The sequence below is a fragment of the Sphingomonas flavalba genome, assembly GCF_047553045.1.
In the GTDB taxonomy this organism is placed as follows: domain Bacteria; phylum Pseudomonadota; class Alphaproteobacteria; order Sphingomonadales; family Sphingomonadaceae; genus Sphingomonas_L; species Sphingomonas_L flavalba_A.
Genome location: NZ_CP180208.1, coordinates 2,197,387 through 2,422,230 on the forward strand (window position 1 = coordinate 2,197,387; position 224,844 = coordinate 2,422,230).

206 protein-coding genes, 4 tRNA genes, 1 other RNA gene and 3 pseudogenes (2 of these 214 cut by a window edge) are annotated in these 224,844 nt (G+C 67.0%); 77 read left to right on the top strand and 137 right to left on the bottom strand.

Translation table 11 applies throughout. The annotated features are described in order from the left end of the window. Positions 1-295, top strand: the final stretch of a protein-coding gene (locus ACMT1E_RS10530; protein ID WP_414900136.1) for an esterase/lipase family protein. It extends 398 nt beyond the left edge of the window; the window shows 295 of its 693 coding nt (coding positions 399-693); its start codon lies off the left edge, out of view; the stop codon is at positions 293-295. A 56-nt stretch (positions 296-351) separates the two neighbouring features. On the opposite strand, the gene ACMT1E_RS10535 is transcribed toward ACMT1E_RS10530, so the two are convergent. Beyond that, positions 352-2,406 (bottom strand): S9 family peptidase, encoded by a 2,055-nt coding sequence (locus ACMT1E_RS10535; protein ID WP_414900138.1) that lies wholly within the window; start codon positions 2,404-2,406, stop codon positions 352-354. A 60-nt stretch (positions 2,407-2,466) separates the two neighbouring features. Here ACMT1E_RS10535 and ACMT1E_RS10540 point away from each other — a divergent pair, with 60 nt between their 5' ends. Beyond that, positions 2,467-4,260: an aminopeptidase P family protein gene (locus ACMT1E_RS10540; protein WP_414900139.1), complete on the top strand. Its 1,794-nt coding sequence runs from the start codon at positions 2,467-2,469 to the stop codon at positions 4,258-4,260. A 91-nt stretch (positions 4,261-4,351) separates the two neighbouring features. Here the strand turns inward: ACMT1E_RS10540 and ACMT1E_RS10545 are convergent, their stop codons facing one another. From ACMT1E_RS10545 to rpsU, 3 genes are read right to left on the bottom strand one after another with little or no spacing between them, the layout of a single operon-like run. Next, a complete protein-coding gene (locus ACMT1E_RS10545; protein ID WP_414900140.1) occupies positions 4,352-4,477 on the bottom strand; it encodes a hypothetical protein in 126 nt (41 codons plus the stop codon). A 31-nt stretch (positions 4,478-4,508) separates the two neighbouring features. Continuing rightward, entirely contained in the window at positions 4,509-5,081 is a 573-nt protein-coding gene (locus ACMT1E_RS10550) for an FKBP-type peptidyl-prolyl cis-trans isomerase (RefSeq protein ID WP_414900141.1), read from the bottom strand. Positions 5,082-5,091: 10 nt separating this feature from the next. Next, a complete protein-coding gene (gene rpsU, locus ACMT1E_RS10555; protein ID WP_055983274.1) occupies positions 5,092-5,298 on the bottom strand; it encodes a 30S ribosomal protein S21 in 207 nt (68 codons plus the stop codon). A gap of 229 nt (positions 5,299-5,527) precedes the next feature. Between rpsU and ACMT1E_RS10560 the strand changes: the two genes are divergently transcribed. The 3 genes from ACMT1E_RS10560 to ACMT1E_RS10570 all read left to right on the top strand — a co-directional run bounded on the left by ACMT1E_RS10560 (position 5,528) and on the right by ACMT1E_RS10570 (position 8,444). Continuing rightward, positions 5,528-6,289: a class II aldolase/adducin family protein gene (locus ACMT1E_RS10560; RefSeq protein ID WP_414900142.1), complete on the top strand. Its 762-nt coding sequence runs from the start codon at positions 5,528-5,530 to the stop codon at positions 6,287-6,289. 72 nt (positions 6,290-6,361) lie between these two features. Further along, a tRNA-Thr gene (locus ACMT1E_RS10565) sits at positions 6,362-6,436 on the top strand. Between the two features lie 670 nt (positions 6,437-7,106). Continuing rightward, positions 7,107-8,444, top strand: coding sequence for a tyrosine-type recombinase/integrase (locus ACMT1E_RS10570; protein WP_414900143.1), 1,338 nt, complete (start codon positions 7,107-7,109; stop codon positions 8,442-8,444). A 79-nt stretch (positions 8,445-8,523) separates the two neighbouring features. Here the strand turns inward: ACMT1E_RS10570 and ACMT1E_RS10575 are convergent, their stop codons facing one another. The 5 genes and pseudogenes from ACMT1E_RS10575 to ACMT1E_RS10595 all read right to left on the bottom strand — a co-directional run bounded on the left by ACMT1E_RS10575 (position 8,524) and on the right by ACMT1E_RS10595 (position 10,903). Then, complete coding sequence (locus ACMT1E_RS10575) at positions 8,524-8,778, bottom strand: helix-turn-helix domain-containing protein (protein ID WP_414900144.1); 255 nt, start codon at positions 8,776-8,778, stop codon at positions 8,524-8,526. Then, on the bottom strand, positions 8,775-8,993 hold the full coding sequence (locus ACMT1E_RS10580) for a DUF2274 domain-containing protein (protein ID WP_414900145.1): 219 nt from the start codon (positions 8,991-8,993) through the stop codon (positions 8,775-8,777). Before ACMT1E_RS10580 ends, ACMT1E_RS10575 begins: the two co-directional genes overlap by 4 nt. Positions 8,994-8,999: 6 nt before the next feature. Then, positions 9,000-9,281, bottom strand: a pseudogene (locus tag ACMT1E_RS10585) (TrbI/VirB10 family protein); the annotation flags it as partial. 34 nt (positions 9,282-9,315) lie between these two features. Continuing rightward, a pseudogene (locus ACMT1E_RS10590) lies at positions 9,316-9,687 on the bottom strand (integrase core domain-containing protein); the annotation flags it as partial. Between the two features lie 38 nt (positions 9,688-9,725). Further along, positions 9,726-10,903, bottom strand: a protein-coding gene (locus ACMT1E_RS10595; RefSeq protein WP_145923348.1) for an IS3-like element ISSpma1 family transposase whose coding sequence is annotated in 2 segments (ribosomal slippage) — positions 9,726-10,639 and positions 10,639-10,903 — 1,179 coding nt in all. Because the reading frame shifts where the segments join, the coding sequence is not laid out codon by codon here. Positions 10,904-11,409: 506 nt separating this feature from the next. On the opposite strand from ACMT1E_RS10595, the gene ACMT1E_RS10600 reads away from it, so the two are divergent. After that, positions 11,410-12,342, top strand: a complete 933-nt coding sequence (locus ACMT1E_RS10600) for a 1-phosphofructokinase family hexose kinase (RefSeq protein ID WP_414900146.1) — start codon at positions 11,410-11,412, stop codon at positions 12,340-12,342. A 117-nt stretch (positions 12,343-12,459) separates the two neighbouring features. Here the strand turns inward: ACMT1E_RS10600 and ACMT1E_RS10605 are convergent. From ACMT1E_RS10605 to copC, 3 genes are all read right to left on the bottom strand, one after another. Beyond that, a protein-coding gene (locus tag ACMT1E_RS10605) for an IS3 family transposase (protein WP_234716247.1) occupies positions 12,460-13,577 on the bottom strand; the annotation gives its coding sequence in 2 pieces (ribosomal slippage) (positions 12,460-13,373 and positions 13,373-13,577; 1,119 coding nt in all). Then, entirely contained in the window at positions 13,481-14,476 is a 996-nt protein-coding gene (copD, locus tag ACMT1E_RS10610; protein WP_414900147.1) for a copper homeostasis membrane protein CopD, read from the bottom strand. The genes ACMT1E_RS10605 and copD overlap by 97 nt, the downstream gene beginning before the upstream one ends. A 1-nt stretch (position 14,477) precedes the next feature. After that, entirely contained in the window at positions 14,478-14,858 is a 381-nt protein-coding gene (gene copC / locus ACMT1E_RS10615) for a copper homeostasis periplasmic binding protein CopC (protein ID WP_414900148.1), read from the bottom strand. 118 nt (positions 14,859-14,976) lie between these two features. Between copC and ACMT1E_RS10620 the strand changes: the two genes are divergently transcribed. From ACMT1E_RS10620 to ACMT1E_RS10645, 6 genes and pseudogenes are all read left to right on the top strand, one after another. Beyond that, the gene (locus ACMT1E_RS10620; protein WP_414900149.1) at positions 14,977-15,237 is read left to right on the top strand and encodes a hypothetical protein; all 261 of its coding nucleotides are present in this window, start codon (positions 14,977-14,979) and stop codon (positions 15,235-15,237) included. After that, the gene (locus ACMT1E_RS10625; protein WP_414900150.1) at positions 15,237-15,674 is read left to right on the top strand and encodes a periplasmic heavy metal sensor; all 438 of its coding nucleotides are present in this window, start codon (positions 15,237-15,239) and stop codon (positions 15,672-15,674) included. Before ACMT1E_RS10620 ends, ACMT1E_RS10625 begins: the two co-directional genes overlap by 1 nt. After that, positions 15,671-16,252 (top strand): RNA polymerase sigma factor, encoded by a 582-nt coding sequence (locus ACMT1E_RS10630; RefSeq protein WP_414900152.1) that lies wholly within the window; start codon positions 15,671-15,673, stop codon positions 16,250-16,252. The genes ACMT1E_RS10625 and ACMT1E_RS10630 overlap by 4 nt, the downstream gene beginning before the upstream one ends. A 98-nt stretch (positions 16,253-16,350) precedes the next feature. Then, complete coding sequence (locus tag ACMT1E_RS10635; RefSeq protein WP_414900153.1) at positions 16,351-18,150, top strand: copper resistance system multicopper oxidase; 1,800 nt, start codon at positions 16,351-16,353, stop codon at positions 18,148-18,150. Positions 18,151-18,590: 440 nt separating this feature from the next. Beyond that, complete coding sequence (locus ACMT1E_RS10640; RefSeq protein ID WP_414900154.1) at positions 18,591-19,430, top strand: copper resistance protein B; 840 nt, start codon at positions 18,591-18,593, stop codon at positions 19,428-19,430. A gap of 66 nt (positions 19,431-19,496) precedes the next feature. Then, a pseudogene (locus tag ACMT1E_RS10645) lies at positions 19,497-19,682 on the top strand (arsenical-resistance protein); the annotation flags it as partial. Between the two features lie 177 nt (positions 19,683-19,859). Here ACMT1E_RS10645 and ACMT1E_RS10650 read toward each other — a convergent pair. From ACMT1E_RS10650 to recJ, 4 genes are all read right to left on the bottom strand, one after another. Continuing rightward, a complete protein-coding gene (locus tag ACMT1E_RS10650) occupies positions 19,860-20,528 on the bottom strand; it encodes an alpha/beta family hydrolase (protein ID WP_414900156.1) in 669 nt (222 codons plus the stop codon). Positions 20,529-20,616: 88 nt separating this feature from the next. Then, positions 20,617-22,572, bottom strand: coding sequence for a TonB-dependent receptor plug domain-containing protein (locus ACMT1E_RS10655; protein ID WP_414900158.1), 1,956 nt, complete (start codon positions 22,570-22,572; stop codon positions 20,617-20,619). A 303-nt stretch (positions 22,573-22,875) separates the two neighbouring features. Beyond that, positions 22,876-22,950, bottom strand: a tRNA-Glu gene (locus tag ACMT1E_RS10660). 50 nt (positions 22,951-23,000) lie between these two features. Further along, on the bottom strand, positions 23,001-24,770 hold the full coding sequence (recJ, locus tag ACMT1E_RS10665; protein ID WP_414900159.1) for a single-stranded-DNA-specific exonuclease RecJ: 1,770 nt from the start codon (positions 24,768-24,770) through the stop codon (positions 23,001-23,003). 187 nt (positions 24,771-24,957) lie between these two features. Between recJ and ACMT1E_RS10670 the strand changes: the two genes are divergently transcribed. Further along, a complete protein-coding gene (locus ACMT1E_RS10670) occupies positions 24,958-25,605 on the top strand; it encodes a peroxiredoxin (RefSeq protein ID WP_414900160.1) in 648 nt (215 codons plus the stop codon). Between the two features lie 47 nt (positions 25,606-25,652). On the opposite strand, the gene ACMT1E_RS10675 is transcribed toward ACMT1E_RS10670, so the two are convergent. The 4 genes from ACMT1E_RS10675 to ACMT1E_RS10690 form a co-directional block, all read right to left on the bottom strand. After that, a complete protein-coding gene (locus tag ACMT1E_RS10675) occupies positions 25,653-27,101 on the bottom strand; it encodes an AMP nucleosidase (protein ID WP_414900162.1) in 1,449 nt (482 codons plus the stop codon). Positions 27,102-27,147: 46 nt separating this feature from the next. Further along, complete coding sequence (locus ACMT1E_RS10680) at positions 27,148-29,169, bottom strand: TonB-dependent receptor family protein (RefSeq protein WP_414900163.1); 2,022 nt, start codon at positions 29,167-29,169, stop codon at positions 27,148-27,150. A gap of 100 nt (positions 29,170-29,269) precedes the next feature. Next, positions 29,270-29,677, bottom strand: a complete 408-nt coding sequence (locus ACMT1E_RS10685) for a hypothetical protein (protein ID WP_414900164.1) — start codon at positions 29,675-29,677, stop codon at positions 29,270-29,272. A 40-nt stretch (positions 29,678-29,717) separates the two neighbouring features. Then, positions 29,718-30,368, bottom strand: coding sequence for a peptidylprolyl isomerase (locus ACMT1E_RS10690; protein ID WP_414900165.1), 651 nt, complete (start codon positions 30,366-30,368; stop codon positions 29,718-29,720). A 310-nt stretch (positions 30,369-30,678) separates the two neighbouring features. On the opposite strand from ACMT1E_RS10690, the gene ACMT1E_RS10695 reads away from it, so the two are divergent. Together ACMT1E_RS10695 and ACMT1E_RS10700 are read left to right on the top strand one after the other, a co-directional pair. Next, a complete protein-coding gene (locus ACMT1E_RS10695; RefSeq protein ID WP_414900166.1) occupies positions 30,679-32,253 on the top strand; it encodes an aldehyde dehydrogenase (NADP(+)) in 1,575 nt (524 codons plus the stop codon). A gap of 32 nt (positions 32,254-32,285) precedes the next feature. Next, positions 32,286-32,516 carry a hypothetical protein gene (locus ACMT1E_RS10700; protein WP_414900167.1) on the top strand — a complete coding sequence of 77 codons (231 nt, stop codon included), beginning with the start codon at positions 32,286-32,288 and terminating at the stop codon, positions 32,514-32,516. Between the two features lie 40 nt (positions 32,517-32,556). Here the strand turns inward: ACMT1E_RS10700 and ACMT1E_RS10705 are convergent, their stop codons facing one another. Genes ACMT1E_RS10705 through ACMT1E_RS10715 form a run of 3 tightly spaced genes read right to left on the bottom strand, consistent with a single transcriptional unit; the run spans position 32,557 to position 33,861 of the window. Continuing rightward, positions 32,557-32,877 (bottom strand): DNA-binding protein, encoded by a 321-nt coding sequence (locus ACMT1E_RS10705; RefSeq protein WP_414900168.1) that lies wholly within the window; start codon positions 32,875-32,877, stop codon positions 32,557-32,559. Then, positions 32,870-33,304, bottom strand: coding sequence for an OsmC family protein (locus ACMT1E_RS10710; RefSeq protein ID WP_414900170.1), 435 nt, complete (start codon positions 33,302-33,304; stop codon positions 32,870-32,872). Before ACMT1E_RS10710 ends, ACMT1E_RS10705 begins: the two co-directional genes overlap by 8 nt. Further along, positions 33,301-33,861, bottom strand: coding sequence for an NADPH-dependent FMN reductase (locus ACMT1E_RS10715; protein ID WP_414900171.1), 561 nt, complete (start codon positions 33,859-33,861; stop codon positions 33,301-33,303). Before ACMT1E_RS10715 ends, ACMT1E_RS10710 begins: the two co-directional genes overlap by 4 nt. Positions 33,862-34,052: 191 nt before the next feature. Here ACMT1E_RS10715 and ACMT1E_RS10720 point away from each other — a divergent pair, with 191 nt between their 5' ends. Then, on the top strand, positions 34,053-35,423 hold the full coding sequence (locus ACMT1E_RS10720) for a DUF4139 domain-containing protein (protein ID WP_414900173.1): 1,371 nt from the start codon (positions 34,053-34,055) through the stop codon (positions 35,421-35,423). A gap of 2 nt (positions 35,424-35,425) precedes the next feature. Next, positions 35,426-36,970 carry a DUF4139 domain-containing protein gene (locus ACMT1E_RS10725; protein ID WP_414900174.1) on the top strand — a complete coding sequence of 515 codons (1,545 nt, stop codon included), beginning with the start codon at positions 35,426-35,428 and terminating at the stop codon, positions 36,968-36,970. A 43-nt stretch (positions 36,971-37,013) separates the two neighbouring features. On the opposite strand, the gene ACMT1E_RS10730 is transcribed toward ACMT1E_RS10725, so the two are convergent. From ACMT1E_RS10730 to ACMT1E_RS10745, 4 genes are read right to left on the bottom strand one after another with little or no spacing between them, the layout of a single operon-like run. After that, positions 37,014-38,432: an amino acid permease gene (locus ACMT1E_RS10730; protein WP_414900176.1), complete on the bottom strand. Its 1,419-nt coding sequence runs from the start codon at positions 38,430-38,432 to the stop codon at positions 37,014-37,016. A 50-nt stretch (positions 38,433-38,482) separates the two neighbouring features. Then, positions 38,483-39,142: a GntR family transcriptional regulator gene (locus ACMT1E_RS10735; RefSeq protein ID WP_414900177.1), complete on the bottom strand. Its 660-nt coding sequence runs from the start codon at positions 39,140-39,142 to the stop codon at positions 38,483-38,485. Positions 39,143-39,149: 7 nt separating this feature from the next. Continuing rightward, a complete protein-coding gene (locus ACMT1E_RS10740; RefSeq protein ID WP_414900178.1) occupies positions 39,150-40,148 on the bottom strand; it encodes a 4-hydroxyproline epimerase in 999 nt (332 codons plus the stop codon). A gap of 5 nt (positions 40,149-40,153) precedes the next feature. Further along, positions 40,154-41,077 (bottom strand): dihydrodipicolinate synthase family protein, encoded by a 924-nt coding sequence (locus ACMT1E_RS10745; protein WP_414900179.1) that lies wholly within the window; start codon positions 41,075-41,077, stop codon positions 40,154-40,156. 151 nt (positions 41,078-41,228) lie between these two features. Here ACMT1E_RS10745 and ACMT1E_RS10750 point away from each other — a divergent pair, with 151 nt between their 5' ends. Beyond that, a complete protein-coding gene (locus tag ACMT1E_RS10750) occupies positions 41,229-42,431 on the top strand; it encodes a M24 family metallopeptidase (protein WP_414900180.1) in 1,203 nt (400 codons plus the stop codon). A gap of 112 nt (positions 42,432-42,543) precedes the next feature. Here ACMT1E_RS10750 and ACMT1E_RS10755 read toward each other — a convergent pair whose 3' ends face one another. Next, complete coding sequence (locus tag ACMT1E_RS10755) at positions 42,544-43,563, bottom strand: Ldh family oxidoreductase (protein WP_414900181.1); 1,020 nt, start codon at positions 43,561-43,563, stop codon at positions 42,544-42,546. 1 nt (position 43,564) lies between these two features. Further along, positions 43,565-45,322 carry a DUF885 domain-containing protein gene (locus tag ACMT1E_RS10760; protein ID WP_414900182.1) on the bottom strand — a complete coding sequence of 586 codons (1,758 nt, stop codon included), beginning with the start codon at positions 45,320-45,322 and terminating at the stop codon, positions 43,565-43,567. 127 nt (positions 45,323-45,449) lie between these two features. Here ACMT1E_RS10760 and ACMT1E_RS10765 point away from each other — a divergent pair, with 127 nt between their 5' ends. Both ACMT1E_RS10765 and ACMT1E_RS10770 read left to right on the top strand, forming a co-directional pair. After that, positions 45,450-47,009 (top strand): S10 family peptidase, encoded by a 1,560-nt coding sequence (locus ACMT1E_RS10765; protein ID WP_414900184.1) that lies wholly within the window; start codon positions 45,450-45,452, stop codon positions 47,007-47,009. Positions 47,010-47,070: 61 nt separating this feature from the next. Then, positions 47,071-47,529: a GlcG/HbpS family heme-binding protein gene (locus tag ACMT1E_RS10770; RefSeq protein ID WP_414900186.1), complete on the top strand. Its 459-nt coding sequence runs from the start codon at positions 47,071-47,073 to the stop codon at positions 47,527-47,529. 6 nt (positions 47,530-47,535) lie between these two features. On the opposite strand, the gene ACMT1E_RS10775 is transcribed toward ACMT1E_RS10770, so the two are convergent. Both ACMT1E_RS10775 and ACMT1E_RS10780 read right to left on the bottom strand, forming a co-directional pair. Continuing rightward, positions 47,536-48,510 (bottom strand): quinone oxidoreductase family protein, encoded by a 975-nt coding sequence (locus tag ACMT1E_RS10775; protein WP_414900188.1) that lies wholly within the window; start codon positions 48,508-48,510, stop codon positions 47,536-47,538. Positions 48,511-48,524: 14 nt separating this feature from the next. Then, on the bottom strand, positions 48,525-50,117 hold the full coding sequence (locus tag ACMT1E_RS10780) for a sensor histidine kinase (protein WP_414900190.1): 1,593 nt from the start codon (positions 50,115-50,117) through the stop codon (positions 48,525-48,527). A 182-nt stretch (positions 50,118-50,299) separates the two neighbouring features. On the opposite strand from ACMT1E_RS10780, the gene ACMT1E_RS10785 reads away from it, so the two are divergent. Together ACMT1E_RS10785 and ACMT1E_RS10790 are read left to right on the top strand one after the other, a co-directional pair. Next, positions 50,300-52,546, top strand: coding sequence for a transferrin receptor-like dimerization domain-containing protein (locus ACMT1E_RS10785; protein ID WP_414900192.1), 2,247 nt, complete (start codon positions 50,300-50,302; stop codon positions 52,544-52,546). A gap of 50 nt (positions 52,547-52,596) precedes the next feature. After that, positions 52,597-52,672 (top strand) — tRNA-Glu (locus ACMT1E_RS10790). A gap of 284 nt (positions 52,673-52,956) precedes the next feature. Here the strand turns inward: ACMT1E_RS10790 and ACMT1E_RS10795 are convergent. After that, a complete protein-coding gene (locus tag ACMT1E_RS10795) occupies positions 52,957-53,967 on the bottom strand; it encodes a cyclase family protein (RefSeq protein WP_414900193.1) in 1,011 nt (336 codons plus the stop codon). 433 nt (positions 53,968-54,400) lie between these two features. Here ACMT1E_RS10795 and ACMT1E_RS10800 point away from each other — a divergent pair, with 433 nt between their 5' ends. Together ACMT1E_RS10800 and ACMT1E_RS10805 are read left to right on the top strand one after the other, a co-directional pair. Next, positions 54,401-55,666 carry an MFS transporter gene (locus tag ACMT1E_RS10800; protein WP_414900194.1) on the top strand — a complete coding sequence of 422 codons (1,266 nt, stop codon included), beginning with the start codon at positions 54,401-54,403 and terminating at the stop codon, positions 55,664-55,666. A gap of 111 nt (positions 55,667-55,777) precedes the next feature. Then, positions 55,778-56,830 (top strand): hypothetical protein, encoded by a 1,053-nt coding sequence (locus ACMT1E_RS10805; protein WP_414900196.1) that lies wholly within the window; start codon positions 55,778-55,780, stop codon positions 56,828-56,830. Between the two features lie 241 nt (positions 56,831-57,071). On the opposite strand, the gene ACMT1E_RS10810 is transcribed toward ACMT1E_RS10805, so the two are convergent. The 6 genes from ACMT1E_RS10810 to ACMT1E_RS10835 all read right to left on the bottom strand — a co-directional run bounded on the left by ACMT1E_RS10810 (position 57,072) and on the right by ACMT1E_RS10835 (position 63,988). Then, on the bottom strand, positions 57,072-58,118 hold the full coding sequence (locus tag ACMT1E_RS10810) for a hypothetical protein (RefSeq protein ID WP_414900198.1): 1,047 nt from the start codon (positions 58,116-58,118) through the stop codon (positions 57,072-57,074). Positions 58,119-58,205: 87 nt separating this feature from the next. Then, a complete protein-coding gene (locus ACMT1E_RS10815) occupies positions 58,206-59,294 on the bottom strand; it encodes a hypothetical protein (RefSeq protein ID WP_414900200.1) in 1,089 nt (362 codons plus the stop codon). Between the two features lie 11 nt (positions 59,295-59,305). Further along, positions 59,306-60,586: an MFS transporter gene (locus ACMT1E_RS10820; protein WP_414900201.1), complete on the bottom strand. Its 1,281-nt coding sequence runs from the start codon at positions 60,584-60,586 to the stop codon at positions 59,306-59,308. 384 nt (positions 60,587-60,970) lie between these two features. Beyond that, positions 60,971-61,978, bottom strand: a complete 1,008-nt coding sequence (locus tag ACMT1E_RS10825; RefSeq protein WP_414900202.1) for a sulfotransferase family protein — start codon at positions 61,976-61,978, stop codon at positions 60,971-60,973. Positions 61,979-62,142: 164 nt separating this feature from the next. Continuing rightward, positions 62,143-63,183, bottom strand: a complete 1,041-nt coding sequence (locus ACMT1E_RS10830; RefSeq protein ID WP_414900203.1) for a hypothetical protein — start codon at positions 63,181-63,183, stop codon at positions 62,143-62,145. A gap of 7 nt (positions 63,184-63,190) precedes the next feature. Then, positions 63,191-63,988 (bottom strand): dihydrolipoamide acetyltransferase family protein, encoded by a 798-nt coding sequence (locus ACMT1E_RS10835; RefSeq protein WP_414900204.1) that lies wholly within the window; start codon positions 63,986-63,988, stop codon positions 63,191-63,193. 130 nt (positions 63,989-64,118) lie between these two features. Between ACMT1E_RS10835 and ACMT1E_RS10840 the strand changes: the two genes are divergently transcribed. Continuing rightward, positions 64,119-65,591, top strand: a complete 1,473-nt coding sequence (locus ACMT1E_RS10840) for an amidohydrolase family protein (RefSeq protein WP_414900205.1) — start codon at positions 64,119-64,121, stop codon at positions 65,589-65,591. Here ACMT1E_RS10840 and ACMT1E_RS10845 read toward each other — a convergent pair. Further along, positions 65,484-66,461: an enoyl-CoA hydratase/isomerase family protein gene (locus ACMT1E_RS10845; RefSeq protein ID WP_414900206.1), complete on the bottom strand. Its 978-nt coding sequence runs from the start codon at positions 66,459-66,461 to the stop codon at positions 65,484-65,486. The genes ACMT1E_RS10840 and ACMT1E_RS10845 overlap by 108 nt on opposite strands. A gap of 112 nt (positions 66,462-66,573) precedes the next feature. Here ACMT1E_RS10845 and ACMT1E_RS10850 point away from each other — a divergent pair, with 112 nt between their 5' ends. Next, positions 66,574-67,812 (top strand): CoA transferase, encoded by a 1,239-nt coding sequence (locus ACMT1E_RS10850; protein WP_414900207.1) that lies wholly within the window; start codon positions 66,574-66,576, stop codon positions 67,810-67,812. Positions 67,813-67,818: 6 nt separating this feature from the next. Here the strand turns inward: ACMT1E_RS10850 and ACMT1E_RS10855 are convergent, their stop codons facing one another. Continuing rightward, a complete protein-coding gene (locus tag ACMT1E_RS10855) occupies positions 67,819-68,598 on the bottom strand; it encodes an SDR family NAD(P)-dependent oxidoreductase (RefSeq protein ID WP_414900208.1) in 780 nt (259 codons plus the stop codon). 254 nt (positions 68,599-68,852) lie between these two features. Between ACMT1E_RS10855 and ACMT1E_RS10860 the strand changes: the two genes are divergently transcribed. The 7 genes from ACMT1E_RS10860 to ACMT1E_RS10890 all read left to right on the top strand — a co-directional run bounded on the left by ACMT1E_RS10860 (position 68,853) and on the right by ACMT1E_RS10890 (position 77,275). Then, the gene (locus ACMT1E_RS10860) at positions 68,853-70,022 is read left to right on the top strand and encodes a thiolase family protein (protein ID WP_414900210.1); all 1,170 of its coding nucleotides are present in this window, start codon (positions 68,853-68,855) and stop codon (positions 70,020-70,022) included. Between the two features lie 36 nt (positions 70,023-70,058). Further along, a complete protein-coding gene (locus tag ACMT1E_RS10865) occupies positions 70,059-70,352 on the top strand; it encodes a hypothetical protein (protein ID WP_414900212.1) in 294 nt (97 codons plus the stop codon). A 5-nt stretch (positions 70,353-70,357) separates the two neighbouring features. Then, on the top strand, positions 70,358-71,854 hold the full coding sequence (locus ACMT1E_RS10870) for a class I adenylate-forming enzyme family protein (RefSeq protein WP_414900214.1): 1,497 nt from the start codon (positions 70,358-70,360) through the stop codon (positions 71,852-71,854). 93 nt (positions 71,855-71,947) lie between these two features. Beyond that, complete coding sequence (locus ACMT1E_RS10875) at positions 71,948-72,937, top strand: hypothetical protein (RefSeq protein WP_414900216.1); 990 nt, start codon at positions 71,948-71,950, stop codon at positions 72,935-72,937. A 41-nt stretch (positions 72,938-72,978) separates the two neighbouring features. Further along, positions 72,979-74,628 carry a GMC family oxidoreductase gene (locus ACMT1E_RS10880; RefSeq protein ID WP_414900218.1) on the top strand — a complete coding sequence of 550 codons (1,650 nt, stop codon included), beginning with the start codon at positions 72,979-72,981 and terminating at the stop codon, positions 74,626-74,628. 24 nt (positions 74,629-74,652) lie between these two features. After that, positions 74,653-75,873, top strand: coding sequence for a cytochrome P450 (locus ACMT1E_RS10885; RefSeq protein ID WP_414900220.1), 1,221 nt, complete (start codon positions 74,653-74,655; stop codon positions 75,871-75,873). A gap of 199 nt (positions 75,874-76,072) precedes the next feature. Continuing rightward, positions 76,073-77,275, top strand: a complete 1,203-nt coding sequence (locus tag ACMT1E_RS10890) for an acetyl-CoA C-acetyltransferase (RefSeq protein ID WP_414900222.1) — start codon at positions 76,073-76,075, stop codon at positions 77,273-77,275. A 14-nt stretch (positions 77,276-77,289) separates the two neighbouring features. Here ACMT1E_RS10890 and ACMT1E_RS10895 read toward each other — a convergent pair whose 3' ends face one another. From ACMT1E_RS10895 to ACMT1E_RS10915, 5 genes are read right to left on the bottom strand one after another with little or no spacing between them, the layout of a single operon-like run. Further along, positions 77,290-78,510 (bottom strand): CaiB/BaiF CoA transferase family protein, encoded by a 1,221-nt coding sequence (locus ACMT1E_RS10895; protein WP_414900224.1) that lies wholly within the window; start codon positions 78,508-78,510, stop codon positions 77,290-77,292. Beyond that, on the bottom strand, positions 78,507-79,277 hold the full coding sequence (locus tag ACMT1E_RS10900; protein ID WP_414900226.1) for a DUF2889 domain-containing protein: 771 nt from the start codon (positions 79,275-79,277) through the stop codon (positions 78,507-78,509). Before ACMT1E_RS10900 ends, ACMT1E_RS10895 begins: the two co-directional genes overlap by 4 nt. Next, the gene (locus ACMT1E_RS10905) at positions 79,274-80,437 is read right to left on the bottom strand and encodes a thiolase family protein (protein WP_414900228.1); all 1,164 of its coding nucleotides are present in this window, start codon (positions 80,435-80,437) and stop codon (positions 79,274-79,276) included. Before ACMT1E_RS10905 ends, ACMT1E_RS10900 begins: the two co-directional genes overlap by 4 nt. Then, a complete protein-coding gene (locus ACMT1E_RS10910) occupies positions 80,430-80,894 on the bottom strand; it encodes a Zn-ribbon domain-containing OB-fold protein (protein WP_414900230.1) in 465 nt (154 codons plus the stop codon). The genes ACMT1E_RS10905 and ACMT1E_RS10910 overlap by 8 nt, the downstream gene beginning before the upstream one ends. Then, the gene (locus tag ACMT1E_RS10915) at positions 80,894-81,817 is read right to left on the bottom strand and encodes an enoyl-CoA hydratase/isomerase family protein (RefSeq protein WP_414900232.1); all 924 of its coding nucleotides are present in this window, start codon (positions 81,815-81,817) and stop codon (positions 80,894-80,896) included. Before ACMT1E_RS10915 ends, ACMT1E_RS10910 begins: the two co-directional genes overlap by 1 nt. Positions 81,818-82,013: 196 nt before the next feature. Here ACMT1E_RS10915 and ACMT1E_RS10920 point away from each other — a divergent pair, with 196 nt between their 5' ends. Continuing rightward, positions 82,014-83,390, top strand: a complete 1,377-nt coding sequence (locus ACMT1E_RS10920) for an aromatic ring-hydroxylating oxygenase subunit alpha (RefSeq protein ID WP_414900234.1) — start codon at positions 82,014-82,016, stop codon at positions 83,388-83,390. 24 nt (positions 83,391-83,414) lie between these two features. Here the strand turns inward: ACMT1E_RS10920 and ACMT1E_RS10925 are convergent, their stop codons facing one another. Continuing rightward, positions 83,415-84,197: a FadR/GntR family transcriptional regulator gene (locus ACMT1E_RS10925; protein ID WP_414900235.1), complete on the bottom strand. Its 783-nt coding sequence runs from the start codon at positions 84,195-84,197 to the stop codon at positions 83,415-83,417. A 153-nt stretch (positions 84,198-84,350) separates the two neighbouring features. On the opposite strand from ACMT1E_RS10925, the gene ACMT1E_RS10930 reads away from it, so the two are divergent. Continuing rightward, positions 84,351-85,070, top strand: coding sequence for a hypothetical protein (locus ACMT1E_RS10930; protein ID WP_414900236.1), 720 nt, complete (start codon positions 84,351-84,353; stop codon positions 85,068-85,070). A gap of 50 nt (positions 85,071-85,120) precedes the next feature. Here the strand turns inward: ACMT1E_RS10930 and ACMT1E_RS10935 are convergent, their stop codons facing one another. Together ACMT1E_RS10935 and ACMT1E_RS10940 are read right to left on the bottom strand one after the other, a co-directional pair. Continuing rightward, positions 85,121-86,266 carry an acyl-CoA dehydrogenase family protein gene (locus ACMT1E_RS10935; protein WP_414900237.1) on the bottom strand — a complete coding sequence of 382 codons (1,146 nt, stop codon included), beginning with the start codon at positions 86,264-86,266 and terminating at the stop codon, positions 85,121-85,123. Positions 86,267-86,342: 76 nt separating this feature from the next. Then, positions 86,343-87,404 carry an ABC transporter substrate-binding protein gene (locus ACMT1E_RS10940; protein ID WP_414900239.1) on the bottom strand — a complete coding sequence of 354 codons (1,062 nt, stop codon included), beginning with the start codon at positions 87,402-87,404 and terminating at the stop codon, positions 86,343-86,345. 199 nt (positions 87,405-87,603) lie between these two features. Here ACMT1E_RS10940 and ACMT1E_RS10945 point away from each other — a divergent pair, with 199 nt between their 5' ends. Next, entirely contained in the window at positions 87,604-89,811 is a 2,208-nt protein-coding gene (locus ACMT1E_RS10945; protein ID WP_414900240.1) for an acyl-CoA dehydrogenase, read from the top strand. Between the two features lie 26 nt (positions 89,812-89,837). Here the strand turns inward: ACMT1E_RS10945 and ACMT1E_RS10950 are convergent, their stop codons facing one another. The 5 genes from ACMT1E_RS10950 to ACMT1E_RS10970 all read right to left on the bottom strand — a co-directional run bounded on the left by ACMT1E_RS10950 (position 89,838) and on the right by ACMT1E_RS10970 (position 95,026). Beyond that, positions 89,838-91,064, bottom strand: coding sequence for a CaiB/BaiF CoA transferase family protein (locus ACMT1E_RS10950; RefSeq protein WP_414900242.1), 1,227 nt, complete (start codon positions 91,062-91,064; stop codon positions 89,838-89,840). 35 nt (positions 91,065-91,099) lie between these two features. Next, on the bottom strand, positions 91,100-92,278 hold the full coding sequence (locus tag ACMT1E_RS10955; RefSeq protein WP_414900243.1) for an acyl-CoA dehydrogenase family protein: 1,179 nt from the start codon (positions 92,276-92,278) through the stop codon (positions 91,100-91,102). A 14-nt stretch (positions 92,279-92,292) separates the two neighbouring features. Continuing rightward, complete coding sequence (locus ACMT1E_RS10960) at positions 92,293-93,303, bottom strand: acyl-CoA dehydrogenase family protein (RefSeq protein ID WP_414900244.1); 1,011 nt, start codon at positions 93,301-93,303, stop codon at positions 92,293-92,295. 3 nt (positions 93,304-93,306) lie between these two features. Next, the gene (locus ACMT1E_RS10965) at positions 93,307-94,101 is read right to left on the bottom strand and encodes an enoyl-CoA hydratase/isomerase family protein (RefSeq protein ID WP_414900246.1); all 795 of its coding nucleotides are present in this window, start codon (positions 94,099-94,101) and stop codon (positions 93,307-93,309) included. Positions 94,102-94,162: 61 nt separating this feature from the next. Continuing rightward, positions 94,163-95,026, bottom strand: a complete 864-nt coding sequence (locus ACMT1E_RS10970) for an SDR family oxidoreductase (protein ID WP_414900248.1) — start codon at positions 95,024-95,026, stop codon at positions 94,163-94,165. Positions 95,027-95,141: 115 nt separating this feature from the next. On the opposite strand from ACMT1E_RS10970, the gene ACMT1E_RS10975 reads away from it, so the two are divergent. From ACMT1E_RS10975 to ACMT1E_RS10995, 5 genes are all read left to right on the top strand, one after another. Beyond that, positions 95,142-95,957, top strand: a complete 816-nt coding sequence (locus ACMT1E_RS10975) for a FadR/GntR family transcriptional regulator (protein ID WP_414900250.1) — start codon at positions 95,142-95,144, stop codon at positions 95,955-95,957. 231 nt (positions 95,958-96,188) lie between these two features. Beyond that, positions 96,189-97,631, top strand: coding sequence for a 3-hydroxyacyl-CoA dehydrogenase (locus ACMT1E_RS10980; protein WP_414900251.1), 1,443 nt, complete (start codon positions 96,189-96,191; stop codon positions 97,629-97,631). Next, positions 97,631-98,827, top strand: a complete 1,197-nt coding sequence (locus ACMT1E_RS10985; RefSeq protein ID WP_414900252.1) for a CoA transferase — start codon at positions 97,631-97,633, stop codon at positions 98,825-98,827. The genes ACMT1E_RS10980 and ACMT1E_RS10985 overlap by 1 nt, the downstream gene beginning before the upstream one ends. After that, on the top strand, positions 98,824-99,585 hold the full coding sequence (locus tag ACMT1E_RS10990) for a MaoC family dehydratase N-terminal domain-containing protein (RefSeq protein ID WP_414900253.1): 762 nt from the start codon (positions 98,824-98,826) through the stop codon (positions 99,583-99,585). The genes ACMT1E_RS10985 and ACMT1E_RS10990 overlap by 4 nt, the downstream gene beginning before the upstream one ends. Then, the gene (locus ACMT1E_RS10995) at positions 99,585-101,222 is read left to right on the top strand and encodes an acyl-CoA dehydrogenase family protein (RefSeq protein WP_414900254.1); all 1,638 of its coding nucleotides are present in this window, start codon (positions 99,585-99,587) and stop codon (positions 101,220-101,222) included. Before ACMT1E_RS10990 ends, ACMT1E_RS10995 begins: the two co-directional genes overlap by 1 nt. 50 nt (positions 101,223-101,272) lie before the next feature. On the opposite strand, the gene ACMT1E_RS11000 is transcribed toward ACMT1E_RS10995, so the two are convergent. The 6 genes from ACMT1E_RS11000 to ACMT1E_RS11025 all read right to left on the bottom strand — a co-directional run bounded on the left by ACMT1E_RS11000 (position 101,273) and on the right by ACMT1E_RS11025 (position 107,605). Continuing rightward, positions 101,273-102,070 (bottom strand): enoyl-CoA hydratase/isomerase family protein, encoded by a 798-nt coding sequence (locus tag ACMT1E_RS11000; protein ID WP_414900255.1) that lies wholly within the window; start codon positions 102,068-102,070, stop codon positions 101,273-101,275. 62 nt (positions 102,071-102,132) lie between these two features. Continuing rightward, entirely contained in the window at positions 102,133-102,588 is a 456-nt protein-coding gene (locus ACMT1E_RS11005; RefSeq protein WP_414900256.1) for a nuclear transport factor 2 family protein, read from the bottom strand. Between the two features lie 27 nt (positions 102,589-102,615). Beyond that, positions 102,616-103,512 carry an enoyl-CoA hydratase/isomerase family protein gene (locus ACMT1E_RS11010; RefSeq protein ID WP_414900257.1) on the bottom strand — a complete coding sequence of 299 codons (897 nt, stop codon included), beginning with the start codon at positions 103,510-103,512 and terminating at the stop codon, positions 102,616-102,618. A 115-nt stretch (positions 103,513-103,627) separates the two neighbouring features. Then, entirely contained in the window at positions 103,628-103,858 is a 231-nt protein-coding gene (locus tag ACMT1E_RS11015; RefSeq protein ID WP_414900258.1) for a biotin/lipoyl-containing protein, read from the bottom strand. A gap of 10 nt (positions 103,859-103,868) precedes the next feature. Beyond that, entirely contained in the window at positions 103,869-105,899 is a 2,031-nt protein-coding gene (locus tag ACMT1E_RS11020) for a thiamine pyrophosphate-dependent enzyme (RefSeq protein WP_414900259.1), read from the bottom strand. 65 nt (positions 105,900-105,964) lie between these two features. Next, the gene (locus ACMT1E_RS11025; RefSeq protein ID WP_414900260.1) at positions 105,965-107,605 is read right to left on the bottom strand and encodes a GMC family oxidoreductase; all 1,641 of its coding nucleotides are present in this window, start codon (positions 107,603-107,605) and stop codon (positions 105,965-105,967) included. Between the two features lie 308 nt (positions 107,606-107,913). Here ACMT1E_RS11025 and ACMT1E_RS11030 point away from each other — a divergent pair, with 308 nt between their 5' ends. Then, positions 107,914-109,344, top strand: coding sequence for a hypothetical protein (locus ACMT1E_RS11030; RefSeq protein WP_414900261.1), 1,431 nt, complete (start codon positions 107,914-107,916; stop codon positions 109,342-109,344). Next, complete coding sequence (locus ACMT1E_RS11035) at positions 109,341-110,786, top strand: acyl-CoA reductase (RefSeq protein WP_414900263.1); 1,446 nt, start codon at positions 109,341-109,343, stop codon at positions 110,784-110,786. Before ACMT1E_RS11030 ends, ACMT1E_RS11035 begins: the two co-directional genes overlap by 4 nt. 39 nt (positions 110,787-110,825) lie before the next feature. Here the strand turns inward: ACMT1E_RS11035 and ACMT1E_RS11040 are convergent, their stop codons facing one another. The 3 genes from ACMT1E_RS11040 to ACMT1E_RS11050 form a co-directional block, all read right to left on the bottom strand. Beyond that, on the bottom strand, positions 110,826-111,548 hold the full coding sequence (locus tag ACMT1E_RS11040) for a TetR/AcrR family transcriptional regulator (RefSeq protein ID WP_414903395.1): 723 nt from the start codon (positions 111,546-111,548) through the stop codon (positions 110,826-110,828). Positions 111,549-111,583: 35 nt separating this feature from the next. Beyond that, entirely contained in the window at positions 111,584-112,663 is a 1,080-nt protein-coding gene (locus ACMT1E_RS11045; RefSeq protein ID WP_414900264.1) for an acyl-CoA dehydrogenase family protein, read from the bottom strand. Positions 112,664-112,739: 76 nt separating this feature from the next. After that, the gene (locus ACMT1E_RS11050; protein WP_414900265.1) at positions 112,740-113,906 is read right to left on the bottom strand and encodes an acyl-CoA dehydrogenase family protein; all 1,167 of its coding nucleotides are present in this window, start codon (positions 113,904-113,906) and stop codon (positions 112,740-112,742) included. 87 nt (positions 113,907-113,993) lie between these two features. Between ACMT1E_RS11050 and ACMT1E_RS11055 the strand changes: the two genes are divergently transcribed. The 3 genes from ACMT1E_RS11055 (at position 113,994) to ACMT1E_RS11065 (ending at position 118,507) form a co-directional block, all read left to right on the top strand. Next, positions 113,994-115,580, top strand: coding sequence for an aldehyde dehydrogenase family protein (locus ACMT1E_RS11055; protein ID WP_414900266.1), 1,587 nt, complete (start codon positions 113,994-113,996; stop codon positions 115,578-115,580). An 82-nt stretch (positions 115,581-115,662) separates the two neighbouring features. Next, positions 115,663-117,051, top strand: a complete 1,389-nt coding sequence (locus ACMT1E_RS11060; protein WP_414900267.1) for an amidase — start codon at positions 115,663-115,665, stop codon at positions 117,049-117,051. A 100-nt stretch (positions 117,052-117,151) separates the two neighbouring features. Then, positions 117,152-118,507 (top strand): amidohydrolase family protein, encoded by a 1,356-nt coding sequence (locus ACMT1E_RS11065; RefSeq protein WP_414900268.1) that lies wholly within the window; start codon positions 117,152-117,154, stop codon positions 118,505-118,507. 34 nt (positions 118,508-118,541) lie between these two features. On the opposite strand, the gene ACMT1E_RS11070 is transcribed toward ACMT1E_RS11065, so the two are convergent. The 3 genes from ACMT1E_RS11070 to ACMT1E_RS11080 all read right to left on the bottom strand — a co-directional run bounded on the left by ACMT1E_RS11070 (position 118,542) and on the right by ACMT1E_RS11080 (position 121,147). Beyond that, positions 118,542-119,180, bottom strand: coding sequence for a TetR/AcrR family transcriptional regulator (locus tag ACMT1E_RS11070; RefSeq protein WP_414900269.1), 639 nt, complete (start codon positions 119,178-119,180; stop codon positions 118,542-118,544). A gap of 120 nt (positions 119,181-119,300) precedes the next feature. Further along, positions 119,301-119,618: a 2Fe-2S iron-sulfur cluster-binding protein gene (locus ACMT1E_RS11075; protein WP_414900270.1), complete on the bottom strand. Its 318-nt coding sequence runs from the start codon at positions 119,616-119,618 to the stop codon at positions 119,301-119,303. A 29-nt stretch (positions 119,619-119,647) separates the two neighbouring features. Continuing rightward, complete coding sequence (locus ACMT1E_RS11080; protein ID WP_414900272.1) at positions 119,648-121,147, bottom strand: CoA-acylating methylmalonate-semialdehyde dehydrogenase; 1,500 nt, start codon at positions 121,145-121,147, stop codon at positions 119,648-119,650. Here ACMT1E_RS11080 and ACMT1E_RS11085 point away from each other — a divergent pair. Then, positions 121,130-122,119, top strand: coding sequence for a LysR family transcriptional regulator (locus ACMT1E_RS11085; RefSeq protein WP_414900274.1), 990 nt, complete (start codon positions 121,130-121,132; stop codon positions 122,117-122,119). The two genes, ACMT1E_RS11080 and ACMT1E_RS11085, sit on opposite strands and share 18 nt — an antisense overlap. Before the next feature lie 219 nt (positions 122,120-122,338). On the opposite strand, the gene ACMT1E_RS11090 is transcribed toward ACMT1E_RS11085, so the two are convergent. Both ACMT1E_RS11090 and ACMT1E_RS11095 read right to left on the bottom strand, forming a co-directional pair. Then, positions 122,339-123,829, bottom strand: coding sequence for a class I adenylate-forming enzyme family protein (locus tag ACMT1E_RS11090; protein WP_414900275.1), 1,491 nt, complete (start codon positions 123,827-123,829; stop codon positions 122,339-122,341). A 23-nt stretch (positions 123,830-123,852) separates the two neighbouring features. Continuing rightward, complete coding sequence (locus tag ACMT1E_RS11095; protein ID WP_414900276.1) at positions 123,853-125,583, bottom strand: AMP-binding protein; 1,731 nt, start codon at positions 125,581-125,583, stop codon at positions 123,853-123,855. Positions 125,584-125,633: 50 nt separating this feature from the next. Between ACMT1E_RS11095 and ACMT1E_RS11100 the strand changes: the two genes are divergently transcribed. The 5 genes from ACMT1E_RS11100 (at position 125,634) to ACMT1E_RS11120 (ending at position 131,361) form a co-directional block, all read left to right on the top strand. Further along, complete coding sequence (locus ACMT1E_RS11100; protein WP_414900277.1) at positions 125,634-125,843, top strand: hypothetical protein; 210 nt, start codon at positions 125,634-125,636, stop codon at positions 125,841-125,843. A gap of 109 nt (positions 125,844-125,952) precedes the next feature. Then, positions 125,953-127,032, top strand: a complete 1,080-nt coding sequence (locus tag ACMT1E_RS11105) for an aldo/keto reductase (RefSeq protein ID WP_414900278.1) — start codon at positions 125,953-125,955, stop codon at positions 127,030-127,032. A gap of 399 nt (positions 127,033-127,431) precedes the next feature. After that, entirely contained in the window at positions 127,432-128,838 is a 1,407-nt protein-coding gene (locus tag ACMT1E_RS11110) for an MFS transporter (protein ID WP_414900279.1), read from the top strand. 128 nt (positions 128,839-128,966) lie between these two features. Then, a complete protein-coding gene (locus ACMT1E_RS11115; RefSeq protein ID WP_414900280.1) occupies positions 128,967-130,487 on the top strand; it encodes a class I adenylate-forming enzyme family protein in 1,521 nt (506 codons plus the stop codon). A 46-nt stretch (positions 130,488-130,533) separates the two neighbouring features. Beyond that, complete coding sequence (locus ACMT1E_RS11120; RefSeq protein WP_414900281.1) at positions 130,534-131,361, top strand: enoyl-CoA hydratase/isomerase family protein; 828 nt, start codon at positions 130,534-130,536, stop codon at positions 131,359-131,361. A gap of 15 nt (positions 131,362-131,376) precedes the next feature. Here the strand turns inward: ACMT1E_RS11120 and ACMT1E_RS11125 are convergent, their stop codons facing one another. The 5 genes from ACMT1E_RS11125 to ACMT1E_RS11145 all read right to left on the bottom strand — a co-directional run bounded on the left by ACMT1E_RS11125 (position 131,377) and on the right by ACMT1E_RS11145 (position 138,760). Beyond that, on the bottom strand, positions 131,377-132,042 hold the full coding sequence (locus tag ACMT1E_RS11125) for an SDR family oxidoreductase (RefSeq protein ID WP_414900282.1): 666 nt from the start codon (positions 132,040-132,042) through the stop codon (positions 131,377-131,379). Beyond that, the gene (locus ACMT1E_RS11130) at positions 132,039-133,052 is read right to left on the bottom strand and encodes an HpcH/HpaI aldolase/citrate lyase family protein (protein ID WP_414900283.1); all 1,014 of its coding nucleotides are present in this window, start codon (positions 133,050-133,052) and stop codon (positions 132,039-132,041) included. Before ACMT1E_RS11130 ends, ACMT1E_RS11125 begins: the two co-directional genes overlap by 4 nt. A gap of 37 nt (positions 133,053-133,089) precedes the next feature. Continuing rightward, positions 133,090-135,567, bottom strand: a complete 2,478-nt coding sequence (locus tag ACMT1E_RS11135; protein ID WP_414900284.1) for a TonB-dependent receptor — start codon at positions 135,565-135,567, stop codon at positions 133,090-133,092. Between the two features lie 330 nt (positions 135,568-135,897). Next, positions 135,898-137,865 carry a 3-hydroxyacyl-CoA dehydrogenase NAD-binding domain-containing protein gene (locus ACMT1E_RS11140; protein WP_414900285.1) on the bottom strand — a complete coding sequence of 656 codons (1,968 nt, stop codon included), beginning with the start codon at positions 137,863-137,865 and terminating at the stop codon, positions 135,898-135,900. Positions 137,866-138,199: 334 nt separating this feature from the next. Next, complete coding sequence (locus ACMT1E_RS11145; protein WP_414900286.1) at positions 138,200-138,760, bottom strand: PadR family transcriptional regulator; 561 nt, start codon at positions 138,758-138,760, stop codon at positions 138,200-138,202. Between the two features lie 184 nt (positions 138,761-138,944). Here ACMT1E_RS11145 and ACMT1E_RS11150 point away from each other — a divergent pair, with 184 nt between their 5' ends. The 7 genes from ACMT1E_RS11150 (at position 138,945) to ACMT1E_RS11180 (ending at position 145,218) form a co-directional block, all read left to right on the top strand. Then, positions 138,945-140,738 carry a TIR domain-containing protein gene (locus ACMT1E_RS11150; RefSeq protein ID WP_414900287.1) on the top strand — a complete coding sequence of 598 codons (1,794 nt, stop codon included), beginning with the start codon at positions 138,945-138,947 and terminating at the stop codon, positions 140,736-140,738. Positions 140,739-140,806: 68 nt separating this feature from the next. After that, on the top strand, positions 140,807-142,105 hold the full coding sequence (locus ACMT1E_RS11155; RefSeq protein ID WP_414900288.1) for a replication-associated recombination protein A: 1,299 nt from the start codon (positions 140,807-140,809) through the stop codon (positions 142,103-142,105). After that, positions 142,086-143,513 carry a serine hydrolase domain-containing protein gene (locus tag ACMT1E_RS11160; protein WP_414900289.1) on the top strand — a complete coding sequence of 476 codons (1,428 nt, stop codon included), beginning with the start codon at positions 142,086-142,088 and terminating at the stop codon, positions 143,511-143,513. The genes ACMT1E_RS11155 and ACMT1E_RS11160 overlap by 20 nt, the downstream gene beginning before the upstream one ends. Beyond that, positions 143,510-143,857: a hypothetical protein gene (locus ACMT1E_RS11165; RefSeq protein WP_414900290.1), complete on the top strand. Its 348-nt coding sequence runs from the start codon at positions 143,510-143,512 to the stop codon at positions 143,855-143,857. Before ACMT1E_RS11160 ends, ACMT1E_RS11165 begins: the two co-directional genes overlap by 4 nt. Beyond that, entirely contained in the window at positions 143,854-144,708 is an 855-nt protein-coding gene (locus ACMT1E_RS11170; RefSeq protein WP_414900291.1) for a hypothetical protein, read from the top strand. Before ACMT1E_RS11165 ends, ACMT1E_RS11170 begins: the two co-directional genes overlap by 4 nt. A 17-nt stretch (positions 144,709-144,725) precedes the next feature. Beyond that, positions 144,726-144,800, top strand: a tRNA-Thr gene (locus ACMT1E_RS11175). Positions 144,801-144,921: 121 nt separating this feature from the next. Beyond that, a complete protein-coding gene (locus ACMT1E_RS11180; RefSeq protein ID WP_414900293.1) occupies positions 144,922-145,218 on the top strand; it encodes a plasmid stabilization protein in 297 nt (98 codons plus the stop codon). 331 nt (positions 145,219-145,549) lie between these two features. Here the strand turns inward: ACMT1E_RS11180 and ACMT1E_RS11185 are convergent, their stop codons facing one another. The 21 genes from ACMT1E_RS11185 to ACMT1E_RS11285 all read right to left on the bottom strand — a co-directional run bounded on the left by ACMT1E_RS11185 (position 145,550) and on the right by ACMT1E_RS11285 (position 163,155). Next, positions 145,550-146,662: an OmpA family protein gene (locus ACMT1E_RS11185; protein WP_414900294.1), complete on the bottom strand. Its 1,113-nt coding sequence runs from the start codon at positions 146,660-146,662 to the stop codon at positions 145,550-145,552. A gap of 155 nt (positions 146,663-146,817) precedes the next feature. Next, positions 146,818-147,315 carry a DUF2793 domain-containing protein gene (locus tag ACMT1E_RS11190; protein WP_414900295.1) on the bottom strand — a complete coding sequence of 166 codons (498 nt, stop codon included), beginning with the start codon at positions 147,313-147,315 and terminating at the stop codon, positions 146,818-146,820. 12 nt (positions 147,316-147,327) lie between these two features. After that, entirely contained in the window at positions 147,328-149,517 is a 2,190-nt protein-coding gene (locus tag ACMT1E_RS11195; RefSeq protein ID WP_414900296.1) for a phage tail protein, read from the bottom strand. Beyond that, positions 149,518-149,913: a peptidoglycan endopeptidase gene (locus tag ACMT1E_RS11200; RefSeq protein WP_414900298.1), complete on the bottom strand. Its 396-nt coding sequence runs from the start codon at positions 149,911-149,913 to the stop codon at positions 149,518-149,520. 1 nt (position 149,914) lies between these two features. After that, positions 149,915-150,727 (bottom strand): DUF2163 domain-containing protein, encoded by an 813-nt coding sequence (locus tag ACMT1E_RS11205; RefSeq protein ID WP_414900300.1) that lies wholly within the window; start codon positions 150,725-150,727, stop codon positions 149,915-149,917. Beyond that, a complete protein-coding gene (locus ACMT1E_RS11210; RefSeq protein WP_414903397.1) occupies positions 150,724-153,024 on the bottom strand; it encodes a DUF2460 domain-containing protein in 2,301 nt (766 codons plus the stop codon). Before ACMT1E_RS11210 ends, ACMT1E_RS11205 begins: the two co-directional genes overlap by 4 nt. 2 nt (positions 153,025-153,026) lie before the next feature. Further along, on the bottom strand, positions 153,027-153,581 hold the full coding sequence (locus ACMT1E_RS11215; RefSeq protein ID WP_414900301.1) for a tail tape measure protein: 555 nt from the start codon (positions 153,579-153,581) through the stop codon (positions 153,027-153,029). After that, positions 153,574-153,762, bottom strand: coding sequence for a phage tail assembly chaperone (locus ACMT1E_RS11220; RefSeq protein ID WP_414900302.1), 189 nt, complete (start codon positions 153,760-153,762; stop codon positions 153,574-153,576). The genes ACMT1E_RS11215 and ACMT1E_RS11220 overlap by 8 nt, the downstream gene beginning before the upstream one ends. After that, positions 153,759-154,016 carry a GTA-gp10 family protein gene (locus ACMT1E_RS11225; RefSeq protein WP_414903399.1) on the bottom strand — a complete coding sequence of 86 codons (258 nt, stop codon included), beginning with the start codon at positions 154,014-154,016 and terminating at the stop codon, positions 153,759-153,761. The genes ACMT1E_RS11220 and ACMT1E_RS11225 overlap by 4 nt, the downstream gene beginning before the upstream one ends. Before the next feature lie 41 nt (positions 154,017-154,057). Next, positions 154,058-154,465: a phage major tail protein, TP901-1 family gene (locus ACMT1E_RS11230; RefSeq protein ID WP_414900304.1), complete on the bottom strand. Its 408-nt coding sequence runs from the start codon at positions 154,463-154,465 to the stop codon at positions 154,058-154,060. Between the two features lie 8 nt (positions 154,466-154,473). Continuing rightward, entirely contained in the window at positions 154,474-154,854 is a 381-nt protein-coding gene (locus ACMT1E_RS11235; protein WP_414900306.1) for a DUF3168 domain-containing protein, read from the bottom strand. Further along, a complete protein-coding gene (locus ACMT1E_RS11240; protein WP_414900307.1) occupies positions 154,851-155,051 on the bottom strand; it encodes a hypothetical protein in 201 nt (66 codons plus the stop codon). The genes ACMT1E_RS11235 and ACMT1E_RS11240 overlap by 4 nt, the downstream gene beginning before the upstream one ends. Beyond that, a complete protein-coding gene (locus tag ACMT1E_RS11245) occupies positions 155,048-155,590 on the bottom strand; it encodes a head-tail connector protein (protein ID WP_414900309.1) in 543 nt (180 codons plus the stop codon). Before ACMT1E_RS11245 ends, ACMT1E_RS11240 begins: the two co-directional genes overlap by 4 nt. A gap of 74 nt (positions 155,591-155,664) precedes the next feature. Continuing rightward, positions 155,665-157,956: a hypothetical protein gene (locus ACMT1E_RS11250; protein WP_414900310.1), complete on the bottom strand. Its 2,292-nt coding sequence runs from the start codon at positions 157,954-157,956 to the stop codon at positions 155,665-155,667. Next, the gene (locus ACMT1E_RS11255; RefSeq protein ID WP_414900312.1) at positions 157,956-158,222 is read right to left on the bottom strand and encodes a spike base protein, RCAP_Rcc01079 family; all 267 of its coding nucleotides are present in this window, start codon (positions 158,220-158,222) and stop codon (positions 157,956-157,958) included. The genes ACMT1E_RS11250 and ACMT1E_RS11255 overlap by 1 nt, the downstream gene beginning before the upstream one ends. A 65-nt stretch (positions 158,223-158,287) precedes the next feature. Further along, positions 158,288-159,358 (bottom strand): phage major capsid protein, encoded by a 1,071-nt coding sequence (locus ACMT1E_RS11260; RefSeq protein ID WP_414900314.1) that lies wholly within the window; start codon positions 159,356-159,358, stop codon positions 158,288-158,290. A gap of 24 nt (positions 159,359-159,382) precedes the next feature. Beyond that, complete coding sequence (locus ACMT1E_RS11265; protein WP_414900315.1) at positions 159,383-159,751, bottom strand: HK97 family phage prohead protease; 369 nt, start codon at positions 159,749-159,751, stop codon at positions 159,383-159,385. Beyond that, a complete protein-coding gene (locus ACMT1E_RS11270) occupies positions 159,748-160,056 on the bottom strand; it encodes a DUF6127 family protein (protein ID WP_136162149.1) in 309 nt (102 codons plus the stop codon). The genes ACMT1E_RS11265 and ACMT1E_RS11270 overlap by 4 nt, the downstream gene beginning before the upstream one ends. Further along, complete coding sequence (locus tag ACMT1E_RS11275) at positions 160,049-161,149, bottom strand: phage portal protein (protein ID WP_414900316.1); 1,101 nt, start codon at positions 161,147-161,149, stop codon at positions 160,049-160,051. Before ACMT1E_RS11275 ends, ACMT1E_RS11270 begins: the two co-directional genes overlap by 8 nt. A gap of 40 nt (positions 161,150-161,189) precedes the next feature. Continuing rightward, on the bottom strand, positions 161,190-162,506 hold the full coding sequence (locus tag ACMT1E_RS11280; protein WP_414900317.1) for a DNA-packaging protein: 1,317 nt from the start codon (positions 162,504-162,506) through the stop codon (positions 161,190-161,192). Continuing rightward, the gene (locus tag ACMT1E_RS11285) at positions 162,496-163,155 is read right to left on the bottom strand and encodes a hypothetical protein (RefSeq protein WP_414900318.1); all 660 of its coding nucleotides are present in this window, start codon (positions 163,153-163,155) and stop codon (positions 162,496-162,498) included. The genes ACMT1E_RS11280 and ACMT1E_RS11285 overlap by 11 nt, the downstream gene beginning before the upstream one ends. Positions 163,156-163,550: 395 nt before the next feature. Here ACMT1E_RS11285 and ACMT1E_RS11290 point away from each other — a divergent pair, with 395 nt between their 5' ends. Together ACMT1E_RS11290 and ACMT1E_RS11295 are read left to right on the top strand one after the other, a co-directional pair. Beyond that, a complete protein-coding gene (locus tag ACMT1E_RS11290) occupies positions 163,551-164,015 on the top strand; it encodes an Rrf2 family transcriptional regulator (RefSeq protein WP_414900320.1) in 465 nt (154 codons plus the stop codon). After that, complete coding sequence (locus ACMT1E_RS11295) at positions 164,005-164,712, top strand: class I SAM-dependent methyltransferase (protein WP_414900321.1); 708 nt, start codon at positions 164,005-164,007, stop codon at positions 164,710-164,712. The genes ACMT1E_RS11290 and ACMT1E_RS11295 overlap by 11 nt, the downstream gene beginning before the upstream one ends. A 119-nt stretch (positions 164,713-164,831) precedes the next feature. On the opposite strand, the gene ACMT1E_RS11300 is transcribed toward ACMT1E_RS11295, so the two are convergent. Genes ACMT1E_RS11300 through ACMT1E_RS11325 form a run of 6 tightly spaced genes read right to left on the bottom strand, consistent with a single transcriptional unit; the run spans position 164,832 to position 168,246 of the window. After that, positions 164,832-165,476: a glutathione S-transferase family protein gene (locus ACMT1E_RS11300; RefSeq protein WP_414900322.1), complete on the bottom strand. Its 645-nt coding sequence runs from the start codon at positions 165,474-165,476 to the stop codon at positions 164,832-164,834. Between the two features lie 17 nt (positions 165,477-165,493). Then, complete coding sequence (tatC, locus tag ACMT1E_RS11305; RefSeq protein ID WP_414900324.1) at positions 165,494-166,270, bottom strand: twin-arginine translocase subunit TatC; 777 nt, start codon at positions 166,268-166,270, stop codon at positions 165,494-165,496. Further along, positions 166,267-166,605 carry a Sec-independent protein translocase protein TatB gene (gene tatB, locus ACMT1E_RS11310; RefSeq protein ID WP_414900326.1) on the bottom strand — a complete coding sequence of 113 codons (339 nt, stop codon included), beginning with the start codon at positions 166,603-166,605 and terminating at the stop codon, positions 166,267-166,269. The genes tatC and tatB overlap by 4 nt, the downstream gene beginning before the upstream one ends. A gap of 29 nt (positions 166,606-166,634) precedes the next feature. Then, positions 166,635-166,871, bottom strand: a complete 237-nt coding sequence (locus ACMT1E_RS11315; RefSeq protein ID WP_414900327.1) for a twin-arginine translocase TatA/TatE family subunit — start codon at positions 166,869-166,871, stop codon at positions 166,635-166,637. Positions 166,872-166,900: 29 nt separating this feature from the next. After that, positions 166,901-167,488, bottom strand: a complete 588-nt coding sequence (gene scpB / locus ACMT1E_RS11320; protein ID WP_414900328.1) for an SMC-Scp complex subunit ScpB — start codon at positions 167,486-167,488, stop codon at positions 166,901-166,903. After that, positions 167,485-168,246, bottom strand: coding sequence for a segregation and condensation protein A (locus ACMT1E_RS11325; RefSeq protein WP_414900330.1), 762 nt, complete (start codon positions 168,244-168,246; stop codon positions 167,485-167,487). Before ACMT1E_RS11325 ends, scpB begins: the two co-directional genes overlap by 4 nt. 99 nt (positions 168,247-168,345) lie before the next feature. Between ACMT1E_RS11325 and ACMT1E_RS11330 the strand changes: the two genes are divergently transcribed. Continuing rightward, a complete protein-coding gene (locus tag ACMT1E_RS11330) occupies positions 168,346-170,157 on the top strand; it encodes a DUF885 domain-containing protein (protein ID WP_414900331.1) in 1,812 nt (603 codons plus the stop codon). Between the two features lie 16 nt (positions 170,158-170,173). On the opposite strand, the gene ACMT1E_RS11335 is transcribed toward ACMT1E_RS11330, so the two are convergent. Beyond that, complete coding sequence (locus ACMT1E_RS11335; protein WP_414900332.1) at positions 170,174-170,491, bottom strand: 2Fe-2S iron-sulfur cluster-binding protein; 318 nt, start codon at positions 170,489-170,491, stop codon at positions 170,174-170,176. A gap of 74 nt (positions 170,492-170,565) precedes the next feature. Between ACMT1E_RS11335 and ACMT1E_RS11340 the strand changes: the two genes are divergently transcribed. After that, positions 170,566-171,192 (top strand): DNA-3-methyladenine glycosylase family protein, encoded by a 627-nt coding sequence (locus tag ACMT1E_RS11340; protein WP_414900333.1) that lies wholly within the window; start codon positions 170,566-170,568, stop codon positions 171,190-171,192. Between the two features lie 14 nt (positions 171,193-171,206). Here the strand turns inward: ACMT1E_RS11340 and ACMT1E_RS11345 are convergent, their stop codons facing one another. From ACMT1E_RS11345 to hemB, 4 genes are read right to left on the bottom strand one after another with little or no spacing between them, the layout of a single operon-like run. Then, positions 171,207-171,767 (bottom strand): gamma carbonic anhydrase family protein, encoded by a 561-nt coding sequence (locus ACMT1E_RS11345; RefSeq protein ID WP_414900334.1) that lies wholly within the window; start codon positions 171,765-171,767, stop codon positions 171,207-171,209. A gap of 21 nt (positions 171,768-171,788) precedes the next feature. Continuing rightward, a complete protein-coding gene (locus tag ACMT1E_RS11350; protein WP_414900335.1) occupies positions 171,789-172,325 on the bottom strand; it encodes a GNAT family N-acetyltransferase in 537 nt (178 codons plus the stop codon). Beyond that, entirely contained in the window at positions 172,322-174,604 is a 2,283-nt protein-coding gene (locus ACMT1E_RS11355) for a spermidine synthase (RefSeq protein WP_414900336.1), read from the bottom strand. The genes ACMT1E_RS11350 and ACMT1E_RS11355 overlap by 4 nt, the downstream gene beginning before the upstream one ends. Further along, a complete protein-coding gene (gene hemB, locus ACMT1E_RS11360) occupies positions 174,604-175,599 on the bottom strand; it encodes a porphobilinogen synthase (RefSeq protein WP_414900338.1) in 996 nt (331 codons plus the stop codon). The genes ACMT1E_RS11355 and hemB overlap by 1 nt, the downstream gene beginning before the upstream one ends. Positions 175,600-175,692: 93 nt before the next feature. On the opposite strand from hemB, the gene ACMT1E_RS11365 reads away from it, so the two are divergent. Beyond that, the gene (locus ACMT1E_RS11365; RefSeq protein ID WP_414900340.1) at positions 175,693-176,592 is read left to right on the top strand and encodes a diacylglycerol/lipid kinase family protein; all 900 of its coding nucleotides are present in this window, start codon (positions 175,693-175,695) and stop codon (positions 176,590-176,592) included. A 34-nt stretch (positions 176,593-176,626) separates the two neighbouring features. Here the strand turns inward: ACMT1E_RS11365 and ACMT1E_RS11370 are convergent, their stop codons facing one another. The 11 genes from ACMT1E_RS11370 to xseA all read right to left on the bottom strand — a co-directional run bounded on the left by ACMT1E_RS11370 (position 176,627) and on the right by xseA (position 192,880). Next, positions 176,627-177,226, bottom strand: a complete 600-nt coding sequence (locus tag ACMT1E_RS11370) for a peptidylprolyl isomerase (protein ID WP_414903401.1) — start codon at positions 177,224-177,226, stop codon at positions 176,627-176,629. A 51-nt stretch (positions 177,227-177,277) separates the two neighbouring features. Further along, the gene (locus ACMT1E_RS11375; RefSeq protein ID WP_414900341.1) at positions 177,278-178,690 is read right to left on the bottom strand and encodes an efflux transporter outer membrane subunit; all 1,413 of its coding nucleotides are present in this window, start codon (positions 178,688-178,690) and stop codon (positions 177,278-177,280) included. Between the two features lie 14 nt (positions 178,691-178,704). Next, positions 178,705-181,893 carry an efflux RND transporter permease subunit gene (locus ACMT1E_RS11380; protein WP_414900343.1) on the bottom strand — a complete coding sequence of 1,063 codons (3,189 nt, stop codon included), beginning with the start codon at positions 181,891-181,893 and terminating at the stop codon, positions 178,705-178,707. A 24-nt stretch (positions 181,894-181,917) separates the two neighbouring features. Further along, complete coding sequence (locus ACMT1E_RS11385) at positions 181,918-183,192, bottom strand: efflux RND transporter periplasmic adaptor subunit (RefSeq protein ID WP_414900344.1); 1,275 nt, start codon at positions 183,190-183,192, stop codon at positions 181,918-181,920. Positions 183,193-183,579: 387 nt separating this feature from the next. Beyond that, positions 183,580-184,194 (bottom strand): TetR/AcrR family transcriptional regulator, encoded by a 615-nt coding sequence (locus ACMT1E_RS11390; RefSeq protein WP_414903403.1) that lies wholly within the window; start codon positions 184,192-184,194, stop codon positions 183,580-183,582. A 70-nt stretch (positions 184,195-184,264) separates the two neighbouring features. Further along, complete coding sequence (locus tag ACMT1E_RS11395) at positions 184,265-185,803, bottom strand: 2OG-Fe(II) oxygenase family protein (RefSeq protein ID WP_414900346.1); 1,539 nt, start codon at positions 185,801-185,803, stop codon at positions 184,265-184,267. After that, positions 185,790-186,974 (bottom strand): aspartyl/asparaginyl beta-hydroxylase domain-containing protein, encoded by a 1,185-nt coding sequence (locus ACMT1E_RS11400; RefSeq protein WP_414900347.1) that lies wholly within the window; start codon positions 186,972-186,974, stop codon positions 185,790-185,792. Before ACMT1E_RS11400 ends, ACMT1E_RS11395 begins: the two co-directional genes overlap by 14 nt. A gap of 81 nt (positions 186,975-187,055) precedes the next feature. Next, complete coding sequence (locus ACMT1E_RS11405) at positions 187,056-190,154, bottom strand: TonB-dependent receptor domain-containing protein (protein ID WP_414900348.1); 3,099 nt, start codon at positions 190,152-190,154, stop codon at positions 187,056-187,058. A 236-nt stretch (positions 190,155-190,390) separates the two neighbouring features. Continuing rightward, positions 190,391-191,293: a M23 family metallopeptidase gene (locus ACMT1E_RS11410; RefSeq protein WP_414900349.1), complete on the bottom strand. Its 903-nt coding sequence runs from the start codon at positions 191,291-191,293 to the stop codon at positions 190,391-190,393. After that, positions 191,290-191,487 carry a DUF2093 domain-containing protein gene (locus ACMT1E_RS11415; RefSeq protein ID WP_414900350.1) on the bottom strand — a complete coding sequence of 66 codons (198 nt, stop codon included), beginning with the start codon at positions 191,485-191,487 and terminating at the stop codon, positions 191,290-191,292. Before ACMT1E_RS11415 ends, ACMT1E_RS11410 begins: the two co-directional genes overlap by 4 nt. A 13-nt stretch (positions 191,488-191,500) precedes the next feature. Beyond that, a complete protein-coding gene (gene xseA, locus ACMT1E_RS11420) occupies positions 191,501-192,880 on the bottom strand; it encodes an exodeoxyribonuclease VII large subunit (RefSeq protein ID WP_414900351.1) in 1,380 nt (459 codons plus the stop codon). Between xseA and purD the strand changes: the two genes are divergently transcribed. After that, the gene (gene purD / locus ACMT1E_RS11425; RefSeq protein ID WP_414900352.1) at positions 192,879-194,141 is read left to right on the top strand and encodes a phosphoribosylamine--glycine ligase; all 1,263 of its coding nucleotides are present in this window, start codon (positions 192,879-192,881) and stop codon (positions 194,139-194,141) included. The genes xseA and purD overlap by 2 nt on opposite strands. Here purD and ACMT1E_RS11430 read toward each other — a convergent pair. Further along, the gene (locus ACMT1E_RS11430; protein WP_414900353.1) at positions 194,138-195,055 is read right to left on the bottom strand and encodes an FkbM family methyltransferase; all 918 of its coding nucleotides are present in this window, start codon (positions 195,053-195,055) and stop codon (positions 194,138-194,140) included. The genes purD and ACMT1E_RS11430 overlap by 4 nt on opposite strands. Before the next feature lie 123 nt (positions 195,056-195,178). Between ACMT1E_RS11430 and ACMT1E_RS11435 the strand changes: the two genes are divergently transcribed. Then, positions 195,179-195,844: a hypothetical protein gene (locus ACMT1E_RS11435; protein ID WP_414900354.1), complete on the top strand. Its 666-nt coding sequence runs from the start codon at positions 195,179-195,181 to the stop codon at positions 195,842-195,844. Positions 195,845-195,986: 142 nt separating this feature from the next. On the opposite strand, the gene ACMT1E_RS11440 is transcribed toward ACMT1E_RS11435, so the two are convergent. Further along, the gene (locus ACMT1E_RS11440) at positions 195,987-197,291 is read right to left on the bottom strand and encodes a hemolysin family protein (protein WP_414900355.1); all 1,305 of its coding nucleotides are present in this window, start codon (positions 197,289-197,291) and stop codon (positions 195,987-195,989) included. A 127-nt stretch (positions 197,292-197,418) separates the two neighbouring features. Between ACMT1E_RS11440 and ACMT1E_RS11445 the strand changes: the two genes are divergently transcribed. Beyond that, positions 197,419-198,102, top strand: a complete 684-nt coding sequence (locus ACMT1E_RS11445; RefSeq protein WP_414900356.1) for an OmpA family protein — start codon at positions 197,419-197,421, stop codon at positions 198,100-198,102. A gap of 48 nt (positions 198,103-198,150) precedes the next feature. On the opposite strand, the gene ACMT1E_RS11450 is transcribed toward ACMT1E_RS11445, so the two are convergent. After that, positions 198,151-198,579: a nucleoside deaminase gene (locus ACMT1E_RS11450; protein WP_414903405.1), complete on the bottom strand. Its 429-nt coding sequence runs from the start codon at positions 198,577-198,579 to the stop codon at positions 198,151-198,153. 23 nt (positions 198,580-198,602) lie between these two features. Next, positions 198,603-199,013, bottom strand: coding sequence for a (deoxy)nucleoside triphosphate pyrophosphohydrolase (locus tag ACMT1E_RS11455; protein ID WP_414900357.1), 411 nt, complete (start codon positions 199,011-199,013; stop codon positions 198,603-198,605). A gap of 80 nt (positions 199,014-199,093) precedes the next feature. Here ACMT1E_RS11455 and ACMT1E_RS11460 point away from each other — a divergent pair, with 80 nt between their 5' ends. From ACMT1E_RS11460 to mtgA, 3 genes are all read left to right on the top strand, one after another. Continuing rightward, the gene (locus tag ACMT1E_RS11460; protein ID WP_414900358.1) at positions 199,094-199,264 is read left to right on the top strand and encodes a Flp family type IVb pilin; all 171 of its coding nucleotides are present in this window, start codon (positions 199,094-199,096) and stop codon (positions 199,262-199,264) included. A 132-nt stretch (positions 199,265-199,396) separates the two neighbouring features. Continuing rightward, entirely contained in the window at positions 199,397-199,567 is a 171-nt protein-coding gene (locus tag ACMT1E_RS11465) for a Flp family type IVb pilin (RefSeq protein ID WP_414900360.1), read from the top strand. Positions 199,568-199,727: 160 nt separating this feature from the next. Next, positions 199,728-200,438 (top strand): monofunctional biosynthetic peptidoglycan transglycosylase, encoded by a 711-nt coding sequence (mtgA, locus tag ACMT1E_RS11470; RefSeq protein WP_414900361.1) that lies wholly within the window; start codon positions 199,728-199,730, stop codon positions 200,436-200,438. 73 nt (positions 200,439-200,511) lie between these two features. Here mtgA and ACMT1E_RS11475 read toward each other — a convergent pair whose 3' ends face one another. From ACMT1E_RS11475 to ffs, 3 genes are all read right to left on the bottom strand, one after another. Beyond that, positions 200,512-200,844: a YbaB/EbfC family nucleoid-associated protein gene (locus tag ACMT1E_RS11475; RefSeq protein ID WP_414900363.1), complete on the bottom strand. Its 333-nt coding sequence runs from the start codon at positions 200,842-200,844 to the stop codon at positions 200,512-200,514. A gap of 1 nt (position 200,845) precedes the next feature. After that, positions 200,846-202,444: a DNA polymerase III subunit gamma/tau gene (locus tag ACMT1E_RS11480; RefSeq protein ID WP_414900364.1), complete on the bottom strand. Its 1,599-nt coding sequence runs from the start codon at positions 202,442-202,444 to the stop codon at positions 200,846-200,848. Positions 202,445-202,541: 97 nt separating this feature from the next. After that, an RNA gene (ffs, locus tag ACMT1E_RS11485) (signal recognition particle sRNA small type) lies at positions 202,542-202,639 on the bottom strand. Between the two features lie 173 nt (positions 202,640-202,812). On the opposite strand from ffs, the gene ACMT1E_RS11490 reads away from it, so the two are divergent. Further along, positions 202,813-203,550, top strand: coding sequence for a DUF1194 domain-containing protein (locus ACMT1E_RS11490; RefSeq protein ID WP_414900366.1), 738 nt, complete (start codon positions 202,813-202,815; stop codon positions 203,548-203,550). A 64-nt stretch (positions 203,551-203,614) separates the two neighbouring features. On the opposite strand, the gene ACMT1E_RS11495 is transcribed toward ACMT1E_RS11490, so the two are convergent. Genes ACMT1E_RS11495 through ACMT1E_RS11505 form a run of 3 tightly spaced genes read right to left on the bottom strand, consistent with a single transcriptional unit; the run spans position 203,615 to position 206,138 of the window. Beyond that, positions 203,615-203,950 carry a 2Fe-2S iron-sulfur cluster-binding protein gene (locus ACMT1E_RS11495; protein ID WP_414900367.1) on the bottom strand — a complete coding sequence of 112 codons (336 nt, stop codon included), beginning with the start codon at positions 203,948-203,950 and terminating at the stop codon, positions 203,615-203,617. After that, positions 203,947-205,065 (bottom strand): cysteine desulfurase family protein, encoded by a 1,119-nt coding sequence (locus ACMT1E_RS11500; RefSeq protein ID WP_414900369.1) that lies wholly within the window; start codon positions 205,063-205,065, stop codon positions 203,947-203,949. The genes ACMT1E_RS11495 and ACMT1E_RS11500 overlap by 4 nt, the downstream gene beginning before the upstream one ends. Continuing rightward, positions 205,062-206,138 (bottom strand): cysteine desulfurase family protein, encoded by a 1,077-nt coding sequence (locus ACMT1E_RS11505; RefSeq protein ID WP_414900371.1) that lies wholly within the window; start codon positions 206,136-206,138, stop codon positions 205,062-205,064. Before ACMT1E_RS11505 ends, ACMT1E_RS11500 begins: the two co-directional genes overlap by 4 nt. Before the next feature lie 104 nt (positions 206,139-206,242). Here ACMT1E_RS11505 and ACMT1E_RS11510 point away from each other — a divergent pair, with 104 nt between their 5' ends. Further along, entirely contained in the window at positions 206,243-206,896 is a 654-nt protein-coding gene (locus tag ACMT1E_RS11510; RefSeq protein WP_136162223.1) for an alpha/beta hydrolase, read from the top strand. 62 nt (positions 206,897-206,958) lie between these two features. Here the strand turns inward: ACMT1E_RS11510 and ACMT1E_RS11515 are convergent, their stop codons facing one another. The 3 genes from ACMT1E_RS11515 to ACMT1E_RS11525 form a co-directional block, all read right to left on the bottom strand. After that, entirely contained in the window at positions 206,959-207,657 is a 699-nt protein-coding gene (locus tag ACMT1E_RS11515; RefSeq protein WP_414900372.1) for a PEPxxWA-CTERM sorting domain-containing protein, read from the bottom strand. 162 nt (positions 207,658-207,819) lie between these two features. Further along, positions 207,820-207,990 carry a hypothetical protein gene (locus ACMT1E_RS11520; protein WP_414900374.1) on the bottom strand — a complete coding sequence of 57 codons (171 nt, stop codon included), beginning with the start codon at positions 207,988-207,990 and terminating at the stop codon, positions 207,820-207,822. Further along, complete coding sequence (locus ACMT1E_RS11525) at positions 207,987-208,892, bottom strand: threonine ammonia-lyase (RefSeq protein WP_414900375.1); 906 nt, start codon at positions 208,890-208,892, stop codon at positions 207,987-207,989. Before ACMT1E_RS11525 ends, ACMT1E_RS11520 begins: the two co-directional genes overlap by 4 nt. Positions 208,893-209,080: 188 nt before the next feature. Here ACMT1E_RS11525 and ACMT1E_RS11530 point away from each other — a divergent pair, with 188 nt between their 5' ends. From ACMT1E_RS11530 to ACMT1E_RS11540, 3 genes are all read left to right on the top strand, one after another. Then, on the top strand, positions 209,081-210,268 hold the full coding sequence (locus tag ACMT1E_RS11530) for a type III PLP-dependent enzyme (protein WP_414900376.1): 1,188 nt from the start codon (positions 209,081-209,083) through the stop codon (positions 210,266-210,268). Positions 210,269-210,366: 98 nt separating this feature from the next. Then, on the top strand, positions 210,367-211,416 hold the full coding sequence (locus tag ACMT1E_RS11535; RefSeq protein WP_414900377.1) for a 1,9-bis(guanidino)-5-aza-nonane synthase: 1,050 nt from the start codon (positions 210,367-210,369) through the stop codon (positions 211,414-211,416). 68 nt (positions 211,417-211,484) lie between these two features. Further along, positions 211,485-211,904, top strand: a complete 420-nt coding sequence (locus ACMT1E_RS11540) for an MAPEG family protein (RefSeq protein ID WP_414900378.1) — start codon at positions 211,485-211,487, stop codon at positions 211,902-211,904. A 127-nt stretch (positions 211,905-212,031) separates the two neighbouring features. Here the strand turns inward: ACMT1E_RS11540 and ACMT1E_RS11545 are convergent, their stop codons facing one another. From ACMT1E_RS11545 to ACMT1E_RS11585, 9 genes are all read right to left on the bottom strand, one after another. After that, the gene (locus tag ACMT1E_RS11545; protein WP_414900379.1) at positions 212,032-213,228 is read right to left on the bottom strand and encodes a class I SAM-dependent RNA methyltransferase; all 1,197 of its coding nucleotides are present in this window, start codon (positions 213,226-213,228) and stop codon (positions 212,032-212,034) included. Further along, complete coding sequence (locus ACMT1E_RS11550; protein WP_414900380.1) at positions 213,225-214,592, bottom strand: NAD(P)H-hydrate dehydratase; 1,368 nt, start codon at positions 214,590-214,592, stop codon at positions 213,225-213,227. Before ACMT1E_RS11550 ends, ACMT1E_RS11545 begins: the two co-directional genes overlap by 4 nt. A 2-nt stretch (positions 214,593-214,594) precedes the next feature. Then, positions 214,595-214,927 (bottom strand): hypothetical protein, encoded by a 333-nt coding sequence (locus ACMT1E_RS11555; RefSeq protein WP_414900382.1) that lies wholly within the window; start codon positions 214,925-214,927, stop codon positions 214,595-214,597. Next, entirely contained in the window at positions 214,908-216,629 is a 1,722-nt protein-coding gene (gene ilvD / locus ACMT1E_RS11560; RefSeq protein WP_414900383.1) for a dihydroxy-acid dehydratase, read from the bottom strand. Before ilvD ends, ACMT1E_RS11555 begins: the two co-directional genes overlap by 20 nt. Before the next feature lie 30 nt (positions 216,630-216,659). Further along, on the bottom strand, positions 216,660-217,397 hold the full coding sequence (locus tag ACMT1E_RS11565) for an N-formylglutamate amidohydrolase (protein ID WP_414900385.1): 738 nt from the start codon (positions 217,395-217,397) through the stop codon (positions 216,660-216,662). Further along, positions 217,398-218,210: an enoyl-CoA hydratase/isomerase family protein gene (locus tag ACMT1E_RS11570; RefSeq protein ID WP_414900386.1), complete on the bottom strand. Its 813-nt coding sequence runs from the start codon at positions 218,208-218,210 to the stop codon at positions 217,398-217,400. Positions 218,211-218,435: 225 nt separating this feature from the next. Further along, complete coding sequence (locus ACMT1E_RS11575) at positions 218,436-219,266, bottom strand: 4-(cytidine 5'-diphospho)-2-C-methyl-D-erythritol kinase (protein WP_414900387.1); 831 nt, start codon at positions 219,264-219,266, stop codon at positions 218,436-218,438. Then, positions 219,266-220,891: a tetratricopeptide repeat protein gene (locus tag ACMT1E_RS11580; protein WP_414900389.1), complete on the bottom strand. Its 1,626-nt coding sequence runs from the start codon at positions 220,889-220,891 to the stop codon at positions 219,266-219,268. The genes ACMT1E_RS11575 and ACMT1E_RS11580 overlap by 1 nt, the downstream gene beginning before the upstream one ends. 46 nt (positions 220,892-220,937) lie before the next feature. Beyond that, positions 220,938-222,587, bottom strand: coding sequence for an electron transfer flavoprotein-ubiquinone oxidoreductase (locus ACMT1E_RS11585; protein WP_414900391.1), 1,650 nt, complete (start codon positions 222,585-222,587; stop codon positions 220,938-220,940). Between the two features lie 111 nt (positions 222,588-222,698). Here ACMT1E_RS11585 and ACMT1E_RS11590 point away from each other — a divergent pair, with 111 nt between their 5' ends. Together ACMT1E_RS11590 and ACMT1E_RS11595 are read left to right on the top strand one after the other, a co-directional pair. Then, on the top strand, positions 222,699-223,412 hold the full coding sequence (locus ACMT1E_RS11590) for a uracil-DNA glycosylase family protein (protein WP_414900392.1): 714 nt from the start codon (positions 222,699-222,701) through the stop codon (positions 223,410-223,412). Then, positions 223,412-224,844, top strand: partial view of a transglycosylase SLT domain-containing protein gene (locus tag ACMT1E_RS11595; protein ID WP_414900393.1) — the 5' portion only. The gene runs 325 nt beyond the window's last position; the window shows 1,433 of its 1,758 coding nt (coding positions 1-1,433); the start codon lies at positions 223,412-223,414; its stop codon lies off the right edge, out of view. Before ACMT1E_RS11590 ends, ACMT1E_RS11595 begins: the two co-directional genes overlap by 1 nt.

The window sequence follows — 224,844 nt, forward strand, 5'->3', positions numbered from 1 at the left end:
GGTGGTGACGCTGGGTAGCCCGTTTTCCGGCGACATTCACGCCAACAATGCCTGGCGGCTGTACGAACTGGTCGCCCGCCACAAGGTCGACGCACCGCCGCTGCCGCTCTCGCTGGCGGAAAAGCCGCCGGTCGCGACGACCGCGATCTGGTCGCGCCGCGACGGCGTCGTCGCCGCCGCCTGTGCCCGTGGCGAAGCCGGCGAGCGCGACCGCGCGGTCGAGGTCGGCTGCGGCCATATCGAGATGGTCTACACGCCGGAGGCGCAACGCGCGGTCATCGCCGCGCTGGCGTGACCAGCGCGGCGCCCCGTCATTGCGCGCGTAGCGAAGCAATGACGGGGGGATGAGCCTCAGGCCAGGCCGAGCTGCCAGAGGATGAACGCCTGTTCCTCCGCCTCCTCGCGCAGCGACTCGAAACGACCAGACTTTCCGCCGTGGCCGGCGCCCATGTTGGTTTTCAGCAGCAGGATGTTGGCGTCGGTCTTGGTCGCGCGCAGCTTCGCCGCCCATTTCGCCGGTTCCCAATAGGTGACGCGCGGGTCGTTGAGGCCGCCGGAGATCAGCATCGGCGGATAGGCCTGCGCCGTAACATTGTCGTAGGGGCTGTAGCTGAGCATCAGCCGGAACGCGGCCTCGTCGGTGATCGGGTTGCCCCATTCCGGCCATTCGCCCGGCGTCAGCGGCAGCGTTTCGTCGAGCATGGTGCTGACGACGTCGACGAACGGCACGTCGGCGATGACCGGGCCGTACAGCTCCGGCGCCTGATTGACCACCGCGCCCATCAGCTCGCCGCCGGCCGAGCGCCCGGCCGCCGCCACCCGCCCCTGCGCCGCGTAGCCGAGGGCGATCAGGCCCTTCGTTACGTCAACGAAATCATTGAAGCTGTTGGTGCGCTTTTCAAGCTTGCCATCGAGATACCACTGATAACCCAGGTCGTCACCGCCGCGGATATGGGCGATCGCATAGGCCATGCCCCTGTCGAGCAGCGACAGCCGCGCGGTCGAGAAGCCGGGCGCGATCGCATGGCCATAGGCGCCATAGGAATAAAGATAGAGCGCGCCGGTGCCGTCTTTCGCGAAATCCTTTGGATAGACGATCGACACCGGGATGCCGGTGCCGTCCCGCGCCGTAATCGTCAGCCGTTCGGTGCGGTAGCCCGCCTTGTCATAGCCGGACGGGATGTCCTGCACCTTCAGCACCGTCATCGCCGCCGTCGCCGGGTCGTAGTCGACGATGGTGTCGGGGGTGACCATCGATTCGTAGGACAGGCGCAGCGTCTGCGTCCGGTATTCGGGGTTCTCGTCCAGCCCGGCGACATAGCTTGCCTCCGGGAAGGCGACGCGCTTCGCCGCGTGGGTCGCATAGTCGCGCAGCTCGACCTGATCGAGGCCGGCGTCGCGGCCCTCGGTCACGTAGAAATCGGCGAAGCAGGTCATGTCGGTCAGGTAGAAGCCGTCCGACGGCGCGATCACTTCCTGCCAGGCACCGGGCGCGGACAGCGGCGCGGTGACGAGGCGGAAATTGGGGTGGGTGTCGTTGGTGCGGATGAACAGCGTGCCGGCATGTTCCTCCACGTCATATTCCCGCCCCGGCTGGCGCGGCGCGACCAGCACCGGCGCAGCCGTCGGGTCGGCGAACGGCAGGAACCGCACCTCGCTGGTCACATTGTCGCCGGTGGCGAGCAGGATCAGCGCGCGCGACTGGGTGGTGCCGACGCCGACCTGAAAGCCGTCGTCCGGTTCGCGGTACAGCTCGACATCGTCGGCGACCGGCGTGCCGAGCGCATGCAGCATGATCCTGTCGACCCGCCACTGGGCGTTGACCCGGCCGTAGAGCAGATGCCGCCCGTCCCCGGCCCAAACGACCGCGCCCAGCGTTTCCGGGATCACGTCGGGCAGCAGTGCGCCGGTCGCGAGGTCGCGGATGCGGACGGTGAAGCGTTCCGATCCGTCGTCGTCGACCGCATAGGCGAGCAGCCGGTCGTCCGGGCTGATGTCGGTCGCGCCGAGGCGGAAATAGTCCTTGCCTTCGGCCAGCGCCGGTTCGTCGATCAGCAACTCGTCCGCACCGCCGGCAACCGGGCGGCGCCACCATTTGCGATATTGCGCGCCGATGTCGAACGAGCGCCAGTAGAGATAGGCGCCGTCGCGGGCCGGAACCGAGCTGTCATCCTCCTTGATCCGGCCCTTCATCTCGGCGAACAGCGTGTCGACCAGCGGCCGGTGCGGGGCCATCGTCGCTTCGAAATAGGCGTTTTCCGCTTCCAGATAGGCGAGGATGTCCGGGTCGTTCACGTCCGGATAGGCGGGGTCGCGCAGCCAGTGCCACGGGTCTTCACGGGTAACGCCGTGGGTGGTGGTGCGGTGCGGCCGGCGATCGGCGACGGGGGGAAGCGAAAGGGTCATCTTGGCTTTCTGGAAAAGACGGGATTATGCAAGGACATCATCTGGAATGAGGCTTTGGCGATGTCCACCCACGAAGCGCGCCTGCGGGCGCTGCGCGAACAATTGAAACGTGACCGGCTCGACGGATTCGTCGTGCCGCTGACCGACGAACATATGAGCGAATATGTCGGCAGCTATGCCCAGCGGCTGGCCTGGCTGACCGGGTTCCAGGGCTCCGCCGGGTCGGCGGTGGTCCTGCCCGAAGCAGCGGCGATCTTCGTCGACGGACGTTATACCTTGCAGGTGCGCGAACAGGTCGACGGCGGGCTGTGGCAGTTCGTGTCGGTGCCGGAAACCAGCGTCGCCGACTGGCTGGGCGCCCATGCCGGCGAAGGCGCGCGGATCGGCTACGATCCATGGCTCCACACCCGCGCCTGGGTGGAGCAGGCAAGCAGGGCACTGGCGGCGAACGGCGCGACGCTGGTCGCGGTCGACACCAACCCGGTCGACGCGGTGTGGCCCGACCGGCCGGCGCCGTCGGCGGCCCGGCTGGAACCCTATGCCGACGAACGCGCCGGGCGCTCCTCCGCCGCCAAGCGGCAGGACATCGCCGACTGGCTGCATGCCCGCCGGGCCGACGCGGTGGTGCTGTCGGCGCTCGACTCGATCGCGTGGACGCTGAATGTCCGCGGCCGCGACGTCACCCACACGCCGGTCGCCCTCGCCTATGCGGTGGTCAACGCCGACGCGACCGCCGACCTGTTCGTCGCGCCGGAAAAAATGACCGACGCGGTCGCCCAGCATCTGGGCAACGCGGTCCGCGTTCACGACCGCGCCGCCTTCCCCGCCGCGCTCGGCGGGTTCGGCGGCAAGCGCGTCGTCGTCGACCCGAACTTCGCGGTCGCGGCGATCTTCGACCGGCTCGACGCCGGCGGGGCGGAAGTGATCGCCACCCGCGACCCGACCGTGCTCGCCAAGGCGATGAAGAACCCGGCCGAAACCGCCGGGCACAAGGCGGCGCAGGCGCGCGACGGCGCCGCGCTCAGCCGCTTCCTCCACTGGCTGTCGGTAGAGGCGCCGAAGGGCGGCCTGACCGAATTGAGCGTGCTCGCGAAGCTGGCGGAATTCCGCGAGGCGACCGGTGTGCTGGTCGACCAGTCCTTCGCCACTATCTCCGCCGCCGGGCCGCATGCCGCCATCCCGCATTATCATTCGACCGAGGCGTCCAGCCTGCCGCTGGAGATGGACCGGATCTTCCTGGTCGATTCAGGCGGGCAATATCTCGACGGCACCACCGACGTGACCCGCACCGTCATCGTCGGCACGCCGACGGAGGAGATGCGCGACCGTTTCACCCGCGTGCTGAAAGGCCATATCGCGCTGGCGACCGCCACCTTCCCGCCCGGCACCACCGGCGGGCAACTGGACATTCTGGCCCGGCAATATCTGTGGGCGGCGGGCCTCGATTATGCCCACGGCACCGGCCACGGCGTCGGCGCCTATCTGTCGGTACATGAGGGGCCGCAGCGAATCGCCGCGCCGACCTACCCCGGCGGCGGCCCGTCGGAACCGCTGTGCGCCGGCATGCTGCTGTCGAACGAGCCGGGTTATTACAAGGCCGGCGAATACGGCATCCGCATCGAAAATCTGGTGCAGGTGATCGACAAGCCGACACCGGGCGGCGACCAGCCGATGCTGGGTTTCGAAACGCTGACCTTCGCGCCGATCGACCGCGCGCTGATCGCCGTCGCCATGCTCAGCCCGGAGGAGCGGGCGTGGATGGACGCCTATCACGCGCAAGTGATGGCGATCGTCGGGCCGCAGCTTGACGGCGCCGACCGCGCCTGGCTGGAGGCCGCCTGCGCGCCGCTGTAACGGCGGCGCGCGGGGGCGGGGATAGCCGGGCTCGCAATGCCGGGGGATGCGCGCTCCCGCCTTCCAGGCAGCGGCGCATCTTAGCTCTGGCTTAGTCGTCGGCGGGCGCGGGCGGCGGCGGGGCAGCGGGTTCGGCGCGGGACTGGGCCTTGCGGCGGCGCAGGTTCGCGCGCAGCGCCTCCGCCAGCCGTTTTTCCCGCGCTTCGTCCTTGCTCATGCGCTCAGCCCTTCACCGGCGCCGGAGGACCCTACTGCCCGCCCGGACCACCGGGCATCTGCATCTGCTGCTGCATCTGCATCTGCTGGAGCACCGCCATCGGGATGAAGTCGATCAGTTCGACGTCGAAGGTCAGCAGCGCGTCGGCGGGGATCGGGCCGCCCGGCGGCACCTTGTCGCCATAGGCCAGTTCCGGCTTCAGCCAGATGCGGTACTTGCCGCCCTTCTGCATCAGCTTCAGCGCTTCGGTGAAGCCGGGGACGACGCCGGTCACCGGGAAGGGGGTACGCTCGCCCTTGTCGAACTGCTTGCCGTCGCGCAGCGTGCCGACATAGTTGATCAGCGCCACGTCGGCATCGGTCGGGCTGTCGCCCTCCCCCGCCTTGACGACCTGATACTGCAGGCCGCTCGCGGTTTCGACCACGCCCGACTGCTTCTTGTTCCAGCTCAGGAAATCGGCGTTGGTCCCGGCCTGGGCCACGACCGCGCCGGTCCCGGACCAGGCGATGGCGGCACCGGCGGCGGCGACCAGCGCCAGGCCGATGCACAGGCGGGTCAGCGTGCCCTTCTGCACCGGCTGCAGCGGAACGGCGGTGTTCGACATGGCGGCGGCCTCAGCGGGCGCCGTCGCGCTCGGCGCGCTTGCGCTCCAGCTTACGGGCGCGGCGGATGGCGGCGGCGCGTTCGCGGGCGCGCTTCTCCGACGGCTTCTCGTAGTGACGACGCAGCTTCATCTCGCGATACACGCCCTCGCGCTGCAGCTTCTTCTTCAGCGCGCGCAGGGCCTGGTCGACATTATTGTCGCGAACGATGATCTGCATAAACCTGTCGATCTCCAATCAATTTCCAACGCCCTTCCGGCTGATCGGACGGACCGCGGGCGCAAAGAAAAGGGTCGGCGCGGAATCGCTTCCGCCCCAGAAGGCTGGCGCCCTACCAGCGCGGCCGCTGATTTTCAAGCGCATTGCGCCCGCGATCATCGCCATGCGATACAGGTAGCGAAACGCAACCGGCGCCGCACCACGCGACGACCGAGCAAGGAGAGAAGCAATGGCAACCGCGATCAGGCGCAATTCGCGAGTGAGCGACGGCGAGCGCCAGGCCCGGCAGCAGCTTGCCGCCTGCTACCGCGTGTTCGCGATGCTCGGTTGGGACGAGATGATCTACAACCACATCACTCTGCGGCTGGACGACGAGCCGGACGCGTTCCTGATCAACCCCTACGGCCTGCATTTCAGCGAAGTCACCGCGTCCAACCTGGTCAAGATCGACATCGACGGCAACAAGCTGGACGACAACCCGCATCCGGTGAACCTGGCCGGTTTCACCCAGCACAGCGTGTTCCACCGCCATCTGCCCGACGCGCATTGCATCATGCACACCCACACCACCGCCGGCATGGCGGTGAGCGCGGTCGAGGGCGGGCTGCGGCCGACCAATTTCTACGCCTGCAACTTCGCCGGCCAGATCGCCTACCATGATTTCGAGGGGATCACCGTGCGCGCCGAGGAAGGCGAGCGGCTGGTGGCCCATCTGGGCGACAAGCGGGTGATGTTCCTGCGGAACCACGGCATCGTCGTAATGGGCAAGACCCTGCCGGAAGCGTTCCTGAAACACTGGGCGTTGCAGCGCGCCTGCGAGATTCAGCTGGCCACCGCGTCGATGGGCACGCCGATCGAGGTGCCGGCGGACGTCGTCGCCGTCCACCAGCGCGATCTGTCGAAGGTGCAGATACCCGGCGGACCCGGCGTGCCCGATTTCGCCGCGATGGTCCGCCTCGTCGATCGCATCGACCGTAGCTGGCGCGACTGAACCGGCCGGCGTCGCCGCGCCTTGACAGCACGCCGCCCGCCCCTCATAGGCGCGCCTCATTCGGTCGACCGTGCTGCCGTAGCTCAGTGGTAGAGCGCATCCTTGGTAAGGCTGAGGTCGTGAGTTCAATCCTCACCGGCAGCACCATTTTCATACAGGCTTCGAGAATTTCCTGACCCCGCCCTGCGGGCCGCCGCGAACGGCGCGGTTCCGCGGCATGGCGGCCGCCCTGCGTTCGAACCGAAATGCAGCGCCCCGCCCAGCGAGCCTATCCTGGCGCAAGTCCCACCGACCGCCTTGGAAGGCGCTGCCAGCGCACGGGCGAAGCCGAATGCCCGTATGCGCACCAAGGGGCATTGGTGGCGGGGCGGTTCTATTCGGTGGCGATGGACCGGGCGTTCGACGAAGCCCTCACCTATGCCGCACTGCGCCCGACCAAGAGCATCGGTCCCTGTCGGCTCGCCGCAATGGCTGGAGGACATGGAAGCGCGCATCGCGCTTATCCCTCAGGCCCAAAAGCGGGGACCGAAACCCAAATCTATCGGATTTAGCGGCTCGTAATGTCATTGGGCGACAAGACGCGAATCCGTGTCGCAAGCGATAGCGGCGGAGAAACCGGCTAGAATCGTGCGCCCACCACGGGCTTGGCAACTGGTGACCCCTACGGGAATCGAACCCGTGTTTCAGCCGTGAAAGTCAAATTATTTGAAGTATTTCCGTCCATGATCGTCCATGCACGTGCTTGAAATCCCTGTATTTGCTTAATATACTTCCACCGCATTCCAGGACGATACAGGTATGCATATTTGACGTATATTTGACGGTTTTGACGGCGGTGGCAAAGACACTTAACGAGTCACCTCTTACCACGCGAAACGCGAGAGACAAACTCTCGCGTGGCACTCACTGGCGCGCCATCGACCCGGACGTTCATCTTGGCTATCGGAAGGGAGTCAGGGGCGGCCGCTGGCTCGTCAGATGGTACGGTGGCCAGCAAAAATATCGCCAAGCCACGCTCGGCACAGCGGATGATGCCATCTGCGAGGGGGCGCTCAGCTTCGAGGCGGCCGCCAAGCGAGCACGGGAGCATGTCAGCAACTATCGACGAGCGGTTCGGGGCGTCAGCGGCGGAGCGGCGCCCACTCTTCGCATCCCGGTCGAGCAGTATATCGCGATGCGCGACGCCAGGGACCGGGCCAGGGAGCAGCGTCCCATCCGGTCCGATGCGTCGCGTCGGCTCGGACGCTACATCCTCGATGATCCGATCGCCGACCTGGCTCTGCACGAACTAACCGACGCAGCGCTCCGGGCGTGGCGCAAACGCCTGAACCCCAAGTTGGCGCACACGACGACGCAACGCCTCTCCAGCGATCTCAAGGCGGCCCTCAACGCCTACTATCTCGAGAACCGAAAGAAACTCCCAGCCGATTTCGCCGAGACGGTGCGGGTTGGTCTCAAGACACCATCTCAGGAGATTCCGGCCGAACCAAAATCATCCCAGGCCCAGATGCTGACGGACGAGCAGGTCAGAGCGGTCGTGCAGGCGGCGATAGAGCAGGACGTCGACGGCGATTTCGGACGCCTAATCCTGGTCATGGCATCCACTGGCGCACGCTTCGCCCAAGTGCGGCGCCTTCGCGTCGAGGACGTGCAGCCTGAATTCGCCCGGATCATGATGCCCGCGAGCCGCAAGGGCAAACCCAAGGCGACACGATACATCGCGGTGCGCGTCGGCCCGGACATCCTTGCTGCCCTAAAGCCGGTCATCGACGGCCGCGACCCAACCGAGCCCCTGCTATGCCGGTGGCGCCATATCCAGATCAGCCCAACCCAATGGCAGCGAGTCAGTCGCGGGCCCTGGTACACGCCGTCCGAGATGCTCCGCCCCTGGCGTGCCGCCTGTGCGAAAGCGGGCGTTCCCGGAAAAATCCCGTACGCTCTTCGCCACTCTTCGATCGTCAGGGCTATCCGCACTAATCTGCCCATTCGACTGGTTGCCGCTCTCCACGATACCAGCGTGACGATGATCGAACGCCATTACGGACGGTGGATCACCGAGGGGCTTGAGGAACTCGCTGCCCAAGCGATCATACCGATCGTCCCTTGTGGGCAAGCTGGCGAGGAGGACGAGTGGATGCTTGAGGCTGCCGAATGACGGGCGGCCGGGCAGGCTCGAGGAGCTTGCTGCGAAAGCCGTCGTCCCGATTTTATCGGCGGAATGAAGATGCGTTCAATTAATCGCTTCCTTCTCCTTCCAGCAGTCGCTTCAAGCTCTTGAAGAGGATGAAGGTCGAACGACCGATCTTCACGGTCGCGATATCGCCAGTTTCGATCAGTTCGTAGATTCTCGACCGACTGATGCCGGTCAGTTGGACCGCCGTGCGTATCCTCACGCTGATCGGCTCGAAAGGGATATCAGTGTGCGAGCCTGGGCGTCCAAGTCGAGGGACTTCCGGCTCGTCTCCGTGATGCGATCGCGACGCGGTCATGACGACCGCCCGCGGGTACGCAAAAATCCTCGATCGCTTTCGATGAAGCCGGCCAGCATCGCCGGAATCAGATCAGAAACCTGCTCCTGGATGCCATAGGTTTCGGCGTAGAGCGCAGCGTAATCGATCAGAGCCTGATGCAGGTCCGGCATGATGCTGATGCTGAGCTTGACCGGCGTCCGGTCCGGTAGGCGCGCAAGCTTGAGTTCCGCCATGGTCTCCTACTCCTTCCAAGGTGCCAAGATCAGATCGCGATGGACAACCAGGCGAACCGGAGTGCCGGGGCGGACCGTGATGGTCGGCTGGATATTGAGGTTGCGGGACGTAATCTGGTCGCCGGCGCGCGACACGTTCTGCTGCGTGGATTCGCGGATTGCCTGGACGAGGTCGCTCTCGCCCGAGAAAGTCAGGTCCGCGCCGACGCCAAGCAATGTCGAGATCGCGACGCCCTTGAGGAGCGTCCAGCTATGGAAATCGACCTTGTCGGCAAGGCCCGCATAGCCTGGTCTGCCCCCACCGAGTGGACCGATTGGTTTGTTAGTGCATTAAGCTCATCGCCGCCATATCCGGACGGAGGTGGAGCGAAGCGGAACCGGAGGCCGGATATGGCGGTGTCGCCGTTTCCGGTGCCGGTGGCCGGTAGCCCAGGCTGCTATGCGGGCGGACGGTGTTGTAATGCCGCCGCCATGCCTCGATCAGCACCCTGGCCTCGGCGAGGCTGTAGAAGATCTCGCCATTGAGCAGTTCGTCGCGAAGCGACCCGTTGAAGCTTTCGTTATAGCCATTTTCCCATGGTGATCCCGGCGCGATGTAGAGGGTCTTTACGCCGATCTGCCCCAGCCATTTCTGGACGGCGGTCGCGATAAACTCGCTACCATTATCGGATCGTATATGCGCTGGCGGCCCACGCGAGTGGTCTGCCCCCACCGAGTGGACCGATTGGTTTGTTAGTGCATTAAGCTCATCGCCGCCATATCCGGACGGAGGTGGAGCGAAGCGGAACCGGAGGCCGGATATGGCGGTGTCGCCGTTTCCGGTGCCGGTGGCCGGTAGCCCAGGCTGCTATGCGGGCGGACGGTGTTGTAATGCCGCCGCCATGCCTCGATCAGCACCCTGGCCTCGGCGAGGCTGTAGAAGATCTCGCCATTGAGCAGTTCGTCGCGAAGCGACCCGTTGAAGCTTTCGTTATAGCCATTTTCCCATGGTGATCCCGGCGCGATGTAGAGGGTCTTTACGCCGATCTGCCCCAGCCATTTCTGGACGGCGGTCGCGATAAACTCGCTACCATTATCGGATCGTATATGCGCTGGCGGCCCACGCGAGATGAACAGGTCGGCCAGGGCCGCCAGAACATCCTCATGCTTGAGCTGCCGTGCAACGATGAGCGCCAGGCATTCCCTGCTGGCCTCGTCGATGATCGTGAGGATGCGGAACTTGCGACCGTCATGCGTCCGCCCCTCGACGAAATCGTAGGCCCAGACATGCCCCGGATATTCGGGGCGTAGCCGGATGCACGATCCGTCATTGAGCCATAGACGCCCGCGCTTTGGCTGGCGCTGCGGGACTTTCAGTCCTTCACGCCGCCATATCCGCTCGACACGTTTATGGTTCACCGTCCATCCCGCATGGCACAGCAACGCCGTGACCCGGCGGTAGCCGTAACGACCATATTGCTTCGCCAATGCAATGATGTCCTCGGTCAGTGCCTGTTCGTCATCCGCCCCGCGCGGCATCTTGCGCTGCGTCGATCGATGCTGACCCAGCACCCGGCATATCCGTCGCTCGGATACCCGCACTGGCAGATCCCGTCGTACCTGATCGATGCAGCGCCGCCGCCGCGCGGGGCTCAGAAGTTTCCCCGTGCAGCCTCCTGCAAGATCAGCTTGTCCAGGGTCAGGTCCGAGATCGCCCGGCGCAGCCGCTGGTTCTCCTTCTCCAGATCCTTCATCCGCCGCGCCTGGTCGGTCTTCAGGCCGCCATACTCCTTGCGCCACCGATAATAGGTCTGCTCGCTGACCGCGATCCGGCGGCAGGCTTCAGCCGTGCTCGCTCCCTGCGCCAGCACAATCTCAACTTCACGCAGCTTGCCGATGATCTCTTCCGGCTTGTGCTTCTTGCTCGGCATTCAATGTCCCTTTCATGGTCCAGACTATCATAGTCTCTGGGCCACTCAGCGGGGGGCAGATCAGCGCCGTGAAAGGTGATCCTAGGCTCGTTATTCGTCACTGCATATGCTCCAAATTGGCCGGGTCCTGATCCGTGGCACCTTAGTAACGCGCTATGCTCCCGCTATGAGAGATTCTCCTTAGCGAACACCGACATGCACCTGCTGGATCGTTCATCAAAACGGAAAAACATCAGCACTGCTACCGTGGTATTGGAGGGTAGCAGCCAGATCCCCCTGGCATCTCCTCGTTCGCGGATCCTCGCGTCTGCTGCATTAGCGCGATCGAGAAGCCCAGACAGTTCCAGAACGCAAGCAATCACGGATAGAGAGACCAGTGTGATGAGGGCTGAACGACGCCAAGCATCTGCACGATGGCGGCGCCTGCCTTGGCATGCCTCACCGCCGGAACGAATTGGGAATATTGCGGATAGACTGGAATACATCCAGCCCGCTCAAATGGCGGGATGACGAAAATTGCCACCCTAACCCTGAACCCGACGATCGACGTCGCCTATGAAATCGATCGCATGTTCCACACGCGCAAGATGCGAACCAAATCCGAATTCTACAACCCAGGCGGCGGTGGTATCAACGTCGCCCGGGTCTTTGTTCGTCTCGGCGGCAATGCCCGAAGCTATTATATGGCGGGCGGTGCCACAGGCGAGGCTCTCGACGGTCTGCTCGACCTCCATCAGCTCGTCCACAATCGCATCTATATCGCGGGCCATACCCGCGTCGCATCCGCCGTGCTCGAACTCGAAAGCGGCAAAGAATATCGCTTCGTTCCACCGGGGCCGACCATCCAGCCCGCCGAGTGGCAGGCTTGCCTTGACCAACTTGAAACCGCGCAGTGTAATTTCATGGTGTTGAGCGGGTCGCTGCCGCCCGGCATTCCCGACGATTTCTACGGTCAGATCGTAGCGCTGATGCGCCAGCGCAATATTCCCGTTATCCTCGACAGTTCAGGGCCCGGACTCAAGGGCGGGCTCGATGAAGGCGGCGTTTTTCTTGTGAAGCCCAGCATCGGCGAGTTACGGCAATTGACCGAACTCAAGCTCGGTAATACCGACGAGATCACCCGTGCGGCACTCGAAATCGTTCAATCCGGACGAGCCGCCCATGTCGCCGTGACCATGGGCCATGAAGGCGCGATCCTTGCCAGCGCTGCCGGGCCACTATTCCTGCCCGCTGTCACCATCGAGGCGAAAAGCGCGGTTGGTGCCGGCGACAGCTTTCTGTCCGCCATGCTCTTTGCGATCTCGATTGGCTGGGAGATGGGCGAAGCATTTCGTTTCGGCATTGCCGCTGGTGCTGCCGCCGTAATGAGCCCAGGCCACGATCTCGCCAGGCCAAGTGATATCGAACACCTATACCAGCAGACGTCGCAAATACCGTGAGTGTTGCGAAGACCGGTATATCCCTCCAACTTCCGGGGCAGTGAGGGCACCGTCTTTACTGCCTCAGTGCTTACGCACGAATTTGGTCTGCCCCCACCGAGTGGACCGATTGGTTTGTTAGTGCATTAAGCTCATCGCCGCCATATCCGGACGGAGGTGGAGCGAAGCGGAACCGGAGGCCGGATATGGCGGTGTCGCCGTTTCCGGTGCCGGTGGCCGGTAGCCCAGGCTGCTATGCGGGCGGACGGTGTTGTAATGCCGCCGCCATGCCTCGATCAGCACCCTGGCCTCGGCGAGGCTGTAGAAGATCTCGCCATTGAGCAGTTCGTCGCGAAGCGACCCGTTGAAGCTTTCGTTATAGCCATTTTCCCATGGTGATCCCGGCGCGATGTAGAGGGTCTTTACGCCGATCTGCCCCAGCCATTTCTGGACGGCGGTCGCGATAAACTCGCTACCATTATCGGATCGTATATGCGCTGGCGGCCCACGCGAGATGAACAGGTCGGCCAGGGCCGCCAGAACATCCTCATGCTTGAGCTGCCGTGCAACGATGAGCGCCAGGCATTCCCTGCTGGCCTCGTCGATGATCGTGAGGATGCGGAACTTGCGACCGTCATGCGTCCGCCCCTCGACGAAATCGTAGGCCCAGACATGCCCCGGATATTCGGGGCGTAGCCGGATGCACGATCCGTCATTGAGCCATAGACGCCCGCGCTTTGGCTGGCGCTGCGGGACTTTCAGTCCTTCACGCCGCCATATCCGCTCGACACGTTTATGGTTCACCGTCCATCCCGCATGGCACAGCAACGCCGTGACCCGGCGGTAGCCGTAACGACCATATTGCTTCGCCAATGCAATGATGTCCTCGGTCAGTGCCTGTTCGTCATCCGCCCCGCGCGGCATCTTGCGCTGCGTCGATCGATGCTGACCCAGCACCCGGCATATCCGTCGCTCGGATACCCGCACTGGCAGATCCCGTCGTACCTGATCGATGCAGCGCCGCCGCCGCGCGGGGCTCAGAAGTTTCCCCGTGCAGCCTCCTGCAAGATCAGCTTGTCCAGGGTCAGGTCCGAGATCGCCCGGCGCAGCCGCTGGTTCTCCTTCTCCAGATCCTTCATCCGCCGCGCCTGGTCGGTCTTCAGGCCGCCATACTCCTTGCGCCACCGATAATAGGTCTGCTCGCTGACCGCGATCCGGCGGCAGGCTTCAGCCGTGCTCGCTCCCTGCGCCAGCACAATCTCAACTTCACGCAGCTTGCCGATGATCTCTTCCGGCTTGTGCTTCTTGCTCGGCATTCAATGTCCCTTTCATGGTCCAGACTATCATAGTCTCTGGGCCACTCAGCGGGGGGCAGATCAAGGCGGAAGCGGTTTGCCGCCGCGAGCCCAATCATCGCTGCGAACACGACCAGCTTCACGATCAGCAGCTGGCCATAGAGCGATGTCGCCAATGCCCAGACCCGGTCCGGCCCAACCAGGATCCAGCTGTTGACGAGTCCGGTCAGCACAAGAAGCGTGACTACGGTCGTACCGGTCACGGCGAATCCGTCGAGCGCGCGATGAGACAGGAGGAGATGGGCGTCGTCGAACAGGTTGCGTCGCCGGAACAGAAGTAGCGCCAATCCCAGGATGGCCCCGATCCATGCTCCGGCCGCTAGCAGGTGCACAATGTCCGCAACTAGATGGATCAATCCGGTCGCACCTTCGTCCATCGCGCCATGGCCGGTCCATGCGAGCGACCCCAGCGCAATCGCTCCGCTGATTGAGACTGCGCCTAGCCCCAATTCGGGAAATCGAACTATCAGCGGCGTCATCAAGACGACCGCGATTAAAGCGCAGACGCGCACGATTGCAGCCGTGCCGATGCTCGTTTGCCAGAGAATGGCGTCGATGCTCGCCCGATCAACATCGGCCACCGACACACCGGCCATTGATGAGGCGAGCATCGCAACGCCGACAGCGCTAAGTATCGCGCCAAGCAGCGCCGTTCCGGCCGCCCAGGGCCAGAGCGGCACGGCCAGGTGCCTCCGTTCCGGCGCTCGGAGGCCGTACAGCCAGAACAGGGGCACGCCGAAGACCACGGCGAGGTCCGCGTAGAGTGCGAATCTCAGGACAGCCATCGGCGTGTCGAACATCTTATTTTACAGCGAAGCTGAACTTGCCTTCCATCCGGTGCGTGTCCGCGCCCGCCGCATGCCATTCGACCTGATAGGTACCGGTCGGGAGCGGACGCTGCATTGTCAGGGTCATTGACTTGCCGTCCTTGGTGATCGCGGACGTAACCCCCGAAATCTTCATCGGCGCGTGCTTAGCCATGCCCGGCATACCGATCATGACGACTGCAGCGCCGGCGAACTGGGGCAGCACCTTCTCGTTGAAAGTCAGCACGATCTTCGAAGGGTTGCCAACCGTTGCATTCGCCGCCGGCGTCGAGGCGACCAGCTTGGTGTGCGCCTGCGCGGGCAGAGCGATTCCGGCAGCAATCAGCGCCGAGAGGATTGTCAATTTACGCATCATCATGAGATCCTTCTAGGGAGCGTTACCTACATTACGGGCGTCGACGCCAAACCCCTCACATGAGGGGAATATCGGTTTGGCGCGTATTGAATTCAGCGGGCTGGCAAGGATGAAAGCTATGGATATCGACAAGGCTCTGGCCGGATTGCGCACGGCGCCGACCGACCCCAGACTAAACATGATCGACGATGCCGTCATGGCCGGTGTCTTGGATGCGCGGACCCGCGACGCAATCGGGCTGCGTTCGATGGCACTCGCGGCTGGAGGCGCGCTGATCATTGGGCTTGCTGGAACGACCTTCTCGGAAGCGCCCGCTTCGACATCGCCCGCCCTCGCTCCGCTCGCCTACGCGCCCTCGACGCTGCTGGGCGGCCGCTGATGACCAAGAGCCGGATCGCTCTTGTCGCCATCATTGCGTTTCTCGCCGCTCTGGCCGGTGTTGCGGCTGGCCGGATCATGCTCCCGGCGCCGCAGCCGTCGGAAACAGAGCTTCACGCGCTACTCCATCGACAGATGGACTTGACCGCCGACCAGCACGCAAGGCTTGACAGGATTGAGCAGGATTTCGCCGTTCGTCGGAAGGCACTGGAGCGTGGCATGCGCTCTGACAACGCAAGGCTCGCCGAGGCTATTGCAGCGGAGCAAGGCTATGGGCCTAGAGTCTCCGCCGCGATTGATCACTCCCACATGTTGATGGGCGATTTGCAGAAGGTCACGCTTGAGCACATCTTCGCGATGCGAGCCGTGCTGCGCCCGGACCAAAAGGCCAGGTTCGACAGAGCGGTGACCAAGGCGTTGACCGACCCCAAGCCGTGAGCGGCGGCGACAAGGCGCTCAGCGATACGGAACTGGCGAGACTGGCGCGCGCTGGCCGGCAAGCCGCCTATCGGGAGCTGATGGCGCGGCACCGGGATGCGGTGTTCCGACTGGCCCGTAGCTACGCCGGAGATCCGGACGACGCGCTGGACCTCACCCAGGAAGGGTTCATCGCCGCGTTTGCAGCGCTCGACCGCTACGACCCTGCGCGACCGTTCCGCCCATGGCTGCTGCGCATTGCCCTCAACAAATGTCGCGACTGGTCGCGGAGGCGCGCCGTCCGCCGCTTCTTCACCTTCGCTGCGCCGCTCGATGAGGCGCATGCTGTACCGGATCCAGCAGCCGATCCCGAGGAGCAAACAGCTGATGCGCGCGAACTCGCCAAGGTTTCAGCGGCAATCGCCAACCTGCCAAAGAGCCTGAAGGAACCATTAATCCTGACGGCGATCGAAGGACTGTCGCAAGCCGAGGCGGCCGCCGCGCTTGGCATTTCTGAGAAAGGTGTCGAAGTGCGCATCTATCGGGCTCGAAAGAGGCTTGCCGAAATCCTGGAGCGAGATCGCCTTCACCCATCTTGACCCTGACACAGTGTCAAACCCCATCTCCATATCGCGTCGTGAGGGATCGCCCGAGCCGACGCGTATTCACACCGAACCCCCCTCAAACTCGGATTGCCATGTCTGCCAAGCTTCTCTTCGACCGTCGCGCGCTACTGAAGGGCGGAGCGGCAGCAGGCGGCGCGCTCGCGCTCGCCCCGATGTTTCCTGCCTGGGCTCGGACGGGAAGTCCTGGCATCGCGCCGACCTTACCGATTCTGTCTGGCGAGGATATCCACCTGAAGGTCGCGCACATGCCCTTCAAGGTTGGGGGCCGAACGGGACGCGCGATCACGATGAATGGCGTGCTGCCCGCGCCGCTGATTCGGCTGCGCGAGGGCCAGAACGTCCGCATCCATGTCGAGAATGCCTTGGAGGACGAGGACACGTCTATCCACTGGCATGGCTTCATCCTGCCGTTCCAGATGGACGGAGTGCCCGGCATCAGCTTCCCCGGCATTCTGCCGAAGACGACCTTCACCTACGAATTCCCGGTCGTCCAAAATGGCACCTACTGGTACCACAGCCATTCCGGGCTGCAGGAGCAGCAGGGCCATTATGGCCCGATCATCATCGATCCGAAGGGCGCCGATCCGGTCGCCTATGACCGCGAGCATGTGATCGTGCTCTCGGACTGGACCTTCCTCCACCCGCACACCGTTATCGCGAAGCTCAAGCAGCAGGGCGGTTACTTCAACCGCCAGAAGCAGACGCTGCTTAGCGGCTCGATGAGCGCGGAAGAGCGGCTGATGTGGGGCAAGATGCGAATGGACCCAACTGACATCTCCGACGTCACGGGCTCCACCTACACCTACCTCGTCAACGGCCATGGACCCGAGGAAAATTGGACGGGTCTGTTTCGCCCGGGCGAGCGGGTGCGGCTGCGCTTCATCAACGCCTCGGCGATGACGATCTTCAATGTACGCATTCCCGGATTGCCGATGACGATCGTCCAGGCGGACGGTCAGAATGTCCGTCCGGTCGAGACGGACGAGTTCCAGATCTCAGTCGCCGAGACCTATGACGCAATCGTCACGCCGACGGAAGACAAGGCGTTCACGCTGCTCGCAGAATCGATCGACCGCTCCGGCATGGTGCGCGCGACGCTCGCTCCGCGCATGGGCATGTCAGCACCCGTACCGCCGCTTCGCCAACGCCCGACGCTGTCGATGAAGGACATGGGCATGGGGGGCATGGACCACGCTGCGATGGGTCATGGTGCCGGGGCGGGCCAGACGATGACCGGAATGGATCACGGATCGACGCAGGCCACGGGCCAGTCCGCCGACCAAGGCATGTCGATGAGCCATAATATGCGCGACAAATCGCTCGTGCCGCCCAACGTCAAAGTGGGGGTGGGGGTCGACTCGATCGCGCCGATGCCAGTCGACCGCACCGGCGACCGTCCGCTGGGGCTGGAGAATGAGCCGCACCGAGTGCTCACTTATCACGACCTGAGGCCGCTCACGCCGTTCTGGGACAAGCGCGCGCCCACGCGCAGCGTCGACATACACCTGACCGGCAACATGGAACGGTTCATGTGGTCGTTCGACGGCAAGAAGCTCAACGAAGGCGCCGAGCCGATCCGCTTCGCGCGCAATGAGCGAGCGCGCGTCAATCTCATCAACAACAGCATGATGAGCCACCCTATTCATATCCATGGCCATTTCTTCGAGGTCGTGACCGGAATGCCGGGCGGGAACCCGATCAAGCATACGGTGAACGTAATGCCCGGCGGGAAGGTAAGCTTCGACCTGACGGCGGATGCGCCCGGCGACTGGGCGTTCCACTGCCACCTCCTTTTCCACATGCACGCCGGCATGATGAACGTGGTCAAGATCCGGCCGCTGGACGACGGAACGAGGGGGGACGGGGAATGACCCAGACCCTCCTGCTCGCGACAGTCTCGGCGCTGATCTTCTCGTCGACCGCGCTTGCCCAGCATACCGATCACACCGTACCACCGGCGGACCCGCCCGCGCCCGCCAATGGCCCTTTATGCCCACCTGAGCACGCTGCAATGGGCCATTGCACGCCGGCGAAGACTGCGCAGCCGGCCAGGCAGCCCGCGCCAAGCACGTCGCCAACTCCCGCGCCGAGCTCGCATGCGGGGCATACAATGTCGGCGGTGCCTGCCCCCGGCGATCCCAATTGCACACCAGAGCACGCCGCTATGGGGCACTGCACGCCGGCTCCTGACGCAACTCGGCCTGCTCCCCAAACGGAACCAGAAGGCCAGCCCGCCAACGCGCATACTGGTCACGCGACGCCGGCAGCGCCTGTCGCGACGGACCCCAGCTGCCCGCCGGAGCACGCGGCGATGGGACACTGCACGCCGGCTGGCCAGGCCGGGGCGATCGACCAGCATGCCGGTCATGCCATGCCGGGGATGGACGCACAGGCCGCGCCGCCTGTTGCTCCGCCTCCACCTGAGGCCTTTAAGGGCCCCGAGAATGCGGCCGAAACAGTGTTCAATCCGGAGTTATTCAGTCGCAAGCGGCAGACGGAGTTGATCGATGCACATGGCGGGGTCACGACCGCGAAAGTGCTCATCGACCAGTTGGAATATCGCGCGACAAACGGCCGAGACGGCTACAAATGGGATGCGGAAGCCTGGTACGGCGGTGACTATGACAAGCTTTGGCTGAAGACCGAAGGCGAAGGTGCCTTCGGCGACAAGGTTGAGCAGGCCGAGGTTCAGGCCCTTTACAGCAGGGCGCTCGATCCCTGGTTCAACCTGCAGGTGGGCGTCCGCCACGACTTCAGGCCCGACCCGGACCGCACCCATCTCGTGGTCGGCATCGAAGGTCTCGCGCCTTATTGGTTCGAGGTGGACGGCGCGTTTTTTCTCTCGGACAAGGGCGATGTCACTGCGCGCTTCGAAGCGGAATATGACCAGCGGATCACGCAGAAGCTGATCCTTCAGCCGGCTGTCGAGTTCAACCTGTCCGCCCAGGACGCGCCGAGCATCGGTCTTGGCTCGGGACTTACCTCGGCCGAGGCGGGGCTGCGTCTGCGTTATGAATTCGTGCCCGAATTCGCGCCTTATGTCGGCGTTGAGTATGAGCGGAAGTTTGGCGACACCGCCGACTTCGCCCGCCGCGCCGGCGATAGCGCGGGCGGCTGGTCCTTCCTTATCGGCCTGAGGAGCTGGTTTTAGGGTCGCACAAGCTTCGCCTTCACGTCGCCCCGCCCATAAATGGATCCACGATCGTCATTGGCGTTCGGCGCCAGCAGCTTCTTCGAGCTTGCGCTCGCCGCCGCCAACGGCCTGTTTGGTCTCAAATCGGCGCAGGCTTAGCAACTGTTGTCGGCGTGGCTGGTGGAGGTGCCGGTGATGCTTTCGGGGGGCGCGATCGTCGAGCGAACGCGCCACTGGTACGAACGTCCGACTTCGGTGGTTTTTAGCTGATCGCGGACCGTCCGCTACCGGCCAGAAGCAGCTGCTCACCCACACGTCAACACAACACGTTGGCTGTCAGCATCTCCGCCGGTGCAGACCTGTGCGCCCAACGCAGGCGCATCGCCGTCTCGTGAGGGCGGCGCAATCGTGCGCGGACCCCAGCGAACGACCGTCCGGCCTAGGCCTTCAAACGCGAGCCCCGATCCAGTCCACCAGCGCATCCAGCGCTTCAGCCTCCGCATCAGCAGACGTGCGACCGCTTTTGGCGGGAACTCTGAAACCATGATCGGCGTGGTCAATCACCCGCAGGGTCGCGCGCTCGCCAAGAGCGGCGATAACGGACCTCAGCAAGTCTAATTCCGCAAGTGCATCGCGGGCGCCGGAGACAAAGAGCATTGGTACCTGCACGCGCGCGAGATGTTGGGCGCGCTCGACGCCGGGCTTGCCTGCCGGATGCAACGGAAAGCCCAGAAACGCCAAGCCGCGCACGCCGGACAGGGGCGCTTCCGCCTGCGTCTGCGAGGTCATGCGTCCGCCGAAGGAGCGGCCTCCGGCGAAGAGCGGCAAATCCGGCGCCAGGAGCGCAGCCTGGGCCGCTGCGGCGCGCACGACCGCATGCGCGAGCCTGGGCGGATCAGGCCGTTTCGCGCCCTTTTCCATGTAGAGGAATTGATAGCGTAGCGTCGCGATGCCGCGCGCCGCGAGCCCCTCGGCGTTGGCCACCATGCTCTTGTGAGTCATCCCCGCGCCAGCGCCGTGACCGAACAGGTAAAGCGCCTTTGCCTCGGCCGGGCGCAGCAACAAGCCCGAGACACATTCGTCGCCGACAGAAATGAGGATCTTCAGTGGCTCCATCTCAACCGAGCCTCTCGAAATCGGGACTTCGCAATGACCTGAGCGTGCTCAAATATCAAACTGAGACAGTAGCCAACCCAGGCGTTCCTCAAGATCGCTGGCCGAACCGAAACCGCATGCCCCCATTCAGCGTGAATCCGTCCAGCGGCGCCCAGGCGTCCACCGTCCACCGGCCATCGGCGGCACGTTCGGGACGCAGTATCGGCTCATAGCGGGTCTGGCGCACGTTCAGCAGATTCTCGGCGTTGAGGAACAGGCTGACTTTGCCGAAGCTGATCTCGCCCAGCATGCCCAATTCGACATAGGGCCGGCTCCGCGTGCGATACGGGTTGTCGTCGAGCGACTGCGGGCCGGTGTAATAGGCCTCGATGCCGATCCGGCCGCGGCCGTGCTTCTCCCACATCGCGACCAGCCCCGCCGTGTGGCGCGGGGTCAGCGGCACGATCCTGTGTCCGGCGCCGCTCGGACGCGGCTCGGTCGCGTCGACATGAACATAGCTTCCGGTGACGGTAACCGGCCCGCGACGGTAGCGAAGCAACAGCTCGGCGCCCTGCGTGCGCGTAATCCCGTCGGCGTTGATCAGGCGCACGCCGGTGCCGCCGCCCGTCTCCTCGAGCCGCACCGCATCGTGGAGCCGCGACGCGAACAGCGCGACATTGGTCTCGAAGGGGCCGAATACATAACCGACGTCGAACGACGCGGTATCGGCGGTCTCCGCGCGTAGCCCCGTCAGCGGTGCCAGCCGCGACAGCCCGGCGGCTTCGATTTCCTCGACGAACGGCGTGGGCGCGTAGAAACCGCGGCCGAGCGAGGCGCGGATCGTGAGTGCCCCCGGCTTGTAGAGCGCGGAAATGCGCGGGCTGAGCCGCGTGCCATATTCACTGTGAAAGTCGAGCCGCGCGCTCGTCGCAAGCGTCAGTTCGTCAAGCGCCTGATGCTCGATCTGCGCGAGAACGCCCGGCACGTCATAGCTGTAGTCGAAGCCGGAAAAAGTCTCCGAACGATAGGTATCGCGCTGATAGGCGACACCCGCGAGCCAGGTCGTCCCCGCCGAGCGGCCGGCCAGCGATGCCTCGGTGAAAATCGTGCCGTGGCGGTCGTCTTCGAGCACGGCGCCATAGCGATGCTCGTGCTTCTGCGTCACGGCCGACGCGCGCAGGTGCAGCGTGCCGAGCCCCGCCAGCGGCGCTTCAGCGACAATGCCGCCGTCCAGGCGGCGCGTATCCTGTGTTTCGGGGAAAGGCTGGCCGTCGGGGGCGACGCGCCCCGGCAAAGTGCCTCCACGCCGATCCTCGTGCATCGTGCCCAGCGTTGCATACAGCTTGGCGCCACCGGCACCGCTCCAGAACAGTCGGGGTCGAACGGTCCAGCGGTCATAACCCGACAGGTCGGCCCAGCCGTCTTCGTCGATATCCTGCCGGCTCTGGCGGTGGACACCACCGACGATCGACGCGCCCCAATCGCTACCGATCGGCGTCGCCGCATAGGCGGTCAGGTCCTGCCCGTCGCGGCTCGTGACATTTGCCAGCAGTTCCGCTTCGGGTTCGTCGCCGGGGCGTCGTGAGACCAGGTTGATGACGCCGCCGAGCGCCGAGGGCCCATAGAGCGCGGAGGCCGCTCCCTTGATGATCTCAACCTGGCTCAGATCGGTCGGCGCGATCTGCAGGAGACCGATCGACGACGCCTGACCGCCATAAAGCGGCAGCCCGTCGGCGAGCAGCGAGGTATAGCGCCCCTTCATGCCCTGCATACGGATGCTCGACGCTCCGAGCGACGGCGAGGTCACCTGCACGCGCACGCCCCCCGTCTCGGCGACCAGCATCGAGATGTTGCCGGGGGTCATCATCAGCTTTTCTTCGATCTCTTCGCGGCCGATCACCTCGACCCGAATCGGCTCGTCCTGGACACGGCGGCCCGTCCGCGTCGCCTGCACGACGATCTCTTCTGCCTCTTCATCCTCCGCTTCCTCGGCGTGAACATCCGGGGCGTACCAGAAGGATGTGCACGCCGCGGCCATGGCGACGGCATGGAAGCGATGGGACATATTTTTGCGGGCTGGGTGAGCGTTGGAGGACGTGATCATCGACGCCCCATGCAGTCTATAGCAGGTACAGGGTCAAGCGCATTGATGCGGCACGTTTTCGCGATGACCTGCTTATGGGCTTGGCCGGTCGGAAGCAGAACGACCGCTAGCGGCAGCCATCACCCGTGTCCTTAACCGGCAACAGCCCATCAGCCAGCGGAATCGGGAATTTTGTTCCGCCTGCATCCACGGGCGTACGAGGGCGGATATTTGACGGATATTTGATAAATTGGGGCCGCATGCCTGCTAACCCCTTGATATTATTGGTGACCCCTACGGGAATCGAACCCGTGTTTCAGCCGTGAAAGGGCCGCGTCCTAACCGCTAGACGAAGGGGCCTTGCCGAAGGCCGGTTGCGGTTATTCGGTTCGGGCGCGGGGGTCAATGGCTCAATCGAGCCATGCGGCATCGTCGAGGTGCAATTCCGCCGCCGGCCGCGCGCCCCAATCGTCGATTTTCGCCCGGCCGGCCAGCCACAGGCGGCGGTCGGGCGGTGCGCCGAGCAGCGCCTGGCCGAGCGGGTTGTCGGCGGCGCGGAAGGCGACGGTCTTGATACTGCGGCCGTCGTCGCCGGAAACGATCGCCCGGACATGGCCGGTGCCGACGACGCTGGCCTTGACCACGCGGACCGGCCCGGCGGCGATGCGCGGCGCCGGCCAGCCCATGCCATAGGGGCCGCCCGCTTCCAGCGCCTCGACCAGCGTCGGGGCGACACCGCCGGGCGCGACGACAGCGTCGAGCAGCAGCACCCGTCCGTCACCGGCGCGGGCGACATCCCCGGCCAGCCGCGTGTCGAGGAATTCGGCCAGCGCGTCGACCCGGTCGGCGGCAACCGTCAGCCCCGCCGCCATCGCATGGCCGCCGCCGGCGGCCAGCAGCCCGCTGTCTTTCGCCGCCAGCACCGCCGCGCCGAGATCGACTCCCGCGACCGAACGGCCCGATCCCTTGCCGACTCCGTCGGCGTCGAGCGCGATGACGATCGCCGGGCGGCCGAGCTTTTCCTTCAGCCGCCCGGCAACGATGCCGATCACGCCGGGGTGCCAGCCCGGTCCGGCGACCAGTGCGACGGCGCGGTTGTCCTGGCCCGCCGCCATCTGTTCCGCCTCCGCCTGCACCGCCGCCTCGATCGCGCGGCGTTCCTCGTTCAGCCGGTCGAGTTCGGCGGCGATCGCGCGCGCCTCCTCCGGGTCCTCGCTGGTCAGCAGGCGCACGCCGAGGTCGGACTTGCCGACCCGGCCGCCGGCGTTGATCCGCGGGCCAAGCGCGAAGCCGAGATCGTGGCACAGCGGCGCGCGGTTCAGCCGCGCGGCGTCGGCAAGCGCGGCCAGGCCGGTGTTGCGCCGCCCGGCCATCACCTTCAGCCCCTGGGCGACGAAGGCGCGGTTCAGGCCACGCAGCGCCGCGACGTCGGCAACGGTACCGAGCGCGACCAGATCGAGCAGGTCGAGCAGTTTCGGCTCCGCCCGCGTCGCGAAAAACCCCCGCGCACGCAGGGTGCGGAGCAGGGCGGCGCCGAGCAGAAAGGCGACGCCGACCGCCGCCAGATGGCCGTGGGCGGCGCCCTCCCCCTCATCCAGCCGGTTCGGATTGACCAGCGCATAGGCTTCCGGCAACGCCGCCGCGCATTTGTGATGATCGACGACGACAACGTCGACGCCGGCGGCCCGCGCCATCGCCAGCGCCTCGAACGCCTGCGCGCCACAATCGACGGTGACGATGAGCCGGGCACCACATTCGGCGATTCTGACCAGCGCCTCGCCCGACGGGCCATAGCCTTCCATCAGCCGGTCGGGGATGTAGACCGCCGGCGCCAGCCCCAGCGCGCGCAGCAGGCGAACGAGCAGGGCGGCAGATGTCGCGCCGTCGACATCATAGTCGCCGAACACGGTAACCGCTTCGCCCGCCGTCACCGCGTCGGCCAGCCGCTCGGCCGCTCTGTCCATGTCGCGAAAGATCGACGGGTCCGGCATGAACGCGCGGATGCTGGGCGCGCGGTAGGCGTCCACCGCCTCACGCGGGCAGCCCCGGCTGAGCAGCAGGCGGGTGACAAGATCGTCCGACGTGGAGCCGGCATCCGCGTCGGCATCGCCGCCGACACCGGCGCGCCAGCGCCATGGCTGGCCAAGGATCGATCGCGTGACGTTCAGGGCGGGCGACATTCCCCACCTCTAGAGGGTGATCGCCGCGCGTGGAAGCGCCACCCACAACCTCCACTTTGCGCCGAAATAGATTTCGTTCCTCCAACATCCCCCTGATTATTCTACGTTAAGTTGCAGTGGCCATTGCGCCGCCGCCCTCCGCATGGCGACGCGCGCCGCGCCCGCATTCATGAAGAGGAGGACCGACGTGTCGCTTAAATTATCCGATACCGTGCCGAATTTCGTCCAGGATTCGACCGAGGGTAAGCTCGATTTCTACGAATGGGCCGGGGACAGCTGGGTTATCCTCTTCTCCCACCCGAAGGACTATACGCCGGTCTGCACGACCGAACTCGGCGCGGTCGCCCGGTTGAAGCCGGAATTCGACAAGCGCGGCGTCAAGGTGCTCGGCCTGTCGGTCGACCCGGTCGACAGCCATCATGGCTGGGCGAAGGACATTGCGGAAACGCAGGGCACCGCGCTCAATTACCCGCTGATCGCCGACCATGATCGCAGCGTCGCCACTACGCTCGACCTGATCCACCCGAACGCGTCGGATACCAACACCGTCCGCACCGTGCTGGTCATCGATTCGGCGAAGAAGCTGCGGATGACGCTGACCTACCCGGCGTCGACCGGCCGCAACTTCCCCGAATTGCTGCGGGTGATCGACAGCCTGCAACTGACCGACAACCACAAGGTCGCCACCCCCTCCGACTGGAAACAGGGTGAGGACGTGATCATCGTCCCCTCGGTCACCGACGAAGAAGCGCGCAAGCTGTTCCCGGACGGGTGGACCACCCATAAGCCCTATCTGCGCACCACCCGCCAGCCGGGCGCCAAGACCGCGGCCTGAACCGAAGCGGAAACGGGGGAGCGCGGCATAGGCGCTTCCCCAACCGCCTAGCGGAACGGCGGCTCGTTGAACGCGCGCAGCTTGCGGCTGTGCAGGCGGGCGCCCTCGCGGCGCAGCTCTTCGCAGGTCTCGATGCCGATCCGCATATGCTCGCTGATCGCCCGCTCGTAGAAGCGGTTGGCCTGCCCGGGCAGCTTCAGTTCGCCGTGCAGCGGCTTGTCCGATACGCAAAGCAGCGTGCCGTATGGCACGCGGAAGCGATAGCCCTGCGCCGCGATCGTCGCCGATTCCATGTCGATGCCAACCGCGCGCGACTGCGAGAAGCGCAGCGCCGAGCGGCTGTAGCGCAGCTCCCAGTTGCGGTCGTCGGTGGTGACGATGGTGCCGGTGCGCAACCGCCGCTTCAACGCCTCCGGCGTCTCGCCCGAAACCGTTTCGGCCGCGCGGGCCAGCGCCTGCTGCACCTCGGCAATCGCCGGCACCGGGATTTCGGGCGGCAGCATTTCGTCCAGCACATGGTCGTCGCGCAGATAAGCGTGGGCAAGCACGTAATCGCCAATCCGCTGGCTGGGGCGCAGCCCGCCGCAATGGCCGATCATCAACCAGGCTTCCGGCCGCACCACCGCCATATGGTCGGTAATCGTCTTGGCGTTGGACGGGCCGACGCCGATGTTGACCAGGCTGATCCCGGACCGGTCCGGCGCGATCAGGTGATAGGCCGGCATCTGGTGCCGCCGCCAGGCGCTGTCCGAAATCACCCGCTCCGGGTCGGCATCCTCGCGGGTGACATACAGGCCACCGGCACCGGACAGCGCGACATAGCGGTCATTGCCTTTCAGCTCGGCGCAGGCCCAACGGACGAATTCGTCGACATAGCGGTGGTAATTGGTGAACAGCACATAGCGCTGAACATGCTCCGGCGGCGTGCCGGTGTAATGGCGCAGCCGGGCAAGCGAAAAATCGGTGCGCAGCCCGTCGAACAGCGCCAGCGGGCGGGGCGCGCCGTCATCGCCGCTGAACGTGCCGTCGGCTACCTCGTCGCCGATATAGGCCAGCTCCGTCGCCGGGAACCAGCGCGCCAGCTCGGTCGGCTCCACCCCGTCCAGCGCCAGTTCGTGCCCCGGGTCCAGCACATAGGGGAACGGAATTTCCTGGTTGCTGCGCCCGACCTCCACCGACACGCCGTAACCGTCGATCAGCAGGGCGATCTGTTCGGACAAATAGGCGCGGAACAACTCCGGGCGGGTGACGGTGGTCGTGTAGCGCCCCGGCGCGGTCAGCCGGCCGAACGCGCGCAGCGGCGGCGGCACCGGCGCCTCGCCGCGATAGGTGATCCGCAATTCCGGGTAGGCGAAGATGCCGGCGGCGCGGCGGGTGGGATCGGGGCGTTCGCCGTGCGCGACAAACGCCTCGATCGCCTCCCGCAACGCCGCCACCGCCTCGTCATAGATGCGGCTGAGCTGGTCGAGGATGGTCTGGCTGGTCTGTTCCGTCATGACCAGCCTCTACCCCTCCCGTGTGACAGGCTCAAGCGATGCGGGTTCAGAAAGACGCGCGCAGCCCGCCGTAAAACGCCCGCCGTTCAACCGGATAGAAGGCGACGGTGCCGGCATCGGCGGCGATCACCGCCGAAATGTCGCCGACCGCCTTCTTGCCGGTCAGGTTGCGCGCGTCGACGAACAGGGTGATGCCGTCGCGCAGCACCGCCTCAGCGCCCAGCCCGAACAGCGCATAGCCCGGCGCGCGGACGCTATTCGCATAATCCGCCCAGCCGCCGCGCGGCATCCACTCGATGTTCGGCGACAGGCTCAGCCGGTCGGTCCCCAGCCGCAATTCGGCACGGTACTGGTGGCGCGGAACCACCGGCAGGCGATTGTCGCCGTATGCCGCGTCGGCGCGGAAGCGGAAATCATTGTACTGGTACACCTGCCGCAACCGCGCCCACGGCGCCAGCGCCAGCTCAAGCCCGGCCTCGATGCCCTGATGGCGGGTCCGCCCGGCGTTGAAGGTCGCGGCCGGCACGTCCGGCGTGACGAGGAATTGCAGCATCTCGCCGCGCACATTGGCGCGATAAAGGCTGATGTCCCAGCGGGCGATGCCGGCATGGCCGCGCGTGCCGATCTCCGCCGTCCAGGCCCGCTGCGCGTCGATCGGCACAAAGCCCTGCACCGGCTGCTGGACCAGTTCCAGAAACCCGGGCAGCTCGACCGATCGGGCGTAGTTGGCATACACCTGCACCGCGTCCCCCGGCGCCCACAGCACCCCGAATTTGGGCGCGAACAGGTCATAACTGCGCGCATCGCTCATCGCCGGGTTCAGCCGGTTGTCGACCGCCCGCCGGCCGTGGCTGTGGATGCCCCCGGCGATCAGGGTCAGCCCGTCGACTGGCGTGACCCGCAATTCGCCATAGCTGTTGATCGTCCGCGCCGCCTGACGGGCATCGCCGGTCTGGGCGCCGCGCTTGCCGCCGACGTTCAGATACTGCCGCGCCGCGACCGTGCCGAACCGCGCCTGACTGCCCAGCGTCAACGCGACATCGACGCCGCCGAGTTGCCCGTCCAGATCAAGGCTGGCGAACACGCCGCGGTCCCGCGCCTTCTGGTCAAGCAGCTGGAAGATCGGGTGATACAGCTGCTTGGCGTTGTAGAAGGCGCCGAATGCAATCGCGCCATTGTCGAGCGAAATCACGGTGCGGTTCTGCAACCGCAGCGAATCAATGTCGCGCTCCTGGTCTTTCACAATATTGTCGGGCAGCGACAGCGCCGGCGTGGTCAGCGCCTGGCCGAGGGTCAGCGCCCCCGGCAGATTCTGACGGATATGGCTAAGCGTGGCGTAGAAGCGCGTCTCCACCCGCTCGCCCAGCCGCAGCCCGGCATTGCCGTTGAAACGCACCGCGTGCCGGCCGGCATGGACGCGGTCGCCGTCGGAATGGTCGGTGGTCAGCGCCAGATAGGCGTCGCCCCGCGCGGTGGCGAAGGCCGCCGCCGCCTTGGCACGGACGGTGGCGAAACTGCCGCCGTCGATCCGCAACTCGGCAGCGGGGGCGGTGCGGCCGGTTGGCGTCACCACGTTGATCGCGCCGCCCAGCGTTGATCCGCCCAGCCGCAGCGCATTAGCGCCGCGATAGACCTCGATATGCTGGAAAACCTGCGGATCAAGCTCCTGAAAATCGCCGTTGTCATCGGCCAGGTTGATCGGGATTCCGTCCTGCAACAGGGTCAGGCCGCGCATATGGTAGCCACGGCTGATCCCGGACCCGCGGATCGACAGCCGCACCTCCTGCCCGAAGCGGGGCTGGGCGTAGACGCCGGGGGAAAAGGCCAGTGCGTCGCGCAGCGACACCGCGACCGTGTCGGCGAAGCTGGCGGCACCGACCAGATTGGCGCCACCGGGGCGGAGCGCCAGCGTGGCGCGGGCATCGTCGATCGCGTCCTGCGCGGTGACGACGATCGTCGGCGCATCCGCTTCGCTTTCGGCGCGGGCGGGGGTGGACAGGGTCAGGGAGACGGACAGGGCGAGTACGGACGCGAAGGCGCCGCCCGCCAGACGGGTGGTGATCTGCATGATGGAAAGACCTCGAACCGGGCGAGCGCCCGGCCGGGCGTTCGCCTCTCAACAAACAGCCGCGCCGCCCGAACGGGGTTCGGGCCGGCACAGCGACGGTTCAGAGGCGGTGGGGCGGGCCGGTCGGCGGCGGCGGCGGGGCGGCAAGGCCGCGGCCGATCGCTCCGCCGTCGAACAGGGCGACGGGCAGCAACGCGGCGGCGATCGCCATCGGCATCACCGGCATGGCGAGCGCGTCGGGCAGGGTCAGCGCGGCGGCGAATCCGGCGAAGATGCAGTGGCCGTTGCTGCGCGAATCGATCGGCGGCTTGTCCTTGTGGATCTGCCCGTCGGCGTCGACCCAGGCGGATACCGCACCCATGCCGGTACACAGGGTGATCGCGTAACCGCCGCCGGCCATCGGCATCCAGCCGGCCGGGATCATCACGCGCAGCAGCAGGGCGAGGACGACGAGCAGCGGCGCCAGCCCGGCGCGCGCTTCGCTCATCCGCTGTGACCATCCCCGCATGGCCCGCGCCCTTAGGCCGTCGCCGGGCGCTTGTCGACGGTCAGCGCACCGGCGGCGGCACCGGCACCGCCCGCCGCGCCGACAGGATGGTGATGCGCGGCGCCAGCATCTGGCCGATCATCGATCCTTCGCCCTCGGTCGGCGATGTCGGCGCCGCCAGGATGCCGCGCACCACGTCCATGCCGGCGACGACATGGCCGAACGCGGCATAGCCGGCATTGTCGCCGGGCTGGCTGGGGTCCGCATCCATCGACGGCATGTCGCCGACGGTGATGAAGAAATCGCCGGCGGCGGTGCCCGGTTCGGCTCGCGCCATCGAAATCGTGCCGTCTGCGTGGGTCAGGCCGGTGGCGCTGGTCGGCTCATGCGCGATCGGCGGCAGCGTCCGCTTCGCCTCGCCGATCGTCCCGCCCTGGATCAGGCCGAAATCCGCCGCGACGTTGACCGCGCGGTAGAATGTCGTCCCGTCCAGTTTCTTCTGGTCGACATAGCGCAGGAAATTGGCGGTGGTGACTGGCGCCCGCTCCTTCTCCAGTGCCAGGGTAATCGCGCCCGCGCTGGTTTCCAGCACCACCGCGACCGTCTCGGCGGGCGGCGGCGGGGCCGGTTCCGGCACCGGCGCACCATCCTGGGCGAAAGCCGGCGCGGCGAGAACGAGGATCAGGGCGAATGCGGCGAATCGGCGGGTCATCGCGCTAGTCTAGGCGATCATACGCCGGATGGGAGGCGCGCTTTTCGCATCGCTGCCGCACCCGGTTGATACATCCATAATCATGATATATTATTTCTCTCAGCACAAAATCATCCGGCCGGACTGGACGGTTAGGGACAATATCGTATACGATAATCGCGAATCTCCCGTCCAACCGGGATTCAGGATCGTCACGCAGACCGGCGCGCCGCGTGTTCGCGGCACGGCCCGGTTGTGCCGGCGAAACCCGGTGGCGGGAGGCTGGGCCGCGCCGACCCCGGCGAGGCCTTTCCAGATTGAAAGGGTTTTTATGGCGTCCGGAAATGCCCCGCTCACTGGCGAAATGCTGATCGGCGCCACGCCGGTCACCGGCGGCGGAGAATCGCTGCGCGCGGTCAACCCCGCCACCGGCGAGGCGCTCGACCCGGTGTTCGGCGGTGCCACCGCTGCCGATGTCGAACGGGCCTGCGCCCTCGCTGACGCGGCGCTGATACCCTACCGCGAAACCAGCCTCGCCGACCGCGCGGCCTTTCTCGAAACCATCGCCGACAACATCCTGAAGCTCGACGATGCGCTGATCGAACGGGTCATGGCGGAAAGCGGCCTACCCCGGCCCCGCGTCGAGGGCGAACGCGGCCGAACCGTCGGCCAGTTGCGTCTGTTCGCCGAACTCGTCCGCTCCGGCACCTGGCTCGACGCACGCATCGCCCCGGCGCAGCCGGACCGCAAGCCGCTGCCCCGCGTCGACCTGCGTCTGCGTAACATCGCGATCGGACCGGTGGCGGTGTTCGGCGCGTCGAACTTCCCGCTCGCCTTTTCCGTCGCCGGTGGCGACACCGCCTCCGCGCTGGCTGCCGGCTGCCCGGTGGTCGTCCGTGCTCACCCGGCGCATCCCGGCACATCGGCGCTGATCGGCGGCGCGATCCGTGACGCGGTCGCGGCCTGCGGCCTGCACGAAGGCGTGTTCTCGCTGCTTCAGGGGCCGGGCAACGCGATCGGCCAGGCGCTGGTCAACGATCCGCGGATCAAGGCGGTCGGTTTCACCGGATCGCGCGCCGGCGGCCTCGCGCTGATGGCGACAGCGGCGGCGCGGCATCAGCCGATCCCGGTCTATGCGGAAATGAGCAGCGTCAACCCGGTGCTGCTGTTCCCCGGCGCCCTCGCCGAGCGCGGTGCGGCGATCGGCGAAGCGTTCGCCGCCGCCGTCCAGCTCGGCGCCGGCCAGTTCTGCACCAACCCCGGCGTCATCCTCGCGCTCGACGGGCCGGGGGTCGATGCTTTCATCGCCGGCGCCCGCGCCAAACTGGCGGAAAGCGGCGCGCAGACGATGCTGACCGCCGGCATCCACGCCGCCTATGAACGGCAGGTCGGCGTGTTTGCCGGCCATTCCGCGGTGGCGACGCTGGTCCGCGGCGGCGCCCCGTCCGGCCCGCATCAGGCGCAGGCCGCGCTGTTCGAGACCGATGCCGACAGCTTTCTTGCCGACCCACGGCTTCAGGAAGAGACGTTCGGGCCGTGCTCGGTGCTCGTCCGGGTGCCGGACATGACAATGCTCCGGGGGATCATCACGGCGATGGAGGGGCAACTGACCATTGCGCTCCACCTGGCCGATGCCGACCTGCCGGCGGCGCGGGCGCTGCTGCCGGTGCTGGAGGAAAAGGCCGGTCGGGTGCTGGTCAACGGCTTCGGCACCGGTGTCGAGGTCAGCCCCGCGATGGTTCATGGCGGCCCGTTCCCGGCGACGTCGGACGGGGGGTCAACCTCGGTCGGGACGCTGGCGATCCGCCGTTTCCTGCGCCCGGTCTGCTACCAGGACATGCCGCAGGCGCTGCTGCCCGACGCGCTGCGCGACGGCAGCACCGTTCCGCACGATTTCGTGAACTGACAGAGCGCGAAGGGCGCATGAGGGAGAGAAACATGAAGGCTGGCGGCTCCGGGGGGCGGGCGGTTCGCGCGGTGGACCCGGCGGTGGTGGACCACATGGTCGACAACTGCACCGGCCAGACCGACGAAACTCTGCAGGCCCAGTTCGGGATCAGCTACAATACCTGGCGCAAGCTGCTGTCCGGCCAGCCGATCCGGCGCTCGCTGGCCGACCGGCTTGAAGACCGGGTCAGCCGCCGCTTCAGCCGCGCGGTGACCAACTGACGGCAACGGCCGGGCGCTGAACCCTTATCCGGGGGCGGGCCTAGACGTCGTCGTCGCCGACCTGTCCGCCTTCGCCTTCCCACTTGTTGAGAACACGGACGTCGCCGCTGCTGAAACGCAGGCGAACGCCGATGCCGCCGCCGCCGTTTTCCGCGATGAACACGGCGCCGCCCGATTCCAGCACCTGGCGCAACCGGCGAAGCGCCTCATCGTCTAGTGCGCCGGTGCCCGCTTCGAAATCGGCGAGCGCGGCAACGGGAATGCGCGCCTGCCCGGCGACATGATCACGCGGCCATTCGACCAGCGCGCGCGCCGCCCGGCACTGCGCGCCGGTTACCGGGTGATCGGCCGGCTCAACCATCGACCGTCTCCGCCGCGCTGGTGGTGATCACCGGCGTGGCTTCCAGCGTGCGGTGAACCGGGCATTTCGCCGCGACATCGATCAGCCGCCGGCGTTGCTCCTCATTCAACGCATCGCCGCGGATCGCCACCGTCTTGTGGAATATGTCGCCGGGGCGTGCCTGCCCCTCGATCGGGCCTTTTTCATGGGTCACCTCCACCGCGACATGCTCGACCGGCCAGCCCTGCTGCCGGGCGTACCAGCGGATCGTCATCGCGGTGCATTCGGCCAGCGCGGCGCTCAGCAGTTCATAAGGGTTGGGGCCAAGGCCGCCACCGCCCATCGCCACCGGCTCGTCGCCGACAAAGGCAATGCCGCCGGCATCCACCCGCACGCTGAACACGCTGTCGCCATTCTCGGAAACGCGGGCGCTGACCCTGTCGCTCATTGTCCGTTCCTTTCCACGAACGCCGCGAACCCGGCGAGGAACCCGCGCAGCCGTTCCGCCACCGTATCGTCGGTCAGATTGCCATCGGCGTCAAAGGCGGCCCCGGCGCGGGAAACGAGCAGCCGCCCCTCGAACCATGGGCGGGTGCCCAGGGTGCGCAGAACGCTCAACCACGAATCCTGCGCGAGCAGCGTACCGAACCCGCCGGGCGAGGCGCCGATCACCGCGACCGGCTTGCCGCCGAACACCCGGCCGGTGTCGTCGGCGGGGCGGGACGCCCAGTCGATCGCGTTCTTGAACACGCCGGGAATGCCATTGTTGTATTCCGGCGTGACCAGCAGCACGCCGTCGGCGGCGGCAATCGCATCCTTCAGCGCCGCGACGGCGGCGGGAATGCCGTTCGCCGCCTCGTCATCGGCGTTGTAAAGCGGCACCCCGGCGATCGATGCGGTCGTCAAAGTGACACCGGCGGGCACGGCCTTCGCCGCCGCCCGCAGCAAGCCGCCGTTGAACGAATGCCGCCTGAGGCTGCCCGACACGCCGACGATTGAAACCACGCCCGACTCCTCCGCTCCGTGCGCCCCGGCCGGGGCGCCGCCCGTCATCCACAATACCGCTTCCCATATAGTGCCTCGTTCCGCCGGCGCCATGCCGGGCGGCCGATCCGTTCGCATGCGGTGCAATCTACGCTAGGCAAGCCGATGCGATTTGGTCATTCTGCCCGCGGCGCAGGAATACGGGGACGACGATGCGATACCGACTGATGCTGTTGCTGGCGGGGCTGTCCGCGCCGGTTCTCGCCCAGTCCGGACAGGGCGACCTGTCGGTCACCATCTATAACAACAATCTGGCGCTGGTGCAGGATACCCGCCAGTTGAGCGTCGCCGCCGGGCGGTCGCGCCAGGAATTTCCGGACGTTTCCGCCCAGATCCGGCCGGAAACCGTCACCCTCGCCGGCGCCGGCATCGCCATTGTCGAACAGAATTTCGATTTCGACCTGCTGTCGCCCGACAAGCTGATGGAAAAGGCGGTCGGCCAGACGATCACCATCGTCCGCACCAACCCGGCGACCGGCGCCGAAACCCGCGAGCAGGCGAAGGTGCTGGCCGCCAACGGCGGCATCGTGCTGCAGATCGGCCAGCGGATCGAGGTGCTGCGCGACGACGGCCTGCCGGTCCGCGTCGTATTCGACAAGGTGCCGGACAATCTGCGCGCGCGCCCGACGCTGTCGGTGACGATCGACGCCGCCCGTGCCGAAACCGTCCCGGCCCGCCTGTCCTACCTGACCCCCGGCCTCGGCTGGACCAGCGACTATGTCGCCCTGTTCGACGAGGGCAGGGGCACGATCGACATGCAGGGCTGGGTCACGCTGACCAACAACACCGGCACCACCTTCGCCCGCGCGGATACGCTGCTGGTCGCCGGCAACGTCAACAGCGGCAACACCCGCCGCATGGTTCGCCCGATGCCGGTCGACAGCCTGGAGGAGGCCGGCACCGAAAGCGGCACGCGTGAGCGGCTGGGTGATTACTACCTCTACCCGCTGAAAGAACGCACGACGATCGCCAACGCCCAGCAGAAGCAGGTCAGCTTCCTCGACGTGAAGGGTGCGCCGGCGCGCAAGGCCTATGAGTTCGTCAACGGCTGGCTGGGCAGCAACGACCAGCCGCGCAGCGCGGTGACCGCGTACAAATTCTCCACCTCCGCGCAGGGCGGGCTTGGCGATCAGTTGCCGGCGGGTACGGTGCGGGTCTACCTGCGCGACGCGCGCGGCAATCCGCAGTTCATCGGCGAAAACCGCATCGACCATACGCCGATGGGGTCAAGCATGGCGGTACGCACCGGCGAGGCGTTCGACGTCAAGGTCAAGACGGTGGTCGAGGAGCGGACCCGCCTGTCCAGCCGCCGCTGGCGTACCCGGATGCGCTATACGCTGACCAACGCCCGGCCGGACGCGGTGACCGTCGATCTGGCGCAAACCGGCCTGTGGGGCGACGCGCGGATCGAGGCGCAGAGCCTGCCCGGCGACCGGGTGTCGGCCGACCGCGTCGAATGGAAAGTGCCGGTGCCCGCCAACGGATCGGCCGAACTGACCGCGACCTTCGACACGCGCTACTGACGATGCGGGCAACCGCCCTGCTGCTGGCGCTGCTGTCCGGCGCCGCCCCGGCCACCGCCGGGACGGTGGTATCGGACGTGGTGTCGGACGTGTCCGTCACCATCTACCGCGATCCCGGCCGGCGAGAGGGCGCGATGAACCATGCCTGGCCCGGTGGCTATGCGCTGATCAGCGAGACGCGGACGCTCCGCATTCCAGCGGGGGAATCGGTGATCCGTTTCGTCGGCGTCGCCGACGGCATGCTGCCGGAAACCGCGATCGTTTCCGGCCTGCCATCCGGCGTGCGGGAAAAGAACCGCGACGCGCGGCTGATCTCCCCGGCCGGGCTGGTCGACGCCTATCTGAAGCGCCGCGTCACCCTGCAACGGACCAATCGCCAGACCGGCCAGGTGCGCGAACAGGACGCGATCATCCAGGCCGGGCCGAACGGCGGCGTGCTGGTACAGACCGACGAGGGGGTCGAGGCGCTCGGCTGCTCCGGCCTGCCCGAACGCATGCTGTATGACGGCGTGCCCGACGATCTGTCGGCGCGCCCGACCCTGTCGGTGCTGACCACCAACGACCGCGCGGTCGAAGTCACCGTCCAGCTCAGCTATCTGGCGCAAGGGTTCGACTGGTCCGCAAGCTATGTCGCCGACATGGCGGACGGCGGCGCGACCCTTGGCCTGTTCGCCTGGCTGACCGTCGCCAACGGCGGCGGCCAGGGCTTCGCCGACGCCAGCCTGCAGGTCGTCGCCGGCCAGCCCAACCGCGATCGCGCCAGGCGCGGTCCGCCCACCGGCCCGCCCCCGGCGCTTCACCTGCAATGCTGGCCGATGGACATCACCAGCACCTATCCGCGCTGGTCGCTGACCCCGCCGCCGCCCGCGCCGCCACCGCCACCGCCCGCGCCGATGATGGCGATGGCGGAGGAAAGCATCGTCGTGACCGCACAGCGCCGCACGGCGCTGATGGCCGCACCGGTCGCGATCAGCGCGGAGCAGGAGGAACTGGGCGATCTGAAGCTCTACCGCGTCCCGATCAGGGTGACAGTGGCCGCAAAAGGCCAGAAGCAGGTCGCGATGCTGAACCAGCCGTCAGCGAAGTTCGCCCGCCGCTATGTCGCCAGCGTGTCCGACGGTGACGAAGCGCCGCGGCCGATGGCGCTGGTGCTGCGGGCGAAGAATGACAAGGCCAGCGGCCTTGGCCTGCCGCTGCCCGCCGGCGGCGTCGCGGTGTTCGAACCGGTTGCCGGCCGCAATCTGCTGGCCGGGGAGGACCAGCTCGCCGACCGGGCGATCGGCGAAGAGGTGGAGATCGGTCTCGGCGACAGCCCGGACGTGCAATGGACGCTGAAGCGCATCGGCGAGGACAAGCGCCGGCAGGACTGGCGGATCTCGGTAACCAACGCCCGGCCGGTCGCGGTCGACGCCGAATTCGTCGTCCCTTACGAACTGGCCGACCGCCCCGCCGGGGTCGAACGCGGCAAGGGCGGCTGGCTGTTGAAGGCGCGGGTGGCCGCCAACGGCACCGCCACTCTCACCTATCGCGTCAAACTCGACCGCTGAGCCACCCGCCCCCCGGTTAGGGAAGGCGGGTGGCTTCGCGCAATCAGGCGGCGTCCTGCCTCTTCTTCATCAGGCTGCGGCTGCGGCTGTAGATGAAGTAGACCGCCAGGCCGATCAGGTTCCACATCAGGAACCGGGTCAGCGTGTGGGTCGGCAGGCTGGCCAGCAGGTAAAGGCAGCCGACGATCGCGCCGGTGCCGACCAGATAGGGCGCCGGGCAGCGGAACACCCGCTCCAGATCCGGCGCGCGCTTGCGCAGGATCATCAGGCAGGCGCCGACCGCGATGAACGCGATCAGCGTGCCGGCATTGGCCAACTCGGCGATTTCGTCGAGGCGGAAGAAGCCGGCGACACCGGCGACGAACACGCCGGTCAGGCCGGTGATCAGCATCGGCGACCCGGTGCGCGGCGAGACCTTCGCCAGGCTGTAGGGCAGCAGGCCGTCACGGGCCATGACGAAGAACACGCGGCTCTGCCCGTACATCATCACCAGAATGACCGACGGCAGCGCGACGAGCGCCGCGCCGGCGACGATGTAGGACGCGCCGGGGTGGCCCAGCGTGCGCAGCACCAGCGCCAGCGGCTCCGGCGACTTGCCGAGCGTGGTGTAGGGCAGCGCGCCGATCGCGGCGAGCGCGACCGCCATGTAGATCAGCGTACACACCGCCATCGAGCCGATGATGCCGATCTTCAGGTCGCGGCCGGGATTGCGGGTTTCCTCCGCCGACGTCGCCACCGCGTCAAAGCCGTAGAAGGCGAAGAACACGATTGCTGCCGCCGCCATCACCCCGCGCGTCTCGCCACCCTCGACATGGCTGACGAAGCCATACGGCATGAACGGCTTGAGGTTTGCTATGTCGAACGCTGGCAATGCCATGACAACAAAGGCGACAAGCGCGGTCAGCTTGATGATGACCAGCACGATGTTGAGCGTCGCGCTTTCCCGCGTCCCGGCCATTAGCAGCCCAGCGACGGTCAGCGACACCAGCACCGCCGGCAGGTTGACCAGCCCGCCGGCGTGCGGGCCGGACAGCAACGCTTCGGGTAACGACACCCCGGCCGATTGCAGCCAGCCGACCAGATAGCCGGACCAGCCGACCGCCACCGTTGAACAGGCGAGCGAATATTCGAGGATCAAACTCCACCCGACGACCCAGGCGACGGCCTCGCCGATCACCGAATAGGTGTAGGTATAGGCGCTGCCCGATGTCGGGATCAGCGTCGCCATCTCCGCATAGGCCAGCGCCGCGCAGGCGCAGACCGCCCCGGCGATCGCAAAGGCGAGGATCACCGCCGGCCCGGCACGTTCCGCGCCGACCCCGGTCAAGGTGTAGATGCCGGTGCCGACGATCGCACCGACCCCAAGGGCGATGAGATGGTACCAGCTGAGTGTGGGTCGAAGCCGGTGGGCAGCGTCGGCCGCCTGGCTTTCGATCGGCTTTATTGGCCCTAGGATGGTCATGCGTCTCCCCTCAAATGTCCCTTATTGCCCTTTGGCGGTACAAGGCAGCCTCAGCGCTGCGCATCTTCTCCGGCCAGTTGCTGGCGCAGGTCGTCCAGTGTCTTGCTGATATGGGCGTGGGTCAGCCGCGCGATGGTATCGCCATCGCGGGCCAGCCAGGTGTCGAGCATTTCGCGATGCTCCTCGTTGGCGCGTTCGTCCCGGCCCAGCGGCTCCAGGTGTTTGCGCGCATAGCGTTCCGACAGGACATGCAGCCGTTCGAGGAAATGATTGGTCACCGGCTGGCCGCTCGGCCAGATCAGCGCCATGTGGAAGGCGCGGTTGAACGCGCCGATGCCGCCGCCCTGTTCGTCCGTCACCTGATAGACCGTTGCCAGTGTGTCGGCAGCGAAGCGGCGTTCCTCTTCACTGGCGCGGCGGGCGGCCAATGCCATCACGTCCGGTTCCAGCTTCAACCGCAACGCGTAGACTTCTTCCGCTTCGTCGGCGGACAGGGGGCGGACGAAGAAGCCGCGATTGGCCTGGGAATGGACCAGCCCTTCCTGCTCCAGCCGGGCCAGCGCCTCGCGCAGCGGGATTTTGCTGATGCCCAGTTCCGCGGCAAGCGCATCCTGCCGGATCGGCTTGTCCGGGGGAACGGCGCCGGACAGTATCCGGCTGCGAACGAGATCAAACAACTGATCGGAAAGGTTGCGGACGACGAGGCTCATCTACGCCTCATACCACTGAAAACCCCGCCCAGAAGGGGTCTGTGCGATCAATCCATATCGTATTGATCCCGGTCGCGATCGCCGAGCCTTCGATCGACGGGATGATCCCCGGTTTTCCAGCGATATCCGCCGCCGCTTCGACCCGGCCGATGAAGCGGCTGCCGATATAGCTTTCGTGAACGAACCGGTCGCCGACCTTCAGCTTGCCGCGCGCGACGAGATGCGCCATCCGCGCCGACGTTCCGGTGCCACACGGGCTGCGGTCGATCGCCTTTTCGCCGTAGAACACCGCGTTGCGGCCGTCGGCGCCGTCACTCTTCGGCGCGTCCGCCCACAACACATGGCTGACGCCGCGAATGGTACTCTCCAGCGGGTGAACCGGCTCGCAGCGTTCGCGGAGCATCGCGCGGATCGTCCGGCTCAGGTCGATGATCCGCGCCGCGCCGAGCGCATCCAGCCCGGTATACGGCCCCTGCGGCTCGACGATTGCGTAGAAATTACCGCCGTAGGCGATATCGACGGTCAACGGGCCGAAGTCCGGCACGTCGATCTCGATACCTTCAAGCGCCAGATAGGCGGGGACGTTGCGGATACGGACGGCGACCACCCGGTCACCTTCAACCCGGTAATCGGCATCGATGACGCCTGCCGGCACCTCGACCCGAACACGGCCCGGCTCGCGCGGGGTGATCAGCCCGTTTTCGAGCGCGAAGGTCAAAATGCCGATCGTGCCGTGCCCGCACATCGGCAGGCAGCCGCTGGTTTCGATGAACAGGATGCCGGCATCGCTGTCGTCGCGGGTCGGCGGGTATAGGAAGCCCCCCGACATCATGTCATGGCCGCGCGGCTCGAAGCACAGGCCGGTCCGAATCCAGTCGAACCGGGCCAGGAAATCCTGCCGGCGTTCCGCCATCGACTGGCCGCGCAGCAACGGCGCACCACCAGCGACAAGGCGAACCGGGTTGCCGGCCGTATGCCCGTCGACGCAGAAGAAGCTGTGCCGCATCCCGGTCAGGCGGCGAGCGGAAACGGCGCGCCGGGCCGGGTCTCGGCACAGCGTTCGACCCAGGCGATCACCTGTTCTCGCCGCGCACCGGACAACGGCATGCGCGGCATGCGGACCCGTTCGTTGCCGCGCCCCATCACCTGCTCCGCCAGCTTGATGCACTGGACGAGGTCGGGCACCGAATCGAGGTGAAGCAGCGGCATGAACCAGCGGTAGATCGCGCGTGCTTCCTCAACCCGCCCTTCATAGACCGCCGAGACGAAGCGGACGGATTCGGCCGGAAAGGCGCTGGTCAGGCCCGACACCCAGCCGCTGGCGCCAAGCAGCAGGCCTTCGAGCGCGACATCATCTAGCCCGGCCATCATCGTGAAGCGATCACCGTAACGGTTGGCGATATCAGTGAACCGGCGAGTGTCGGGTTCCGATTCCTTCAGCGCAATGATGTTCGCCACGTCACGCAGGCCGTCGAGCAGCTCGAAGCTCATGCTGACACGGTAGGCGGCAGGGTTGTTGTAGAGCATGATCGGCAGCGCGGTGGCGGCCGCGACCGCGCGCAAATGCGCCTGAAGCTCTTCGACCGTCGGCACATAGACCATCGCCGGCAGCACCATCAGCGCCGAAACGCCGATTGCTTCGGCATCGCGGGCATATTGCACGGCGCGCGCCGTGGTCAGTTCCGACACGCCGGCGACGAGCGGCACGCGCCCCCCTACAGCCTCGACCGACGCGCGCAGCACCGCGCGCTTTTCTTCCGGTTCCAGCGAGTTGTTTTCGCCGCAGGTCCCGAGCAGGACAAGACCGTCGACGCCATCGTCGACAAGGGCGGCCTGAACCTGCTGAGTCGCGTCGAGATCGACCGAGAGATCTTCGGCAAACTGGGTGGTGGCGGCGGGATACACTCCCCGCCACAGAACCGGCGACGCGTTCATTTCAACAAAGTCCCTTCATTGAAGAAGTGTATCGTATACGGTATATGATCGATATTCGCAACCCTGATCTCCGGTGTCCTACGCGCCGGAAAACCCGTATGACAATCGCAACCTGCATCGTCCCGCACCATAATTTGCAAGGCATAGAGCAATGACCAACGGCATCGGCGGATCGACCCCCGCCGCGGAACTGGCCGCCATCCGGCCATGGGCCAGCCCTGCCCCGGCGATTACCCTCGATGAGCGCGGCGCGCGGATCGAAAAGGCGCGTCGTCTGATAGCGGACACTGGCGCCGACGCGCTGCTGGTCGGGGCGGGGGCAAGCCTGCGCTATTTCGCCGGAGTGCCGTGGGGCGCAAGCGAACGGCTTGTCGCGATGCTACTGCCGTATAGTGGCCGGCCGATCATCATCGCCCCGGCTTTCGAACTGGGCACTTTGCAAGCCGATCTGGCGATAGAGGCGGACGTCCGGCTGTGGGAAGAGGATGAGAATCCCGCCACGCTGGTCGCGGCGGCGCTGCGCGAACTGGGCGTCAATACTCTGGCGATCGATCCGGCGATGGCCTTCCTGTTTGTCGACCGGATTGCCCGCGCCGCGCCTTCGCTGAACGTCGTCGCCGGGTCGGCGGTTATCGACGGCTGCCGCATGATCAAATCACCAGCGGAACTGGCGCTGATGCAGCAGGCCAAGGCGATGACGCTCGAAGTGCATCGCCGCGCTGCCCGCGCGCTGGCGCCGGGGATCACCGCGTCGGAGGTCCGTTACTTTATCGACCAGGCCCACCGGGCGATCGGGGCGCCGGACGGCAACGGCTTCTGCATCGTCCAGTTCGGCCGCTCGACCGCCTTTCCCCATGGGCTGCCCGGCGAATGCGTGCTGGCGGAAGGCGATATCGTGCTGATCGATACCGGCTGTGTCATCGGCGGCTATCATTCCGACATCACCCGAACCTATGTGTTCGGCGAGGCGACAGAAGAGCAGAAGCGGATCTGGGCGCTGGAGCAGGAAGCGCAGCAGGCGGCATTCAACGCGGTGCGGCCCGGCGTAGCATGCGAGGCGGTCGACGCGGCGGCGCGGGCGGTGCTGGAGAAAGCGGGCCTGGGGCCGGGCTATCGCCTGCCCGGCCTGCCGCACCGTACCGGTCACGGCATAGGCCTGTCGATCCACGAGCCGGCCTATCTGGTGCCGGGCGACACGACGCCGCTGGCGCCGGGCATGTGCTTCTCCAACGAGCCGATGATCGTCGTGCCGGACCAGTTCGGCGTCCGGCTCGAGGACCATTTCTACGTGACCGAGACCGGGGCGACCTGGTTCACCGAGCCTTCCCCGGCGATCGACCGCCCGTTCGGCTGAGCTTACCCGCCTTCGGCGGAACCGGCACCGCCCCCCCCACCCGGCCTCCCATATGATACTGCCGTTGGGAGGCCGGGTGGGGGAGCGGGCCGGTGGCGCCTCTACAACAAACCTAATCCAGCAGCGCCCGGATGTCGTCGTACAGGGCGCGGGGGATGTGGACGCCGCTCGCCAGGCTGCGGACCCGGCCTTCGTAGCGGCGCTGTGACGGGAGGCGGGCGCCCTGCCCGGTGATACCGTCGAACACCGCCTCGGCGCGGGCGATGTGATCGGCGGCGGCGGCGCCGAGGAAGCCGGCCGGATCGATCGCGACGATCAGTTCGCCACCATAGGGAGAGGAGCCGGCGCCGTCGTCGAAGGCGAGGGATTCGGCGCTGGTCATGTCGCCGATCAGCGGGCCGGCGATCAGTTCGACCATCGTCGACAGCGCCGAGCCCTTGTGGCCGCCGAAGGTCAGCATCGCACCGGCGAGCGCGGTCGCCGCGTCGGTGGTCGGTTGCCCGTCGCCGTCGACGCCCCAGCCTTCCGGAATCGGCTTGCCGGCACGGCGGTGCAGTTCGATCTCGCCGCGGGCGACGGCGCTGGTCGCGAAGTCGAAGACATAGGGGAAGGGGCCGGGGCGCGGCCAGCCGAAGGCGATCGGGTTGGTGCCGAACAGCGGTTTGCGGCCACCGGCCGGGGCGACCCAGGCGTGGCTGGGGGTGACGGCGAGCGCGACCAGCCCTTCGGCGACGACGGTTTCGATTTCCGGCCAGAGGGCGGCGAAGTGGACGCAGTTGTTGAGCGCGAGGGCGGCGATGCCGCTGGCTTTCGCCTTGGTTATCAGGTGTGGAACACCCCGCTTGAAAGCGAGCTGGGCGAAAGCTCCACCGGCGTCGACGCGGACAAGTGCCGGGGCGACGTCGTCGACGACGGGCTGGGCATCGGGAGAAACTTTCCCTGTTTTCAATGTGTTGATGCACACGAGCAGGCGGTAGACGCCGTGAGCGGCGCATTCGTCCCGCTCGCCGGCGACGATCGTTTCTGTCACCGCCTCGACATGGTCGGGGGCAAGGCCGTGACGGGTCAGCACGGCGCGCGAAAGCGCCGCCACCTCGTCAAGCGTCAGGGTGACGGTGTCGGTATCGGTCATGTCATTCCTCGTCGGGGTAAGGGCCTTTGCCGCCATCGGCGATGAAACGGTCGATCCGCGCCGACAACACCGGCAGCGGCACCGAGCCGAGTTCGAGAACGGTATCGTGGAAAGCACGGATGTCGAATTTCGGCCCGAGCGCCGCTTCCGCCTTCGCCCGCCCCTTCATGATCTCCATCTGCCCCAGATAATAGGACAGGGCCTGCCCCGGCCAGGCGATATAGCGATCGACCTCCGTCTCGATCTCGTGCGCGGACAGGGCGGTGTTGTCGCGCAGATAGCGCTGGGCCTGCTCACGGCTCCAGCCCTTGGCATGGATGCCGGTATCGACGACCAGCCGCGCCGCGCGCCACGCCTGATAGCTGAGCATCCCGAACAGGTCGTAGGGCGTTTCATAGATGCCCATTTCGGTGCCGAGCCGCTCGCAATAGAGCGCCCAACCCTCGCCATAGGCGGAGATATAGACCTTGCGGAACGCCGGCTGCGCCTTGTTCTCGTTGGCGAGCGGCATCTGGAAGGCGTGGCCCGGCGCCGATTCGTGCAGGGTCAGCGCGCGCAGCGAATAGAGCGCGCGCGACGGCAAATCGTAGGTGTTGACCAGATAGATGCCCGGCCCGCCCCGGCCGGAGGTGTAGAACGGCGCGACGTCATCCGGCACGGGCACGATGCCGAAACGGCGGCGCGGCAGATGGCCGATCCAGTTGCCGATCCGGTCGTCGACCTGCTTGGCGATCCACGCCGCCTCCTTCAGCAGTTCCGCCGGAGTCTTGGCGTAGAATTGCGGATCGGTGCGCAGGAAGTGGAGGAAGGCGGACATGTCGCCCTGGAAGCCGACCTGCTGGCGCACCGCCTCCATTTCCGTCCGCAGCTTCGCCATCTCGCTGAGGCCGATCGCGTGGACCTGGTCCGGCGTCAGGTCGAGGGTGGCGAATTCCCTGATAAGCGCCTGATAATAGGCCTTGCCGTTCGGCATGTCTTCCGCCGCCAGCGCGGTGCGGGCCTTCGGGATATAATCGTCCTGCATGAAGCGCAGCAGGGTGCGGTGGGCGGGGACGACCGCACCGGTGATCGCGCTGACCGCCGCCGCGCGCAGTTCCGCCTGAGTCGCCGCCGGGATCGATGCCGGCATCGTCCTGAACGGCAGGTAGAAGAGCGAATCCTCCGGCGTCTTTGCGTCGACGACCGAGCGGATCGTCGCGTCGCGCCCCTGCAGCGTCACTTTGGGCGGGGTGAAGCCGCGCGCCAGCCCGGCGCGCATATTGGCGGTCTGCTCGCTGAAATAGCGCGGGATGTCGTTCATCTGGCCGATGAAGGCGCGGTAGTCCGCCTCGGTGGTGAACGGCCGCCGCGCGGTGTAGCCGAAATCGCTCCAGAAAGCGCTGTCGGCGTTCAACGGCTTTTCATATTCCCGGAATTGCTGCCGGGCGATCAGCGTATCGATCTGGTCGCGGTAGACCGCATAGTCGACCTGCACGGCGGGCGACAGCGCCGCGACCGGGATCGCGTCCAGCTTGCGGCGGACGTCGCGCCAATGGGCAAGGCGCGCCGCCTGCGTTTCCGGCCGCACGTCCGGCAGCTTTGGCTGGATCGCGCCGTCGTCATCCTCGCCGCCGGCCATCTGCTGCTGGCGCCAGCTCCATTCGGCCGACGACAATGCGGTGAAGCGCGCGTCGGTCGCCGGATCGGCGTGGGCGGGGACAGGGACGGCGATACCGGCAAGAAGCAGGGCGACGGCGATACCGGTGAAACGACGCGTCATTGGAAAGCCCCGAAAAAATATGCGCGACATGTATCGTATACCGTATAATAACCCCTGCCAAGCGGGGCGGCACCCTTGACGGCATTCGTATAGGGGCGCCAAAACTCAGACATTACAAGGGGGATTCATGCGTCAACGCCAGCTTCTGCTCTCGATCGCCATTGCTGCCCTGTCGGCCGCGCCGCTTACCGCCCAACCGCGCGACACGGCCACGGCCAACGCCGCCAGTGCGACGGCGCCCGGCGCGGACGACACCGCCGCCGCCAGCGCCGAGGAGGACGCCCAGCCGAAGCGCGGTAGCGTCACCATCGACGGCAAGCGGATCGGCTACACCGTCACCCCCGGCACGCTGACCATCCGCAACGATGCCGGCGAGGCGGTCGCCAGCATGTTCTATGTCGCCTATGTCGCCGACCGACCCGCCGGGGCGCCGCCGCGCCCGGTGACCTTTACCTTCAACGGCGGCCCCGGATCGTCGAGCATGTGGCTGCACATGGGGTCTTTCGGCCCGGTCCGCGTCGACACGCCGAACGACACCGCCCACGCGCCGCCGCCCTACCCGATCGTCGAAAACCATCAGTCGATCCTCGACCGCACCGACCTGGTGTTCATCGACGCGATCGGCACCGGCCTGTCGCGGCCGATCGGCAAGGCCAAGGGCGCCGATTTCTGGGGCGTCGACCAGGATATCGACGCCTTCGCACGCGGCATTCTGCGCTATCTGGCGCTATACGACCGCTGGGATTCGCCGAAATTCCTGCTGGGCGAGAGTTACGGCACGCTGCGCGCCGCCGGCCTTGTCCACACGCTGCAATCGCGCGGCGCGCAGATGAGTGGCGTGATCCTGCTGTCGTCGATCCTGAACTATGGCGTCCGTCAGCCGGGGTTCGACCGGATCTTCGTCACCTATGTGCCCAGCTATGCCGCCGCCGCCTGGTACCACAAGCGGCTGGCCGACCGGCCGGCGGCGCTGGAACCGTTTCTGACCGAAGTGCGCGAATGGGCGCGCGGCCCCTATCTGGCCGCGCTGGCCAAGGGCGACGACCTGAGCGACGCCGAGCGCGCCGCGATCGCCCGGCAGATGAGCGCCTATACCGGCCTGTCGGAGAAATTCCTGCTTTCCGTCGACCTGCGTGTCGATCTGGCGCGGTTCCGCAAGGAATTGCTGCGCGACCAGCGGCGGACGATCGGCCGGCTCGACACCCGGTTCCTGGGCATCGACGTTGACGCCGGTGGCGATTCGCCGGAATTCGACGCCGCCGACGCGGCGATCAGCGGCCCGTATATCGGCGCGCTGAACAAATATCTTTTCGGGACATTGGGCTACAAGACGAAGCTCAGCTACCGGCCGAATTTCTATTCCGGCATCGCCGGGACATGGGACCAGAAGCACAAGGCACCGGACGGGCGGACGATGGCGCTGGCCGCGACATCCATCGACCTGGGCACGGCGATGCGGATCAACCCCTATCTGAAGGTGCTGTCGCTGAACGGCTATTACGACACGGCGACGCCGTTCTTCGGCGCGGAATATGACCTGAAGCATATGCAGATCGACCCGGCGCTGCGCGGCAACATCACCTATCGCTATTACGAATCCGGCCACATGATCTATATCGAGCCGGGCTCGCTGACCGCGCTGAAGCGCGACCTCGACCAGTGGTATGACGCGGCGGTTCGCCGCTGAACGCCACCGCCGGGGCCGTGACGCGGCGATCGGCCGGCCATTTGCCATAGGGAGGATTGCCATGACCCGCCGCCTTGCCGGTGCCTGCGCACTGGCCGCGTTGCTGACCACCACCGCCGCGCCGGCGCAGATCGCCAAAACCCGGACGATCAACGCCACCGACGCGCAGAAGATCACCGACGCCTGTCTGGCGCTGGCCACCCGATCCGGCTGGAAAGTGCATGTCGCGGTACTGAACGAGCATGGCGACCTGGTTCGTCTGGTCGGCATGGACGGCGCCAGCCGGACCAGCGGCGTTCTGGCGCAGGGCAAGGCGGGAACGGTGTTCCGCACCGGCCGCAGCACCGCCGAAGTGGCGAAGATGGCGGAAACGGCGCAGCGCGCGTTCAACGCCGTCACCTATGCCGGCGGCCTGCCGGTGATGGTCGACGGACGGCTGGCCGGCACTGTCGGCGTCAGCGGCGCGACCGAAGCGCAGGACGAGGAATGCGCCCGCGCCGGGATTGCCGCCGCGCTGTAGCCCGCGTCAGGGGATGAGGACGGTGGAACCGGTGGTGCGCCGCGCCTCCAGATCGGCATGGGCGCGGGCCGCGTCCTCCAGCGGGTAACGCTGGCCGATCGTCACCGTGACCGCGCCGGAGCCGAGCATCGCCCACAGACGGGCGACGCCGGCGGCGCGCTCCTCCGCCGTCACATAATAGTCGAACAGGGTCGGCCGGGTGACGAACAGCGAGCCATGGGCGGCCAGCGCGCCGAGGCCGATGCCGGTGACCGGCCCACCGGCATTGCCATAGCTGACGATCAGGCCGCGTTTCGCGACGCTGGCCAAAGTCGCGTCCCAGCTTGCCATGCCGACCCCGTCGAAAGCGACGCGCACCCCGGCGCCGCCGGTCAGCGCGCGCACCCGCGCGGCGATATCCTCTTCCCGCGACAGCAGCACATGATCGGCACCCGCCGCCGTTGCCAGCGGCGCCTTCGCCGGGTCGCCGACCGTGCCGATCACCGTCGCGCCGAGCGCCTTCAGCCATTGCACCAGCAGCAGGCCGACGCCGCCGGCCGCGGCGTGGACCAGCACCGGCCAGCCCGCTTCGACCCGGGCGCAGCGTTCGACGAGAAATTCCACGGTGCAGCCTTTCAGCAGCACCGCCGCCGCCGTTTCGTCATCCACCGAGTCGGGCAGGCGGAGCAGTTCCGCGGCGGGCAGGACGCGGTGGCTGGCATAGGCGCCGCGCCGGGCGCCGAAATGGCCGACGCGGTCACCGGGCGCGAAGCCGGATACGCCGGGGCCGACCGCTTCGACCACGCCCGCCGCTTCCGTGCCCAGCCCGCTCGGCAACGGCACCGGGTAGACGCCGGAGCGGTGATAGGTGTCGATGAAGTTCAGCCCAACGGCGGTCTGGCGGACCAGCACTTCGCCGGCCGCCGGCGGCGGCAGCGCGACATCGTGCCAGGCGATGACCTCCGGCCCGCCGATCCTGTCGATCCTTGCCACCCGCGCCATGCCGTCCTCCCGCGTTACCGGGGGTTTGTTACGGCCGACGCCTCGCGATGCAAGCGATATGGCAGGGTGATTTCGCAGTGCAGACCGTCCGGCGCGTAATCGAAAGCGACGGTGCCGCGTTCCGCCGCCACCGTGCGCTCGATCATCCGCGAACCGAAGCCGGCCGAGCGCGGGGTGGAAACTGGCGGACCGCCGCTTTCCCGCCAGGTCACCCGCAGCCGGCCGGCCTCGTCCAGCGCCCATGTCAGCGCGACCCGGCCGCTGTCATTGGCGAGCGCGCCGTATTTGCAGGCGTTGGTGCCCAGTTCGTGCAGCGCCATCGCCAGCAGCAGCGCGACATTGCTCGGCAGGTCAACCGGCGGGCCGTGCGCGGCGATGCGTTCGCTCCACCGATCGCGGAACGGGCGGAGCGCGCGGCGGGCGGTGTCGTCCATCGTCGCCCCCTGCCAGCGGGTTTCGTTCAGCAGATCATGCGCGTCCGACAAGGCCTGCAACCGGGCGAGGAAGCTGTCGCGCTCCGCCGGCGGGGTGGCGCGAAAGGTCTGGCGCGCGATCGCCTGGATCGTCGCCAGCGTGTTCTTCACCCGGTGCTTCAGCTCGTCGAGCATCAGCGCCTTCGCTTCTTCCGCCGCGCGGCGTCGGGCAATTTCGTGCCGGGCGGCGCTGTGCAGGCGGGCATTGTCCATCGCCACCGCCGCCTGCGCGGCGACGGCGGCGATCAGCAATTCGGTATCCTCGTCGAACATGCCGGGCAGTTCATGGCCGAAGAACAGGCCGCCGATCGGATCGCCGGTGCCGGAGACGACCGGCACCGCCAGATAGCTGACCACCGGCAGATGCCCCGCCGGCATGCCGAAATGCGGCGGGCTGCGGCCATAGCGCGGGTCCTGCCGGATGTCGTCGGAGCGGACGATCTCCGTCCCGGCGAAGGTCGGCGCGAACACCGCCGAATTGCGCGGCATGCCGAAAGCCTCGAACGCTTCGCGCGGGGCACCGGACAGCGCGTAGAGCAGCAGGGATTCGCCGCTGTCGTCGGTGACGTTGTAGAAAAACGCGCCGAACTGCGCGCCGCTCAACTCGGTCGCGATGTCGGTGACGATGGCGACGACGCGGTCAAGGTCCAGTTCGCGCAGGATGAGCTGAGCGGCGCGGTTGAGGGTGGCGAGGCGCTGGCCCTGCCGGCGTAGCTGCGCCTCCGTCGCCTTGCGTTCGCTGATGTCGCGGGCGATCTTCGACGCGCCGATCAGCGTGCCGTCGGCGCGCAGGATCGGCGACACGGTCAGCGATACCGGCACCCGGCTGCCGTCCTTGCGGCAACGTTCGGTCTCGAAATGCCGGATCCGTTCGCCGCGCCGCAGCCGGGCGACGATATCATGTTCCTCATGCTGCCGCTCCGGCGGGATCAGCGTCAGCACCGAACGGCCGAGAATCTCGTCCTCGCGATAGCCGAACAGCCGCTCCGCGCCCTTGTTCCAGCTGGTGATCGTGCCATCCAGCGTCTTGCCGACGATCGCGTCGTCGGACGATTCGACGATTGCCGCCAGCCGCAGCGCGGTGTCGTCCGCCACCGGCCCGGCCGCATCCCCCCGTTCAGCGCCAATACGCATATATACTCTGGCCTTTCCGGCGGCGACGCCCCGCATGGCTGCGGCCGCGGCAATACGCACCGCATCTGTCGCCCGGCGGGAATGGTGGCACCCGCCGCGCCGACGCGCAAGCGGCATGGACGCCGCCCCGGCGCGCCCATATAGCGGACACTTCGTCTTGTTGTGACAGGGGGTTTTCGCCGATGGCCATTCGTCCTTCTCTGCTCGCCCTTCCGCTGATCGCGCTGGTCGCCAGCGCCGCCCCGGCGGCGGTTTCGCCCGAACAGAAGGCGCTGGAGGCGCGGTTCGACGCGGGGATCAGTTCGGCCGACCAGATGGAGTGGCTGAAGCGGATGTCGTCGGCGCCGATCCATGTCGGCGCGCCGCACAACAAGGCCAATGCCGAAGCGAGCGTCGCCCTGTTCAAATCCTGGGGCTGGGACGCGCGGCTCGAAACCTTCTCGGTGCTCTACCCGACGCCGATCAGCACCACCGTCGAACTGATCGCGCCCGACCGGATCACCCTGGGCGGGCAGGAACCGGCGGTGGAAGGCGACGCGTCGTCGCAGAAGCTGGCTGACGCGCTGCCGCCCTATGTCGCCTATCAGGGCGACGGCGACGTCACCGGCGATGTCGTCTACGTCAATTTCGGCATGCCCGCCGATTACGACCACCTGAAGCGGCTGGGCATCGACGTGAAGGGCAAGATCGTCATCGCCCGCTACGGCGCCGGCTGGCGCGGGTTGAAGCCGCTGCTCGCCCAGATGCACGGCGCGATCGGCTGCATCATCTATTCCGATCCGGCGCAGGACGGTTATGCGATCGGCGACACCTATCCCAAGGGCGGCGCCCGCCCGGCGCAGGGGGTGCAGCGCGGATCGGTGATGGACATGCCGATCTACCCCGGCGACCCGCTGACCCCCGGCATCGGATCGACCGAAGGCGCCAAGAGACTGAGCCGGGAGACCGCGCCGACCATTCTGAAGATTCCGGTGCTGCCGATGGGCTATGGCGACGCCGAACAGATCCTGTCGCGCCTGGGCGGCCCGGCCGCGACCGGCGCGATGCGCGGGGCGCTGCCCTTCACCTATCATTTCGGCGGCGACGGTGGGGTGCAGCTGCGCCTCGCGGTCAAGTCCGATTGGAAACAGCGCGAAATCCACGACGTTGTCGCGACCTTGAAAGGCAGCACCCTGCCCGACGAATGGATCTTACGCGGCAACCATCACGACGGCTGGGTGTTCGGCGCCGGCGACCCGCTGTCGGGCAATGTCGCGATGCTGTCGGAGGCCAAGGCGCTGGGCGCACTGGTCAAGGCCGGCTGGCGGCCGAAACGGACGATCGTCTACACCAGTTGGGACGGCGAGGAGCCGGCGCTGCTCGGATCGACCGAATGGGCGGAAACCCATGCCGCCGAGTTGCAGAAGAAGGCGGTCGTCTACATCAACACCGACGGCAACGGTCGCGGCTTTCTGGGCGCGCAGGGCTCGCATAGCTGGCAGCACCTGGTGAACCGGGTGGCGGAAGAGGTGATCGATCCGGAAACCGGCGCCACCGTCGCCGACCGGTTGCGCGCCAATATCCGCGCAAGCGCCGCCGACGGCACCGGCCGCAGCGACCCGGTCGCGCTGGCCGCGGCCGAGAAGGGCGAGGACCTGCCGATCGGGGCGCTCGGTTCCGGGTCGGACTATACCGTCTTCATCCAGCACCTTGGCATTCCGTCGATCAACATCGGCTATGGCGGCGAGGACGAGAGCGCCGGCATCTACCATTCCGCCTATGACAGCTTCGACCATTTCACCCGGTTCGACGACCCCGGCCTGCTCTATGGCGCGGCGCTTTCGAAGACGGCGGGCCGGCTGGTGCTGCGGGCCGCGGAGGCGGACACGCCGCCGGTGCGTTTCGGCGATTTCGCTACCACCGTCGGCCGCTATCTGGCCGAGGTGCAGGCGCTGGTCACCGAACAGCGCGGCAAGGACGGCACGCGCGCCGCGCTGCTCGCCAATGGCGGTTACCGGCTGGCGAGCGACCCGCTGAAACCGCTGGCCGCGCCGGAAGCACAGGCGGCGACGCCGCATGTCGAACTGGCCGCTCTCGCCAATGCGGTCGACCGGCTGAAGGCGGCGGCGACCGCCTATGACTCTGCCTATGCCCGTCATGGCGCCGCCCTTCCGGCCGCCGCCCGCGCCCGGCTCAACGCGAAGCTGCGCGACATCGACCAGACCCTGCTGATCGCCCAGGGCCTGCCCGGCCGGCCGTGGTTCCGCAATTCGGTCTACGCCCCCGGCCGGCTGACCGGATACGGCGCGAAAACGTTGCCCGGCGTGCGCGAAGCGATCGAGGATCGCCGCTTCGACGACGCCAACAGCTATGCCCGGCTGACCGCCGAGGCACTGACCCGTTATGCCCAGCGACTGGAGGAGGCCCGCGCCCTGCTCCCCACCGGCTGAACGCTTGACGCCGGCCCGGACACCCCATAGATGCCCGGCTTCGCGCAAGCGGCCCCTTCGTCTAGCGGTCTAGGACGTCGCCCTCTCACGGCGAAAACACGGGTTCGAGTCCCGTAGGGGTCACCAGTTGCCAAGCCCGCGGCGGGCGCGCGATTCTAGCCGGTTTCTCCGCCGCTATCGCTTGCAAAGCGGATTCGCGTCTTGTCGCTCCCCTGCCCGGCCCGCACCCAAATTCCCGAAGGCCCTGACCGCTGGCGGCAGCGGCCACGACCGGCAAGCCGGCAAAATAATCGGCACTGGCCGCCCATAGGCGACCGGCTCGCATGGCTTCGGACCATGCGGGCCGTCTCCGCTTAACCGGACGGCGTGAACCAGCAAGACCGGGCTCCGGCTATACCGGGCCGGTCAGTTCAAATCGTCCCGATCGGCGTGGCTGGGGAACCCACCGCGCCGGGCAGGTTGAGCGGAGGCGCGGTCAGCAGGAAATGCGCGCGCTTCCGTTCCGCGAGCGCTCGCGCAATCTCGCCGAACCACCAAAATTCGCCGAGGTGGATGCCAAGCTTGAGCAGACAATGCTCGTGGAGCGGCAAATGCGCCGTTCCGCTGCAATGCACGATGCCCTCGATCCGCTCGACCATGACGTTGTCGGCGCATATCGCGACCAGCCCCGATCGATCGATCCAGTCCAGCAATTCGGCGTCGCTGCCATCGAGGCCGGGCGTGGCGTCCAACGCAGGCTGATCGATTATCGAAGTATCGCGCAGGAGAATGTCGGCGAAGCCGGTGTAAAGGCAAAGAAAGTCGCCCTCCTCGACGACCGCGTTCTGCGCGTCCATCGCCCCGCGCAGTTCGGCATAACCGATGCGGCGATGCGGCGGCGCCCCGGCCTGCCGAACATCGACCAGCACGCCGCGCCCCTGAACGCAGGTCTGCGCCATATTCTCGATGCCTAACGCCGTCGCCCGGCACGCCCCGCCATCCGCCGCCAGCACGAAGTCCCGGTCCATGCGATAGCCGTTGTAGAACACATGTTCCGCCACGCCGTCGCCATCGGCATCGAAGCAGACGCCATAGTGACTGAGGCCGTCCCACTGGCTGGTATATTGAAGGGTCAATTGCACTTGATCGTCATTGACGATGTCGGTCGCCCCAGGGGCGATTTCGGACAGCGGCCAATCATAGAGCGGCCGGCCGCCCGGCCCCATCGTCGTCGGCTGGAGCCGGGGCGGCGCGCGCATGCCGAACAGGGGCGTTCGCGGCACATCAAGCGGAAGCCCCAGCAGAAACACCTCACCCTCGCGCGCTTCCGCCACGGCCCTGCGGCGCTTGTCCGGCGTGACCAGGTTCATCCGGCCGATCTGATCATTCTCGCCGAAGTCGCCCCAGTTAGATCCTTCCGGACGGTGCAGCCATCTTTTCATCCACACCTCCGGCAACGACCAGGATTACCGCGATGACAGGGCCCGGCGACGGCCCGTGACGGCAACACGCATAATTAAAGCACCGGACGGATGCTATCGGCGAGACCGCCACCCCAGGTCGACGACGATATTGCCTGGGATGATGCGCGTTTTCGCCATCTGTGGAATGTCATTCCATCGGGATGCGGCATAGCGCGGTTGAACCATCCGCCACGCCTGATTCTTGCCAATTTCACGGGAAATTCCCCGGCATCGAAGATGGCGCGCGCACATCATCGACCCGCGCCGCGTCACCATTTCAGGACGCTCCACCGCGCCGCGTGTATTTTAATTTTCCGCGGCACGCCGGGCAGCAACTGGCCCCTAATTCATGTATCTCTTTGGCGATCGTCCTTCCGTGTCATCGCCGCACCGGCGGCAGAGGAGAGGCTGTTTGGTTTCCCGCTCGGAATGGAAGGCCGGCTGGCCCCTGGTTGTCGTCGGCATGCTGGGCGTCTCGCTGTCGAGCCTGGCGACCTATACGCTGGGGCTTTTCATGTCGCCGCTGGAGCAGGAATTCGGATGGAGCCGGGCACAGGCATCATCGGCGCTGACCCTGGTGGCGATATCCCCCGTGCTGCTGGCACCCGTGGTCGGCGCCATGATCGACCGATGGGGAACCCGCCGTCTGGCCTTGCCGGGGGTGTTGCTGGTCTCCCTCAGCTTTGCCGCGATGTCGCTGAACACCGGGGCGTTATACCTGTGGTGGAGCCTCTGGCTATGGCTCGGATTGGCCAATCTGCTGATCAAAACAACCATCTGGACGACCGCTATTGCCGGAATGTTCGACAAGGCGCGGGGAATGGCCATTGCGCTCACGCTGTGCGGAACCGGTATCGCATCCTCCGGCGGGCCGATCATCGCCCGCTGGCTGATCGACGACTATGGCTGGCGTACCGCCTTCCTGGGAATGGGATTGGGTTGGGGTGTCGTCGTTGTCCCGGCCGTATTTTTCCTGTTCTTCGACGCGCGCGCCCGATCGCTGCGACAACAGGCCAGCGCGGACAGGCCCGCGCCGCCGCGTGAGGCCGTGCCGGGACTGTCGGTGCGCGAGGCCCTCCGCTCCAGATCGTTTCTGGCCATCCTGACCAGCACCTTCCTGATCAATACGGTGATCACGGCGTTGATCGTCCATCTCGTCCCGATCCTCGTCAGCAAGGGCATGACCCGAAGCGATGCAGCCGTGGCACTGGGTGTTTTCGGATTTGCGGCGGCCTTCGGCAAGCTCGGTTCGGGCTGGCTGCTCGATCGGGCGCATGGCAGGGTGCTGGGGACGGCCGTACTTGCCATTCCCGCTCTGCCGTGCCTGATCCTGATCTTCACTCCCGTCAGCATGCCGATCGCAATTCTGATCGTGGCGCTGATCGCGGTCGGCTCGGGCGCGGAATTGCAGACGCTGACCTATCTCTGCACCCGCTATGTCGGATTACGCAATTTCGGGAAGCTGTATGGCGTGTTCGGCAGTCTGGTGGGGCTTTGCCTGGCTGTAGGGCCGCTTTGCGCCGGCCTGATCTTCGACCGGGTCGGCCACTATCAGCCACTGTTTTACGCCGTCATTCCGATCGCGCTGCTGTGCAGTTTTCTGATGTCCACGCTTGGCGCGTACCCAATATTCTCGCCGCCGCGCAAGGCGGACGGCGAGGATGTTCTCCATAGCTGACTGGACGGGAGGACCGCCGCGATCGCCGATCGGCGGCCGGCGCCCCCGGACATTCGGAAACGACGCTTGCGCCCGATTGGCGACACTATGCTGCGGTGAGGAGATGACGGCATGAAACACAGGGTTGTGCAGTGGGGCACGGGCATGGTGGGCGCACGGGCATTGAAACAGGCGCTCCTCCACCCAGCTATCGAGGTCGTCGGGGTCAGGGTCTACAATCCGGCGAAGGTGGGTAGCGATGCCGGCGCCCTCGCCGGGCTGGGCCAGTGTGGCGTCACCGCCACCGACGATGTCGACGCCATTTTGAAGCTGCGTCCGGATTGCGTGGTGCATGCGCCACTCAGCCTCGACCTTGAAGAAACGATCGGCGAAATCGAGACGTTGCTCGCGGCGGGGATCAATGTCGTCTCTTCGGCGGTCAATGTGGCGATTCACCCCGGCTCGATGGACCCCGGCCTTCGATCCCGGCTGGTCGCGGCTTGCAAAGCAGGCGCTTCGACGCTTCGCGCGGCCGGCCTCAGCCCCGGCTTCGCCAACGAGTTGTTGCCGGTGGTCATGTCCGGACTGTGCGGCGCGATCCGCCGGGTCACCGTATCGGAGTTCGCCAATCTCGCGCACTATGAATCCGAGGCGGTTTCGGCGCTGTTGGGCTGGGGGCGCGAGGCGTCCTACGTCCTGCCGGACGCGTTCCGCGCCCGGATCGATCAGGCCTTCCTCGCGCCGATGCGGATGATCGGTTCCTGTCTCGGCACCGAGATCACCGACATCGCCACGTCGGTCAGCCCCGCGATCGCGACGAAGCCCTTCGACATCCGAACCGGACAGGTCGCGGCCGGCACTATCGCGGGCTGGCGCCTGATGTACGTCGGCAGCATTGACGGTGAGGCTCGCGTCTCGATCGATTCATCGTGGCACTTGCACGAGGAATTCGGCATCGGCGAGGACTGGCCCAAGGGCGAGGGGTGGGACATTTCGATCGACGCGGACCCAGAGATCAGGCTGCACTGGGAAGTCGGCCTGGACGACCCGACCCAGTCCATGTCATCGCACCGGATGCGCGCGTCGGCGGCGCATCTCGTCAATGCGGTTCCGGCGGTCTGCGCCGCGCCAAGCGGGATCATGACCCTCGCCGACCTCGGCAATGCGACCGGCCGGTGGGCCTGATAGCGAAATAGCGGGGCGGTGCCGGGAAAGCGCACCGCCCCATCGCGCTTGATGTCGGGCGGGTCGCGCATGACCCGGCCTGCTTCACGGCTTTTCGCTCCGTTCCGGCATGATCGTGAAGAGGACGTCGACGAGGTCGATGCCCCCTTACGCGCGAGACTTCGCCTGGAAATCAAGCGCATGCTTGACCGGGACCGCCCCCTTCATTCGCGCGCGCCGGAACAAGGCCGGTTTTGGTCCCTCATCCATGATAGCGCCCGTGAATGGACGGCAGGTCGAGATAGGTGCGGATACCGGGCGCCGCGGCGACCACCGCCTCTACCGCATTGACCGCCTGCATGGCGGTCGCGATGCAGCATTCGTCATCCGAATTTTCACCGCCATGCGTGTGCAGGGTTGCGCTCAGCCCCGGATCGCCATCGACCGTGAACGTCCAGCCGAAGCTGTTGGGCCACCCTTCGAGTTCGTAGCTTAGCGTCCAGACCGTCTCCAGCTCGATCAAGGGCTTGCCGTCGACCATGCCGGTCCACAGCCAGCGCTGCGCGGCGACCGTCCCCTTTTTAACCACACCCGCCGCAACATGCAGATCGCGCGGAGCCGGCGCTTCCTCATAGGTTTGTATGATCTCATCCACCCTGGCTCCGATACCGGCGGCAAGCTCTAGCAGCATCGCTTCGAACGCGCGCCGGATGCGTTGCCCGATATGGCCCTTTTCACAATTTCCGGGGTCGAGCGGCTGGCCGAAATGCATCAGGTCGAACAGCAGGGCGGACGATGGATATTCGGTCATCACCGCGCATTCGGACACGCGGATACGGTCGATCCGGCGGCACCAGGACGACAACACAAGCGGCAACCGCACCGAAACGAAGCCCGGATTGACGCCGGCACCATGGAATGTCGCGCCCCCCGTCTGGCAGGCGCCTTCCAGCAGGTTATGCAGGGGGGCATCGGCAACCGGATAGAACAGATAGCCTCCGGCCGTGGAGATCACGTTGATCCCCGCCGACAGCAATTTCGTCAGATCATCGTGGTTCGGCGAGCTTGGCGCGTAGATCACGCAATCCGGCGCGGCAGCGATCACTTCTTCAATGTCGAGCACGGCCGCCACGCCCAACGGATCGACGCCGAGCAATTCCCCGACATCGCGCCCGCGCTTCTCTTCGGAATAGACTTTCGCACCGATCAGTTTCAGCCCCTTGCGTGACAGGACCCCCCGCGCGGCGTGCCCGCCGACGGTTCCCGTGCCGCAGACATATACCTTCAGATCCTGTCCTGACGTCGCCATGTTTCTCTCCTGGTTTTGGTATCAGCTTGCATGTCCCGCAGACGCCGGTGGAGGGTGTCGCCGGCCGTGCGCCATGTTTCAGGCGCGTCACCGCGCACCCCAATACCCCCCCGCGGTGAAGGGCAGATCGAGATGACCGCGAATGCCCGGCGGTGCTTCGCAGACCGTGGGGATGGCGTTGACGGGAACCGTGCCGGTGACGATGGACACCGCCCGCCCGGCATCGAATTGTGTCGATATCCTGACCTCGGCCTCGATCCTGGGATCGCCGTCGATACGCACACCCCAGATGCCGTCGCCCGTCGGCCAGTCGGGGCGAACACTGTCTTCCAGCCGCCAGATGAAAATCATGCTGATGGCCGGCTTGCCGCCACTCAGCCCGATGAATTCGCCGCGCACCGCCGCCACGCCGCCCGCCGGGAACTCGCCGGCCGCGACGGTGAAGGCGTGCGGCGCAAGCGCCACTTCGCGCTTCCATTGCAGATCGTCGATGGTCAGGCCGATGGCGTCGGCCACAACGCGCATCGAAAGATAATAGGGGTTGTCCTTGCCGCCGGCGAGCTGCTTGTGGAACAGCGGCTCATAGCTCTCCGGCAACCCGAACCCCATATAGTCGCACAGGATCTGTCGGGAAGGATAGTCGCGCAAGCTGACCACTTCGGTAAGTTCGATATGCTCGATCGCGCGCGATGCCCTGGTCAGCGCCAGCGGCAGATAGTCCGGGGAGAAGCCGGGGGATGCGCCGGCGATGTGAATTGTCGTGCCGCCTGTCTCGCATGCCGCCCGCAGCTTTTCGAACCCTGCTTCACTGGCCGGGCCGACGACGACGGGCGGATACATGTAATAAGCCATTGCCGGCGCGACCACATTCTTGCCGGAGGCGAGAATGGCGCATAGCTCATCCAAAGCCTGATCGACCCGATCAAGGCTGGTCGCCAGCGCGCAATAGCAGACGCAATCGGCATCCATTGCGAGCAATGCGTCGACATCGTCGGTTCCCAGCACCCCGACGGGATCGCCACCGACCAGAACCCCCGCATCGGCGCCGACCTTGCCCGGATCATAGACGCGCAACCCGACCAGTTCGAGATCAGGGCGTCCGATGATCGTGCGAAGGGCGTGCGTTCCGACATTGCCGGTAGCCCACTGGATCACCCGATAAGTGCGCTTGGTCACGTCATTCTCCATCAACAGACTGGCGGCGCCGCCCGCGATTTGCCGGGTTGAGTGCCGAGGCGCAGCCACGGCAAAGCGAAGAGCGCGACTAGCGCCGCCACGCTGTAAAAGCCGAACATCAGGCTGTAGCTGCCAGTCGTATCGAACACCCGGCCGAAGGCGGGCGGCGAGGCCAGCAAACCGGAAAAGGTCACAATTCCGACCAGGCCCATCGCACGGCCTATCATGTGCTCGCCGAATATGCGCGGCAGCAGCAGGCTTTGCAGCGGCATCATCATGCCACCGAACAGGCCGATCATGACGACGCCGACGACGATCAGAAAGCCGCCGAGCGGGGCGAGCCAGAAACACGACATGCCAACGGCGAACCCGAGCAGGGTCGCCACCAGCATCGAACGCGCGCCCAGCCGGTCGGCCAGGCCGGCAAAGGCCAGCTTCGCGGTGAGGCCGCAGATACCGTATAGCGACAGCAGCAACGCCGCATCGCTGGTCTTCAGCCCGCGATCAAGCACGATCGGCGCAAGGCTGGTCACCACTCCTTTCATGCCGGACAAGACGATGGCGAAGGTAACAGCGGCAAGCCAGAAGGAAGGATCCCGAAGAATCGCCATTGCCGAGGCGGACGCCTTCCCCACCGTTGCCAGCGGCGGCGGCGCGTCGACCGCCCCGTCGGGCTGAAGGTTGCGGTCGGACGGCCGATTCACCACCAGCAACGCCGCCGGAATGACGGTTGCCGCAAGCATGACGCTGACCTGCCGAAACGCATCGCGCCAGTAATGATGGTCGAGAATCCATTGCGTGATCGGCGGATAGACGATGCTCGCCACGGACACGCCGGCAAGCGCCACCCCGATTGCCGCGCCACGCCTGCGCACGAACCAGCGCGAGAGCAGCACCGTCATCGCCATCGATCCGATCAGCACATTCGCCGGCGCAATGACCAGACCGTAGATCAGCATGATGTGCGTGAAGTTTCCCGCCAGCGACATCGCCGCGTAGCCGCCGGTCATCGCCGTCGCCCCCAGCGTCATCAACAACCGGACCGAAAGACGATCGAGCAGAAACCCGGCGAATGGCGCGAGGACCGCCGCGCTGCCCGACAATACGGTCATCGCCAGCATCAGCGTCATGCGATCCGGCCCGAACGCCCTGGCCAGCGGGACCGAAAGGATCGTGTAGCAGGACGAGGTGAATGCCACCGCGCCCATCAGCAGGAAGCAGCAGGCGACCTGACGCCATGCCAGGTAATGGCCCGGCATCGACTGCCGCCCGGATGCGGATGATTCAGCCATGCGAGCCTACTCCAGATCACCGCGCGCAGGGACGCGCCGGCACGCCTCTGAAACTGACCGCCCGGTGCCGCGCCTGTGCGGCTGGCCGATCCGCCGCGCCGCGAAAACCGGCGCCGCGGTGATGCCTGACCGGCTGTGCCCGCTGCCCGGATTGCCGACGAAGATCGAGAAGCCCATCGGCATCCGCCAAGCCGCTCCAGCCGATAGGGTGTTGGTCAGCCCGCGCCGGCGAGATGACGGAAAATACGCGCGAACACGCCGGTTTGGTGCCCCGGCGTATGGCCGATGGCCTGATCGCCGCCAGCAACCGATCCGCCCAAAAAAACTATCACACTGTCGGTTTCAGCCCACTCCCATTATTAAAATTCGCCGCCGCGCGCCCCATCAGCCATCGACGTGGCGATCGGCCCAATCCAGATAGCCGCGAACGCGCGCGTTAACGCGGCCCGGATCGAGGCCGTAGCGCGCCGGGTCCTGCCGCAAAGCGCCGCTCTTGTGGGTGTCCTTGCGATTGTCTTCCGCCCGGAACGCCGCGCGTGCTTCGCTGCTGACCGGGGCATCGACGAAGCGATAGATCGTATCGATGAGATCGGCGCCATGGTGTACAACCGACCGGAAACCGAGATCGAGGAAGTGTTCCGGATGTCGCCGCCGAACCCGCACGAACGCATCCAGCGCCTGTGCGGAACGCTCGAGAATTTCGTCGCCGAGCGCCTGCGGATCAACCTGATCGACCACCATGCCGCGCAGGCTTTCGCGAAGCATCGTGTATGAATGAATCGCCGGAAAAGGGTCTCGGTGCGTGACCAGGATTTTGGCATCGGGAAACACTTCGAGCAATGCATCGAGGTTGCCGAGGTGGATCGGCGCCTTCAGGCAGAACCGCTGTTCGGGCAGGTCCTGGCGTTTGAACTGGTACTGCAGCAGTTGCAGGGCGCGATGCAGGTCGCGATAGACCGGCACCATGCTCTGTGCGCGGACCCATTCGAGAAAGCCGGCACCGAACTGCTTGGCATCGACGATCCGGAAGCTCGGCGTCATCAGCGCATATTCTTCGGAAGGATCGGTGGCGGCGAGCGGATGGGCGAGGAAGGCCTGTTCAGCCGCCTGTTTCATATAGGCGAGGCGGCGATGGCAGACGCCGATCCGCGGGTCCTCCCCGCCGGCCGGGGCATCGGCCAACGGCACCGGATCGCCGGCCTGCCACGTCGTCACGTGCTGCCAGTACGGATCGGCACACATCAGGTTCTGAAGCTTTGTGGTCGCGCTGCGGTAAAGCCCGGTGATGAACACCGGCCGGACGATCCGTTCCCGCAGGATTTGCGGATGGCGGCGGATATAGTCCGTCATCGCCAATCGCCCGTCCAGCGCGCGATCGAGTTCGACAACCACCTGCGCCTGACCGCGTGTCGAATAATGCGACGAATTCTCGCGCAGTCCGGCAAGATATTCCCGCAGCGGTTCGTAAAAGTCCGTGCCGCCGAAATCGGTGGACCCGGTGCGTTTGAACGCGCTGTCCATCAACGCGTCGGCGGACAGGCTTCGGATCGGGTTCATTACGTCAGCCCTCCTTTGTAAGGCGCCGTCGATCGCATCGGTCCGAGCTGCGAAAGCAGATGGATTCCCGGCGACGCGGCAATGACATCGGGAATCCGGTTGAGGATCGAAGCGGCCGATGCGGTTATGGAGTCGCGGCGCTCGACGACCAGCCGATTTCCCGGCCGGCCATCGATCTCCCACGCCATGGTTTCGGGCACGTCATCGTCGAGCAGCCGCATCTCCATGCTCGCATGGGCACTGACACCCTCCACCGTCTCGACCGTGCTGCGATATGACCACCCGATCACCCGCCCCGGCGCGATGTCGCGCGCCAGCGCCTTGCAATAAACGGGGATGTCCGCCGTGAGCGGCTCGCGCCGTTCGGCCCCGCCGGTGACGTGATATCCAAGTGCCGAAAGCACGTGTTCCGTGATGGACTGATATTTGCCGATCAGCCGATACGTGTCGGCATGCTCGCTCGCGATACCGAAACGCCCGGCATAGTCCTCGGGCGTCAGATCAAGCCCGTAATCGGCAACGAGCCGAGGGCTGGGGTAATTGACCTGCGTGACGCTGCGGTGCCGCAGCGACGTGATCGCAACACAGGGCCCGGCCAGCAAGATGCCCGCCCAGATACGCGACATGTCCCAAATGCCGCTGCCCGTGAAGCTGCGCCCGGCCGCCAATGCCAGACCGTGAAGGATCGCGCTGTTTTCGGGATCGTACCGCCAGGGGTAATAGGATTGCACCCCGTGGCACAGCACATCCACCCCGGCCTCGAACAATCGCCGGTAGGCCGGCAGATTGTCGCGCAGGAGGTCGGTGGTGAATACGACGCCGACATCCGCCTGCGCACCCGCGAGATCGGCCAGGCTGCAATCTTGGACGATCACCGACGTGTCGCGCGTACCAGCCAGCATTGCGAGCGGTTGCCCCACCTTGTCACCCGCCCGATTGACAGCCGCGACAATCGGCCAGCCCCGCGCTTCCGCAAGCCGCGCGAATTCGCAGCCGTAGCGACCAACACCGTAGAGAATGATGCGCGGTGCACGGGGCATCGACGCCCTAACGTAGGGCCTGCGCTGGGTTCTCGACGATTGCCTTGAACGCCTGCAACAGCAGGGCGCCGTCGGCACCGTCGATCGCCCGATGATCGAAGCTGCCGGTCACCGTCATCACGGTTGCGATCCGGGGCGCGCCATCCTCGACCATCCATCGTTGCTCGCCCGCGCCGACAGCGAGGATCATGGCCTGGGGTGGATTGATGATCGCCTCGAACTGCTTGATCCCCAGCATCCCCATGTTGCTGAGCGACGCGGTTCCGCCCCGATACTGATCGGGTGTCAGCGTGCCGGCGCGTGCTTGTGCGACAAGCGCCCTCAGTTCGCCGGCGAGGGCGCCGAGCGGCTTGGTATCGGCGCCCGCAACGACCGGCGCGATCAACCCGGACGGCGTCGATACCGCGACTGAGACGTCGACGCGCTCGAACGTGACCAGCTTGCCGGGCGTGTACATGACGTTGCACTGCGGCACGCGCGCCAGCGCCAGTGCCAGCGCCTTGACCAGCATGTCGTTGACCGAGATGCCGTCAGCGGCTGCGCGCGCGTTATATTCAGCCCGGAACGCCAGCGCCGCATCCAGCCGCACGTCGACCGTCAGATAGATATGCGGGACGTGCTGCTTGGCCTGGGTGAGCCGCCGCGCGATCGTCCGGCGAACGGCGCTGAGCCGGTCGAGGCGATGCGGGATGTCGGGGATTTCGGCCTCGGGCGCGGCAAGTGCCGCCGCTCGCGCCGGGACAGCTTCATATTTCTGTTCGCTCTGCATGCCGTCGGCCCCGTCGCGGATATCAAGGTCCGGCAACGTTGCGAGGCAGCGCCATCAGGGGTCAAGGGCGCGCCGCCCGGCGTTATTAAAAATCAAACCGCCCGCAATCGCCGGAAAACATGCCTCGACATGCCGGAATCCCAAGTGACATACCGTGCGGATCGACATGGCTCGCGCTTCCGCTTCCAGCCCCGCTGTCATTTCCGGAGAACCGCTGGTTATCCGGGATTGCACCCTGCGCGATGGCCGCCACGCGGATGTCGTCGTTCGGGACGGGAAGATCGCCGCGATCCTGGCTGGCGGATCGGGCATTTCGGCGCGCAGTATGGATGCAGCCGGCGGCCTGCTGATCCCCGGCTTGCACGATCACCATCTGCATCTCGCCGCAACCGCCGCAGCCGCCACGTCGGTGCGATGCGGACCACCTGACGTGGTCGACCGCGACGGCCTGATCCACGCGCTTACCGGCCCCGGCGAAGGCTGGATTCGCGGCATTGGCTACCATGAGTCGGTCGCGGGCTTTCCCGACCGGCATCAGCTCGACGCGATCATGCGCGACCGGCCGCTGCGCATTCAGCATCGATCGGGGCGGATGTGGATGTTCAACAGCCGGGGAATCGAACTGCTGCTGGCGGCCGATGCGGAGGCGGGCCAGCGGCTCGAAGCCGGCGCCGGCGGCATGACCGGGCGGCTGATCGATCAGGATGCGTGGCTGAGCAACGCCTTGCGAGGGACCTGGCCGGCCTTTTCCGCGATAGGCACCGCGCTTGCCCGCGCAGGCGTGTGCGGCATTACCGATATGACGGTATCGAACGATCACGCCGCCACCGCCCATTTCGCGGCGGAACGCGCGCGCGGCGCCTTGCCGCAGAAAGCCATGATCGCGGGACGGATGAATCTTGGCGAACATCTGCCCGCCGGGATCACGCGTGGTCCGTTCAAGATCCACCTGCACGATGCGGCGCTGCCAGACTATGGCGAGATGGTGGGGATGATCGCTGTAGCGCATGCGGCCGACCGGCCCGTTGCCGTGCATTGCGTGACACAGGCCGAGCTGGTCTTCACCCTGGCCGCGATCCGCGACGCCGGCGCATTACCCGGCGATCGTATCGAGCATGCCTCGATCGCGCCGCCGGATCTGGTCGGGCAGATTGCCGATCTGAAACTGGCCGTCGTCACGCAGCCCAATTTCATCGCCGAGCGCGGTGACGCCTATCTCGACGCGCTCGCCCCGCACGACCGGGATCATCTGTACCGTCTGAGGAGCTGGCTGGCCGCGGATGTTGCGCTGGCCGGCGGCACCGATTCGCCGTTTGGCGCAGCCGATCCGTGGCGGGCGATGGCCGCCGCAGTGTCGCGCCGAACCGCGTCCGGCGGCGTTATCGGTGCCGCCGAAGCACTCACCCCCGAACAGGCGCTCGATCTGTTCCTGGCCGACCCGGCCGATCTGTCGCGCGTGCGGGAGGTGGTCGCCGGGGCGCCAGCCGATCTGTGTCTGCTGACCCAGCCATGGGCCGGCGTGCGCGAAGCGCTAGACGGCGCCACCGTCGCGCTGACGCTGATCGAAGGGCGGATCGCCCACGATGACATCGATCAGCCCGATCGCCAACGCTTCGCGCGCGCCGATCCTTCGTCCTGACAGGATCAGCCGGCACGCCGCCTGCCGTCCGATACGCCGGGGCAGCGACACGGTACCCCCGAAGCCCGGCAACAGCCCCATGCGAAGCTCTGGCAGTTGAAACCACGCATTGGGCGCGGCAGTCAGGCGGTGCGAAAAGGCCGCGAGTTCAAGCCCGGCGCCGACGCACGCCCCGCGAACATGCGTGATCAGCCGTCGGCCGCCTTCCAACAGCGGCCAGGCCGGCAGTGTGCGCATGCGGATCAGATGCGCATCGACCGACTCCCGCGTCGTTCCGAACTCGGCCAGATCAGCGCCGAGACTGAAGCAGCGCCCCTCCGCCTGTAGGTGAATCTCCTCGATCGTCGCATCGAACGCGGCAAGCGCGAACGCATCGTACAACGCGTCCCGCATCACCCGGTCGATCGCGTTGCCGGCGGCCGGGCGGTCGAGCGTGACCGTCAGAACCCGCCTCTCGCGCCGCAACTGCAACGATCCGGCCGGCGGAGGCCGGAGGGGGGCATCACGCCCGGCCAACCAGCCCAGATGCTCCCGACCATTCTGGAGGGTGCCGAACGCGAGCGATTCAGCGGTCAACGCGGCCATCGGTTCCATCGCCCCGGAAATGCGCAGCAAATGAACGATGATCGCGGCAGTGCGTGGCGCGCGGTCAATGGCGCGCGTCAGCGAAGGCAGCGCGGCCGGCCCCTCGACGGTGACATCGGCCCAATCGCTGCGCGGATCGCCGGCGGCGCCCACCGCGATCACCGGCACCGGCGGCATCCGCACGGGCGCGGCGTTCCACTCGGCGGGATCGAACCACAGCCAGTCGGGCGCCAGACTGCGCCAGTCGGCCCTTGTCATCCAGGGATGAAGCTTGTGAGCGTCCATCTTGGTCCATTACACTGCCCGGATGGCAGAGCACTCCGCGACGTATCCCGGCGAGATAGCGGACCGCGAGGCAGCCACCCGCCATGCCCGGCAGCTTTTAACCCTGCTGGGCATGGATGTCGCCGCCAAAGTCGTTAGCGACCACCCCGCACTGGCGTGGCGCCGCGCCGGGCTGATGCACATCACCGGGCGGTCCGATGGCCCGCCGCTGGTGTCGTCATTGCCGCTGACGGCCGCCGCCGATGGCGCGCTCGGCGCATTGCGCGCGCTGGCCTCGGACCATGCGCTTCCCGCGAACGGCGCAGTGTTGCTTGGCGAGCGTGCACGGCTCGCGAACCTGTCCCGCGGGGGCCGGCATTCGGCAAATCGCAGTTGTCGCCTGCTGACGACGCGCACCGATTGGATCGCGTTGAACCTGCCGCGCGACGATGACTGGACGCTCTTGCCGGCCCTCTTCCAGCGCCCGGCGGATGACTGGGCGGCGGTGACGGACATCGCCTCGCAAAGTGACGCGGCGACGCTGATCGAGCGCGGGCGGCTGCTCGGCCTCGCCATCGCTACCGTACAGCCGCCCCCGACCAAATCGGCGCCGTTTACCGTCCGATGCGCCCGGCCGGCAGCGCCGCCGGTCGCGGGCCGCAGACCCCGGATCATCGACCTTACCGCCTTGTGGGCAGGGCCATTGGCGGGCGCCCTGCTGGCAGCCTGTGGCGCGGAGGTTATCAAGGTCGAAAGCCGACAGCGCCCGGACGGCGCCCGCCGCGGCAATGTCGGTTTTTTCGATTTGCTGAACGGGATGAAAGCCAGCGTCGCACTGGATTTCCACGACAGTTCCGACCTCGCGCTGCTGCGCGGTCTTGTCGCGTCCGCCGACATCGTCCTCGAAGCCAGCCGGCCACGCGCCCTGGCGCGGCTGGGGATCGATGCCGAGGCCGCCATAGCCAGCGGGGCAACATGGATATCAATCACGGGATACGGCCGTGACGGCAGCGCCGGCGACTGGATCGCGTTCGGCGACGACGCGGCGGTGGCCGGCGGCGTGGCAATGGCGATGCGGCACGCCTGGGGCGAAGCGATGTTCGCCGGCGATGCGATTGCCGACCCCCTGACTGGCATCACCGCCGCGCTGGCCGGCTGGGCGGGCTGGCGACAGGGCGGCGGCCGATTGATCTCGATTGCGCTCAGCGACGTGGTGGCGCACGCCGCGATGCTGGGCGCGGCGGCGCCAATCCGGGCATGGCAGAGGATGGCGAATGCCGACGATGCCCCGGCTTACGCCATGCGTTCCTCCGCGATCGCATCTCCGCCGCTGGGAGCCGATACGGCGCGGCTCGCGTGCACCGCAGCCTGATCGAACCTACCGCGCCGCGAAGCGGATCGCGCCATCGAGCCGGATCGCCTCGGCGTTGAAATAGCCGTTGCGGATCAGTTCGAGCGCGGCGCTGGCATATTCCGCTGGATCGCCGAACCGGGGCGGGAACGGAACCGTCGCGGCCAGCGACTGGCGCAGCTCTGGCGGCGCCTTTGCCATCAGCGGCGTATCGAAAATCCCCGGCAGGATGGTGTTGATCCGGATACCGAACCGCGACAGGTCGCGCGCGATGGGCAACGTCATGCCGATGATGGCGGCTTTGCCGGCAGCATAAGCCGCCTGCCCCTGCTGCCCGTCCTGCCCGGCGACCGAGGCCGTGGTCACGATCGCTCCACGCTCGCCGTCGATCGGGTCGAGCGTCGCCGCGTCGGCGGCGAAACGCGTGATCGTCGCGAATGTCCCAACCGCATTGAGCGCGACAACCCGCGCGAAGGCGTCGGTCGGAAAGCGTATGATCTCCCCCGTCGCCTTGTCCTTGCGGATCGTGGTAATCGCGTTGCCTCCCCCGGCGCAGGCGATCAGGATGCGCGCAGGCCCATTGGCGGCGCGAGCGCGCGCGAAGCCGCTGTCCAGGCTGTCTTCCGACAGGACATCCGCCTGGCAGAACACCGCCCCCGTTTCGGCTGCCGCCGCCGTGCCCGCTTCAGGATTGAGGTCCAGTATGGCGACCCTGGCGCCCAGTGCCCGCAACGCCTTGACGCTGGCCAGGCCGAGGCCGGAGGCGCCCCCGGTCACGATGGCCGAAATGGACGGATCGATAAGCACGTCGGGTCTCCAAATCGTGGCAGGCTTCGTTCTCGCAGGTAACGAGATTGGCGCGGCGGACATCCGCACAATATTAAAACATGCCCCGTTCCCGCCCTTGATCCACTGGCGGCAAATTCGCTGCTGCCTCATAGTATCGGCGTGGCATCGCTCAGGCGAGCGCGCGCTTCCCCGTCCTCTGAATCAAGAGACCCGCGAAGCCGCTCTGCGCAACGACGGCATGCCGCGACGGAATGTGTCCGGTGGGAGCGTGCATGCCAGCTGTCGTCATCAGCGCCGTCCGAACGGCGGTCGGCACCGCCCGCAAGGGATCGCTGGCCAACACCCCGCCGGAATCGCTTGCCGCCACGACCATTCGCGCCGCGATCGAACGCGCCGGTCTTGCGGCGGGGGCGGTCGACGACATCGTGCTGGCTGAATCGCTGGCGGGCGGCGGCGCGATCGCACGGCACGCCGCGGTGGAACTCGGCATGGTCCGCGTCGCCGGCATGGCGGTCAATCGGCATTGCGCGGGCGGGCTGGCGGCAGTGGGCATTGCCGCGGGCGCGATCATGTCGGGCATGGAGCGCGTCGTTGTCGCGGGCGGCGTCAATTCGGGCTCTTTCCTCCCGGCGATGCAGCAGCGCGATCCGACCTCGGGCGCGCTGATCGAGCGCTGGCTTCCGCCCACGCACCCCGACAGCGCGGAGGCCCCCAATCGCGACATGTCGATCACCGTCGGCTGGAACACCGCGAAGGCGCTGGGCCTGACCCGACAGGAGCTGGACGCCTGGGCACTGCGATCGCACGAACGCGCGATCGCCGCGATCGACGCAGGCCGTTTCAAAGACGAAATCGTTCCAGTCGCGATCCGTAACGCCGACGGCGATCAGAGTATGTTCGCGACCGACGAACATGCCCGGCGCGGGCTTACGCTTGAGAAGCTGGGCGCCCTCGCGCCCCTGCATCCCGAGATCGAGGGTTTTTCGATTACGGCGGGAAATGCCAGCGGCCTCAACGATGGCGCGGCAGCGATGGTTATTACCGATGCAGACGAAGCGCGGGCCGCCGGACACACGGCGCTGGCGACAATTCGCGGCTGGACCGCGGTCGGCATCGATCCGGCGCATACCGGCCTTGCGGTGGCAGACGTGGTCAACAAGCTGCTCGATCGCGCCGGCCGCCGCACCGCCGATATCGCCCTGTGGGAAATCAACGAGGCCTTCTCATCCGTTCCGCTGGCGGCGGCGCGCATGCTGGCGCTTGACGAAGACCGCATCAACATTTCGGGATCGGGATGTTCGATAGGCCACCCCATCGGCGCGTCGGGCGTTCGCATGCTCACGACGCTGACCAACGACCTGCGCCGGCGCGGCGGTGGACTTGGCGTGGCCGCCATGTGTGCCGGCGGCGGTCAGGCAGGCGCGGTGCTGATCGAGGTCTGACGCGGCGATTCAGCAACACCAACGGAAAAGTGGAAGATGAAAGCGGGTAGCAAGCTCAAGAGCACGGTCTGCGAGACCGAAATCATGGTGATCAAGACGCCGGGCGACGTCACCATTTCCTGCGGCGGCCAGCCGATGACGGCGGACCGCGATACGATCGACGGCGACATCGACCCGGCATTTGCCGGCGGCACGATGATGGGCAAGCGTTACGCGAACGCCGACGCGACACTGGAACTGCTGTGCATCAGGCCTGGCAAGGGCAGCCTCTCGATCGGTGAGACGCCGTTGCAGCTGAAGGACGCAAAGCCCCTTCCTTCATCGGACTGACACCCGTGAATATCTCACTCCTGCTGAAGATGGCGGCGGACGCGGAGCCGGACCGGATCGGTCTGACCTGCGACGACCGCAACTGGAGCTACCGCGAGCTGTGGCACGCGGCGACGGGCGCCGCCACGATCATCGACGGCGCGGCGGTCGATCACGTCGCGCTGCTCGGCACCAGTAGCGAAGCGGCGCCGATCGCGCTGTTCGGCGCCGCACTGGCCGGCGCCCCCTATTGCCCGCTCAACTATCGCTTGCCCGACGCGGACCTGTCGGCCTTGATCGCGCGCCTTGACCCGGCGTTGATCGTCGGCGAGGCGGCCCGCGCCGGGACTCTTGTGTCCGAAACCGGCTGCGTGCTTGCCGAACGGCGCGATTTCATCGCCGACGCCGAAGCCGCCGGATCACCCATGCTGGAGGCCGCCAACGGCGAAGGGATCGCCGTTCAGCTGTTCACCAGCGGGACGACCGCGGCGCCAAAGGCCGCGGTGCTCAATCACGCAAATCTCATGGCGTATATCCTCGGCACCGTTGAATTCGGCGGCGCCGGGACCGAGGAAGCCGCGCTGGTCAGCGTTCCGCCATATCATATCGCCGGGATCGCGGCGCTGCTGTCGTCGATCTACGCGATGCGACGCATCGTGCTGTTGCCCGCCTTCGACCCCGAAACGTGGATCGCGCTGTGCGGCCGCGAAGGCTGCACCAATGCGTTCGTCGTGCCGACGATGCTGGGCCGGATTGCCGAAAAGCTGCCCGCCGACGGCGGCACCGGCATCCTGCCGCAATTGCGCGCCATTGCCTATGGCGGCGGCCGGATGCCGGTCGAGCTCATCGGCCGGGCGCTGAACCTGCTGCCCCATGTCGGTTTCACCAACGCCTATGGCCTGACCGAGACCAGCTCGACCATCGCGCTGCTCGGCCCGGACGAGCACCGCGCCGCCCTCGCATCGAACGACCCATCGGTGCGCAGCCGCCTCGGCTCCGTCGGCAAACCCCTGCCGTCGATCGAGCTCGAAGTGCGCGATGACGCCGGCCGTGTACTGCCAGCCGGCGAGCGCGGCGAGATACATGTGCGCGGCGATCAGGTTTCGGGCCAGTATCGCGAGCGCAGCGCGCTGGACGCGGACGGCTGGTTCGGCACGCGCGATGCGGGCTATCTCGACGAAGACGGCTATCTGTTCCTTGCCGGGCGCGCGGACGACGTTATCGTGCGCGGCGGCGAAAATATCTCGCCCGGCGAAATCGAGGAAGTGCTGACCGCGCAGGACGGCATTGCCGATGCGGCCGCGGTCGGCATTCCTTCCGTCGAATGGGGCGAAGCCGTCGCGGTGGCGATCGCGACGGATGGCGAGGGACCGGATGATGACGCGATCCGTGACATCATCCGCGAACGGCTGCGATCGTCACGCGTCCCCGAACGCATCCTCAGGGTCGACGCATTGCCCTACAACGAGATGGGCAAGCTGCTGCGCCGTGAAGTTCGCCTGATGTTTGCCGACACCATCTGATCCGCGGTCGGCCTTTTAATATTCGGCGTTGTCGGACACGCGGGTTGCCCGCCAAGCTTCACGCCATTCCTCATCCCAAAATGGAAAGATGTGATGGAGCGGATTGACTTCGAGGTTCTTCGCGAAAAGCCAACGCTGGATCACTACCGCCGCGAGTGGCGCCCCGCCCCCAATGTTGGGGTGGCCGGAATGTGGATGGGCGCGGTGCTCACCGACAAGGCCGGCCAATATTATTTCGGCCTGCGTGGCGCGGACGACTTCGTCCCCGGCATGGTCCATACCGTCCTGCCGATCTGCGGGTTTCGCAAGCTGGAAAGAACGCTCGACGCCCAGGCACCGCATTTGTTCGACGCATATTCCACGTTGGATTGGTTCGAACCGCTCGAATATGCCGACGATGGCGACAAGCTGACGCTCAAATTCCTCAGCGGGAGGATCGAGCACGATGCCGACGGTCTGCACTGGTACGACGCCAGCGGCCGCTGGGAGCTTCACGGCAAGACGATCAGCGACGTCGTCTGCATCCACGCCCCCAAGCAGGAAGGCGTGGCGATGGAATTCTACTACCGCCACGAACTGCTCATGGTCACCGGCCATATCGACGGCATCGAGGTGTCGGGCCACTTGCATCTCGATTACGCCTATGGGCCGCCCGGAACGATCTATTCCGAGCTGCCGATCGCGCGCGATCTTCAGGGCATGTGGGTCTCATGGGTCCACGAATATGCCGACGGCCGGCTTGGCGGCGGGTTTTTCTGGCAGGGCCGCGGCGCGCTGGAGTTCGGCCCCGGCCATCTGCTCAAGGATGGCGTAACCACCGCGCACAAGGATGTGGTGGCAAGGCCGACCGTCAATGAAAAGGGTCAGCTCACTGCGCTCGATTTCGATATCGGCGGCAACAACTACCGGTTTGACCTGAACATGGCCGGCAGCCCGATCCACTTCTTCGGCCAGATCGTTCAGGATTCGGCAGGCGAGTTGCCGGCGCGCAGTTGGTGCTGGGTCGAATACCCCGAAGGCAAGCTCTCTCCAGCCTATCTGGACATAGGTGTCGCCCGGGTGAAGCTGGCGCGAGGCCGCTGAACGCGCCGGGGCCAACACACCTCTTTTCGACGAAGGCAGCGATGCAGGACGAATTTGATTACATTGTGGTCGGTGCCGGTTCGGCGGGCTGCGTGGTGGCGAACCAGCTTTCGGCCAATCCGTCGACCTCCGTGCTGCTGGTCGAGGCCGGCCCCGACCATCACGAGTTTCTCATTTCCATGCCGCGCGGCGTGGGCAAGGTGAATGCGCCCGGCAGCAAGTTCAACTGGTCCTATCCGGCAGTCAGCACAGGCGGAAATCGGCCGACCGAACGCTGGTTCAAGGGCAAGGCGCTGGGAGGATCGAGCTCAGTCAACGGCATGGTCTACATGCGCGGATCACCCGAGGATTACGACGGATGGGCGCGCGCGGGATGCGTCGGCTGGGAATGGTCAAGCGTCCGGTCGGCGTTCAAGCGCCTGGAAGACCATGAGTTGGGCGAAGCGGACCATCGCGGCGCGGGGGGGCCGCTGCGGATATCGATGCACCCGAAGGGCGATCCGTTGTGCGAGGCGATCATCGCAGCGGCGGGCGAGATGGGCGTGCCGCGCGTCGAGGACGTGAACGCGCCGAGCGCCACGATCGATGGCGGCATCGGCTATCAGCCCGCCACGATCTGGAAGGGCAAGCGGGTCAGCGCCGCGCACGCATTCCTCGACCCGATCCGCGACCGGCCCAACCTCACTGTCATGGCCGAGACCGCTGTGCAGCGCATCACGTTCGATGGCCGCCGGGCTTGCGGCGTCAGGTTGCGCGATGCCGGCGGCGAGCGCCGCGTCCGCGCGCGGCGCGAGATCATTCTGGCCGCCGGCGCGATCGAAACGCCCAAATTGCTTCAGCTATCGGGCGTTGGCCCCGCCGGACTTCTCGGCAGTTTCGGGATCGACGTGGTTCACGACGCGCCCGAGGTCGGACGCAACCTGCGCGAACACCGCCACTTCGATATCAAGTACCGCGTGAAGAGCCACAGCCAGAATCAGCAACTGAGCGGCTGGCGGCTGTTCATGTCGATGCTGCGCTACATGCTGGGGTCCAAAGGCCCCATGACCCACGGAGTGCACGAGATCGGCGGCTTCGTGAAGACCGACCCAAGCCTGCCGCACACCGACGTCCAATTCAATCTGATCTCCGTTTCCACCGCCGCTGCGGGCACGAAGGGCAATGCCGGCCTGGAAAAGGCGCCGGGAGTCACGCTGCTCGCCTACTACACGCGCCCCGACAGTCAGGGCGAGGTGCGGATCGCCTCGCCAGACCCGGCAGAGCCGCCTTATATCAACGCCAACCACCTCGACACTCAGATCGATCGTGACAAGGCGATCGCGATCGTGCGCTGGATTCGCAAACTGGCCGGACAGCCCGCGCTCCGTAACTGGATCGTTCACGAGACCGTGCCCGGTCCCGCGGTGAGCACCGACGAGGACATTCTCCACCACGCCATGGATCTCGGATCGACCTGTTTTCACGTGTGCGGCACCGCGCGGATGGGGCCCGACGAGCACGCCGTGGTCGACCCGCGGTTGCGCGTTCGCGGTGTCGAGGGGCTGCGCGTGGCGGACACGTCGATCATGCCGACGATCGTGTCGGGCAACACCAATGGCCCGGCGATGATGATCGGGCTGCGCGCCGCCGATTTCATCCTGGAGGACGCGAGCACCGACCCGGCCGGCGCGACGGCGCGGGCACCGCACTAAGACGAGCGAACGGAGACTAAAACCATGGCTTCACCGGCACCGGGCGAGATCGGCTACGTCTTCGACCCCTATTCGATCGATTTCGCCATCGATCCGTATCCGACCTATCGCTGGATGCGCGAGGAGGCGCCGGTCTATCACCAGCCGGAGATGGATTTCTGGATGCTCACGCGCTACGAGGACGTGTGCAAGGCGCATCAGGATGCCGCGCTTTTTTCAAGCTCGGCAGGCCCCAAGATCGAGCGCATGGATTATGCCTCCACCCTGCTGATCGGCAAGGATGCGCCCGATCATATCTGGGCCAAAGGCATGATGACCCGCGTGTTCAGCCGCGCGCGCATGGGCGCGCTGGACGGCTTCATCCGCGAAAAGACGATCGAGCTGCTCGAAGGCTGTTTCGAGCGGTATGGCCCGGACGGCGAGTTCGACGTCGTCAAGGAATTCACGGTCCCGCTGCCCTTGACTGTCATCAGTGAGCTGCTGGGCATCCCAGAGGAGTATCGCCAGGAGATTCATGAGCTGTCGAACGCCTATGTCTCGCGCGAGGCGGGCAGCGAGACCAGCGCGCAGGGCGACGCGCATACGAAGCTTTGGAAAATCTATTTCGCGCTGACCCAGAAGCGGCGCGAGGAGCCGAAGGACGACCCGATTTCGCTGCTCATCGCCCTTGAGGAAACGGACGATCAGGGCGTCGTTCACCGCATGAGCGATCAGGAAATTGCTTTCCGCTTCCTCGAGATGGGCTTTGCGGGCCATGAGACGGTGGCGAAAGCGATCCCGAACGGCCTGATGGCGCTGTCCCGCTTTCCCGACCAGCGCGCGAAGTTCACGGCCGACCTTTCGCTCGCGCCGCAACTGGTTCAGGAGATGCTGCGGTATGACCCGCCCTCACAATTGCAGGGACGCCTGACCATGCGCGAGGTGACGCTGCACGGCGTGACCATTCCCGCGGACTCGCGCGTGATGCTGGCGACGGCGGCGGCCACCCGCGACCCGCGGGCGTTTTCCGACCCCGATCGTTTCGACATCGAACGCGACAACGACAAGCGCACAATCTCCTTCGGTTTTGGTGTGCACAAATGCCTCGGCATTCACCTTGCCCAGGCCGAGCTGGCCATCGCGTTCACCGAACTGACCAGCCGGTTTCCCGATTGGCAAGTCGACCCGAACCGTGCCACCCGCGTCGCCCTTTCCAACGTGCGTGGCGTGTCGTCACTGCCGATGCGGCTGGGCAAGCGCGCCTGACGCACCGAACGCCGCGCGGTTATCGCTGTCCGACAATCCCGATCGCCATGCTCATCAGGGTGATCGCACGGCGGGAACGGCGTTTTGCGCTGGCGAGAATGACCAGAAATTCTTTCAATAACAGAGACTCGCAGCGCAGAATATCAATTGAGTGCTCCGAGCGCGGGATGCGCCTGAGCCGATCACGGAGGAGTTGGGAATGACGTTGCGCAGGGCGGCGATCGTGAGTCCGCTGCGAACCGCGGTCGGCAAATATCAGGGCGCTCTCTCCGGCGTATCCGCGGGCGACCTCGGCGCCTGCGTGCTGCGCGCGCTTGTCGAACGCACCGGCATCGATCCCGGACGCGTCGATGACGTCATCTTCGCACAGGGCTATGCCAATGGCGAAGCCCCCTGTGTCGCGCGCTGGTCGCTGCTCGCAGCCGATTTCCCGATCGAGGTTCCCGGCTATCAGCTTGACCGGCGGTGCGGCAGCGGATTGCAGGCGATCATCGATGCCGCATTGCAGATCCAGACGGGCATGGCCGACATCGTCATCGCAGGCGGGGTCGAAAGCATGTCCAACGCCGAATATTATTCGCTCGACATGCGCTCAGGCGCCCGTTCCGGCAGTGTCGAGATGCATGACCGGCTGACCCGCGGCCGCGTCATGTCTCAGCCGATCAGTCGCTTCGGTGTCATTTCGGGCATGATCGAGACAGCCGAGAATTTGGCGCGCGAATACGGGATCTCCCGCGAGGCGAGCGATATCTATGCCGCTTCCAGTCATCAGCGCGCGGCCGCCGCCTGGGCGGCCGGCAGGTTCGACGACGAACTCGTCCCGGTCACCGTGCCGCAACGGCGCGGCGCGGCGGTGGTGGTGCAGCGCGACGAAGGCGTGCGGGACAATGTTACGGCCGAAAGCCTGGCCGAGCTACGGCCGATGATACCGGGCGGCGTGGTGACAGCTGGCAACGCCAGTCAGCAGAACGATGCCGCCGCGGCATGCCTGGTAGTGGCGGAAGACAAGCTTGCGGAACTCGGCCTGGAGCCGATGGCCTGGTATGTCGGCGCGGCTGCGGCGGGCTGTCACCCGGCGACGATGGGCATCGGCCCCGTGCCGGCGGTCGAGCGGCTTTTCGCGCGCACCGGCCTGAACTGGAACGATATGGATCTGGTCGAGCTCAATGAAGCTTTCGCGCCGCAGGTACTCGCCGTGCTCAAGGGGTGGGGTTGGGATGACCGCGACCGGCTGAACGTCAACGGGTCCGGCATTTCCCTTGGTCACCCGATCGGCGCGACCGGCGGACGCATCCTCGCGAACCTGCTGCGCGAACTGCAGCGTCGCCAGGGCCGCTATGGGCTGGAGACGATGTGCATCGGCGGCGGGCAAGGCCTGGCAGCGATTTTCGAGCGCGCCTGACCGCCGCCAGCGGATCAGATGACGCCGCGGCCGGCGAGGTCGCGGACTTGCGCAGCTGTAAAGCCGAGCGAGGTCAGGATGCGAACGCTGTCCGCGCCCGACGCCGGGGGCGGCGATACGATCCGGCTTGGCGTACGGCTCAATCTGACCGGCAGGTTGACGAGCGGCATCGACGGCGCGCCGCCTTCCAGCGCGACCGGCTCTATCAGTCCGCTGGCCGCGACCTGCGGGTGGGTCAGCGCGGCCGATGGCGACAATACGGGGCCGGCGGGGATTCCGGCACGCGCCAGAGCCTCCAGCGCCCCGGCGCAGTCGCGTTCGGCACACCACGCCGCCATGCGTTCAGAGAGGATGGCGCCATGTTCTCCGCGCGACGCATCCGTCGCGAAGCGCGGATCATCCAGCCAGTGCGGTTCACCGATCAGGCGGGTCCATCGCCGGAACAGGCCGTCGCCGACCACCTGCGTCACGATTTCACCGTCGCGGCATGCGAACAAATCGGTCGGGCCATTGACGAAACTGCGATTGCCGATCGCCTTACGGCCGATCCCGATCATCGCCTCTTCGATCAGATATGTCGCGGAAAACGACAGCGCCGACCCCAGCAGGCTGGCGCCGACCTGCTGCCCACGGCCGCTTTCGCGGCGTTCGAGCAGCGCCATCATCACCCCGATTGCCGCATATAGCGCAGTGGCGTGGTCGACCCAGGTAATCGGCGTGCGGTAATGCCGCGCCTCGTCGCCGCTCAAATAGGTCGAGCCGCACATCGCCTGCCCTACGCTGTCGAAGCCGCCACGCCCGGCCCACGGTCCCTCAGCCCCGAAAGAACTGGCATTGACCAGAATGATATCGGGCTTGATCGCGCTCAGCGTGGCATAATCCAGCCCCAGTTCAACCAGCATCGGTTCAGGAACATTGGCGATCACCACATCGGCCGTCCCGACCAGCCGCCGGACGACCTCCGTTGCGTCCGCCTGGCGCTGGTCAAGACACATCGACGCCTTGTTGCGGTTCATCTGCGCGAACAACGCGCCTTCGCCATTGGCGGTCACCGGCACGACGGTACGGTCGTCGCCGCCACCGGGCCGCTCGATCCGGATCACTTCGGCGCCGAAATCGGCCAGGATGGCCGCGCAATAAGGCCCGGCGACATATTTCCCGAAATCGAGCACGCGGACACCGTCAAGCACCGGGCGCGGCGTCTGCCCCCCTTCCGCTTGCGCATCGCCGCTCATGCCGGCGGCCCCCCTTCGGCCAAGACGCCCCGCATGTCATGCGGCCCGAAATGCGCCGCGCGATGCGGCAACGGCTCCGTTCCCAGCTCGGCGAAGCCGACGATCGTTCCGATCGTATGCAGTGCGTGGCGCGCGACATCCGGCTGGAAGGTGTAACATACGCCGCTACGCAGTTTGGAATCGGACGCACGTTCCGGAATCTCGATCCGGCGGCCGCGCGACATCATCGTCGCCCAGCGCAGGATGCGCGCCGCCTCCGCCGTGCCCGAATCCAGCGTTGCGATCCAGTCGCGCAGTTCGCCCAGCCGCCGGCCCTGCATAGCGGCATCGACGAACAGGTCTCGCGCCAACGACCAGCGCAGCAGTTCGCGACCGTTGAGACGAAGCGTCGCCTGCGCGACACCGTCGACCGGATCAAGCACCGTCACGTCATATGCCGCATGCCCAACGTCCGCGGCATGCCGCGCGGCAAGCAGAGTCAGGTCGTAGAGATGCGTGCAGTTGCGGTTCTTCTTTCCCGCACCGGCGACCGCCGACAACGCGCGCCCGACAAAGGTCCGTGAAAGCTGCGCGACGGCGCCGGGACAGGTCGTCCACGGCCAGCGCTGCATCTCCGCCGCGACCGACACGACAATGCCTTCAGCATGCGACAACGTAACCGTCATGCGGTGATAATCGTCTTCAAGCTCAGCCGTCACCTGCCCTCGCGCCGGCAGGACGAGGATGCGCCGTCGAAAGCCGGGTGCCGCCCCTCGATCGCCGCTCATAGCTCGCTCGTCAGCAACAGTGCCGTGGCCAGCGGGCCGCCGCCGGAGGTGGCGATCGCCACCTTAGGGTCGCCGGCGATCTGCCGCGCGCCTCCGAGACCGCGCAACTGGACCACCGCTTCGTGCGCGAAACCGAAGCCGTGCAGGCGCCCGGCGCCAAGCTGGCCGCCAAAGGTATTGAGCGGGAGATCCCCATCGCGCGCGATCCGCGTCCCGCCCTCGACGAACGGACCGCCCTCGCCACGCGCGCAGAAACCCAGCCCTTCGAGCCAGGTCAACACGAGGAAGCTGAAACCGTCGTAAAGCTGGACGGTATCGACATCGTGTGGCCGATAGTCGGTCCGTTTCCACAGGTCGGCGCCGGTCGCATACGCCGCCATCCAATCGGACTGGTCCCAACTATGGCGGTCGGAAACATAGGAAGACGCGGCGATACGAACCGGACGACACCTGACCTCGCCAAGAGCATCCCCCGCCGACACGATCAGCACGGTCGATGCATCGGTGTAGCGATCGCAATCGTAGAGGCATAACGGGTCGGAAATCATCCGGCTTTCCAGATAGGCGTCCAACGTCAACGGCGCGGCGATCGCGGCGCGCGGGTTGCACAGCGCATTGGCATGCGCGTTGATGGCGATTTGCGCCAGCTGCTCGCGCTTCAACCCGAAACGATGGACGTGGCGCATCGCATATTGCGCGACCCAGTTGGCCGGCGACAGCGCGTCGAACGGCGCCGTCCATTGCGCACGGCCGTCGACCCGATCATGCGTACCGGCCGGATATTCGTCGGGCTGAGACAGCCCGGTCGATTCGTAGACCGTGCGGAAACAAAGCACGTGCCGCGCCAACCCTCCGGTGACCGCCGCCCCCGCCGCGACCAACGCGCCCAGCTGCGACGAGGTCTCCATTCCACCGGCATACCAGCGGACCTTCATCCGCAGCGCGTCAATCAAATCCTCCGATCCGACCGGCGAAAAGCCGGGCGGCGCCGCCAGTCGCCCGGGATAGGTCGATATGCCGTCGATATCGGCGATGGTCAGCCCGGCATCATCGAGCGCCTCGCGGATTGCGTCGAGCGTCAGCAGCAAGGGGTGACGGCCCAGCCGAACCCCGGTCTGCGACTGCCCGATGCCGGTGAGAAACCCGCTATTTTCAGCCATGCCCGCCCCGCATCCGGAACATCGGCAGGTAGACATCTTCCTGGGGTATGAAAACCACCTCGACCGCCGCGCCGATCGTCACCGCCTGGGGATCTACATCGACGACATTGCTCGTCAGCACGACGCCGGGCGCACCGTCGATCGCGATACGCGCGATCACGCACGGCACGACCGTATCCGGGCGCCATTTCTGGCGGTTGATCGTGAATGTATCGATGACCCCCGTACCGGCCACGACGGCCGGGGTCAGCGCCTCGCCGAGGCATGCCGGACAGATCGGGCGCGGCGGATGAACGAACTGCGCGCACTGGTCGCAACGCAGGAAGCGCAACCGGCCGTCCGCACCGCTCGTCCAGAAAAAGCGATTGTCACGATCAAGCCGGGGCAGTTTGCGCGGCGCGATGCCGACGTGCCCAACGCCATTGTCGACCGCGGGGCCAGACAGGGTTTCGGCCATCAGCCAGGCCCGCCACCGAACAGTCGTGCCTTGTGTCGCGCCATCATGTCTTTCGATTCCTGCCCCTCGACCAGATTCGAAAGCACCAGCCGTTCCAACTGGCGCGCGCTGGCGGATTCCAGATCAGCCGCCAGTTCGATCGACAGCTTGGCCATCGCCATCGCCTCTGGCGGTTGCGCGGCAAGCCTGCGGCAGAAATCGCGCACATCGGACTCGAAACTTTCGTCGGGATAGATGTGATGAACCAGGCCCATCGCCAGCGCCCGTTCCGCGTCCACCTTTTCGTTCGCCATCAGCATCCACTTCGCCCAGTGCGGCCCGCATAGCCGCGTGAGCCGGCTGATCCCGCCGGAAGCCGGCAGCATCGCCATCTTCATCTCAGGAAAATGATAGCGCGCGCTTCGCGCCGCGAGGCGGAAGTCGCACGACAGCGACAATTCCAGCCCCCCGCCCACACAGGTCGCATGATGAGCGACAACCACCGGCTTCTCGACCAGTTCGAGTTCCTGCCACATCGCCTGCATGCCGCCCATCCCGCGGCGAAACCAGTCGCGCGCCTTGCTTCCGCCCGCCTGCGGCGTGCTGCCGCCAAATTCCGAAAGGTCGGCGCCCGCCGAGAAATAACGCCCGTTGGCGCGGATGAGCATCACGCGCAGCATATCGTTCTGTCGCAAATCCTCGATCGCCGCTCCGATCGCGGAAAGAGTCTCGCCATTGAGCGCATTCAGCTTGTCGGGCCGGTTGAGCACGAGTTCGAGAATCCCCTCGCTCTCGGTCCGGATCACTGCTGGCTCGCTCATATGACGTCTCCACCCCCCGCTGCCGGGCGGGCCGCGCCTGCCCCCGCAGGCACCATAATCGATCGGCGCGATTCCGAACCCATAATCAACGCAGAATCTCCGTTCCCTGAGCGCGGCATGCATTCCTGTCGCCGAACGGAACACTTCCGCACTTGTTGCCGTCGCACATTGGCCATAAATGAGGTATCTGAATTACGCGCGACGGCGTGGGATGTCCAGTGGCGGCACGTCGCCTGTCATCCTTCACGCGGCGCGGAACGATTGCAGTCCGGCGGGATGCGTCACGTCCCAGCCGTGACGTCCGACGGGAGAGTGGAGCATGAAATTGCAAAATGGCGATTCGGTTGAGCAAGCGGGCACCGCCCTCGAACTGTCGCCGAATTTTGACTATGGCTCACGCGACGTGCTCGACCTCGAGAAGACGCGCCTCTGGCCCAAAGTTTGGCAGATGGCGTGTCGGGTCGAACAAATCCCGAAAGTCGGCGATTTCGTAAATTATCAGATATTCGACGAATCGATCCTGGTGACGCGCACTGCGCCGGATCGGATTCAGGCTTTCTACAATGCATGCCAGCACCGCGGCCGTCGGCTGCAGATGGCGGAATCGGGGCATGTCAGCCGCTGGTACTGCCCGTTTCACGGCTGGCGTTACCAGCTCGATGGCGCGATCGAATATGTTCACGACGAACATGACTGGGAGGGCTGCCCGCTCAAGCACGAAGCGCTGTCTCTCAAGGAGGTTCGCGCCGAGCTATGGGGCGGATGGGTCTGGATCAACCAGGACCCCGACTGCGAGCCGCTTCACGCGTATCTCGACGCGGTGAAGCCCGTGCTGGACCCGTTCGAATGGGAAGACGGCCGCATGGCCTGGCACGAAACGATCATCGCGCCGGTCAACTGGAAGGTCGTGATCGAGGCGTTCAACGAGAATTACCATGTCAGCGCCACACATGTTGGCGGCTGGCGTATTCCGCCCGGCCATTCGCGCGGCGTCGTCCATGGCCGGCACGCGATGTTCTTCAACCAGCGCAATCGTGTGGCATCCACCAGCAAGCCGCTTCGGTTTCAGGACCGGCATACCGGCGAGTGGATGACGCCGTCGACGCCGGCCGAGGCGATCTGGTGCTACAATCGTCACGTTTTCGACAATCTTGCGGCGCTGACCGCCGAGCCGCTCATGAAGGCAGCCGAACGTTTGAAGGAAGAAGCCGGCGCCGACTTTCCTCCCGAGCGCCTGTTGCCGCGGCTGATGGAACTGCACAAAGAGGAATTTGCCAAGCGCGGGATCAAATGGCCCGAACGGCTCGACCAGGCCGCGATCGACCGCGCCGGCACCGACTGGCACATCTTCCCCAACACGATCATGCTGCCGACCGCGGACAGCGCCTTGTGGTACCGGGTTCGGCCCAATGGCCACGATCCGGAAAGCTGCATCTTCGACATCTGGAGCTTTGCCCGGTACGCGCCGGGAACCGAGCCGGCCGTCACCCGCCATGTTTCAGACGGGTTCGACGCATTCCGTGGCCGCAATCCGTTTCTCGAAGAAGATTTCGACAATATGCAAGCGGTCAACCTCGGCCGCAAATCGCGCGGTTTCCTCGGCCCTCAGCTCAACCCCGTACAGGAAGTCCAGATCGCCCACTTCCACAAGATGCTGAGCCGTTATTTCAACGGGGATACGTCGTCCCCGGGGTGATAGCGGCTACTGGCATCGTTCGCGCTACGTGCCGTCTTCTCCGGTCATATCGATCGGCATGTCGGCCCGGCCGACGCTGACAAACGCGCTGGCAGAGCCGGCCAGATGCAGGCGCCAGAAGCGTTCGGTCGCCTCGACATCGCCGGCGGCGATCAGGTCGATCGCGCGTTCCCTTCCGCGCCCGTTCAAACGCAGCATCTTTTCGATGCCCGGCACTTCGAAGCTGCGCGCGACCACGTCGCGGAGCTGTCGCCGCACGATGTCGCGCAGCAAACGGCACAGCAGGGTCAGCGTCTTGTTCTCGATGCCGCTGAGCAAGCCTTCCGAAAACTGCGAAACGGACAGGGCATAGGCCGCCGCATCGCGCCGCAGCAGCGCCTCCTCGCTGGCGGCGACGCTGGCCCGCAATGTGGCGAGAACGGCTTTCGGCCGCCGGGTCGCGACCAGACCCGCGGCCGGCGGCTCCAGCATCGTTCGCGCCTGCCACACGTCGGCCAGCGTCGTTCCTTCGATTTGCAGGAAGATGCCGACTTGCCGGGCGGTCACCGCGATGTCGAGCGCGCGAACCCGCGCGCCCCCCGCCTGCCCGCGGGCGATCTCGATCAGCGATTCGGTCTCGAGCAGTCGCATGGCTTCGCGCAGCGTCGGCCTCGACACCTTGAACTGTTCCATCAGAGCGCGTTCAGGCGGCAGCCGGTCTCCGGTCTTCAGCCGGCCGTTGGCGATATCGCTGCGGATCGAATGGGCGATCCGGCTCGCCGCTTTGGGTGGGGATAGGGTGTGCGCTTGTTCTATCACATCAATCATCCGTGCTCGGCACGAAGGGTGGACGCGAAGCGCGGGGGGGAACAGGCCGATTATTCAAAATTTCGTCGGCCCCGCCTGCAATCGGCACGAAACGAATTGGCCGCACGTCAAAAAGGTATATGAATTTAGTGAAGCACCACGGGAGCAGACAGGATGGCCGGGCAAGTCACGATTCACCTCCACAACGCCGCCGCCGGCAAAGACGAGGCACTTGCCGACGCCTTTATCGGCGACCATCTCCGCGCCCTCGCTGGCGTGCCGGGCCTGCGGCAGGTGCAGCGCTTCGCCTGCAGCGCCGACCAGCTCCTGCGGGAAATCGCGCAGCCCTGGCGCTATGTCACCATCTATGAGTTTCAGTCGCCGCGCCCGGCCATCGATGTGCCGGCGCTCGCGCCGCCGCTGGCCGATTTGCGCGACGCCGGGCTGATCGAACAGGACGGCACGGAGCGGATCTTCAGCTACGACATGTACAGCGACTGGAAGACGGGGCCGGCCTTCAAGGCGGCACCGTTCACGCACATGATGATGCTGCTGGCCAATTTCACGCCGGGCCGCGAGGCGGAGTATCACCGCTGGTACGATGAACAGCACAGCGTCGAGGTCACGAGTTCGCCGGGTTATGTCGCGATGAAGCGCGGCCGGCTGAGCCCGACGCAAGTGCCGCCCTATAATTACTGCCCTGGCGATCAGCTCATTCTGGCCGGCATTCAGACCGATGACATGGACGCCTCACTCGAGGAGTTCAGAGGCCGCGCGTTCGGACGCAGCCCTTCCGGCGTGGCCTGGGGCCCCCGATCCACCGCCGCCTCGATCGCGCGCACGGTGCACATCTTCAAATCCGTGCAGGGGCCATTTCAGCCATCAGACGGATGAAAGCCGCCGCCCCGGCCTTGCCATGCCCCGCCGGGGCGACACGGAGGCAGTCAGCGCGGCAGGCCCAGGCCGCGCTCGGCGATAATATTGCGCTGAATGTTCGACGTGCCGCCAGCGATTCCGGCGGCCAGCGAGTTCATATACTGCATCGTCCACTTCTCGTCTCCGCGACGGTCCTCGCCCGGCATCATCAGCGCGTCCGACTCGATGATCTCCATCGCCAGCGCGGCGACTTCCCCCGCGAATTCGGACACGGCAAGCTTATTGAGCAACGGCAGCATCGGATCGCGCACGCCCTTCAACTCACGGGTCAGCTGGGTATAGGCTGAAAGTTTCTGCACTTCCGCCTTCGCGGACAGCGCGGCAAGCCGGTCGCGCACCATCGGGTCACGGATCGCGGGGGCGCCGTTTCGGGTCCGGCGTCGCGCCAGCTTCACCAGACTGTCCAGCAGCTTCGCCAGCCGTTCCGATCCGCCCAGCATGTTGCGTTCGTGCCTGAGCAATGTCCGCGACACCTCCCAGCCCTGCCCCCGCTGACCGACGATCCAGTCGGCCGGGGTCCGCACGCCCGAGAGAAAGACCTCGTTGAACTCTTGCTCGCCGGTAATCTGCTTGAGCGGGCGAATGTCGATCCCCGGCTGCTTCATATCGATGAGCAGATAGGACAGCCCCTCGTGCTTTGGCGCATCCGGTTCCGTGCGCACCAGCGCGAACATGTAATCGGCGGTCTTGGCGAACGATGTCCAGACCTTCTGCCCCTCAATCACCCATTCGCCATCGATCAGGTCGCCGCGCGTCCGCAGCGAGGCGAGGTCGCTTCCCGCGCCGGGTTCGCTATACCCCTGGCACCAGCTTATCTCCCCCGCCAGCGTCGGCGCGATGAACCGCTCCTTCTGCCATTCCTCGCCACGGTCCAGCAACGTCGGGGCCAGCATTTGCGTGCCCATGCCCTTGACCTCGCCCGGCGCGCGCGCGCGCGCGAACTCTTCGACGATCACGGTGTTCTCGATGACATCCGCGGGGCGCTCCCCGCCGCCGTACCGCTTGGGAAATGCCCGATAAAGATAACCGCGCCCGATCGCCTCGGCCCGAAACGCGCGCACGTCGCGATCAGCCCGGTCAATCCAGCGCGCCTGCAGGAACGCCCGCACGTCCTGCCGGAACCCCTCATACTCGGCGGTGAAGCTCAGATCCATGCCATGCTCACGTGGCCCGCATGATTTAAAAGATATACCTCTTTAGCGCGGCGCGCACGCTGGTCAAGTTTTCCGATCAGGGGTCCAGATAGCTTTCGAACATGATGCGCCCGCCCTCCACCTTGTTGAGCACAAGGTAGCGCGAACCTTCCCAGCCCTTTCTCGAATAAGGCCCGAAGCTGATCGTGGTATTCGCGCCGCCGCTTGCCGCGGGCAGCAGCCGGACCGACTCCAGGCCAGCCAGTACCCCGACCGGGGTCAACGCCGGCGCCATGCCGATCGCCTCCGCCAGAACGCTTGCCGAATCGTACATCAGCGTCGCCGTCATGAACGGCGGCCGCCAGCCCAGGTCAGCTTCACAGCGGTCGAGGAACCGCTGGCGATACGGATTGGCGGGATCCATCTGGTCGAGGCCCGACCACCCCTCGAACCCCGCCAGATATTCCGGCCGATAGGCGAATACGAACGCGGTACTGCACAATTTCGGCACCTGCCAGCCGTCGAGCGCCGCGTTCACGCACTGGATCGCCATGCCATAGCCAAGATAGATCAGCACATCGGGCGCGCCAGCCCGGGCTAGGGCGACTTCCGCCCGCAGGTCGGTGGCCAGCGGCGCCACAGCCTGTTCCGACACGATCTCAAGCCCATAGCGTTTCGCCGCCTGCGCGAAATGGCGATAATAGGTTTCGCCGATCTCCGATGCGTCGCGAAGCACCGCGATCCGGGTCCATCCCTTTCGCAGCGCGTACAATGCCAGCAGCGGCCCCTCGTCGAGCAGCGAGCCGTTGGGCAGCGAAAACGTCCATTCGCCCAGCCAGGACGACGCCCCGCACCATGCGATGGTCGGCACCCGGCACGCGTCAACCGTCGGCTTGAGATATGTGCAATTGTCGGTCACGAAGGGGCCGATTACCGCCACGGCACCTTCGTTCACCAGTTGCCGATAGGCTGCCACCACCGCATCGCCGCTGCCCTTGGGCAGGCCTTCGACCTCGCGCATGACGATCGCGACTTCCCCGTCCAGAACACCGGCCTGGCGGGCATGCGCGAATGCCATTTCCGCGATCCGCCGGTACTGCGTCATGCGGTCGCCCATCGAGATATCGGCGAGGAAGCCGACGACACAGGCCTTGCTCATATATTGCACTCCCGACGACGGCCGGCGCAACGGGCGCCCCCACCGCCGCGCCGCTTAACCGCCTTGACACCAGCATAGCTTGAACGGCACGAGAGATGCAATGAGGTAGATGTATAGCCTGCAATGGCCGGGAAGAAGCTTCCGCGCCATCAGACAATCACCCTATCAACGCGGCGCCGACCGCAACGGATGGACGACGATGAACCTGCAACCCGGCGAAGACCAGACCATGATCGCGGAGACGTTCGCGAAATTTCTGCAAGAGCACAGCAGCACCCTGCGCGTGCGTGCGGCGCTTCCGTCCGGCTTCGACCCGGAACTATGGGCCGGTCTTGCCGAATTGGGCGCCTTCGCCATGCGCATCCCCGCCGACAACGGCGGCCTGGGCCTCGGCCTGATCGATGTCACGCTGCTGATGGAGGAAGCCGGCCGGCGGCTGGCGTCCGGTCCGATCGCCGAAGCGATTGTCGCGGCCAGGCTGCTTGCCCTCCTGGGCGGAGGGGAGGCGAACGCGTTGGCGCAGCAGATCGCGGCGGGCAGCCGGATCGCGACGATCGCGCTGCACGATGCGGGCACGCAGCCTGCCCAATGGGTTGCTGGCGGCGCGGTAGCGGACGCGGTCATCGCGCGCGAGGGCGACCGGGTTCTTCTCGTCCGGCCAAGCCCGGAGGGCCGCAGCACCGGCCCCAACCTTGCTTCCGCGCCGCTTGCCAGGATAGCGCTGGACGGTAACGAACGCACCCTGATCGGCAGTGGGCCGGATGCCGTCGCCCTGTTCGAAGCGGCCGTCGAGGAGTGGAAGCTGCTGACGGCGGCGGCGCTTGCCGGGCTAGCGCGCGAAGCGATCCAGATGGCCGCAGGCTATGCGTCGGAACGCAAGGCGTTCGGGCAGCTCATCGGCACCTATCAGGCGATCTCGCATCCCCTCGCCGACCTGATCGTCGATGCCGATGGCGGCAAATACATGGTCTGGAAGACCATCTGCGACATCGCCGAAGGCAAGCCGGGCGCGGACGCGCACGTCTCTCTGGCGCTGTGGTGGCTCGCACGTACCGCGAGCAAGGCGGCCGAGCGCGCGCTGCACACCTATGGCGGCTATGGGCTGACGCTGGAATATGACATCCACCTGTATGTGGTGCGCGCCCGCGGCATCCCGCTGATGCTGGGCGATTCCGATCAACTGCTTTGGGAAGCCGGGCGCCGGCTCTATGGCGACGAGCATCCGGCCTTGCCGGAGGTTGGCACGCCCTGCGTCGATTTCGACCTTGGCGAGAAGGCACGCGCACTGGCGGGAGAGGTTGATGCTTTCTTCCGGGCGAATTTGACGCCGGAACTCAAGGCCAGGGCGCATTATTCCTATGCCGGGCACGACGCCGGCATCCATCGCAAGCTGGCCGAAGCGAGACTGCTGTTCCCGGCCTGGCCGCCGGAGCATGGCGGGCGTTCCGCCGATCCCTATGCCGTCGCCGCCATCGCGGCGGTGTGGGAAGAGCATGAATGGTCGGCGCACGCCGCCAGCACCTCCAATATGGTCGGCTTCATCATGCAGCGGTTCGGCAGCGACGAGCTAAAGGCCGAGGCGCTTGCGCGCGTGGCGGCCGGTGAAGCGGTGTGCAGCCTGGGGTTCAGCGAGCCCGGATCCGGCTCCGACGTGTTCGCCGCGGTCACGCGCGCCACGCCCGACGGCAATGGCTGGCGGATCGACGGGCAGAAGATGTTCACCAGCGGCGCCGAGATCGCGGACTATGTTCTGCTGCTCGCGCGCACCGATTTCGATGCCCCCAAGCACAAGGGGCTGACGATGTTCATCGTGCCGCTGAATGCAAAAGGCGTCGAGATTCAGCCCGTCCACACCTTTCAGGACGAACAGACCAACATCACCTATTATGACGCTGTCCATATCCCCGACAGCTATCGCTTGGGCGAAGTCGGCGGCGGTCTGCGGGTCATGGCGGCGAGCCTCGAACTGGAACATGGGTTCAGCTTCGTGAAGACGCAGGCGCATCTGTTGCGCGAAGCAGAGCGCTTCTGCCGCGAAACCGAGCGCAACGGACAGTCGATGATCGCCGACCCCGCGGTCGCGCGCCGGCTGGCCCGGGTCGCGGCCCATATCGCGATCGGCCATGTCATCTCCTGCCGCGCGATGTGGACCGCCGTCGAAAAGCGGCCGAACCTCGCCTATGGCCCGGCCGCCAAGATGTTCTCGTCGGAAAAGTTCGTCGCGGACTCCGGCGACTTGCTCGATCTTGCCGCGCCCGAATCGCTGGCCGCTTCGGACGGGGCGGCAGCCTTCATCAATCAATGCTACCGGCATGCGCAGGCGACGACCATCTATGGCGGCACCAGCGAGGTCCATCGCAGCATGATCGCTGAACGACAATTGGGCCTGCCGCGCACCCGGGCCTGACAATCAAGCCCTTAGCGGACCGTGATTCAGGCGATCGCCCCGGCGGCCTTCAGGCTTTCGATGCGATCCCATTCAAGCCCCAGTTCCATCAGAAACAGCTCGGTATGTTCGGATGCCTGGGGCGCGCGGGCGGTCGCAACCGGCACATGGTTGAACTGAACGGGGTTGCGGACCAGCTTCATCGGTGGGCCATCGTCGATCGAATCGACCTCGACCAGCATATCGTTCGCCAGTGCCTGCTGATCGCGCGCGAAATCCAGGAAGCTCTGCGCCGGCGCCCATTGTCCACGATAGGTTTTCAGATGCTCGCGCCAGTAAGCAAAGTCGCGCGTCGCAAATGCCGCGGCAATCCGGTCGCTCGCCGCCTGCCAGTTTTCGATCAGCGCGCGGCCGTTCGCAAACCGCGGATCGTCAGCAAGGTGGGCAAGGTCGAGATGCGTGAACAGGTCGCGAATATACGGGTCGGGCGTGAGCGTGCACAGGTTGATGGTCCCGCCGTCGGATGTTTTGAAATTGCCGACAAACGGGTTGCCCGGCACCGCGCCGGAGCTGGGCATCCGCGCGCGCGGCGAGACCCCGGTCTCGATCGCCTGGCTGATGCCGAGGCCGCACGCCCACCAGGAGGTGCTGAGCAGTGAGACGTCGAGCTCAACCGCTTCGCCGGTCCGCTCACGATGAAACAGCGCCGCGGAAATGCCGCCGGCAATGAACATTCCGCCGATCGAATCGCCGAACGCGCCGATCGGCTGACTGATTACGCCATCGAGTTCCGGGGGCGAAACCGCGGTGGAAATCCCGCCTCTGGTCCAAAAGGCCGTGCTGTCGAAGCCGCCCGCCTCACGCTCATCCCCCTTGTCGCCGAACGCCGAACCACGCGCATAGATGATATTGGGGTTCGCCGCGCGGATATGCTCGACGTCGAACTTGTTCTTTTGCCGCACCGCAGGAAGATAGTTGGTCAGGAATACATCGGCGGTCGCGGCGATCTCGTACAGCAGCGCCTGCCCCTCCGGCGTCGATACATCGATACCGACACTGCGCTTGCCGCGATTGGGATGCTCCATCATCGGATTGCGCAGCGGATTAAGCGGCACGCCGCTCAGGTTCAAAAAGCCCCGCTGCGTGTCGCCGCGTACCGGGTGTTCGACCTTGATGACATCGGCGCCCCAATCGGCGAGCACCGCGCCCGCCGCCGGCACGAAGGTGAATTGCGCCACCTCCAACACTCTGATGCCCTTCATGACCTGGGTCATTGCATGATCCTTGTGTGCTTGCCGTCGCGGCGCGCCTAGCGCGCCCGCGGGAGGTTGAGGATGCGGTCGGCGATGATCTCACGCTGGATCTCCGAACTGCCGCCGGCAATGGTCAGCACCCAGCTGTACAGAAAGTGATAGGTCCACGGATTGGTGCTGCGATGGTCGCCATATTCGAAGAAGCTCCAGCCCATCACTTCCGCCGCCACCTCGCTCAATGCCTTGTAGGTGGTTGTCATGAGCAGCTTCATGATCGACGCTTCGGCGCCGGGCGCGCCACGCCGCTCAATCTCGCTGATCGTCGACAGGGTCATGGCGCGGATCGCGACGGTCTCCGCCTTGATGCGCCCGAGGCGGTAGGCGATGTCATCGTCTTCGATCGCCAGCCTGCCGGTTTCGAGCCTGGTCTTGCGCGCCATCGCGATCACCGCTTCAACGCGCTCCAGCAATGCGAGCTGATCGCCGATGAAGCCCGTGCCGCGTTCGAAAGAGAGGGTCGACATCGCGACCTTCCACCCTTCGCCGATCTTGCCGACCATATTGGACAGCGGGATGCGCACATTGTCGTAATAGACCATGTTGACCGCATTTTCGTTCGTCATGATCTTGATCGGGCGCACCTCGATCCCCGGCGTTCTCATGTCGCAAATCAGCCAGGCCAGCCCGTGATGGCGCTTCGACCCTGGTTCGACCCGAACGAGCAGTTCCTGGTAATCGGAATACAGCCCGATCGAGGTCCACATCTTCTGCCCGTTGACGACCAGATGATCGCCGTCGATCTCGCCGGTGGTCGAGATGTTCGCCAGATCCGATCCGGCCCCCGGTTCGGAGAAACCCTGACTCCAGAGCGAATCGCCCTTCAGGATGCGGGGAAGATGATCGGCCTTCTGCGCGTCGCTGCCGCATTGGATCAGCGTGGGTCCGGCATGCATGAGCGCGATGAACGTGGCGTTATTGTATGGCGGCGCGCCGGTCCTCGCCAGTTCCTCATACCAGATCGCCTGGTGAAAGCCCGACAGGCCACGTCCGCCGAATTGCCTGGGCCAGTGAACCCCGGCCCATCCCCCGTCAAACAGCGTCCGCTGCCAGGCCCTGTCAAACGCGGCGGCATCCTTGCCGTCGATCGGGCGCGGCTCGGTTGGCTTGTTCGCCATCAGCCATGCCCGCGCCTCTTCCTGAAACGCGATGTCTTCGGGCGCGAGAGCGATATCCATGTCCCTGCCCTTCCTCAGCCGTGAATCGGATGGTCGACGAGCCGCCGAAGCAGATGTTTGTCACCACCCAGCCAGCGCGCGACCAGATGCACGCGTTTGAGATAAAGCTGCGCGTCATGCTCATCGGTCACGCCGATGCCGCCGTGCAGCTGGATGTTGCTGTCCGCGTTCTTCACCGCGGCACCATTCGCGAGCAGCTTTGCCGCATCGACCTGCAAGGCGGCATCGTGGCGCCCGTCGCGAAGGACAAGCGCAGCGACGAACAACTGGCACCGCGCCGCTTCGGATCGCAGCGCCATCTCCGCGCATGGGTGCCGCACCGCCTGATAGGCGCCGATTGGCCGGCCGAAGGTATGGCGCACCTTCGCATATTCGACGATCATGTCGCGCATCGCCTCCGACGCGCCTTGCAGGAATGCGGCGGCAAGCACGCGGCCGCGCAGCATCGCCGCTGACGTCGCGGTGGCGGCGAGCACCGTTGCCCCCGCCGGCGCAATGTCCAGAGTCGCCACCGACCTGTCCAGCGACAGGCGCGGCGCCGCCTCCACGCCGTTCAGATCGAACAGCGCCGCCCCTTGCTCGCCAACCCACACCGCCATCCGCGCGTCACGCGCGGCGAACAGCCGAAAGGCGCCGCTCAGTTGCGCCCCCTCGGTCGACACAGGGCCTGTAGCAACCGCCAGCGCCACCTCATGCCGGCCCGCCACCAGTTCCCGCACGAGTGGCGCGGCACCGGCTTCCGCCGCCACATGCGCGGCCAGCACGACCGGCAGCATACCGGCCACGCCGAGTACACGCCCGGCTTCTCGGAAGATGAGCATCTCCTCGACAACGGAATAACCGACACCGCCCACCGCCTCATCCAGCGCGATGCCGAGCCATCCGTTTTCCGCCATCCGGCCTCGAAGCGCATCCGAAAACGCTTCCTCGCCGTCGTGAAGCCGCGCAACCGGCTGCATCTCCGCCAGCAGCCCCGCCGCCGTATCTCGGATCATTTCCTGTTCGGAATCGAGCAACAGATCCATCGGTCAATCCGCCTTGTCGACGGACCAGACCGGCTGACGCTTCTCGAAGAAAGCGGTCGGCCCTTCCACGGCGTCGGGGTGCTGGCGGTGCTTGACCAGGTCTATCCAGGCGCGCCGATAGGCCTCTTCGAGTGGATGCTCGAGCGAATCCCAGATCGCCCTGAGCGACGCTTCCATCGCCGCCGGCGACCCGCGGGCGGCGATATGCGCGAGTTGCAGCGCCCGTTCGAGAAGCTGATCGTGCGGCACCACTTCCGATACCATGTGAAGTTCAAGGGCCCGTTGCGCGTCCAGGCGTTCGGCACGCCCCAGGATGACCATGCGCAGGATCGGCCCGAGCGGCATCCGGCGCGAAAGACCGATCGGCTCGATCGCACAAACCTGCCCGACATCGACGTGGGTATCGAGAAATTGCGCGCGGTCGCTGGCGATGACGATGTCGCAATCGGCAACGAAATGCAGTCCGGCGGACGCGCACAGGCCATTTACGGCACAGATCGTCGGCTTGAAAACGCGGCAATGGCGCGGCGTCAGCAACGGCATGTCGTGCGTGGCGCCGTCCGCCGTATCCGCCAGCTTCCTGACCGCGCCGACATCGGCGCCCGCGCAAAAGGCGTCGCCGGCACCGGTGATAACGATCGCCCGCACCACCGCGTCGTCGCGCGCGGCGGTAAGCACCGGCGCAAGCCCATCGAGCATCGCGCGCGACAAGGCGTTCTTCCGGTCGGGGCGATTGAGCGTCACAATCCTGACGGGACCGTCATCCTCGACCAGAATTTCCGTTGTTGGCGAACTCATACCATGGCCCCTTTTCGCGCAAATCATCTATCTCTTTCATCCGGGACGAACAAGGCCGCGGCTAGACCGCGCCAGGCGGCGCCACATCGTCGTCCGGCAAATACAGGCCGGGCCGGAGCGTCCGCGCCTCCGGATCGACTTTATAACGTGCGAGATCGCGGACGCCCGCCGCATGCAGAACCGTGTCGTCGATGAAGAAGTTGCCACTGCACTCGCGGGCCGGGCGAACCAGAATGCTGTGCGCCGCGTCGGCCATGATCGCCGGCGTGCGGCACAGCCGGAGCTGGCCGGCATCGGCCGCGGCGAATTCGATTGCGGCCGTGGCGATGCCATAACGCGGCCACAGCGCGTTAAAGGCGATACCCTCCGCGCCGAACTCCTCGGCCATGCCCAGCACGGTCATCGACATCGCGTATTTCGACATGGTGTAGGCGACGCTCCCGCCGAACCAGCGCGGCTGGAGATTGATCGGCGGCGACAGCGTGAGCACATGCGGATTGGTCGATCTGCGCAGATAGGGAACCGCCGCGCGCGACATCATGAATGTTCCGCGCGCGTTGATGTCATGCATCAGGTCGTAGCGTTTGGGCTCGGTCTCGGTCACCGGCGCGCGCGAGATGGCCGAGGCGCTGTTGACGAGGATGTCGATGCCCCCGAACCGGTCGGCGGCCTGCATGAACGCGCGCTCGATCGCCAGATCGTCGCGCACGTCAAGCAGGACCGGCAGCGCCTGGCCCCCCGCCCGCTCGACCGCCTCCGCCGCGGTGAAGATCGTGCCGGGCAGATGCCTGTGCGGCTCCGCGGTCTTCGCCGCGATGACGCAATTGGCGCCGTCGCGGGCAGCGCGCAGGGCGATCGCCAGACCGATTCCGCGGCTTGCGCCAGAGACGAAGATGGTTCTGCCCTGCAGCGACGCATCGCTCATTATTGAGATATCTCTTTTTTCAGATTCAGAATACTTTCCCATAAATCAGGGGCGCGCTATGACAAGATCCGCACGCCCCCGTCACCGGGATCAGCTACATCAATTTTAATATCTCTTGCCGGAGTTCCCGATGTCCAGCACCCGATCCTCAAGGCCGAGCGACACCGTTTCCGTCGTCGATCGCGCCGCCGAGAAGCTGCGCACCCTGGCACTGGCGCGGGACAATGGCGACTTCATCGGCTCCGAGGAAGAACTGATCGCGCATCTCGGCGTCAGCCGGCCGACGATGCGCCAGGCCTCGGCCCTGGTGCAGCAGGAAAACCTTATCACGATCCGCCGGGGCGTCGGCGGCGGCTTCTTCGCCTGCAAGCCGGATACGATGACAGTAAGCCGCATTGCCGCGCTTTACCTGCGCGCGCATCAGGCGGGGCTGGCCGAAATCATCGCCACAATGCGCCCGCTGCGCATGGAGATCGTTTCGCTGGCCACGCAATGCAAAGATCCGTCCCTGCTCGACAAATTGCGTGAGTTTCTCGCACGGGAAGCGGCGCGAGAGGGTGAGAGCTATCGCGACTTCCTGCGTAGCGAGCGCGATTTCGGACGCTTGCTCGGCGACCTTAGCGGCAACAAGGTCATCACGCTGTTCCTCAGCATCCTCTACGATTTCGCCGCGCGCATGCAGCGGGGCGACGACGTATTGAAGGGCCGGCCGGACCGCGTGGCGCTGTATCGCGAATGGCGCGACAAAATGGCGCAGGCGATCCTCGAAGGCGACGAAGAAATCGCGCTGGTGGCGGCCCGCCGCTGCTCCGACACCGTGGCGGAATGGATCGGCGAGGATTTGGTCGGACGCAGCTTCGCGTCGGCCGCGGCACCGAAGCCGGTGCCCCAGCGCAGGCGGTCCAAGGCGAAAGCGGCGACGGCCACCTAATCTTTCGTCCCCTTGCCGGAAAGAGGTATATCTATTATTCGCCCCGGCAGGAGGCCAGATGCACATTCTTTCCAATCCACTCCGATCGCAGCCGGGCGGCCGGGGTCCCGTTCCTGCATTGGCGCCCGTCCCTGCATTGGTGATCGTGCGACACGCCCCCGAGTCGCCGGCGCCGGCCCAGGGTTTGCTGCCATGACGATACGGACGATCGCCGTCATCGGGGCCGGCGCCATGGGTTCCGGGATCGCCCAGGTGGCTTTGTCGGCGGGCGTAACGGTCATTCTGCACGACCTCGCCGACGCCGCGCGCGAGGCAGCGCGAGACTCGATCCTCGCCCGCCTGAAGCGACTGGTCGAAAAGGGCGTTCATCCGGCCGGGTTCGTCGAGGATGCGGACCAGCGGCTGACGCTTGCACCACAGCTTGTCGACGTGGCGCCCGCCGACGTCGTCATCGAGGCGGTGATCGAGCAGCTCGCCGTCAAGCAAACCCTCTTCGCCGATCTCGAACGGATCGTGCGCGACGATACGATACTGGCGACCAACACGTCATCGCTGTCGGTTGCGGCCATTGCGCGCGATTGCCGCCGCAAAGACCGGGTCTGCGGTCTGCACTTCTTCAACCCCGTTCCCATCATGAAGCTCGTCGAGGTGATCGTGCATCCCGGGATCGATCCGGCGGTTCAGGAAGCGGCGGTGAGCCTGGCTCGGCAGCTTGGCAAAGTTCCTGTCACCGTGCGCGATGGCCCAGGCTTTCTGGTTAATCTGGGCGGCCGCGCCTATACCACCGAAGCACTGCACGCGGCCGAGGAACGCATTGCCGACCCCGCCACGATCGACTCGATCCTGCGCGATGGGGCGGGCTTCCGCATGGGGCCGTTCGAACTGATGGACCTCACCGGGATCGACGTGAATTTTCCCGCCACGTCGTTCATTTACGAGGGCTATCAGCACGATCCACGGATCAGAACCACCCCGTTGCACGCAGCAATGTTCAATGCCGGCCGTTTCGGGCGAAAGACCGGGCTGGGATTTCACGACTATTCCGCCGCGCCGGCGGCGCCCGGCCCGGCGGCGGTTGAGGAGCCGGCCGGGCAGCCCGCCGCATTCCGTTTCCGCGCGCCGGCCGGTGGCGCCGCGCTCGCAAGTCTGCGCGGCTTCGCCGACGCGCATCACGACGATGCCGAAACCGTGCTCGTCACGCCACTGGGCGAGGATGCCGCCTCGATTACCGCCAGACTGGGGCTTGATCCGGCGCGCGTGGTGGCAATCGACCTGACCGGGATCGACCGCGATCATGTTACGCTGACCGCGCCGCTGGGTGGAGCGCAGGCGATCGCATCATGCGCGGCATGGCTGCGTCAGCAAGGCTACCGGGTTGCAGTTATCGGCGACTCGCCTGGCTTCGTGCTGCAGCGGGTGCTGGCGATGATCGCCAATCTGGGTTGCGAGATGGCGCAGATCGGCATCGGCACGCCCGATGATATCGATACCGCAATGAAGCTTGCCCAGAACTATCCGCTCGGCCCGTTCGAAATCGTCGAGAAGCTGGGCGCCGCGACCGTCCTCGAGATCCTGCAGAACCTGCAGGCAGTGTCCGGTTCAGATCGTTACCGTCCCAGCCTGTGGCTGCGTCGCCGCGCGTTGCTGAACCGGTCGATCCGGGAGGCCGATTGATGCAACCACCCCTGCATGGGCTGCGGGTCGTCGAGGGGGCCGCTTTTGTCGCCGGCCCAAGCTGCGCGTTGATGTTCGCCCAGCTCGGCGCAGAAGTGATCCGGTTCGATGCGATCGGCGGCGGGCCGGATTATGGGCGATGGCCACTCGCGCCGGACGGGGGCAGCCTATATTGGGAAGGCCTGAACAAGGGCAAGAAGTCGATCGCGGTTGACCTGCGCAACCCGGAGGGCCGTGCGCTGGCGCAGCGTTTGGCCACGGCGGGTGACGGACTGTTCGTCACCAATTATCCGGCGGATGGTTTTCTGGCGCATCAGGCGCTGATTGCCCTTCGGGCCGACCTCATCTCGGTTCGCGTGATGGGGTGGCCGGACGGCCGCCAGGCCGTCGATTACACCGTCAATGCCGCAACCGGCTTTCCGCTGCTGACCGGCCCGCTCGATGCAACGGGCCCGGTCAATCACGTGCTGCCGGCCTGGGATCTGCTGACCGGCGCGCAGGCGGCGTTCGCCTTGCTTGCCGCACTGCGCGCGCGCGACTCCGGACACGGCGGACATGAGATACGGCTTGCGCTTTCCGACGTTGCGGCGGCGACGCTCGGCATGCTCGGCATGGTCGGCGAGGTGACAGGCGGCGCGCCGGCCCGTCCCCGCGCCGGCAACGATCTGTACGGCTTGTTCGGGCGCGACTTCGCGACCGCGGACGGCCAAACGATAATGATCGTCGCAATCACGCCGCGGCAGTGGACGGGCCTGGTCGGCCAGCTCGGCCTGAACGAAGCGGTCGGCGCGATCGAAGCCGAACATAATGTCAGTTTCGAACGGGACGAGGGCGCGCGCTATCGGCTTCGCGATCGATTGATCCCGCTGTTCGCGCGCGCAATAGGCGAACGCACGCTCGAAACGCTCGGACCGGCGCTCGATCAGGCGGGCATGTGCTGGGCGCCATATCAAACGATGGCCGAGGCTGTCACCGACCCCGCCGGCCTCGTCGCCGACAATCCTCTCTTTACCGACGTTTCGCACCCTGCCGGCAGATATCCGACCGCCGGATTCGCCGGCGCGTTCGGCGGATGGCGCGCGCCAGGCCAACCGGCGCCGCGTTTGGGAGCGAATACCGATGAGGTGCTGGTGTCGCTGCTGGGCCTGAGTTCAGGCGAAATCGCCGGGCTGCATGACCGCGGGGTCGTCGCATGACGCTGCGCCGCCAATTGCTTGACCGCGAAAGCTTGCGCCGGTTTGCCATCGCCAGTGGCGGAACATTGGATATCGACACGAATCCGCCGGCGCTCGCCCATTGGGCGTGGTTTCCCGACATGGTGGAGGGGGCCGATCTGGGACCGGACGGGCACCCCGCGCCGGGCCGTGTGCTGCCCGCGACTGGCCGGGCGCGGCGCATGTTCGCATCGGCCCGGATCCGCTTTCTGGCGCCGCTCATCGTCGACCGGGAGGCAGAGATGAGCGAGCGCATCGCCGATCAGCGAGTCAGGCCCGGCAAGCAGGGTGCGTTTACCTTGATGGATGTCGAACGGACTATCCGCCAGAACGGTGAAACCTGCGTAATCGAAAACCGGACCTTCGCGTTCCTCGATCACGGTCCGCCCCTGCCGCTGCCGGAAGTGATCGCAGATAAGTACGACTGGTGCCCCGATGCAGTCGATCTGTTCCGTTTTTCAGCGGCGACGTTCAACGCGCACCGCATCCATTATGATCTGGAATATGCGCGCACGGTCGAGGGATATCCGGAACGGGTGGTGCATGGGCCGCTGACGGCCGCACGCCTGGCGATGCTTGCCGCGAAGCGGGCGCCGTTGGCCGGATTCAGCTTCCGCGCACAGGCGCCGCTATTCGCGGGGCAGCCGGTGCGCCTTGAAATCGACAAGGATGGCCGCTGCCGCGCCGTGCGCTGCGACGGCGTCGTCGCCATGGATGCGCAAGCCGAATGGATAGACTGATGGACCAGGAGCACATGCTGGCGGCGACGCGCGCGGCGCTGAAGGCGGCGGATCGTTATGCCGGTGAAGCCCAAGGCGCCGCACGCGCGTTGATCATGCGCGAAGGACGGATCGACCCCGTCCTGCTGATAGAGCGCCAGCGCGCCGTGCACGGCTATGCGTGGATCGCCACGGTGGTGGCGGCGCTTCACGCGCTGCACGGGTGGGCCGATCGCATCACCCGATCCGGCGCGCTGCGCGACATTGACCTGGCGGTGTTGCAGATCGGCTTCGGCGAATATCTCGCTCAGCTCGGCACCGCCATTCCGATGAGCCAGACCGAATTCGTGCGGCCACTGGATCTGGGCATCGCCCAGGCGGCGGCCGTGCTGGCGGGCGACGATGCCGTCACGACGCTGATCGCGATCGGCAATCAGCCGCAGCGGCGCAAGGCGCTGGTGGACCGCGCGGTCGGCGGCGAGATGCCCAGCGAGACGCTCGACGAAACGCTCGACATGATCCGGGATCAGTTCCGCGGCTTTGTCCGCGCGAGGATCGCGCCCAACGCGCACGAATGGCACCTTGCCGACGATCTGATCCCTGACGCGATCGTGGCGGAGATGGGCGATCTCGGCGTGTTCGGCGTCTGTATCGACCCCGAATATGGCGGCTTGGGGCTGGGCAAGCTTGCGCTGTGCGTCGTATCCGAGGAGCTGAGCCGCGGCTGGATTGCGGCCGGTTCGCTCGGCACACGATCGGAAATCGCCGGCGAACTGATCGCACATTCCGGCACCGAGGCGCAGAAGCGGCAGTGGCTGCCCGGCATCGCGAGCGGCCGCATCCTGCCGACCGCAGTGTTCACCGAACCCGACATCGGGTCTGATCTGGCCGCGCTCAAGACTCGCGCCATCGAAACCGAGGGCGGCCACTGGCGGATCACCGGCGCCAAGAACTGGATCACGCACGCCGCGAGAAGCGACCTTATGACTGTCCTTGCGCGGACCGAACCCGATCAGCCCGGCCATAACGGCCTGTCGATGTTTCTGGCGGCGAAAGCGCGGCGGCAGGACGGGGCGGATTTTCCGGACGACGGCCTTGAAGGCAGCGAAATCAAGGTTCTGGGCTATCGCGGCATGCGCGAATATGCGCTGAGTTTCGACGATTTTCCCGTAGCGCCCGAAGCCTTGCTGGGCGGAACCCGCGGCCTTGGGTTCCGGCAGCTGATGCGGACATTCGAAAGCGCGCGAATCCAGACCGCGGCTCGCGCCGTGGGGGTAGCCTGGAACACCGTCGACTGCGCGCTGCGCTATGCGCTCGACCGCCGCCAGTTCGGCAAGAAGCTGGCGGACTTCCCGCGCATTTCGGACAAGCTGGCGCTGATGATCGTAGAGACGGTGATCGCGCGCGAATTATCCTATGCCTCGGCCCGCCAGAAGGACAAGGGCGAACGCTGCGATATCGAGGCGGGCATGGCCAAGCTGCTCGGCGCGCGTGTCGCCTGGAGCAATGCCGACCAGTGCCTGCAGATCCACGGCGGCAATGGCTATGCGCTGGAATATGAGGCGAGCCGCCTGCTGTGCGACGCCCGGATCCTCAGCATCTTCGAAGGCGCGGCCGAAATCCAGGCACAGGTGATCGCGCGCGGCCTGATTGCCTGAGGCACGGCGAGTGGGTCCTGGCCGGTCAGGCCCTGGCCCGCCCTCGGCGATCAAGACCAGACGGGCGGGCGCTTTTCCATGAATGCGCGCGGCCCTTCCGTCGCGTCCGGATGCGCACGATGCCGCACGAGCCGCGCCCAGCCCTGGGCATAGGCATCCTCCAACGACAGCTCAAATGATTCCCATATCGCTTCAAGCGATGCCTGGAGCGCCGCGGGCGAGGCTTGACTGGCCTGGTGGGCGAGCGCCATCGCACGCTCGAACAGTTGATCCTGCGGCACGATCTCCGAGATAAGATGCGCGGCAAGCGCGCCCCGCGCATCCAGCCGTTCGGCACGGCCCAGGATGACCATTCGCAGGGTCGGCCCGAGCGGCGCCCGGCGCGAAAGGCCGATCGGCTCGATCGCACAGACCTGCCCCACATCCATATGCGTATCGAGGAACTGCGCCTGTTCGGACGCGATCACGATGTCACTGTCAGCGACGAAATGAAGACCCGCGCTCGCGCAGATGCCGTTGACGGCGCAGATGACGGGCTTGAAAACCTTGGCGTGGCGCGGCGTGAACTTCGTCATCGGCCGAATGGCGTCGTGGCGGTCGAAACCGGTGCCGTGCGGCAGATCTCCGACATCGGCGCCGGCGCAGAACGCCTTGCCCTTGCCGGTGATCACGATCGCCCGGACGGCCGTGTCGTCGCGGACGCGCTCGAAGATCGCCGCCAGCCGATGCAGCATTACCGACGACAAGGCGTTGAGCCGCGGCTGGTTATCAAGCGCGACCACCAGCACCCCGCCATCCTGTGCCAGCGCAATGCCATGTTCGCCGGGAATGTCGTCAAGCGCCTTCAAACGCACCGCCCTTCCCCCACTGCCCGCCGGTCCCCATTCGTCGACCGAACGCTTCGCCCGGCTCAGCCTTCGCTTTCCTTGTTGAAATGAAGCAGCGATATCTTCCAGCCGTCATCCGTCCGCACAAATTCATCAGCGTAGCGGCCATAGATTTTGACCGGTTCCGGTGTGGTCTGCGCGTGCCGGACGACCAGCGCGAGCATGGTCCAGCTGCCCCGCGCCGTATCGCCGGAAATGTCGATCACCGGGCTGTGAAAGCTGTGCCACGATAGCCGCGTCCCCTTCGGCACCGCCTCGGTGAACAGGCGGATGATCGCTTCACGACCTTCAATCCGCCCCATCATGCCGGGAAAGTTCAGGACCGTATCCTCGACGAACACGCTCGCCAGCAGCGCGGCATGCTCCGGCGTCGGGTTCATGATCGCCTGATCGACATAGGCACCGTAGCGATGCTTGAGCTGACGGATTTCCTCCATCGCTATCAGGGTGGGTAGATCGATCGACGCCGAAGTTCCCATGGCCGCTCTCCTTGCCGTTAGGTTTTGTCAGTCGAAGCCGAGGTCGCTGAAGATCTTGTTCAGCCGCTTCCAGGCGGCCTTGTTCCCGTCGACGTTGCGCTCGCGCAGAAAATTGAACTCGTTTTCCCGCCACACCAGATTCGTAAACAGCGGATGGCCGATGCTGGCGAAATTCTGGAATCCGGCCATGCCGACCCCATGCAGGAACTGATGCACCGCGCGTTTGCCCAGCATCAGCCCGTCCGTCGAAAGCGCGGCAATCGCGCGGGCATACCGCATCGCCTCCGCCTCAAGCTCATCGGGCGGGACCACCGAATTTGCGACTCCCCAATCCTTTAACTCTTCGGGTGTCACGGTACGGCCGGTCATCAGCACTTCCATCGCCCGGTTCATGCCCAGCTTCAGCATGGCGATCGGCATCTGTGCGTCGAATGCCGCGAACCCCATCCGCGCCTGACGCCGCGCGAACCTGGCGTCGGTCGAGGCGATCAGCAGATCGCACCCCAGTGCGAACGAGAAGCCGACGCCCATCACCGCGCCATGGCAGGCGCCGATGACCACCTTGTCGCTCCACAGGAAACCGTCCTGAAGCGTCTCGTAGGTTTTGCGCATTCCGCGCATGCGGCGCGACTGGCCCAGGCGCTCGCCCTTTTTCAGGCCGAGTGCCTCGGCCGGCACGTGGGTGGTATCCTCCCCCGCGCAAAAATCAGGTCCGTTGCCGGCCAGGACGACGACCTTCACATCGTCGTCGTCCTGCGCCTTTCCCAGATAATCGTATAGCATTTCGTTCATGACGGGCGTCATGATCGCATTGCGGCGGTGCGGTCGATTGAGCGTGATCTTGCAAATATTCTCTTCGACGATCTCATACAGCACGCACTGCGAAAGATCCTCCTTCGGCGCGTCCCCCGGTGCTTCGCTCATGATCAGCCTTTGCTCGAATTCGGACCGACCGTATAAACAGGTATCTCTATTGGCGCAAGCGTATCATCTTGCGCCTGATCATGACCATGGAGGCGCCCGGACAGGCGGTGCGCCGTCACACGATCTCGCCGATCTTGGTACCGACTTCATAAGTTTCGTCGGCTGCCGCCATTTGGACCAGCTTGCCGGCTGCGGGCGCCTCGATCTCGCGCGCGGTCTTATCGGTCTCCAGAATATAGATGACGTCCCCCTGGCTTACCGTCGCGCCGTCCGGCACCGACCACTCGGCCAGCACGGCCTCGGTCATCGACATTTCGAGCTTGGGGATGGTCAGGATCGTGGACATGGCTTTACTCCTATGGATGGGCTTTGATCATCGCGCGCACGCAGTCGGCGATCGACGCGGCACGCGGAACCTGATGTTTCTCGATGTCGGACGAATAGGCGATCGGCGCATAATCACCGCCCAGGCGCCCCGCCGGCCCCTTCAGTACGGAGAAGAGTTCGGTGTTCACCGTGCTCGCGATTTCCGCCCCGAAACCGCAGAATTCGACCGCGGCATGCACAACGAGCGCGCGGCGCGTCTTCCTTACGGAGTCGAGGACGCGGTGATAGTCCAGCGGCATCAGCGTCCTGAGGTCGATGACCTCGGCATCGATGCCTTCCTTGGCGAGCTCCTCGGCTGCCGCGAGGCACTGATTGACCTCCCAGCCATAGGAGATCAGCGTTATATCGCGTCCCAGGCGCTTCACCTTCGCAACACCGAGTGGAATGCGATAGTCTTCCAACGGCACGTCGACCTTCAGCCCGCGCAGCACCCCAAGCGGCTCCAGATGGGCGCAGGGGTCCTCATCGAAAATGCAGCTGAGCAGCAGCCCTTTCGCGTCGAACGCATTGCTGGGGAAAGCAACCTTGATGCCGGGCGTATGCAGCAGCCACGCCTCCAGCGACTGCGAATGCTGCGCACCCAGCCCGCCCAGTCCGCCGCCGACGACCATGCGGATGGTCATCGGCGCATGAGTCGCTGCCCCGGACATGTAGCGCTGCTTAGCCGCATGATTCGCGATCTGGTCGAGGCAGACCCCCATGAAATCGGAGAACATGATCTCCGCGATCGGGCGCATGCCGACGATCGACGAGCCGAGCGCGGCGCCGACGATTGCCTGCTCCGAAATCGGGGTCGGGCGGATCCTGTTTCCGAACCTGGTTTGCAGACCGCGGTTGGTCGCGAACACGCCGCCATGCGGGTCGCCGACATCCTCGCCCAGCAGCCATACCGCTGGATCGGTTTCAAGCGCGACCCGCTGCGCATCCGCAACGGCTTCGAACAGGGCCATTGGCTTCGTGGGACCGGATGGCACCGCTTCATCGGCCCGCGCCGGGTAGCGGCCGCGCTGCGGCACGGCGTCGACGTCCGCAAACACGTCGATAAGGGTGTCGGTCACCGGCGTAACAGGCGCCGCCATCGCTGCGGCAAGCGCCTCGGCCACTTCGGTCTCGGCGGTCTGTTCAAGCGCCGTCAGTTCCGCCTCGTCGCAGATGCCCGTATCGATCAGCAACTGGCGGGTCCGCGGCAACGGCCACCGTTCCTTGGCCGCGGCGACGGCTTCCTTGGTATGATTGGGGCTGTCGCCAACGCCGGCGTGCGGCCCTATGCGGAAGGTCAGCGCCTCAACGAACACCGGCCCGCCACCTTCGCGAACCTCGTCGATTACCTGCTTCATGCCTGTGTGGAACGCGACCGGATCGTTACCGTCCAGCACGATGCCGCGAAAGCCCAGCGCCTCCGCCCGCGCCGCGAAATTCTTGCTCGCGGTATAATCTGGGATCGCCGTGTATTCCGCTATACTGTTGTTCTGACACATAAAGATGATCGGAAGCTTCCATGCCCCGGCCAGGTTCATCGCCTCGTGGACAGCGCCGATGCTCGTCGCCCCATCTCCGAAATTCACGATGGTGACGCGCCGTTCCCCGCGAAACTGGGCCGCATAGGCAAGGCCGTTGGCGATCGGCGCGCCCGCCCCCACGATCGCGGTTGTCACCATCGATCCCGACGACGGGTCGGAAATATGCGGCGACCCTCCCTTTCCCTTGTTGAGACCGCTCTCGCGACCCAGCATTTCAGCGAACAGCCCGTCCAGCGCGACGCCCTTGGCGACCTGGTCGTGCAATCCGCGATAGGTGGTCACCATGTAATCTTGGCGATCGGTTAGCTGGGCGATGGTTGCGGGGATGCATTCCTGGCCGGTCATCGGCCAATAGGAAAACATGAACCTGCCAGCCGAAAGCCCGGCTTGCACGCCTTTATCGACCGCTCGGATGCGCACCATCTGGCCGTAAATGCGCTTCAGCGTTTCAGGGTCGATCCCCAGATTGGTCTTCGTCATCACATTTCAGCTCCAAAGCCGCCGACCCGTCAGGGCGATGCCATGACCACGACGAGGGAAATCCATTACCGCTGCGCCAGAATGAGGCTGGCCGCACGTTCGGCGATCATGACAGTCGGCGCGTGCGTGTTGCCCGACACCAGGTTCGGCATGATCGAGGCGTCGACAACCCGCAGCCCTTCGACACCGCGCACCCGAAGCTGAGGATCGAGTGGACTGGCCGCGTCCCGGCCCATCCGCACCGTGCCCACGGGATGATAGACCGTGCCGCCCCTGGCGCGCGCATAGGCGAGGATCTGTTCGTCACTGACCACCTCTCGACCCGGCGACTTTTCGCGGACGATTGCCGGCGCAAGCGCGGCCTGGCGTGCCAGTCGGCGCGCAAGCCGCACCCCCTTGATATGGGCTTCCTGATCCGCCGCCGCGGATAGGTAGTTGAACCGGATTGCCGGCTGGCACGACGGATCGGCCGAAACGATGCGTACATGGCCGCGAGACAGGGGGCGCAGATGGCACGACCCTATCGTCATGCCCGGCGCCCGATCGGGCCGCATCCGCCGCACGCCGGGCATCATGTCCGCCACGCTCGCCGGGGCGACCGAGAATTGCAGATCGGCTTCCGCCTCTTCGGGGCGCGACTTGGCATAGAGGAACACCTGCGCCGCGGCGGTGGCGAGCAAGCCCCGGCGCGTGGCAAGATAGCGCAGCGGCTCAAGAAGAAGGCGCGGGACGTGCGCCTGGCCGTTGAGCGAGCGCACCCGAGGCGCCAACTGCCAGGCGATCCGGGTGAAATAATGATCCTGCAGATTTTCACCGACCTCTGGCCGGTTCACCAAAGGCCTGATCCCTAGCGACCGCAGCCGCCTGGCATCCCCGATCCCCGAAAGGTTGAGCAGATGGGGCGACCCGATCGCCCCGGCGCACAACAGAATTTCCGCGCGCGCGAGCGCGGTGCCCGAACAGTGTTCGCGCACAAACTCAACACCGGTAGCGCGTCCGTTCTCGAACCGGATCCGCCGCACCTGAGCGCCGGTCAGCAGCGTCAGATTGCGGCGGCGGCGGGCAGATGCGAGGTAAGCGACCGACGCCGACTGACGGCGCCCCCGATATACAGAAAGCTGCGCGGGGCCGCCCCCGAACTGCGTACCGTCGTTGAAGGTCGCCGCACGCGGAAGCCCGATGGCTTCGGCAGCGTCAAGCAGCTGGTGCATGACCGGGAACAGCTCTGCCTGCGAGACCCGCACCGGCCCGTCGCGCCCGGCCCATTCGTCTTCGCCTGTCAGCTGCTGTTCCGACTTCCGGAAATATGGCAGCACATCGTCCCACCCCCAGCCGGAGCAGCCGGCATCGCGCCAGCGGTCATAGTCGCCGCGTGTGCCGCGCACATGGAGCATGCCGTTGATCGAGCTACACCCCCCGACCACCCGGCCGCGCGTCACGTCGAATATTCGCCCGTCCGCCGCCGGCTCGGCTTCGCTCCTGTACCCCCAGGTCAACTCTGGATGATGCATCGTCGTGGAAAAACCGGCGGGCAGGTGGATAAGGGTGTTCAACCATTTCGGGCGGCCACGACCGAAAACGCGATCGTCTCCGCCCGCTTCGATGAGGAGCACGGTCGTGCGATCGTCCGCAGTCAGCCGGTTCGCCAGAACGCATCCGGCCGCACCGGCACCGATGATGATGTAATCATATCCGCCCTCGCGCATGAGCCCTCTGGAACGTTCGCTCTATCGCCGCCCGGCATCAGGGTGGCGGTTCTTGCTCCAGTCCATGCCTAGCTCCGGACGGGCATGGCCATTCGCAATATTAAAAGGGCCGCGCGCCGCACGCCGGCCGCGGCACCCCCAGGTCGATTTAATTTTGCCGATTGCGCCCCGAAACGGGGCGTCGATAGCTGCGCGGCAAGATGACGGTGACGCGCATCCGGCATACGCCGCGACGGCACGCCCTGGCTCGAATGTAGTGGATCCGCCTGTGGGTCGCGCCTGGGAGCAGTCCCAGCGGAGGATTTTGAATGAGCACACGCCCCTTGATCGAACTCGGCGTCGATGGCGTCCTGGCGCTGCCGAACGATGCGTTTTATCGGCTCTCACCCCATGATGTCGCGACGTTCCAACTCGAACTGCTGCGCCAGCGGTTCGCGGACCTGCGCGGACGCATCGCGGCGTTGGGCAAGCTGGCCGATCTCCAGGGCGTCAATGAGATCGCGGCGGTCGATGACGCGGCGCCGCTGCTGTTTCAGCACACCGCGTACAAATCCTACCCCTTCTCGCTGCTGGAAAAACGCAAGTTCCAGGCGATGACGCGCTGGCTTCAATCGCTGACCGCGCACGACCTCTCGCACATCGACGCCAGCAACTGTCATTCGATCGACGACTGGTTCGAACTGCTGGACAACGAGACGCCGCTCTCGGTGCTGCACTCCACCGGCACGACGGGCAAGCTCTCGATCATTCCCCGCGACAAGCGAGAAATGGAACGGTTTGTGCGCGCCTCTCTCAAGGTATTCGAGGGTTATGGCGACGAGCCGGATCTGGTCGGCGACCTGCTGCGCGGCGAGGCCAAAATCCCGATCCTCTATCCCAGTTATCGGTACGGCCGCCACATCGGCCAGCGCATGCTCGACATCTATATCCGCCTGTTTGGAGAGCCTGGCACATGCCGCGCGATGTACGAGGAGATGCTGAGCGCCGACGTTTCCTCGCTCGCCGGCCGGGTTCGCGCGGCCGAGGAAAGGGGTGAACTGGACATCCTCGACATCCCGCCCGATCTGCTCCGCAAATACCGCGAGTCGGTCGATCGCCAGTCCAGCGTGGCAGTGCAGCAAAAGGCATTTTTCGACTTCATGCTCGAAAATTGCCGGGGCCAGCGCGTCATGTCGGTGGCAGTGGTGCCCTATCTATGGGCCTGGACCCAGGTGGCCGAAGCGCAGGGGCTGGAGCGCATGTTCGCCGCCAATAGCATCTTCACGTCCGGCGGGGGGCTAAAGGGTATGGACGCGCCGGCGGACTGGCGCGAACGGATCGAGCGCTTTCTGGGCGCCCCGCTCAACATCGGCTATGGCATGACGGAATCGATGAGCGGGATGCGCATGTGCTCGGAAGGGCATTATCACCCTTCCCCGCTGCTCGTCTCGATCCTGCTGGACGTCGACACCGGCACCCCCTTGCCGCGGACCGGCACGCAGACCGGGCGCTTCGCATTCTTCGATCTGATGCCTGAAAGCTATTGGGGCGGCTTCGTCACCGGCGATCGGGTCACGCTGGTGCACGATCAGCCGTGCGCTTGCGGCCGAACCGGCGCCTATGCGCTAGACAGCATCCGCCGTTTTTCCGAGCTTGAAGGCGGCGACGACAAGATCAGCTGCGCCGGCGCCGCGGATGCCCAGGAACGCGCTATCGAGTATCTCATCGAGCGTGCCAATGCCGAGGAGGCGTCGGCATGAGCGACGACGCGACGCAGATTACCGATACGTTCGACGTCCCGCTCATCCTGCGCGGAAAGATTGTAGAAGCCGCGACCGAGCAATTCGGCGCGCGCCAGGGCGGCGTGGCTTTCCGCGCGCCGGATATCACCCGTTATATCGACAAGCTCGTCGCGCAGGCAGCGGACCTCGACGATATCCAGAAACTGACGTCACGCGAGATCGTCGCGTTCATGGCGAAGGTCGGGCGGGCACTCGATCTGGAAACCAACGCCTACATGCAGCGGGCCTATGAGGTCAGCCGGCTTACATCCGGCATTTCCGCGCCGATCCTTGAAGGCATGTACCGGCGCATGCCGGTGATGTTCGACGAGGCCGCGATCACCCGTTTCATCGAAACGCAGGTCGGCTCCGCCTATCTCGACGGATGGGTCGAGATCGGTCGAACGCCCACTGCCGTAACGGCGATCCGCGCTTTCGGCGCGCGCGCGGTTCACATTATCGCCGGCAATTCGCCAGGCGTTGCGTTCGCGACGATCCTTCGCAACGCGATCACGCGCAGCGACGCGATCATCAAGTTGCCGTCGAACGACCCCCTGACGGCGACCGCGATTGCTCAGACGATGATCGATATCGATCCCGATCACCCTGTCACCCGCCATCTTGCCGTCGGGTACTGGAAAGGCGGCGACGAAAAGGTCGAATCCCGGATCTACACGCCGCGGAACATCGAGAAGATCGTTGCCTGGGGCGGCTATGCCTCGATCCAGCATATTACCCGCTATCTGCGGCCCGGAATCGACCTGATCACGCTGGACCCCAAGCACAGCGCATCGATCATCGGCCAGGAGGCGCTGACCGATGATGCCACGATGCGCAAGGTCGCGGCGCGCGCCGCGATCGACATCGGCGCATATAATCAGGAGGCGTGTGCGAACGCGCGCGTCATCTATGTCGAATGCGATCCCGACGACGATGAGGCACGCGAACGGTTGAACCGTTTCGGCGGCCATGTTTTCGACGCGCTACAGGAGCTCGATGCTCAGTTGAGCACCCCGTCCAAATACGTCGTGCCGGAATTGCAAGAAGAGATCGCGGGCCTGGAGCTACAGGACGACTGGTACCGCGTCTTCCGCAAGGATGACCGCAGTGGCGCGATCATCGTCTCACAGACCGACGAGGCCGTATCCTTCTCCAACCTGCTCGCTTGCCGGACCGCGAACATCGTCCCGGTCGAACGGCTGGAAGACATTCTGAAACGCGTAAACGCCGCGACCCAGACGATCGGCGTATATCCACAGTCTTTGAAGGAACGCATCCGCGATCGGCTTGGTCTTCAGGGGGCGCAGCATCTGATCTCGCTGGGTGCCGTAACCCTGCTGGGCATATCGGGGCCACAGGACGGGATGGAGCCCGAACGCCGCATGCTGAAATGGGTGAAGGACGTCAGCATTCCCGAATAGGCCGGAAGGAGCACGCGGCACGATGCCCCTTCCGTCCAGTCAAACCTTGCAAGGCTGAAGCATCCGCGCGATTGCCCGGCGGCGTTCTCGGTGCGCATCGCTGTCGGCCGAGCTGGTGAATGCCATCTCGAAGATCGGCTGCAGAAAGGCCGGTATCGTGCATAGCGAACAGACCATATACGCCGCGTGCTCGGCCGAAACGTCCGATCGGCAGCGTCCGTCGCGGATCATCGCCGCCATCGTGCGGGTCACGATCGAATAGCAGCGGCTCGCGAGACGGCCGACATAGGTGCCGCCGACAACCGACCCGTCGCGCAACGCGTCATTGTGCAGCAGCACGAGCAGGCCAGCGCGCTCCCGAAAATGAACTTCCATCAATTCGATGAGGTCTTCGATCGAACGCCCCTCGACCACACCGTTTTCGACATCGCGCTCGAACTGCTTCACCTTGCGGGTCAGGTCCTGATAATCGCGTTCGAACAAGGATGAGAGCAGCCCCTCCTTGCTCTTGAAGTAATAGTTGATCATCGCCTGGGTGACCCCCGCCACCTCCGCGATCTGCCGGCCGGTGATGCGGGACGAGTCGGCCTTTTCGAGGCAGGTGTTCGCCGCGTTCAGCAGGGACGAGAGAACATGTTCCTGCGCGGCTGCCATCATGGAAGGCGGGCGCCCCTTACTACGGCCGCCGGCGTTCGGTCGTGCGCGCTTCGCAGGACGTGCATCAAGCGCAGAGGGACTCCTGCTGACTTCCATGGCGATCATCCTTTCCAAGTGGCATTTTCTATTTTGGTGCACCTTCACCAGCCGGAGAGTTCCGCAAGCCGGGCGCGATGCCGCGCAGGCGTTCCCAGAAACTGCCGGTCGAAAATGCTGCGGCGCAGCCAGATGTGGGTGCCGAATTCCCACGTATATCCGACGCCGCCGTGCAATTCGATCGATCGACGGACCGAGTTCGCATACACCTCGCTACTATGCGCCTTGGCACGTGCGGCAGCAATAGCAGAATCAGTTAGATGATTGTCCCAGCCATGGGCCGCATACCAATAGAGGCCGGCCAGGGGTTCGATCTGGAGAGCAAGCTCGGCAAGCTGATGCTTCACCGCCTGAAAACGCCCGACCGGGACGCCGAATTGTACCCGTTCCTGGACGAACGCCACGGTTTCGCGCAGGCATCGTTGCGCGCCACCGACGGCGTCCGCGGCCAGCAGGAGCGACCACAGGTCGAACAATCGCCAGGCCAATGCCAGGTCGCCGCCAAGCACGGTGCATGGCACATTATCGAGCCGCACGGTCGCCAGTCGGTGCGTAGGGTCGAACGCCGCGGCCGGTTCGACGGTCACGCCCGGCGTATCGACCTCGACCACGCCAAGCCGCCCTCCGGCCAGGCCGACCAGCAGCAAATCCATGCCATCGCTCCACGGCACGTGGGGCCGGACGGCGGAAATGCGTGGTCCGGCCGCAACGGTCCAACTGTCTGGCGCCCAGGCTTCTCCACCTTCGAGGAAGGACGCCGTGATCCGCGCCTTGCCCGCCGCCAGCGGTGGCAACCAGCGTTCGCGCAGCGCTTCCCCTCCCCCTTCGACGATGGCCGCGCCCCCGACGACATGTTCGGCGAAGGCGGCAGGCGCAGCAAATCGGCCCATCACTTCCGCCACCACGGCCGCATCGAGCGCCTGCAGCCCCAGGCCGCCATGCGCCTCCGGAATCATCATTCCGGGCACGCCCAGCGCTTGCAGCCCCTGCCAGGTCGCCGCGTCCATCGCCGGCGTGTCGAAGGTGGTCAGCAATTGCTGCGGCGTGCACAAATCCGCAAGGAGGGCCTCAACGGCCGATTGGAAATGACGTTGATCTTCACTCAGATCGAAATCGACCGACATGATGATTCCTTTGCGCAATGGGCGCTGGCAGGGGCATGATACGCATCGCTCGGCGGGTTCCGCCGACGTGACGTGGTCAGGCCTTCAAACCGGCCTCGCGAAGCATCGACTTGGCGATGATCACCTGCTGCACTTGGCTGGTCCCCTCGTAGATGCGCAGCAGCCTGACATCGCGGTAGAAACGCTCGACGGCATATTCGGTCATGTAGCCCGCGCCGCCGTGAATCTGGACCGCGCGATCGGCAATCCGCCCCAGCGCCTCGGTGGTGAAATATTTGGCGCAGGAAGCCTCCGCCGTCACCCGCTCGCCCGCGTCAAAGCGCCGCGCGACATCCTCCACCATCACCTGCGCCGCATAAGCCTCGGTGCGACTGTCGGCCAGCATCCCCTGGACCAGCTGAAAACGGGCGATTTCCTGACCGAACTGCTTCCGTTCGACCGCATAGCTTACCGATTCTTGCAGCAGGCGCTCGCACATCCCCGTGGCCAGTGCCGCCATATGAATGCGCCCGCGGTCGAGCACCTTCATCGCGGTACGAAAGCCTTGCCCCGGCACCCCTCCGATGATGGCGTCGGCCGGCACGCGGCATTCTTCGAAGATGACGTCACAGGTCACCGTCCCGCGCTGCCCCATCTTTTTGTCGGGCTTGCCGAAGCTGATCCCGGCGATCCCTGCCGGAACGATGAACGCGCTAATCCCGCCGGCGCCGGGAACCGACGGATCGGTGCGCGCCATGACCGTGAACATGCCCGCGCGCGGCGCATTCGTGATGTAGCGCTTGGTACCGTTGATGACATAATCATCGCCCTCCCGCCGGGCGGAGGTCTTGATCGACGCCGCATCCGACCCGGCGTCCGGTTCGGTCAACGCGAACGACGCAATCGCGTCACCCGCGGCAAGCCGCGGCAGCCATTCGTGTTTCTGCGCCTCGGTGCCGTCGATCACGATTCCCTGCGAACCGATGCCCACTGTCGTGCCGATCACCGATCGGAAGGCGAAGGATGTCCGCCCGAGGCGGCGGATGACCTGTGCTTCCTGGCGCATCGAAAGACCGAGGCCACCATAGCTTTCCGGGATCGACAGACCAAACAGGCCCAGTTCGCGCATCTCGGCAATGATCTCCGCCGGAACGGCATCCTCCTGCTCGACACGCTCTTCCGCCGGAACGAGCCGTTCGGCGACGAATCGTTCGACCGTTTCCAGCAGAAGGTTGAACCCGTCGTCGAAATCTTCCTGCGCCATTCTGGCTGCCTTCCCTGCTCCGTCGCCGGCCGTCCGGCGCAAACTGACCATCGCGCAATCCATGGCGCTTGACGCAAGATGCATTAGATGTACCTCTATAGCAACTGCAAGGGCGGCGCGCAGGAGAACGGGACGGATGGCTGGCAAGACGATCGTGACAACCGGCACCTGTCGCGGCTTCGGTCGCAGCCGCCATCCCTTGAACTGGATACAACAATGATCTTCCCCGATTCCAAACTCTATATCGACGGCGTGCTCCGCCCCGCCACCGGGGACATATCGTTCGATAACATAAGCCCCTGGACAGGCGAGACCGTCGGGCGCGCCGCCGATGCGACAGCCGAGGACATGGACGCGGCGATCGCTGCGGCCCGGCGCGCTTTCGACGAAACCGACTGGTCGACCAATCGCGCCATTCGGCGTGATCTGGTCCACACATTCGGCCTGGCGCTGAAGGCGAACCGCCACCGGCTGGCTGAGATCGCACGCCACGAAGTTGGCGCCGCGCCGGGCGCCATAAGCAGCATTCAGGTCGATGGCCCACTCGGCTTTCTCGATCCGCTCTTTGCCCTGTTCGACAAGATCGAATGGGAAACACCCATGGGCGACGCCAGCGGATTCGGCATGACCAGCCGCCGCCTGCTGGTGAAGGAGCCCGCCGGGGTCGTCGGCGCGATCACGCCATGGAATGTCCCGCTCTACATCACGGTCGGCAAGGTCGTCCCCGCATTGCTCGCGGGGTGTACGGTGGTGCTCAAGCCAGCGCCCGACACGCCGCTGATGGCCGCGATCCTGGGCGAGCTGGCCGCCGAGGTCGGCTTTCCGCCGGGTGTGCTGAATGTGGTTACGGGAAGCGAGCCGGCGCTGCTGGGCGAGATGCTCGTCACCGATCCCAGAGTGGATCTTATCTCGTTTACCGGATCGACCTCCGTCGGGCGCAGAATCATGGAAAAGGCCGCGCCGACGCTCAAGCGCCTGTTCCTGGAACTGGGGGGCAAGTCGGCGGGAATCGTGTTCGCCGATGCACCCGATTTTGCGCAGGCGGTGGCGCGGTCCATCGTCTGCTTCCATGCGGGGCAAGGTTGCGCGATGATTACCCGCCTGCTGGTGGAACGCTCCCGCTATGACGAGGCGGTGACCGTGCTGAGCGCCGCCTATGCCGGCTACGCCACGCGCTGGGGCGATCCGGATGATTTGGCGAATGTCATGGGGCCGGTCATCTCCTCGCGGCAGCGCGACCGGGTGATGGGGTATATCGAACAGGGTATTGCCGAAGGCGCCCGGCTCATAGCTGGCGGGAAGGTCCGGCCCGGCAGCGGCTTTTTCGTCGAACCGACCTGCTTCGTGGATGTCAGCAACGCCATGACGATCGCGCGCGAGGAAATTTTTGGTCCGGTCCTGGTGGTCATGCCCTTCGATGACGAAGACGACGCGGTGCGGATCGCCAACGACAGCCAGTTCGGGCTTTCCGGATCGGTCCGCACCGGCGATCCCGAACGCGCGATGCGCGTCGCGCGCCGTCTGCGCACCGGATCGGTCGGCATCAACGGCGGCATGCCGATCGCGGTCGATTTGCCGTTCGGCGGCTACAAGCAAAGCGGTATCGGCAAGGAATGGGGAATCGAGGGCTTCGAAGAGTATCTTGAGACCAAATCGATCGCGCTGCCCGCTTGAAACCACGCCATATCTCGTCTCGCCGACGCGCGGGAACGAACGACGGACCGCCATTCCCGCGCGTCGGCAAGGGTGAGGACGCATGACCGATCCACTGCCTTTCCGTGGCGCAGCGGATCTTGCCGGCGACCTTCGCGCCAGAAAGCTCAGCGCGGTTGATCTGACCGGCGCCTTTCTGGACCGGATCGAACGTCTCGATCCATATTACCACAGCTTCATCAGCCTGTCGGCCGAGAGCGCGATGGCGGACGCCGATCGTGCCGACCGCGAACTGCGGGCCGGCATCGACCGGGGGCCGATGCACGGCATTCCGGTCGGTATAAAGGATCTGATCGACACCGCGGGCATTGTAACCGCCGCTGGCCTAGCGGTGCGTGCAGGCCATGTCCCCGACCGCGACGCGACCGTGGTGCGCCGCCTGCGTGAAGGCGGGGCGGTGATACTCGGCAAGCTGACGCTTACCGAAGGCGCCACGCTCCTCCATCATCCCGATACTCCTGTGCCTGTGAATCCGTGGGGGGCCACGCGCAATTCGGGCTTTTCGTCCAGCGGCGCCGGCGTCGCGGTCGCGGCGGGGCTGTGCACGCTCGCCCTTGCGTCCGACACCGGCGGGTCGATCCGCATTCCATCCGCCTTCAACGGGCTGACCGGGCTCAAGCCCAGCTGGGGCCGGGTAAGCCGCGCGGGCGTGTTCCCGCTCGCCGAATGCCTTGATGTGGTCGGCCCGATGGCCCGTTCGGCAGCCGACGCCGCAATCGCCCTGTCCGTCATCGCGGGCGCTGACCCGGACGACCCGACGACGGATTTGTCTCAACCGCCCGACTATGCCGCGGGTCTTCGGTTGCCAATCGACGGGGTGGTCATCGGGGTCGATTGGGAACGGATCGCAACGGATTGTACGCCATCGGTTATGCAGGGGCTGCGCGCCATCGCCGCCACCCTAAAGACCCTCGGCGCGATCATTGCGCCGGTTCGACTGGATTTGCCCGACCCGCAACGCATCGTCGCCCTGGCGGCGGCGGGTATCTCCGATGCGCATCGCGAGACTTTCCCCGCTTTCGCCGATCAATACAGCCCCGCCATCCGTGCGATGCTGGAAGCCGGAATGAAGCTGCCCGCACGCGATGTCGCAGCCGCAATGTCGGCCGCCGAACGCTTCAAGGGCCAGTTGCGCGCAAGCTTCGCTCATGTGGACTTGTTGCTGGTACCGGCAATGACCGGCCCCGCGCCTTCAATCCTGGGCAGCGGAATCGAAGGGGCGGATTCCGTGCCACACAGCATGACATATACTCTGCCGTTCAACGTCAGCGGCAGCCCGACCATCACCTTTCCATGCGGCTTCGACGGCGGCCTGCCGATCGCGGGCCAGCTCATCGGGCCGCATTTGGCCGAATCGTTGCTGCTGCGTGCCGCGCATGCTTTCCAGTCTCGAACCGAATGGCACCGGCACCGCCCGCCGGCGCCCCGGTGATCCGCCTCCGCCGCCTGTCGCTTCCCGAACGCCTTTACGGGCGGCAAGAAACGCGCTAGCAAGAAAACCGTTACAGTGTCGGTTATTTCAGGAGAGTGCCATGAAGGTCGAGGACATGGTCATCGTGAGCGTCGACGATCACATCGTCGAACCGCCCACGATGTACGAAAACCACCTGAGCGCACAGCACAAGGCGATCGCGCCACAACTGCGCAAGGACAAGAACGGCGCCGATTTCTGGCTCTATGAGGGCAATCGATCGGGTGCGGTCGGTCTCAATGCCGTGGTCGGCCGGGTCAAAGAAGAATATGGATGCGAGCCGGTCTCCCTGAAGCAGATGCGAAAGGGGGCGTGGGATATTCATTCGCGCATTGAAGACATGAACGCGAACGGCATTCTCGCATCGCTCAATTTCCCGTCCGTGGTCGGATTTGACGGCCAGCTGTTCCACCGCTTCAAGGACAAGGATAACGCCCGCATTCTTCTGCAGGCGTATAACGACTGGCATATCGACGAATGGTGCGGCCTCTATCCCGGCCGGAACATCCCCAACGCAATCCTGCCCTTCTGGGATATCGCCGCCACGGTGGCCGAGATCGAGCGTGTCGCCAGAAAGGGCTGTCACAACCTTTCGTTCAGCGACAATCCCTCGCTTAAGGGCTATCCCAGCATCCATAACGAGCACTGGGCGCCACTGTGGAAGGCATGCGCCGACCATGATATGGTGATCAACATCCACATCGGCTCCGGCGCGCAGGCGCCGCACGCCTCGATGGAATCCCCGATCGATGCGTGGATCACCACGATGCCCATCTCGATCGTCAATTCAGCGGCCGACTGGCTCCACCTCAAGGCGTTGCAGGAATATCCGCTACAGATATCGCTGTCGGAAGGCGGCATCGGCTGGATTCCTTACTTCCTTGAGCGCGCCGACTTCTCTTTCGAACAGCATCATCGCTGGACTCACGCCGACTTCGGTCCGGGACGCAAACCAAGCGACGTGTTCCGCGAGCACTTTCTGACCTGCTTTATCGATGACCGTTTCGGCCTCGAGAATGTCGAAGCGATCGGCGAGGATAACATCGCCTATGAATGCGATTATCCGCACTCCGACTCGCTTTGGCCGGAAGTGCCGGAAATCCTCTTCGACAGCCTGAAGCATCTCGACCAACGCGTGATCGACAAGATCAGCCATGCCAACGCGCTGAAGCGGTTTAACTTCGACGCGTTCGGCAAGATGGGCGGGCGCGAGAACTGCACCGTCGCCGCGCTTCGCGCGAATGCAACGCATGTCGACACGACGCCAAAGTCCTTCGGCGGGCCGACACCGCTGCAGCCCGGAGAGACGCCGCGCCGTGTGACATCGGGGGATATCACGCGCATGTTCCGCGATGTCGCGAGCCAGGACGGGGATTTCCGCGACCCGGCGGCGGAAGAGGCACTGGCCGACGCCTGATCCGTATAACGGGGCGGTCGGAAGGCCGCCCCGTTTATTGCGGCAATGGCGACAGCATCAACAGGAGAATGTGCGCCTCCGCCCGTTTGAAATCGAGGCTGTCCAACGCGCCACCGTCGGCTCCCATCGTCGCCGAGTATCGTGACGCCATGCGTTCGATCGCCGCGACGATCACGATGGCACGCGCGGCTGCGTCGCGCTCCGACACCTCCGCACTGCCCTGCGCCGCGATGATCCGCTTCGCCAGGCCACGAACGATCGGCTGCATCGTTTCGTTACGAACGGCCAGATAGTCGGCATGCCCGGTGTCTGCGCGGAAATTGCGCAGCGTCAGCACGGCGCGATTGCTGTCCCAATAGCGATAGAAGGCGGCGATGAACTGCGACGTCCAGGCTTCCAGCGCCTCCCGTTCCCATGGCATGGCCAGAACCGCCGCGACCTCTCCGATCTGGTTCGAAGCCTCGCGACTGAGGACGAGCAGCAACTCGTCGACATCCTTGAAATAGAGGTAGAATGTCTGCGAGGCTAGGCCGGCGGCCTGGCTGATCGAGCGGACGGTCAGCCGGTCGCTCTGCAACGTACCGACCAGCTCACGCGCCGCAGCGATCAGTCGATGACGGCTCTCGCTGCCCTTGCGCCCGAGCGATTGCCCCTGCTTGTTCGTTCGCACCATGGACGCGAACTCTCAAGATTCTGGAGCGTTAGCAAGCCCCGTTGAGGCGAACCATCGCCGCGCTGCTCTTCGCCATGCTCCTATATCCAGTCTTCGTTAGCGGACATCCTGGAGAGAGGGTCAGTCTTCCGGCGCGATCCGCAACGCAAGCCCCTCCAGCGAGGCGCTCAGCGGGAGCTGGCAGGAAAGCCGCGACATCTCGTTGCGATGCGGCGAGGTGTCCAGCATGTCACTCTCGTCATCTTGCATGGCGGGCAGGCGGCCGGCAAAAGCCGGGTCGACATAAACATGACATGTCGCGCAGCTCACACAGCCGCCGCACAGCGCAAGCAGGTCGTCGAGCCCGGAATCGCGGATCGCTTCCATCACGCTCAAGCCTTCCGCGCCCTCGATCTCGTATTGTGATCCGTCGCGGGCGGTCACCGACAATTTCGGCATGACAGTGTTTCCCGTGCTTGATGTAAGGCTCAATCCATCGTCGGGATCGAGAAGTTGCGCTCAGGCGCGGAACCAGCCGAAGGCCAGCGCTGCGTGACAGTCTTGGTCCGCGTGTAAAAGCGAACACCGTCCATGCCGTACTGGTTGAGATCGCCGAACCCGGACCGCTTCCAGCCGCCGAAACTGTGGTACGCGACGGGCACCGGGATCGGTATGTTGATCCCCACCATGCCCACCTCCACCGCCGCCGCGAAGCGGCGCGCATGATCGCCGTCGCGCGTGAAGATCGCGACGCCGTTGCCATATTGATGATCCGTGGGGTAGCTCAGCGCCTCTTCGAAACTCTCGGCACGCACCATCTGCAGCACCGGGCCGAAGATTTCGTCCCGATAGCTCTTCATGTCCGGCGTGACACGGTCGATCAACGTCGGCGCAAGGAAATAGCCGGCTTCATGACCCTGAAGCGAAAAGCCGCGCCCATCCACGACCAGCTCCGCGCCCTCATCCTGCGCCATCTGAATATAGGCTTCGATCCGCGCCTTGTGCTGGCTGCTGACCACGGGGCCATAATCGGCATCGGGGTCCGTCGGAATACCGACGCGCAGGCCATGGATCGCGGCGACGAGGCGTTCGCGCAAGGCGTCCGCGGTCGCGGCACCGACCGGAACGACGACCGGCAGCGCCATGCAGCGCTCACCCGCCGAACCGAAAGCCGCGCCCACGATATCGGCCACGGCCTGATCCAGATCGGCATCGGGCAGCACGATACCATGGTTCTTCGCGCCGCCCATGCATTGCATCCGCTTGCCGTTGGCCGCGCCCCGCTCGTAGACATGCTGCGCGATATCCGACGACCCGACAAAGCTCACCGCCTTGACGGCCGGGTGCTCGAGGATCGCGTCGACGATCTCTTTATCGCCATGAAGGACGTTGAAGATCCCCGCGGGCAAGCCTGCCTCGATCGCTAGTTCAGCCAGCCGGACCGGCACGGAAGGATCCCGCTCCGAAGGCTTCAGAATAAACGCATTGCCGCAGGCTATCGCCGGTGCAGCCATCCACAGCGGGATCATGGCGGGGAAGTTGAACGGCGTGATTCCGGCGACGACCCCTAACGGCTGACGCGTGGAATAGACGTCGATCCCAGGCCCCGCCCCCTCGGTATATTCCCCCTTCAGCAGATGCGGGATACCGCAGCAGAATTCGACAACCTCCAGCCCGCGCTGAATATCTCCACGCGCGTCGTCGACGACCTTTCCATGTTCTGACGCCAGCAACCGCGCGAGTTCGCCGATCTCCGCCTCGATCAGTTCCTTGAAGCGGAACATGACCCGTGCACGGCGCTGCGGGTTGAGCGCCGCCCAGCCGGGCTGCGCCGCCTTGGCGTTCGCTACCACCGTATCGAGGTCCGTGCGCGCCGCCAGCGACACGCGCGCCTGCACCTGCCCCGTCGAAGGATCGAAAACATCGCTCGTACGGGTGCCGCTCAAAACGGCCGGGCCGCCGTCGATGAAATGACCGATGTTGCGCATACCGTCCTCTCCCATAAGGTAGTGCCGGGTAGCATCGAACATTGTGCAAGGGTATCGACACCGAATCCAATCGATTGTGCAGAAACACCGATGCTCTCGACTGAACACCTGGCCGCTTTTCTGGCCGTCATGCGCAACGGCAACGCCATCGGCGCGGCACGCAGGCTCGGCGTCGATCATTCCACCGTCACACGGCGGCTCGATGCGCTTGAAAAATCACTAAACGTCAGATTGTTCGATCGTTCGCCGCGCGGCTTCGCGCCGACCGACGCGGCGGGTTTGCTGCTGATCGAAGCCGAACGCGTCGAACGCGCCCTGCTCAACGCCGCAAGCATCGTCGCCGATCGCTCGGCCGACGTGTCGGGCACAGTGCGTCTGGCGACACCGGAAATATTCGGCACCGCTCTGGTCGCCCCCCATGTCGCCCGCCTGACCCGGGATCACCCCGGCATTCTGCTCGAACTCGTGCCGGAAAGCAGATCGTTCAGCCTGTCCCGGCGCGAAGCCGACATCGCGATAATGGTGCGCAAGCCGCCGCGCGGACGCCTGGTGACCCGCCGCCTCGCCGACTACACGGTGGCGCTTTATGCAGCGGAATCCTACCTCGCCGCGCATCCGCCGATTCAGAAGGCCGAGGATTTGCGCGATCACGCTTTCGTGTCGTTCGTCGAAGAACTCGCTCCTTTTCCGGAACTGGTCGCGCTCGATCAGCTGGTTCCCTTTGCCCGGATTGCTTTCCGGTCGAGCAGCAGCCTCGCCCAGCAGGCGGCGGTCAAGGCGGGCGTGGGGATCGGGGCTTTGCACCGGCTGGCCGCCGATGACGATCCCGGGCTGGTCCGGGTGCTGCCCGAACTTGCTGTGCAGCGAAGCTACTGGCTTGTCGTGCACGCCGATCTCAGGCGGCTTCCCGCGGTTCGCGCCGTCATCGCCTTCCTCGAAAGCATCGTTATCCTGCAAAGCGGCCGGCTATAATTCCCGCTCCGTTGACACGCCCACCAAAGAAATGACTTTTTTGCTCTGCGGGAGGAAGGGCCACCAAAGCGCGATGGACATGCATATCCATGGCGAACGCTTCCGCGCACCTACCGCGCTCCCGGTCGTCTTTGCCCCGTCCTGAGGATCAGCATCCGGACGCGCGCTTGCCCGAACCCCGCGGCGCCTGTTTCTCTTCGCCGCGCGCATGACCGGGCATCATCCATCTTCGCCTTTCGCGTCAGCTTCGAACAGCATCCTGACCGCGACACGGTCGATCTTCAGCGACGCATTTCGCGGCAAGGCGGTTACGATCCGCCAGCGCGCCGGCACCTGGGTCGCATAGAGCGTCTGCCGAACATGGCGTACCAGGGCGCCGATATCGGGCGAAAGGACGCCACCCCGCATCACGACCGCCGCAGCCGGAACCTCGCCGAGCCGCGCGTCAGGCACGCCAACCACCGCCACCTCGTCGATATCGGCATGGCGCATCAACACCGCCTCGATCGTTTCCGGCACTATCTTGAACCCGCCCCGGTTGATCGCGCCATCGGCGCGTCCATGAAGATAAAGGAACCCGTCGCCGTCGATCGCCCCCAGATCGGTCGTCGGAATCCAGTCTGGACCCATTCTCGCCGATCTGACCTCCACCAGCCCAATCTCGGCGGGCGGGACCTGATGATCCGATTGCGGATGGCGGATCCGCACCGCATTGCCGGCATAGGGCCGACCGACACTGCCGAGTTTCGCCTCGCCATACCGTTCGCGATCCGCCAGCGTCACCTGGGTTACCGGCCCTCCGAATTCGGTCGCACCATAAGCCAGCAGGACGGGCACGCCGAACCGGCGCTCAAACGCACGCTGGGTCTCTACCGCCAGCGGCGCGGCGCCCGTCATGACGAAGTTGAGGCTGGAAAGGTCCCTGGGCGCAATGTTCGCGGACAGAGCCATGCTGATCCCGGCCGTCGGTATGGAAGCCGATGCCAGACGATAGCGCATGACATGCGCATGCCAGTCCGCGATCGTGAAACGGGGAAGCAGAACGACCGGGCGCCCCCCAAGCAATGCCGCCAGCCCCGCCCGCAGACCGGAAATGTTGCTCAACGGAAAATAAAGCAGCGCCGGTATCGGATCGGGCGACGGCGCTGCGCCGCCGATATTGTCGCTCACCATCCGTCCGACCTGATCGTAGCCGAACGGGTGATGTTTGGGCGCGCCAGTGGTGCCGCTTGTCAGCAGCCAGATTCCCGGTGCCTGCCCCGAATCCCCTTCTGCCACAGCGTTGCCGCCGCACAGCGCGATCCGCTCCTCGTCCAGTTTATGCAGAGCAAAGGCAGCCAGCCCCGCGCCGCGCGCCGCAGCCTCGATCGGCGCGCCGAAATCGCTGCGATCACAAACGAAGCCGGTAAGGCGGTGCCGCGCCATGTCCTGCGCCATTCCGCTCTGCGACTGGTAGCTGTGGATCATCACGACCGTGACCTCACGCGACAGCAGCGCGATCAGGGCGATCAGCGAGGACGGGCGATTGCGCGGCGCGAAACCGACGCGCGCGCCCGCAGCGATACCGCCCGCGTCGAGCCAGGCGTTCAGGTCATCGACAAGCCCGCGATAATCCCGCCACGGCCGCCAACGCCCCTCGAAGCAGATCGCGGGGTCACCGTCCGCCGGCATCCGGCCGATAAACGCGCGGCAGAGCGAATGCAGGGTCAAACGGCATCTCCCTCGCGTGGCATTCAGCCGGTCAGTCGCTCGCGCCTTATCTTGATACCCGCCGCCTCCCGGTCCCATGTCCCGGCCACCAGCCCGGTGTCGCGCAACGCAACCTTGGTCACCTTGTTGGTCGCGTTGCGCGGTAGCGCATCGACGACGCGAACATAACGCGGCACCATGTAATGCGGGATGCGCGGCACAAGGAACGCGATCAAGGCGGCCGGATCGAACGGCGCGCGTTCATCCGGTTCAACCACCGCCATCACCTCTTCGCCCCCGCCGCTCTCGTCCGCAACGCCGACGACAGCCACATCGCGGACGAACCCGCTGCTTCTGATCTCCGCCTCAAGTTCCAGCGAGGATATATTTTCGCCGCGACGCCGGATCACGTCCTTGTTACGATCCACGAAGAACAAGTCGCCATCCGCATCCCTGCGGAAAATGTCGCCGGTATGAAACCAGCCGTTCCGCCACGCCCTGGTCGTCGCCTCCGCATCATCGGCATAACCGTCGTTCAAAACCCAGGGCAACGCCGCGCGGATAATCAGTTCGCCGGGAAGCCCTGGCGCGACCTCGCAATCGAATGCATCGACCAGCCGCCCTTCCAGTCCGCTGCGCAGCCGGCCAACGCTACGGTCCTTGGCGGGATTGAGTTCGGACACGGCAATACCGGACGCCTCGCTCATGCCATAGGCCGCGAACAGATCGCAGCCAAGCCGCTTCGAGAAGCGGCGCGCGACCGCGTCGAGCGACGTGACCAGGCAGATACGGAACCGGTGCGCCGGCAACGCGGCAGCGCCATCGCTTGCCTGCAGGATCATGTTCATCCACGCGCTGTTCAAACCCGCAGCGGTGGTGGCCCCGGTTCGGGCGACCACATCCAGAAATTCGGCCGGCTTGAAACTCTCAGCGAGGCTGATCGACGCACCGGCGGACAGCGCGCCGGTCAACGCCCCCAGCGCGGCGATGTGAAACAGCGGCAGCATCAGGAACATGCGGTCGTCCGGCCGCAGAAAACCGTAATGCGTGCGCCCAAGCGTCCACAACTGCGCCGCCGTGACCCGCACGCCTTTCGACGCACCGGTCGTACCCGACGTGAACACGATGACCGCAATATGCCATGGATGAACCACCGCGGGCGCGACGACCCCACCCCCATCGATGTCGGCATCATCAAGGACGCGGATTCCACGCTTCTCCAGCGAACAGGCGCCGCTGGTGAGAATTTGGGTCACGCCACCGGTGTCGATCCCGTCCAGCCGCGCGACCAGGTCCGGGTGCGCGCACAGCAGCGTCGCGCCGCTCTTGCGAAGCGCGTGGCTCAGAAAGTTGCCGCGCAACGCGATGTTGAATAGCGCCGCCGTTGCGCCAAGCATGGAACAGGCGAGCAGCGCCCGCACCATCATGAAGCCATTCGGGTACCACAATGCGACGACACTGCCGGCATCCACGCCCAGCGTGCGCATGCGCGAGGCCAGCGCGCGAACCTCCGCCGCTGCGTTCGCGTTGCGCCAGACGGAGCCGTCCTCCCAGACGACGAAGACCCCTTCGGGATCATCCCGCGCCCGCGCGATCAGTTGCGCCGCGTGGGAACATTCGTCGCCGGCCGGCAGGCGGGCATCAAACCAGGGAGGAACGCTCGCTTCAATCATCGATGCGCAAACCCGCAAATGAGATACCTGAATTGTGTTACCCGTCGTGCAATGCCTTGGCAATGGCCGCTGGGCCGCCAAGGCAGGCAACAGGTCATTCATTTAAATGTTTGACAATCGGCTCGCCGTGCTTGAGCTTGAAACCCAGAACGATGCCGGCAGCGATCGGCATCTCGGTTGGAGAGCATCTGATGAAGGATGATGCGAAAGGCACGCGCAACAGCGTTATCGTCAATCGATACGCGGCGCAGCGCCATGTATCCCCTCTTCCGCAGAGAGCGCGCAATGCCAAGGCGCCGGTGACCGCGGTTGAGGACGACGCCACCTTCGTCTTTCGGCAAGCCTGCCAAATGCTTTTCTGACTCCATCGGGGACCGCCCCTGTTTGCGCAAGATTAGCCGGTGGCGGGATCGTGTCCAGAGAAGCCAGGGTAGAAAGCGGCGGAATTGAGCGGCCGACCAGGAGATTCGCATGGGGATCGCTCGATATGTGACGCTCGGCCGATCGGGCCTTCGTGTAAGCCCCATCTGCCTCGGCGCCATGACCTTCGGTGAAGACAATGGCTGGGGGTCAAGCGTCGACGAATCCGAACGGATCATGGACCGGTTCGTCGAACGCGGCGGCAACTTCATCGATACCGCCAACGTCTACACCCGCAGTCATTCGGAAAAGATCATCGGCGACCATCTGGGCCGTGATCCGTCAAAACGCGATCGCATGGTCATCGCCACCAAGTTCAGTTGCAATCTGTATTCCGGCGACCCGAACGGTGGGGGTTCCGGCCGAAAATCGATCATTGCCGCATGCGAGCAGTCGCTTCGGCGGCTTCGTACCGACTATATCGATCTCTATTGGCTGCATAACTGGGACGTGCACACGCCGATCGAAGAGACGATGTCCGCGCTGGACACTCTCGTGCGCGCTGGGAAAGTCCGGTATATCGGCGTTTCCGACACGCCGGCCTGGAAAGTCGCGCAGGCAAATCTCATCGCGCATTTTCGCGGCTGGGCACCCTTTATCGGCCTGCAGATCGAATACTCGCTGCTCGAACGTTCGGTGGAAGCGGATTTCCTGCCCATGGCCGAGGAATTCGGTCTTGGAATCACCCCGTGGAGCCCGCTCAGAGGCGGCGCGCTCAGCGGCAAATACCGCCGCGACAACGCGGATCAGGTCAAGCCGGATCGCGGGGCGTTGACCGAACGCGCGCTGAACGAACACACTTACGCGGTCATCGACGAGCTGGATGCGATCGCCCAAGCACTGGACACGAGCATTGCCACGGTTGCACTCGCATGGGTGCAATCCCGGCCCGGCGTGACATCGACGATCATCGGCGCCCGGCGGATCGAACAGCTCGACGAGAACCTCAGGTCGCTGGACCTATCCCTGCCTGAAGCGGCGCTGGAGCGCCTCGACCAGCTGACTCGCCCCACCCTGGGCTTTCCGCACAGGATGCTGCCGCTTCTTCCCGGCATGCACAATGGCGGAACGTCGATCAACGGCGTGTATGCACAATCGACCGTCATGCCGCCCGGCGCCAAACCTTATTAGTCGCCGCACCACGTCGCATTGGGGATAAACCGCATACGGCCTCCCTTCGGATTTGCCGCCGGCACGCCGGCCACGCACACCGCAAGCGGCGCGAGCGGACTGGCGGCCGCATCCAACCGCGCTACAACGATATGAAAATCCCGGAGAAAATTCCGGGCCAGCCGCATTGTCCGAACCGGCCGATGGACGACACCGGCCCGGGCAGAACCATGCCCAAGCCGACCTTGCATTCAAAGGTTTGAACCTTGGCGATTAACCCTTCCCACGCATGCTTCCGCCAGTTAATCAGTTAGATCAATAGTGGCACATCGAGCGGAGATAAGGGATGAAACGTGCTGTCGCCGCCCATGAGCTTCAGAACCGCTTATTTCCGCGCCGCCCGCTCGGGTGCGCCCGCTGATGGACGACACCCGCAATTACCGTATCGCCCTCGCCGCGCTGCTGCTGGCGGAAATGACCTTCGCGTTCGAGATCGCCACGATCTATGCGGCGCAAAGAGCACTCATCGAAGAATTGCGCGATCCGGTGCTGTTCGGCTGGCTCGTCACCTGCCCCATGATCATCGGCGCCGCCCTTTCAGCGGTGATCGGGCGGCTGGGCGACCTTTACGGCCGGCGCAACCTGCTCATCGCCGTGATGCTGATCGGAAGTGTCGGCTCGGTCGCGGCCTTTGTCTCGGAAAATTACGCGATGTTGCTGGCGGGCCGCACGTTACAAGGTTTCACGCACGGGGTGCTGCCGCTCGCGGTCGGCCTGGTCCGCGAACAATTTCCCAAAAATCGCGTCTCGATGAGCATCGGCCTCATCGCTTCCAGCGCGACCGCCGGCTCGGCTGCCGGGCTGGTCTTGGGCGGCCTGCTTGTCGACACCTTCTCCTGGCGCGCAATTTTCGCGGCCAGCGCGATCTTCGGCGTCGTCGCGTCCGCAGCGGTTCTGGCGACATTCCCGAAACCGTCGCCAGTCAAGCGTATGGAAACCAGGATCGACTGGTTCTCCGGCCTGCTATTCGCACCGGGCATCATTCTGGTGCTGTTGGCGATCAGCAACATTCCCCGCTGGGGCATTGCCGATTGGAAGACTATCGCCAGCGCCGTCAGTGGTGTCGTTCTGGTAACCTGGTGGACCCTCAGCAGCCTGCGATCACCCAATCCGCTGATCAGCGTACGGCTGTTGGGCATCCGGGAATTTCTGTTCGCCAACCTGTCGTTCGCCATGATCACGATGGGTGCGCTGCAATTGATCCTGGTCTTTTCCCTCCTGCTGCAGGCACCGACCTGGACCGGTATCGGGCTTGGCGTCTCGGCCACCGTGGCCGGATTGGTGAAGCTGCCTTCGAATGTTACCTCGCTCACATCCGGGCCGTTCGGCGCGTGGCTGATCGACAGGTTCGGCGCGAGAGCCGCGATGATGACCGGCGCCGCCATTTCAATGGTCGGCTGGATACTCGCGATTTTCTTCCACGATGGGGTGCTTCAGGTCGGCGCGGTGCTCATCCTTATTTCGTTCGGTTCGACGATGATGTTCGCGGTGTTGCCGATGATCGTAGCCAAGGTCGTGCCGCTTGATCGAACCAGCGAGGCCATCGGCGTGTCGGCCGTGATCCGCGGCATGGCCATGGGAATCGGCGTGCAGATCATCTCCGTCCTGCTTGCGAGTTCTACTGCAACCGGGCCGGGGGGCACCTCATTCCCCACTCAGGAAGCCTTCTTGATGACGTTCGTCGTCATCGCCGGCATGTGCGCGATCGCCATACTTGCCGCCCTGCCGCTTTCGAAACGGGCGGCACCGACACCGGCCGCTGCCTGACCGGATCGCGAAAGCACATCCGAACCGCCACCGTCACGCATTGCCTGGCGATGGCCGTACACGATTCACCAGCTTGATAGGGCACGCTAAACAGGTATATCTTTTCAAAAGAACCGGAGTGGAAATACGTGTCCCGCATCAAGGAATTGAAAGACGCCATTCTGACGATCGATCCGGCCGCCGAGGCGATCGAGTTCGACGGCGCGTGGTGGACGTGGGGCGATTTGGCGCGTGTCGGGGCCGAGATCGACGCGGCACTGGTCGAGCGCGGCCTTGGCGAAGGAACGCGCATAGCCGGCATCATGCGCAACCGCCCCGAAATAGCCGGCGGTTTCGCCTATGTGATCGGGGCCGACCGCTGCCTGGTCACACTCAATCCGTCACTGCCCGACGAACAGCTTGCGGGTGATATCGTACAGCTTGCGCCGCCGGTTATCTTCGGTACCGCCGCAGATCTGGCGCGGGGCAGCGTGGCGAAGGCGATCGCCGACATAGGATGCCTCGTCCTGACCCTGCCGTCGGAGCGCGGCCATCGGGTGGAAGTCAGCGGTGGCGCCGGGCTGGGCAACGGCGCACTGCACATGGTTTCCGCGCCGGGAACGGCGATCGAGATGCTCACCAGCGGAACGACCGGCAAGCCGAAGCGGGTTCCGCTTTCCCAGCGTGCACTGGAAAGTTCGCTGCTGAGCGCGGCCGCATTCGAAAAGGGCGGCGAGCGCGGGCGGACATTGCGGCGCGCGGTAGCCATCGTCAACGCGCCCTTCGCGCACATCGCCGGCGTCTTCGGGTTCATGAACGCGCTGCTGGCGGGCCGTCGCGTCGCGCTGTTGCCCAAGTTTACCGTGGAGAGCTGGGCCGACGCCGTGTTCCGGCACAAACCCAAAGTCGCAGGCGCGCCGCCCGCGGCGTTGCGGATGATCCTCGATGCGAACATCCCGCGCGAGAAACTCGCCAGCCTTTCAGCCTACCGCACGGGAACCGCCCCGCTTGACCCCGATCTCGCGGATCAGTTCTTCGAACGTTACGGTATCCCGGTGCTGCAAAATTACAGCGCGACTGAATTCGCCGGTTCCGGGGCGGGATGGTCGCTCGCCGATTTCAACGAATACGGCAAAGCCAAGCGCGGCAGCGTCGGGCGCATAAACCCTCCGACCGAGGGCCGGATCGTCGATCAGGACTCGGGGGCCCCCTTGCCGGCCGGCGCGGTCGGGCTACTGGAACTGCGCGCGGCTCATCTGGGCGACGGCTCCTGGGTGCGCACCACCGACCTTGCGGCGATCGACGACGACGGGTTTCTCTGGATCAAGGGACGCGCCGACAATGCGATCATCCGCGGGGGGTTCAAGGTGTTCCCCGATGACATCATTCGCGCGATCGAGACCCATCCCGCCATCCTCGAAGCCGCGGTTGTCGCGTGGCCGGATGAGCGCCTGGGCCAGATACCGGTCGCAGCCTATCTGACGGTCGGCGGCGCCGCCGCGCCCAGCGACGGAGAGTTGCGCGCCCATCTGCGCGGCCAATTGCTATCCTATCAAATCCCGGCCCACCTGGTTCATCTGACTGAGCTGCCGCGAACACCCTCTCTCAAGGTCAGCCAGCCGGCGCTGCGGAAAATTCTTGAGAGCGAACTCCATCGCGTGGCGGCATGATGGATGAAAGCGGCGCGCGCGGCCCGAAAATGCCGCGTCAGATCACGTGAGCGGGCCACCGGATACGAAGCGGGATACCGCCCAAGCGGCGGACGATGACGCGCCCGTGTCGTACGAAAGGCGGGGCGGCGTCGCGCTTGTGACTTACAGGCGCCCGGAGCGGCGAAACGCGTGGAGCATCGCGGCGGTGCGCGCCACGATCGCGGCGATCGAGCGCGCCAACACGGATGACCGGATTGGCGCCATTGTTCTCACCGGGCTGGGCGCTGTGTTCTGCGCGGGCACCGACCTAAAGGAGCCACCGGTCCGCGACCCGCAAACCGGCCGCCGGATCACACCGGCGGACTTCACGATGGGTAGCGGCGACAGAAACTGGATCGGCCTGCTGACCCGGTCGAAACCGCTCGTCGTCGCGATCAATGGCCCCGCCGTGGGCATCGGCGCAACGCAGACACTGGCGGCGGATATTCGGCTGGCGGCCGATACCGCGTCGTTTTCCTTCCCATTCCTCAGTTTGGGGGCGATGCCGGAATGCGGCAGCACGGCCCTGCTGCCCCGGCTGATCGGCCTGTCGCGCGCGACGGACATTCTGCTGCGCGGCGCCACTGTTTCAGCGGAAGAAGCGCGGCAAATCGGGCTGGTCAGCGCAACCTTTCCCGCCGATCGCCTGCTGCCCGAGGCGCTGGCGCTGGCGGAACGAATAGCCGCGCTGCCCGCGCTCCAGCTGCGCATAACCAAGCGCATGCTCCACGAAAATGCGGGCAACCATGATGCTGACCGGATCATGCGCGTCGAGAGCGACGGCTTTATCGAACTGCTGAAAGCCGCGAAGCGTGACCGTGCGCTGGACCCGGCCCGGCCCCGTCGAGACTAGCCGCCCGCCCCGGCTTCAGATCATTTTGCCTACGACCGGGATGCTGGCTCCCGTGATCGCGCGCGCCTCGTCGGACAGAAGGAACGCGATCACCGCCGCAAGCTCCGCTGGCCGGACCCAGTTGGGTGCATCCTCTTCCCCCATGGCCCGGCGATTGTCCGGCGTATCGATGATCGAGGGCAGCACCGCGTTGACGCGGATATCGCGTGGCTTGAGCTCATCCGCCAGCGCTTCGGTCAGCCGTGCCACCGCTGATTTCGCTGCGGCATACGCCCCCATGCCGGCGGCGGCTTTGGCCGCTGCGGCGGCGCCGACATTCACGATCGCGGCACCCGGCGCCAGCCGATCGATGGCGGCGTAGGTCGCGTTAAGCGCCGTCGCGACGTTGCGCTGGTACATCCGCTCCCAGGTGGCATCCGCCCCGCCGGCCACTTCCTCCCAAACGAAGCCGCCGGCGACATTGACCAGTCCGCCGATCGGTTGCGTCGCGGCGATGCGGTGCATCGCGTCGATCGCGGCACGCCGCCGGCTCAGATCCACACCACCGACAAAGTCCGCTTCGCCTTCCCGCGCGGCGGCCAGGTCGATTCCGAATGTGCTGTGGCCATCGGCTCTCAGGCGCGCCAGCACCGCGCTTCCCAACGCGCCCCTGGCACCCGTAACAACAATCAATTTCGTCACATGTCCGTCCTTGTATGCAGGGCCATGATACGGGCCGCCCGCGCCGCGACAGGTGCATCGATCATGCGACCATTCACCGTCGTCACCCCATGCCCGGCACGCACCGCTTCGGACCATGCCGCCATCACGCTGCGCGCGTCGGCAATCTCGGCGGCACTGAAACCGAAGGCTTCATTCACGAGATCGACCTGCGCGGGGTGAATGCACAGCGCGCCATGTGCCCCGTAGCTGCGCGCCCGTGCCGCCGCCGCCACCGTTGCCGCATGATCGCGAAAAGCAGCGATCGAATACGGAATCGCATAGGCAGAGATCCCGGCGGCGGCGGCGGCCATCGCCATTCTCCGGCATGGCCAGTCCAGCAGTTCAGGCGTCGGCGCCACACCCACATCGAACGAAAAATCCTCGGTCCCCAATGCGATGCCTATGACCTGCGGCACAGACGCGATTGCCGGCGCATTTTCCACGCCTTTCGCGCTCTCGATCAACGGCACGAGACCCGGCGCCGCCAGCCCCCGTTCCCGCGTGAACTCTTCGATGATTTCTGCAACGACCTTCAATGCGTGGGGACAGGCGGCCTTGGGTATCATCAGTGCGGACACGCCGGGCACAGCGGCCGCATCAATGTCCTGCAGCAAGTCCCGCCACCCGGGCCGGACGCGAACCAGCACCGCCTTCCCGCCGGCGCGAAGGGTTTCGATCGCCGTTCCAATCGCATCGCGGGCAAACAGCTTGCGCTGAGGCGGCACGCCGTCTTCGAGATCGATGATCACCGCATCGGCGGACGACGCCGCCGCCTTGGTCATCCGGCGGCTATCGTCGCCCGGCACAAACAGCAGCGAGCGCCAGACCGCAGCAGGCAGGGGGCCGATGGGCGCCATATCGTCATCTGATCGCGACTGGTTCATTTCGCCGAATGCCTTCGCACGCCCCGGCAGGATGTCGGCCGCCCCGTCCGCCGGACCGGCGCGATCGCCGAAATCAGGCGCCCAATACGAATGGGCGCCGTCCACATGTGACGGCGCCCATCGCATTCGACATGTTTCGCGATCAGAATTTGATCGTCCAGTCCAAGCCATAAGTGGCGGCGCGCTGGTAATCCGCGGAAATCAGGAATGTCAGCGAAGGCGACTGGCTCACCGACCTGTTGTTGAAGATGTTGCGGCCCCAGACTGCCAGCGTCGACTCTACGCCGCCCACCTCAAGCCCCTGCAATGCAAGGCGCCCGTTCCACAGCCAATAGCCCGGAATCCGCTGCGCCGCGATATAGCGTTCGGACTCGGCGGCCGAAAAGCCACGTGGCGTCCCCGGAACGCTTTGCGTCCCGTTCGACGCGGAACGGTAGCTGCCGTCGACACGCGCCGACAGACTGAGGTCACCCTGGATCGGTACTTCATATGCTGCCGATACGTTGCCAGTCCATTTCGGTCGCTCATGAACAAGAAACGTATACGTGCCGGCTGTGACGGCCGGATTCAGCGATTTGTATTTGAAGTCCGTATAGCCAACGGAACCGCGCAGCGTGAGGCCGTAGGTCGGCACGACCGTTGCTTCCGCTTCAAATCCGCGCGCGCGCGCATCGCCAGCGTTCAACAGCACCTGGCTGAGATCGGGGCGGCCGATATTGCTGCCGATCGTCGTGAATTGCAGGTCATCGTAATCGACCGTGAAGACGGCCGTGTTGAGGCGGAGCCGTCGATCGAACAAGTCTGCCTTCACACCGGCTTCGAGTGATCGCGCCTTCTCCGGATTATAGGTCAGGCTCGCAAATTGCCCGCCCGATATGAAGCCGGTGACATATTTTGCATACAGCAGAACATTATGATCAATCTTGTAATTTACACCAAGATTGTAGGTAAATTCACCATGCTTATAATATACCGGGAACACCCCACCCGTACCTGACTGGCGATTAAGCGATGAATAGACTGTACGATCGACGCCTTTCTTGAGATCGTGCGTGTAGCGTCCGCCCGCAATAATATCGAACTGATCGGTAATGTGTACCTCAGCCTGCGCATAAGCCGCCTTGGAATAGGACCGGACCATTGAATCGGTCGCACCGATATTGCGCGGCTGCAGGGGGTTTGGCGGCGTGAAGTTGGGAGCCAGCAAAAAACTGCTGGATTTCAACTTTGCTAGCCCAACCCCTTCGACACCCAGAAAATCCGTGATCTGCTTCAACTGGAAATAATACAGGCCGCCGGTCAGGTCGATGAAATCCGAATTATAGTGGGTCTGGAATTCGTTGGAGAATTGCCTGAACTTGCCGATCGAGGTCGACGTCTGCAGGGAAAGCGGCGCATTCCGCGAACCCGGCTGATAATAGACACAACCCGCGGCCGAGATGCCAGCGGGCCGGCAGGCAAGGCCGAACAGAACGTCGGCCGTGCCCGGCGCGCCTACACCGCCGGTGCTCGGCGTGTTCAACAGGCCGCCCGCGCCGTCGATCTGCTCGTACGGCGCAAAGAGATCGGTGATCCGATATGTTGCGATATTCTTGAATGTCAGGTTGCTGGATACGTCATATGTCGCGGTCAGCGTGTTCGCGAACGATTCCAGGCGCCTTGGCAACGCACCCCAGTTATTCACCGCATCGGGGCGTTTATTCGTGACCGGCGTCAGAATGGACTGGTCGGGCTGCGCGTTGAAAATGGTCTGATACGTCGGGCTGAGGTAGACGATGCCCTGGCCATTGGAGGTGGCGTGCGTATTCGACCACTCGAACCGGTAAACGATGTTCAATTTGTCGAAATCCAGCTTCCCGGTAAACGTCGCTGCATCCGTATTGAAACCACCCAGATAGTCGGGAGAAGTCCGAATCCCGGCGCCAACGGAGGTAAAGTCCCAGGTTGTACCGCCGCCAATGTTACGAATATCGCCCCGCCGCTCGCTGTGCATGTAGTTCACCGCGAACGAGAACGGCCCGTAGGCCGGCGAATCAAGGCGCGTCACCGAACGGAATTGATCGTAATTGCCGACGGTCGTGGTGTGCTTGATTCCGAAGGTTCCGGTCGGTTGCGGCGTGGTGACGCTGATCGCCCCCCCGGTGGCGTTCCTGCCGAACAGCGTGCCCTGAGGGCCACGCAGCACCTCGATCCGCTCAATGTCGCCGATATCGAAGATCGAACCCTGACCGTTCCCGATATAGACGCCGTCGACATACAGCGCCACGCTCCGGTCTGCGCCGAGCGCAGCGCCGAAACTCACCGAACCGCGCATCGAATAGCTTGGCAGAGATGACCCGCCCACAATCGCCCGCACCGTCAGGTTCGGCGCCGATCCGTCGAGATCCCTGACATCGACGATACGATTGGTTTCCAGCGTGCCCGCATCCAGCGCCGTCACGGCAATTGGCACGTCCTGCAGATTTTCTGCGCGCCTCTGCGCCGTGACGACGATATCCGGCACGGCTGCCTCAGCCTGGGCGCCGGCACTGCCACCGGTCTGCGCGGACGCTGAAGCGGCATAGGCAAGGCAAACCGCCAACGCCGCGATTCCGCACCCTTTGCTGACGTATTTTTTCATTCAAACCCCTCCCTGATCGCGCTTCGCTCAACGCTTTGCCCAATCATATACCTCTTTGCATTCGGGCGACGTAGGGGAAATGTGCGGATTTTGAGCCGGGCGAGCCAAAAGAATTAAAATTCCGGCGCGACCCCCACTTGTGACCCAGCGCATTGCGGCGCCTCGCAAGCCCGCGTCCAGCCAAAGATGAGGCTGCGTCGCACGGGCGCCCCCGCCACCGGCAAATCCGGCGGCCGGATGGAGCGGTTCGTCGCGTCGGCACAAGCTACGCATATCCTCGCCCGATAACCGCCCCGCATGGACGCGACACGATGCCCCGTCGGCAAGACCTCAACTACGGAAGCGCCCGCCGCTCTCGGCTTTGTCGCGCAGCAGTTCGGCGACCGCGAAGCCATGCCTCTCCAGCCCGGCGACGATCGCCTTCAACCCGACCGTGTCGGCCCAGAACATCGGGCCGCCGCGGTACACCGGCCAGCCATGGCCGTGGACCCACACGACATCGATATCGGACGCGCGCTGCGCCACGCCTTCCTGCAAAATCCTCGCGCCCTCGTTGACCACCGGATAGAGCGTGCGCTCGACAATTTCCGCGTCGGTCACCTCATGTCGCGCGGGGCCTTCCTTGGCGCGCCACGCTTCCGTCCATTCGGCGACGCGCGACGACACCGACGGGTCGCGCCTTCCGCCATGACCGCGCAAGCTCGCCTCCCTCATCCGCCCCGCTCGCCCTTCAACGGCGAGGTCGCTCATCTGGAACGGCCCCATCGGCATGCCGAAATCCACATGCACTTTGTCGATCTGCTGCGGCGTCGCGCCGTCCATCAGCAGCTTTCGGGCCTCGCTCTGGCGCGAAATCAGCATGCGGTTGCCGATGAATCCGAAGCACGCACCCGTAACCACCGCGACCTTGCCGATCCTCTTGGCCAGCGCCATGGTCGTCGCCAGCGCGTCGGGCGCGGTCTTGGCGCCGCGCACGATCTCAAGCAGCTTCATGACGTTGGCCGGCGAGAAAAAGTGCATGCCCAGCACATCCTGCGGCCGAGAGGTTGCGGCGGCGATCGTGTCGATATTGAGATAGCTGGTGCTGGACGCCAGGATCGCGCCGGGCCTGGCAATCTTGTCCAGCCTGCCGAAAATCCTCTCCTTGACAGCCATATTCTCATTGGCCGCCTCGATGACGAGGTCGCACTGGGCCAGCGCATTGAAGTGGAGCGTGGGATTGAGCAGTCCCATCGCTGCTTCAGCCGGGCCGGCGGTGCTGCGGCGACTGGCCGCGCTCGCCTCGCAATTCTTGCGGATCGCCTCCGCGCCACGGTCGAGCATTTCTCTGGCCAGTTCGACAATCGTCACCGGGATGCCGGCTGACAGAAAGTGCGCGCTGATCGCGCAGCCCATCGTGCCCGCGCCGATCACGCCGACGCGGTTGATCGTGCGCCGCTGCGCATCGTCGGGCGCGCCGTCTATCTTCGCCGCCTTGCGTTCGGCGAAAAAGATGTGGCGCATCGCGGCCGACTGGGGGCCTTTGGCAAGTTTCAAAAAGCCGGCGTGCTCACGCCTGGCGCCATCGGCGTAGGGCAGCGTCGCAGTCTCTTCCAGCACGGCAATGATTTCGGCCGGAGCTTCGAAGCCACGGAAACGTTCGGCATTCTCCGTGCGGAACGCGCCGAACACGCCATCCTCAACCGTCACCCGCTTTTCCGAAGCACGCGGCAACGGCCGGTCATCGGCCACGTCTTTGGCATAGGCGATGGCGTCCGCGACCAAGCGGCCCTCACCCGCCATACGATCCAACAGGCCCGCCGCCAGCGCGGCTTCGGCTGAAATCGGATCGCCCCTGGTCGCCATCTCCAACGCCAGTTCCATCCCAACGATGCGCGGCAAGCGCTGGGTCCCGCCCGCACCGGGGAGAATGCCCAGCTTCACCTCCGGCAGGCCAAGCTGCGCCGACGGCACCGCGATCCGGTAATGGCACGCCATCGCCAGTTCGCAACCACCACCAAGCGCGGTCCCGTGGATCGCGGCAACCACCGGTTTCCTGCTTGCCTCGATCTTGTTGGCCAGCGTCGGCACGCGCGGTTCGGCGGGTTTGCCAGGCTCGGTGAGATCCGCGCCGGCAAAGAAGGTGCGCCCGTCGCACCGGATAACCGCCGCCTTGAGCCCGGGGTCATTGGCAAGGTCCGCGATCGCCGCATCCAGCTGCTGACGCACCGCGACACCAAGCGCATTCACCGGCGGATTGTTCACGATGATGACGAGGATGTCGCCTTGCCGCTCGGTCGAAATAACGGGCACCTGCATCCTCCGGCCTCAGCTTGGACAGCGCGGCAATTGTCATTCGCGGATTTGAGAAACGCGGCTACGCCGACCCCGTTGATACCTATGCCCATCCCGCACAGATGCCTTGCCGGAGCGGGCATTCCCGCCATTCCCGCACGGATTGCACCACTCTCCCCGCATCGGGTTCGCGCCCGCATCCTTTCAGTATGTCCTGTCGTGAAGGGCCAGCTTATAAATCAAAATTTCGCGTTCCCGCCGATGTTCCAGGGGACATGGCCGGTCCGAAGGCAACCGTCGCGGGGCTGGACAGGCATGGCCGCGCGCTTTGGCGGCTCTGCTCCCCGTCTGACGCGGTCTATTTCAGACGCTCGATCTTGCCGGCGGCTTCGTCGATCAGCGCGGCGGTGGCGAGCAGCATGTCCTGATCGACATCGTCCGCGGCCAACCTGTCCTGCAACACAGCCTTCAGATTGCCCATCGCGCGGCGGACCGGGCCGCCGTCGGTGCGTTCGGTGACCGTCGCCAGTGCCGACAGCCGGGCGAACAAAGCCTCCACCGCCGGCCCGTCGGCGGCGAACTGCGCGCGGCCGGCCTCGGTGGCAGTAAAGCGCTTGCGCGCGCCGTCGGCGCTGTCCTCGACGATCAATCCCATGTCGGCGAGCAGGGTCAGCGTCGGGTAGACGACGCCGGGGCTGGGCGCATAGGCGCCGCCGGTCCGCGTCTCGATCTCGCGGATCAGGTCGTAGCCGTGGCGCGGCTGGTCCACGATCAGTGCCAGCAGCACCAGCCGCAATTCGCCGCCGTCGAACAGCCGCCGCCGGCTGCCATGGCCGCGCATCGGCCCATGACCATGGCCGCCGCGCCCGTGCCGGCGCGGCCCGCCGCCCCGCCCGCCAAATCCATTTCCAATTCGCATGATAGGCTATCTCCGTACAATTTAGTACGTCTAAGATATATCTTGAATCGATCGAATCAAGCCCATCGCCCGACTGCCGGGTCCCGATGCGGCACGGGCGGCGCGAAACCGGATCGGCCGCGTTCCAGCTTTTCCTTGCCCGGTGGGGACCACCCTGTAGAATAGCCACGGGGGACAAGGGGTTATGGCGGATATTTTCATATCCTATGCGCGCCCGGCCGAAGGCCAGGCGCAACAGATCGCGCAGACTTTGCGCACGGCGGGTTACAGTGTCTGGCGCGACGACGAACTGCCCGCCCACCGATCCTATGGCGAGGTGATCGAGGAACGGATCAGGACCGCCAAGGCGGTGCTGGTGCTGTGGTCCAACGATGCGGTCCGATCGCAGTGGGTGCGGGCGGAAGCGGATGCGGCGCGCGAACTGGGCACGCTGGTACAGGTCAGCCTGGACGGTGTGCTGCCGCCGATGCCGTTCAACCAGATCCAGTGCGCTGACCTGATGGGCTGGCGCGGCGACACCGGCGCGCCGGGCTGGCAGAAGGTGGTGAGCAGCATCCTGTCGCTGTCCGGCGTCGGCCTGGCTGACGGCGAACCGGCACCCGGCGGGCGCGGCGACGCCGCCGCGCAACCGGTGATGATCTGCGTCCTCCCCTTCCACAACATGAGCGGCGACGGCGAGCAGGAGTATTTCAGCGACGGGATCAGCGAGGACATCATCATCGATCTGTCGAAGGTGTCGGCGCTGAGCGTCGTCGCGCGCAACGCCGCCTTCGCGTTGAAGGGTGCGCCGGTCGACCTGCCGAGCGTGGCGCGCGACCTGGGCGCGACGCATGTGCTGGAAGGCAGCGTGCGCAAGGCGGGAAGCCGGGTCCGCATCACCGCGGAACTGATCGATTGCGCGACCGGCGGCCAGCTCTGGGCCGAACGCTACGACCGGGACCTGACCGACATCTTCGCGATCCAGGACGAAATCTCCAAGGCGATCGTCGCCGCGCTGCGGCTGAAGCTGCTGCCGAAGGAAAAGAAGGCGATCGAGCATCGCGGCACCGCCAACCCGGATGCCTACACCCTCTACCTGCTCGCCCGGCGCCACTGGATCAGCGGCAATGTCGGCAGCCTCAGGCGCGACCAGTTGATCGTCCGCATCTGCCGGCAGGCGATCGCGCTCGACCCCAACTATGCCCGCGCCTGGGCGCTGCTCGCGCTGGCGCAGGCGGAAATTCGCTTCTGGCACCGGCTGGAAGAGGACGGCATGACCGCCGCCGAACGGGCGCTGGAGCTGGATGCCGGCATTGCCGAGGCGCACTGCGTCCGCGCGCGCTTCTACCAGAGCGCCGGCGACAATGCCGCCGCCAACCGGGAACTGGCGACAGCGCTGAAACTCGACCCGGAAAGCTGGGAGGTGAACAAGGAGACCGCGCACCTGACCTTCCGGCAGGGCCTCGTCCGCGAATCGATCCCGTATTTCGAGAAGGCGTGCGCGTTGATGGACACCGACTATCACGACGCCTGTATGCTCACCACCTGCTACGAGGCGGTCGGCGACAAGGACGGGCTGATCCGTTCCGCCCAGATCACCATCGCCCGGGTGGAGCGCGAGATCGCGCAGGACCCGACCAACGGCGGCGCCATGGGGATGGGGGCCGGCGCGCTCGCCACGTTGGGCGACGAGACCCGCGCGCGCGAGTGGATCGCCCGCGCCCTGCTGCTGGAACCGGACAATGTGCTGATGCGCTACAACCTCGCCTGCGCACTGACCATGCAGCTTCGTGACAATCAGGCGGCGATCGAGGTGCTCGAGGGGTATTTCGAGCAGACCAGCGCCCACCATATCCGCCATATGCTGGTCGATCCCGATATCGACCCGCTGCGCGAGGAGCCGCGCTTCATCGCCCTGCTGGAAAAGGCATTCGCCCGCCTCGGCACCACCCGCGAGCAACTGATGGGCGGAATCGCCGCCGACAACGCCGCCGCCTGACGCCCCGGCCCCGTCCCGCCGCGCGACCACCGGTGCAATTTGCCGGCGGGACGCTATCTTGGCCCGGCATGGCCGACCTATTTGCTTCCGAATCCGAACCCGCCGCCGCCCCGCTTGCCGACCGCCTGCGCCCGCGCGCACTGGCGGAGGTCGTCGGCCAGGACCATCTGACCGGGCCGGAAGGCGCGATTGGCCGGATGGTCGCCGCCGGGCGGCTGTCGTCGATGATCCTGTGGGGACCGCCCGGCACCGGCAAGACGACAATCGCGCGGCTGCTTGCCGACGCGGTCGGCCTGCGCTTCGAAGCGATTTCGGCGGTATTCTCCGGCGTCGCCGATCTGAAAAAGGTCTTCGCCCAGGCCCGCGACCACGCCCGCACCGGCCACCGCACCCTGCTGTTCGTCGACGAGATCCACCGCTTCAATCGCGCCCAGCAGGACGGTTTCCTGCCCTATGTCGAAGACGGCACCGTCACCCTGGTCGGCGCGACGACCGAGAATCCGTCTTTCGAACTGAACGCGGCATTGTTGTCGCGGGCGCAGGTACTGATCCTCCACCGGCTGGACGCGGCGGCGCTGACCACCCTGCTCGACCGGGCGGAGGAAGTGGAGGGGCGGCCGCTGCCGCTGACCCCGGCGGCGCGCGAGGCGCTGGTCGCCAGCGCCGACGGCGACGGCCGCTTCCTGCTCAACCAGGCGGAGACGCTGTTCTCCGTCGCGCTGGCGGAGCCGCTCGATCCGGCCGCGCTGTCGGCGCTGCTCCACCGTCGCCTCGCCGCCTACGACAAGGACCGGGAGGGGCATTACAACCTGATCTCGGCCCTGCACAAATCGCTGCGCGGGTCCGACCCGCAGGCCGCGCTCTACTATCTCGCGCGGATGCTCGTCGCCGGGGAAGAGCCGCTCTACGTGCTGCGTCGCCTCGTCCGCTTCGCGTCGGAGGATGTCGGCCTCGCCGACCCGCAGGCGCTGGTCCAGTGCCTTGCCGCCAAGGACGCCTACGACTTCCTCGGCTCGCCGGAGGGCGAACTGGCGATCGTCCAGGCCTGCCTCTATCTGGCGACCGCGCCCAAATCCAACGCCGCCTACCGGGCGCAGAAGGCGGCGTGGCGCAGCGCGAAGGACAGCGGATCTCTGATGCCCCCGGCCCATATCCTGAACGCACCGACCCGACTGATGAAAGACATCGGCTACGGCAAGGATTACGCCTATGATCATGATCAGGCGAACGGATTCTCCGGCGCGGATTATTGGCCGGAAGGGATGCAGGCGCAGACCTTCTACCGCCCGGTCGAACGCGGTTTCGAGAAACGGATCGCCGAACGGATCGCCTATTGGGAGGATTTGCGTGCGCGCAAACGCGATTGACCGCCGCCTTGCCAAGGCGCTCGCCGCCGCCGCCCTGCTGCTGCCGACGGCGGGCGCCGCCCAGCAACTGCCCGCGCCGGGAGAGACGCCGTACACCCGCGCTCTCGCCGCCGGGTACAAGGCCGCCTTCCTGTGCAGCGGCCTGTTCGTCGCCGGCCGCACCCAGGCGCAGGTCGAAGCGGAAGAACTGATCGGCATCTACCCAGAACTGGAACCGCTCATCCCGTCGCTCCCGGCAAAGGTCGACAGCGCCGCCAGGACGGTCTCGGTCGCGTTCGACGACGCGCTGCCGCCGCGCATCGCCGTCTGGCGCCCGCTGCTCGGCTGCGCGACGCTGCCGATCGGCGCCGATGCGGCGGCCGCGCGCCGGGTCCCGCGGCTGACCACGCTGGGCGGTGGCCCGCAGGACAACCTGCCCTGGCCGATGGGCGACATCGGCGCCACCGCGCCGGCGCGCGGCGACCAGGCGGCGCTCGACAAGGCGGTGGCCGCCGCCTTCGACCGGCAGAGCTACGGCGCCGATACCGACACCACCGCCGTCATTGTCCTGCAGGACGGGCGGATCGTCGCGGAGCATTATCGCGACGGCTTCGGCAAGAATATCGCCCAGCGCACATGGTCGGTCGCGAAGAGCATGGCCGGCACGCTGATCGGCCACGCAGCGCAGGAAGGGTTGCTCGACCCCACCGCCCCCGCGCCAATCCCGGAATGGCAGGCGCCGGGCGATCCCCGCGCCGCGATCACCACCGACATGCTGCTGCGCATGGCGTCCGGCCTGCACAGCGACAGTGCCGGCAACCGCACCGATGCCCTGTATTTCGGCGGCACGACGGTGACTGAACAGGCCCCCGGCTGGCCGCTGGAAGCCACGCCGATGCGGCGTTTCCGCTATGCCAACAACGATATCGTACTGGCGGTGCGCGGGCTGCGCGCCACCCTCGGCGACGCGCGGATGCTGTCCTATCCCTATATGCTGTTCCGCCGGCTCGGCATGACCCGTACCGTCGCGGAAACGGACTGGCAGGGCAATTTCATCCTGTCGAGCCAGGTGTGGACGACGGCGCGCGACCTCGCCCGCTTCGGCCTGCTCTACGCCCAGGACGGCATGTGGCAGGGCGAACGGGTCCTGCCGGCAGGCTGGACTGCCTATGTCCGCAATCCCGCCGGCCCACAGCCGGCGGAAGGGGCGGGCTATGGCGCGACATTCTGGCTGTTCGGCGAAGCGCAGGGTTTGCCCGCCGGCAGCTACGCCGCGCAGGGCAATCGCGGCCAGTATGTGATGATCGTGCCTGACAGGAATACCGTCGTTGTCCGCCTCGGCCTTGAAAACACCAAGGCGCGCTTCGCCATTGATCGCTTCACCGCCGACATACTGGCAACGCTGACGGCGCCGGACACCGGGGAATGACGCTCGACTGGGATCGGGTCGTCGCCCATGCGCTCGCCCTTCCCGACACGGAGCGCGGCACCAGCTACGGCGCGCCGGCGGTCAAGGTCGCCGGCAACGGCCGGGTCTTCCTGTCGCCGGGCCGGGCGGACGGCGCCTTCTGCCTGCACATCGACCGCGATACGGTGGAGATGCTGAAGGAGACCGATCCCGACACCTATTGGCAGACCGAACACTATGCGGGCTGGCCCGCGGTGCTGATTCGCTACGCCACCGCCGACCCGGAACGGGTGCTGGCGATGATCGGCCAGGCCCGTGACTGGAACGCGGCGCGACCGAAGGTCCGGTCACGCGGAAAGATATGATCCCGCGCTTCACCCGTTTCGCCGCGATCGACTGGTCCGGCGCGAAGGGTGCGCGCCACCCCGGCATTGCGCTGGCAATATGCGAACCGGGCGACACGGCACCGGTTCTCGTCCCGCCGCACGGCGGCGCCTGGTCGCGCACCGCGATCCGCGACTGGGTGCTGGCGCAGCGCGATGCGGTGCTGGTCGGCTTCGACTTCAGCTTCGCGCCGCCGCTGATCGAACGCGGCGGCTATCTGCCCGGCGACGCGGTGCCGGATCGGGCGAAGCCGTTCTGGGCCTATGTCGACCGCCAGTGCGACGATGTCGATCTCGGCGCCGCCAGCCTGCTTGAAACCCTCCACCGCCACCACTTCTATTTCGGCGCCGCCGACGGCCGCAAGGCGGACTATATGTACCTGCGGCGCTGCGAAGCGCATTACAACGCCGGCGGCGGCGGCAAGCCGTCAACCGTTTACGACGCGATCGGCGCGGCGCAGGTGGCCAAGGCCAGCTTCGCCGGCATGCGCCTGCTCCATCACCTCACGCCGCACCGACCGGTCTGGCCGTTCGATCCGCTGCCCGATACCGGCCCGCTGGTTGTCGAGATCTACACCGCTATCGCCGCGCGTGCCGCCGGGTTGCGCAAGGGGCGAAGCAAGCTGCGTGATGCCGGGGCGCTCGATATGGCGCTTGCCGCGCTCGGCAGCCGCCCTCACGCCCCCCTTGCCCGCTATGACGATCACCGTACCGACGCGTTGCTCGCGGCCGCCTGGCTGCGCCGCAACGCTGAGCGACCATCGCTGTGGCAACCGCCGCCACTCACCGCCGCGATCGCCGCAACGGAGGGCTGGACCTTCGGCGTCGTCTGACGCATGGGGGCGCGCGGGCCGGGTTAGCACAGCGGTAGTGCAGCGGTTTTGTAAACCGAAGGTCGGGGGTTCGATCCCCTCACCCGGCACCACCCCGCATCGCCACCGCACCACCCCCCGGACATCGCCGTCCCCCTGCTATCCGCCCGTCACGGATACGCGGCGCGCGGTCATGCGTTCACGCAACCGAGCGGGTCGATCAGGAGAATGGCCATGCCCCGCGGCGACAAGGACGCCTATACCGACAAGCAGAAACGCAAGGCGCGGCATATCGCGCAAGGCTATGAGGAACGCGGCGTGCCGGAAGACGAGGCGCAACGCCGCGCATGGGCCACCGTCAACAAGGAGTCCGGCGGCGGCAATAAGTCCGGGTCAGGACGCGGCGTGCCCGATACCCACCAGTCTGCCGCGCGCGGCGGGCGGGCGCATAAATCCGGCTCGGCAGAGCAACGCTCGGCGGCGGCGCGCAAGGGCTGGGTTACCCGCCGCCGCAACGCCGCCAAGACATAGCTTCCACCCGAAGGGTACGGCGCGACAATGCGCTTGCTGCCCGCCCGGCTTTCCGTCCTGCGCCCACAAAAGCCGGAACACAGCGCGTAAGGCACACCCGCCGATCGCGCCGGACTGCCGCGAAACGCGCGGTCACGGCTCCCCAACAGCCATTATTGAAGCGCCCCGCCCGCAATGGGCGTCAGCCACGCGCGCCCCGTACACCGGCACCATCCGCGGCCTTGGCAGAATCATCGGCGGGCCGGCGCCTATCCACAATCCCTCCTGAACGACAGACACAAAAAAGGGAGCCGGCGCGAACGCCGGCTCCCGATTTTGGCTTTTCGAGCGCTTAGTTGCCCGAACCCGGACCGTAGGTGATTTCCACCCGACGGTTCTGCAGTTCGCGCACGCCATCGGCGGTCTCGACGCGCAGGTTGGTCTCGCCATAGCCCTTGGCGGAGATCACCCCGTCCGGCACGCCCTTCTGCTGCAGGTAGTTGCTGACCGCAGCAGCGCGGCGCTCGGAAAGGCCGAGGTTGTAGCGCGGCGTACCAGAGGTGTCGGTGTAACCCGCCACCATGACCTGGGCCTGGCCGCAGCTGCCATACGCCGTGACGGCGTTGTCGAGGATCGACGCAGCCTCGGGCGTGATGTCCGCCTTGTCCCACTCGAAGAAGACAATGTACGGCCCCGGCGTGCACACCACTTCCGGCGGCGGAGGCGGCGGAGGCGGAGGCGGCGGGGGAGGCGGCGGCGGCGGGGGAGGCGGCGGCGGCGGCGGCGGTGCCACATCGCCGAAGTTGAAGATCAGGCTGCCCAGCACGCTGTGGGTCCGCAGCGAGGTGCGAACGTCGCGGTTGATCGAATCGACCAGCTTGACGTCGTTGACCGTGAAATAGCGATACTTCAGGCCGACATCGATCCGGTCGGTCAGCGGCGCACGAATGCCCGCGATGACCTGCCAGGCGAACTTGGTATCGGAATCGTCGAGGAAGCCGCCGCTACGCGCGACCGCGTAGTTGAACTTCGCCCGCGCGACGCCGACGCCGCCACCGATGAAGCCGTTCAGGCTGTCATCGTCGCCGAAATCGAACATGCCGTTGACCATGAAGCTCAGCGCCGAAGCGGTGCCGCCCGCGTCGTTGTAACGCGTGCCCGGAACGGTCACGTTGCCGACCGGGACCGGAACGGTGCTGCTCAGGCCGGTGATGTTGGCGCTACGATAGCCGACCTCAGCCTCGAGGCGAGCAGGGCCGAAATCGTAGCCGATGATTCCGTCGACATCATAGCCGTAATGATGATCGACTTTGACCGCGTTGTTGATCCCGGCGATGTCAAGATTGACATCTTCCACGATCATCGCGCCGCCTTCGACGCCCACATACCAGGCCTTGTCCTTCGCCACGGCGGGCGAGGCAAGTACCGTGGTGGCGAGCGCCATCGCAACGGCAAGGTTCCGCATAACAATCCCCTTTCTCGTGTGTCACCAAGGACAGCCGTAACTCGTTACCGTCAGCTTGGTTTCCACGCAAGCGCCCAATTCGCGCAATTGTTGCCGAAATGTCGCAGTTTCGTGTCTTTTAAGTCGACATTCGGTCCATTTCGACGGCGATCCGATCACCCGATCAGCCCATGGGCCTGCAAGCGGCCGATCAGCGCGGCAATCGCGGCCCGCGCCTCGCCGTCAATCGTCGCGCCCCCGCTCGGAACCGCGACCGCCGCCTGCCGCGCCGCGATCACCCGCGTCCCGTCGACGTGGATTTCCGCCACAGGCGCGATCCCCACGGTCCAGCCACCGGCCCAGTTCGCCCACAGGCCGCGGTCACCGATCCACAGCCGCATGCCCATGACCGGCGGCAGGAACCGCCAGCCCCCGTCGGTCATGCAGGCGAGCGCGCCGTCGCGCCCGGCCCAGGCGCCACTGCCTCCCGCCGCCACGATCCAGCATTGGCCCGGCGCGGCATCACCCGGCGGCACGGCAAGGTCCATCGATTCGGCGGCGGCCATGCAGGCGGCGTCGATCAGCGCCAGCGCCTCGTTATGCGCCACCTCCTTCTGCGCCTGCCCGGCGGCCAGATAGGGCAGGCCCAGCCGCGCACTCGTCATCTCAGTCATAGCACCGGCTCCTCAGCCTATCGACAGAACAAGGGTGGCCGGGCGCGACGCGGCGAGCCCGCCCTGCTGGACCACGGTTATCGTCACCTGCGCGCCATGCGCCGCGTCCCCGGCAACGTCGGCTGGCGGATAAACCAGCGTCGGCACCGCCGCCGCCGCCGCCCGTACGCTGCCGTCGGCGCGGGTGAAGCTGACACGATACGCCTCCTCCGGCTCGCCGACCGGCACGTCGCCGCCGTCGCGCCACAGCCAGCCGTCCCGGCTCCGCCGCGTCCAGCGCAAGGCGAATCCGCCATCGCCCAGCGGCATGGCGGCCAGCGCTATCGGCGCCGGCGGCCGCATCCCGCAGCCGGCCGCCTCAACCCACGCCTCGGCCGCGCCGGCACCGTCGCCGACCCCGCTCGCCATGACCCGGATGGTGCCGCCGACCGCGCTCGCCGGCGGGGTGAAGCGCGCCAGCGCCTCCGCCTCGATCAGTACGAACCGCTCGTCCGCCGCGTGGCCGCCTATCGCCCACTCCGTCCCCCGCCGCCCGCGCAGCAGCCGCGTTATCCGCCAGCGCCCGCCGCCCAGCGGCTCGGCCGCGCCGAACTGGATCAATTCCTCGCCAATCAGCGCCAGATTGGCGCCACCAATCAGCGCGGGGTCGTCGGCGCCGGCCAACGCCACCGCGTCGTTCAGCAGCACCACCGTCACCGCATTTTGCGCGTCGAACAGCGTCGTGCTGCCCGCCGGCAACACGGTCTCGGCCACGCCGATCACCGCCGGCGCCGCCGTCGCCCCAATTGGCTGCCACCGCCCGCCGTCATCAGTCGACAGCAGCAGCGCGGCGCGGCGCCAGCCCGGCTCCGGCCCGGCTGCCGCGACAAACAACCGCGGTTCGCTGGGCGCCACATCCTCGATCGGCGGCAGGTCGAGCAGGTGGACGACGGTCGGCCCATGCACCAAATCGGGCGCGGCATTGCCCCGCCCCGGCTCTGCGGCGGGTGGCGCCAGCATCGGCGCACTCGTCTCCCGCACCAGATCGAGCGCCAGCGCCATCCGCTCCAGCGTCCATCCCGCCACCCGCCAGCGCCCGCCCTCGCCGGCAAAGCCGATGCGGTCGCCGGGCCGGATCGCCATCCGCCGCCAGCCCAGCGCCACCCGCCGCCGCAGCCGCCCGGCGGCGTCGCGGGCGATCCGCGCCTCGGCCAGCGCCTTCGCCGCCCCGGCGTCCAGCGCGGCCGGCAATGCAATGGCCAGCGCCCCCCGCCCCGGCCCCGGCCGCCGCGCGCGTTGCAACCCGGCCTGATAATCCCGCGCCGGCTCGTAATAGCTCACCGTCACCTCCGCCGGCAGGCTGCCCGCCGCCGCCCGGCTGTCCTGCTCGTCATCGGCGCCACCGGCCGCCGCCCGCCGCTCGCCAGCGCCGATCACCGCCCCCGGCGCCGCCCCCGCCAGTGTCAGCGCCGTCCCATCATCGCTGATCGACAACGGCACCGCATCGGCGATGCTGTCGATCACCGCGCGCACGCTGTCGCCGGACGCGGCGAAGCCGCCGAACGCCGCTGGCACCTCTCCGCCCACCGCCCCGCCGGTCAGCGCGCCAATGACCGCGCCGACACCGACTGGCCCTGCATCCGCCTCCACCTCAAAGGTCAGCGACGGGATGCGGTTGCCATAGGCGCCAAGCTGGAACCCCTCGAACACCGCATAGGCGCCGCCGCGCTGCGCCGGCGTCATCGCCATGCCCTCGGCGGCGGCAATCAGCGGGTCGACCGGCTGGTCCTCGCCGCCCAAATGGAGGCGATAGCCGGTCTCGGTCTTGAAATCCCCCGCCGCCCCGCGCAGCAGCTTGCCGTCGGCCCAGATCCGCCCGACCCGCCGGATCGGCCGCGCCGACAGCAGCACCGCGAACGACGCCGAATAGCTGTAGCTGGTGACGGACGGCCGCCCCTTGCCACCGCCGCTCTTGTGTCGGTCCTCGATCAGGTCGGTCGCCCAGATCACCGTCCCTGCCACCCGCATCGTCCCGAACAGCCTGGGGATCGGCGATCCGTAGGACGATGTCTGGACGGACAGGTCACCCAGCCGCGGCCCCTGCCGCCCCTTCGGCTTGAACAGCACCGCCTGGTCGAAGGTCTGGCCGACGATCGCGCCGACCGCGCCGCCCAGCGGCCCGCCCAGCATCCTCCCCAGCCCGGTCAGCAACAGCGTCGCCATTCAGTCCTCCACTCGCCACACCCCGATCACCGGCCAGCCCGGCCGCCCCGGCACCTCGACCACCCGGCGCAGCCCGGCGTCGGCATGGACGAACCCGCGTGCCGTCAGCACCGCGAGGTGAAACTGTCCCGGCCCGGTCGCCAGCAGCATCACGTCGCCCGGCGCGTCCTCGTCCGCGCGCACCAGCCCGGCTGCATCCAGCCGCGCGGCCCAGCCATCGGCGTTGCCGCCGCGCAGCGCGTAACCTTCCGGCACCGCCCCCGCATGCCCGGCCCCGCGCAGCGCACAGGCGGCCACGCCAACGCAATCCAGCCCAAAGCGCGGATCGCGCCCGTGCAGCCGGAAACGCGCGCCGACCAGCGTCTGCGCCGCCGCCGCCACCGCCGCCCCCGTCATCTCATTCCCCCGGATAGCGGGTCAGCAGGTCGTTGCCGGGCAGGAACGGCTCGCCTCGAAAATTGACCGCGTTGGCAAAGCGCCCGGCGCAAGTCGCCAGCCTTTTGTCGCATCCCTCGGTCAGCAGCACCCGCGCGCCCGCGCTCACCGCAAAGGCCGGCGGCTCGGCCAGCGTCACCACCGCCCCGCTCGATGCCAGCACAGCCGCGCTCGTCCCGCCATTCGGCCCGTCGATCCAGCGCAGCAGCCCGTTGCCCCACGCGTTCGCGCCCGGCTCGGCGGCATCCAGCGTCACCGTCGCGCCGTCCGCCGCCACCACCCGCGCCATCCGCCGCCGCCCGCGCAACGCGACACGACAGCGCCGGTCGCCCAGTTCGGCGCGGCAGGTCGGCGACGTCGCCTCGCTTGCCGGCGCGTCGAGCAGCGCGGTCGGCCCGTTCAGCGCGACGCTGAATGTCCCCCGCGCCTGCTCGACTGCACCGAACGTCCCGCGCAGCAGCACCAGCGCCTCGCCCGGCGCCGTCCAGTCGGTGGCGAACAGCCGCACCGCCGCCCCGTCCCAGCGCCCGGCCGCCAGGTCGTCGGCGCTGATCGCCGCGGCGGTCAGCGCCCCGCTCACCTCGACCGAATCCGGGTCGATTCCGTCACTCTTCTCGATCGCCGACGGCAGCATTCCCGGCGCCGCGCGATAGCGCAGCCCGTCCATCTCCAGGTCGCGGTCGTGGCTGGTGAAGCCCAAAGTCACGCCGTCGCGCCGGGCGATCCGCCAGCAAAAGGCGATCGCGCCCAGCGGCGCGTCGAGCAGCCCGCTCATCCCTCGCGTACCTCGACCAGCGGAACGGACGCCACCGCCCCGGCGAGGAACGTCGCCCGGCTGACCTCCAGCCGATCCTCGGCAAAGCGCACCGGCACGGCGAAGCGGAAGCCGGCGCTGACAACCGCGCCTGCCGCCGGTGCCGCGTCGAACCGCACCACCCCGCCTTCGCCCAACGTCCAGCCGCCCGCCACGACACCATCGACGGCAACGCGCACGCTCTCCGTCACCGGCCGGCTGATCCGCCGCATCTGCGCTTCCCCGCCATCGCCATAGCTCTTGGTCAGCGCGAATTCGGTCGTCACCCCGTCGCCCGTACCGATCCGCTGGTCCCCCGCATCCGGCGCCCCGGTCATGCCGTTCGAACTGTCGTCGAACGGATCGCGGAAGCGGAACCCCCGCGCCGCGCCGTGCCGCGCCCGGAAAAACCCGATCAGCGCCTGCACGTCCGCTTCAGATCGCACCCCCGGCCCGGCGTCGAAGCGCAGCCGCGCATCGGCCCAGTCGGCACTGCGCTGTTCCCAGCCACCGCCGGTGGTGACGATCGCGGTCGAAAATTCCGGCGTCACCGCCGCCTCCCGGCCGATCGCCAGCGGAAAATCCACATCATCGAACGCCTGCACCGCCGCCTCCCCCTCGTCGAACGCCACGAACCCGTCACGCGCCACCTGCAGCAATGCCCAGACGAACGCCGCCGCCACCCCGCGCGCCCGCGCCGCCTCCGCCGCCCCCGCTATGTGCCGCCACTGTCCGGCATCTTCCGGCCGCAACACGAAACCGGAAAAATAATGCTGCTCCGCGACCGGATAGCCGAGCCGCGCCTCCGCCTCGGCCACCGCCCGCGCGGTCGCCCCGCGGTTGCCGACGGTGACATGGTCGTAATCTTCCAGTTGCAGTACATCGAACGCCGGCCGCGCCCAGCCGACCGGCATGTTCGCGCGCCGCACCTCCGGCGCCGCCGGGTCGAGCACGCCGGGCAGATAGGCCAGCAACAGCGCCTCCGCCCCCGGCGCCTCGCCGCGCACCGCCGCGACCAGCGCCGCCGTCGACGCCGCCAGCGCCGCCCCCGCCCGGTCCAGCGTCGCCGTCTGCGCCGCATCCAACGCGCCGCGCACGTCGCCGATCGCCGCCGGCGCGATCGCGACGACCGCCGCCGCGTCGTACAGGCAGATCCGCCCGTCCGGCATCACCCACCACCACGGCTCGCCGACCTGAAAGCGCACCGCCAGCCCGGCGTCGCGCGCGATCGCGGCAAACGCCCGCGCCACCTTTTGCAGATAATCCATCGCCCCGTCATGCGCCGGTGACAGCAGCGCCGACGGCGGCTCCCACCCGGTCAGCGCCGGGGCGCCGTCCGCCGCCCGCTGCTTCCAGCCTTCCGGGCAATGCATGGCGAGCAGCTCGTAGGACAGCGACAGGATCAGCCCGAACCCCAGCCCCCGCGCCCGCGCGGCGAAATCGCGGTGCCACGCCGCCGCCGCGCCGTTCAGCGCCGGCCCGGCCGGATCGACGGTGCCGTCCACGCCCAGCCGGAAATAATGGCTCATCCCGACATAATGGTTGATCGCGCCGCGATAGCCCAATTGCAGCGCCTGCCGCAGCACCCGCTCCGGCGTCAGGTGATAGGCGTCGTCATAGCCGGTGGCGATCGCCAGCCCGTTGGCCGGGATCAGCACGTCGCCGATCTCCAGCACCGATCCCGCCCCGTCGCAGGCGATGCCGCTCAGCTCCACCCACCCTTCCGCCGGCGCCGCCAGCGCCGCGTCCGCACCGGTAAAGCCCGGCGCGACCAGCGACACGAACAGCCGGTCGATATCCCCCGCCCACACCGGATCGGCCTCGCCGGGCAACGCGAATCCGCCGGCGAGCGCGTCGAAATCCAGCACCACCGCCGCGTCCTCCGGCGTGCCCTCGGCATAATTCCACAGCCGGACCAGCCAGGTCCGCGCCGCGCCCGCCGCGTCGCGCCCCTCGATGGTCAGCGTCGGGCCGTTGACCGCGTCTAACGGCATCACCCCGCCCGATTTCCAGCGGAACGCCAGCCGGCACCCGCGAAAATCCCGCGCTGTCTCATAGGCAAGCAGCGGGTGGTCGAACCGGTCCTCCGCTTCCCAGATCAACCCGGCCAGATCGTCGGCGCGGTAAAAGGTCGCGTCGATCCGCAGCCCGTCCGCCCCGCGCGTCACCGCCGACGCCATCATCGGCCGCGGAAAATTCAGCGTCCAATAGGCCGGGTCGAACCGCTTGATGAACCCGCTCTCCTGCCCCTCGCGCCCCTGCGCCAGCCACCAGCCCATGCTCACTCCCCCGCCAGCAGCGCCTGGCGCACCGCCCGCGCCACCTGCCGGCTCGACCGCGCCAGCATCTGCGGCGCGTCGCCGCCGCCCGCCGCGTTGATCGTAATCGCCACCCGCACCTCGCGCGCGCCGCCGCCCGGCGCCTGCGCCTCGATCCGCCCGCTGCTCGTCGGCACGAACAATTCCGGCCCGCGCTCGCCGACGCGATAGGCGGCGCCCGGCGCCACCGGCCCGCCGGTCGCCCGCCCCGGCAGGCCGCCCAGCACCGCCGCCGCCACGCCCTGCACCCCGCCGCCGAACAATGTGCCCAGCCCGGCGCGGATCGCGCCACTGGCAATCTGCGCCATCGCCGCCATGGCCACCTTCTTCAGGTCCTCGAACCCCAGCTTGCCGGTCCTGACCGCGCGCAGCAGCGCGGTCTCGATCGTCCGCCCCGCCCGCTCCGCGCCCTTGCCCAACCCACCGTCCAGTTCGCCGCGCATCGCCTGCACGTCGCGGGCAAAGCCGGCGGTGTCGGCGCGCACCGCCACCACCAGCCGCTCGATTTCCTCATCCATCGGGAAACATCTCCATCAACCGCGCGACATCGCCGCCGTCCGCCGCCGGCGTCTCGCCGGCCAGCGCGCCGATCACCGCCGCCAGTTCGGCGGGCGTCGCATCCCAGAATTCATCGGGCCGCCAGCCGAGCAGCGCCCCGGCAACCCCGGCCAGCCGCGCCGCGCTCTCGGCAAACATCATCGTCCTTGCAGGATCTGCATCAGCAGCACGCGCAGCACCGGCGTCGCCCGCGCCAGCCCGCCCGCCGCCACCGCCTCGCCGAACGCCGCGCGAGTCAGCCCGGCCGGCCGCGCCGTCAGGCAATGCCAGAACAACGCCACCATCTCGCCCAGCGCCATCCCGCCCGCCGCCGCCCGCTCGACCAGCGCGAACAGCGGTCCCAGTTCCTGCTCGGCGGCGACCAGCGCGGCAAAGCTCGGCCGCAGCACCAGCATGTCGCCGCCGACGGCAATCGCCGCCTCCCCCCGCGCCGGGTTCACAGCGACGCGACCGCGCCGGAACTTTCCAGGCTCAGCGTGTAATTGCGCTCGCCGTTATAATCCCCGGCATAGTCGAGCCGCGTCACCAGAAACCGCCCGCGCATCCGTTCGCCGCCCTCGAAGCTCAGCTCGTAATCGTCGAGCGTCCCGGCCAGCGCGCTCGCCTTGATCCGCCCCTCCGCCGCCGATCCGGTGAAGATGCCGGCGCCGGATACGGAGACGGAGCGCACCCCCGCCCCCGACAGCAATTCGCGCCAGCCGCCCGAATCCTTGCTGGTGATCTCCACCGCCTGCCCGTTGACTGAAAGCTGCGTCGTGCGCAGCCCGGCCACCGTCGCGAACGCCGGCACCTCCGCCCCGTCGCCCACCTTCAACAGAAACGCGCTTCCCTTTTCCGCAGCCATACCGCCTCCTATTGCTCCAGCACCCGCACCCGATATTCGATCGTCGCGCGCCACCCGCCCCGGTCCCGCGCCATCCGCGCGCGCAGCAGCACCAGGCTCGCCATCCGCCATCCGCCCAGCGCCGGGTCCATCGCCTCGATCGCATCCTCGACCGTGCCGATCAGCGCGTTGAGCCGCGCCGGCCCGGCGCCATCGTCGACCAGCGTCACCGCCGTGCGCACCTCGCGCCCGCGCACGCCCTTGGCGCCCCAGTCGCCGGCCACCGCCTCACCGATCACCGCATGGGGAAAGCCGACCCGCGCCGGCGGCCCTTCGAACAGGTGGACGCCCGCGACCGTGCCGATCGCCCGCGCCAGCCCCGCCTGCACCGCCTCGACCGCGCCGCTCATCCCAGCATCTCCCGCGCCATCAGCGCCACCGCCCGCCGGCTGGCCTCGTCCAGCGGCCGCGCCGCCGCCACGCCGTCGTCGGTCGCCACCGCCTCAATCCCGTCATCGGTGAGCGCGGCGGCCACCCGCGCGATCGCCGCCCGCCGCCGCCGCTCGCCCAGCGCCCGCGCCCACGCGCCCCAGTCCGCCGCGCTCATCGCAGCCGCATCCGCCGGAACGGCCGCCACAGCGCCGCCACCGCCGCCGGCGGCGCGCTGTCGCCATCGTCGCCGTGGAGGTGAAGGTGGGCGACCAGCCGCACCACTCCCTGGCGGATCGGTTCGGCCAGCGTCGCCCAGTCCGCCGCCATCCCGGCGTCCATCGTCACCCGCGCCCGCCCTGCGGTGCCGGGGGCGGTGACGCGCAGCCAGCCGTCGCCATTGGCGTCGATGTCGATCGCATAGGCGCCGACCGGCAGAGGAAAGGCGGCCCCCTCGGCGGGCAGCCCGGCGACGCCCACAATCGCGCGCACCGGCGTCGTCGCCAGCCGCCGCCATTCGCGCGCCACCGGCACCACCTCGTCCAGCGTCCGGGCGATCAGCACCTGCCCGCAAAACCCCTCGCCCAGCCGGATCGCCGTCGCCGCCAGCGCCAGCAGCGCCGCGTCGTCGCCATCATGGTCGATCCGCAGATAGGCCCTGATCGGATCGATCGCCGCGGCGATCGCCCCCGGCGGAATCGGTGCGGCGCCGATCATCGGCCGCGCGCCGTCATCGCCACCGCGCCCGGCGCGGCGGCCTGTGCCTCGGCTGTCATCTCGCTCTCCCCCGCTCAGCTACGTTCATAGGCCCCGGCGGCGCCGGTTCCGTCGTTGCGCCGCGCCGCACCGTCCAGTGCAAAGCGCAGGCCGGCCAGCCCGGCCGGCACCCGCGCATAGGCGGCGTTCGTCTCGCCGGTCAGGCGATAGTCGCCGCCGCCCCCGGCCGCCGCGCCCCCGGCCCGCATCTGGACAAAGCCGATGACGGCGCCCGCCGGCAGCGATCCCGTTTCCCAATATTCGCCCAGCCAGTTGTCGCTCGCCTCAGGCACGCCGGGCACCCGGCTACCGCCGGTCGATCCGTTGACGCAGACATTTCCGCGCCCGCCGACGGTGTAGAGCAGCTCGTGGTTGCCGACCCGCCCGGTCGCCGTCGACACGGTGGTGAAGCTGTCCGACTTGCAGTTATATTCGGCAAAGATGCTGTACAGCGCGACGCCGCGCCTGATCACCCCGGCGGCACCGGCGGCGTCGGCATAGCACCAGTTCGTCCGGTTCTCGGTCGCGTCGCCCGGCACGGTGCCATAGGCGATCAGCAGGTTGTCGAGCGCGGCGACACTGCCGTCCGCGCCAATCTGCAACGCCGGCGCATTGGCCACATTCGCCCGCTCGAACACGTTCTGGACCAGCGCCAGCCCGCGTTGATACGCCCGCTTGTCGCCGAACAGCGCCGGCGATCGCATGTCGAGACAGCGGTTGTTGGCGAATATCCGCCCGTCGTCGCTGTCCCATTGGGCAAAGCTCGTCTGGTGCTCGCCCGGCGTCACCCGGCTGAACCGGCAGCCGATCGTCGTGAACGCCGCGATCGCCATGTTCACACCCGGCGCCCAGCTCAGGCCCAGCGCCAGCACCACCTGCTCGCGCCGCGCCACGCCGATCGACGCCAGCGGGTTGGCGTTGCCATTGGTCATGCCGGTCAGCGTGCCGTTCCGCATCCAGATCAGCCCGACCCGGTAGTTGAGCGGCGTCACCGTGCCGCCATTGCCGTCGAACGGCCCGTCAAACGCCAGCATCGCGGAATTCACGTCGCTGCCGCCGTTCAGATTGTGGCTGGTCAGTTGCACCACCGGGCAGGCGAAACGGTACAGGCCAAGCCCGGCGAATGTCCGCGACGCACCGTTGCCGACACTCAGCCTGACCGCACCGGTCGCCAACGGATCAACCGCAATCGTCGTCCAGCACAGGCCGGCGGCAGTGGCGATATCGCCGGCAATGCCGTGGTCGACCGCGCCGCCGGCGCCGTCATCCATCAGCCACACCGTCGATCCGCTATGGTCGTTATGGCCCTTGGTGGCATTGTTCGCCGCCGCCAGCCCGGCCAGCGCCGCGATCAGCGTCGGATAGGGGGTGGATCGCGACCCGACCGCCCCGCCGGACACCCCCGCCTTCACCCACGCCTCCAGCCCGCCATAGCCGCCGGTCTTATCGCACAGGAAGCGCAGCGGCGTTTGCGGGTTGGCGGTCGGCCAGGCGACGCCATCCGCCGCCAGGTCGAGCACCGCCGACGCATCGCCGATCCACGGATAGACACGGGCATTGACCGTGGACAACGTGCCCTGGTCCAGCGCCGCCAGCGGCACGCTCGCCTTCCACGCCTCGACGATATTGCCGCTGGTCTGGATGTCGGACAGCGCCGGGGCGCCGCAGACCTGCGGCGCAGCGGTGTGCGTCCCGTCCGATCCGGTATAGGCGACGCAGGCGACCTGCTGGCCGTTCATCGCGTGGCGGTGATAGGCGACGCCCTCGACCGCGAAACCGGCGCCGGTCGCCCGCTCCTGCTGCAGGTTCAGCCAGGCGAACAGCGGCTTGTAATAGGCGCGGGTCGATGCGTTGACGATCGCACCGCCCGCCACCGCACCGGCCGCCGCCGCGCCGTAGTATCCGGCCGCGCAGTCGACCGATACCACCGTCGACCCGGCATAGATCAGGTCGGACAGCGCAATCGTCACCGTAGCCGTCGCCCCGTCGTCGCCCGCCAGCCGTTCCGCCGCGTTCGGATATTGCCGGCGCAGGATGCGGGTGCCGTGTATCTGCCGCGTCCGCACAGTCGCCGCCCCGGCCGTGTCGTATCCGGGGTCGGCCACCGTCAGGGTCAGCTTTTCCGGGTCGAACGCCGCACCGGCGATCAGCGGCAGGCGGATCTGCGCCGTCCAGCCGTCACCGGCAATGCCGATCCCGCCACCATCCGGGTCGATCGGCGTCGCATCGCCGACGACAAGGCTAACGATCGCCGCCTCCGGCGGCGGCGGAGCGGCCGCCCCGGTCCGCCGCTGCGCCAGCTCGATCGCGAATCCCAGGACGCTCATCAATACAGCGCCAGTATGGCGGTGGCGGTGGTCCCGGTCGCCCGCACATGGCTGGCGCGGAACGGCACTATCGTGCCCGCCGGCACCGCCTTCCACGTCGCGTCGGCACCGCCATGGACGCCGCGCATCACGATGTCGCCGGCCCCGCCGACATACAGCGCCTTCGGCACCGCCCCCAGCGCCTCGCTGTCGCTCGGCACCACCGCGCGCGCATCGGTCGCGGGCGCGGTCGCGCTGTCGACCGCCCCGGCAAAGACGTCCGTCATCTCATGTCCCCTGCAATTTCGTCGTATCGGGCGGGGGCGCCGCCACCGGCGCCCCCGGATGGCGCTCAGGCCGCGGCGAACTTCATCAACTTGATCGCCTCGCTGTTCGACACCGCGCCGCCGATCCGCTTGGTCGCGTAGAAGTGGACGAACGGCTTGTTGGTGAACGGGTCGCGCAGGATGCCGGTCTCGCCGCGCTCGGCGATCAGGTATCCGGCCTTGAAGTTGCCGAACGCGATTGCAAAGGCGTCGGCGGCGATGTCGGGCATGTCCTCCGCCTCGACCACCGGATAGCCGAGCAGCGTGTCCGGCTGTCCCGCCGCCAACCCCGGCTGCCACAGGAAGGCGCCGTCCGACGTCTTGAACTTGCGGATGCGCGCGCAGGTCGCCGCGTTCATCACGAAGGCGGCACCCTGCCGGTACGGCGCGCGCAGCGTCTGGATCAGGTCGATCAGCCGATCCTGCGGGTTGCTGGCGGCAAAGCCACCGACGGCACCCGACGCGATATATTGCAGCGTGCCGAACGCGCGCGCGCCGTCCGCCGCGTCGCTGATCGGGCCGGACAGGAATCCCTTGGGCTTGCCGGCGCCGTTGCCGCTGACGAAGGCGGCGCCCTCGGCGGCGGCGAATTCGCGGGCGATCTCCCCGGCCAGCCATTCCTCGACGTCGAACGCCGCGTCGTCCAGCATCGCCTGGCTCGCCGCCGGGTTGGCGTACAGGTCGCCCATCGGCGGCGCGATCTCGTGGAAATCCGGGGTGTCGGTCTCCGCCCGCGCCCCGGTCTCCGTCGCCCAGCCGGACCGGGCGCCGCCGGACGTCACCAGCTTGCGATAGCCGCTCGACCCGACCCGCACGACATTGGCGATCGCCCGGATCGGCGAGATGTCTTTCAGCGTCGCGTCGATCGCCGCGTCGATCTCGCGCGGCACCGCATAGCCGCCGTCGCCGCCGCTCGCCCCGCTGAAGCTTTTCAGCTCCGCCGTCGCGCCGCGCCGCAAGTACCCGTCGACGAACGCCTGCCGCCCGCCGCCGTCGACCGCCCCGGCCAGCGCCGGCCGCATCATCGCCACCCCGGCCCCCGCGCCCGCAACCGCGTCGAACGACGCCTCCAGCGTTTCCGCCTTCACCTCAATCATGCTCGTCTCCTCGCCCATCGAACCTCACCCCTCGACCGCATGCACCCGCGCCAGCGGCTGCATCGGTGCCGTCACCAGACTGACTTCCAGCAATTCCAGCGCGATCAGCTCGCGCGGGGCGCACCCCCGTGCCGCCTTCACCCGGTATCCGAACGACAGGCCGGTCACCTGTCCGCCCCGGACCAGCGCCGCCGCCGGGTCGCCGTCGGGCACACGAGCGATCACCCGCAGCCCGCGCCCGTCCTCGGCCAGCATCTCGACGGTGCCCAGCGCCCGCCGGTGCTGCCACAGCAGCGGCACCGCCGCGCCCGCCCCGGCGAATGCGCCGCGCCGCACCACGTCGCCGCCCCTGTCGACCGCGTCGAACACCGCGGCATAGCCGGCGAACCTCACCGCGCCGCGCCCCAGAACCCCAGCTTGACCGCAATGCCGAGCAGCAGCAGCGCCAGCAGCAGCCGCACCACCCAGCCGACGGCGGCGCGCAACGCCGACGTTTTCGCGTCGCGCCACGCCCGCAACAATTCCCGCAATTGCATGATGTCCCCTCCCGCCCCGGCATCGGCCAGACCGATCGACGCCAGCGCCCGCCGCGCCCCGCGCTCGCTCGCCTCCTCGACCAGCGCGCGCAGCGTGCCGATATCGGCGCCGCGCGCCTCCGCCTGGCGCAGCAGCTGCGCCAGCACCGCATCCTCAGCCATTGTCGAACCCCAGCATCTCGCGCTTCTCGGCGTCGCTCAGGAAATCGGCCGCCGTCAGCGCCTTCCACAGCCGTTCCCGGTCCTCCGACAGCGCCGGGACCAGGTCGAGGTCGACGCTGAACGTCACCCCCGGCCACCATGCGCTGAGCGCCCCGCCCAGCGCGTCGAGGATCTTGCCGAGCAGCGGCAGGATGGTCTCGCGCCACAATGCCCGGTTGGCCTCGCGGTAATTGGCGAAGGTCGCGTCGCCCGGCAGGCCGAGCAGCAACGGCGGCACGCCGAACGCCAGCGCGATCTCGCGCGCCGCCGTCGCCTTCAGCCCGACGAAATCCATGTCGGCAGGCGACAGGCTCAGCGCCTGCCATTTCAGCCCGCCCTCCAGCAGCATCGGCCGCCCGGCATTGCCCGCCCCGGCAAAGCAGGCGTCCATCTCCGCCTTCAGCCGGTCGAACTGCTCGGCGGACAGCGCCGCCCCCTTCTCGCCCGGGTCGTAGACCAGCGCGCCGGACGGCCGCGCGGCATTGTCGAGCAGCGCCTTGTTCCACCGCGTCGCCGCGTTGTGGATCGCCACCGCGCCCGACGCGGCGCCCAGGCAGCCCATCCCGTAATGGTCGTCGAGCGGGTTCAGCGCGCGGATATGGACCAGCGCCGGCCGCCCGGCCGCATCCTCCGCCATCAGCCGCGTCGCCGTCGTCCCGGCGCGGTAGAGGTAAGCGGCCGGCCAGCCGCGCGCGTCGACCTCCACCGTCACCCGCTCCGGCCTGAGCGGAAACAGCTCCGCCACCCGCCCGTCGCCGTCGCCGAGCAGCTCGACGAACGCATTGCCGTGGAGCAGCATGTGGCAGGCAATCATCTCCAGCAGCGCGCCCGTCACCAGCGGCCCCGCCGCCGCTTCCGACGCAAAGACCGGCGCCTGCCCCAGCCCTTCGACAATCAGCCGCACCGCCCGCTGCGCCACCGCGTTCCCGGCATAGGCATCGCGCGCCTGCGCCTCGTAAGCGCGCGGCCACTCGCCCAGCACCGCGCCCGAAAACCCGCGCGCCAGCGCCGGCCGCGCGGCATCCCGCCCGGCCTTGCGTCCGAACCACCTCATCCCCGTCTCCCCAGAATCCGCCGTCCGGCGCCGCCCGCGCCTATCCCAGCAACCGCACCCCGACCGTCCCGCTCCGGCCGGCCAGCATCAACTCGGCCAGCGCCCAGACCAGCGCGTCGGCGCGGTCGGGCGATCGCCCCGGCCCCTGATAACCGCCGCCCGCCACCAGCCCGCACATCTCGTCCTCCAGCGCGGCGAACGCGCCGACATGGAACACCCGCCCGGCGGCGTAGAGCGCCGACACCGGCTCCGCCCGCGCCGCCTTGCCGTGCGCGGCGTGGACCAGCCTGACCGGCAGGTGCGCCGCCGCCGCGCGCAGCACGCTTTCCACCATCGCCCCGCCGTTGTTCGCCTCGGCGATCACCCGGTCGGCGCGGTTGCGCGCCGCCGCCATCGCCACCGCCCGCGCCCAGCCTTCGGGGCCAAGGCCGGATACGCTTGCATCCTCGACGACATAGCCCAGCCCGTCCTCGCCCAGCGCGACCGCGACGATGCCGCAGGCGTCGCCGCCGATCCCGGCCGGCGGGTCGACGCCCACCACCACCCGCGCCACCGCCGGCAACCGCCGCGCCCGGCATTGCTCAATCAGCGCGCGGGTCCACAGCGCCCCGGCGATCTCGTCGATCAACTCGCCGTTCAGCTCCTGCCGGCCCAGCCGGGTGCCGCCATATGTCTCCTCCATCGCGTTCAGGAAGGCGGCGGGCAGGTGGGCGCGGTTCTCCGCCGTCCGCCCGCCGCTCACCACCACCCCCTTTTCCGCCACCAGCCGGCGGATCAGCGCCACCGGCCGCGGCGTCGTCGTCGCCACCGCGCGCGGCCAGCGCCCGGCGCGCAGGCCGAGCATCAGATTGTCCCACGCCGCCTCGCCTTCCGGCCATTTGGCGATCTCGTCGGCCCAGGCGGCGCTGTGCTGCGGCCCCCGCAGCGATTCCGGCTCGGCGGCCGAATAGAGGAACGCCTGCGCGCCGTTCGGCCAGGTCAGCCGGCGCAGCGACGGCTGCCAGTCCGGCCGGTTGTCGATCGGCGCGATCGCGATCAGCCCGCTCTCGCCCTCGACCATCACCGAGCGCGCCTCGCCCATCGTCGCGCCGATCAGGGCGATGCGCTCGCGCGGCCCCTTTTCCGCCCGTCGCCGCACCCATTCCGCCCCGGCCCGCGTCTTGCCGAAACCGCGCCCGGCCATCAGCAGCCAGACGCGCCAGTCGCCATGCGGCGCCATCTGCGTCGGCCGCCCCCAGAAATCCCAGTCGCTCTCCAGCCGCGCCAGCGACCGCCGATCGAGCGCGTCGAGGTAGCGGCGCCACCGCCCGCCGCCCGCCGCCGCCCATCGCTCGACCCGTGCCTGCTCATCGGTCATCGCCGCCGCTACCGCTCTCGCCTTTGCCCTCACCGCTGCCGTCACCATGGCCGCCCCCGCGACTCTCACCGCCGCTGTCGCCGCCATCACCGCCGTTACCCCGGCCCGCATCGTCCCCCGCGCCGCCGCTCAGCCGCACTTCCATGCTCTCGAACCTGGCAATCAGCCGGGCGCGGATCACCTCCTCCGGCTCCAGCACCGGCGCCGCGTCGGGCCGCTCGCCGCGCAGCCGCATCACCGTGGCGCGGTGCTGGGTCAAAAGCTGGTGAGCCTGCCCGTCGTTGAACACCCGCTCACTGCCCACCCGCTTGCCGCCATGCCAGACCGGCTTCAGCGTGCCTTTGATCGCGCGCTTGACCAGCGCCATCTCCAATTCGTCATAAGCGGTCAGCATCGCCTCCGCCCACGCCTCGGCAAAGCCGGGGTCGCGCCGCTTCAGCGCCCGCGCCGACACCGTCGACATCCCCGCCGCCCGCGCCGAAGCGGATATGTTCAGCGTCCGCGCCAGCGTCTCGAGGAACTGCCCCCGCTTGGCCGCCGTCCATTCATGGGCGCGGGCCGGCCGGGCCTGCGCACGCTGCGCCGCCCGCCCGCCGGGCGGCGCCACAGTCGCCGCCGCCGTCCCGCGTCTGCCCCCCGGCCCCGCCATCCACGCTCCCCCCGAAAATATCAGCCCGGCACACCCCGCGGCTCCAACGCACACGCCGCCGTCATTGCGAGCCGCCACCGGCGACGCCGCAATCCACGCCCAGATCCAAGCCAATTCACCAAATCCGACAGAAATCCGGCGCCAGCGACACGTCCGCGCCCTCGTCATTGCCAGCCCCCGCAGCGGGCGCGGCAATCCCTCGCCGGGCCGCAGGCCAAACCGCCAAAGCCAGATAAAATCCGGCCGCGAAGCCCCGCCCCGATTCACATCCTCTCACCGTGACCCCATGTGCCATAACAGCGTTACGATGTCAATATAATTTTACCTATTTGGTTATTTATCCGCCCGGCGCACCAACCTTGACATGCCGCTCATCATGTAACATGTAAAAGTACATGAAACGCGACAGCCGCCTTTCCGGGGTTCTCCACGTCCTGCTCCACATGGCGGAACAGGACGGCCCGGTCACATCCGAAACGCTGGCGCGGATGATGCGAACCAACCCGGTCGTCATCCGCCGGCTGATGGCCGGCCTGCGCGATCAGGGCTATGTCCGCTCGGAAAAGGGGCATGGCGGCGGCTGGGTCATCGCGCGCGATCTCGAAACGATCAGCCTGCGCGACGTCTACGACGCGCTCGGCCACCCGCCGCTGCTGTCGATCGGCAACCGCAGCGAAGCGCCCGATTGCCTGGTCGAACAGGCGGTCAACGCCGCGCTCGGCACCGCCTTTCGCGATGCGGAGGCGCTGCTGCTCGCCTCGCTGGCCGAGGTGACGCTCGCCGCTCTTTCCGCCGATTTCCACCAACGGCTCGCCGCCTGCCCCGCCCCAGACCACAAGGACCATGCCGATGCCCGCTGACGCCGCCGCGCAGGATCAGCCGTTCCTAAAATCCTTCTCCGACCCGGAAGCCGTCGCCCGCTACGCGGAAGGGCCGCGCCGCTTCGTCCCCGGCCTCGACGGCATGCTCCGCATGACCGGCATCCTGTTGGCGGAACGCGCGCCGGCAGACGCCCGCGTGCTGGTGCTCGGCGCCGGCGGCGGCAGCGAATTGCGCGCGATCGCCGACGCTCATCCCGGCTGGACCTTCGTCGGCGTCGATCCGGCGGCGGAAATGCTCCGTCTCGCCGAACGTGTCGCCGGCCCGCACCGCGCCCGCATGGAACTGGTCGAAGGCTATATCGACGACGCGCCAGCCGGCCCGTTCGACGCGGCAACCTGCCTGCTGACCCTGCATTTCCTCCCCGCCGCCGAACGCGAACGCACGGTGCGCGAAATCCACCGGCGCCTCCGCCCCGGCGCGCCGTTTGTCGCCGCCCATTCCAGCTTCCCGCAAACCCCGGCCGAACGCGGCCAGTGGCTCGATCGCTACGCCGCCTTCCCGATCGCGCTCGGCGTCGAGCCGGAACAGGCGCTCGGCGCCCGCGACGCCGTCGCCGCCAGCCTCAACACCTTCAGCCCGGAACAGGACGAAGCGATCCTGCGCGCCGGCGGCTTCGCCGACCCCAGCCTGTTCTACGCCGCCTTCACCTGGCGCGGCTGGATCGCCCACGCCTGACCAGCCGCGCGCGCCGCCTGCCAACCATCCGTCATTGCGCGCCGCCAAAGGCGCGGGACGGCAATCCCCGCGCCACGCCTCCCGTCATCGCGAACCACCGCCAGCGTAAAGCCCGCGCCTTACCCCCGCGCCACCACGGCAAGGTTGCCCGCGACCAGTTCGCGCGCGCTCGGCCGCTCGCTCCACTCGGCATGGAACCGGGCCAGCTTCGGCCGTCGCCCGCCGTCGTCCAGAGCGATGCCGCAATAGGCGATATTGGCGATCTGGCAGGCGATGGCGATGTCGGCGACGGTCACCATGCCGCCAACCAGCGGGCCGCCGTCGTCCGGCAGCACGGTTTCGACATAGTCGAGGATCGGCGGCAGCGTTTCGCTCCGCGCCTTGTCGGCGGCCGCCATGTCCGGCTTCACCCCGACCATCTTCGCGACAAACATGTTGAAAAACACCGCCAGCCCCGCCGGGGACAGGATCGTGTCGGCGAACTCCTCCAGCCACACCACCCGCGCCCGGTCACGCGGGTCGACCGGGGTCATCGACGGTTCCGGGTATTTCGCTTCCAGATAGGCGACGATCGCCGTCGAATCGGCCAGCGCGAAATCGCCGTCGACCAGCGCCGGAATCTTGCCGAACGGGCTGGCGCGGCGAAAATCGGGGTCGGCGTCGCCCGGTCCGATCGACTTGCGCTCGATCGCAATGCCCTTCTCGGCACCGAAGATCAGCACCTTGCGCACGAACGGAGACAGGCTGGCGCCATACAGAATCATCGCATTCCCCTCTTTGATTATTCGGCCGCCGCCTCGGCATCGGCCTTCGCCCGTTCGCGCTGCCGCCGGCGCTCGGTCAACCAGATCGCGATCAGCGTGAATTCGTAAAGCGCGACCAGCGGCACGGCGAGCAGCAATTGCGAGAACACGTCCGGCGGGGTCAGCACCGCTGCCACCGCGACCACCGCGACGATCGCATAGCGCCGCCCGGCGCGCAGTTGCGCCAGCGTAACGATCCCGGCGCGCTCCAACAGCATCAGCAGCACCGGCAGCAGGAACGCGACGCCAAAACCGAAAACGAATTTCGTCACGAAATCCAGATAGTTACCGACACCCGGCAAGGCTTCCTGGGTTACCCCGCCGACATTGCCCTGATAACTCAGCAGAAAATGCAGCGCGACCGGCATGGCGAAATAATAGGCCAGCGCCGCCCCCAGCAGAAACAGCACCGGCGTCAGAATCAGGAACGGCAGGAACGCCTGCTTCTCCTTGGCATACAGCCCCGGCGCGACGAATTTCCACAGCTGGCTGGAAATCACCGGAAACGCGAGCATCAGCGCCGCGAAGAACGCCACCTTCACCTCGACGAAGAACGCCTCGAAAATGTTGGTGTAGATCAGCTTGCCCTGCCCCGCCTTCAGCAGCGGCTGGACAAGGAAGGCAAAGATCGGCTTGGCGAAATACAGGCAGCCGACAAACGCCCCGAACAGCGCCGCCACCGACCACAGCAACCGCCGCCGCAGTTCGATCAGGTGGTCGAGCAGCGGCGCCGTCGTCTCGTCGATGTCTTTCACCGCCCACCCTCTTCAGCGGCAGGGGGCGGCGCCACCGGCTCCGTCGTCGGCTCGGCGGCTGGCGGTGGCGGCAATGCGGGCTCCGCCGTCGGCGTGGCGTCGGGATAATCGCGCATGATCCGCGCGTTGTCCTCCGCCCATTTCTTTTCCATCTCGGCCAATTCGGCCTCGCGGACCATCGTATCCAGCCCGGTGCGGAAATGCCGGGCCATGCCCCGCATCTTGCCCATCCATTTGCCGAGGTGGTGCAACGCGCGCGGCAAATCCTTCGGGCCGATCACCAGCAGGGCGACCAGCGCGACCACGATCAGTTCGGTCGGCGCAACGTCAAACATCGCCTTCGCTCACCAGCGGCCCGGCGCGCTCAGCTCGGCCGCGTATCTTCCGGCTGCCGCTCCGTCTCCGGCGCGCGCTGCCCGTCGATCGGGCGGGCCGGGGCATCGATTCGCTTCGGCGCTTCGTCATCCTCGGCCAGCCCCTTCTTGAAGCTCTTGAGGCCCTTGGCGACGTCGCCCATCATATCGGAAAATCGGCCCTTTCCGAAAAGCAGCAGGACCACAATCCCGACTACCAGCCAATGCCAGAGGCTGAAACCACCCATTCCGTCTTCTCCCGGGAATTCGCCTTATCTTAGGCGCTATCGTCATCGCTTTCCAGTTGAACCGCGCTCATCGCCAGATCGACCGGATCAAGCAAGCCCGCGGCTTTCAACTCGTCGATTCCAGGCAGGTCGCGGCGGGACTGCAAGCCGAAATGCACCAGGAAGCCGGGCGTCGTGGCATAAGTGATCGGCCGCCCCGGCGCCTCTCGCCGGCCCGCCGGTCGCACCCATCCCGCCTCCATCAGCACGTCCAGCGTACCCTTTGATATCTGAACGCCGCGGATCGCCTCCACCTCCGCCCGGCTAACCGGCTCGTGATAGGCGATGATCGCCAGCGTCTCGACGGCGGCGCGGCTCAGCTTGCGCGGTTCCTCGCGGGTCCGGCGCAACAGGTGGGCGAGGTCCGGCGCCGTCTGGAACTGCCAGCGCCCGCCACGCTCGACCAGTTCGATCCCACGCCCGCGATAGACATCCCGCAACCGCCCGAGCACGGCGCCAACATCGAAATCGCCCGCGTGCATCCTGATGTCGGCAATGCTCAGCGGCTCGGCGGCGGCGAACAAAACCGCCTCCACCGCGCGCGACAGATCGTCCTCGGCCGAAAAACCGCCGGTCATCCCCCTGCCTTCAACCAGAGCGGGGCGAAGGCCTCATCCTGCCGCAACTCCACCCGCCCCTGCCGCGCCAGCTCCAGCGCCGCGACAAAGCTGGATGCCAGCGCCGACCGCCGATAGGCAGCGTCCTCGGCGACCGGCAGGAAAGCCTCGATCCGCGTCCAGTCGATCCGTTCGCCGATCATCGCCATAACCCGGCTCAATGCCGCGTCCAGCGACATGACCGGGCGGCGCTCGACCCGGTGGACCGCCGGTTGCCGGCGCGCGGCGATCTGTCCATAGGCGGCGATCAGGTCGTAAAGATCGGCCGACCAGGCCGTCGCCTTGACCGTCCGCAACCCTTCCGGCGCCCCACGCACGAACACGTCACGACCGACCCGATCGCGGCCGAGCAGGCGGGCGCCGGCTTCGCGCATCGCGTGCAGCCGCTGCAGCCGCAGATGCAGGCGCAGCGCCAATTCCTCCGGGCTGGGATCGACCGCCTCGTCACGCGGCAGCAGCAGGCAGGATTTCAGATAGGCGAGCCACGCCGCCATCACCAGATAATCGGCGGCGATCTCAAGCCGTAGCGCCCGCGCGTCGGCCAGATAGGCCAGATATTGCTCGACCAGTTCCAGGATCGACAATTCGCGCAGGTCCACCTTCTGCGTCCGCGCCAGCGCCAGCAGCAGGTCGAGCGGCCCCTCCCACCCGTCGATCTCGATCCGCAGCGCCTCGGCGGGCGCCGCATCCATCGCGGCGAACTCCATGGCCACAACCATAGCCGCGAATCCCCGCCCCGATCCAGCCGGTTGCGACAATGGACAGCACCGACGCGCCACGATACCCCTGTCTCATCCGAACGCATGATGGGGCCGCAGATGAACCGCCGATCCTTTCTCACCAGCGCGGGCGCCCTCGCCATCGCCACCCGCCTGCCCGCGCAACCGTCGGCGGCCGCCAAGGCCCCGGCCGATGCCGATTTCCACGCGCTGCTCGACCGGATGTTCTACGCCCGCCTCGACGGAGCGCCCACGCGCGCGACAAGCATGGGGCTGGATACCGGCGCCCGGGCCGCGCTGCGCGGCCGGCTCGACGACTATAGCCCCGCCGATCGGGGCCACACCCTCGCCCGGCTGCAAGCGGAACGCGCGCAGCTTACGGCGGTCGACCGCGCCGCGCTCGGTGACGCGGCGGCGATCGACTACGATGTCGTCGCCTGGCAACTCGACACCGCCATCGCCGGTGCGGAGCGCTTCGCCTATGGTTCGGCGGGCGGCCGTTTCGCGCCCTATGTGATCAGCCAGTTGACCGGCGCCTATCGCGACATTCCCGATTTCCTCGCCTCGAAGCATCCGGTCGCCAATGCGGCCGATGCCGACGCCTATCTCGCCCGGCTCGACGCCTTCCCCGCCGCGCTCGACCAGAATCTCGAACACGCCCGGCAGGACGCGGCACGCGGCGTCATTCCGCCCGACTATATTCTCGACACGACCGGCCGGTTACTCCGCCAGTTACGCGACCAGTCACCCGCCGACGGTATTCTGGTGTCCGGTTTTGCCGCCAAGCTGGCCAAGGCGGGGTTGTCCGGCACTGCCGCCGAACGCGCCGAGCGGATCGTCGCCGACAGGATCGCGCCGGCGCTCGACCGCCAGATCGCCGCCGTCGCGGCGTTCCGCGCAAAGGCCAGCCACGACGCCGGGGTGTGGCGCCTGCCGGACGGCGACGCCTATTACGACGCCGCCGCACGGGCGGCGACGACCGCCGAACTGACCGGCGAGGCGATTCACCAGCTTGGCCTCGATCAGGTCGCCCGGATCAGCGACCGGCTCGACCGGGTGTTGCGCGATCAGGGCATGACGCAGGGCAGCGTCGGCGAACGGCTCGTTGCGCTCAACACGCAACCGGCGCAGCTCTTCGCCAACACCGACGCCGGCCGCGCCGCGCTGATCGACGCGCTCAACCTGCAGATCGCCGCCAGCTACAAGCGGCTGCCACAGGCCTTCCTTACCCTGCCCAGGGCACCGGTCGAAGCACGCCGGGTGCCGGAATTCATTCAGGCCGGCGCGCCGGGCGGTTATTACAACAGCGCGCCGCTCGATGGGTCTCGCCCGGCGATCTACTACATCAATCTGCGCGACACGTTCGACCGGCCGAAATTCGGCCTGCCGACCCTGACCTATCACGAAGCAGTACCCGGTCATCACCTGCAGGTCAGCATCGCCCAGGAATCCGGCGACATCCCGCTGATTCGCCGCTTCGGCGGCTTTTCCGGCTATTCGGAAGGCTGGGCGCTCTATTCGGAACAGCTTGCTGACGAACTCGACATGTACAAGGACTACCCGATCGGCGTCGCGGGCTACCTCCAGTCCTTCCTGTTCCGGGCGACGCGGCTGGTCGTCGATTCCGGCATGCATCGCAAACGCTGGAGCCGCGAACAGGCGACCGAGTATTTCATCGCGACGACCGGCATCGCCCGTGGCCGCAGCCAGAACGAAATCGATCGCTACACCGTCTGGCCCGGCCAGGCGTGCAGCTACAAGATCGGCCACACCGTCTGGGAACGCCTGCGCGACGAGGCAAAAGCCGCGCAGGGCGAAAGTTTCGACCTGCGCCAGTTCCACGAAGTGCTTCGCCTCGGCGCTATGCCGCTCACCATACTGGAACAGGTTGTCCGCGCCCGCTTCACCTGAACCGGCGGCTGCGCGCTCAGTCCTCCTGCGCGATCGTGACTTTCAGGCCGTCGAGCGCCGCACTGAACGGAATCTGGCACCCCAGCCGGGACTGTTCGTTGCGGAAATCGGAACTGTCGAGCAGATCGCTCTCGTCCTCGCTCATGCCCGGCAGCCGGTCGGCGAAGTCGGGGTCGACATGGACATGACACGTGGCGCACGAACAGCAACCGCCGCACAGCGCCAGCAACTCATCAAAACCGTTGTCGCGGATCACTTCCATGACCGTCAGGCCATCATCGCCCTCGACGACATGCTCGGTCCCGTCCCGGGTGACAACGATCAACTTCGGCATTTGCCTTCCCTTTCAGTCGCATTAAACAGCGCTTGCTGGCCCTATGTCGTGCGCCGGGGGGATGATCAAGCCGCATGCTCAAGTCCGTCGACTATCTGCATGCGTCGATCGACTCCCTGGCCAGGCTCGATCCCCGTTTTGCCGACTCGCTTGCCCGGGTCGGTTATCCACCACCGCGCGACCGCGCCCGGGGCTACGAGACACTGCTGCGCACCATCGTCGGTCAGCAGGTCAGCGTTGCCGCCGCCGCCGCCGTCTGGAACAAACTCGATGCCCGGATCGGCGACGCCACCGACCCGGCCCGCCTGCTCGCCGCCCCGGACGAGGCACTGCGCGCCAGCGGCCTGTCCCGCCAGAAAGTCAGCTATGCCCGCAGCCTTGCCGGGTTGGTGACCAGCGGCGCGCTCGACCTGTTCGATCTCCCGGAAGACGACGAGGCGGCGATCGCGCGGCTGGTCGAAATCAGGGGTATCGGCCGCTGGTCGGCCGAAATCTATCTGCTGTTCGCCGAAGGGCGGCCAGACATCTGGCCGGCCGGCGATCTGGTTATCCAAATCGAGGTGGGCCGCATGCTCGGCCACCCAGAACGCCCCAGCGAGAAACTGGTGCGCGCGGCGGCGGATGCCTGGCGTCCGCACCGCGGCGCCGCCGCCCTGATGAGCTGGTTTCACTACAACAATACCAAGGGCATTCCGCTCTGATCGGCACCCGCCGGTCAATCCCCGGTCATTGCGCCAATCGCGGCACGATGGGCACGAGCATTTTCGACATAATGCACAACGCCAAGCCGGTTGAAGGCCATTTCGGCCTCGGTCAACATCCGCGCCAGCTTGGCCGGGCGGCCGGTCCATAGCTCTCCGGCGCCGATCCGCTTGCCCGGCGTCAGCAAGGCGCCGGCAGCAAGCATGCCACCGGTGGCGACGTGGCAGTCGTTCATGATCGTCGCACCAAGCCCGACAAACGCGCCATCATCCAGAACGCAGCCATGAACCATCGCCATATGGCCGATCAGCACGTCGTCGCCGATCAGCGTCGGCTGGCCCGCCTCCCCCGGTGCCAGCGGCGAATCGACATGGACGACGGTGCCGTCCTGAATATTGGTCCGCGCGCCGATCCTGATCCGGTTCACATCGCCGCGCAGAACGCAGTTATACCAGATGCTGGATTCCGGCCCGATCTCTACGTCGCCGATCAGTCGGCAACCCGGCGCAACAAAGGCGCTCGGGTGGACGACCGGCGTTTTGCCGCCGAACGGAATGATGCTGACCCCTTCCACCTTGCGCGCTCCCTTATCTGTTCAAGGCCGGTCCATCGCATAACAGATGTGCCAGCTAAGCGGGTGATCGGGCGGAAAGCGCGGGTGGGCGAAGTCCAGATCCTTGCGCCGCCGCATGCCGAGCCGCTTCATCAGGCCCCAGCTACGGACATTGCCGAGCACGGTGATCGCGACCACACGCGGCGCGTCGAGATTGGCCCAGGCCCAGTCCAGCGTCGCCTCCGCCGCCTCGCGCGCATAGCCCTGGCCCCAGGCGTCGGCCCGTAGCCGCCAGCCAATCTCGACCTCGTCGGCGATCGGGCCGACTTCGCCCGGCTTCAGCCCGCAAAAGCCCAGAACGGCGCCATCGTCGACCCGCTCGATGATCCAGAAACAATAGCCGTTTGCCGCGAGCAACGCTTGCTGGCGCGCGACCGCCGCTTTCAGCACCGCGGGATCCTCCACACCGCCAAGGTGCTCCATCACCTCCGCCGTATTGGTCGCGGCGACAAACGCGTCGCCATCCTCGTCCCGCCACCCGCGCAGGCGCATCCTCTGCGTTTCGATCGCCACGCTCATGGCGCCGCGTCGGCTTTCGGGACCCCGGCTGTCAGCAGCGGCAGAATACTGGCGAAATCATCCGTCCACGGCGTGAAGCCCGGTGTCGCGGAAAGCGGCTGCCAGCGGGTTTCGCCGGCAGGCGCGAGCGCCGTCAGTCGGGCAAGCGACGCGGGATTGCGCGACATCGCCACCCATACCGAACTCGCCAGATGCCGCTGGTCGCGTGCGTCGCGATCGATCTCGTCATGATAGACAGCGGCGGTCCAGCCTCCAGAGGCCGCCGCACCGGCAATGACCGGACGCAGGTCCAGAAAGCGGTTGGAGATATGAACCAGCAGCAAACCGTCACGGCTGACGACACGCGCATAATTCGCGAAGGCCTCGACGGTCAGCAAGTGCATCGGCACCACGTCGGACGAGAATGCGTCGAGAGCGAGCAGGTCGAACTGCCCTTCCGGCCGTGCGGCGAGGGTCAGCCGGGCATCGCCGATAATGACCGGCACATGCGGCAGGCAGCGGCCGAGGAAATGGAAAGCACCGTCGTCGCGGGCTATCCGCAGCACCGCCGGGTCGATCTCGAAGAACCGCCAGCTTTGGCCGCCGCGCGCATAGCAAGCGAGCGTCCCGGTCCCCAGCCCGACAACACCGACGCTGGCATCGGCGCCGGCAAGGGCGGGCAGCGCCAGCATCGCCTGCCCGATGCCGGACCGGCGGCCGTAATAGGCGGTCGGCTCGGTCTCCCGCCCCGGCACGGTGATTTCAACACCATGCTGGGTCGTCCCATGCGCCAGCGAACGTACACCATCCGCCGGCATATCGCGGACGGTGTAGATGCCGAAATAGCTGCGCGTCCGCGCGCCCGGCTGGGCACTCAGCTCAAAGGAATGCCAGACACCAAGCACCAGACCGATCGCCAGCAGGCAGGCAACGAACGGAATCCGGCGCCCCACCGCCAGCATGCCGATCAGCCCGATGCCAACCGCCGTGATCATTGCCGCGTTCCCGCCCAACCAGGCTGGGCCGGCAAGGCCGACGGCGGCGAACAGAAACACCAGGCCGACGGCAACGGCCGTCAGCAGCGTCGCGCGCCGGTCGTCGTTCCAAACACGCTGCAACGCCGGCGCCAATGCGCGCATCGGCACCACGCAACCGGCAAGAAGCAGGAGCAGCGGGTGTTCGTATGTCCAATCGAACAGCAACGGCGCGAACAGCCCGGCGAACAACCCGCCCAGTGCCCCGCCAAGCGACATCGCCAGATAGAAGCCGGTCAACCGTTCAGGCGCCGGTCGGGTGCGATACATCTCCCCATGCAGGGCGACCGCGACGATGAACAACAGCAACAGACCGACCGCCATCGAGAAAAACGGCTGGGCCGGATTGTTCCGGATCGCGACTGCGCCGCAGATTAGCAAGGCAAAAGGCGCGATAAACGTAATCGTCCGGGCAATGCCGCCCCGCGTCGAGAACGCGACCGAGAAGCTGAGCAGATACAAGCCAAGCGGCAGCACCCACAGCAGCGGCATCGCGACGATGTCGGTGGTGATATAGGTCGTCGTCGACAGCATCAGCCCCGACGGCACAAAGGCGAGCAGCACCCAATATAGCTGGCGGCGCAGTGGCGGCGGTTCCGATGGCCGGGCGATGCCGGGACGGGTCGGGTCGTGGCGAGGCAACAGCGTCGCGCAAGCGATGACCAGCAGGATCAGAACGCCGTAGCCAATGCTCCACAGCCGGCTTTGCGCGGCCAGCGCGAATCCCGGCTCGACGAACAGCGGATAGGCGAGCAACCCGGCAAAGCTGCCAAGGTTAGACGCGGCATACAGCGCATAGGGGTCCCGCCCGCCGCTCGCCGCGCTGTACCAGCGCTGGATCAGCGGCGCCTGCGCGGAAACCGCGAAGAACAGCGGCCCGATCGACACCAGCAGCAGCCACGGCACCCAGAGCGCCGGATTGGCGGTGGCCGACGGATAGATCGCGGCAAGGCCGATCGGCAACCACAGCGCCGCCGCGCACAACAGCACGGCGTGGACCAGCGCCTGACGCATAACATTCAGCCGACCGAGCAGATGGGCGTAGCTGTATCCGCCGAGCAGCAGCGCCTGATAGATCAGCATCGCACTGTTCCACACCGCCGGCGCTCCGCCCAGGCGCGGCAACGCCATGCGGGCGATCATCGGCTGGACGAGAAACAGCAGGAAGCTGCCGACGAAAATGGTGAGAACGAACAGTGGCCCGCGCCAGCGAGCGTCGTCGGTTTCGATCGAACGGCCGTCGATCGGGGCGGCCGCGCTGGCCATCAGCCGCCGACCAGCCGCGCCGCGTGGGCGGCGTGATAGGTCAGGACGCCGGCGCAACCGGCCCGCTTCAGCGCGGTCAGCGTTTCCAGCACCAGTGCGTCGCGATCCCCGGCACCAACTGCGGCGGCCGCCTCGATCATCGCGTATTCGCCTGACACCTGATAGGCGAACACCGGCACGCGGAACTCGTCCTTCACCCGGCGGATAATGTCGAGATAGGGCAGGCCCGGCTTGACCATCACGCTGTCCGCCCCTTCGGCCAGGTCCAGCGCGACCTCGCGCAATGCCTCATCACTGTTGGCATGATCCATCTGGTACCCCCGCTTATTGCCTTTCAGCAGCCCGCGTGAGCCGACCGCGTCGCGGAACGGGCCGTAGAAGGCGCTCGCATATTTGGCCGAGTAGGCCATGATCTGGACGTTGGCGTGCCCTGCCCCTTCCAGCACCTGACGGATCGCACCGACCCGGCCGTCCATCATGTCCGACGGGGCGATAATGTCTGCGCCCGCCGCCGCCAGGACGAGCGCCTGATCGGCCAGCACCGCCATCGTCTCGTCATTCAGAACATTGCCGGCTGCGTCGATCAGCCCGTCCTGCCCGTGGCTGGTATAGGGGTCGAGGGCGACATCGGTCAGCACGCCGATGTCTGGCACCGCGTCCTTCAGCGCCCGGGTGGCGCGGCACATCAGATTGTCGGGGTTCAGCGCCTCGCGCCCGTCCTCGGTCCGCAAACCGGCGGGGGTGTAGGGGAACAGCGCGATACAGGGGATGCCGAGCGCCGCCGCCTCACGCCCGCGCGCGACGATGCCGTCGACTGACCAGCGCGACACGCCGGGCAAGGTCGCAACAGGCTCCTCGATCCCCCGCCCCTCCATCACGAACAGCGGCCAGATGAAATCGCTGGGCGCGATGCGGGTCTCAGCGTGGAGCGCGCGGCTCCAGGCGGTGTAGCGGGTTCGCCGCAGGCGGAGGGCCGGATAGGACGCGAAAGTCATGTCTTCCCCTAACCGAAACCACCCCCGCGCCCAAGATAGCTCATACGCGAAATGCGTTATGCATCCGTTATGACCGTCACGCGTTCAGGCGCGATGACACGTCCCCTTCCCCGACAGGCCATTCTTGTTGTCAACGCGCAGTCCCGGCGCGGCCGCGCACTGTTTGGCGAAGCCCGGGACAAGCTGACCGCCGCCGGCATTACGCTTATCGCCGCCCACGCCGTCCGCGACCCGAAGCGGCTGGGCCAGACGATCCGCGAGGCGCTGGCGAGTAAGCCGCCGATGCTGATCGTCGGCGGCGGCGACGGATCGTTGTCGATGAGCGTCGACGATTTCGTCGGCGGCGATACGGTATTCGCGCTGCTGCCGCTCGGCACCGCCAACAGCTTTGCCCGCACCCTCGGCATTCCGCTCGACCTGGACGGGGCGATCGCGGTGATTGCCGGTGGCGAACGGCGGCGCATTGATCTGGGGATGATCGACGGAGATTACTTCGCCAACTGCGCCGCAATCGGCCTGGCCCCGATGATCGCCGAATCCGTACCGAACGGGTTAAAACGCTGGCTGGGGCGCGCCGGCTATCTGGCGTGGGCCGGGTGGAAATATCTGGGTTTCCGTCCGTTCAGCGTCACCGTCGGCGAAGGCCCGGCAGCGGAGCGACTGAGTGCGGTGGAAGTCCGCATCGCCAACGGCGGATACCACGGCGGCACCGAACTGGTCGAAAGCGCGGAGCCGGACAACGGCGAGATCGTCATTCAGGTTGTCGTTGGCCATGCCAGCCGCACGCTACTGGCAAGTTGGGCAGCCAGCCTGCTGCGCCTGCGCGCGCGCCATTGGACGGTACGCGAATTCCGCGGCCCTACTTTTCGCATCGCGACCGATCCCCCCCTGCCGATCTCGATCGACGGCGAAGTGCTGGCACGTACCCCCGTGACGGCAAAGGTCGCGCGCGCGATTATCGACGTGGCCGCGCCTGCATCGTTGCAGGCATGACCAGCCATTGTGATCGTATCGCGGCGCGCCAGCTCTAGCGCACCCGCCGCGCGGAGGTGATGCGGATCGGTTCCGCGATCATCTGGCCGACCATCGCGCTCTTGCCCTTCTGGGCCACCGTCGGCGCGGCCAGAATCTTGCGGACGACCGGCATGCCCGCAACCACTCGCCCGAACGCCGCATAGCCCAGATTATCGCCCGGCCCGCCCGGCTTGGCGTCCATTGACGGCATCGGGCCGACGGTGATGAAGAAATCACCCATCGCGCTGCCCGGCCGGGTCCGCGCCATCGAAATCGTACCATCGCCATGCGTGAGGCCGGTCTTGCTCGTCGGCTCGTGCGCGATCGGCGGCAAGGCACGGCTGATAGTGTGGCGGATACCTCCCTGGATGAATCCCCGCCCCTTTGTGCGCGGCGTGCGGGCCGCGCGGTAGAAGCTGGTCCCGTCGAACTTCTTCTGGTCGACATAGGCCAGGAAGTTGCGCGTTGTGATCGGCGCCTGCTGTGTTGCCAATTCGATCGTGATCGGCCCGGCGGTGGTTTCCAGCACAACGCGGGGCGACGCGGGCGGTGCGGCGGCAGCCGGGATAGGCGTGAGCAGCAGCAGGGCGAACGAGGCGAAGGTGCGAATCATCGCGGCAAACTGGCGGCGGCGGCGGCGTAAGGCAACCACCGCCCGCCGCCGCTACTGTGCCGCAGCCACCTGCCAGCCGCCGCCGAGCGCACGGAACAGCGCGATTTGCGCGGCGGCGATGCCGGCGTCGGACGCCGCAACATCGGCCTCGGTCGCAGCGAAGGTGCGCTCCGCATCCAGCACTTCCAGAAAATCGACCGTGCCTTCGCGCTGGCGGGCGCGAACGATGCGCACCGCCGTCGCCGCCGCATCGCGCGCCGACACCAGCGCCTGCCGCCGCTCTATCGCCTGCGCATAGGCCGACAGCGCCGTCTCGGTCTCCTGCAGCGCGCGCAGCACCGTGCCGTCGAACGTGGCGAGGGCCGCTTGCTCGTCGGCTCTTGCGGCGGCGATACGGGCCCGTTCCGCTGTCTGGTTCGGGAAGGTCCAGTTGATCAACGGGCCAAGTAGCCAGCGCAGCGGCCCGGCGCCGAAAATGTCACCAAAGCCGGCGCCGGTCGACCCAACCGATCCGCCGAGACTGATCTGCGGGTAGAGCGCGGCGGTGGCAACGCCGATCCGGGCGGTCGACGCGGCAAGGCGGCGTTCCGCCGCCCGCACGTCCGGCCGCCGCGCCAGCAGCGCGGCGCCGTCGCCGACCGGGATCGGCTGAACGACGCGCGGCGTGGTGGCCCGCGCCGACGCCGTTGCCGGCAGATCGGCCGGGGTCCGCCCGGTCAGCGTCGCCAATGCGAACAGTGCCGCCTGGCGCCGCGCGACGAGCGGCGGAATATCCGCCTTGCGCTGGTCGCGCAGCGCGGCGAGGCGCGCGACATCCAGCTTGTTCGCGCGTCCCGCTTCGAACCGTTTGGTCGTCAGTGCGACCGAACGATCGAGCAATTCGACGACCTCGGTCGCGACGTTCAACTGTTCCGCCGCCGCCGCCGCGTCGACATAGGCAGCGATCGTGTCGGAAACGACAGTCACCCGCATCGCATCGGCATCCGCCGCCGCCGCGCCGACATCACCGCGGCCGGCTTCTATGTTGCGGGTGACGCGGCCGAACAGGTCGACCTCATAGGCGACGCTCAACCCGCCATCGACCTGCCAGTCCTCACGCGAAGCGCCAGGCGCGCGCTGGCCTGCCGGCAGGCGGCCATAATTGGCGCCAGCGGCGATGCCGGTACCGGGCAGCCGGTCCGCCCCCGCCTCGCGCAACGCCGCGCGGGCGCGATCGAGGCGGGCGACGGCGACGCGGATGTCGGTATTGGCGGCAAGCGCGTCGCCGACCAGGCCGTCGAGCACCGGATCGTCATAGAGTTTCCACCACTGGTCGGTGCCCACCTCCGCCGTCACGCCGGGGCCGGCGGCGGTGAAGGGACCGGCCGCCGCCGGGGGGGGCGTCGGTGCGACATAATCCGGGCCGGCGGCACAGGCCGCCAGCGCCAGCGCGGAGACGAAGGGGAAGAGCTGGGTCGGTTTCATCGCTACGCGCCTTCCTATTCCGCCGGCTGCAGCCGGCCCTCCGCCGGCGGCCGTCGACGCGCCAGCCGGTCGCCGATCGCCCGGCACACGACGTAGAAGGTCGGGGTGAAGGCAAGGCCGAAGCCGGTGACGCCGATCATCCCGAAGAACACGGCGGTCCCCAGCGCCTGACGCAGCTCCGCCCCGGCGCCGCTGGCGATGACCAGCGGCACGGTGCCGAGGATGAAGGCGAAGCTGGTCATCAGGATCGGCCGCAACCGGGTCTGCGCCGCGCGCACCGCCGCCTCCGTCACCGACAGGCCGTCGCGTTCCTCCGCCTGCTTGGCGAACTCGACGATCAGGATCGCGTTCTTGGCGGCGAGCGCGATCAGCACGACAAGGCCGATCTGGGTCAGGATGTTGTTGTCCATCCCGCGTATGTTGACGCCAACCATCGCGGCCAGCAGACACATCGGCACGATCATGATGATGGCGAGCGGCAGCGTCAGGCTTTCATACTGTGCCGCCAGCACCAGGAACACGAACAGCACCGCCATGGCGAAGACGATGCCGGCGGTGTTGCCCGCCGCCTTCTGCTGATAGGCCATCCCGGTCCATTCATGGCCATAGCCGCTCGGCAATACGCTGTCGGCCAGCTTCTCCATCGTCGTCAGCGACTGGCCGGACGAATAGCCCGGCGCAGTGTCGCCATCGACCTCGACCGCCGGGAACAGATTGTAGCGGACGACACGGTACGGCCCCGCCTTGTCGGCGAAAGTGGCAACCGCGCCGATCGGCACCATCGCACCGGAATCCGAGCGGGTCTGCAGGCTGGCGATGTCTGCGATCGAGGACCGGAACGGCGCGTCGGCCTGCGCCGTCACCCGCCAGGTGCGGCCGAGAAGATTGAAGTCGTTGACATAAGCCGAACCCAGGTAGACCTGCAGCGCCTCGAACACCCGATCCGGCGGCACGCCCAGCATCTCCGCCTTACGGCGATCGATATCCGCGTAGACCCGCGGCGTGTTGGTTTCGAAAAAGGTGAAGATCTGGGTCAGGCCCGGCGTCTCGCGTGCGCGGTCGATCAGCGCGTTGCTCGCATTCGCCAACTCCTGATAGCCGCGACCGTTCCGGTCCTGAACGATCATCCGGTAACCGCCGGCGGAGCCGATGCCCTGGATCAGCGGTGGCGGGATGATCAGCACCGTCGCCTCGTCTATGTCCGCCACGGCACCGCGGGCATTATTCAATATCTGTTCGTAACTGACGCCCAGCCCGCTGCGCTCACCGAACGTCTTGAACGGGAAGAAGGCCGTCGCGGTGTTGGGCGCCATCGTCTGCGACGCGCCGTCGAAGCCGGCGAACGCCACCGATCCACGAATGCCCGGCTGCGCCTGCAGCCGTTCCGCCACCTTGCGGACCACTGCATCGGTCCGTTCCAGCGACGCGCCCGGCGGCAACTGCATCACGGCCATCAGATAGCCCTGATCCTGCGCCGGAATGAAACCGGACGGCGTGACCCAGAACACCCCGCCAGTCACGGCGATCAGCGCGCCGTAGACGATCATCACCCGCTTCGGCATCTGCACCAGCCGCCGGGTCGTATCGGCGTACCAGACGCTCAGTCGGTTGAGCCAGTCGTTGAAACGCTCGCCGGCGCGGACGAACACCCGCCGCCAGCGCGCCGTTCGTTCGGCACCTTCCTCCTCCTGCTCCACGTGCGGCTTCAGCATCAGCGCGGCGAGCGCCGGCGTCAGCGTCAGCGACATGATGAGCGATATGACGGTGGCCGTCGAAATGGTAATCGCGAACTGGCGATAGAACTCGCCAGAAATGCCGGTCAGGAACAGCGTCGGCACGAAGACGGCACACAGCACCAACACGATCGCGACCAACGCCGCCGCCACCTCGTCCATCGATGCGCGCGCGGCTTCCAGCGGGCGCAAGCCCTGCTCAAGATTGCGTTCAACATTCTCGACGACGACGATCGCGTCGTCGACGACCGTGCCGATCGCCAGCACCAGCCCGAACAACGACAGAGTGTTCAACGAATAGCCCAGCGAGGCCAGCACCGCGAACGTACCGACCAGCGATACCGGTATCGCGATGACCGGGATGAACGACGCGCGCCAGCTTTGCAGGAAGACGAGAATGACGACGACAACCAGCACCAACGCTTCAAAAAGCGTTTTCTTCACCGCGCTGATCGATTCGGCGATGAAATCGGTCGGGTTGTAGATGATCCGATATTCCAGCCCTTGCGGAAACTGGGTCGCCAGATCGTTCATCGTCGCCTTGACGGCGTCGGACGTGGTCAGCGCGTTGGTGCCCGGCCGCTGGAGCAGCGCCAGCACCACCGACGGCTTGCCGTCCAGATAGCCGTTATTGCTGTAATCAGCCGCACCCAACTCCACGCGCGCGACATCGGACACGCGCACCTGTCGCCCGTCTGCATCGGTGCGGATGACAATGTCCGCGAATTGCTGGGGATCGGACAAGCGGCCCTGAGTCTCGACGTTTAGCTGGAAAGCGCTTCCGGTGGAGTAAGGCGGCTGACCAAGTGTACCGGCAGCGACCTGGACGTTCTGCGCCCGCAACGCCGCGACAATATCGCCGGCGGTCAGGTTAAGGGCGGAAGCGCGACCAGGGTCGATCCACACCCGCATCGCATAATCGCGCGCACCAAATAGCTGGACGTCACCAACGCCATCGACCCGCGCCAGCACGTCGCGAATCTGAGTCAACGCATAGTTCGACAAATATTGCTGGTCTAACGACCCGTCCGGCGAGACGATATTGACGATCATCAGGAAGTTCGGCGACGCTTTCAACGTCACCACGCCCTGACGCCGCACCTCTTCCGGCAGCAACGGCAGCGCCACAGCGACCCGATTCTGGACCAGCACCTGAGCGGTGTCGAGGTCGGTCCCCTGTTTGAAGGTGACAGTAATCGTCACCCGCCCGTCGCCGGTCGACTGCGACGACTGATACAGCATGTTGTCGACGCCGTTGATTTGCTGCTCGATCGGCGCAGCGACGGTTTCCGCCAGCGTCTCGGCAGAGGCGCCAGGATAGGTCGCGCTGACCGTCACCGTCGGCGGAACGATGTCCGGATATTGCGCGACCGGCAGCGTCAGATAGGCCAGACCGCCAACCAGCGCGATGATAATCGCGATGACCGCCGCGAAGATCGGCCGGTCGATGAAGAATCGGGAAAGGCGCATGCCTTCCTCCCAACAAGAGCAAAACTAGTTGGCGGCGAGGGTTGCCTGCGCGGCAACCGGCGCGACAACTGGCGCGACCGTTTCAGCCTGCGGCGTTATTCGCCCGGCCTTCGGCGTCACCTTCTGGCCGGGGATCGCCGATTGCATACCGGCAATGACAACCCGATCGCCCTGTTTGAGGCCACTGCGGATAATGCGCAGGCCATCGACCACCGCGCCAACCTGAACAGTTCGGGTCACAACGCCGTTGTCAGCGCCCACAACCAGCACCGTCTTGCGCGCCAGATCGGTCTGGACGGCGGCGTCCGGCACCAGCAATGCGCGCACCGTACCGCTGCTGCCCAGCCGCATGTTGCCGAACATACCCGGCGTCAGGAAATAATCGGGGTTGTTCAGCACCGCCCGCCCGCGAATGGTGCCGGAACGCGGATCAAGGCCGTTGTCGGTGAAATCGAGCGTGCCTTTCCAGCGATAATCCGTCTCATCCTGCAGCCGAATCTCCACAACGGCGGGCGCCGCACCGGCATCGCGGTTGCGCCGCGCCTTCAGGAACAGCGCCTCGGACGCGTCGAAGGTGAAATAGATCGGATTGAGCGCGTTGATCGTGGTCAGCAGCGTGCCCCCGGTCCCTTCGCCGCCAGCCACAAGGTTGCCTGCATCGACACGCCGGTCGGAAATGCGTCCGGCGATCGGCGCGCGCACCTGCGTAAATTCCATATCAAGCGCACGCGAGCGGTTGCGCGCCTCCGCTGCGGCCAGCGCCGCCTCGGACGCGCGCACGCGGGCGCGCAGAGCATCGACCTCACCGGCGGACACCGCCTCGTCCGCGATCAGCCGGGTCGCCCGCCCCAGATCGGCCTGGGCCAGCGCCACGGCGCTACGCGCACTGGCGACATTTGCCCGTGCCTCCGCTAGTGCGGCGGCGAACGGCCGGGGATCGATAGTGAACAACAACTGCCCCTTGCGGACGATCTCGCCGTCGCGGAAATGTACCGCAGTGACCGCACCGGACACGCGCGGGCGAATTTCCACCGTCCGACTCGGCGCGAAACGACCGACATAGTCGTCCCACTCGCTAACCTCGCGAACCAACGGCTGCGCAACCGTCACATTCGGCGGCGCCTGCGCGGCCGTCGCTTCCGGCCGGTCGAACAGCATCATCGCCGCTGCCACCACCAGAGCGATGATGATCAGCGCAAGGCCGCCGCGCTGCCACGGCGCCAAGCCGGCAACCCGCTCGCGCAGCCCAACTGAAGACGGCGCGGCATCGGCGCGAACGACAGACCCCTGCATATTCATGCCGGCACGCTCAACGGCGCGGCGACAGAGTCGGGCCGATGACCCTGACAGAAACTGATGCGGACCATGTCATTCCTTTCGATCCGGCACGGCACCGTTGGCACCATGATCACCCACCTGCCCCTTAAAAAAACCGACGCGCCCCCTCTGGCCGGGATGCCCATGGATACCCGGCGACGCGAAAGCGGCCCATTCCGCTCAACGGAACGGTTATGTCCGCCAATAGTTTAATTGGCCGCTTGCACGACCGGCCCCCTCCGGCAGTCGCGGATGAAGCCTCCGCTTTTGATCAATTCAATACCGATCGGTACATATATTGATATTGCACCGCGTCAACCGCTCCAGCCTCATTCCATCACATTTATTTTCTTGGAGCGCGACGGCGCACTACCGCCCCGGCCAGATAATCAGGCTCGTATCGACGAGCTGTTCCAACTGACCGCGGCTTGCACCGGTCCCCGCCTGTACCGCCATACCTTGGAGAATGGCGATGAGATAGTGGGCAAGCGCCCGCGGCTTTACTCCGGGAGGAAAATCGCCATCGGCCGACGCGCGCTCAAACCTGGCAATCAACGCCGCCTCACCCGACGCGCGCCGCGCGATCACCTCCGCCCGGATCGATTCCGCTTCGAGCCCGCAGGCGAGCGAACTGATAACGCTCAGGCAACCGCGCGGGTCCTCGACACCGCAGTGAATGTCGACCGCGCCCCGCAACAGCCGTTCCGCCACCTCGCGCGCGGTAGGCGCGTCGAGCGCGGTCTTCATATACGCCATCTTCTCGCGCTCGTAGAGGTCGAACGCCTTGCGGAACAGCATCTCCTTATTGCCGAACGCAGCGTAAAGGCTCGGCCGGGTGATGCCCATTTCGCTGGTCAGATCGCTGAGCGAGGCCCCTTCATAACCGCGCTGCCAGAACACGCGCAGCGCAGCCGCCAGCGCCACATCGACGTCGAACTCGCGCGGCCGCCCCTTCGCGGGTGCCAGAGCTGTCAGACCTTCCATACCGATCGGTATATAGTAGACGCGCCCGCGCCCGCAACCAATGGTGCGGGCTGCTGCGCGAACAGAGGAATCAACTGACCAGCCTCGGCGCAACGTCGAATGCGACCGTCAACCGCTCACCGGCCTCGAACGGAACCGTACCGTGCCACATGATCGACGGGAACAGCGCCAACCGCCCCGGCGCCGGCTCGATACGGCGGATCGGCGGCAGCGCAAGGTTTAGTTCGGGCGGCGGCGCGCCGACGCTAAGCCAGCCGGCATGCGGGTCCCCTTTGCCAATACTTGCGGGCAGGGCGACATAGAGCGCGGAACTGTACCAGCCCATCGGATGGGTATGGCTGGCGTGATGACCGCGATCGGTCAGCCGGACCGACCATGAACCACTGAACCGGACATCCGCCGGCCGTGCTGCGCCCAGTACCGGGTGGGTCCGGTCCTCTGGCGGCAATTGCGCGGCATGAGCACGAACCGCCTCGACAATCACGGCGCGTAACGCGCGAATTTCCGGCTCATCGCGCGAAAACAGCGGCCCGTCGGTCTGGGTACCACTGCGCACAGACTGGTCAAGATGCTGATGGGTTGCCAGATGGAGCCCGCGCAGATGCTCTGCCAGCGCAGGCAAATCCGGTATTTCCGCAGCAAGATCGATCGTTCCGACCAGGCGCGGGTCACCCATCAGCCAATCAGCGCGCGGATCGCCAAGCAGGCGCCAGATCGTCGCCATATATGGCCACAGAAGATTCGCCTCCGGGTGGGTAAGAAACGGCTGTGCGCGCGACGCGGCCTGGTCGAACCGGCCGGTTCGCAACAAATGGCGGACATGGCGGACGACAAGCGTCATGTCGTTTATTTCCAGCATGCGGTCAAAGAGACGGTCCGCCCGCGCATGGTCACCCAGTTCTGACGCGGCAGTCGCCTCGTTGGCGTCGAATGCCGCGTCCGGCCCGGCAAAGCGACGCCCACGTTCTATAACCTCCAGCGCCTCCGTCATCTGCTCGGCGTGGATGAGAAGGATGATCAGCGCCCGCCAGAGCGACAGATCGCCGGGCGCGGTGGCTATGGCGCGCTCCAGCGAACGCGCGAACCCGCCGCGCTCCCCGGTCATCCATCGCAGCCGGGCAATCTGTTCGTGTCCCGGCAACCAGCCGGGATGTTGCACGAGCAGCGCGTCGAGTCCGTCGATCGCAAGGTCGGTCCTGCCTTCGGCAAAGCGCGCGGCCGCTCGGCCCAGCAACACCTCTCCATCGTTCGGGGCAAGCCGCCCCGCCCATTCGAACAGCGCGCTGGCCGGTCGCCCCGCCTCCAGCGCGACGCGCGCCCGCCCATGCGCGATGGAAGCATCGTCCGGCGCCAGATGGGCCGCCGTCGCCAGCGCCGCCGCCGCCTCGCCATGGCGATCGAGCGCCCGGTTCAGCAGGCCAATAAGCTGCCAGACGACGGCGTTATCCGGCTGGGCACGCGCGACCTCCGCCAGCAATGGCAGCGCCGCTTCCTCCTCAAACCGGTCCAGCGCGGCGCGGCCATAGGCGAACGCCGCCTCCGGATCGGCCAGGTTTCCACCCAGCCGGGCTGCGAGTTCATCGAGCGGGACATGGTCAAAGTCCGGCATTCGGCCCGCCCTGTCCCGCCGCCAGCATGGCCGATACGGCGTCCCGCTCAACCGGACTCAAATCGGGATGCCAGACGTCGATTATGAACACGACCCGTAACGCTTCGCTGCCATTGGCGGCCTCATGTTCGATCGTATCGTCGAAGACGAATGCTTCCCCCGGGGTCCACGAGCGCGTCTCCGCTCCAACCCTGAACCAGCAATGGTCCGGTACGATCAGCGGCAAATGGCACACCAGACGGGTGTTGTTGACGCCGACATGCGGCGGAATGGTCGTGCGGGGCGCCAAGAGCGAAAACATCGCGTTCGGTGAGCACCCCGCCGCGCGCGGCTGGGGAATTTGTTCGAGGACTGCCATCGTGCGCGGGCAGTGCCGCGCATTCTCCTCCACGCGCCGCCCATCCTTCCACAAATGAATCGCTGTCCAATTCCTTGAGCGGTTCAGCGCCTTCCACTGGCGAAGCGGCACCTCGGCCGGATACTGGATATAGGGTTCCAGAAGCGCATGTTCGGCCGCCATGACCGCGTGGAATTCCGCCAGAATGGCATCGCAGGCATGTTCAAGGGCCAACAGCCAGGGAAAGCCGGCCCGGTCATGAAACTCGCGCTCCACCAGGCCGGGATAATGGAAATGCGTCGGTTCCGAATGATAGGGTCGCGTCAGACGCAGCGCATTGCTTCGAAAGCGCGCCATCCGCCTCGCTTCGTCCGCGCTCGCTCGTTTTTCGAACGGCGCCATCGCCACACCGAACCGCTTATCGGCCTCGGCAATATGGGCGCGATGCACCGCTTCTGCGTGGGCAACAGTGGCGCTCATCTGCGCGGGCAGCGCTCCGGCCGGCCGCTGCGCCAGCGCGTTGCCATAGGCCTCGCCCGCGCGTGGATTTCCGGCCCGCTCCATCAGACTCGCCTTGAACAGCAGGGCAACGAAATGCAGCGGATCGCTTCGTAGAGCGCCATCGACCGCCCGCTCGGCTGCCGCGTCATCACCACCGGCCTTGCACATCGCCGCAAGCTTCAGCCAGCTGTCCGGCGGCGCCCCGTTTTCGGCGGTCGCCCGCTCCAGCAGGGCACGCGCGCCGCGAATGTCCCCGCGTTCCGCCGACCGGTCGGCCGCGAGAATGAGCTCAGCCGCGCTCTGGCCTGCGGCACCGGAAGAAGCTTGAGTCATGTTTTCGTTCTAACCGAGGGCACCACAAAGAGAAACGGCGGACCATAGGCCCGCCGCTCCCTCTTCACGATAGGTAACGCCTTAGAAGTCGAGCGTGATACCCGCGTAGATGTACCGACCGAGCGCGTCATACACGTTCGGGAAGGTATTGCCGGAGCAGAACACGCTCGGGCACGCATTGACCGCCGAGCTCGACCCGTTCGCGCCGACAATCGGCGGGTCCTTGTCGAGCAGGTTCTGCACACCGATGCGGAAGGTATAGTGATCCGCCAGCGCGAAAGTCGTCGCCAGGTCGAAGTAGCTCTGGGACGGGATCTTCGCGTTGAACGGCACATACGGCCCGTTCAGCGTCGAGTTGCTGCTGGCCAGGTCGATCTTCACGCTCGAGAAGTAGCGCCACTGAAGCGACACACCGATACCAGACGGAGAGGTATAGGTGAGGCGCGCCTTGTGCCGCCAGGTCGGGTTCGGAATGCCGCAGGTCAGGCCATAATAGCCGGCGCAATCATAGGGCTCCGACACACCGTTGTCGGTGGTCTTCTTGTCGAGCCAGGTGCCGACCACACTCGCGCTCAGCGAACCGATATCGCCGATCTCGTGGGTGTAGCTTGCGTTGACGTCGACACCCTTGGTGCGCAGGCCACCGATGTTGGTCGGGAAATCCTCCACATAGCCGTCCGGCGACCGCCACAGCGAACCGGTCGGGTCACGATGGATCAGGCCGCAGAGGGCCGGATCACCCGTGGTGGCGCACTGCGTAATGATGACGTCCTGACCATACGCCTGGATCGTGTCGGCAATCTTGATGTCGAAATAGTCGACCGTCGCGACGAATCCGGGAAGGAAGCGCGGCTGCAACACCACACCCAACGACTTGGTCGTCGCGACTTCCGGCTTCAGCGACGACACGCCACCGATCAGGCCGTTATACTGGCCCGCGGGGTTGCCGGCGATGTGGCCGTACTGGGACGCGGTAACGCCGGTAAGCGCACACTGCGCCGCCGTGAATTTCGGCGTGCTACCGGTGCAGTCGTCCGAGTTGCCGTTCAGCGCGACGCGAACCGGAGCGAACAGCTCCTGAATGTTCGGCGCGCGCACCGCCCGGTTGTAGCTCGCACGGAACCGAATGTCGCGAACCGGCGCAAAATCGATGCCGAACTTGTACGTGTCGGTCGAGAAGGAGTTGGCGCCAACGCTATAGTCCGAATAGCGATAGCCCGCTTCCAGTGTCAGACTGTCGATGAAATCGTTCTCGACGATCGGCAAGCGCATTTCGCCGAACACTTCCTTGACGTCGTAAGAGCCGGTGATCGACAGCGTCGCCGCGCCCTGGCCGGCAAGGTCGCCGTTGGTGAACGCGGAGTCGGTCCGCAGTTCCAGCGATTCCTTGCGATACTCAACGCCCAGGTTGACGCCCAGACCGCTGGTCGCCCACGGCGTCTGCAGGCCATACTCGCCAAGCAGACCGGTGATCGACGCACTGAACACGCGCTCCTGCGTGTTACCGCGCTGGAAGCCCGGGGTCTGAAGATAGTTCAGCGCTGCCGGATCGACATTGTTCAAGGCGAAAATGTCGTAAGGGACGCAATTCAGGTCGGTCCCGGCGAGAGTCGACCGGCAGGTCGGCACGCCACCCGGACCGGCGACCACGTCCAGCGCCTTCGTCAGCCGCTCGACCGAGAAGTCGTTCAGATAGGTCTCCGAGAAGTTGGTCCGCCCGAACAGATAGTACATGTCATAGGAGAAGGCCGGGCTAAGATCGCCCTTCAGGCCACCCACGACACGGAAGCTGGTGTGCTGCAGGTCATCCTGACGCGGGCCGCCTTCGACGTTGCGCCGCAACGCCTGGAGGAAGCCGCGGTTGTAGGTACCACCAGTCACCGGATCGATGAAGTCGATGACCGGGTAGATCACGCCGTTATCATCCTCGGCATCGACCAGCGGAAAGCCCGTCGGCAGCACCTGATTAACAAGGTTGCCCGGAGCACAAACGATGGCGAGCTGCTGAGCGGACAGCAGCGCGTTGTCGCAGTTGATGCTCAGCGTGTTGCCGAAGTTGCCCGACGGCGCGATCTGAGCGACCGTGCGGTCGTCCATGAACATCGCTTCCAGGTACGGCTTGACCGCGCTGCTAACCTCATATTCCGCAAACAAGCCTGCGGTGTAGCGCTCGTCCGGCCGCTGGTAATAGTTGGTCGGCGCGAAGTTATACGGCGTGAAGCCCGGCTCGAACGTCCGGTTGGCACCGACCTGCCAGGTGTTCGAAGCCCAGTCGAAGAATGTGCCGTTGGCCGAAGTCGCCGAACCGCCGCAGTCGACGACACGGGCCGGATCGGCCTGCAACTGCGACAGGCTGCGCGCCTGGCTGGCGCAAGCCGAATAATCGCGACGATCCTGGGTGACCGCGCGGACCTTGCGATAGCCGGCATAGGCCACGACATGGCCGCGGTTGTCGTCACCGAACGAACCGCCGAAGACAGCGTTGATGTCGAACGTCCCGCCGTCGGCGACATTGCCCTTCGGGTTGCCGAAACCACGGCGCTCCATCGCCGCGTCGAGGATCTTGCCGTTGTTGGTGTGCTGATAGAAGCTGTACTGGCTGTCGAGGCGGAAGCCTTCGAAGTCGGTATCCATGACAAAGTTGACGACGCCCGAAACGGCGTCCGCGCCATACACCGACGATGCACCACCGGTCAGCACGTCGACACGCTTCACCAGCGCCGCCGGAATGGCGTTGAGGTCGGCCGCGGAAGTGGTCGGGTCACCCGGAACCAGCCGGCGCCCGTTGATGAGAACCAGGGTCCGCTCCGAACCGAGGCCGCGCAGGTTGACGGTCGCCGTACCGGTTGCACCGTTGGCGATATTGCCACCCTGCCCCGCGAACACCTGCGGTAGCGAGTTCATCAGGTCTTCCGGACGGGTCGTGCCCTGAAGTTTGAAGTCCTGGCTGTTGACGACGGTAACCGGGCTGACCGATTCCAGGTTCGGCTGCGGAATGCGCGAGCCGGTGACGACGATGTCGGCAACACCCTGATCAGCGGTTTCGGCACCCGGCGCGACCTGCGCCGACGCCGGCGTCGCAATCAGCGCGAGTCCCAGCACGACCGGCGCAACGCCGATGCGCAAGCCCGCGAGCTTGGCTTTCTTTGTCACAATGCGTTCCTTCCCTGTTCGCGGCACGGGCCGCGCGTCCCCACTTCAGCCCGCAACATGTCGGACGAAGCACTGAGCCCGATGTGTCCCGGTCCAGAAGGAGTGTAAAGCTGCAGGGCGCGGAATAGGCCAACTTCTCCGCAACGTGTCACTAAAGTGCAACGGTGCATGTGGCGCAACAGCCGCCCTATCCGAACGGATTAGGCTGCCAAATACTCAGGGTTGTTTTGCGCCTGAAACGACACCTTGCTCCGTCGCTGACGCTACGGCATCGGGCCGGCAAGCGGCCTTGGATCGATGCGGGCGTCGCGCCATTTCATCGACCAGTGGAGGTGGGGCCCCGTGGCGCGGCCGCTCATGCCGACAGTGCCGATCGGGTCACCGCGGCGAACCGCCAGCCCTTCCTTCACGTCGATCCGCGCCAGGTGGAGAAAGGCGCTGTTCAATCCCATGCCGTGGTCGATAATCACCAGATTACCTTCGAGGGTAAACGGCTTTTCCGTCGCCAGAACGACGACCCCGTCCGCCGGCGCGACGATCAGAGCGCCCGATCCTCCCGGCGCGATATCGACGCCGGAATGATAGGCGCCGGGCTCGCCGCGATAAATGCGTTGCGAACCGAACACACCACTAATCCGGCCGCGCACCGGCCACAGGAAACGTTGCCGCCAGCCGTCACTGGCGGCGTCGACACGACGGGCCGCGGCGATCCGCGCCAGTTCCGGCGCGCGCAATTTCCGAAATGCCTCGCTCGGTGTGCCGGCGCTGCGGGCGATATCGACCCGCTCGATCGCCCAGGCGCCCGGCGCCACGGCCAGGCGCTGGCTGTGGGTGCGCCCGTCGGCCAGTGTCGCTACCAGCGTCGCCCCCGGCGCGGCGTCACGGTCAAAGCCGATGACGAAACGCCCGTCGGAGGAGAGCCCGACCGACCGGCCATCGAGCGCGAGCCGGACCGTGCCGGCGGGCGCGGTACCGACGACCAGCCCGCCCTGCACAAAGCCACCTTCGAAAGAGAAGGCAACCGGTGGCGGCGGGGGAGTATCGCGCACGGCCTCGACCACCGGTACGGGCGACGGTGGTTCCGGCACCGGTTGGGGAATGGCCGCGCAGCCGGCAACGATGAACGGCGTCAGCAGAGCGGCCATGCGCCGCCGGACATCGTTCATCGCGCGAGCATCGCCTGCGTCGAAATCTCCGGTGAAGCGTAAGGCTCCTGCCGCTCGACCGACCAGTAGCGCAGCATGTCGAGCGGGATGCGCTCGCCGCTGACCGCGCAGACGACATGGTCGCCGTTGGCGATCATGCGGAAACCGTTGGGCATATACTGCAGTCGCGCCGGGCGGCCCTGGGACATCAACATCGCTTCATCACTCCTATAACAGGGTCGGCTGGTCGGGCTTGTCCGCGACATAGGCACGCCCGCCGGTGCGCTCAACCCGGACATCGACGCTGCCGTCGGCGAAGTGAAGGCTGAGCGCCGCGGCGGAGCGGGCGGCGGCCGCGTCGGCAACAACCGCGCCTGACGGGCGCGCCGCGACCCAGGCATAGCCGCGCGACAGCACATTGTCCGGGTTCAGGGTGACGGCGACGCGCCAGACGGCGGCCAGCCTGTGCGCCGCGCGATCCAGCCCGGCGCGAAGCAGGCCGGGGCGGAGCGCGCCGCCGGCGCGGGCGAGATCGCCGCGCGCATCGGACAGCCGGCGACCAAGGCCGCGCCGCAGCCGTTCGCCGAGATCAGCGGCGCGCTGGCGTTGCGGGTCGAGCAGCAGCGCCGGGGTGGGCAGCAGGCGCGCAAGCCCGGCCAGCCGCTCGGCACCGCGCTCATGATAGCGGCGGGCGCAGCGTTCCATGCGGGCGCCACGCTCGCGCAAGCCGGCGAGCAGCTCGGCGCGGACGGGGACAGCGATCTCGGCGGCGGCGGTCGGGGTCGGCGCGCGCATGTCGGCGGCGTAGTCGGCAAGCGTGGTGTCGGTTTCATGGCCGACGGCGGAGATCGTCGGGATCGAGCAGGCAGCGATGGCGCGGACGACGACTTCCTCGTTAAACGCCCACAGATCCTCGATCGAGCCGCCGCCGCGGGCGACGATGACCAGATCCGGCCGGGGCACCGGGCCGCCGGGAGAGAGGGCATCGAACCCGCGCAGCGCGGCGGCGACCTGCTCGGCGGCACCGGCGCCCTGGACGGCGACCGGCCAGAGGACGACGCGGCTGGGGCAGCGGTCGGCGAGGCGGTGGAGGATGTCGCGAATGACCGAGCCTGTCGGCGAGGTTATCACCCCAATCACACCGGGGAGGAATGGCAAGTTGCGTTTGCGCTCCTGTTGGAAAAGCCCCTCCCCGGCCAGCTTGGCCTTCAGCTTTTCCAACAGCAGCATCAGCGCGCCTTCACCGGCCAGTTCCAGCGATTCGACGACGATCTGGTATTTGGAGCGGCCGGGATAGGTGGTCAGCTTGCCGGTCGCGATCACCTCTATGCCGTCTTCCGGGCCGAACGGCAGGCGGGCGACGGTGCCTTTCCACAACACCGCGTCGATCAGCGCCTTGTCGTCCTTCAGCGCCAGATAGGCGTGGCCGGACGCGGCGCGCTTCCACCCGGAAATCTCACCGCGCAGCCGGACATGGCCGAACCGGTCCTCCACCATCCGTTTCAGCGCGCCGGACAATTCGCTGACGGTCAGCGCCGGCGCGTTGTCGCCAAAGCCTTCCTCGGCTACGAGCCGGCCGGCGGCGTCGAAGGAAGGGGTATCGGTCATGAAAGTCCTGCTGCTGGGATCGGGCGGGCGCGAAGATGCGCTGGCGTGGAAACTGGCGCAATCGCGCCTGCTGAGCAAGCTTTACGCCGCGCCGGGCAACCCGGGAATCGCGCGGCACGCCGAATGCGTCGCGCTGGACGCGACCGACCATGCGGCGGTGATCGCCTTTGCCCGCACGCAGGCGATCGCCCTGGTCGTCGTCGGACCGGAAGCGCCGCTGGTCGACGGGCTGGCCGACAGCCTGCGCGCCGCCGGCATAGCGGTCTTCGGCCCCGACCGGGCGGCGGCGCAACTCGAAGGATCGAAAGCCTTCACCAAGGCGCTGTGCGCCAGCGCCGGCATACCGACCGCCGCCTATCTGAGCACCGATTCGACCGACGCGGCGCTGGACGCGCTCGCCCGGTTCGGCCTGCCCGTGGTGATCAAGGCGGACGGTCTGGCGGCGGGCAAGGGCGTGGTCATCGCCACCACCCGCGCCGAGGCGGAAGCGGCGGTGCGCGCGCTGGCCGGCGGCCCGCTGGTGCTGGAGGAATTCCTGGAGGGCGAGGAAGCCAGCCTGTTCGCGATCAGCGACGGGCAAAGCGTCGTGCCGTTCGGTGCGGCGCAGGACCACAAGCGCGTCGGCGACGGCGACACCGGCCCCAATACCGGCGGCATGGGCGCCTACAGCCCGGCGCCGGTGCTGACCCCGGCGCTGGAGGCGCGGGCGATGGCCGAGATCGTCGAACCGACGGTCCGGGCGATGGCGGCGGCGGGGACCCCCTATTCGGGCGTGCTCTATGCCGGGTTGATGCTGACCGCCGACGGACCGAAGCTGATCGAATACAATGTCCGCTTTGGCGACCCGGAAGCGCAGGTACTGATGCCGCGCTTTACCGGCGACCTGCTCGAACTGATGCTGGCCACCGCCGAGGGGCGGCTGGCCGAAGCGCCGGCGCCGGTGTTCAGCCCGGACGCCGCGCTGACCGTGGTGATGGCGGCGAACGGCTATCCCGGCACGCCGGAAAAGGGCGGCAGCATCGCCGGGCTGGACGCCGCCGAGGCGACCGGCGCGACGCTGTTCCACGCCGGCACCGGCCGGGACGCCGACGGCGGGCTGATTGCCAATGGCGGCCGGGTGCTGGCGGTGACCGCGACCGGCGCCAGCGTCAGCGCGGCGCGCGACGCCGCCTATCGCGCCGTCGCCGCGATCCGCTTCCCGACCGGCTTCTGCCGCAGCGACATCGGCTGGCGCGAAGTGGCCCGCGAGGCCGGCGCCTAGCCGGCGGGGGGCACCAGCCGGTAGACGATGCCGTCGACCGTGGCGGTGGTTGGCGCGGCGGCGACCGGCATGCTGCCGCCCCGCGCCTTCAGCGCCGCCTGTATCCGCCGCAAGCGCCGCCGCACCGTATTGGGGATCACGGTGCGGGCAAGGCCGCGCAGCTGCCAGCGCAGGCTTTGCCACAGCGACGATATCGGCGTGACCGAATAGACCGCATTGGCATGGACGCCCCGCCGCAGGCGGTAGCCGAGCGGGGTGAGATGCGTGGCGATCCAGTCTTCCGACGGCAGGTTTTCAAGCAGGATGATCGGCTTGCACCGGTGGATGATGGCGAGCGCGCCGGTCAGTGCCGGTTCCTCGAACCCCTCGACGTCGAGCTGGATGATGCTGACCGCCCGGTCGGCGGGGACGATATCGTCGATCCGCACGATGCGGATCGCTTCCCCCGCGCCGACGGCGTGCGACGGCGCCCCGGTCTGGATATAGCTCAGTTCGCCAAGCAGCTGGCCGATCGCGTCGTGGGTGGCGATTTCCGCTTCGCTGGCCGCATCGCCCAGCCCGGCATGGGTCAGCACGACATTGTCCAGCCCGTTCAACTGGCCGGTGATCGCCGCGCAGACATAGTTGACGTGAACCGGCTCGAACGCCCACAGCCGGGCGCCGGGGGCGAGCGCCCGCGACACGCCGGGCAGGAAATCGCCGAAGAAAGTCCCGGCGTGGACGACGTCGTCGGCACCGGCATGCCGGCGAAGAAATTCGATTGTCCGCGGTTCGTAGACGCCGCCTCCAGCGACGACACGCGCGCATTGGCGCAGGGGAGAAGCGGCGGGTACGCAGTAGGTGCCCAGGCGATTGCGGGCGATCAGACAGATCAAATCCTGCGCGGGCGGAAGGCCCCGGTCCGATGCTTGCATCCTCTGTTTCCCTTCGCATTCGCCTTTCTTCGGGGGTTGGAGAGAAAATGACACAGGCCCGCAAGGGTTGCAAAGAGGCGGTTTCGGCTTAGGATTCGGCGCGGAATCGCAAGGGGGAATGCCATGCCCGCCAATTGGCCTTTGATACTGCTTGTCCTGCTGGTGATCGCCGTCGGCCTGTGGTGGCTGCTCGGCCGGAGCAAGAGCATCGACACCCGCACCGGCGCCACGCCCGATGCGCCGAAGGTGCCGGAAGCCCCGGCCCCCGCGCCGCTGGAGCGCGCCACCACCCCGCCGCCGGTCGCGCCGCAGCCGCTGACCAGCGCGCCCGCCCCGGCAGAGGCCGCGCCGGCACCGGTTGCCCCGCCTGCCCCGCCGGTCGCGAAGACAGCGCCGGCAGCAAAGCCGGTCCCGGCCAAGCCGGCCGCCCCGGCGAAGCCCAAGACCGTGGCCAAGGCACCGGCGGCGAAAGCGCCCGCCGCGCCGAAGCCCACCGCGAAGCCGAAAGCCGCCGTCAAGCCGAAAGCGGCGCCCGCCGCCACGCCGGCCACGCCGGACGACCTGCTGCTGCTGAAAGGCGTCGGCCCCAAGCTGGCGGTGCTGCTGAACGAGCTGGGCGTCAGCCGTTTCGAGCAGATCGCCGGCTGGAGCGATGCCGAGCTGGCGCGCATCGACGCGCAGCTGGGCGCGTTCAAGGGCCGCGCCGCCCGCGACAAGTGGGTCGAGCAGGCCGGTTATCTGGCGAAGGGCGACACCGCCGGTTTCGAGGCGAAGTTCGGCAAGCTTTGACGGGCGGCGGCATTCGCCCCCCCCGCTTCACCCCCGCTGAAGGGTATTGCAGCGAAGGCCCGGCGCTTTACTGGACACGCCTGACCGGAATGTGCCGGAATACGGGTGGCCCGCCGTGTCGAATAGCCAGCCGGACGACCGGTCAGGGCTGGGCGGTGACCAGCAGCTTGTCGATCTTGCGGCCGTCCATGTCGACGATCTCGAAGCGCCAGCGCTGTTCGACGAAATGTTCGCCGACCGTCGGCAGGCGACGCAGCACCGACAGGGCGAAACCGGCCACCGTCGCATAGTCGCGATCGTCCGGCAGGGTGATGCCCAGCCGTTCGGCGAGCGTATCGGCATACATCGCGCCGGAGACGAGCAGGCTGCCGTCCTCACGCTCGACCAGATCGGGGTCGGTGCCCTCGTCGCGATCCGACACGAATTCGCCGGCAATCGCGATCAGCAGATCGGCCGGGGTCAGGATGCCGTCGAGATGGCCATATTCGTCGTGGACAACGACCATCGGCACTTCCGCCGCGCGCAGCGCTTCCAGCGCGTCCATCGCGTCGAGCTGGTCCGGCACCGCCTGCACCGGGCGCATCAGCGCGCGCAGGTGGAGCGGGCGACCGGCGACCAGCGCCGCCATCACGTCCCGGCTTTGCAGCACGCCGACGACGTCGTCGACCGAGCCGTCGGCAACCGGCAGGCGGGTATGCGGCGTTTCCGCCAGCCGCGCCGCGACGGTCGCGGCATCGGCGTTGACATCGATCCAGTCGATCTGGTTGCGCGGCGTCATCACTTCGCGCACCGGCCGGTCGGCGAGGCGGACGACGCCGGAGATGATCGCCCGTTCGCTTTCCTCGATCACGCCGGAGCGGCTGGCTTCGGCGACGATCAGTTGCAGTTCCTCCGCCGTCACCCGCGCGTCGCGTTCCCGCTTCAGGCCGATCAGCCGGAAGATCAGGCTGCTGCTGCGGTCGAGCAGCCAGACGATCGGCGCGGTCAGCCGGGCCAGCCACAGCATCGGTTTCGCCATGAACACCGCGATCGGCTCCGGCGTGCGCAGCGCGATCTGTTTCGGCACCAGTTCGCCGACGATCAGCGACGCATAGGTGGTCAGGCCGATGACCAGCGCGAAACCGATGGTGCGGGCATGCGCCGGATCGACGCCGAGCCGGGCAATCCGTTCCGCCACCGGCCCGCCGAGGCTGGCCCCGGAATAAGCGCCGGCGACGATGCCGATCAGGGTGATGCCGATCTGCACCGTCGACAGAAACTTGCCCGGATCGGCGGCGAGGGCCAGCGCGGCACGGGCGCCGGGGCGGCCGGCCTTTTCCATCGCCTGCAGCCGGGGGCGGCGGGCGGAGACGATCGCCAGTTCCGACATGGCGAACAGGCCGTTGAGAGCGATCAGCGCGAGGATGATCGCGACGTCGAGCCAGGGGAAGGGAGAGAGCGGCGGCATGATGCGGTCAAATCCCCTTTGCCGCGAAACTGTCCGTTTCACAACCATGCGATCATCACCGGTTCAGCGGGAACCGATCAGGACGCGGGCGGTTGAGGTTCAAACCATATCGTTACGGGGACGCCATATGCTCGCATCATCCTTTACCCGCATCATCGCCGCGACCGCGCTCGTCGCGACCACCGCCGCCTGCACCACCGACCCGGATACCGGGCAGCGCCGCATGTCCAAGGCCGGGATCGGCGCGATCGGCGGTGCGCTCGGCGGCTATCTGCTCGGCGACATCGTCGGCGGTCGGCACGACCGGACCGAAAAGGTGCTGGGTGCCGGCATCGGCGCGCTCGCCGGCGCCGGGGTCGGCACTTATATGGACCGGCAGGAACGCGAGCTGCGCGCCCGCACCGCCGGCACCGACGTCGACGTCCGCCGCGATGGCGACAGCCTGGTGCTCGACATGCCGTCCAACGTCACCTTCGCCACCGACCAGTCGGCGATCGAGCCGCGCTTCCGCACGACGCTCGACCAGGTGGCGGACACGCTGGCCCGCTATGATTCGACGCTGGTCGACGTGTACGGCCACACCGATTCGCAGGGCAGCGACGATTATAATCAGGCGCTGTCGGAACGGCGGGCGCGCGCGGTTGCCGATTATCTCGGCATGCGCGGGGTCAACCCGGCGCGGATCGGCACCCGCGGTTTCGGCGAGAGCCAGCCGATCGCCAGCAACGACACCGCCGAGGGCCGCGCCGCCAACCGCCGGGTCGAGATCCGCATCGAGCCGCTGCGCGCCGAGGACGGTCGGCGGTACTGACGCCGGCTGGCTTTGGGGCGGTGCCGGTTCAGCGCCGGCCGTGCCGGTTCAGCGCCGGCTGGCGAAGAAGGTCCTGAGCAGGGCGGCCGCCTCCGCCTCGCCGATGCCGGGGTAGACCTCCGGCCGGTGGTGGCAGGTCGGCTGGGCGAAGATGCGGCCGCCATGCTCGACCGCGCCACCCTTCGGATCGGCGGCGGCATAATAGAGCCGGGCGATCCGCGCATGGGCGATCGCGCCGGCGCACATCGCGCACGGCTCCAGCGTGACATAGAGCGCGCAATCGGTCAGCCGCTCCGCGTTCAGATGGGCGGCGGCGGCGCGGATGGCGAGGATTTCGGCATGGGCGGTCGGGTCGTTCAGCCGGCGGGTGGCGTTGGCGGCGCGGCCGACGATCACCCCTTCGCGCACCACGACCGCGCCGACCGGCACTTCCCCCGCCGCGCCCGCCTCCGCCGCCAGCGCGAGGGCGATCCGCATCGGTTCGGGCAAGGGAAAACCGCTCACAGCAGCGCGTCGAGCAGGCCGATCAGCGGCTTGTCGGCCGGCGGCATCGCCAGGGAGTGAAGCGCGAGCGGGCGCACCCATTTAAGCGCCGGCGCCTCACGCGGTTCCGGGATACCGCGCCATTTGCGGCAGACATAGAGCAGCAGGATCAGGTGGCGCTCGCCGAGCGGGGCGCTGGCGAAGGCGGCCGGGGCGAGGCAGGCCTGATCGGTGGCGATGCCCAGTTCCTCCGCCAGTTCGCGGATCAGCGCCGCTTCCGGGGTTTCGCCCGGCTCGACCTTGCCGCCGGGAAATTCCCACAGCCCGGCCATCGCCTTGCCCTCCGGCCGCTGCTGGACGAGGACACGGCCGTCGGCATCGACCAGCGCCGCCGCGACCACCAGAAGTTGATCCGTTCTGCTTTCCATGCCGGCGCTCATAAGGCTTTTTTAACGCCCCGGACCATAGCGTCGTGGCGCTTTGGAACAGCATATGATCGGATACCACCATGCGTGGATGTGTCGGACGCCTCGCCCGCGACCTGCGCGGTGCGACCGCGATTGAATACGGCCTAGTCGCCGCGTTGATTTCTCTCGGTATTCTTGGGTCGCTTACGGCATTCGCCGGTACGTCCATCGACATATGGGCGCGGGTCGCCGCAAAATTCGCCACCGGGTAAGTATTTGTTAATAGCATTTACTTGCGGCGCTTAAGTTTTTCTCAACCAGCTCCCTCCTAGAGGCTTCATTGCGGCTTGGAATCGAATTCAAAGCCGCCGGGTGACAGTCACTTTCGACCAAGGAGATCGGTTATGAAGCTTATCCGTAACATTCTCGCCAACAAGAAGGGCGCGACCGCCATCGAATACGGCCTGATCGCCGCCCTGATCGCGATCGCCGCGATCACCGCGATGACCAGCCTCGGCAGCCAGTTGACCAAGACGTTCAACAAGGCCCAGACCGAAATGGCGAAGACCAACTGATTTCGCCGGGTTCGCAAGAACCCGCGCCAATCGGTAGGACGGGGCGTCGGAGCGATCCGACGCCCCGTTTTCGTTTGCGCTGGACGGCGGCCGCGCCGGACGTCAACGGCCCCAGCGGCGGACTGTTCATATTCGCGGCGCGATCCGGTAAGGCCGGGCGATGGCCGCGCGTTCCCGCACCCGAAAATCCGTTCCCGCGCGCATCCTGCGCCTGCTGCTGAAGGCGGTGCTGTGGTTCGTCGGGCTGAGCCTGCTCTGGGTCACGGCGTACCGTTTCGTGCCGCCGCCGCTCACCGTCACGATGATCGGCGACGTGCTGGGCGGGCGCAGCGTCACCAAGGACTGGCTGAGCCTGGCGCGGACCGACCCGAACATGGCGCGCGCGGCGATCGCCGCCGAGGATTCGAAATTCTGCAGCCACCACGGCTTCGACGTCGACGCGATCGCCGCGGCAATGAAGCGCAACGCCCAGGGCGGCCGCGTGCTGCGCGGCGGATCGACGATCAGCCAGCAGACGGCGAAGAACGCGTTTCTGTGGCAGGGCGGCGGCTTGTTCCGCAAGGGGCTGGAGGCGTGGTTCACCCTGCTGATCGAAACGATCTGGGGCAAGAAGCGGATCATGGAAGTCTATCTGAACATCGCCGAGACCGGCATCGCCACCTACGGCGTCAACGCCGGGGCGCAGCGCTATTTCGGCCATGACGCGACCCGGCTGAGCGCGACCGAGGCGAGCCGGATCGCCGCGGTGCTGCCGCTGCCCAAGAAGCGGCCCGGCGCCGCCCCGACCGGCTATACCCGCCGCTACGGCAACGCGATTTCCCGCCGCGTCGGCATCGTCCGGCGCGACGGGCTGGACGCCTGCCTGCGCTGAGCCGGCGCGCGGAGCGTACACATGGGCTGGCGGCCTCCCCGGCGCGCGCCGGGGTGGGCCGATATAGCCGCGATCAGAACGGCAGCTTGAAACCCGGCGGCAGCGGGAGGCCACCCTTCAGCTTGCTCATTTCCTCGTTCGAGATGGCGTCGGCCTTGGTGCGGGCGTCGTTGAACGCGGCGACGACCAGATCCTCCAATATCTGCTTTTCCGACGGCGCGAGCAACGTTTCGTCGATGGCCACGCCGATGATCCGGCCCTTGGCGCTGGCGCGGACCTTGACCAGTCCGCCGCCCGACGCGCCCTCCACCTCTATCGTGTCGAGCGCCGCCTGCGCCTCCGTCATCTGCTTCTGGATGGTTTCGGCCGCTTCCTGCGCGGCTCGCATCATCTTTTCGATATCCATGTCATGCACTCCTGGCGTCGCGCGGCCTGTAGTCGATCAGCTCGGCGTCTGGAAAGGCATCCAGCGCCGCGCGGACCAGAGGCGCCGCAAGAATCGCGTCGCGCGCGGCGGTTTCGGCGGCGCGCTGCTGCTCGATCAGGCTCGGCTCTGCCGCGCCGTCATCGGTGGTGATCGTCCAGTCCGCCCCGGTCGCGGCCTTCAGCGCGGCGGCGAGGTCGCGGTTGAAGTCGCTGGGCAGCGGCCGCGCCGGACGGATCGCCAGTAGCGGCGGCGCATAACGCTGCAGGCCGACGCAGTCATGCAGCTGCAGCGCAATCTGACGACGGCCGCTCCGTTCGACAAGGTCGATCATCGCCCGAAAATCGGCAGGAAATTGCGCGGCGGGCGCAGCGCCCGACGACGGCGGCGCGGATGACGCGGCCGGCGCCCCGGCAGCCGCACCAGCGAGCCGTTCCGCCAGCGCGCCGGGATCAGGCAGGCCGGAAGCGTGGATGACCCGGAGCAGCGCCATTTCCGCCGTTTCCAGCGGCAACGCGGCGCGCGTGGTTTCATCGTGCCCCTTGAGCAGCAATTGCCACAGCCGGTGGAGCGCGGCGAAGGACAGGCCCGCCGCCCAGTCGGCATAGGCCTGGCGCTCCTCATCCGACTGCGCCGGGTCGCCCGGCGTACCGACCCGGCGCAGGGTCACGCCATGGACGATTTCGAGCAGCGCGCGCAGCACCGCCGCCGGTTCCACCCCCATGTCGTGCTGGGCGCGCAGCGCGGCGAGCGCCTCCGTCGCCTGGCCGGCGAGCAGCACCGCGAACAGCCGGCGGATCGCGCCGCGATCGGACAGGCCTAGCATGTCGCGCACCTGCGCGGCGGTAACCATGCCGCTGCCTTCCGTTCCGGCATGGGCGATCGCCTGGTCGAGGATCGACAGGCCGTCGCGCGCCGACCCTTCCGCCGCCCGCGCGACCAGCGCCAGCGCCTCCGGCTCCGCCGACACGCCTTCCGCCTCTGCCACCCGGCCGAAATGGGCGGCGAGCTGGTCGGCGCTGATCCGGCGCAGGTCGAAGCGCTGGCAGCGCGACAGCACCGTCACCGGCACCTTGTTGACCTCCGTCGTCGCGAACAGGAACTTGACGTGGGCCGGCGGTTCCTCAAGCGTCTTGAGCAGGCCGTTGAACGCCGCCTTCGACAGCATATGCACTTCGTCGATGATGTAGATCTTGTAGCGGGCGGAGACCGCCGCATAGCGCGCCGCCTCGATGATCTCGCGGATGTCGTCGATGCCGGTGTGGCTGGCGGCGTCCATTTCGATCACGTCGATATGCCGGCCCTCGGCGATCGCCCGGCACGGTTCGCACTGGCCGCACGGGTCTATCGTCGGCCCGCCCTGCCCGTCCGGCCCGACGCAGTTCAGCGCCTTGGCGATCAGCCGCGCCGTCGACGTCTTTCCAACGCCGCGCACACCGGTGAGCAGGAAGGCATGGGCCAGCCGGCCGTTGCGGATGGCGTTGCCCAACGTCTGCACCATCGCGTCCTGGCCGATCAGCTCGGCGAAGGTCTGCGGGCGATATTTGCGCGCGAGGACGCGATAGGGTTGGGATTCGGCCATCCGGGAACCCTTAGAGTCTGATTCCCCTGTGTGGAAGCGGCGGCTTGTGTGGACGCGGCACGGCACGGCCGCGACGGGATGGATGTATAAGAGGGGGGCAGGTGGGAGCCGGAACGACCCGACACGAAATCGTTGCGGCTGCTTCCTTCCGGACCTGACCGGGTTGGCGACGGCGCCGTCCGCCCGACTCCCAACCGCCATATGGAGGCTCCCGCGCGCCGGCGCAAGATGTCCCAGGATGGGACCCGTGCACCGCAGAATGTCGCGCTTATACAATACAAAAACATGAACAAATGCTAACGAAAAGTTAACGAGAGCCAAGGTCGCCCCATCCAATCGTCCACGCACACCGATTTAGGGGAATACGTATGTCTTCGAGTAAATTCCTTCGCCGCACGGCGATGGCCGCCGCGCTTGCCGTCGGCATCTCCGCCGTTCCGGCCGGCGCCGCCACGCTGGAACTGGCGCTTGCCATCGACGGCTCCGGCAGCATTAGCGGCAACCAGTTCAAGCTGCAGCGCGAAGCCTATGTCAGCGTGCTGAGCGACCTGAGCGTGCTGCCGCAGGACGGATCGGTCGCGATCGGCGTCTATCTGTTCGGCACCAACGTCACCACCGTGTTCAGCTTCGCCGAGATCACCGCCGCCAACCACGGTGCGCTGATCGCCGCGCTGAACGGCATGGTTCAGCCGGGTGGCAGCACCAGCATCTCGCGCGCGATCAATGCCGCGACCGCTGACATCTTCAGCAACGCCATCACCTCTGACCGCCAGCTGATCGACGTGTCGACCGACGGCGCGCACAACGTTGGGCCCAACCTGGCCACCTCGCGCGCTGACGCGCTTGCCGCCGGCATCGATCAGATCAACTGCATCGGCATCGGCAACGGCGCGAATTGCGGCAACGTAATTGCCGGCAACGGCGCCTTCTCGCTGCATGCCTCCACTTTCGACGACTTCGAAGCGGCGCTGCGCAAGAAGATCGTCCGCGAAGTGACCGGCACCGTGCCGGAGCCGACGACCTGGGCGATGCTGATCGCCGGTTTCGGCCTGATCGGCGGCGCGATGCGCCGGCGCCGGGTGACCAGCTCGGTCTCCTTCGCCTGATCCGCAGATGACGGCGGCCGTGCCCTCGCTCCGGCGGGTGGCACGGCCGCTTTTTTTTGCCTGCTCAGCGCCCCTGCATGTTGCGGCTTTCCGCCGGGATGCGCACGGTCAGTTCGGTCAGGCCGCCGTCCAGGTGGATCTGGCAGGCCAGCCGGCTGGTCCGCGTCGCCCCGGCGGCAAGATCGAGCATATCCTCCTCCATCTCCGTCGCCGGCGGCAGCTTCGCGAAATCGGCGGCATCGACGATGACATGGCAGGTCGAACAGGCCATCTGGCCCTCGCAGGTCCCCTCCAGCGGCTGGCCGTCGGCCTGGGCGATGTCGAGCAGCTTGGCGCCGGGCGCCGCCTCCACCTCCCGCGCCGAACGGCCGTCGGCGCTGACGAAGCGGACGCGGGTCATGCCGTCCCCCGCTGCGCCGCCGCGGCCGCATCGATCAACGCCAGCGCGCGGGCCAGTTCCTCGCGCGTCGTATAGCGGCCGAAGCCGAGCCGGATGCTGGCGCGCGCCAGCCGGTCGTCCAGTCCAAGGGCGCGCAGCACATGGCTGGGCCGGCCCGAACCGCTGGCGCAGGCCGAGCCGGCGGAAAAGGCGACATCGCGGACCGCCGAGATCAGCCGCGCCGAATCCACCCCGTCGCGGCGGATGTTAAGATTGCCGTGGTAGCGGCGCTCCGCATCGCCGTTCAGCGTCCAGCCGGGCAGCGCGGTCCGGGCCAGCGCCCAGAGTTCGGCGACATGGGCATGGTCCCGCGCCGCATGGTCGCGCAGCAGCCCGGCGGCGGCACCGAAGCCGGCGCACAGCGCCGGGGCCAGCGTCCCCGAACGCAGCCCTTCCTCCTGCCCGCCGCCGTGGATCAGCGGCGCGATCTCCACCCCGTCGGCGATCCACAGCGCGCCGATGCCCTTCGGCCCGTGGACCTTGTGGGCGGAAATGGCGACCATGTCGGCCGCCGGCACCGGCACCCGGCCGAAACCCTGCACCGCGTCGCACAGGAACAGCGCCCCGGCGGCACGGGCGATCGCCGCCAGTTCCGCGACCGGCTGAACCACGCCGATCTCGTTATTGACCAGCATCACCGCGACGATGGAGGTGCGTTCGTCGATCACCCGCCGCGCTTCGTCGAGCGAGACCAGCCCGGCGGCGTCGACGCCAAGCAATACCGCTTCAAACCCCTGGCTGCCCAGCCAGCCGGCGCTGTCGAGCACGGCGGCGTGCTCGGTCGCGACGGTGACGATGCGGCGGCGGCCGGGCGCGGCGGTGGCGGCGGCGCCCTTCAATGCGGTGTTGATCGCCTCGGTCGCGCCGCCGGTGAACAGCAGCCGCCCGCCCGGCAGCGCCAGCGCAGCGCGGACGGCGTCGCGCGCCACCTCCACCGCCGCGCGCGCCGCCCGGCCCATGCGGTGCGCGGAATGCGGATTGCCGAACGCCTCGCCCAGCCAGGGCAGCATTGCCGCCCGTGCCTCCGGCGCCAGCGGCGTCGTCGCCTGATAATCGAGGTAGACGGGGGCGCTCATGCCGCGCGGCTGCGAGCGTCGGCGGCGATCCGCTTCCATTGTTCGAGGAAGCGGTAGACGTCGGCACGGCTGGTATCGGGGCCGAAGCTGACCCGGATCACCTCGCGCGACGCCGCTTCGTCCCAGCCCATCGCGGCCAGGACATGGCTTGGCTTCAGCGTGCCGGACGAGCAGGCGCTGCCCGCCGACACCGCGATGCCGGCAAGGTCGAACTGGATCAGCTGGGCGGAAGCGGCGACGCCGGGCATCCGGTAGGAAGCAATCGCCGGCGAGCGTTCGCTGCGCCGCGCCACCGCCTGGCCCCCGGCCGCCTCGACCGCGCCGTCGAGATGGGCGCGCAGGTCGCGGGCGCGGTCTATCCAGCCGCGCGGCGCCTCCAGCGCGGCCGCCATCGCCAGAGCGCCGGGCAGATTCTCCGTGCCGGGGCGATAGCCCTGTTCCTGCCCGCCGCTCGGGCTGAGCAGCGCGAAATCGCTGACCAGCAGCGCGCCGATCCCCGGCGGCGCGCCGAATTTATGCCCGGACAGCGCGATCAGATCGGCCGGCGGCAGCGCCAGCTTGCCCGCCGACTGGGCGCAGTCGGCGAACAGCAGGCCACCGGCGCCGCGCACCACCGCCGCAAGATCGGCGAGCGGCTGGACCACGCCGGTCTCGCTGTTGACCGCCTGGATCGCGACCAGCGGCCGTTTCGCGCCGAGCGCGCCAAGCCGGCCGGCCAGCGCGTCGCGGGCGACGGTGCCGTCGGCCTGCACCGGCAGAAAGAACGCCTTGGGCGCAACCCGGTGCACCGCGTCATGCTCCACCCCGGACACCAGCCGCGCATCGGCATCGGCGCGGGTCAGCGCGATGTGGATCGCCTCGCTGGCGCCGCTGGTGAAGATCAGTTCGCCATCCCAGCCGAGCGCCGCCTTGATCCGCGCGCGGGCATCCTCCAGCGCGGCGCGGGCCGCCCGCCCCTCTGCGTGCGGCGACGACGGGTTGGCCCAGTGCGCGATCCCCGCCGCGTAGGCGGCGGCGGCCGGCGCGGTCACCGGCGTCGTCGCGGCATGGTCAAGGTAGAGGCGGCTGGCCAAGGCGGTTCCCAAAGATTGCGAATTCCGCCCTCACAATTATATAGGCTTTCTCCCCCGCGCCACCCGCGCGGCGCCATTCTGTCATTTTTCGTTCAGCAGGTGCGATGCCCGAAGTCATCATCCCCGGCCCCGAAGGCCGCCTCGAAGGTCGTTTCAGCCCGCCGCCGCGCCCGCGCGCGCCGGTGGCGATGATCCTCCATCCCCACCCGTCGAGCGGGACGATGAACAATCACATCGTCCAGGCGCTGTACCAGACGTTCGTCCGGCGCGGCTTCGCGACGCTGCGCTTCAACTTCCGCGGCGTCGGCAAGAGCCAGGGCAGCTTCGACAACGGCATCGGCGAACTGTCCGACGCCGCCGCCGCGCTCGACTGGGTGCAGAGCTTTCACCCGGAAGCGCAGACGACGTGGATCGGCGGGTTCAGCTTCGGCGCGTGGATCGGCATGCAGTTGCTGATGCGGCGGCCGGAGGTGCGCGGCTTCATCTCGATCGCGCCGCCCGCCAACATGTACGACTTCACCTTCCTCGCCCCCTGCCCGTCATCGGGCATCATCATCCAGGGTGAGGCGGACGAGGTGGTGACGCCGTCGGCGACGCAGAAGCTGGTCGACAAGCTGCGGACCCAGCGCCACATCACCATCCATCACGACGTGATCCCGCGCGCGAACCATTTCTTCGAGCATGAAATGCCCGACCTGATGCGCAGCGTCGACAATTACCTGGACATGCGGCTGGCGCCGGATTCGCCGATCAAGTGACGCGCCCATAAAAAAGGGCGCCGCCGGTTCCCCACGAACCGGCGGCGCCCTGTCGTCGGCCGTCAGGCGCAGGTGACGGGAGTGCGTGTCCGTTTCCGCATCCCGGCACCGACCATGCCGAAGCCGGCGATCAACATCGCCCAGGTTGCCGGTTCCGGCACGCCGTTGACCGGCGGCGAAAGCTGGGCGGTGAAGCCGATATTGTTGAAATCGACCTCGCCGTTGCTGCCGCTCAACACCGCGTTGACGTAGCGGACGCGCGACGGGAAGTTCAGCGCATAATCTTCCGGGATGATCGGCCCGCTCGCGCCGTTACGACCGAGGCGCGGCGATTCCGTCAGCGTGCCGACCTGGTTGCGGGCGGCATCGTAGAAGGTGAACACGATCGTATCGACGCTGTACTGGTTGGTCAGGTAGTTCCAGAAATGCAGCGTCGTCAGGTCATATTCGGCCTGAAAGTCGAAATCGAGCTCAAGCGGGCCGCCGCTGACCCAGATGTGGGTGCCGCTGCCGCCGGACGTGTGCACTTCCTCGTAGGTGGCGCTCGGCGCATCGATGATGTTGGCCAGCGCCCTGGTGATCGAGATGTCGACGAACGGCCCGTAGGTCGGGTTGGCGGCGACCTGCGCGGCGTGGCTGGCGCCCAGCGCCACGGTGATGTTGTCCTTGTTGAGATAGACCGGCTCGGCGGTGGCAGCGCCGGCGACCAACATGCCCATGCCGGCGGCGACGCCGTAGGACAGCAAACGAGACATTTTCATACTTCACCCCTTCGTTGACGGCGTGCCGGCGCATGCCCACAATCGTTAAAGCGGGATAAAGTATGATTGCGGGTCAGCCCCGGCGGGACGAAATGCGCCTGCCCCGCTATGGAACGGAATTACGCAGCCACGGCAGCCGGAACCGGCGAGAAACCGGCGCGGCTAAACCGACCAGACCAGCACGTTGCCGAACAGCACAAGCGCGGCGACCAGCATCAGCCAGCCGCGCTTGCGATCCTGACCGGTACGCAGAAGATAGACGCCGCCGATGATCAGCGCGGCGGCGACCAGCATCACCACGCTCAACACCGCCGCGAACCCGCCGCCGATCATTGCCCGATCATCCGGCAAAAGGTGGCGGGATCGACATTGCCGCCCGACAGGATGACGAGCGTGCGATCGACCGGCGGCACCACCCCGGCGAGAACGGCGGCCAGCGCCACCGCCCCGCCCGGTTCGACCACCAGCCGCAACCGGGCGAAAGCCTCCGCCATCGCCGCACCGACCTGCGCTTCGCTGACCGAAACGCCACGCGCGCCGCGCGCCTTCAATATGTCGAAGGTGATCGGATCGGTGCGGAAGGTCTGCAGGGCGTCGCACGCCGTCGGCGGCGCCGGGGTTTCAACCGGCAAAATGGTGCCCGCCGCCAGCGAGCGGCCCATATCGTCCCACCCCTCCGGCTCGACGACGACGATCTCCGCGTCCGGCAGGGCGAGCGCGATGCCGGACGACAGGCCGCCGCCGCCGCAGGGCACGACGACCCGGGCCGGCGGTTCCGGCATCTGGGCCAATGCCTCCAGCCCGGCGCTGCCCTGCCCCTCCACCACCCACGGATCGGCGAAGCTGGGCACCAGCGTCGCGCCGCGTTCGGCGGCAAGCGCGGCCGCGATCGCCTCGCGGCTTTCGCTCAGCCGGTCGTAGAGGATGATTTCGGCGCCGAGCGCCCGGGTCGCCGCCAGCTTCGCCGCCGGGGCGTCGCGCGGCATGACGATGGCGGCGGCGATGCACAGCCGCCGCGCCGCCCAGGCGACGCCCTGCGCATGGTTGCCCGACGAAAAGGCGACGACTCCGCGCGCGCGGGCCTCCGCATCGAGGGCGGTGAGTCGGTGCCAGGCGCCGCGCAGCTTGAACGCGCCCATCGGCTGCAGCGATTCGGCCTTGCACCACAGCGTGACGCCGGCGTGGACCAGCGGCAGCAGCGGGGTTGGCGGCACGATTTCGCCGATCTTTTTCAAGGCGTTGGAAACGCCGTCTCGGGTGGGTAGCCGTTGGTTAATCACGTTCCGTCCCTGTCTCAATCCATTCGGCGATTCAATCCCTTTACAGGGGGGTACGCTATTTCTATATCGCCCGTCCGCTGCCCCAAGGGACTTCCACCGCAAGGCAGCTTTGTCGAGACACTGTCCCCCGGAGGTCCCTTGAGTTGCACAAGCATCATAGCGCGCTGGGGCTAGCTGCCGCCCTGCGGCCGGTTCAGCCGGTCACGCTCGTCCGCCCGCACGCCGCCCGGCGCGCGGCCCGCTTCTTCGTCGAGAAGTTTCCGGGCCGGACGCTGTACGCGGTCAAGGCGAACCCGTCCCCCGACCTGCTGCGCATCCTGTGGGATGCCGGCGTCACCCACTATGACGTCGCCTCGATCGCCGAGGTGCGGCTGGTGGCAGCGACGCTGCCGCAGGCGACCCTGTGCTTCATGCACCCGGTCAAGGCGGAAGAGGCGATCGCCGAGGCGTATTTCACTCACGGCATCCGCACCTTCTCGCTCGACAGCCTGGACGAGCTTGAGAAAATCATGCGCGCGACCAACGACGCGACCGACCTGACGCTGTGCGTCCGGCTGCGCGTGTCGTCGGAACACAGCAAGCTGAGCCTGGCCGCCAAGTTCGGCGCCGCGCCGGACGAGGCGAAGGCGCTGCTGTTCGCCGCGCGGCAGGCGGCGGATGCGCTCGGCATTTGCTTCCATGTCGGATCGCAGGCGATGACGCCGGAAGCCTATGCCGAGGCGATGGAGCGGGTGCGCGCGGCGATCGTCGAGGCAGCGGTGACCGTCGACGTGATCGACGTCGGCGGTGGGTTCCCGTCGGTTTACCCCGGCATGGAGCCGCCGCCGCTGGAGCGGTATTTCGAGACGATCCACCGCGCGTTCGAAAGCCTGCCGGTCAGCTATTCCGCCGAGCTGTGGGCCGAACCCGGCCGCGCGCTGTGCGCCGAATATTCGTCGCTGGTCGTCCGCGTCGAGAAGCGGCGCGGCGATGAACTGTACATCAACGACGGCGCTTATGGCGCGTTGTTCGATGCAGCGCATGTCGGCTGGCGCTTCCCGGTCACACTGCTGCGCGAGCCGGATTCGGAGGCGCGGCCGATGCCGTTCAGCTTCTACGGGCCGACCTGCGACGACCTCGACCATATGGTCGGGCCGTTCATGCTGCCCGCCGACACCCGCGCCGGCGACTATCTGGAGATCGGCATGCTCGGCGCCTATGGCGCGGCGATGCGCACCGGCTTCAACGGCTTCGGATCGGACGAGACCCACGAGGCGGAGGACGAGCCGATGGCATCGCTCTACCTGGACGATGCGGCGGTCGAGGTTCCGTCCAACGTCGTCACGCTGTAACAGACCCCGATGACTGTCACGCCGGCGCGGGCCGGCACCGACCCGGAATGGGCGCGGTGCCGGCCGGCGGCGGCACAATGTTTGCTGGAGATTTGTAGATGACCGAGTCCGTCAACGACACCCGCAAGGCGGAATTGCTGTCGACCACCGTCGAGCATGTCGACATCCGCAGCTTCGACGCGCGGCCGATCATCGATTCGATGGGCAAGATGAGCTTCACCAGCCGCGACCTGGCCCGCGCCACCCGCATCTACAACCAGATGCTGGAAGACAAGGACTGCTCGATCTTCCTGGTCATCGCCGGGTCGACCTCCGCCGGCGGCTGCATGGACCTGTATGCCGAACTGCTGCGCTCGAACATGATCGACGGCGTCGTCGCGACCGGCGCGTCGATCGTCGACATGGATTTCTTCGAAGGGCTTGGCCACAAGCATTATCAGGCGCTTGAGGTGCCGGACGACAACACGCTGCGCTCGCTCTACATCGACCGCATCTACGACACCTATATCGACGAAGAGCAGCTTCAGGACTGCGACAACACGATCTTCGCGATTGCCGAGGGGCTGGAGCCGAAGCCCTATTCCAGCCGCGCCTTCATCCGCGAGATGGGCCGTCACCTGTCCAGGCACGGCAAGAAGGACAACAGCCTGGTCAAGCTGGCGTTCGAGCATGACGTGCCTATTTTCTGCCCCGCCTTCGTCGACAGCTCGGCCGGGTTCGGGCTGGTCAAGCACCAGGTGGAACGCGCCAAAGCGGGCAAGCCATACATGGTGCTCGATGCGATCGCCGATTTCCGCGAGCTGACCGACATCAAGATCAAGGCGGGGACCACCGGCCTGCTGATGATCGGCGGTGGCGTGCCGAAGAACTTCATCCAGGACACCGTCGTCTGCGCCGAGATCCTCGGCCACGAGGATGTCGAGATGCACAAATACGCGGTGCAGATCACCGTCGCCGACGTGCGCGACGGCGCCTGTTCGTCCTCAACGCTGCAGGAAGCGGCAAGCTGGGGCAAGGTCGACACCGCGCTGGAGCAGATGGTCTACGCCGAAGCGGGCAGCGTCATGCCGCTGCTTGCCTCCGACGCATGGCACCGCGGCGCGTGGAAGGACCGGCCGAAGCGCGCCTGGGGCAAGATTTTCGACTGACCGTTACGGCCTTGCATCAAATAGGCGATGCGCGCACCCTCCCCGCTTCCTGAGGGGGGAGGGTGCCGATGCCTGCCGAGATACTGAAGCCCGTCGCGGTTCTGATCGCCTGGTCGCTGGTGATGTGGGGGTGGATGTACGCCACCCGCATCCCGGCGATGAAGAAGGCGCGAGTCAGGCTGGACCCGACGCTGCCGCCGGGCACGCTGACCAGCACATTGCCGCCCGAGGTCCGCTGGAAGGCGGACAATTACAATCACCTGATGGAACAGCCGACGATCTTCTACGCCGTCGCGCTGCTGCTGGCGGTGGCGGGCGCCGGCGACGGCCATGTCGCGCATATCGCCTGGGCCTATGTCGTGCTGCGCATCGCCCACAGCATCGTCCAGGCGGTATGGAACCGGATCATGGTCCGCTTCGCGATCTTCACCGTGTCGACGCTGTGCCTGATTGTGCTGGCGATCCGCGCGCTGGTGGTGGTGTTCTAGGCGCGTGAGTTTGTCGTGATTTGAGCGGCACCAGCCCGCGCCCCCACCCGGCCTCCCAACGGCAGTATCATATGGGAGGCCGGGTGGGGGCGTGGGCTGGTGCCGATTCCGCCTGAAGCGGACACATCTAGTTATCCCGCGCGAAGGCGGCGCAGAGTTCCACGTGGGTCGACCAGCGGAACTGGCCGACCGGGGTGATGCCGGTCAGCCGGTAGCCGCCGGCGACGAGCACCGCCGCGTCGCGGGCGAAGCTGGACGGGTTGCACGAGACATAAGCGATCGCCGGCACCCGTGACGCCGCGAGCTGGGCGATCTGCTCGGCCGCGCCGGCGCGCGGTGGATCGAGGACGACAGCGGCGAACCGGTCGAGGTCGGCGGTCATCAGCGGCCGGCGGTACAGGTCGCGATGCTCGACCGCCAGCGGGCGCCCGGCCGCGTTGGCCGCCGCCTTCAGCGCCAGCACCGCGTCGCGCCCCGCCTCCGCCGCGTAGACGCGGCCGGGCAGCGCCAGCGCGAAGGTGCCGAGGCCGGCAAACAGGTCGGCGACCGTCGTCGCGCCGCCAATCGCCGCCCGCACCGCCGCGACCAGCGCCGCCTCGCCATCCGCCGTCGCCTGTAGGAAGGCATTGTGCGGCAGCGGCACGGCGACGCCGCCGAGCGTGATTGTCACCGGTTGCGGTTCCCACCGGGTCTGCGGGCCATAGCCGTCGTCGATCGCCAGCCGGGCAAGCGAATGGCGGGCGGCGAAATCTGTCAGCGCCTCCGCCGCCGCCAGCCCGTCCGCCGTCACCTTGGCGAGCAGCAGGTCGACGCCCTGATCGGCCAGCGTCATCCGTATCTCCGCGCCGCGCCGGTCGGCGATCAGGCCGCCGAGCAACGCGCGCAGCGGCGCGACCAGCGCGAACAGTTCCGGCGCCAGGATCGCGCATTCCGTCATGTCGACGATGCGGTGACTGCCGCCCTCGCTGAAGCCGATCAGCACCCGCTTTCCCCGCCGTTCGGCGCGGAGGGCGGCACGGCGGCGGCTGTGCGGCGGCGACAGGTGGGTCGGCGCGAACGGCGGCGGTGCCACACCCTGCGCCGCCAGCGCCCCGGCGACGCGGTCGGCGACGAAGCTGGTCTGGCTGGGCGTGTCGAGATGCTGGAGCAGGCAGCCGCCGCAGGTCGGGAAATGGCGGCAGACGGGTTCGACGTGATGCGGGCCGGCAACGACGATGCCGCCCTGCAAGCGATCGCCGGGCGCGGCGAGCGGTGCGTGGCGGCCGTCGGCGGTGACACCGTCGCCCCGCGCCGCGACGCGGACGATCAGGTCGGCATCGCTCATAGCGCGGCGCCGAGCGCGGCGGGCAGGCGAGCGACGAGCGCGTCGGCGACGAAGGCCGGGCCGGCGCGGCGGGCCGCCTCGCCATGCAGCCAGACCGCCGTTTCCGCCGCCGCCAGCGGTGCGAGGCCGCGCGCGAGCTGGGCGGCGACGATGCCGGCGAGCACGTCGCCGGTACCGGCGGTTGACAGCCAGGGCGAGGCGCCGTCGGCGACCCGCACCCTGCCGTCCGGCGCGGCGATGACGGTGTCGGCGCCCTTGGCGATGACCACCGCGTCGGCGCGGGCGGCGGCGGCGCGGGCGCGGTCGATCTTCGAGCCGGGAAGCGCGCCGAACAGCGCGGCGAACTCGCCGTCATGCGGGGTCAGGACGGTGGGCGCGGTGCGGTCGGCCAGCGCCTCTGGCGTCACCTGGCGCAGCGCATCGCCGTCGACAACCAGCGGCGCCGCGGCGCGGAGCGCGGCGGCCAGCGGCGCGGCGCCGTCCGCGCCAAGACCGGGGCCGACGAGCAGCGCGCCGAGGCGGCGGTCGGCCACCACCTCCGGCAGCACATCGGCCGGGCGAGTGACGACGGCGTCGGGCAGGCCGCCACCACCGGCGCCGAGCAGCAGCACATAGCCGGCGCCGGCATGGGCGGCGGCGCTGGCGGCAAGCCGGGCGGCGCCGGGCATCGCGCCGCCGACGACCGCGACGAGGCCGCGGGTATATTTATGGTCGGCGGGTGACGGCGGGGCGAGCACCGGGCGGACGACGGTTTCGACGCTGGCCGATGCCGACAGGCCGATGTCGGCGACGAACAGCCGGCCGCAAAGGCCGGCGGCGGGCTGGAGCAGATGCGCCGGCTTCAACGCGCCGAGCGCCAGCGTCGCGGTGTAGCGCGGCACCGCGCCCAGCAGCGCGCCGTCGTCGGTGGCGACGCCGCTTGGCACGTCGACGGCGATGCGGTGGCGGGCCGGAATGGCGAGCGCCGCCTCCACCTCGGCCGACAGCGGGCGGGTAAGGCCGGTGCCAAACAGCGCGTCGATGACCAGAAAAGCGGGGTCAGCCGCCGCCAGCGGCACCACCGGCCCGCTCCAGCCGCCGCGCGCCGCGCGGGCAGCGTCGGTCGTGGGGTCGGCCAGCGCGGCAACAGTGACCGGGGCGCCGCGTTCGCCCAGGATGCGCGCCGCGACATAGCCGTCGCCGCCATTGTTGCCGGGGCCGCAAAGGATCAGGATCGGGTAGTGCGCGCCGGCGATCCGCCAGGCGAGGTCGGCGACGGCGCGCCCGGCGCGGTCCATCAGCGCCGTCACGCTGGTGCCGGCGGCGATCGCCGCCGCTTCCGCCGCGCGGGTCTCCGCAGCGGTCAGCACGGGGAGTCCGGCCATGCTCAGCGCGCCCTGGTCGTTGCCGGCAACCGGTAGCGGTCACCGCCGATCGCCACCGCGATCTCACCCGCGCCGGCGATGCTGACTTCGGCCGCCTCGGCGCCGTCCGCCGCGACGACGCCGCGTCCGGCGGCGGTGACCAGCAGCCGGTGGAAGCCGCCGCCGGGGTTGCGGACGGTCAGTTCCAGCCCGCCCGCGCCGACCCGGCGTTCAAGTGCACAGGCGGCGGCGAAGCTCTCCGTGCCGCTGGGGGCGCAGGCCAGCGCACCGTCGCGCGCGACGGGCGCCGCCGCCGCAACGAGGAACGGCGCGCAATCAGATGTCGGCGTAGACATGGGTTTCGGACCGCGCCCCCGGATGCGTCAACGCACCCTTATAGGCCGGGCCGACATTCTGCGCATAGCGCCAGAGCGCGCCGGACTGATAGTCGTTGGTGCGCGGCACCCAACGGGCGCGACGTTCCGCCAGCACATCCTCCTCCACCACAAGGTCGATGGTGCCGGCGACCGCGTCGATGCGGATGAGGTCGCCGTCCTCGACCAGCGCGATCGGGCCGCCGACCGCCGCTTCCGGCCCGACATGGCCGATGCAGAAGCCACGCGTACCCCCGGAGAAACGGCCGTCGGTGACCAGCGCCATCTTCTCGCCCAGGCCCTGCCCGTACAGCGCGGCGGTGGTCGACAGCATCTCGCGCATCCCTGGCCCGCCCTTTGGCCCTTCGTAGCGGATGACGATGACCGAACCTTCGGCGACGGTGCGCGCCTCGACCGCCTCGAACGCATCCTCTTCGCAATCGAAGACCCGCGCCGGGCCTTCGAACGCCAGCCGGTGCATGCCCGCGACCTTCACGATCGCGCCGTCGGGCGCCAGCGTGCCGCGCAGGCCGACGACACCGCCGGTCGGCGACAACGGCGCGCGCGCGTCGTAGATCACCTTCTGGTCCGGGTTCCACGTCACCTGATCGATATTCTCACCTAGCGTCTTGCCGGTGACGGTGATGCAGTCGCCGTGGAGCAGCCCTTCGGCAAGCAGCGTCTTCATCAACATGTAGACGCCGCCGGCCTCGTACATGTCCTTGGCGACATACTTACCGCCGGGCTTCAGGTCGGCGATGTAGGGCGTGGTCTTGAAGATCTCCGCCACGTCGAACAGGTCGAAATCGATGCCGACTTCGCTCGCCATCGCCGGCAGGTGCAGGCCGGCGTTGGTCGACCCGCCGGTGGCCGCGACGACGCGCGCCGCGTTCTCGAACGCTTCGCGCGTGCAGATGGTGCGCGGGCGCAGATTGTCGGCAAGCAGGTTCATCACCTGCCGGCCGGCGGCGCGGGCGTATTCGTCACGCGCGCGGTAGGGTGCCGGCATCATGTTGCTGTTGGGCAGCGACAGGCCGATCGCTTCCGCCACGCAGGCCATGGTGTTAGCGGTGTATTGCCCGCCGCAGGCACCGTGGCCGGGGCAGGCGACCTTTTCGAGCGCGCTCAGTTCGCTGAGCGGGCAACCGCCGGCGGCGTGGCGGCCGACCGCCTCGAACACGTCGATGACGGTCACGTCGCGGCCCTGCCAGGTGCCGGGCAGGATCGACCCGCCATAGACGAAGATCGCCGGGACGTTCAGCCGCAGCATCGCCATCATCATGCCCGGCAGCGACTTGTCGCAGCCCGCAAAAGCCAGCAGCGCGTCGTAGCAATGGCCACGCATGCTGAGTTCAACCGAATCGGCGATCACCTCGCGGCTGACCAGCGACGCCTTCATCCCCTGATGGCCCATCGCGATGCCGTCGGTGACGGTGATCGTGTTGAACCGGCGCGGGGTGCCGCCGCCCTCGATCACGCCGTCGCGCGACGCGTCGGCCTGCATGTCGAGCGTGGTGTTGCACGGCGCGCTGTCATTGCCCGCCGACGCGATGCCGACGAACGGCCGCGCGATGGCGTCCGCGTCCAGCCCCATCGCATAATAATAGCTGCGGTGCGGCGCCCGTTCCGGGCCAACCGAGACGTGGCGGCTGGGAAGCCGCGCCTTATCGAATGTCTGTGTCATCGCGCACGCCTATGTCCCCACCGGGGGGAATTACGCAAGTCTGTTGCGTACCACGGTGATGACCGGCGCGAGAATTTCGGCCCAGCGGCCAATACCGGCGGCATCCGTCAGCCCGTCATTGCGGATTTCGAGCGCCAGATACGGAATGCCGCGCGCTTCCGCATGGCGGTTCATCGTCGCGTTGAGCAGCTTGCCGGAATAGGGCTGGTTGTCACCGGCGTCGAAACCGGCCTCCGCCAGCAGGGTGAGGGCAATGCGGGCGGCGCGGTCATCGTCGTTATAGAGCAGGCCGACCGGCCATGGTCGCGGATCGCCGCCTTCCGCCAGCGCCGGAGTGAAACTGTGCACCGCGACGATCAGCGCCGGGCGCGCAGCGGCGACATGGGCGGCAACGGCGTCGTGATACGGCGCCCAGAACCGGGCGAGCCGCGCCTGACGCTCCGCCGCCGACAGGTCGGCATTGCCGGGGATCGCATGGCCGTCGCTCGCCGCCGGAATGGCGCGCGGATCGTCGGGATCGCGGTTCAGGTCGACAACGAGGCGGGACAGCGTGGCGAGAAACGCCGCCGCCCCCAGCCGCCCGGCCAGCGCCCGGGCAAGCGGCCCGGCGCCGATGTCGACGGCGATATGGGCAGCAAGCAGCGCGTCGGGAATGCCAAGCGCCACGTCCGGCGGCACCGCCGCGCCGGCATGGTCGACCAGCAGCAGGACGTCGCCGCCGCCGTCCGCCGTGCCGGGCAGATGATCGAACCAGGGCGGTGCCAGCACCTAGTCGAACTCCGGCGTCCGGCGGGCGCGGAAGGCGGCAAGCCCGACAGCAAAGTCCGGCCCGCCGAACGCGGCATCGAAGGCGCGGTCGTGATTCTCGCCGGCATCATCCCCTGTGGCGGCAAGCCCGCTTTTCAGCGCGGCAACGCTGGACGGGGCGTTGGCGGCGATTGCGGCGGCGAGCTTTTCGGCCTGTGCGGCGCCACCGGCAAGCTCCGCAAGGCCGATACGCAGCGCCTCCGCCGTGTCGATCGCCTCCGCCGCCAGCAGCAGCCGCGCCGCCTGCCCCTCCCCAACCAGCGCGCGCAGGCGGGTGATATCGGCGAACTGATAGCTGATGCCCAGCCGCGCCGGCGTCACGGCGAAACGCGCGGCGGGGCCGGCGACGCGGATGTCGCAGGCGATGGCGAGCGCGACGCCGGCGCCGAAACAGTCACCGTCGACCAGCGCGATCACCGGCACCGGGCTGGCGCGCAGCGCGTTCAGGCCGGCGCGCATCGCATTGCGAAGGGGCAGCCGCGCGGCGGCGTCCTCGCGCAGCGCCACCAGTTCGTTCAGGTCCACGCCGGCGGAAAAGCTGCCCGCGACCGCCGAGGCGAGCAGAATCACCCGCGCCCCGCCGCGCGCCGCCTGTTCGACCAGCGCCGGCAGCGCCCGCCAGTCATCGCTACGCACCGCGTTGCGGTAGCGCGCGCGCGCCATGGTCAGTCGCGCGACATGGCCGTCGAAAGACAGGTGGAACAGGGTATCGTCGGCAGCCGATCCGCGCGCCGTCGTCACCAGGTTGTCGAGCGCCGCCGGCTCACCGACCATGCCGATATCCCCCGGCAACACGGAAAGGCGGGCGGGGGGCCGCCGCCCCCCGCCGCCCAAATGACGCACGCCTCACGCAAAGGCGCGGACCATTTGCGGATGAGCACCGCCCGCCGGCGGGCTGATCCGCTAGGGTGCGCCACGCAAGATACGGACCAGGCGCGGTCTGGCGCGAAAAGCGGCCTTCGGGCGGCGCCGGGCGCGTATCGAATCGGGACGGTCGGGTCATCTCAGTCTGGTAGCGAGACACCAGCAACCGGGAAAGCGCCCGGCGACCGCCGATGCCGCCGCGTCGCGCCCGGCGGCGTCGGCGAACAGCGCGAAGCAGCTCGCGCCGGAACCGGACATTCGCGCCAGAACCACGCCCGGCTGCGCGTCCAGCCAGGCGAGCAGCGGCGCGATAGCCGGGGCGAGCGCGGTCGCCGGCGCGGTCAGGTCGTTGCGCGCGGCGCTGAGCGCGGCAAGCGTTGCGGTGGCGGCGAGCGGCCCGCGATCGACGCCGTCCCAGCCGGCGAACACCGGCGCGGTGGCAAGCGGCACGCCGGGGTTGACCAGCAGCAGCGGCTGCCCGGCCAGCCCCGGCAATGCGAGCGGCGTCAGCCGGTCACCGCGCCCGCTGCCATAGGCCGGGATGCTGGCGAGGCAGGCGGGCACGTCGGCGCCGAGCCGCCGGGCGATAACGGCGATTTCCGGCGCGTCCGGCGCGATCCGCCAGCGCCGGGCGAGCAGCCGCAGCGCCGCCGCCGCATCGGCCGAGCCGCCGCCCAGCCCGGCGGCGACTGGCAGGTGCTTGTCGAGGTGCAGGACAACGCCGTCGGTAACCGCGAAGGCGGCGCGCAATTCGCTCGCCGCGCGGTGGACGAGGTTGGCCGGCCCGGCATCCAGCCCGGCCGCGAACGGGCCGGACAGGGTGAGGCGGATGCCGTCGCCGGCGCTGGCGGTCAGCCGGTCGCCATCCTCGGCGAAGGCGAACAGCGTCTCGATATCGTGATAGCCGTCGGGCTGGCGCGCGCGGACATGCAGCGCCAGGTTGATCTTCGCGAAGGCGGTTTCCATCACCGCCGCGCTTGGACGAGGTCCAGCCCGCGCTCCAGCTTGTCGGCCAGCCGGGCATGGTCGTCCCCGTCGGCGGTCGCCATCGCCGCCCGCCAGGCGTAGCGCGCCTCGAACCGGCGGCCGGCCTTCCAGTACGCATCGCCCAGATGCTCGTTGATCGTCGGGTCGGTCGGCTGGCCGGCAACAGCGCGTTCCAGCGCCTGAATGGCGCGCGGAAAGTCCCCGCCGAGATAATAGGCATAGCCGAGCGAATCGGCGATCGCCGGGTCGTCCGGCTTCAGCGCGGCGGCCCGCTTGACCAGCGCGGTGGCGTTGGCGATGTCCTGCTTCTTCTCCAGCTTCGAATAGCCGAGATAGTTGAGCGCATGCGCTTCCTGCGGGGCGAGCGCCACCGCCTTTTCAAGCATCGGCAGCGCCCGTTTCCAGTCGCCGGCCCGGTCGAGCGCGCCGCCATAGAGCAGATAGAGGCTCCACATCAGCGCGCTCGCCCGGCTGTCTGCCCCGGCCAGAGCGACCGCCCGGCCATAGGCATCCGCCGCTTCGCCATGCCGGCCGAGCCGGGTGTAAATGTCGCCAAGGCGGGCGAAATCGGCCAATGTCGCCTCCGGCCGCCCGGCGAGCGTCAGCGCCTCGTTCAGCGCCGCCGCCTTGTCGTCGGCCTGCATCAGCAGCCCGACGCGGATCTGCTCGCGCGCCGCCGCGAACGGCCCGTCCGGGTTGGCGCGTTCGACCAGCATCAGCGCCGCCGCATCGTCGACGCCCGGCCATTCATCGTCATCGCCGGCGGCGAGCATCCGCCCGACAAGCAACAGCGTCGCGTCGTCGTCCGGGGCCAGCGCCAGCGCCAGCCAGCCGATCGCGATCGCCCCCGGCGACGGCGCGCGCGCGCCGATGTCGGCGGCAAGCCGGGCGAACAGCCAGGCGGTGCCACCGCGCGCATCGATCACCGGCGGCACCGGTGCCTTGCCGGCGGCCACCATCGTCCGCGCCCTGACCAGCGCCGGCGCATCGCCGTCGAGCAGCGACAGCGCAGTGTCCTTGCGCCCTTGTGCCGCCAGCGTCGCGGCGGCGGACAGGCGCAATTCGCCGGCATGGGCGGTGCCGGTCGCCGCCAGCGCCCGCGCTTCCAGTTGCGCGTCATCATAGCGGCCGAGCGCCAGTTGCAGCAGGATACGCTGGGCCGGGCGATAGGCACCGCCAAGCGCGCTGGCCGGCGCCGCGTCGAGCATGGCGACCGGGTCGCCCCGTTTGGCGCCGAACGCGACCCAGGCGCGCAGCATCGGCACCAGGAAATCGAAATTGCCGTCGCTGGCGATACGGTCGGTGATCCGTTCCGCCGCCGGCCAGTCCTTCACCCTGAGCGCCGAGACAAACAGCAGCAGCCGCCCGTCCGCCGGCAGCACCCCGGCGCGGTCGAGCGGCGCGGCCGCGCGCAGCGCCAGCGTGATGTCGCCGGTCGTCATCGCCTGCCGATAGGCGCGGCTGGCGAGGACGACATCGTCCGGCCGCTGATCGATCAGCTCGGCATAGCTGCGGTTGGCGATCTCCGTCTCACCGGTCGCATCGGCCAGCCGGGCGTGGACATAGGCGCCGATAGCCGCGCGGTCGTTCCCCACCGTCGCCACCGCCGGCGCGGTGAACGCCACCGCCGTCAGAAGGAGCAGCGCGCGCTTACATGTTGGGATAATTCGGCCCTCCGCCGCCTTCGGGCACCACCCAGTTGATGTTCTGGGTGGGGTCCTTGATGTCGCATGTCTTGCAGTGGACGCAGTTCTGCGCGTTGATCTGGAAGCGGGGGTTGCCTTCTTCCTGTCCCACCACCTCGTAAACGCCGGCCGGGCAGTAGCGTTGCGCCGGTTCGTCATACAGCGGCAGATTGTAGCTGATCGGGATATCCGGGTCCTTCAGCGTCAGGTGACAAGGCTGGTCTTCCTCGTGATTGGTATTGGACAGGAAGACCGAGGACAGCCGGTCGAAGCTGATCACGCCGTCCGGCTTGGGGTAGGCGATCGGCTGGCACTGGTCGGCGCGCCACAGCTTGGTGTGATCGGGCTTGTGCCCCAGGGTGAAGGGCAGGCCGATGCCGAGCTGGCGCATCCACATGTCGGCGCCGGCCACCAGCGTGCCGATCGTCCCGCCCAGCTTGGCGACCGCCGGCTCGACGTTGCGGACCTTCTTCAGCTCGGTCGCGATCCAGCTGGCGTTCAACGCATCCGGATAGGTGGTCAGTTCATCACCGGCGCGATCGGCGGCGATCGCCGCGAAGGCGGCCTCGGCGGCGAGCATGCCGCTCTTCATCGCGGTGTGGCTGCCCTTGATCCGGGGCACGTTGACGAAGCCGGCCGAACAGCCGACGAGCGCGCCGCCGGGGAACACCAGCTTCGGCACCGACTGCCAGCCGCCTTCGTTGATCGCGCGCGCGCCGTAGGAGACGCGGCGCCCGCCCTCCAGGATCGCGCGGATCGCCGGATGCGTCTTCCACCGCTGGAATTCGTGGAACGGCGACAGATGCGGGTTCTTGTAGTTGAGCGCGACGACGAAGCCGAGCGCAACCTGACCATTTTCCTGATGGTAGAGGAAGCCACCGCCCCAGGCGTCGTCAAGCGGCCAGCCCTGGGTGTGGATGACCCGGCCCGGCTTGTGCTTCGCCGGGTCGATATCCCACAATTCCTTGAGGCCGATGCCGTAGACCTGCGGCTGCGAGTCGGCGTCCAGCGCGAAAAGCTGCTTCAGCTGCTTGGTCAGGTGACCGCGCGCGCCTTCGGCGAAGAAGGTGTATTTGGCGTGGAGTTCCAGCCCCGGCTGGTAATCCGGCTTGTGGGTGCCGTCGCGCGCGACGCCCATGTCGCCGGTCGCGACGCCCTTCACCGATCCGTCGTCGTGAAACAGGATTTCGGCGGCGGCGAAACCGGGGAAAATCTCCACCCCCAGCCCTTCCGCCTTTTCCGCCAGCCAGCGGCACAGGTTGCCGAGCGAACCGGTGTAGGTGCCCTTGTTGTTCATGAACGGCGGCATGACGATATGCGGGAATTCGTATTTCCGCCCCGCCGTCAGCACCCAATGGTGATTCTCGGTCACCGGCGTGCGGGCCAGCGGGCAATCGTCGCGCCAGTCGGGCAGCAGTTCGTCCAGCGCGCGCGGGTCGACGACCGCGCCGGACAGGATATGGGCGCCGATTTCCGACCCCTTTTCCAGGACGCAGACCGACAGCTCCGCGCTGTTTTCGGCCGCAAGCTGTTTCAGCCGGATCGCCGCCGCCAGACCCGCCGGTCCGCCGCCGACGATCACCACGTCATAGGGCATCGACTCCCGTTCGCTCATCGTTTCTACCCCTCATCCCGCGTTCGTCGCAGCGGACAACCGTCCCGTCCCCGCTCCCGTGCCAAGAGATTGACCCTGGCGTCAACCTTCCCCCCTATGCGCGGCATGCTGATGCCCGCATTCACAGCCGAGGAAAGGTCGAGCCTGCTGGCGTGGTGGCGCGATGCGGGGGTCGACACGCTGGTCGGCGAAACGCCCTTTCCCTGGCTGGCATCGCCGACGCAGCCGACGGAAAACAAGGCGGATGTCGTAACGGCACGGGCGCCCGCGCCATTGCCCGACAGCATCGCCGCGCTCGACGCCTGGCTTGCCGGCGGCGACGACGTGCCGGGCGCCGCCTGGGGCGGCACGCGGATCGCCGCCACCGGCAACCCCGCAGCCACGCTGATGATCGTCACCGGCCAGCCGGAACCGGGCGATGCCGGCGAGGGGCGGCTGTTCGGCGGCGTGGTCGGGCAGTTGTTCGACCGGATGCTGGCCGCGATCGGCCAGAGCCGCGATTCGGTCTATCTGGCGGCCATCGCGCCGACGCGGGTGCCGGCGGGCACGGTCGCGCCGGAAGTGGCCGAACGGCTGATCGCGATCATGCGCCATCGCATCGCGCTCGCCGGGCCGGCACGGGTATTGGTGCTGGGCAATGCGGCCAGCCGTGCGTTGCTTGGGATGGAGTTGCGCGCCGCGCGCGGTTCGATACGCGCGCTTAAGCATGGCGCGGGCACGGTCGAGGCGGTTGCCAGCTTCTCGCCGCCTATGCTGTTGGAGCATCCGGCGGCAAAGGCCGAGGCATGGAAGGACCTGCTGTTGCTGACGGGGAAAGGGGCGTGATGCGGTTTTTTGCGGTCATGGCGCTGCTCGGTTGCGCCGGCGCGGCGCCAGCGCTTGCCGCCCCGGCGCCGACCCCGCCCATCCCCGCCCACAAACAGGCGCCGGCGGTGCTGAACGCGGCGGAAAAAACCGCCTATCGCGCGATCTTCGCCGCGCTCGATGCCCGCCGCTGGGCCGACGCGCAGGCGCAACTGACGGCGATGCCGGACGGGCTGCTGCACCAGACCGCGCTCGCCGAACTCTACACCCGCGCCGGAACGCCGCGCGTCGCGCTGGAACCGCTGCGCGCCTGGCTCGCCCGGTCGCCGGACCTGCCGAAAGCCGGGCAGATCGCCGCCCTCGCCGCCAAGCGCGGAGCGACCGACCTGCCGGCGATCCCGACCGAACAGCGCCTGCAATGGCTGGGCAGCGCCCCGCTGCGCGGCCGGGCGGCGACGATCAAGGTCGACCCGGTCGGCGTCGCCCTGTCGGCGCAGGTGCTGCCGCTGATCAAGGCCGACGACCCGGCCGCCGCCGAGGCGCTGGTCGAAGCCGCCGCCGGGCTGACCAGCGAAGCGCAGACCGAATGGCGTCAGCGGGTCGCCTGGTCCTATTACCTGACCGGCAACGACGCCGACGCCCGCCGCGTCGCCGCGAGGGCGCAGACCGGGGTCGGCGAATGGGCGGTCCACGCCGACTGGATCGCCGGGCTGGCCGCATGGCGCCAGCAGGACTACGCCGCCGCCGCCCGCGCCTTCGATTCGGTCGCGCGGCGCGGCGAGGATGAAGAGATGAAGGCCGCCGGCCAGTACTGGGCGGCCCGCGCCGACATGGCGGAAGGGCGACCAGAACTGGTGCAAGGCCGGCTGCGCGCCGCCGCCCGCAGCCCGGAGACCTTCTACGGCCTGCTCGCCCAGCAGGCGCTGGGCATTACCGCCAAGCCGGGCCAGCAGCCGGAATTGCTCGCCGCCGACTGGGACCGGCTGTCGGCCCATACCAACATCCGCATCGCCGCGGCACTGGTCGAAATCGGCCAGACGGATCTCGCCGCGGACGCGCTGCGCCATCAGGCAAAGATTGGCGACGGGCGCGAGCATGAGATGCTGACCCGGCTCGCCGGGCGGATGAACATGCCGGCGCTGCAGATCTGGCTGGCGCATAACGGCCCGGCCGGCACCCGGCTGGCGGCCAGCGCGCGCTACCCGGCGCCGGACTGGACACCGGCCGGTGGCTGGCGCGTCGACCGGGCGCTGATCTTTGCCCATACTCTGCAGGAATCGCGCTTTCGCACCGATGCGGTCAGCCCGGCCGGCGCCTATGGCCTGATGCAGCTGATGCCGACGACCGCGCAACTGATCGCCCGGCGCAAGGGCGAGACCGTCGACCGCGCCGCCCTCACCAACCCGGCGACCAACATCGAATTCGGCCAGGCCTATCTGGAGCAACTGCGCGA

Bases quoted from the DNA above. Each gene is read 5' to 3' on its own strand.
- ACMT1E_RS10725 (WP_414900174.1), top strand. From the start codon at position 35,426: ATGCGGGCAACCGCCCTGCTGCTGGCGCTGCTGTCCGGCGCCGCCCCG.
- ACMT1E_RS11585 (WP_414900391.1), bottom strand. From the start codon at position 222,587: ATGAGCGAACGGGAGTCGATGCCCTATGACGTGGTGATCGTCGGCGGC.
- ACMT1E_RS10805 (WP_414900196.1), top strand. From the start codon at position 55,778: ATGAAACACAGGGTTGTGCAGTGGGGCACGGGCATGGTGGGCGCACGG.
- ACMT1E_RS10735 (WP_414900177.1), bottom strand. From the start codon at position 39,142: ATGAGCCTCGTCGTCCGCAACCTTTCCGATCAGTTGTTTGATCTCGTT.
- ACMT1E_RS10880 (WP_414900218.1), top strand. From the start codon at position 72,979: ATGCAGGACGAATTTGATTACATTGTGGTCGGTGCCGGTTCGGCGGGC.
- copD (WP_414900147.1), bottom strand. From the start codon at position 14,476: ATGTTCGACACGCCGATGGCTGTCCTGAGATTCGCACTCTACGCGGAC.
- ACMT1E_RS11555 (WP_414900382.1), bottom strand. From the start codon at position 214,927: ATGTCTACGCCGACATCTGATTGCGCGCCGTTCCTCGTTGCGGCGGCG.
- ACMT1E_RS11440 (WP_414900355.1), bottom strand. From the start codon at position 197,291: ATGCCGCCGCTCTCTCCCTTCCCCTGGCTCGACGTCGCGATCATCCTC.
- ACMT1E_RS11410 (WP_414900349.1), bottom strand. From the start codon at position 191,293: ATGAACGATGTCCGGCGGCGCATGGCCGCTCTGCTGACGCCGTTCATC.
- ACMT1E_RS10680 (WP_414900163.1), bottom strand. From the start codon at position 29,169: ATGCAGATCACCACCCGTCTGGCGGGCGGCGCCTTCGCGTCCGTACTC.
- ACMT1E_RS10960 (WP_414900244.1), bottom strand. From the start codon at position 93,303: ATGGATCTGTTGCTCGATTCCGAACAGGAAATGATCCGAGATACGGCG.
- ACMT1E_RS11215 (WP_414900301.1), bottom strand. From the start codon at position 153,581: ATGGATGAGGAAATCGAGCGGCTGGTGGTGGCGGTGCGCGCCGACACC.
- ACMT1E_RS11235 (WP_414900306.1), bottom strand. From the start codon at position 154,854: ATGAGCGGCGCGGTCGAGGCGGTGCAGGCGGGGCTGGCGCGGGCGATC.
- ACMT1E_RS11400 (WP_414900347.1), bottom strand. From the start codon at position 186,974: ATGACTCAAGCTTCTTCCGGTGCCGCAGGCCAGAGCGCGGCTGAGCTC.
- ACMT1E_RS10830 (WP_414900203.1), bottom strand. From the start codon at position 63,183: ATGCCCCGTGCACCGCGCATCATTCTCTACGGTGTTGGTCGCTACGGC.
- scpB (WP_414900328.1), bottom strand. From the start codon at position 167,488: ATGACCGGCGGTTTTTCGGCCGAGGACGATCTGTCGCGCGCGGTGGAG.
- ACMT1E_RS11325 (WP_414900330.1), bottom strand. From the start codon at position 168,246: ATGGTTGTGGCCATGGAGTTCGCCGCGATGGATGCGGCGCCCGCCGAG.
- ACMT1E_RS11510 (WP_136162223.1), top strand. From the start codon at position 206,243: ATGCCCGAAGTCATCATCCCCGGCCCCGAAGGCCGCCTCGAAGGTCGT.
- ACMT1E_RS10865 (WP_414900212.1), top strand. From the start codon at position 70,059: ATGAAAGCGGGTAGCAAGCTCAAGAGCACGGTCTGCGAGACCGAAATC.
- ACMT1E_RS10765 (WP_414900184.1), top strand. From the start codon at position 45,450: ATGCGTCAACGCCAGCTTCTGCTCTCGATCGCCATTGCTGCCCTGTCG.
- ACMT1E_RS10860 (WP_414900210.1), top strand. From the start codon at position 68,853: ATGCCAGCTGTCGTCATCAGCGCCGTCCGAACGGCGGTCGGCACCGCC.
- ACMT1E_RS11415 (WP_414900350.1), bottom strand. From the start codon at position 191,487: ATGTTGATGTCCCAGGGCCGCCCGGCGCGACTGCAGTATATGCCCAAC.
- ACMT1E_RS11365 (WP_414900340.1), top strand. From the start codon at position 175,693: ATGACACGTCCCCTTCCCCGACAGGCCATTCTTGTTGTCAACGCGCAG.
- ACMT1E_RS11430 (WP_414900353.1), bottom strand. From the start codon at position 195,055: ATGCAAGCATCGGACCGGGGCCTTCCGCCCGCGCAGGATTTGATCTGT.
- ACMT1E_RS11140 (WP_414900285.1), bottom strand. From the start codon at position 137,865: ATGCAGGTGCCCGTTATTTCGACCGAGCGGCAAGGCGACATCCTCGTC.
- ACMT1E_RS11590 (WP_414900392.1), top strand. From the start codon at position 222,699: ATGCCCGCATTCACAGCCGAGGAAAGGTCGAGCCTGCTGGCGTGGTGG.
- ACMT1E_RS11230 (WP_414900304.1), bottom strand. From the start codon at position 154,465: ATGGCTGCGGAAAAGGGAAGCGCGTTTCTGTTGAAGGTGGGCGACGGG.
- ACMT1E_RS11545 (WP_414900379.1), bottom strand. From the start codon at position 213,228: ATGAGCGATGCCGACCTGATCGTCCGCGTCGCGGCGCGGGGCGACGGT.
- ACMT1E_RS10950 (WP_414900242.1), bottom strand. From the start codon at position 91,064: ATGACCCAGGTCATGAAGGGCATCAGAGTGTTGGAGGTGGCGCAATTC.
- ACMT1E_RS11290 (WP_414900320.1), top strand. From the start codon at position 163,551: ATGAAACGCGACAGCCGCCTTTCCGGGGTTCTCCACGTCCTGCTCCAC.
- ACMT1E_RS11315 (WP_414900327.1), bottom strand. From the start codon at position 166,871: ATGGGTGGTTTCAGCCTCTGGCATTGGCTGGTAGTCGGGATTGTGGTC.
- ACMT1E_RS11035 (WP_414900263.1), top strand. From the start codon at position 109,341: ATGAGCGACGACGCGACGCAGATTACCGATACGTTCGACGTCCCGCTC.
- ACMT1E_RS11180 (WP_414900293.1), top strand. From the start codon at position 144,922: ATGCCCCGCGGCGACAAGGACGCCTATACCGACAAGCAGAAACGCAAG.
- mtgA (WP_414900361.1), top strand. From the start codon at position 199,728: ATGGCCGCGCGTTCCCGCACCCGAAAATCCGTTCCCGCGCGCATCCTG.
- ACMT1E_RS10575 (WP_414900144.1), bottom strand. From the start codon at position 8,778: ATGACCGCGTCGCGATCGCATCACGGAGACGAGCCGGAAGTCCCTCGA.
- ACMT1E_RS10980 (WP_414900251.1), top strand. From the start codon at position 96,189: ATGGGTTCCGGGATCGCCCAGGTGGCTTTGTCGGCGGGCGTAACGGTC.
- ACMT1E_RS10810 (WP_414900198.1), bottom strand. From the start codon at position 58,118: ATGGCGACGTCAGGACAGGATCTGAAGGTATATGTCTGCGGCACGGGA.
- ACMT1E_RS10750 (WP_414900180.1), top strand. From the start codon at position 41,229: ATGACCAACGGCATCGGCGGATCGACCCCCGCCGCGGAACTGGCCGCC.
- ACMT1E_RS10905 (WP_414900228.1), bottom strand. From the start codon at position 80,437: ATGGCTGAAAATAGCGGGTTTCTCACCGGCATCGGGCAGTCGCAGACC.
- ACMT1E_RS11270 (WP_136162149.1), bottom strand. From the start codon at position 160,056: ATGGCTGAGGATGCGGTGCTGGCGCAGCTGCTGCGCCAGGCGGAGGCG.
- ACMT1E_RS11095 (WP_414900276.1), bottom strand. From the start codon at position 125,583: ATGAATGACCTGTTGCCTGCCTTGGCGGCCCAGCGGCCATTGCCAAGG.
- ACMT1E_RS10580 (WP_414900145.1), bottom strand. From the start codon at position 8,993: ATGGCGGAACTCAAGCTTGCGCGCCTACCGGACCGGACGCCGGTCAAG.
- ACMT1E_RS10675 (WP_414900162.1), bottom strand. From the start codon at position 27,101: ATGACGGAACAGACCAGCCAGACCATCCTCGACCAGCTCAGCCGCATC.
- ACMT1E_RS10730 (WP_414900176.1), bottom strand. From the start codon at position 38,432: ATGACCATCCTAGGGCCAATAAAGCCGATCGAAAGCCAGGCGGCCGAC.
- ACMT1E_RS11465 (WP_414900360.1), top strand. From the start codon at position 199,397: ATGAAGCTTATCCGTAACATTCTCGCCAACAAGAAGGGCGCGACCGCC.
- ACMT1E_RS10820 (WP_414900201.1), bottom strand. From the start codon at position 60,586: ATGGCTGAATCATCCGCATCCGGGCGGCAGTCGATGCCGGGCCATTAC.
- ACMT1E_RS10560 (WP_414900142.1), top strand. From the start codon at position 5,528: ATGGCAACCGCGATCAGGCGCAATTCGCGAGTGAGCGACGGCGAGCGC.
- ACMT1E_RS10910 (WP_414900230.1), bottom strand. From the start codon at position 80,894: ATGGCCGAAACCCTGTCTGGCCCCGCGGTCGACAATGGCGTTGGGCAC.
- ACMT1E_RS10740 (WP_414900178.1), bottom strand. From the start codon at position 40,148: ATGCGGCACAGCTTCTTCTGCGTCGACGGGCATACGGCCGGCAACCCG.
- ACMT1E_RS10920 (WP_414900234.1), top strand. From the start codon at position 82,014: ATGAAATTGCAAAATGGCGATTCGGTTGAGCAAGCGGGCACCGCCCTC.
- ACMT1E_RS11280 (WP_414900317.1), bottom strand. From the start codon at position 162,506: ATGACCGATGAGCAGGCACGGGTCGAGCGATGGGCGGCGGCGGGCGGC.
- ACMT1E_RS10965 (WP_414900246.1), bottom strand. From the start codon at position 94,101: ATGAGTTCGCCAACAACGGAAATTCTGGTCGAGGATGACGGTCCCGTC.
- ACMT1E_RS11575 (WP_414900387.1), bottom strand. From the start codon at position 219,266: ATGGAAACCGCCTTCGCGAAGATCAACCTGGCGCTGCATGTCCGCGCG.
- ACMT1E_RS11240 (WP_414900307.1), bottom strand. From the start codon at position 155,051: ATGAGCGCGGCGGACTGGGGCGCGTGGGCGCGGGCGCTGGGCGAGCGG.
- ACMT1E_RS11050 (WP_414900265.1), bottom strand. From the start codon at position 113,906: ATGGCGCAGGAAGATTTCGACGACGGGTTCAACCTTCTGCTGGAAACG.
- ACMT1E_RS11055 (WP_414900266.1), top strand. From the start codon at position 113,994: ATGTACCTCTATAGCAACTGCAAGGGCGGCGCGCAGGAGAACGGGACG.
- ACMT1E_RS10550 (WP_414900141.1), bottom strand. From the start codon at position 5,081: ATGTCGAACACCGCCGTTCCGCTGCAGCCGGTGCAGAAGGGCACGCTG.
- ACMT1E_RS11460 (WP_414900358.1), top strand. From the start codon at position 199,094: ATGCGTGGATGTGTCGGACGCCTCGCCCGCGACCTGCGCGGTGCGACC.
- ACMT1E_RS10915 (WP_414900232.1), bottom strand. From the start codon at position 81,817: ATGCATGCCGCGCTCAGGGAACGGAGATTCTGCGTTGATTATGGGTTC.
- ACMT1E_RS10620 (WP_414900149.1), top strand. From the start codon at position 14,977: ATGGATATCGACAAGGCTCTGGCCGGATTGCGCACGGCGCCGACCGAC.
- ACMT1E_RS10540 (WP_414900139.1), top strand. From the start codon at position 2,467: ATGTCCACCCACGAAGCGCGCCTGCGGGCGCTGCGCGAACAATTGAAA.
- ACMT1E_RS11520 (WP_414900374.1), bottom strand. From the start codon at position 207,990: ATGATCGGCGGCGGGTTCGCGGCGGTGTTGAGCGTGGTGATGCTGGTC.
- ACMT1E_RS11135 (WP_414900284.1), bottom strand. From the start codon at position 135,567: ATGAAAAAATACGTCAGCAAAGGGTGCGGAATCGCGGCGTTGGCGGTT.
- ACMT1E_RS10955 (WP_414900243.1), bottom strand. From the start codon at position 92,278: ATGGATATCGCTCTCGCGCCCGAAGACATCGCGTTTCAGGAAGAGGCG.
- ilvD (WP_414900383.1), bottom strand. From the start codon at position 216,629: ATGACACAGACATTCGATAAGGCGCGGCTTCCCAGCCGCCACGTCTCG.
- ACMT1E_RS11205 (WP_414900300.1), bottom strand. From the start codon at position 150,727: ATGAGCGGGCTGCTCGACGCGCCGCTGGGCGCGATCGCCTTTTGCTGG.
- ACMT1E_RS10845 (WP_414900206.1), bottom strand. From the start codon at position 66,461: ATGGACGCTCACAAGCTTCATCCCTGGATGACAAGGGCCGACTGGCGC.
- ACMT1E_RS11375 (WP_414900341.1), bottom strand. From the start codon at position 178,690: ATGAAACCGACCCAGCTCTTCCCCTTCGTCTCCGCGCTGGCGCTGGCG.
- ACMT1E_RS10695 (WP_414900166.1), top strand. From the start codon at position 30,679: ATGGCGTCCGGAAATGCCCCGCTCACTGGCGAAATGCTGATCGGCGCC.
- ACMT1E_RS11570 (WP_414900386.1), bottom strand. From the start codon at position 218,210: ATGGTCGGTGAGCCGGCGGCGCTCGACAACCTGGTGACGACGGCGCGC.
- ACMT1E_RS11495 (WP_414900367.1), bottom strand. From the start codon at position 203,950: ATGACCCGCGTCCGCTTCGTCAGCGCCGACGGCCGTTCGGCGCGGGAG.
- ACMT1E_RS11195 (WP_414900296.1), bottom strand. From the start codon at position 149,517: ATGGCGACGCTGTTGCTGACCGGGCTGGGGAGGATGCTGGGCGGGCCG.
- tatB (WP_414900326.1), bottom strand. From the start codon at position 166,605: ATGTTTGACGTTGCGCCGACCGAACTGATCGTGGTCGCGCTGGTCGCC.
- ACMT1E_RS10885 (WP_414900220.1), top strand. From the start codon at position 74,653: ATGGCTTCACCGGCACCGGGCGAGATCGGCTACGTCTTCGACCCCTAT.
- ACMT1E_RS11450 (WP_414903405.1), bottom strand. From the start codon at position 198,579: ATGCGGATCGCCCTCGCGCTGGCGGCGGAGGCGGGCGCGGCGGGGGAA.
- ACMT1E_RS11335 (WP_414900332.1), bottom strand. From the start codon at position 170,491: ATGCCGAAGTTGATCGTTGTCACCCGGGACGGGACCGAGCATGTCGTC.
- purD (WP_414900352.1), top strand. From the start codon at position 192,879: ATGAAAGTCCTGCTGCTGGGATCGGGCGGGCGCGAAGATGCGCTGGCG.
- ACMT1E_RS10720 (WP_414900173.1), top strand. From the start codon at position 34,053: ATGCGATACCGACTGATGCTGTTGCTGGCGGGGCTGTCCGCGCCGGTT.
- ACMT1E_RS10945 (WP_414900240.1), top strand. From the start codon at position 87,604: ATGAACCTGCAACCCGGCGAAGACCAGACCATGATCGCGGAGACGTTC.
- ACMT1E_RS10940 (WP_414900239.1), bottom strand. From the start codon at position 87,404: ATGAGCAAGGCCTGTGTCGTCGGCTTCCTCGCCGATATCTCGATGGGC.
- ACMT1E_RS10600 (WP_414900146.1), top strand. From the start codon at position 11,410: ATGACGAAAATTGCCACCCTAACCCTGAACCCGACGATCGACGTCGCC.
- ACMT1E_RS11190 (WP_414900295.1), bottom strand. From the start codon at position 147,315: ATGACTGAGATGACGAGTGCGCGGCTGGGCCTGCCCTATCTGGCCGCC.
- ACMT1E_RS11105 (WP_414900278.1), top strand. From the start codon at position 125,953: ATGGGGATCGCTCGATATGTGACGCTCGGCCGATCGGGCCTTCGTGTA.
- ACMT1E_RS10770 (WP_414900186.1), top strand. From the start codon at position 47,071: ATGACCCGCCGCCTTGCCGGTGCCTGCGCACTGGCCGCGTTGCTGACC.
- rpsU (WP_055983274.1), bottom strand. From the start codon at position 5,298: ATGCAGATCATCGTTCGCGACAATAATGTCGACCAGGCCCTGCGCGCG.
- ACMT1E_RS10710 (WP_414900170.1), bottom strand. From the start codon at position 33,304: ATGAGCGACAGGGTCAGCGCCCGCGTTTCCGAGAATGGCGACAGCGTG.
- ACMT1E_RS11455 (WP_414900357.1), bottom strand. From the start codon at position 199,013: ATGGAAAGCAGAACGGATCAACTTCTGGTGGTCGCGGCGGCGCTGGTC.
- ACMT1E_RS11150 (WP_414900287.1), top strand. From the start codon at position 138,945: ATGGCGGATATTTTCATATCCTATGCGCGCCCGGCCGAAGGCCAGGCG.
- ACMT1E_RS11300 (WP_414900322.1), bottom strand. From the start codon at position 165,476: ATGATTCTGTATGGCGCCAGCCTGTCTCCGTTCGTGCGCAAGGTGCTG.
- ACMT1E_RS11015 (WP_414900258.1), bottom strand. From the start codon at position 103,858: ATGTCCACGATCCTGACCATCCCCAAGCTCGAAATGTCGATGACCGAG.
- ACMT1E_RS11145 (WP_414900286.1), bottom strand. From the start codon at position 138,760: ATGCGAATTGGAAATGGATTTGGCGGGCGGGGCGGCGGGCCGCGCCGG.
- ACMT1E_RS11185 (WP_414900294.1), bottom strand. From the start codon at position 146,662: ATGCGGAACCTTGCCGTTGCGATGGCGCTCGCCACCACGGTACTTGCC.
- ACMT1E_RS11260 (WP_414900314.1), bottom strand. From the start codon at position 159,358: ATGATTGAGGTGAAGGCGGAAACGCTGGAGGCGTCGTTCGACGCGGTT.
- ACMT1E_RS10850 (WP_414900207.1), top strand. From the start codon at position 66,574: ATGGATGTCGCCGCCAAAGTCGTTAGCGACCACCCCGCACTGGCGTGG.
- ACMT1E_RS10875 (WP_414900216.1), top strand. From the start codon at position 71,948: ATGGAGCGGATTGACTTCGAGGTTCTTCGCGAAAAGCCAACGCTGGAT.
- ACMT1E_RS11155 (WP_414900288.1), top strand. From the start codon at position 140,807: ATGGCCGACCTATTTGCTTCCGAATCCGAACCCGCCGCCGCCCCGCTT.
- ACMT1E_RS11080 (WP_414900272.1), bottom strand. From the start codon at position 121,147: ATGCGCAACATCGGTCATTTCATCGACGGCGGCCCGGCCGTTTTGAGC.
- ACMT1E_RS11330 (WP_414900331.1), top strand. From the start codon at position 168,346: ATGAACCGCCGATCCTTTCTCACCAGCGCGGGCGCCCTCGCCATCGCC.
- ACMT1E_RS10650 (WP_414900156.1), bottom strand. From the start codon at position 20,528: ATGGAGCCACTGAAGATCCTCATTTCTGTCGGCGACGAATGTGTCTCG.
- ACMT1E_RS11100 (WP_414900277.1), top strand. From the start codon at position 125,634: ATGCCGGCAGCGATCGGCATCTCGGTTGGAGAGCATCTGATGAAGGAT.
- ACMT1E_RS11515 (WP_414900372.1), bottom strand. From the start codon at position 207,657: ATGAAAATGTCTCGTTTGCTGTCCTACGGCGTCGCCGCCGGCATGGGC.
- ACMT1E_RS11245 (WP_414900309.1), bottom strand. From the start codon at position 155,590: ATGATCGGCGCCGCACCGATTCCGCCGGGGGCGATCGCCGCGGCGATC.
- ACMT1E_RS10760 (WP_414900182.1), bottom strand. From the start codon at position 45,322: ATGACGCGTCGTTTCACCGGTATCGCCGTCGCCCTGCTTCTTGCCGGT.
- ACMT1E_RS11005 (WP_414900256.1), bottom strand. From the start codon at position 102,588: ATGGGAACTTCGGCGTCGATCGATCTACCCACCCTGATAGCGATGGAG.
- ACMT1E_RS10755 (WP_414900181.1), bottom strand. From the start codon at position 43,563: ATGACCGATACCGACACCGTCACCCTGACGCTTGACGAGGTGGCGGCG.
- ACMT1E_RS11445 (WP_414900356.1), top strand. From the start codon at position 197,419: ATGCTCGCATCATCCTTTACCCGCATCATCGCCGCGACCGCGCTCGTC.
- ACMT1E_RS11250 (WP_414900310.1), bottom strand. From the start codon at position 157,956: ATGAGCGTCCTGGGATTCGCGATCGAGCTGGCGCAGCGGCGGACCGGG.
- ACMT1E_RS11275 (WP_414900316.1), bottom strand. From the start codon at position 161,149: ATGAGGTGGTTCGGACGCAAGGCCGGGCGGGATGCCGCGCGGCCGGCG.
- ACMT1E_RS10995 (WP_414900254.1), top strand. From the start codon at position 99,585: ATGGACCAGGAGCACATGCTGGCGGCGACGCGCGCGGCGCTGAAGGCG.
- ACMT1E_RS11060 (WP_414900267.1), top strand. From the start codon at position 115,663: ATGACCGATCCACTGCCTTTCCGTGGCGCAGCGGATCTTGCCGGCGAC.
- ACMT1E_RS11285 (WP_414900318.1), bottom strand. From the start codon at position 163,155: ATGGCGGGGCCGGGGGGCAGACGCGGGACGGCGGCGGCGACTGTGGCG.
- ACMT1E_RS10900 (WP_414900226.1), bottom strand. From the start codon at position 79,277: ATGAGCGGCGATCGAGGGGCGGCACCCGGCTTTCGACGGCGCATCCTC.
- ACMT1E_RS10935 (WP_414900237.1), bottom strand. From the start codon at position 86,266: ATGGATCTGAGCTTCACCGCCGAGTATGAGGGGTTCCGGCAGGACGTG.
- ACMT1E_RS11020 (WP_414900259.1), bottom strand. From the start codon at position 105,899: ATGACGAAGACCAATCTGGGGATCGACCCTGAAACGCTGAAGCGCATT.
- ACMT1E_RS11040 (WP_414903395.1), bottom strand. From the start codon at position 111,548: ATGATCGCCATGGAAGTCAGCAGGAGTCCCTCTGCGCTTGATGCACGT.
- ACMT1E_RS10545 (WP_414900140.1), bottom strand. From the start codon at position 4,477: ATGAGCAAGGACGAAGCGCGGGAAAAACGGCTGGCGGAGGCGCTGCGC.
- ACMT1E_RS10690 (WP_414900165.1), bottom strand. From the start codon at position 30,368: ATGACCCGCCGATTCGCCGCATTCGCCCTGATCCTCGTTCTCGCCGCG.
- ACMT1E_RS11350 (WP_414900335.1), bottom strand. From the start codon at position 172,325: ATGAGCGTGGCGATCGAAACGCAGAGGATGCGCCTGCGCGGGTGGCGG.
- ACMT1E_RS10705 (WP_414900168.1), bottom strand. From the start codon at position 32,877: ATGGTTGAGCCGGCCGATCACCCGGTAACCGGCGCGCAGTGCCGGGCG.
- ACMT1E_RS10745 (WP_414900179.1), bottom strand. From the start codon at position 41,077: ATGAACGCGTCGCCGGTTCTGTGGCGGGGAGTGTATCCCGCCGCCACC.
- ACMT1E_RS11435 (WP_414900354.1), top strand. From the start codon at position 195,179: ATGCCCGCCAATTGGCCTTTGATACTGCTTGTCCTGCTGGTGATCGCC.
- ACMT1E_RS10925 (WP_414900235.1), bottom strand. From the start codon at position 84,197: ATGATTGATGTGATAGAACAAGCGCACACCCTATCCCCACCCAAAGCG.
- ACMT1E_RS11390 (WP_414903403.1), bottom strand. From the start codon at position 184,194: ATGGAAGGTCTGACAGCTCTGGCACCCGCGAAGGGGCGGCCGCGCGAG.
- ACMT1E_RS11110 (WP_414900279.1), top strand. From the start codon at position 127,432: ATGGACGACACCCGCAATTACCGTATCGCCCTCGCCGCGCTGCTGCTG.
- ACMT1E_RS10655 (WP_414900158.1), bottom strand. From the start codon at position 22,572: ATGTCCCATCGCTTCCATGCCGTCGCCATGGCCGCGGCGTGCACATCC.
- ACMT1E_RS11170 (WP_414900291.1), top strand. From the start codon at position 143,854: ATGATCCCGCGCTTCACCCGTTTCGCCGCGATCGACTGGTCCGGCGCG.
- ACMT1E_RS11490 (WP_414900366.1), top strand. From the start codon at position 202,813: ATGTCTTCGAGTAAATTCCTTCGCCGCACGGCGATGGCCGCCGCGCTT.
- ACMT1E_RS10990 (WP_414900253.1), top strand. From the start codon at position 98,824: ATGACGCTGCGCCGCCAATTGCTTGACCGCGAAAGCTTGCGCCGGTTT.
- ACMT1E_RS11500 (WP_414900369.1), bottom strand. From the start codon at position 205,065: ATGAGCGCCCCCGTCTACCTCGATTATCAGGCGACGACGCCGCTGGCG.
- ACMT1E_RS11200 (WP_414900298.1), bottom strand. From the start codon at position 149,913: ATGACGGGGGCGGCGGTGGCGGCGGCGGCGCAGACGCTGGTCGGCGCG.
- ACMT1E_RS10985 (WP_414900252.1), top strand. From the start codon at position 97,631: ATGCAACCACCCCTGCATGGGCTGCGGGTCGTCGAGGGGGCCGCTTTT.
- ACMT1E_RS11010 (WP_414900257.1), bottom strand. From the start codon at position 103,512: ATGAGCGAAGCACCGGGGGACGCGCCGAAGGAGGATCTTTCGCAGTGC.
- ACMT1E_RS11550 (WP_414900380.1), bottom strand. From the start codon at position 214,592: ATGGCCGGACTCCCCGTGCTGACCGCTGCGGAGACCCGCGCGGCGGAA.
- ACMT1E_RS11075 (WP_414900270.1), bottom strand. From the start codon at position 119,618: ATGCCGAAATTGTCGGTGACCGCCCGCGACGGATCACAATACGAGATC.
- ACMT1E_RS11255 (WP_414900312.1), bottom strand. From the start codon at position 158,222: ATGACGGACGTCTTTGCCGGGGCGGTCGACAGCGCGACCGCGCCCGCG.
- ACMT1E_RS11045 (WP_414900264.1), bottom strand. From the start codon at position 112,663: ATGTCGGTCGATTTCGATCTGAGTGAAGATCAACGTCATTTCCAATCG.
- recJ (WP_414900159.1), bottom strand. From the start codon at position 24,770: ATGTCGCCCGCCCTGAACGTCACGCGATCGATCCTTGGCCAGCCATGG.
- ACMT1E_RS11025 (WP_414900260.1), bottom strand. From the start codon at position 107,605: ATGCGCGAGGGCGGATATGATTACATCATCATCGGTGCCGGTGCGGCC.
- ACMT1E_RS11340 (WP_414900333.1), top strand. From the start codon at position 170,566: ATGCTCAAGTCCGTCGACTATCTGCATGCGTCGATCGACTCCCTGGCC.
- ACMT1E_RS11065 (WP_414900268.1), top strand. From the start codon at position 117,152: ATGAAGGTCGAGGACATGGTCATCGTGAGCGTCGACGATCACATCGTC.
- ACMT1E_RS11030 (WP_414900261.1), top strand. From the start codon at position 107,914: ATGAGCACACGCCCCTTGATCGAACTCGGCGTCGATGGCGTCCTGGCG.
- ACMT1E_RS10685 (WP_414900164.1), bottom strand. From the start codon at position 29,677: ATGCGGGGATGGTCACAGCGGATGAGCGAAGCGCGCGCCGGGCTGGCG.
- ACMT1E_RS10700 (WP_414900167.1), top strand. From the start codon at position 32,286: ATGAAGGCTGGCGGCTCCGGGGGGCGGGCGGTTCGCGCGGTGGACCCG.
- xseA (WP_414900351.1), bottom strand. From the start codon at position 192,880: ATGACCGATACCCCTTCCTTCGACGCCGCCGGCCGGCTCGTAGCCGAG.
- ACMT1E_RS10795 (WP_414900193.1), bottom strand. From the start codon at position 53,967: ATGAAAAGATGGCTGCACCGTCCGGAAGGATCTAACTGGGGCGACTTC.
- ACMT1E_RS10785 (WP_414900192.1), top strand. From the start codon at position 50,300: ATGGCCATTCGTCCTTCTCTGCTCGCCCTTCCGCTGATCGCGCTGGTC.
- ACMT1E_RS10840 (WP_414900205.1), top strand. From the start codon at position 64,119: ATGGCTCGCGCTTCCGCTTCCAGCCCCGCTGTCATTTCCGGAGAACCG.
- ACMT1E_RS11540 (WP_414900378.1), top strand. From the start codon at position 211,485: ATGCCTGCCGAGATACTGAAGCCCGTCGCGGTTCTGATCGCCTGGTCG.
- ACMT1E_RS11165 (WP_414900290.1), top strand. From the start codon at position 143,510: ATGACGCTCGACTGGGATCGGGTCGTCGCCCATGCGCTCGCCCTTCCC.
- ACMT1E_RS10775 (WP_414900188.1), bottom strand. From the start codon at position 48,510: ATGGCGCGGGTGGCAAGGATCGACAGGATCGGCGGGCCGGAGGTCATC.
- ACMT1E_RS11535 (WP_414900377.1), top strand. From the start codon at position 210,367: ATGACCGAGTCCGTCAACGACACCCGCAAGGCGGAATTGCTGTCGACC.
- ACMT1E_RS11385 (WP_414900344.1), bottom strand. From the start codon at position 183,192: ATGAATATGCAGGGGTCTGTCGTTCGCGCCGATGCCGCGCCGTCTTCA.
- ACMT1E_RS10895 (WP_414900224.1), bottom strand. From the start codon at position 78,510: ATGAGCGGCGATGCGCAAGCGGAAGGGGGGCAGACGCCGCGCCCGGTG.
- ACMT1E_RS11085 (WP_414900274.1), top strand. From the start codon at position 121,130: ATGACCGATGTTGCGCATACCGTCCTCTCCCATAAGGTAGTGCCGGGT.
- ACMT1E_RS10930 (WP_414900236.1), top strand. From the start codon at position 84,351: ATGGCCGGGCAAGTCACGATTCACCTCCACAACGCCGCCGCCGGCAAA.
- copC (WP_414900148.1), bottom strand. From the start codon at position 14,858: ATGATGCGTAAATTGACAATCCTCTCGGCGCTGATTGCTGCCGGAATC.
- ACMT1E_RS11355 (WP_414900336.1), bottom strand. From the start codon at position 174,604: ATGGCCAGCGCGGCCGCCCCGATCGACGGCCGTTCGATCGAAACCGAC.
- ACMT1E_RS10970 (WP_414900248.1), bottom strand. From the start codon at position 95,026: ATGAGCGATGCGTCGCTGCAGGGCAGAACCATCTTCGTCTCTGGCGCA.
- ACMT1E_RS11220 (WP_414900302.1), bottom strand. From the start codon at position 153,762: ATGATGTTTGCCGAGAGCGCGGCGCGGCTGGCCGGGGTTGCCGGGGCG.
- ACMT1E_RS11070 (WP_414900269.1), bottom strand. From the start codon at position 119,180: ATGGTGCGAACGAACAAGCAGGGGCAATCGCTCGGGCGCAAGGGCAGC.
- hemB (WP_414900338.1), bottom strand. From the start codon at position 175,599: ATGACTTTCGCGTCCTATCCGGCCCTCCGCCTGCGGCGAACCCGCTAC.
- ACMT1E_RS11210 (WP_414903397.1), bottom strand. From the start codon at position 153,024: ATGGGCTGGTGGCTGGCGCAGGGGCGCGAGGGGCAGGAGAGCGGGTTC.
- ACMT1E_RS11295 (WP_414900321.1), top strand. From the start codon at position 164,005: ATGCCCGCTGACGCCGCCGCGCAGGATCAGCCGTTCCTAAAATCCTTC.
- ACMT1E_RS10640 (WP_414900154.1), top strand. From the start codon at position 18,591: ATGGGACACTGCACGCCGGCTGGCCAGGCCGGGGCGATCGACCAGCAT.
- ACMT1E_RS10890 (WP_414900222.1), top strand. From the start codon at position 76,073: ATGACGTTGCGCAGGGCGGCGATCGTGAGTCCGCTGCGAACCGCGGTC.
- ACMT1E_RS10535 (WP_414900138.1), bottom strand. From the start codon at position 2,406: ATGACCCTTTCGCTTCCCCCCGTCGCCGATCGCCGGCCGCACCGCACC.
- ACMT1E_RS11475 (WP_414900363.1), bottom strand. From the start codon at position 200,844: ATGGATATCGAAAAGATGATGCGAGCCGCGCAGGAAGCGGCCGAAACC.
- ACMT1E_RS11395 (WP_414900346.1), bottom strand. From the start codon at position 185,803: ATGCCGGACTTTGACCATGTCCCGCTCGATGAACTCGCAGCCCGGCTG.
- ACMT1E_RS11370 (WP_414903401.1), bottom strand. From the start codon at position 177,226: ATGATTCGCACCTTCGCCTCGTTCGCCCTGCTGCTGCTCACGCCTATC.
- ACMT1E_RS11480 (WP_414900364.1), bottom strand. From the start codon at position 202,444: ATGGCCGAATCCCAACCCTATCGCGTCCTCGCGCGCAAATATCGCCCG.
- ACMT1E_RS10635 (WP_414900153.1), top strand. From the start codon at position 16,351: ATGTCTGCCAAGCTTCTCTTCGACCGTCGCGCGCTACTGAAGGGCGGA.
- ACMT1E_RS10780 (WP_414900190.1), bottom strand. From the start codon at position 50,117: ATGCGTATTGGCGCTGAACGGGGGGATGCGGCCGGGCCGGTGGCGGAC.
- ACMT1E_RS11380 (WP_414900343.1), bottom strand. From the start codon at position 181,893: ATGCGCCTTTCCCGATTCTTCATCGACCGGCCGATCTTCGCGGCGGTC.
- ACMT1E_RS11225 (WP_414903399.1), bottom strand. From the start codon at position 154,016: ATGCTGGTGCTGCGGCCGAGCTTTGCCGCGCTGGTCGCCGCCGAGCAG.
- ACMT1E_RS10625 (WP_414900150.1), top strand. From the start codon at position 15,237: ATGACCAAGAGCCGGATCGCTCTTGTCGCCATCATTGCGTTTCTCGCC.